Origin of the sequence: Faecalibacterium sp. I4-1-79, assembly GCF_023347235.1 — a bacterium.
In the GTDB taxonomy this organism is placed as follows: domain Bacteria; phylum Bacillota; class Clostridia; order Oscillospirales; family Ruminococcaceae; genus Faecalibacterium; species Faecalibacterium tardum.
On the sequence record NZ_CP094467.1, the window covers coordinates 2,287,177 to 2,517,862 of the forward strand.

At 57.0% G+C, this 230,686-nt stretch carries 205 protein-coding genes, 5 tRNA genes, 3 rRNA genes, 3 pseudogenes and 2 other annotated features (1 of these 218 cut by a window edge); of the genes and pseudogenes, 78 read left to right on the top strand and 138 right to left on the bottom strand.

The features are described 5' to 3' along the window. Positions 1–15 precede the first annotated feature (15 nt). Complete coding sequence (locus tag MTP36_RS11330) at positions 16–1,089, bottom strand: mandelate racemase/muconate lactonizing enzyme family protein (RefSeq protein ID WP_097779859.1); 1,074 nt, start codon at positions 1,087–1,089, stop codon at positions 16–18. A 253-nt stretch (positions 1,090–1,342) separates the two neighbouring features. Here MTP36_RS11330 and MTP36_RS11335 point away from each other — a divergent pair, with 253 nt between their 5' ends. Further along, entirely contained in the window at positions 1,343–1,933 is a 591-nt protein-coding gene (locus MTP36_RS11335; RefSeq protein WP_249250537.1) for a helix-turn-helix domain-containing protein, read from the top strand. A 191-nt stretch (positions 1,934–2,124) separates the two neighbouring features. Beyond that, positions 2,125–2,907 (top strand): hypothetical protein, encoded by a 783-nt coding sequence (locus tag MTP36_RS11340; protein WP_249250555.1) that lies wholly within the window; start codon positions 2,125–2,127, stop codon positions 2,905–2,907. Between the two features lie 77 nt (positions 2,908–2,984). Here MTP36_RS11340 and MTP36_RS11345 read toward each other — a convergent pair whose 3' ends face one another. The 18 genes from MTP36_RS11345 to MTP36_RS11430 form a co-directional block, all read right to left on the bottom strand. After that, on the bottom strand, positions 2,985–4,502 hold the full coding sequence (locus MTP36_RS11345; protein ID WP_249250556.1) for a hypothetical protein: 1,518 nt from the start codon (positions 4,500–4,502) through the stop codon (positions 2,985–2,987). 133 nt (positions 4,503–4,635) lie between these two features. After that, a complete protein-coding gene (locus MTP36_RS11350) occupies positions 4,636–7,155 on the bottom strand; it encodes a leucine-rich repeat domain-containing protein (protein ID WP_249250557.1) in 2,520 nt (839 codons plus the stop codon). A 50-nt stretch (positions 7,156–7,205) separates the two neighbouring features. Beyond that, positions 7,206–8,699 (bottom strand): bifunctional metallophosphatase/5'-nucleotidase, encoded by a 1,494-nt coding sequence (locus MTP36_RS11355; protein WP_249250576.1) that lies wholly within the window; start codon positions 8,697–8,699, stop codon positions 7,206–7,208. Between the two features lie 34 nt (positions 8,700–8,733). After that, positions 8,734–9,807 carry a hypothetical protein gene (locus MTP36_RS11360; protein ID WP_249250588.1) on the bottom strand — a complete coding sequence of 358 codons (1,074 nt, stop codon included), beginning with the start codon at positions 9,805–9,807 and terminating at the stop codon, positions 8,734–8,736. 35 nt (positions 9,808–9,842) lie between these two features. Beyond that, positions 9,843–10,472, bottom strand: a complete 630-nt coding sequence (locus tag MTP36_RS11365; protein ID WP_249250591.1) for a gamma-glutamyltranspeptidase — start codon at positions 10,470–10,472, stop codon at positions 9,843–9,845. 24 nt (positions 10,473–10,496) lie between these two features. Continuing rightward, positions 10,497–11,042, bottom strand: a complete 546-nt coding sequence (locus tag MTP36_RS11370; protein ID WP_015537005.1) for a DUF6935 domain-containing protein — start codon at positions 11,040–11,042, stop codon at positions 10,497–10,499. A 33-nt stretch (positions 11,043–11,075) separates the two neighbouring features. After that, positions 11,076–11,507 (bottom strand): hypothetical protein, encoded by a 432-nt coding sequence (locus tag MTP36_RS11375; RefSeq protein WP_242965737.1) that lies wholly within the window; start codon positions 11,505–11,507, stop codon positions 11,076–11,078. A gap of 13 nt (positions 11,508–11,520) precedes the next feature. Then, positions 11,521–12,369, bottom strand: coding sequence for a TPM domain-containing protein (locus MTP36_RS11380; protein ID WP_249250593.1), 849 nt, complete (start codon positions 12,367–12,369; stop codon positions 11,521–11,523). A 14-nt stretch (positions 12,370–12,383) separates the two neighbouring features. Continuing rightward, positions 12,384–13,475 (bottom strand): hypothetical protein, encoded by a 1,092-nt coding sequence (locus MTP36_RS11385; RefSeq protein ID WP_249250595.1) that lies wholly within the window; start codon positions 13,473–13,475, stop codon positions 12,384–12,386. An 89-nt stretch (positions 13,476–13,564) separates the two neighbouring features. After that, a complete protein-coding gene (locus MTP36_RS11390) occupies positions 13,565–14,656 on the bottom strand; it encodes a twin-arginine translocation signal domain-containing protein (protein ID WP_249250596.1) in 1,092 nt (363 codons plus the stop codon). Positions 14,657–14,676: 20 nt separating this feature from the next. Then, positions 14,677–15,543: a DUF4428 domain-containing protein gene (locus tag MTP36_RS11395; protein WP_249250598.1), complete on the bottom strand. Its 867-nt coding sequence runs from the start codon at positions 15,541–15,543 to the stop codon at positions 14,677–14,679. A 34-nt stretch (positions 15,544–15,577) separates the two neighbouring features. Beyond that, positions 15,578–17,014, bottom strand: coding sequence for an SPFH domain-containing protein (locus MTP36_RS11400; RefSeq protein ID WP_249250613.1), 1,437 nt, complete (start codon positions 17,012–17,014; stop codon positions 15,578–15,580). A gap of 70 nt (positions 17,015–17,084) precedes the next feature. Further along, entirely contained in the window at positions 17,085–18,641 is a 1,557-nt protein-coding gene (locus tag MTP36_RS11405) for a hypothetical protein (RefSeq protein WP_249250629.1), read from the bottom strand. A gap of 37 nt (positions 18,642–18,678) precedes the next feature. After that, positions 18,679–20,235 (bottom strand): acid-shock protein, encoded by a 1,557-nt coding sequence (locus MTP36_RS11410; protein WP_249250638.1) that lies wholly within the window; start codon positions 20,233–20,235, stop codon positions 18,679–18,681. Between the two features lie 18 nt (positions 20,236–20,253). Further along, on the bottom strand, positions 20,254–21,780 hold the full coding sequence (locus tag MTP36_RS11415) for an acid-shock protein (protein WP_249250645.1): 1,527 nt from the start codon (positions 21,778–21,780) through the stop codon (positions 20,254–20,256). Between the two features lie 26 nt (positions 21,781–21,806). Continuing rightward, positions 21,807–22,475 (bottom strand): twin-arginine translocation signal domain-containing protein, encoded by a 669-nt coding sequence (locus tag MTP36_RS11420; RefSeq protein ID WP_249250659.1) that lies wholly within the window; start codon positions 22,473–22,475, stop codon positions 21,807–21,809. Between the two features lie 78 nt (positions 22,476–22,553). Beyond that, the gene (locus MTP36_RS11425) at positions 22,554–23,114 is read right to left on the bottom strand and encodes a twin-arginine translocation signal domain-containing protein (RefSeq protein WP_249250661.1); all 561 of its coding nucleotides are present in this window, start codon (positions 23,112–23,114) and stop codon (positions 22,554–22,556) included. Positions 23,115–23,201: 87 nt separating this feature from the next. Then, positions 23,202–23,822 (bottom strand): twin-arginine translocation signal domain-containing protein, encoded by a 621-nt coding sequence (locus MTP36_RS11430; protein ID WP_249250663.1) that lies wholly within the window; start codon positions 23,820–23,822, stop codon positions 23,202–23,204. A gap of 408 nt (positions 23,823–24,230) precedes the next feature. Between MTP36_RS11430 and MTP36_RS11435 the strand changes: the two genes are divergently transcribed. Both MTP36_RS11435 and MTP36_RS11440 read left to right on the top strand, forming a co-directional pair. Continuing rightward, complete coding sequence (locus MTP36_RS11435) at positions 24,231–25,562, top strand: ABC transporter substrate-binding protein (RefSeq protein ID WP_249250674.1); 1,332 nt, start codon at positions 24,231–24,233, stop codon at positions 25,560–25,562. Positions 25,563–25,594: 32 nt separating this feature from the next. Next, complete coding sequence (locus tag MTP36_RS11440) at positions 25,595–27,145, top strand: helix-turn-helix transcriptional regulator (RefSeq protein WP_249250683.1); 1,551 nt, start codon at positions 25,595–25,597, stop codon at positions 27,143–27,145. 147 nt (positions 27,146–27,292) lie between these two features. Here MTP36_RS11440 and MTP36_RS11445 read toward each other — a convergent pair whose 3' ends face one another. The 3 genes from MTP36_RS11445 to MTP36_RS16090 are packed head-to-tail and all read right to left on the bottom strand — an operon-like array spanning position 27,293 to position 28,484. Beyond that, a complete protein-coding gene (locus MTP36_RS11445) occupies positions 27,293–28,033 on the bottom strand; it encodes an N-acetyltransferase (protein ID WP_249250685.1) in 741 nt (246 codons plus the stop codon). A gap of 20 nt (positions 28,034–28,053) precedes the next feature. Further along, positions 28,054–28,251, bottom strand: a complete 198-nt coding sequence (locus MTP36_RS11450) for an RNHCP domain-containing protein (RefSeq protein WP_442900199.1) — start codon at positions 28,249–28,251, stop codon at positions 28,054–28,056. Further along, positions 28,158–28,484, bottom strand: a complete 327-nt coding sequence (locus MTP36_RS16090) for a TetR/AcrR family transcriptional regulator (protein WP_442900201.1) — start codon at positions 28,482–28,484, stop codon at positions 28,158–28,160. Before MTP36_RS16090 ends, MTP36_RS11450 begins: the two co-directional genes overlap by 94 nt. 93 nt (positions 28,485–28,577) lie before the next feature. On the opposite strand from MTP36_RS16090, the gene MTP36_RS11460 reads away from it, so the two are divergent. The 5 genes from MTP36_RS11460 to MTP36_RS11480 all read left to right on the top strand — a co-directional run bounded on the left by MTP36_RS11460 (position 28,578) and on the right by MTP36_RS11480 (position 32,827). Then, positions 28,578–28,811 (top strand): hypothetical protein, encoded by a 234-nt coding sequence (locus tag MTP36_RS11460; protein WP_249250694.1) that lies wholly within the window; start codon positions 28,578–28,580, stop codon positions 28,809–28,811. Positions 28,812–28,969: 158 nt separating this feature from the next. After that, positions 28,970–30,286 carry a penicillin-binding Tp47 domain C-containing protein gene (locus tag MTP36_RS11465; protein WP_249250711.1) on the top strand — a complete coding sequence of 439 codons (1,317 nt, stop codon included), beginning with the start codon at positions 28,970–28,972 and terminating at the stop codon, positions 30,284–30,286. 80 nt (positions 30,287–30,366) lie between these two features. Continuing rightward, positions 30,367–31,470 (top strand): FMN-binding protein, encoded by a 1,104-nt coding sequence (locus tag MTP36_RS11470; RefSeq protein ID WP_249250724.1) that lies wholly within the window; start codon positions 30,367–30,369, stop codon positions 31,468–31,470. Then, positions 31,467–31,931 carry an FMN-binding protein gene (locus MTP36_RS11475; RefSeq protein ID WP_249250725.1) on the top strand — a complete coding sequence of 155 codons (465 nt, stop codon included), beginning with the start codon at positions 31,467–31,469 and terminating at the stop codon, positions 31,929–31,931. The genes MTP36_RS11470 and MTP36_RS11475 overlap by 4 nt, the downstream gene beginning before the upstream one ends. Beyond that, positions 31,928–32,827 (top strand): 4Fe-4S binding protein, encoded by a 900-nt coding sequence (locus MTP36_RS11480; RefSeq protein ID WP_249250742.1) that lies wholly within the window; start codon positions 31,928–31,930, stop codon positions 32,825–32,827. The genes MTP36_RS11475 and MTP36_RS11480 overlap by 4 nt, the downstream gene beginning before the upstream one ends. Before the next feature lie 158 nt (positions 32,828–32,985). Here MTP36_RS11480 and MTP36_RS11485 read toward each other — a convergent pair whose 3' ends face one another. From MTP36_RS11485 to MTP36_RS11540, 12 genes and pseudogenes are all read right to left on the bottom strand, one after another. Further along, positions 32,986–35,076 (bottom strand): heavy metal translocating P-type ATPase, encoded by a 2,091-nt coding sequence (locus MTP36_RS11485; RefSeq protein WP_249250744.1) that lies wholly within the window; start codon positions 35,074–35,076, stop codon positions 32,986–32,988. Positions 35,077–35,137: 61 nt separating this feature from the next. Then, positions 35,138–35,425 (bottom strand): DUF6110 family protein, encoded by a 288-nt coding sequence (locus MTP36_RS11490; RefSeq protein WP_249250746.1) that lies wholly within the window; start codon positions 35,423–35,425, stop codon positions 35,138–35,140. Between the two features lie 201 nt (positions 35,426–35,626). After that, complete coding sequence (locus MTP36_RS11495) at positions 35,627–35,788, bottom strand: hypothetical protein (protein ID WP_249250748.1); 162 nt, start codon at positions 35,786–35,788, stop codon at positions 35,627–35,629. Positions 35,789–36,289: 501 nt separating this feature from the next. Then, positions 36,290–37,678, bottom strand: a pseudogene (locus tag MTP36_RS11500) (ABC transporter ATP-binding protein); the annotation flags it as partial. A 44-nt stretch (positions 37,679–37,722) separates the two neighbouring features. Further along, positions 37,723–38,355, bottom strand: a complete 633-nt coding sequence (locus MTP36_RS11505) for an L-2-amino-thiazoline-4-carboxylic acid hydrolase (RefSeq protein WP_249250750.1) — start codon at positions 38,353–38,355, stop codon at positions 37,723–37,725. Next, positions 38,352–39,086 carry a DUF6796 family protein gene (locus tag MTP36_RS11510; protein WP_249250752.1) on the bottom strand — a complete coding sequence of 245 codons (735 nt, stop codon included), beginning with the start codon at positions 39,084–39,086 and terminating at the stop codon, positions 38,352–38,354. The genes MTP36_RS11505 and MTP36_RS11510 overlap by 4 nt, the downstream gene beginning before the upstream one ends. Beyond that, positions 39,083–39,196 (bottom strand): annotated as a pseudogene (locus MTP36_RS11515) (class I SAM-dependent methyltransferase); the annotation flags it as partial. The gene MTP36_RS11510 and the pseudogene MTP36_RS11515, both read right to left, overlap by 4 nt. Further along, positions 39,189–39,674, bottom strand: coding sequence for a hypothetical protein (locus MTP36_RS11520; protein WP_249250754.1), 486 nt, complete (start codon positions 39,672–39,674; stop codon positions 39,189–39,191). The gene MTP36_RS11520 and the pseudogene MTP36_RS11515, both read right to left, overlap by 8 nt. Continuing rightward, a complete protein-coding gene (locus MTP36_RS11525) occupies positions 39,674–40,375 on the bottom strand; it encodes an L-2-amino-thiazoline-4-carboxylic acid hydrolase (RefSeq protein ID WP_249250755.1) in 702 nt (233 codons plus the stop codon). The genes MTP36_RS11520 and MTP36_RS11525 overlap by 1 nt, the downstream gene beginning before the upstream one ends. Further along, positions 40,372–41,235 (bottom strand): MBL fold metallo-hydrolase, encoded by an 864-nt coding sequence (locus MTP36_RS11530; protein WP_249250757.1) that lies wholly within the window; start codon positions 41,233–41,235, stop codon positions 40,372–40,374. Before MTP36_RS11530 ends, MTP36_RS11525 begins: the two co-directional genes overlap by 4 nt. Before the next feature lie 9 nt (positions 41,236–41,244). Beyond that, positions 41,245–41,853: a class I SAM-dependent methyltransferase gene (locus tag MTP36_RS11535; RefSeq protein ID WP_249250759.1), complete on the bottom strand. Its 609-nt coding sequence runs from the start codon at positions 41,851–41,853 to the stop codon at positions 41,245–41,247. 246 nt (positions 41,854–42,099) lie between these two features. Beyond that, a complete protein-coding gene (locus tag MTP36_RS11540) occupies positions 42,100–42,882 on the bottom strand; it encodes a ZIP family metal transporter (protein WP_249250761.1) in 783 nt (260 codons plus the stop codon). 290 nt (positions 42,883–43,172) lie between these two features. On the opposite strand from MTP36_RS11540, the gene MTP36_RS11545 reads away from it, so the two are divergent. Continuing rightward, positions 43,173–44,009 carry a hypothetical protein gene (locus MTP36_RS11545; RefSeq protein ID WP_249250762.1) on the top strand — a complete coding sequence of 279 codons (837 nt, stop codon included), beginning with the start codon at positions 43,173–43,175 and terminating at the stop codon, positions 44,007–44,009. Positions 44,010–44,596: 587 nt separating this feature from the next. Here the strand turns inward: MTP36_RS11545 and MTP36_RS11550 are convergent. Beyond that, positions 44,597–45,676 carry an SGNH/GDSL hydrolase family protein gene (locus MTP36_RS11550; RefSeq protein ID WP_249250764.1) on the bottom strand — a complete coding sequence of 360 codons (1,080 nt, stop codon included), beginning with the start codon at positions 45,674–45,676 and terminating at the stop codon, positions 44,597–44,599. Continuing rightward, positions 45,673–46,602 (bottom strand): glycoside hydrolase family 113, encoded by a 930-nt coding sequence (locus MTP36_RS11555; RefSeq protein WP_249250766.1) that lies wholly within the window; start codon positions 46,600–46,602, stop codon positions 45,673–45,675. The genes MTP36_RS11550 and MTP36_RS11555 overlap by 4 nt, the downstream gene beginning before the upstream one ends. Positions 46,603–46,876: 274 nt before the next feature. Here MTP36_RS11555 and MTP36_RS11560 point away from each other — a divergent pair, with 274 nt between their 5' ends. Then, positions 46,877–47,989, top strand: coding sequence for an SGNH/GDSL hydrolase family protein (locus MTP36_RS11560; protein WP_249250768.1), 1,113 nt, complete (start codon positions 46,877–46,879; stop codon positions 47,987–47,989). Between the two features lie 112 nt (positions 47,990–48,101). Here MTP36_RS11560 and MTP36_RS11565 read toward each other — a convergent pair whose 3' ends face one another. Continuing rightward, on the bottom strand, positions 48,102–49,088 hold the full coding sequence (locus MTP36_RS11565) for a LacI family DNA-binding transcriptional regulator (protein WP_249250770.1): 987 nt from the start codon (positions 49,086–49,088) through the stop codon (positions 48,102–48,104). Between the two features lie 391 nt (positions 49,089–49,479). On the opposite strand from MTP36_RS11565, the gene MTP36_RS11570 reads away from it, so the two are divergent. The 11 genes from MTP36_RS11570 (at position 49,480) to MTP36_RS11620 (ending at position 61,215) form a co-directional block, all read left to right on the top strand. Then, entirely contained in the window at positions 49,480–50,892 is a 1,413-nt protein-coding gene (locus MTP36_RS11570) for an ABC transporter substrate-binding protein (protein ID WP_249250772.1), read from the top strand. 71 nt (positions 50,893–50,963) lie between these two features. Beyond that, on the top strand, positions 50,964–51,911 hold the full coding sequence (locus tag MTP36_RS11575; protein ID WP_005922707.1) for a carbohydrate ABC transporter permease: 948 nt from the start codon (positions 50,964–50,966) through the stop codon (positions 51,909–51,911). 16 nt (positions 51,912–51,927) lie between these two features. Further along, positions 51,928–52,773, top strand: a complete 846-nt coding sequence (locus MTP36_RS11580) for a carbohydrate ABC transporter permease (protein ID WP_249250774.1) — start codon at positions 51,928–51,930, stop codon at positions 52,771–52,773. 117 nt (positions 52,774–52,890) lie between these two features. Further along, positions 52,891–53,910, top strand: a complete 1,020-nt coding sequence (locus MTP36_RS11585) for a glycoside hydrolase family 130 protein (RefSeq protein WP_015537563.1) — start codon at positions 52,891–52,893, stop codon at positions 53,908–53,910. 141 nt (positions 53,911–54,051) lie between these two features. Then, complete coding sequence (locus MTP36_RS11590; RefSeq protein ID WP_249250782.1) at positions 54,052–55,233, top strand: AGE family epimerase/isomerase; 1,182 nt, start codon at positions 54,052–54,054, stop codon at positions 55,231–55,233. Further along, positions 55,220–56,410: a glycoside hydrolase family 130 protein gene (locus tag MTP36_RS11595; protein ID WP_097777010.1), complete on the top strand. Its 1,191-nt coding sequence runs from the start codon at positions 55,220–55,222 to the stop codon at positions 56,408–56,410. The genes MTP36_RS11590 and MTP36_RS11595 overlap by 14 nt, the downstream gene beginning before the upstream one ends. A gap of 37 nt (positions 56,411–56,447) precedes the next feature. Continuing rightward, positions 56,448–57,128 (top strand): YesL family protein, encoded by a 681-nt coding sequence (locus tag MTP36_RS11600; protein WP_005922719.1) that lies wholly within the window; start codon positions 56,448–56,450, stop codon positions 57,126–57,128. A gap of 44 nt (positions 57,129–57,172) precedes the next feature. Beyond that, entirely contained in the window at positions 57,173–58,858 is a 1,686-nt protein-coding gene (locus MTP36_RS11605) for a phospho-sugar mutase (RefSeq protein ID WP_249250784.1), read from the top strand. A gap of 102 nt (positions 58,859–58,960) precedes the next feature. After that, positions 58,961–59,875: a type I phosphomannose isomerase catalytic subunit gene (locus MTP36_RS11610; protein ID WP_249250786.1), complete on the top strand. Its 915-nt coding sequence runs from the start codon at positions 58,961–58,963 to the stop codon at positions 59,873–59,875. A 92-nt stretch (positions 59,876–59,967) separates the two neighbouring features. Next, positions 59,968–60,639 (top strand): hypothetical protein, encoded by a 672-nt coding sequence (locus MTP36_RS11615; protein WP_249250788.1) that lies wholly within the window; start codon positions 59,968–59,970, stop codon positions 60,637–60,639. A 120-nt stretch (positions 60,640–60,759) separates the two neighbouring features. Further along, a complete protein-coding gene (locus MTP36_RS11620; protein WP_249250789.1) occupies positions 60,760–61,215 on the top strand; it encodes a hypothetical protein in 456 nt (151 codons plus the stop codon). Between the two features lie 387 nt (positions 61,216–61,602). On the opposite strand, the gene MTP36_RS11625 is transcribed toward MTP36_RS11620, so the two are convergent. The 3 genes from MTP36_RS11625 to MTP36_RS11635 are packed head-to-tail and all read right to left on the bottom strand — an operon-like array spanning position 61,603 to position 65,157. Then, the gene (locus MTP36_RS11625; protein WP_249250796.1) at positions 61,603–61,980 is read right to left on the bottom strand and encodes a hypothetical protein; all 378 of its coding nucleotides are present in this window, start codon (positions 61,978–61,980) and stop codon (positions 61,603–61,605) included. Then, the gene (locus MTP36_RS11630) at positions 61,952–62,662 is read right to left on the bottom strand and encodes an ABC transporter ATP-binding protein (RefSeq protein ID WP_249250798.1); all 711 of its coding nucleotides are present in this window, start codon (positions 62,660–62,662) and stop codon (positions 61,952–61,954) included. The genes MTP36_RS11625 and MTP36_RS11630 overlap by 29 nt, the downstream gene beginning before the upstream one ends. Further along, complete coding sequence (locus MTP36_RS11635) at positions 62,659–65,157, bottom strand: FtsX-like permease family protein (RefSeq protein ID WP_249250800.1); 2,499 nt, start codon at positions 65,155–65,157, stop codon at positions 62,659–62,661. The genes MTP36_RS11630 and MTP36_RS11635 overlap by 4 nt, the downstream gene beginning before the upstream one ends. Positions 65,158–65,298: 141 nt before the next feature. Between MTP36_RS11635 and MTP36_RS11640 the strand changes: the two are divergent. Continuing rightward, a pseudogene (locus MTP36_RS11640) lies at positions 65,299–65,475 on the top strand (DUF6061 family protein); the annotation flags it as partial. Positions 65,476–65,663: 188 nt separating this feature from the next. On the opposite strand, the gene MTP36_RS11645 reads toward MTP36_RS11640, so the two are convergent. From MTP36_RS11645 to MTP36_RS11660, 4 genes are all read right to left on the bottom strand, one after another. Next, positions 65,664–66,395: a hypothetical protein gene (locus tag MTP36_RS11645; protein ID WP_249250802.1), complete on the bottom strand. Its 732-nt coding sequence runs from the start codon at positions 66,393–66,395 to the stop codon at positions 65,664–65,666. 433 nt (positions 66,396–66,828) lie between these two features. Beyond that, on the bottom strand, positions 66,829–67,416 hold the full coding sequence (locus MTP36_RS11650) for an SdpI family protein (protein WP_118658998.1): 588 nt from the start codon (positions 67,414–67,416) through the stop codon (positions 66,829–66,831). Between the two features lie 138 nt (positions 67,417–67,554). After that, positions 67,555–67,731 carry a hypothetical protein gene (locus MTP36_RS11655; RefSeq protein ID WP_158581898.1) on the bottom strand — a complete coding sequence of 59 codons (177 nt, stop codon included), beginning with the start codon at positions 67,729–67,731 and terminating at the stop codon, positions 67,555–67,557. Positions 67,732–67,872: 141 nt separating this feature from the next. Further along, on the bottom strand, positions 67,873–68,127 hold the full coding sequence (locus MTP36_RS11660) for a hypothetical protein (RefSeq protein ID WP_117950520.1): 255 nt from the start codon (positions 68,125–68,127) through the stop codon (positions 67,873–67,875). A gap of 561 nt (positions 68,128–68,688) precedes the next feature. Between MTP36_RS11660 and MTP36_RS11665 the strand changes: the two genes are divergently transcribed. Both MTP36_RS11665 and MTP36_RS11670 read left to right on the top strand, forming a co-directional pair. Beyond that, positions 68,689–69,402 (top strand): LytR/AlgR family response regulator transcription factor, encoded by a 714-nt coding sequence (locus tag MTP36_RS11665; protein ID WP_249250804.1) that lies wholly within the window; start codon positions 68,689–68,691, stop codon positions 69,400–69,402. After that, positions 69,399–70,664 (top strand): ATP-binding protein, encoded by a 1,266-nt coding sequence (locus tag MTP36_RS11670; RefSeq protein ID WP_249250806.1) that lies wholly within the window; start codon positions 69,399–69,401, stop codon positions 70,662–70,664. The genes MTP36_RS11665 and MTP36_RS11670 overlap by 4 nt, the downstream gene beginning before the upstream one ends. A gap of 864 nt (positions 70,665–71,528) precedes the next feature. On the opposite strand, the gene MTP36_RS11675 is transcribed toward MTP36_RS11670, so the two are convergent. After that, entirely contained in the window at positions 71,529–72,563 is a 1,035-nt protein-coding gene (locus MTP36_RS11675; protein ID WP_097779836.1) for an alcohol dehydrogenase, read from the bottom strand. Positions 72,564–72,592: 29 nt separating this feature from the next. Beyond that, the gene (locus MTP36_RS11680) at positions 72,593–72,952 is read right to left on the bottom strand and encodes a LysR family transcriptional regulator (RefSeq protein WP_249250815.1); all 360 of its coding nucleotides are present in this window, start codon (positions 72,950–72,952) and stop codon (positions 72,593–72,595) included. A gap of 199 nt (positions 72,953–73,151) precedes the next feature. Between MTP36_RS11680 and MTP36_RS11685 the strand changes: the two genes are divergently transcribed. Then, a complete protein-coding gene (locus MTP36_RS11685) occupies positions 73,152–74,486 on the top strand; it encodes a threonine/serine ThrE exporter family protein (RefSeq protein ID WP_249250817.1) in 1,335 nt (444 codons plus the stop codon). 113 nt (positions 74,487–74,599) lie between these two features. Here the strand turns inward: MTP36_RS11685 and MTP36_RS11690 are convergent, their stop codons facing one another. After that, positions 74,600–75,352 carry a DUF4866 domain-containing protein gene (locus MTP36_RS11690; protein WP_005920139.1) on the bottom strand — a complete coding sequence of 251 codons (753 nt, stop codon included), beginning with the start codon at positions 75,350–75,352 and terminating at the stop codon, positions 74,600–74,602. A 203-nt stretch (positions 75,353–75,555) separates the two neighbouring features. Here MTP36_RS11690 and MTP36_RS11695 point away from each other — a divergent pair, with 203 nt between their 5' ends. Continuing rightward, on the top strand, positions 75,556–76,779 hold the full coding sequence (locus MTP36_RS11695) for an argininosuccinate synthase (protein ID WP_249250825.1): 1,224 nt from the start codon (positions 75,556–75,558) through the stop codon (positions 76,777–76,779). Between the two features lie 205 nt (positions 76,780–76,984). Here the strand turns inward: MTP36_RS11695 and MTP36_RS11700 are convergent, their stop codons facing one another. Both MTP36_RS11700 and MTP36_RS11705 read right to left on the bottom strand, forming a co-directional pair. Continuing rightward, positions 76,985–77,596 (bottom strand): class I SAM-dependent methyltransferase, encoded by a 612-nt coding sequence (locus tag MTP36_RS11700; protein ID WP_249250828.1) that lies wholly within the window; start codon positions 77,594–77,596, stop codon positions 76,985–76,987. Between the two features lie 246 nt (positions 77,597–77,842). Beyond that, the gene (locus tag MTP36_RS11705; RefSeq protein WP_249254450.1) at positions 77,843–78,100 is read right to left on the bottom strand and encodes a zinc transporter; all 258 of its coding nucleotides are present in this window, start codon (positions 78,098–78,100) and stop codon (positions 77,843–77,845) included. A 201-nt stretch (positions 78,101–78,301) separates the two neighbouring features. Between MTP36_RS11705 and MTP36_RS11710 the strand changes: the two genes are divergently transcribed. Next, positions 78,302–78,580: a hypothetical protein gene (locus tag MTP36_RS11710; RefSeq protein ID WP_249250830.1), complete on the top strand. Its 279-nt coding sequence runs from the start codon at positions 78,302–78,304 to the stop codon at positions 78,578–78,580. Positions 78,581–78,833: 253 nt separating this feature from the next. On the opposite strand, the gene MTP36_RS11715 is transcribed toward MTP36_RS11710, so the two are convergent. Further along, positions 78,834–78,989: a hypothetical protein gene (locus MTP36_RS11715; protein WP_249250840.1), complete on the bottom strand. Its 156-nt coding sequence runs from the start codon at positions 78,987–78,989 to the stop codon at positions 78,834–78,836. Between the two features lie 1,059 nt (positions 78,990–80,048). Here MTP36_RS11715 and MTP36_RS11720 point away from each other — a divergent pair. The 7 genes from MTP36_RS11720 to MTP36_RS11750 all read left to right on the top strand — a co-directional run bounded on the left by MTP36_RS11720 (position 80,049) and on the right by MTP36_RS11750 (position 85,903). Further along, positions 80,049–80,378 carry a PadR family transcriptional regulator gene (locus MTP36_RS11720; protein WP_129872468.1) on the top strand — a complete coding sequence of 110 codons (330 nt, stop codon included), beginning with the start codon at positions 80,049–80,051 and terminating at the stop codon, positions 80,376–80,378. Then, a complete protein-coding gene (locus tag MTP36_RS11725; RefSeq protein ID WP_249250848.1) occupies positions 80,375–80,962 on the top strand; it encodes a DUF2812 domain-containing protein in 588 nt (195 codons plus the stop codon). The genes MTP36_RS11720 and MTP36_RS11725 overlap by 4 nt, the downstream gene beginning before the upstream one ends. 43 nt (positions 80,963–81,005) lie before the next feature. Then, positions 81,006–81,293: a hypothetical protein gene (locus MTP36_RS11730; protein WP_243114903.1), complete on the top strand. Its 288-nt coding sequence runs from the start codon at positions 81,006–81,008 to the stop codon at positions 81,291–81,293. Between the two features lie 12 nt (positions 81,294–81,305). Next, positions 81,306–82,274, top strand: a complete 969-nt coding sequence (locus MTP36_RS11735) for a hypothetical protein (protein ID WP_249250850.1) — start codon at positions 81,306–81,308, stop codon at positions 82,272–82,274. A 994-nt stretch (positions 82,275–83,268) separates the two neighbouring features. Further along, complete coding sequence (locus MTP36_RS11740; protein WP_117949378.1) at positions 83,269–83,553, top strand: hypothetical protein; 285 nt, start codon at positions 83,269–83,271, stop codon at positions 83,551–83,553. A gap of 164 nt (positions 83,554–83,717) precedes the next feature. Next, positions 83,718–84,182, top strand: coding sequence for a hypothetical protein (locus MTP36_RS11745; protein ID WP_249250852.1), 465 nt, complete (start codon positions 83,718–83,720; stop codon positions 84,180–84,182). Then, positions 84,179–85,903 (top strand): recombinase family protein, encoded by a 1,725-nt coding sequence (locus MTP36_RS11750; RefSeq protein ID WP_217212037.1) that lies wholly within the window; start codon positions 84,179–84,181, stop codon positions 85,901–85,903. Before MTP36_RS11745 ends, MTP36_RS11750 begins: the two co-directional genes overlap by 4 nt. Positions 85,904–86,062: 159 nt before the next feature. On the opposite strand, the gene MTP36_RS11755 is transcribed toward MTP36_RS11750, so the two are convergent. The 18 genes from MTP36_RS11755 to MTP36_RS11840 form a co-directional block, all read right to left on the bottom strand. Then, complete coding sequence (locus tag MTP36_RS11755) at positions 86,063–86,314, bottom strand: DUF6061 family protein (protein WP_249250862.1); 252 nt, start codon at positions 86,312–86,314, stop codon at positions 86,063–86,065. Between the two features lie 168 nt (positions 86,315–86,482). Continuing rightward, a tRNA-Lys gene (locus MTP36_RS11760) sits at positions 86,483–86,558 on the bottom strand. A 3-nt stretch (positions 86,559–86,561) separates the two neighbouring features. Then, positions 86,562–86,636: transfer RNA gene (locus tag MTP36_RS11765), tRNA-Glu, on the bottom strand. Positions 86,637–86,643: 7 nt separating this feature from the next. Continuing rightward, positions 86,644–86,760 (bottom strand): 5S ribosomal RNA (rrf, locus tag MTP36_RS11770). Positions 86,761–86,886: 126 nt separating this feature from the next. Further along, a 23S ribosomal RNA gene (locus tag MTP36_RS11775) occupies positions 86,887–89,721 on the bottom strand. Between the two features lie 206 nt (positions 89,722–89,927). Beyond that, positions 89,928–90,004: transfer RNA gene (locus MTP36_RS11780), tRNA-Ile, on the bottom strand. 3 nt (positions 90,005–90,007) lie between these two features. Then, positions 90,008–90,083, bottom strand: a tRNA-Ala gene (locus MTP36_RS11785). Positions 90,084–90,209: 126 nt separating this feature from the next. Beyond that, positions 90,210–91,720: ribosomal RNA gene (locus MTP36_RS11790) — 16S ribosomal RNA — on the bottom strand. The 16S, 23S and 5S rRNA genes sit together here with 4 tRNA genes alongside, the layout of an rRNA operon. 447 nt (positions 91,721–92,167) lie before the next feature. After that, complete coding sequence (locus MTP36_RS11795; protein ID WP_097778750.1) at positions 92,168–92,842, bottom strand: sigma-70 family RNA polymerase sigma factor; 675 nt, start codon at positions 92,840–92,842, stop codon at positions 92,168–92,170. 21 nt (positions 92,843–92,863) lie between these two features. Further along, complete coding sequence (gene spoIIAB, locus MTP36_RS11800; protein ID WP_005925208.1) at positions 92,864–93,304, bottom strand: anti-sigma F factor; 441 nt, start codon at positions 93,302–93,304, stop codon at positions 92,864–92,866. Then, positions 93,301–93,624, bottom strand: a complete 324-nt coding sequence (locus MTP36_RS11805; RefSeq protein WP_055186045.1) for an STAS domain-containing protein — start codon at positions 93,622–93,624, stop codon at positions 93,301–93,303. The genes spoIIAB and MTP36_RS11805 overlap by 4 nt, the downstream gene beginning before the upstream one ends. A 100-nt stretch (positions 93,625–93,724) precedes the next feature. After that, positions 93,725–94,990, bottom strand: a complete 1,266-nt coding sequence (locus MTP36_RS11810; RefSeq protein WP_249250864.1) for a folylpolyglutamate synthase — start codon at positions 94,988–94,990, stop codon at positions 93,725–93,727. Continuing rightward, entirely contained in the window at positions 94,987–95,496 is a 510-nt protein-coding gene (locus MTP36_RS11815) for a VanZ family protein (RefSeq protein WP_249250866.1), read from the bottom strand. The genes MTP36_RS11810 and MTP36_RS11815 overlap by 4 nt, the downstream gene beginning before the upstream one ends. Before the next feature lie 4 nt (positions 95,497–95,500). Next, a complete protein-coding gene (locus tag MTP36_RS11820; RefSeq protein ID WP_249250880.1) occupies positions 95,501–98,206 on the bottom strand; it encodes a valine--tRNA ligase in 2,706 nt (901 codons plus the stop codon). Positions 98,207–98,263: 57 nt separating this feature from the next. Then, positions 98,264–98,493, bottom strand: a binding site (T-box leader). A gap of 35 nt (positions 98,494–98,528) precedes the next feature. Further along, positions 98,529–99,515: a glycosyltransferase family 2 protein gene (locus MTP36_RS11825; RefSeq protein ID WP_249250889.1), complete on the bottom strand. Its 987-nt coding sequence runs from the start codon at positions 99,513–99,515 to the stop codon at positions 98,529–98,531. Beyond that, positions 99,512–101,041, bottom strand: a complete 1,530-nt coding sequence (locus MTP36_RS11830; protein ID WP_249250890.1) for a lipopolysaccharide biosynthesis protein — start codon at positions 101,039–101,041, stop codon at positions 99,512–99,514. Before MTP36_RS11830 ends, MTP36_RS11825 begins: the two co-directional genes overlap by 4 nt. Before the next feature lie 18 nt (positions 101,042–101,059). After that, a complete protein-coding gene (locus MTP36_RS11835) occupies positions 101,060–102,049 on the bottom strand; it encodes a glycosyltransferase family 2 protein (RefSeq protein ID WP_249250892.1) in 990 nt (329 codons plus the stop codon). Continuing rightward, complete coding sequence (locus MTP36_RS11840) at positions 102,046–103,830, bottom strand: bifunctional homocysteine S-methyltransferase/methylenetetrahydrofolate reductase (protein ID WP_249250894.1); 1,785 nt, start codon at positions 103,828–103,830, stop codon at positions 102,046–102,048. Before MTP36_RS11840 ends, MTP36_RS11835 begins: the two co-directional genes overlap by 4 nt. A 150-nt stretch (positions 103,831–103,980) precedes the next feature. On the opposite strand from MTP36_RS11840, the gene MTP36_RS11845 reads away from it, so the two are divergent. From MTP36_RS11845 to MTP36_RS11860, 4 genes are all read left to right on the top strand, one after another. Continuing rightward, entirely contained in the window at positions 103,981–104,589 is a 609-nt protein-coding gene (locus MTP36_RS11845; protein WP_249250895.1) for a GNAT family N-acetyltransferase, read from the top strand. Further along, the gene (gene hflX / locus MTP36_RS11850) at positions 104,586–105,851 is read left to right on the top strand and encodes a GTPase HflX (RefSeq protein ID WP_249250897.1); all 1,266 of its coding nucleotides are present in this window, start codon (positions 104,586–104,588) and stop codon (positions 105,849–105,851) included. The genes MTP36_RS11845 and hflX overlap by 4 nt, the downstream gene beginning before the upstream one ends. Before the next feature lie 531 nt (positions 105,852–106,382). Beyond that, on the top strand, positions 106,383–106,823 hold the full coding sequence (locus MTP36_RS11855) for an Lrp/AsnC family transcriptional regulator (RefSeq protein WP_015536797.1): 441 nt from the start codon (positions 106,383–106,385) through the stop codon (positions 106,821–106,823). Between the two features lie 157 nt (positions 106,824–106,980). After that, positions 106,981–107,538, top strand: coding sequence for a DUF4358 domain-containing protein (locus MTP36_RS11860; RefSeq protein ID WP_249250906.1), 558 nt, complete (start codon positions 106,981–106,983; stop codon positions 107,536–107,538). A 68-nt stretch (positions 107,539–107,606) separates the two neighbouring features. Here MTP36_RS11860 and MTP36_RS11865 read toward each other — a convergent pair whose 3' ends face one another. The 3 genes from MTP36_RS11865 to MTP36_RS11875 are packed head-to-tail and all read right to left on the bottom strand — an operon-like array spanning position 107,607 to position 109,487. Continuing rightward, positions 107,607–108,425, bottom strand: coding sequence for a hypothetical protein (locus MTP36_RS11865; protein WP_118658272.1), 819 nt, complete (start codon positions 108,423–108,425; stop codon positions 107,607–107,609). Beyond that, positions 108,419–109,117 (bottom strand): ABC transporter ATP-binding protein, encoded by a 699-nt coding sequence (locus MTP36_RS11870; protein ID WP_055186056.1) that lies wholly within the window; start codon positions 109,115–109,117, stop codon positions 108,419–108,421. Before MTP36_RS11870 ends, MTP36_RS11865 begins: the two co-directional genes overlap by 7 nt. Then, positions 109,110–109,487: a GntR family transcriptional regulator gene (locus MTP36_RS11875; protein ID WP_112121824.1), complete on the bottom strand. Its 378-nt coding sequence runs from the start codon at positions 109,485–109,487 to the stop codon at positions 109,110–109,112. Before MTP36_RS11875 ends, MTP36_RS11870 begins: the two co-directional genes overlap by 8 nt. Before the next feature lie 222 nt (positions 109,488–109,709). Here MTP36_RS11875 and MTP36_RS11880 point away from each other — a divergent pair, with 222 nt between their 5' ends. Next, on the top strand, positions 109,710–110,711 hold the full coding sequence (locus tag MTP36_RS11880) for a glycosyltransferase family 2 protein (protein WP_249250908.1): 1,002 nt from the start codon (positions 109,710–109,712) through the stop codon (positions 110,709–110,711). A 204-nt stretch (positions 110,712–110,915) separates the two neighbouring features. On the opposite strand, the gene MTP36_RS11885 is transcribed toward MTP36_RS11880, so the two are convergent. From MTP36_RS11885 to MTP36_RS11895, 3 genes are all read right to left on the bottom strand, one after another. Beyond that, the gene (locus tag MTP36_RS11885) at positions 110,916–111,824 is read right to left on the bottom strand and encodes an Ice-structuring protein (protein ID WP_249250910.1); all 909 of its coding nucleotides are present in this window, start codon (positions 111,822–111,824) and stop codon (positions 110,916–110,918) included. A gap of 102 nt (positions 111,825–111,926) precedes the next feature. Continuing rightward, positions 111,927–112,268 (bottom strand): arsenate reductase family protein, encoded by a 342-nt coding sequence (locus MTP36_RS11890; RefSeq protein ID WP_005925148.1) that lies wholly within the window; start codon positions 112,266–112,268, stop codon positions 111,927–111,929. Between the two features lie 332 nt (positions 112,269–112,600). After that, entirely contained in the window at positions 112,601–113,776 is a 1,176-nt protein-coding gene (locus MTP36_RS11895) for an IS110 family transposase (RefSeq protein WP_005936957.1), read from the bottom strand. Positions 113,777–114,035: 259 nt separating this feature from the next. Between MTP36_RS11895 and MTP36_RS11900 the strand changes: the two genes are divergently transcribed. The 4 genes from MTP36_RS11900 (at position 114,036) to MTP36_RS11915 (ending at position 118,838) form a co-directional block, all read left to right on the top strand. Further along, on the top strand, positions 114,036–114,224 hold the full coding sequence (locus tag MTP36_RS11900; protein WP_005925145.1) for a ferredoxin: 189 nt from the start codon (positions 114,036–114,038) through the stop codon (positions 114,222–114,224). 274 nt (positions 114,225–114,498) lie between these two features. Next, entirely contained in the window at positions 114,499–117,072 is a 2,574-nt protein-coding gene (gene polA, locus MTP36_RS11905; protein WP_249250911.1) for a DNA polymerase I, read from the top strand. 1 nt (position 117,073) lies between these two features. Then, a complete protein-coding gene (gene tsaD / locus MTP36_RS11910; RefSeq protein ID WP_118658266.1) occupies positions 117,074–118,081 on the top strand; it encodes a tRNA (adenosine(37)-N6)-threonylcarbamoyltransferase complex transferase subunit TsaD in 1,008 nt (335 codons plus the stop codon). 22 nt (positions 118,082–118,103) lie between these two features. Next, complete coding sequence (locus tag MTP36_RS11915; RefSeq protein WP_249250920.1) at positions 118,104–118,838, top strand: nitroreductase family protein; 735 nt, start codon at positions 118,104–118,106, stop codon at positions 118,836–118,838. A 69-nt stretch (positions 118,839–118,907) separates the two neighbouring features. On the opposite strand, the gene MTP36_RS11920 is transcribed toward MTP36_RS11915, so the two are convergent. From MTP36_RS11920 to MTP36_RS11960, 9 genes are all read right to left on the bottom strand, one after another. Beyond that, a complete protein-coding gene (locus MTP36_RS11920) occupies positions 118,908–119,807 on the bottom strand; it encodes an NAD(P)H-hydrate dehydratase (protein ID WP_249250929.1) in 900 nt (299 codons plus the stop codon). 136 nt (positions 119,808–119,943) lie between these two features. Next, the gene (locus MTP36_RS11925) at positions 119,944–122,526 is read right to left on the bottom strand and encodes a translation factor GTPase family protein (RefSeq protein ID WP_249250931.1); all 2,583 of its coding nucleotides are present in this window, start codon (positions 122,524–122,526) and stop codon (positions 119,944–119,946) included. A 176-nt stretch (positions 122,527–122,702) separates the two neighbouring features. Continuing rightward, positions 122,703–123,608: a hypothetical protein gene (locus MTP36_RS11930; RefSeq protein ID WP_249250933.1), complete on the bottom strand. Its 906-nt coding sequence runs from the start codon at positions 123,606–123,608 to the stop codon at positions 122,703–122,705. 83 nt (positions 123,609–123,691) lie between these two features. Next, complete coding sequence (locus MTP36_RS11935; protein ID WP_097778770.1) at positions 123,692–125,008, bottom strand: 2-hydroxyacyl-CoA dehydratase; 1,317 nt, start codon at positions 125,006–125,008, stop codon at positions 123,692–123,694. A gap of 157 nt (positions 125,009–125,165) precedes the next feature. Then, a complete protein-coding gene (locus MTP36_RS11940) occupies positions 125,166–128,147 on the bottom strand; it encodes an acyl-CoA dehydratase activase (protein ID WP_249250968.1) in 2,982 nt (993 codons plus the stop codon). A gap of 411 nt (positions 128,148–128,558) precedes the next feature. Next, complete coding sequence (locus MTP36_RS11945; protein ID WP_249250970.1) at positions 128,559–129,335, bottom strand: TraX family protein; 777 nt, start codon at positions 129,333–129,335, stop codon at positions 128,559–128,561. Positions 129,336–129,448: 113 nt separating this feature from the next. Beyond that, entirely contained in the window at positions 129,449–129,604 is a 156-nt protein-coding gene (locus MTP36_RS11950) for a hypothetical protein (RefSeq protein ID WP_249250972.1), read from the bottom strand. Between the two features lie 515 nt (positions 129,605–130,119). Beyond that, on the bottom strand, positions 130,120–130,758 hold the full coding sequence (locus MTP36_RS11955) for a hypothetical protein (protein WP_097782421.1): 639 nt from the start codon (positions 130,756–130,758) through the stop codon (positions 130,120–130,122). Positions 130,759–130,915: 157 nt separating this feature from the next. Continuing rightward, positions 130,916–131,170 (bottom strand): hypothetical protein, encoded by a 255-nt coding sequence (locus MTP36_RS11960; RefSeq protein WP_097778774.1) that lies wholly within the window; start codon positions 131,168–131,170, stop codon positions 130,916–130,918. A gap of 269 nt (positions 131,171–131,439) precedes the next feature. Between MTP36_RS11960 and MTP36_RS11965 the strand changes: the two genes are divergently transcribed. Next, the gene (locus MTP36_RS11965) at positions 131,440–132,372 is read left to right on the top strand and encodes an AraC family transcriptional regulator (RefSeq protein WP_249250974.1); all 933 of its coding nucleotides are present in this window, start codon (positions 131,440–131,442) and stop codon (positions 132,370–132,372) included. 252 nt (positions 132,373–132,624) lie between these two features. Here the strand turns inward: MTP36_RS11965 and MTP36_RS11970 are convergent, their stop codons facing one another. Further along, positions 132,625–133,422, bottom strand: coding sequence for an AAC(3) family N-acetyltransferase (locus tag MTP36_RS11970; protein WP_249250976.1), 798 nt, complete (start codon positions 133,420–133,422; stop codon positions 132,625–132,627). A 474-nt stretch (positions 133,423–133,896) separates the two neighbouring features. Here MTP36_RS11970 and MTP36_RS11975 point away from each other — a divergent pair, with 474 nt between their 5' ends. After that, positions 133,897–134,595: a GntR family transcriptional regulator gene (locus MTP36_RS11975; protein ID WP_249250978.1), complete on the top strand. Its 699-nt coding sequence runs from the start codon at positions 133,897–133,899 to the stop codon at positions 134,593–134,595. A gap of 42 nt (positions 134,596–134,637) precedes the next feature. Here the strand turns inward: MTP36_RS11975 and MTP36_RS11980 are convergent. Both MTP36_RS11980 and MTP36_RS11985 read right to left on the bottom strand, forming a co-directional pair. After that, positions 134,638–134,711 (bottom strand) — tRNA-Gln (locus tag MTP36_RS11980). Beyond that, positions 134,712–134,855, bottom strand: a complete 144-nt coding sequence (locus MTP36_RS11985; protein ID WP_249250987.1) for a hypothetical protein — start codon at positions 134,853–134,855, stop codon at positions 134,712–134,714. It lies immediately after the preceding tRNA gene. A 265-nt stretch (positions 134,856–135,120) separates the two neighbouring features. Between MTP36_RS11985 and MTP36_RS11990 the strand changes: the two genes are divergently transcribed. From MTP36_RS11990 to MTP36_RS12025, 8 genes are all read left to right on the top strand, one after another. Continuing rightward, positions 135,121–135,579, top strand: coding sequence for an InlB B-repeat-containing protein (locus MTP36_RS11990; RefSeq protein ID WP_249250996.1), 459 nt, complete (start codon positions 135,121–135,123; stop codon positions 135,577–135,579). A 46-nt stretch (positions 135,580–135,625) separates the two neighbouring features. Continuing rightward, entirely contained in the window at positions 135,626–135,859 is a 234-nt protein-coding gene (locus tag MTP36_RS11995) for a hypothetical protein (RefSeq protein WP_242852953.1), read from the top strand. Positions 135,860–136,265: 406 nt separating this feature from the next. Beyond that, the gene (locus MTP36_RS12000; RefSeq protein WP_249250998.1) at positions 136,266–136,805 is read left to right on the top strand and encodes a hypothetical protein; all 540 of its coding nucleotides are present in this window, start codon (positions 136,266–136,268) and stop codon (positions 136,803–136,805) included. Continuing rightward, a complete protein-coding gene (gene lepB / locus MTP36_RS12005; RefSeq protein ID WP_055186076.1) occupies positions 136,802–137,392 on the top strand; it encodes a signal peptidase I in 591 nt (196 codons plus the stop codon). Before MTP36_RS12000 ends, lepB begins: the two co-directional genes overlap by 4 nt. A 22-nt stretch (positions 137,393–137,414) precedes the next feature. Next, positions 137,415–142,859, top strand: coding sequence for a SpaA isopeptide-forming pilin-related protein (locus tag MTP36_RS12010; protein ID WP_249251000.1), 5,445 nt, complete (start codon positions 137,415–137,417; stop codon positions 142,857–142,859). A 165-nt stretch (positions 142,860–143,024) separates the two neighbouring features. After that, positions 143,025–144,554, top strand: a complete 1,530-nt coding sequence (locus tag MTP36_RS12015) for an isopeptide-forming domain-containing fimbrial protein (RefSeq protein ID WP_249251008.1) — start codon at positions 143,025–143,027, stop codon at positions 144,552–144,554. 80 nt (positions 144,555–144,634) lie between these two features. Further along, entirely contained in the window at positions 144,635–145,480 is an 846-nt protein-coding gene (locus tag MTP36_RS12020) for a class C sortase (RefSeq protein WP_118658251.1), read from the top strand. Then, positions 145,467–146,321, top strand: coding sequence for a peptidase (locus MTP36_RS12025; protein ID WP_249251010.1), 855 nt, complete (start codon positions 145,467–145,469; stop codon positions 146,319–146,321). The genes MTP36_RS12020 and MTP36_RS12025 overlap by 14 nt, the downstream gene beginning before the upstream one ends. Positions 146,322–146,775: 454 nt before the next feature. Here the strand turns inward: MTP36_RS12025 and MTP36_RS12030 are convergent, their stop codons facing one another. The 3 genes from MTP36_RS12030 to MTP36_RS12040 all read right to left on the bottom strand — a co-directional run bounded on the left by MTP36_RS12030 (position 146,776) and on the right by MTP36_RS12040 (position 150,375). Next, entirely contained in the window at positions 146,776–148,917 is a 2,142-nt protein-coding gene (locus MTP36_RS12030; RefSeq protein ID WP_055186080.1) for a polyribonucleotide nucleotidyltransferase, read from the bottom strand. Positions 148,918–149,127: 210 nt separating this feature from the next. Continuing rightward, the gene (rpsO, locus tag MTP36_RS12035; protein ID WP_005925047.1) at positions 149,128–149,382 is read right to left on the bottom strand and encodes a 30S ribosomal protein S15; all 255 of its coding nucleotides are present in this window, start codon (positions 149,380–149,382) and stop codon (positions 149,128–149,130) included. Between the two features lie 156 nt (positions 149,383–149,538). Then, positions 149,539–150,375 (bottom strand): CPBP family intramembrane glutamic endopeptidase, encoded by an 837-nt coding sequence (locus MTP36_RS12040; protein WP_249251012.1) that lies wholly within the window; start codon positions 150,373–150,375, stop codon positions 149,539–149,541. A gap of 265 nt (positions 150,376–150,640) precedes the next feature. Here MTP36_RS12040 and secA point away from each other — a divergent pair, with 265 nt between their 5' ends. The 6 genes from secA to MTP36_RS12070 all read left to right on the top strand — a co-directional run bounded on the left by secA (position 150,641) and on the right by MTP36_RS12070 (position 158,661). Beyond that, a complete protein-coding gene (secA, locus tag MTP36_RS12045) occupies positions 150,641–153,481 on the top strand; it encodes a preprotein translocase subunit SecA (RefSeq protein WP_249251022.1) in 2,841 nt (946 codons plus the stop codon). Positions 153,482–153,553: 72 nt separating this feature from the next. After that, on the top strand, positions 153,554–154,771 hold the full coding sequence (locus MTP36_RS12050; RefSeq protein ID WP_249251023.1) for a M20 metallopeptidase family protein: 1,218 nt from the start codon (positions 153,554–153,556) through the stop codon (positions 154,769–154,771). A 37-nt stretch (positions 154,772–154,808) separates the two neighbouring features. Further along, complete coding sequence (locus tag MTP36_RS12055) at positions 154,809–155,375, top strand: glycerol-3-phosphate responsive antiterminator (RefSeq protein ID WP_055186084.1); 567 nt, start codon at positions 154,809–154,811, stop codon at positions 155,373–155,375. 241 nt (positions 155,376–155,616) lie between these two features. Next, a complete protein-coding gene (locus MTP36_RS12060) occupies positions 155,617–157,062 on the top strand; it encodes an NAD(P)/FAD-dependent oxidoreductase (protein ID WP_249251025.1) in 1,446 nt (481 codons plus the stop codon). After that, positions 157,055–158,308, top strand: coding sequence for an NAD(P)/FAD-dependent oxidoreductase (locus tag MTP36_RS12065; protein WP_249251027.1), 1,254 nt, complete (start codon positions 157,055–157,057; stop codon positions 158,306–158,308). The genes MTP36_RS12060 and MTP36_RS12065 overlap by 8 nt, the downstream gene beginning before the upstream one ends. Positions 158,309–158,313: 5 nt before the next feature. Beyond that, positions 158,314–158,661, top strand: coding sequence for a DUF1667 domain-containing protein (locus MTP36_RS12070; protein ID WP_015536825.1), 348 nt, complete (start codon positions 158,314–158,316; stop codon positions 158,659–158,661). A 189-nt stretch (positions 158,662–158,850) separates the two neighbouring features. Here the strand turns inward: MTP36_RS12070 and MTP36_RS12075 are convergent, their stop codons facing one another. From MTP36_RS12075 to MTP36_RS12190, 24 genes are all read right to left on the bottom strand, one after another. Beyond that, positions 158,851–160,236, bottom strand: a complete 1,386-nt coding sequence (locus MTP36_RS12075; protein WP_249251029.1) for a PTS transporter subunit EIIC — start codon at positions 160,234–160,236, stop codon at positions 158,851–158,853. Between the two features lie 104 nt (positions 160,237–160,340). Beyond that, a complete protein-coding gene (locus MTP36_RS12080) occupies positions 160,341–161,390 on the bottom strand; it encodes a sulfate/molybdate ABC transporter ATP-binding protein (protein WP_249251031.1) in 1,050 nt (349 codons plus the stop codon). Then, on the bottom strand, positions 161,387–162,058 hold the full coding sequence (gene modB / locus MTP36_RS12085; protein ID WP_154265679.1) for a molybdate ABC transporter permease subunit: 672 nt from the start codon (positions 162,056–162,058) through the stop codon (positions 161,387–161,389). The genes MTP36_RS12080 and modB overlap by 4 nt, the downstream gene beginning before the upstream one ends. 10 nt (positions 162,059–162,068) lie before the next feature. After that, positions 162,069–162,953: a molybdate ABC transporter substrate-binding protein gene (modA, locus tag MTP36_RS12090; protein WP_249251033.1), complete on the bottom strand. Its 885-nt coding sequence runs from the start codon at positions 162,951–162,953 to the stop codon at positions 162,069–162,071. Positions 162,954–163,028: 75 nt separating this feature from the next. Continuing rightward, positions 163,029–163,961 (bottom strand): MOSC domain-containing protein, encoded by a 933-nt coding sequence (locus MTP36_RS12095; RefSeq protein WP_249251035.1) that lies wholly within the window; start codon positions 163,959–163,961, stop codon positions 163,029–163,031. Between the two features lie 6 nt (positions 163,962–163,967). Next, positions 163,968–164,945 (bottom strand): GTP 3',8-cyclase MoaA, encoded by a 978-nt coding sequence (gene moaA / locus MTP36_RS12100; RefSeq protein WP_249251037.1) that lies wholly within the window; start codon positions 164,943–164,945, stop codon positions 163,968–163,970. After that, complete coding sequence (moaC, locus tag MTP36_RS12105) at positions 164,938–165,435, bottom strand: cyclic pyranopterin monophosphate synthase MoaC (protein WP_249251047.1); 498 nt, start codon at positions 165,433–165,435, stop codon at positions 164,938–164,940. The genes moaA and moaC overlap by 8 nt, the downstream gene beginning before the upstream one ends. Positions 165,436–165,506: 71 nt before the next feature. Further along, the gene (locus tag MTP36_RS12110; protein WP_249251049.1) at positions 165,507–166,526 is read right to left on the bottom strand and encodes a molybdopterin-binding protein; all 1,020 of its coding nucleotides are present in this window, start codon (positions 166,524–166,526) and stop codon (positions 165,507–165,509) included. A gap of 13 nt (positions 166,527–166,539) precedes the next feature. Continuing rightward, entirely contained in the window at positions 166,540–167,058 is a 519-nt protein-coding gene (gene mobB, locus MTP36_RS12115; protein ID WP_249251051.1) for a molybdopterin-guanine dinucleotide biosynthesis protein B, read from the bottom strand. Next, positions 167,048–168,286: a molybdopterin molybdotransferase MoeA gene (locus tag MTP36_RS12120; RefSeq protein WP_249251053.1), complete on the bottom strand. Its 1,239-nt coding sequence runs from the start codon at positions 168,284–168,286 to the stop codon at positions 167,048–167,050. The genes mobB and MTP36_RS12120 overlap by 11 nt, the downstream gene beginning before the upstream one ends. 442 nt (positions 168,287–168,728) lie before the next feature. Then, positions 168,729–169,646: a hypothetical protein gene (locus MTP36_RS12125; RefSeq protein ID WP_112090636.1), complete on the bottom strand. Its 918-nt coding sequence runs from the start codon at positions 169,644–169,646 to the stop codon at positions 168,729–168,731. A gap of 26 nt (positions 169,647–169,672) precedes the next feature. After that, positions 169,673–171,829, bottom strand: a complete 2,157-nt coding sequence (locus MTP36_RS12130; RefSeq protein ID WP_055186097.1) for an aldehyde ferredoxin oxidoreductase N-terminal domain-containing protein — start codon at positions 171,827–171,829, stop codon at positions 169,673–169,675. A gap of 12 nt (positions 171,830–171,841) precedes the next feature. After that, the gene (locus MTP36_RS12135; RefSeq protein ID WP_055186098.1) at positions 171,842–172,486 is read right to left on the bottom strand and encodes a ferredoxin-like protein; all 645 of its coding nucleotides are present in this window, start codon (positions 172,484–172,486) and stop codon (positions 171,842–171,844) included. A 22-nt stretch (positions 172,487–172,508) separates the two neighbouring features. Next, positions 172,509–173,426, bottom strand: coding sequence for an FMN-binding protein (locus MTP36_RS12140; protein WP_249251062.1), 918 nt, complete (start codon positions 173,424–173,426; stop codon positions 172,509–172,511). A 178-nt stretch (positions 173,427–173,604) separates the two neighbouring features. Beyond that, positions 173,605–174,375 carry a formate dehydrogenase accessory sulfurtransferase FdhD gene (locus tag MTP36_RS12145; protein ID WP_249251064.1) on the bottom strand — a complete coding sequence of 257 codons (771 nt, stop codon included), beginning with the start codon at positions 174,373–174,375 and terminating at the stop codon, positions 173,605–173,607. Between the two features lie 180 nt (positions 174,376–174,555). Next, complete coding sequence (gene ade / locus MTP36_RS12150) at positions 174,556–176,295, bottom strand: adenine deaminase (protein ID WP_249251066.1); 1,740 nt, start codon at positions 176,293–176,295, stop codon at positions 174,556–174,558. A 68-nt stretch (positions 176,296–176,363) separates the two neighbouring features. Then, positions 176,364–177,734 carry a sodium-dependent transporter gene (locus MTP36_RS12155; RefSeq protein WP_249251067.1) on the bottom strand — a complete coding sequence of 457 codons (1,371 nt, stop codon included), beginning with the start codon at positions 177,732–177,734 and terminating at the stop codon, positions 176,364–176,366. Positions 177,735–178,135: 401 nt separating this feature from the next. Then, on the bottom strand, positions 178,136–179,629 hold the full coding sequence (locus MTP36_RS12160; protein WP_249251069.1) for a DUF1846 domain-containing protein: 1,494 nt from the start codon (positions 179,627–179,629) through the stop codon (positions 178,136–178,138). A gap of 179 nt (positions 179,630–179,808) precedes the next feature. Then, the gene (locus tag MTP36_RS12165; protein ID WP_249251071.1) at positions 179,809–181,305 is read right to left on the bottom strand and encodes an MFS transporter; all 1,497 of its coding nucleotides are present in this window, start codon (positions 181,303–181,305) and stop codon (positions 179,809–179,811) included. A 215-nt stretch (positions 181,306–181,520) separates the two neighbouring features. Continuing rightward, positions 181,521–183,449 (bottom strand): PTS fructose transporter subunit IIABC, encoded by a 1,929-nt coding sequence (locus tag MTP36_RS12170; RefSeq protein WP_249251073.1) that lies wholly within the window; start codon positions 183,447–183,449, stop codon positions 181,521–181,523. 30 nt (positions 183,450–183,479) lie between these two features. Continuing rightward, complete coding sequence (gene pfkB, locus MTP36_RS12175) at positions 183,480–184,385, bottom strand: 1-phosphofructokinase (RefSeq protein ID WP_249251075.1); 906 nt, start codon at positions 184,383–184,385, stop codon at positions 183,480–183,482. Then, positions 184,382–185,137 carry a DeoR/GlpR family DNA-binding transcription regulator gene (locus tag MTP36_RS12180; RefSeq protein WP_249251077.1) on the bottom strand — a complete coding sequence of 252 codons (756 nt, stop codon included), beginning with the start codon at positions 185,135–185,137 and terminating at the stop codon, positions 184,382–184,384. Before MTP36_RS12180 ends, pfkB begins: the two co-directional genes overlap by 4 nt. A 285-nt stretch (positions 185,138–185,422) precedes the next feature. Further along, complete coding sequence (locus MTP36_RS12185) at positions 185,423–186,907, bottom strand: C69 family dipeptidase (RefSeq protein WP_249251086.1); 1,485 nt, start codon at positions 186,905–186,907, stop codon at positions 185,423–185,425. 745 nt (positions 186,908–187,652) lie between these two features. Then, positions 187,653–188,705, bottom strand: coding sequence for an ABC transporter substrate-binding protein (locus MTP36_RS12190; protein WP_249251088.1), 1,053 nt, complete (start codon positions 188,703–188,705; stop codon positions 187,653–187,655). Between the two features lie 185 nt (positions 188,706–188,890). On the opposite strand from MTP36_RS12190, the gene MTP36_RS12195 reads away from it, so the two are divergent. From MTP36_RS12195 to MTP36_RS12205, 3 genes are all read left to right on the top strand, one after another. Next, complete coding sequence (locus MTP36_RS12195) at positions 188,891–189,571, top strand: Crp/Fnr family transcriptional regulator (protein ID WP_249251090.1); 681 nt, start codon at positions 188,891–188,893, stop codon at positions 189,569–189,571. A 189-nt stretch (positions 189,572–189,760) separates the two neighbouring features. Continuing rightward, positions 189,761–190,741 (top strand): glycosyltransferase family 2 protein, encoded by a 981-nt coding sequence (locus tag MTP36_RS12200; RefSeq protein ID WP_249251092.1) that lies wholly within the window; start codon positions 189,761–189,763, stop codon positions 190,739–190,741. Then, on the top strand, positions 190,738–191,322 hold the full coding sequence (locus MTP36_RS12205) for a flavin reductase family protein (protein WP_055186157.1): 585 nt from the start codon (positions 190,738–190,740) through the stop codon (positions 191,320–191,322). The genes MTP36_RS12200 and MTP36_RS12205 overlap by 4 nt, the downstream gene beginning before the upstream one ends. A gap of 90 nt (positions 191,323–191,412) precedes the next feature. Here MTP36_RS12205 and MTP36_RS12210 read toward each other — a convergent pair whose 3' ends face one another. The 6 genes from MTP36_RS12210 to MTP36_RS12235 form a co-directional block, all read right to left on the bottom strand. Further along, positions 191,413–192,561: an acyltransferase family protein gene (locus MTP36_RS12210; RefSeq protein WP_249251094.1), complete on the bottom strand. Its 1,149-nt coding sequence runs from the start codon at positions 192,559–192,561 to the stop codon at positions 191,413–191,415. 137 nt (positions 192,562–192,698) lie between these two features. Then, complete coding sequence (metA, locus tag MTP36_RS12215; protein WP_249251103.1) at positions 192,699–193,637, bottom strand: homoserine O-acetyltransferase MetA; 939 nt, start codon at positions 193,635–193,637, stop codon at positions 192,699–192,701. Between the two features lie 136 nt (positions 193,638–193,773). Continuing rightward, entirely contained in the window at positions 193,774–195,048 is a 1,275-nt protein-coding gene (locus tag MTP36_RS12220; RefSeq protein WP_118658217.1) for an O-acetylhomoserine aminocarboxypropyltransferase/cysteine synthase family protein, read from the bottom strand. Between the two features lie 92 nt (positions 195,049–195,140). Continuing rightward, a complete protein-coding gene (locus MTP36_RS12225; RefSeq protein WP_249251105.1) occupies positions 195,141–195,797 on the bottom strand; it encodes a methionine ABC transporter permease in 657 nt (218 codons plus the stop codon). Continuing rightward, positions 195,794–196,807, bottom strand: a complete 1,014-nt coding sequence (locus tag MTP36_RS12230; protein ID WP_118658216.1) for a methionine ABC transporter ATP-binding protein — start codon at positions 196,805–196,807, stop codon at positions 195,794–195,796. The genes MTP36_RS12225 and MTP36_RS12230 overlap by 4 nt, the downstream gene beginning before the upstream one ends. Before the next feature lie 36 nt (positions 196,808–196,843). Next, the gene (locus MTP36_RS12235) at positions 196,844–197,758 is read right to left on the bottom strand and encodes a MetQ/NlpA family ABC transporter substrate-binding protein (protein ID WP_249251114.1); all 915 of its coding nucleotides are present in this window, start codon (positions 197,756–197,758) and stop codon (positions 196,844–196,846) included. Between the two features lie 692 nt (positions 197,759–198,450). On the opposite strand from MTP36_RS12235, the gene MTP36_RS12240 reads away from it, so the two are divergent. Beyond that, a complete protein-coding gene (locus MTP36_RS12240) occupies positions 198,451–199,242 on the top strand; it encodes a threonine/serine ThrE exporter family protein (protein ID WP_055186150.1) in 792 nt (263 codons plus the stop codon). Next, the gene (locus tag MTP36_RS12245; protein ID WP_249254433.1) at positions 199,242–199,691 is read left to right on the top strand and encodes a threonine/serine exporter family protein; all 450 of its coding nucleotides are present in this window, start codon (positions 199,242–199,244) and stop codon (positions 199,689–199,691) included. Before MTP36_RS12240 ends, MTP36_RS12245 begins: the two co-directional genes overlap by 1 nt. A gap of 93 nt (positions 199,692–199,784) precedes the next feature. Here MTP36_RS12245 and MTP36_RS12250 read toward each other — a convergent pair whose 3' ends face one another. Continuing rightward, positions 199,785–200,603, bottom strand: a complete 819-nt coding sequence (locus MTP36_RS12250; RefSeq protein WP_097778822.1) for a twin-arginine translocation signal domain-containing protein — start codon at positions 200,601–200,603, stop codon at positions 199,785–199,787. 220 nt (positions 200,604–200,823) lie between these two features. Between MTP36_RS12250 and MTP36_RS12255 the strand changes: the two genes are divergently transcribed. The 4 genes from MTP36_RS12255 to MTP36_RS12270 all read left to right on the top strand — a co-directional run bounded on the left by MTP36_RS12255 (position 200,824) and on the right by MTP36_RS12270 (position 204,256). Further along, positions 200,824–201,399, top strand: a complete 576-nt coding sequence (locus tag MTP36_RS12255; RefSeq protein WP_249251116.1) for a nitroreductase family protein — start codon at positions 200,824–200,826, stop codon at positions 201,397–201,399. Between the two features lie 389 nt (positions 201,400–201,788). Further along, positions 201,789–202,625 carry an ABC transporter substrate-binding protein gene (locus tag MTP36_RS12260; RefSeq protein WP_118658213.1) on the top strand — a complete coding sequence of 279 codons (837 nt, stop codon included), beginning with the start codon at positions 201,789–201,791 and terminating at the stop codon, positions 202,623–202,625. A gap of 112 nt (positions 202,626–202,737) precedes the next feature. Further along, positions 202,738–203,502 carry an amino acid ABC transporter permease gene (locus MTP36_RS12265; RefSeq protein WP_005920313.1) on the top strand — a complete coding sequence of 255 codons (765 nt, stop codon included), beginning with the start codon at positions 202,738–202,740 and terminating at the stop codon, positions 203,500–203,502. Further along, a complete protein-coding gene (locus MTP36_RS12270) occupies positions 203,492–204,256 on the top strand; it encodes an amino acid ABC transporter ATP-binding protein (RefSeq protein ID WP_097782486.1) in 765 nt (254 codons plus the stop codon). The genes MTP36_RS12265 and MTP36_RS12270 overlap by 11 nt, the downstream gene beginning before the upstream one ends. A 72-nt stretch (positions 204,257–204,328) precedes the next feature. On the opposite strand, the gene leuB is transcribed toward MTP36_RS12270, so the two are convergent. Genes leuB through MTP36_RS12290 form a run of 4 tightly spaced genes read right to left on the bottom strand, consistent with a single transcriptional unit; the run spans position 204,329 to position 208,875 of the window. Continuing rightward, on the bottom strand, positions 204,329–205,402 hold the full coding sequence (gene leuB / locus MTP36_RS12275; RefSeq protein WP_005920319.1) for a 3-isopropylmalate dehydrogenase: 1,074 nt from the start codon (positions 205,400–205,402) through the stop codon (positions 204,329–204,331). Between the two features lie 43 nt (positions 205,403–205,445). Next, entirely contained in the window at positions 205,446–205,928 is a 483-nt protein-coding gene (gene leuD / locus MTP36_RS12280) for a 3-isopropylmalate dehydratase small subunit (RefSeq protein WP_015536899.1), read from the bottom strand. A gap of 18 nt (positions 205,929–205,946) precedes the next feature. Beyond that, the gene (gene leuC / locus MTP36_RS12285; RefSeq protein WP_249251118.1) at positions 205,947–207,206 is read right to left on the bottom strand and encodes a 3-isopropylmalate dehydratase large subunit; all 1,260 of its coding nucleotides are present in this window, start codon (positions 207,204–207,206) and stop codon (positions 205,947–205,949) included. A 16-nt stretch (positions 207,207–207,222) separates the two neighbouring features. Next, positions 207,223–208,875 (bottom strand): 2-isopropylmalate synthase, encoded by a 1,653-nt coding sequence (locus MTP36_RS12290; protein WP_112090426.1) that lies wholly within the window; start codon positions 208,873–208,875, stop codon positions 207,223–207,225. A 228-nt stretch (positions 208,876–209,103) separates the two neighbouring features. Next, positions 209,104–209,370 (bottom strand) — a binding site (T-box leader). A 319-nt stretch (positions 209,371–209,689) separates the two neighbouring features. Between MTP36_RS12290 and ftsH the strand changes: the two genes are divergently transcribed. Beyond that, entirely contained in the window at positions 209,690–211,540 is a 1,851-nt protein-coding gene (gene ftsH, locus MTP36_RS12295) for an ATP-dependent zinc metalloprotease FtsH (RefSeq protein ID WP_249251127.1), read from the top strand. A gap of 174 nt (positions 211,541–211,714) precedes the next feature. Beyond that, positions 211,715–212,329, top strand: a complete 615-nt coding sequence (locus tag MTP36_RS12300) for a transcriptional regulator, IclR family protein (protein WP_249251129.1) — start codon at positions 211,715–211,717, stop codon at positions 212,327–212,329. Positions 212,330–212,507: 178 nt separating this feature from the next. On the opposite strand, the gene MTP36_RS12305 is transcribed toward MTP36_RS12300, so the two are convergent. The 5 genes from MTP36_RS12305 to MTP36_RS12320 all read right to left on the bottom strand — a co-directional run bounded on the left by MTP36_RS12305 (position 212,508) and on the right by MTP36_RS12320 (position 217,931). Then, a complete protein-coding gene (locus MTP36_RS12305) occupies positions 212,508–213,797 on the bottom strand; it encodes an O-acetylhomoserine aminocarboxypropyltransferase/cysteine synthase family protein (protein ID WP_015536893.1) in 1,290 nt (429 codons plus the stop codon). Between the two features lie 108 nt (positions 213,798–213,905). Further along, positions 213,906–214,034: a hypothetical protein gene (locus tag MTP36_RS15980; RefSeq protein WP_256466516.1), complete on the bottom strand. Its 129-nt coding sequence runs from the start codon at positions 214,032–214,034 to the stop codon at positions 213,906–213,908. Positions 214,035–214,459: 425 nt separating this feature from the next. Then, positions 214,460–215,716, bottom strand: coding sequence for an MFS transporter (locus MTP36_RS12310; RefSeq protein ID WP_249251131.1), 1,257 nt, complete (start codon positions 215,714–215,716; stop codon positions 214,460–214,462). Between the two features lie 43 nt (positions 215,717–215,759). Then, positions 215,760–216,557, bottom strand: a complete 798-nt coding sequence (locus tag MTP36_RS12315) for a zinc dependent phospholipase C family protein (RefSeq protein WP_249251139.1) — start codon at positions 216,555–216,557, stop codon at positions 215,760–215,762. Between the two features lie 237 nt (positions 216,558–216,794). Continuing rightward, a complete protein-coding gene (locus tag MTP36_RS12320; protein ID WP_118658205.1) occupies positions 216,795–217,931 on the bottom strand; it encodes an NAD(P)H-dependent glycerol-3-phosphate dehydrogenase in 1,137 nt (378 codons plus the stop codon). A gap of 260 nt (positions 217,932–218,191) precedes the next feature. Here MTP36_RS12320 and MTP36_RS12325 point away from each other — a divergent pair, with 260 nt between their 5' ends. The 5 genes from MTP36_RS12325 to MTP36_RS12345 all read left to right on the top strand — a co-directional run bounded on the left by MTP36_RS12325 (position 218,192) and on the right by MTP36_RS12345 (position 222,184). After that, on the top strand, positions 218,192–218,875 hold the full coding sequence (locus tag MTP36_RS12325) for an amino acid ABC transporter permease (protein ID WP_249254434.1): 684 nt from the start codon (positions 218,192–218,194) through the stop codon (positions 218,873–218,875). 18 nt (positions 218,876–218,893) lie between these two features. Next, positions 218,894–219,694: an amino acid ABC transporter ATP-binding protein gene (locus MTP36_RS12330; RefSeq protein ID WP_330220861.1), complete on the top strand. Its 801-nt coding sequence runs from the start codon at positions 218,894–218,896 to the stop codon at positions 219,692–219,694. A gap of 48 nt (positions 219,695–219,742) precedes the next feature. Continuing rightward, positions 219,743–220,570 (top strand): transporter substrate-binding domain-containing protein, encoded by an 828-nt coding sequence (locus tag MTP36_RS12335; protein WP_249251141.1) that lies wholly within the window; start codon positions 219,743–219,745, stop codon positions 220,568–220,570. A 219-nt stretch (positions 220,571–220,789) separates the two neighbouring features. Beyond that, a complete protein-coding gene (locus MTP36_RS12340; protein ID WP_005920353.1) occupies positions 220,790–221,107 on the top strand; it encodes a PadR family transcriptional regulator in 318 nt (105 codons plus the stop codon). A gap of 3 nt (positions 221,108–221,110) precedes the next feature. After that, positions 221,111–222,184 (top strand): HAAS signaling domain-containing protein, encoded by a 1,074-nt coding sequence (locus tag MTP36_RS12345; RefSeq protein ID WP_249251142.1) that lies wholly within the window; start codon positions 221,111–221,113, stop codon positions 222,182–222,184. A 55-nt stretch (positions 222,185–222,239) separates the two neighbouring features. On the opposite strand, the gene uvrC is transcribed toward MTP36_RS12345, so the two are convergent. The 9 genes from uvrC to MTP36_RS12390 all read right to left on the bottom strand — a co-directional run bounded on the left by uvrC (position 222,240) and on the right by MTP36_RS12390 (position 229,334). Further along, positions 222,240–224,090: an excinuclease ABC subunit UvrC gene (uvrC, locus tag MTP36_RS12350; RefSeq protein WP_249251143.1), complete on the bottom strand. Its 1,851-nt coding sequence runs from the start codon at positions 224,088–224,090 to the stop codon at positions 222,240–222,242. Further along, positions 224,087–224,335 (bottom strand): hypothetical protein, encoded by a 249-nt coding sequence (locus MTP36_RS12355; RefSeq protein WP_249251144.1) that lies wholly within the window; start codon positions 224,333–224,335, stop codon positions 224,087–224,089. The genes uvrC and MTP36_RS12355 overlap by 4 nt, the downstream gene beginning before the upstream one ends. An 85-nt stretch (positions 224,336–224,420) precedes the next feature. Continuing rightward, the gene (locus tag MTP36_RS12360) at positions 224,421–224,684 is read right to left on the bottom strand and encodes an HPr family phosphocarrier protein (RefSeq protein ID WP_005920365.1); all 264 of its coding nucleotides are present in this window, start codon (positions 224,682–224,684) and stop codon (positions 224,421–224,423) included. Between the two features lie 282 nt (positions 224,685–224,966). Next, positions 224,967–226,214, bottom strand: a complete 1,248-nt coding sequence (trmD, locus tag MTP36_RS12365; protein ID WP_249251145.1) for a tRNA (guanosine(37)-N1)-methyltransferase TrmD — start codon at positions 226,212–226,214, stop codon at positions 224,967–224,969. Between the two features lie 3 nt (positions 226,215–226,217). After that, on the bottom strand, positions 226,218–226,754 hold the full coding sequence (gene rimM / locus MTP36_RS12370) for a ribosome maturation factor RimM (RefSeq protein WP_005920369.1): 537 nt from the start codon (positions 226,752–226,754) through the stop codon (positions 226,218–226,220). A 250-nt stretch (positions 226,755–227,004) separates the two neighbouring features. Further along, complete coding sequence (locus tag MTP36_RS12375) at positions 227,005–227,238, bottom strand: KH domain-containing protein (RefSeq protein WP_005920371.1); 234 nt, start codon at positions 227,236–227,238, stop codon at positions 227,005–227,007. Positions 227,239–227,256: 18 nt separating this feature from the next. Then, positions 227,257–227,499: a 30S ribosomal protein S16 gene (gene rpsP / locus MTP36_RS12380; protein ID WP_022257433.1), complete on the bottom strand. Its 243-nt coding sequence runs from the start codon at positions 227,497–227,499 to the stop codon at positions 227,257–227,259. A gap of 69 nt (positions 227,500–227,568) precedes the next feature. Further along, on the bottom strand, positions 227,569–228,924 hold the full coding sequence (gene ffh / locus MTP36_RS12385; protein WP_055186129.1) for a signal recognition particle protein: 1,356 nt from the start codon (positions 228,922–228,924) through the stop codon (positions 227,569–227,571). A 26-nt stretch (positions 228,925–228,950) separates the two neighbouring features. Next, a complete protein-coding gene (locus MTP36_RS12390; RefSeq protein ID WP_015536880.1) occupies positions 228,951–229,334 on the bottom strand; it encodes a sigma factor-like helix-turn-helix DNA-binding protein in 384 nt (127 codons plus the stop codon). Between the two features lie 226 nt (positions 229,335–229,560). On the opposite strand from MTP36_RS12390, the gene MTP36_RS12395 reads away from it, so the two are divergent. Beyond that, positions 229,561–230,472 (top strand): pyridoxal-phosphate dependent enzyme, encoded by a 912-nt coding sequence (locus tag MTP36_RS12395; protein WP_005920377.1) that lies wholly within the window; start codon positions 229,561–229,563, stop codon positions 230,470–230,472. A 37-nt stretch (positions 230,473–230,509) separates the two neighbouring features. Next, a protein-coding gene (locus MTP36_RS12400) for an MATE family efflux transporter (protein ID WP_249251146.1) crosses the window boundary here: on the top strand, positions 230,510–230,686 show its start. The gene runs 1,152 nt beyond the window's last position; the window shows 177 of its 1,329 coding nt (coding positions 1–177); the start codon lies at positions 230,510–230,512; the stop codon falls past the right edge of the window.

Genomic DNA, 230,686 nt, shown 5'->3' on the forward strand with positions numbered 1-230,686 from the left:
TCTGCGGGATCCCGCTTAAAAATCAATATCGATGCCAAGGCCCGGTTTGTCGGACAGGGTGTAGACGCCGCCATTCACGGCAAAACCTCCGGGCATACCCATCTCGGGGTCCACGGCGTACATAAAGCTGTCGCAGTCCGCCTCGGTGATGTTCTGCTTGGCGGCAACCAGACTCACACCGGCAGCAATGGCCACCTTGGTCTCCAGCATGCAGCCCACCATGCACTGCACATGGTTTGCCTCGGCAATGGCGTTGATCTTTTCCGCCGGGTACAGGCCGCCGCACTTCATCAGTTTGATGTTGATAATATCTGCAGCATCGATCTTGCAGGCCTTTGCTGCATCGATGGGGGTGTGGACCGACTCATCCAGCATGACCTGCAAGTCCACCTTGGAACGCACAAAGCGCATACCGTCCAGATCCCAGCTAGGCAGGCACTGTTCCACCGCTTCCACGCCCAGCTTTTCAAAGGCTTTCAGGGTGCGCACCGCATCGCTGACAGTGTAACCCTGATTGGCGTCCACACGCAGGCGGATGTTGGGGCCCACCGCCTGACGGATCAGGGTCAATGCCTGGATATCCTCGATCGGGTTGATGCCGGCCTTGATTTTCAGAATGGTGAAGCCATCCTTTTCCACCCGTTCCCGGGCTTCGGCGGCCATAGCTTCCGGTGTGTCAATGCCCACCGTCATGTCAGTGACGATCTGGTTCACGCTGCCACCCAGCACCTTGTACAGAGGCTGACCCATCAGTTTGCCCTTGATATCGTACAGGGCAATATCCACCGCGGCCTTTGCCGAGGTGTTGCCTGACAGCAGGCGGTCCATCATCCTGTGGATGCCCTCAATATCCAGCGGATCCATGCCGATCAATCCGGTGCGGAACAGTTTCAGCGCTTCCAGAACGGTGGCTGCGCTCTCGCCGGTCACCGGTTCAAAGGGCGCGGCCTCACCGATGCCCCACAGACCTTCGTCGGTGGAGATCTTCACCAGCACATTCAGCGAATGATCCTGTACCGCAAAAGCAATGCGGAAGGGCTTTTTCATGGGGATACGGATGGTTTCTACCTTTACATCTGTGATTTTCATAGGGTTCCTCCTGCATAATAATTTTTATAAATTTTTTATGAATTTTTATAGAAATTTTACTATTTCTAAAATTTTTGTCAAGAGCTTTTCTATTTTTTTCACATTTTTCAGAGTATTTTATAGGATAAGCACGAAATTATCTGATTTTCTTTGTAAAACTTTTATAAATATCGAATATTTTCTCACTTATTTACGTACAGGGCATTTTGTGATATACTGTAAATAAACTTTTTACGAAAAAGCGGGAGGTCTTATGCTGGGCGAACACGTTCGAAATATTCGGAAAAAACGGGGAATCACCCTCAAAGAACTGGCCGAAAAGACTGGTTTGTCCATCGGGTATATCTCCCAAATCGAGCGCAATCTCACCGACCCGTCCCTGTCCACCCTGCGCAAACTCAGCGCCGCTCTGGACATCCCCACCTATCTGTTTATGGGAGGTGAGCACAGCACTGGCCTGACAACCCGTCAGGCGGATATGATGATCCTCTCCCAGCCCAATTCCAATATACGGTATCACCTGCTTACGCCTATGCCCAACGGAAATTTTGTACCTCAGTCGTTGGTCATACGCTTTGAGCTGGAACCCCACTGCAAGGACGGCGACCTGCCGGTGATCCATCCCAGTGAGGAAATCCTGCTGCTGGAACAGGGGCAGCTGGATGTACTGGTGGAGTCCGAGACCATCCGCCTGAACGCCGGAGACACCACTGTGGTGCAGTCCAACCTGCCTCACGTCGTTTCCAACCCCGGGGATACCACAGCGGTGGGGCTGGCTGTGTTTACCCCTGCCATTTGGTTTCCCAACAACCGGCGCAGTTTTAACCGCAGTGGCGAAACCTGAATCTTCTCATAAGAATACCAAAAAGAAGTACAGCCATTGCCTGTACTTCAGACTATTGAAAAAGGTCACCGGAAGGTGGCCTTTTTCTCGTAAATGGGAAGAAAACGAGATGCCTGTCGCAATTTTTGTTATACACAATCTATTTGTGTTCATTCAACGCCATTCGGGTAATTTCAAGGCGGAAAATTTTTGTGAGTATCTTTGGTCAAAAAGGCAATGGTCTTTTGGTGGCAGTCCGTGGTAAACAGAAGCAGGTTGATCATCTGCGTAATGAAGTTGAAGAACTAAAACATCAATTGGATGCGGAACGAGCAAAGAATGACACATTAAAAGCAAAAATCACGGCATATCAGAAAAATGATTTAAGTGCAGTAAAGAAAGCGGAAACACGTTATGAAGAACAACTAAGGATTCTTAACGAGCAAATTAGGGATTATGAACAAATGAAACCCGAACTCGAACGGCTGCGAAACTTTTTCTTTGAACAAAATATTGGCGCAGATGAATCTGATGTTCAGGCAGTAGAAAGTGGCAAACAAGAGGAGATTGCCAAGTACAAGATTATTACTGTTGGAGGACACGAGCAACTAAGAAAGAACATCAAAGATGCATATCCATCGATAATGGTACTAGATGGTACACCAAAAAGTCAAGATTTTCATCCTGTAGAAAATTCAGACTATGTATTTATCCTTACGCAGCATATGAGCCATGGCCGTCGATGCCATCGTACTACGATTGTTTTTAAAAAATTCTGTATCACTACTCGCACCAGACAAGGAAGATCCAAACCTTTTCTCGAAAGAGAAGGGTTCGGATTTTTTGTTTTTGGCGGCGTGCCCCGCCGCACAACAAAAGCATCCGCAGCGCATGGCCGGGCTGCTTCAGCTCAGGCGCAGTGCGCTGCGGATGCTTATTTTTTATGCCGCGCCCCCTCTCCTGATGGGAAAGTCAGGGCATCGGCTGCGTTTTGATGTCATTGGCCGGAACACGCCCGCTTTCCTGGCTCTCCGGTCAGGGGAGCTGCCGGGCGAAGCGAGACTGAGAGGTTTTATCCTGCCAGCTTGCGGTAGGCGTTCAGCACCTGATAGGCCGGGATGCTGCTTCCCGGGGCAAATTTGCCGTTCAGGCGGCGCTTCATCAGCCCCTGCTCCACGCACCACTGGGCTGCCTTGGCGGTATCCGGGTCTGCCACGTCTGCAAAAGCCGGGGCCTCGGCAGGCTCGGGACGGCCTGCGGTGTTCCACAGCAACAGCGCGGTCTGGGCGCGGTTTTCGGGTGCAGCCACGCCTTCCGGCAGCAGGGCTTGCAGCTTGCGGCCGGAAACATAATTGTACACGCCATAGCCTACAACGCCAGCCGCCACTGCGCCTGCCGCTGCCACGATGACGACCGCACCGCCGCCGTCACCGCCGCCGGTAGAGCCGCCGGGGGTGGTGCCGCCCGGGGTAGAGCCGCCCGGGGTCAGACTGCGGACATAGCCGCAGATGTTGCAGGTGGTATCCTTGTCGTTATCGTAGACATGGGCTTCGGTGTCCTGCACCGTATGGCAGATGGGACACTCCATCCAGTGACTGTGCTCGTCGTGGGTCATTTCCATCGTGTGGTCGTGCTCAAATCCGCCCGGATTCAGCGACACCGAATAATGCTTTATTGCGCAATATTCCGTATCATCGTTCTGGGTCCAGCTGAACTCTGTTTCCCGTCCGTTCACTGTACAGACGGTTTCCTCGCTAAACTTATATCTGGGTTTTGCGTACAGACCCACCTGAAGGGTGTACCGTTTGCCCGGCCTGAAGGAGCCGGTGATCGGCTTGCCGCCTACGCCGTCGCCCTCGACCCAGTAGATCTTGGCGTCACAGACGTCTGCTCCGTTGTCCAGAATAACAACGGTCTCGTCCGGCATTTTGCCATTTTTGGGGGTGTTTACACGGAGATTCACCTGCTTGATTCTGGTAATGGTCAGCACCTGCAGACTGAATACGCTGGTCAGTCCATTGCCGCAATCGTAGGTGTAAGTTACCCGGTCTGCACCCGGGTTCACCTTCAGGGTGTTGCCCTCCACAGTGCCGCCAACCCATCCACTGGCCTTATTTACGTCAAATCCAGCAGGGAGGGTACTCAAGTCAAACGTACGTTCGGTCTCATCAATGGTAATGGGGTACTTGTTTCCAGAGCACTCGAAGTTTTCTGGCGTTAGCTTGGTGTTGTAGCTTAGGTTCAAAGATGTCAGCTGGTTATTGGAGCAATTCAGCTTCTTCAAGTTGCGAAAACACGTAATGCCCCACAGGCTGGTAATATTTTTGTTGCGGACATCGATCGTAGTGACAGCTCTCCATTCGCCTGGCTCCAGAATTCCATTCGGTTCTCCATCCTCCGATCCTCCTTTGTCAAACGTCGTTCTGATATATTCCAGGAACGTTTTGTCCGGAAAGTTTTCGCTGTGCAGGGGAACCCAGAAATCGACTTCATCGTCCGCAAAGGCGCTGAAGGGCAGGAAGGTGAATACCATAGCCAGCGTCAAAAGGGCACTGACAAGGCGCGTTCGTTTTGAGAATCGTTGTTTCATGGGGTGCTCCTTTCTGTGGTAAAATTTTTTTCAGGGCCCCATTCGGGAGAAGCGTCAGCTTCTCCCGAAAAAAGGGTACCCTTTTTTAAAAAGTGGTCATTGCCCGGCAGGGGGCAGAATGATTCTTCGGTTGTCAGCCTCCTGCCAGCCTGCGGTAGGCGTTCAGCACCTGATAGGCCGGGATGCTGCTGCCCGGGGCAAATTTGCCGTTCAGGCGGCGCTTCATCAGGCCCTGCTCCACGCACCACTGGGCTGCCTTGGCGGTATCCGGGTCTGCCACGTCTGCAAAGGCCGGGGCGTCGGCAGGCTCGGGACGGCCTGCGGTGTTCCACAGCAGCAGCGCGGTCTGGGCGCGGTTCTCGGGTGCAGCCACGCCTTCCGGCAGCAGGGCTTGCAGCTTCTGGCCGGAAACATAGTTGTACACGCCGTAGCCCACAACGCCAGCCGCCACTGCGCCTACTGCCGCCACGATGACGACCGCACCGCCGCCGTCACCGCCGCCGGAGGGAGGCGTCACCGGGGGTTCCGAAGGCGTCACCGGGGGTTCCGGAGGCGTTACCGGGGGAACGGTGCCGCCGGTGCCAGTCACATCCAGCTTGAAACTTACTTCCAATATATCGCTTCTGCACTTATAAGCGTAGTACACTACGTTTGTGCCTTCATCGACTGTCAGAATGTTCCCATTGGCTTTGCCATGCTCCCATCCTGTAACCCGGCTTTTATCAAAGTTCCCGGGCAGAGTGCTCAGGTCAAACGTACGGTCAGGGTTCAGGGTAACGGTGTAAACATTATCACCGCTGTAAATATCCGTAAGAGAGAAATCGAGCTTCGGGTTGTTGTCCAGATTCAGGCTGGTGAGATGGTTATCCCCAAGCCACAATGTAGTCAATTTTGGACTATCGCTGACATCCAGCACGGTCAGCTGGTTGTTGAAACAGTTCAGATCCTTTAAGGAAATCATATTGTTCAAATTCAGCTGGGTCAACTGGTTATGGGCACAATTCAGTTTATTCAGCAGTTTATTCTGGCCCAGAATCAGCGATGTCAGCTGGTTGTTTTGGCATTCTACCTTTTCCAGCTGGAACTTATGGGACACATCTGCGTCCAGCTCTGTCAACCGATTCCAGGAACAGTAAAGTGCTCTCAGAAATTTACTATTTCTGACATCCAGTTGCTCCAGATCGTTGTGCGAGCAATCGAGAGTCACCAAATCTTTCAGATGCGATACATTCAGCTGTTCCAACTGGTTCTCGGAACAATTCAGATAGTCGATATCCGGGTTCTTGCTCAGGTCCAGCTGGGTCAGTTGATTCTTATTGCATTTCAACGTTATCAGCATTGGATTCTGTCTCAGGTCTAATTTCTGGATAGAATTGTTTCCGCAATCCAATTCGGTCAGGTTAGGGAACGCCTCAATGCCTTTTAAGTCACTGATATCCTTTTTATTGATATTGATTATTTTGACTTTGCTTCGTTCTTCCACCGTGAGGACATCTCTGCCACCTGCTATGTTGCCCTTGATGTACTTTCTAAAGTTAGCGTCGGGGAAATTTTTCTCATTGATGGGCAGACTGGTTTCAAAGATGAATGTGCGGTTTACTCCATCGCCGCAATTGTATTGGTAGCTCACCTCGTCTGCGCCCGCATTCACTCTTAGAGTTTTGTCGAAAACAGAGCCGCCGTTCCAGTCGGTGGCTTTGCTCACGTCAAAGCCGGGCAGGGTGTTCAGGTCAAACGTTCCGTCTGTACGGACAGCAATGGGACACCTGTTGCCATCAGCTATTATCGTGCCGCTGATTCCAGTAACGTCCAAACAAGCCAACCGATTCTTTGCACAATTCAGATGACTCAAACTGAGATTTTGGCTCAGGTCCAGCGTTTTCAGCTGATTATCATTGCATATCAAAGATGTCAAGCCGCCATTCTGTTTCACGTTCAGTTCCGTCAATTTATTTTTGCTACAATCCAGCTGTTTCAGCTGCGTCTGGCTACTGACATCCAACTCCATCAATTGATTTCCAGAGCAATTCAGTTCTTTCAGCTTGAAGCATTGGCTGACATCCAACGTCATCAGGTCGTTGTTGGAACAATCAAATTTGACCAGTTCCCCCACGCTATCCATTACGATATTCCTTATTTCGTTATTGGAGCAATTCACCTCTTCAAGATTCAGCCCATAGAGACTGCCCAGATTCATGTAGGTCAGTTTATTATTGGAGCAATTCAGTTTTTTCAGTCCGCTTGAAAGAATAGGATAAGACTCTTTCAGTTGATTATCGGAACAATCCAGCTCCTCCAGTTTGAAATTTTTGCCAACATTAAGTTCTGTCAAGCCAATACCGTGGCAATCCAGCTTTTCGAGATCTTCAAAGAACTCGATTCCCTTAAGCCTTTTGATTGCATAACTGGCTGGAATCGTCATACTCTTGATATCCACATCGAGCTTGCCATCGTTGTTTGTGTCACAATAATCTATGAGAAAGCTCCGAAATACCGCATCCGGGAACTTAAGTGCAAAATCCAGCGAATCAAAAGCAATTCCTGTGCTCGCCGTGTTTGCCGCAAAGGCGCTGAAGGGCAGGAAGGTGAATACCATGGCCAGCGTCAACAAGGCGCTGACAAGACGCGTTCGTTTTGAGAATCGCTGTTTCATGGGGTGCTCCTTTCGTTTTTCGTGTTGTTATTGCTGTGCGGTAAAGGGGTTCAGCCGGTCTGCGCGGTAGAGGGCAGGATGGTCATTCGTCCGTCCACCACCGCGTCCAGCATCTCGTGCTCCCGGAAATACTCCATCAGGATATCCTGACAGGAGGTTGCCACGCTGCGGGGCTTCTGGAGCTTGCAAAGGGTGTCGTAGGAGATGTTGAAAAAGCTTTCGATGTTTTTAAAGTGGTAGTTCTGCAAGCCCACGGTGAACAGGGCGTCATCGCCGATCTCCTTGCCCACCTCCCTGCCGCAGTAGGTAAAGTAATCAAAATCGCCCTTGCGGCGGTCGTACCGCAGGCGCAGGGTGGAGGGCAGCTGGTAGAACTCCGTATGGCCGGTGTAGGCTTCCTCCCGCAGCATGTAATGGAGCATCTGGCGCAGCTGCTGGCCGGTCACCTTGAACATGAATACGCCGTCATCGTAGGGGAAACCCTCGATAAGGTCGCCGTAGGTAACGATGGGGCCCAGCTTTTCGGCCCGGATGCTGCCGGAGCCGATCAGCATCACATCCACCCCAAGGCTGCGGGTAAAGATATCGGCAAACAGGTTGCCAAGCTCGGTCTCCTGCGTGCGCTGGGGGTGGGTAAGCTCCCGGCGGAAGCGCCCTACGATGTGGCTGTACTTTTCGTCCACCTGACTGGTAAAGCGGTGCAGCACCTGCTCCATGGCGGGGTTGCGGGGGCAGGTCTCGGCGCAGATGGGCACGGTGCGCCACGTGTAGGAATCGATGCAGTTGTTGTCCGTGTCCACGATGATGTCAAAGCGCCCGATCTGGTCGGTGCCGGTGCCCGCCTGCGCAATGACCACGCCGTTTTCCTCCACCGCGTGCTCCGGCAGGGTGTGGCTGTGCCCGCCGATGATCAGATCCACTCCCCACGCCGGGTCCAGCTGGCGCGCCAGATGGCGGTCCTCCTCAAAGCCGATGTGGGTCAGCAGCACGGTAAAATCAATATCGATGCTGTTGTGGGCGTTGCAGATCTTGCCCACCTCGGCGGCAGCGGCGGCGGTGTCCACAAAGGACCCTACCAGAGATTCGGACTTGGTCTGGTTGATCACGTCCTGCGTGATGATGCCGATGAACAGGATGTTCATGCCGTCCATCCGCAGGATCTTGTAGGGGGTGAACAGCCGGGTGGGGGTGTTTTTGATGTAGAGGTTTGCGTTGATGATGGGAAAGCGCGCGCATTTCTCGATGAACAGCAGATGCGCGATGCCGTAATCCACCTCGTGGTTGCCGATGGTGACTACGTCCGGGGCAAGGGCGTTCATGATCTCGATGGTGGAAAGCCCCTTGTATTCGGAATCAATGACCGAGCCCCGGAACATATCACCTGCAATGACGTAGATGGTGTTGGGCTGTTCTGCCCGCACCTTTTCGATGTAGCCGGACAGCATGGAAACGCCGCCCACCAGTTTTTCGTCCACCTGCTCTGCCAGAAAGTCTCCGTGCAGATCATTGGAGTGGAGGATGGTGATCGTTTTGGTTTGTTTCATGGTGCATTCCTCCCGGTGTTAGTGTGCGCGCCGGTCAGCCCATGGCCTCCTGCCGTGCAAAGTAGACCGTGTTGACAAGGCTCAGGTAGCTCTCCTGACCGTCCAGATAGACCTTCAGGGCAAGGGTGTCCTCGTCCTCCAGCGTGACGGCGTAGCGGGAGCCGTCCTCCCCGGTAAAGGTGGCGTACCACTCCTGATTGGAGCGGAAGGGTACCTCCGGGGTGCCCTCCTGATAGAACAGGTCGGCTTCCTCCACGTTCAGCTCCGGGTAGGGGGTGATGTAGCTGGCGGTCAGGGGCAGCTGGCTGCCCTCGGTGTCAGCATCGGTGGGCAAAAAGCACATCCGGTCGGCGTCTGCGGGGTCGGTGTCAAAATAGCCCTCGTCGGTGTCGCGGCCGGTCTCCAGCCAGTTGCCTTCCAACGACCAAGGGCTGGTAGTGGTCTCCCAGTCGTCTCCCTCCGGGTAGATGGTAAAATCGCACACGCCCTCGGCTTCCACCACATGGCCATTCTCGCCGGAAAGGAAGGGGCTGAATACCAGCTCTTCGCCGGTGCTGGGGTACAGCTCCACCTCGGTGTTGGGGGCGATATCGCTGATGTTGCACAGCAGCAGGATGGGCTGGCCGTCCTCACTGTAATAAAGCTGTTTGCCGCGCTGGAGCGGGTTTTCGGCATCGTCTGTCAGGCTCGTCTCGTAGACGAACAGAGTGGCATCCGGGTCCTGCGGGAAGATGCAGTACAAATCGCACCCGCCATCCGGTGCCACGACCCAGTGATCCTGCGGGATGTCATAGACGAAGCCCCACAGCTGGCGTAAGTCCGGCTGGCTGTCCAGCACCTTCTGCACATCGGTGGTCACCTCGTAGGAGCCGCCCAGATACAGCACACAGGCGCGGTATTCGTCCTCCCCTGCCAGAAGGCGCATATAGGCCACGTCCTCCGGCTCTTCGTATTCCTGCTCTTGGGTGCTGGGTGCGGTCATGCCGTCACCGTCCAGCTTATTTTTGGATGCAGAACTGGCCGGGTTGCCGCCCTTGGACGACCCGCCGCAGCCTGCAAGGCCGATGGTCAGCGCCAGCAGGGCTGCCAAAAGTTTGATCTTTTTCATAGGTTCTCCTTTCTCATGCCCTGCCGGGGCGCACCTCAGGGGGCAGCGCCGGGCGTTGGGTGTTGGGAAAAATCGTCTACGCCCTCCACCGGCACAGGGCGGCCGGTCTCGGCGGAAAGCTGCGGGTTCCAGTCCAGCGGGCGTCCGGTGCTGCAATAGACCGTTACCATGGTGTCGGTGTCCTCCCTGCTGCCGTTGCACAGCAGCAGAATGGGCTGGCCGCCCTGCCTGCCGTAAAGTTCTTTCCCCAGCTGCGCAGGATACGCGGGTTCCTGCTTTTCATAGACAAAAAGCGTATCCTCCTTGCGCACGGCAAAGATGCAGTACAGCTCGCGCCCGCCGCCCGGCGCTGTGACCCAGCGGTCTGCCGGGATGTCCGCAACAAACTGCCACGGCTGTTCCGGTAAGCTGTCCAGCACGGCATGCACATCGGTGGTGCGCTCCGGGACGCTGCCCAGATAGAGCACCCCGGCAAGGTCTCCGTTTTCCCCGGCCAGCTGCCGCAGCGCGGCAAGCTGCTCCGGCTCAGCGGAATCGGCACCGGAAGCCGCTGTGCTGCTGCCCTGCCCGGCGCTGCCGGGGGCGGGGCGGACGGGGTCGCCGTCCACCGCACCGCACCCTGCCAGACTGAAAGCCAGTGCAAGCAGTGCTGCAAAAGTTTTCATGGCTTTCATGTCAGCCCCTTTGTTTTATGCCCACGGGTCGGCAGACGCCGGGATGCGGATGCCGGTCATCAGGTACTGCTCCCACAAGAACCACTGCCCATCGCCCTTGCGGCGCAGCTTGATGGGGCGGGGGCTGTCGGCGCCGCCGCAGGGGATGAACAGCTTGCAGTAGCCCTCCTCGGTGTTGGAGGTGTGGTTGCTGCCCACCAGCAGGGTGAAGGGCTGGCGGGGGGTATAGCCGTTTTCCGGCGACGCACCCACAAAGTAGGAGAACGGGATATAGCTTTTGCCGTCCCGGAAGCGGTCGTTCAGGAAGGAAATCTCCTGCCCGTTCATGGGGCGGGGGCCGCGCAGCCAGTTGAGCATCTCCAGCCCGATGTTTTTATCGGCACCGTAGGCGCACAGTGCGCAGACGGTGAGGGCTGCGGTCTTAAAGGGGGTGTCCAGACTGGCCTCCGGCAGTGCCTGCATCTGGGCAAGGCTTTCCGGCAGAGCCTGAAAGGTAAAGGTGACGGTCTGGTTGCCGGAAACATTTGCGGCGGCCTGCTTCATCTTATCAAAAAGTCCCATGAAAATACTCCTTTCTGTTTCAGCTGTGAGGGTTCAGCTCCGGTTCGGGTCATGGCGGGGCACGGTCCGCCTGCGGACGATCTTCTGGTTCAGATCCAGACTGAGGTTTACAAAATAACCGTTTTCAAAATACCATGCAAGGTCCTTTGTGTCCATGCCAACGCTGTTGCACAGCCACCGCAGGGGCACCTCCGGCCCGGAGTAGCTCTCCACCCTGCGGGCGATGGTTCTTGCATGGTAGCGGCGTTTTTCGTTGCGTGCGAACAGAACAAGGGGCACTGCGCCCACCACGATCCAGAACACATACCCGACAACGTGGGAGGTGTCCTTAGCCTGCAGGTCCAGACAGAGGGTATACAGCCCGCCAACAGAGCAGAACACGCAGAAGGCAAGCCCCGCGTTCCGCAGCCATTTGAGGACACGGGGAATCTCGCCGCGGGCTTTTTCCGAAAGATAAGGGTTCATAAACATACTCCTTTCAGAACGAGCCGCCTCCACCGCCGTGGGTGGTGCCGCTGGAAGAGGTGTGGGTGGAGCTGCCGCCGGAATCGCTGGAGCTGGACTCCTTCGGCCGCTCGGTGCGGTGCACGTCACGGTACAGGAACAGCTCCCGGCTGTTGGTCAGATTCATGCTGCCCTCCCGCACATAGCTGGCGGCATTCTCCTGGAACGCCACGCTGCGCAGCTGGCTTTTCATCACATGGACGACGACCCATGCCAGCACAAGGCCGATGCCCAGCGCAAGGAACAGGTACATGAGAGACAGCGGCTCCCGGGGCAGGTTATTCACGTCATAGGGGTGGCCCGCCCGGGCAGCGTCGATGTAGGTATCCGACCACTGGACAAAGGTGCGGAAGGCACCGGCGTAATCTCCATCGGCCATGAAGGGGGTCATCTGCTGGCCAAGGTACTGGATGCCGGCATCCGTAAAGGCGGTGATGCCGTAGCCGCAGGTGGAGATGTGCCACTTGCGGTCGCCCACGCTCACCAGCAGCAGCACGCCGTCCATATCGGGGCCGTAGCCGTACTGGCAGTAGTCATACAGATCATCGGCAAACTGCTCCATGCTGTCGGCACCAACGCTTTCCATCGACTCGATGGTGGCAATGGTCACATCGAAGCTCTGGCGCAGGCTCAGTTCTTCCAGTGCGTCCTCCAGCTCGTTGTCCTCGTCCTCGGTCAGCACCTCAGCGTCGTCGAATATGCGGTAGTACAGGTCGGCAAAGCCGCCCTCTACCGCAAAGGCCGGAACAGCCAGCGCCGCCGCAAGAATCAGTGCTGCCAGCGCCGCAAAGAGGGCGTGCAGTCGGTTGGAAGTCTTTTTCATCGTTCGTCCCTCCTTTACAGGATCCGTGCCAGCCACAGCAGCCACATCACGCCGTAGGACGCGGCGGAAAGGGCAGCCGTAAGGCCCAGCATCCACTTGCGGGCAGCGCCCTTGTCCACGGGCAGGTCACCCACGAATTTGCCGGTCTGACCGTTCATGGCAAACAGATAGTTTTCGCCCCGCCAGCTGGTGCTCAGCAGCCAGACCGGGAACAGCGCGTACTTTGCCTTGCCGCCGTGCAGCTGGATGCTGCTGTTATCCACCTTGACCGAATCGTAGCCGGTAACGGTCTGCTGGAACGTCTCCTCAGTGGAGCGGCGGATGCGCTTGTTGGCCCGCTCGATGCTGTCCTCGGCGCTCACATCGTATTTGTCCGCCACATAGCCCGCCAGATAGGCGGTCTGGAACGGGATGGCGTCCTGCATGGCAAAGGGCTCGATGGATTCCATCAGGTCGTCCTCGATCTTGGAGGAGCCGTCCACCGGCACTGCGTCAAAACCCAGTGTGCCGTCCCGCCGGACGGAGTAGTAGTTGGTCTCGGTATAGTCGTATTTGCTGTCCGACCAGCATCGGGTCCGGGTGGCGGTGAACCGCAGCTGAGCGTCGGCGTCGCTGTCAAAGAGCCAGAAAGGCACATACACGCCCTTGATCTCGTCGATGTGGTTCTGGCTGCGGAACACCCGGGGCAGCAGAGTCTTGCCCTTGAGGTGCTCCTGCAGCTTTGCCTTGGCGGCCTTTTTGTCCAGCTTGAAGGGGATGATAAGGTCGGGCCGCAGGGCCCCGGCAAACTGTCCGGTGAGCACGATGGGGTTGCCGCAGAAGGGGCAGGCCGAAGCGGCCATGGTGTCGTCGCCCACGATCTCGCCGCCGCAGCTCTTGCAGCTGTAAGTATGCAGACCGGCGGTCTCCCCTTCTGCCCAGCCGCCGCCGGGGGTCGCCCACTCCATCTCGCTGGGCTTTTCGTCCTTCAGTTCCTCGTCATAGCCCTTGAGGGTATCCACGTCGAACTCGGTGTCGCAGTAGGGGCATTTCATCTTCTGGGTGGCGCTGTCAAACTGAATGGCGCCATCGCAGCAGGGGCACTTGTATTCCAGCATTCCTGCCATAGCGTTTCCTCCTGTTGTTTCAAAGGGGGCCGGGGGCTCTTCCCCGGCCCCGCTGTTTTTGCGTCAGTTTTCCTGCCAAAGCGGTCGGCTCAGAAATCCGTAGTGATGCGGAACACCACCGGCTCGTCCGGCTCGGTAGCTTTGCCGTGGTGGCCCACTGCCAGGAAAGCGTTTTCTTCCAGCGGCAGGAAAACATCAAAGGTGCAGAAGTCGCCGCACAGCTGGCACAGGGTCTCGCGCTCACCCACGGGAAGGGACTTTTCCAAAAAAGTGCCGTCCGGCGCGTACAGCTCCCACATATAGCCCGTGTCCAGCAGATAGCCGTTGGGGCGCTTCATCATCACGGCGTCAAAGCTGCCCACCGGCTGCGAGCTGCGGGCCAGCTCATTGCCGTCCAGATCAAAGGCGGCAAAGTAGTAGTCTCCGCTGGAGTCCGGCTCACCCACCGTCAGCAGCTCGTCTCCGCTGAGGTTCAGGGAGGGCATGCTGCAGAAGGGGCCGATCTCGTTGTCGCCCTCCAGCGTCAGCTCGGTGTACTCGCCGTCCTGCACCAGCACCGGTGCGGAGTCGGTCCAGTAGATTACGGTCAGATCCCGATCCTTGGAGGAATAGCAGCTGCCCGAGTAGTCCAGTGCGTCGCCGGGCTCTTCCGGGTCGCTGCTGTTCAGATCGTAGCAGTAGACATCAAAGGGATCCATGGCGTACAGGATGCCATTGCGGTCGATGCTGAGGGCGTTGCTTCCGTCAATGTTGTACTCTGCCACCGGGGTCAGCCGGTCGTCCTTGATGGCATACTCGAAGATTTTAGCAGACTGCTCTTCATCGTCCTCGTTGTAGAAACTGAAGAAGTAATTGCCCCGGTAGGTATCCGCGTGGATCACATGATAGGCACCGCCTACCTCGCGGCGGACGTCAAAGGGGATGTACTGCGCCTTGAAGGTGTATTCGCCGATGGTCAGCTCCCCGGTCTGGAACTGGGTCACAGGGGTCCCTGCAGGGGCGGCTTTGTCCTCTGCTAATTCCGGCTGTGCCGAAGCGGACGGGGCACTGCTGCTGGAAGCCGGGGTGCTGGAAACGCTGGATGCACTGGCGGCACCGGAGCCGCCGCAGGCGGTCAGCCCGAGGGCGGCGGTGGCAAGGCCCATGGCCTTGAGGAAATCTCTGCGCTGGATCTTTCTCATATCCGTTCCTCCTTTTGGGGTCACTGCACTTTTGCAAAGGCTTCGTCAGCACGGCGGCTGTACAATGCCATGCCGCCGGTCTGGGCGTCGTTTGCCAGATTGATGTTCTCCACAAAGCGGGCCTTTTCCTGCTCAGAGAGCTGCCCGCCCTTCATGGCGGCGGATGCCACGGCACCCATGGCACCGATCATGCCCATCTGGCCCTTCAGCTCCCGTTCCTCGGCCTTGGACATCCGGCGGCCGAACAGGCTCGTCTCGTTGTCGTGGACTCCGAAGATGTGATCCAGATGCTGCCGTGCGATGTGGGCATAGCCGATCTCCCGCCGGTCCCGCTTGCTGAAGCAGATGACCAGCTCCTGCTTGATGTAGGGGTGGGGCTGCAGACCCCGTCTGGTCTCTGCCTCGGTAATGCCGCGGGGCTGCACCAGCTTCAGCTTCAGGCCGCCGCCGTTGAGGGTGGGTTCCTGGCCCGGCTCCTTGGCGGGGGTCTCGTCCAGATACTCCTCATAGCTGGCGATCTGGTCGTAGCGGATCAGCTCCGGCATCTTGCCCCGTCCGCCGGTGCGATCGTCGATGTACAGCATTCCAAGCTCATCGCAGAACACCAGCCCCATTTGCGTCGGGGTGGAGGGGTATGCGTTGACCCGGAACTCGGTCTTGTCGAACACCTCGTCGAACACCCGCTTCATCCGAGCCATGTACTCCATGTGCTCCTTGGCCTCGTCCAACGTCAGCTCACTGAGCCGGACATATTTGGAGCACTTGTTGCCGCAGTCGTCGCAGAGGAACTGTCCGTCCCGCAGCTTGGAGCGGTGCAGGGTGCCGCACTCCTTACCGCAGACGGCACAGTTCTGTTTTGCGAACAGGTTGGAAAAGAATCCCATCATGGTATGCTCCTTTCATTGCTCTGTATTTGTCAGATCAGGTCTGGTCGCTGTCGTCAAAGGGGTCGCCGCACTCCGGGCAGAACTTGGGCGGGTGAGCGGGGTCTGCCGGCTCCCAGCCGCATTTGTCGCACTTATATTTGGGCGTACCGGCGGGCTTGGGTTTGCTGCACTCGGAGCAGAACTTGCCTTTGTTCACCGCGCCGCAGCTGCAAGTCCAGCCTTCTGCTGCCGCCGGGCGGGGCTTGCCGCACTCCGGACAGAACTTGCCCGTAACGGTAGCACCACAGCTGCAGGTCCAGCTGTCCGCAGCGGGCTTCGGCTCCGGCTTTTTGCTGCCGCACTCCGGGCAGAATTTGCCGGTAACGGTAGCACCGCAGCTGCACTTCCAGCTGTCTGCCGGGGCGGGTGCGGGGCGGCTGACCTGCTGGGGCGCGTCCACGCTGTCCGGACGGGCCTGCTGGCCCATAGCGAACAGGTTCTGGGCGCTCATGCCGCCCATACCGCCTGCACCGGCTGCCATGCCCATGCCCATAAAGCCGGTCATGGCACCGGCGGTGTTGCCGGCGGCGGTCTTCATGGCGTCGATCTGGCCGCCCACCAGACGAGCTGCGGCGGTGGTGGGGTCGGTGGTCATGGCGTTTTCTTCCCATTCGGTGATCTTCTTCTGCTGCTCCTCCGGGATAGACAGGGAGTTGATGTTGAAGGAGAACACTTCAATACCGCGCTTTTTGCGCCAGACATTGGACAGCTGCTCGTTGAGCGCCTCGGAGATTTCCAGCGTGTGGGCGGGGATCTCGTAATACTGCACCTTGTTGGCAGAAAGAGTAGCCAGCGCAGGCTGCAAAGCGTTCAGCAGTTCACTCTTCAGCCGGGGTGCGATCTCGGATGCGTCATACTGGGTGGAGACGTTGCTGCACACGTTGGTGTAGAACAGCAGCGGGTCGCAGATACGGCAGGTGAAGCTGCCGTTGCACCGCAGGTTCACCGAGAGCTTGTAGCCCCGCTCCTCGCTGACCACCACACGGAACGGAATGGGGGTGGCGGTGCCGTACAGGATCTCGCCCAGCTCCTTGGTGTTGATGTAGTACACGCGCTGATCCTTGCCGGTGTCGCCGCCGTAGGTAAAGCGCTTGGCTACGGTCTGGAAGGTTGCTGCCAGACTGTCGCCGAAGTTGCCGGTGAACACGCTGGGCTCGGTGGATGCGTCAAAGGTGAATTCGCCCGGTTCGGCGCACACCTCCACCACCCGGCCCTGCTCCACAATGAGCATGCACTGTCCGTCTGCCACGGCGATGCCGCTGCCGTTGGTGATGATGTTGTCCTCGCCGTTGTTGGAGCTGCGGCGGGAGGTGCGCTTCTGGCCCTTGACCATCAGCACATCTTTGTCCAGAGAATCGCAGTAGAAAAATTCCTTCCACTGGTCTGCAAGAGTTCCGCCCAGTGCGCCCATACCTGCTTTGATAAGACCCATAGTAATTTCCTCCTGTTATTTGTTTGTTGTAAGCGACAACGCTTTGTCATCGCATTGCGTTCGGTTTCGGTCACGGTACAAGGGTTAGATCCGGGGAGTCGTTTTTCCAGTAAACGGGACGCGTGTCCCGGTCAAACAGCACTTCTCCGGCGCGGTATTTCAGGCTGCAGCCGCTGGGGCTGCCGTCATCGTTCAGCAAAATGGCCCAGAACTCGCACGGTCTGCCGTCCGTGTCGGTCAGCGTGAAGTGCAGCTCGGTGCCGTCCTCGGTGCGGCCCTGTGTTCCCTCGGCGGTGCCGGTCAGGGTGCCGTTCCACCCGACCCATTCCACGCTCATGCAGCAGCTGCCGTCCGGCAGGAAGGTCATCCAGCGGATGCCCTTTGCGGCCTCGTCTCCGGCGCGGTAAGTGCCCCACAGCCTGCGGGGGATGGCGGTGTAGCCGATGTCGTCCCATGCCTCGGTGCGTTGAAAAACGTACCAGACCTCACTGCCCTTTTGGGGGCCAGTGGAGCGCATCAGCAGCGAGCCGTCCTCCATCATGGAGATAATCCAGCAGCTTCTGCTGTCCTCGCTGAGGCATGTCAGGTTCCAGCCCTGACTTTTTTCCCCGTCCCAGCCGGTCACAGCGCCGGCATTCAGCTCTCCGGTGCGGGTCTCGGCAGCGGACTGAATCTGCGGGCTGACGTATGTTTCCCGGATGAAGGAGACGGTCACCGTGCCGGTGATCTCGGCCTTTTCCAGCCGCAGGGTAAAGCTTTCGTTGCGGTCGGCGGGGGCATAGCTTTCACCCTGCGTCACCGCCGTGACTGCCATCCACTCGGCCAGCACCTGCTGCTCCCAGTCCTGCGGCAGCGGCTGCGCGTCCAGCGGGATGGTTGGGGCATCGTTCACATACTCCTCCCGGGAGGCGCTGAACCGGCGGACGAAAAAGATAACGTTTCCTGTTTCGTCAAACGAAAGCGGCAGCTCATCCAGTGTAGCCCACCATGCGGTGTTTCCCTCTTTCAGACTGCCGTGGGGCAGCAGCCCCCGCTCACAGGTGGTCTGCCGGTCCAGCTCATCCCGGCGCTTTATGTCGCGGTACAGCGCTTCTTCCAGCGCAGCGGGGTCTGCCCCCATGCGCTGCAGCAGTTGGGTGGCGGTGAGCTGTTTTCCGCTGTCAAAATCGAAGCACCAGCCCTGATGGAAGGGTGCATCGGTACCTCCGTAATCACTGCTGACCACAAGGCTGACGCAGTCGCCGTACCAGCTGGCATTCCAATTCATCTCAATGCAGATGTCCCACGATTCCGGGTCGGCTGCCGCCGGGCAGTCGGCATACTCCTGCACATCGTATTCGTAGAGCCGGGCGATCTCGGCGTTGATGCGGGCGGCATCGGCGCTGTCGCACTCCAGCCGGGGCAGATGGATGTTCAGCCGGACCTTGCCGCCGTTTTCCGCCTGCACCACCTTTTCAAGGGTGTACTGCTCGGTGATCGCCGCGGTGGCGTGCATGGAATCCGGCGGGGTCGATTTCAGTTCCCGGCTGCCAGCCGGGCGGGCAGAGGCTGCAGTCTTTGCCCCACAGCCTGCCAGCAGCGCCGCCAGCAAAACTGCCGGTATCCAGCGGAATGCTTTGTGTTTCATGGTGGTTCTCCTGTGTTCTCAGCGGCTCCCGCCGTGGTCAGTTATCCGGGCAGCGGGTCAGTTGCAGCTGGGTCTTTCCTTCGGCAAAGGGGTTCTGCCCGTCGAGCATGGTCAAGGTCAGGGTCTCGTTGTACAGGTCGTACTTCACCGCCGCCACAAAGGTGATGCCGGGTGCCCCGTCTGCCGTCTCGTTGGTCCAGACGCCCAGCACCATGCCCTCCGGCACCACGCCCAGATAGTCGGCGTAGCCCTGATAGAAAACGCTGTTGTCCTGCACGCCCATCTGGACGGAGCCGCTGCTTTCCACGTCCATCCAGTCAAACTGGTCGTCCGACATATCGTTGAAGGCACCGACAGCCTCCGAGGGGAGCTCCTGCGCGTTCCATTCTGCCGTCAGGGGAGCCAGCTCCAGCACAGAGCCATCCTCCCGGCGCAGGTTCACCTCGCTGCCGCTGCGTTCCAGCGCCACGCCCTGATTTGCAATATAGATAGGGTCCTGACAGACCAAAGCGCTGCCGAACATAAGGCAGTGCAGCACATCCACATATTCCACCACGCCGTCCTTGGTCAGCAGATAGACCACCGGGTGGAAGGACGCGCCCAGTTCTCCGATGCACACATCCACATACTCATTGTAGATGCCAAGGATGGGGTAGGTGTGGTCCTGTTCCAGCCGGATGCCGTAATCCGTATCCCATGCGGCGGTCTCCGGCGTGCGGCGGAGGGTGATAGTGCCCTGTGTTCCTTCCAGCTGCACCGAAGCGCTGCCGTAGGTATCGGTCAGCACCGTCTGCGGCTGCGGGTCAGCAGCCTGCAGCGGGATCTCCACATCCAGCTGCCGCCAGCCCGACCCGGCGGGGGAGCTGCACCCGCCCCGGAGCACCAGCCGGTTTTGTTCCGGCAGCAGCAGGCACAGGTCCTCCAGCTGGTTGTTTTCCAGCGTGTTCATCCGCATGCTTGCCAGATTGCCACCGCTGCGCAGGCCCTCGTAGTAGCCGCCCTGCGCCATGTGCCGGTCAAAGGTCTGCATAGCCTGCCGCAGCATCTGCTGCTGCACGGCATCCGGGCCCAGCCCCATGCGCTGCAGCATTTCAGCCACGGAGACCTGCTTTCCGGTGGCAAAATCGAAGCACCAGCCCCGGGAATACCCCGGGTCGGAGCCGCCGTCGTAGCGGAACACCACAAGGCTTACGCAGTCGCCGTACCAGTAGGCGTCCCAGTTGATATAAATCTCCGGGCTCCACTCGTCCTGCTGCGGCTCGATCTCCGGGCTGTCCTCGTACTGCCGGAAGTCTGCCGCATACATGGCGGCAAGCTCATCGTTGATGTAGGCAGCGTCCGGGCCGTCGCACACCAGCTGCGGCACATGGATGGTCAGCTTCTGTGCGCTGCCCCACTCGTACAGCTGGATGGTCTTTTCCAGCGTGAACTGCTCGGTGATGCGGTCTTTTTGCGCCGTCTGCACCGCCGTGTCTGCGGCGCTTTTGGAAGCTGCGCCGGAGCCTGCGGGGGCAGCGGGAGACGCCGCGCCGCCGCAGCCGGTCAGCCAGAGAGCCGCCGCCAGCACAGCAGCGGCAAGGCGTTTGTGTTTCATGGTCGTTCTCCTGTGTTCTCAGCCGTAGCTGCGGGTCATCTGCAGCTGGGTCTCGCCCTTGGCAAAGGGGTTTTGCCCGGCGATCATGGTCATGGTCAGGTTCTCGTTGTACAGGTCGTTCTTGAACGCCGCCACAAATTCGAGCTCCTCATCGGCAGCGATGCCCAGCACCACGCCCTCGGGCACCACGCCCAGATATGCGGCGTCGCCCCGATAGATGCGGCTGTTGTCCTGCACGCCCAGCTGAACGCTGCCGTCGCTGGTCAGATCCAGCCAGTTCCAGCCGGTTTCGGCGGTGTAGTTGTAGGAGCCGATGACGGAATAGGGGATCTCCTGCGCGCTCCACTCTGCCGACAGGGGAGCCAGTTCCAGCACAGAGCCGTCCTTCCGGCGCAGGTTCACCTCGCTGCCGCAGAGTTCCAGCGCCACGCCGTTGTTGGCAAAGTAGATGGGATCCTGACAGATCATGGCGTTGCCGAACATGAGGCAGCGCAGCACGTCCACATACTCCACCACGCCGTCTTTGGTCAGCAGATAGACCACCGGGCGGAAGAATCCGTCCTCCTGCTCCCCGATGCACACGTCCACATACTCATTATAAGCGCCAAGGATGGGGTAGCTGTGCTCCTGTTCCACCCGGATGCCAATGTCGCCCCATTGGTCGGTCTTTGGCGCGGGGCTCAGGGTGATGGTGGCCTGCGTTCCCTTCAGCTGCACCTGCACACCGTCGTAGGTGTCGGTCAGCACCGAGGTGTCAGCGGGGGGCAGCGAGAGCTCCATATCCAGCTGCTGCCAGCCTTCTTCGCAGCTGTACTTTCCCCGGAGCACCAGTTGATCCTGCTGTGGCAAAAGCAGACACAGGTTTTCCAGTTCATTGTATTCCAGCGTATCCATTCGCATTTGCGAGAGCTCTCCGCCAAGGCGCAGGCCCTCGTAATACGCGCCCTGCGCCATCTCCCGGTCAAAGGCCTGCATGGCCTGCCGCTGCACCTGCGCCTGCACTTCGTCCGGGTCCAGCCCCATCCGCTGCAGCATCTCGGCCACGGTGAGCTGCCGGCCGCTGGCAAAATCGAAGCACCAGCCGCTGTAACGCCACGGGGCGGTGCCGCTATAGCGGCTGCGCACCACCAGGCTGACGCAGTCGCCGTACCACCAGTCATCCCAGCCCACACCGATCAGCGGGGCATCGCCGCCCGGCTGCCCGGCCTCCTCGTAGGCCTCGAACTCCCGGAAATCCGCCGCATAGATGGCGTTCAGCTCCTCGTTGATGTAGGCGGCATCCGGGCTGTCGCATTCCAGCTTTGGCACATGGACGGAAATGCACTGCACCGCTTCCTCCCCCCACACGCCCGAAACGTTCTTTTCCAGCGTGTACTGGTCGGTGATGCGGTCTGTCTGGGCGGCCTGCGCCACCGCGCCGGGGGTGCTTCGGCTGCTGTCGGAGCTTTGGTCGGCAGCGGTGTTGGGGCTGCTCTGGGTGCCGCCGCACCCCGCCAGCAGCAGGGCCGCAGCCAGCACAAGGGCCGCAAAGCGTTGGTATTTCATAGTAGGCTCCTTTTCTATGGTATGGCTCAGCCGTCTCCTATGCCTTGCCACTTGTCGATGATGTAGGCGGCCCAATAGGTCTTGTCGTTGATATCCACCACAGTGATGCCTACCTTATTCACCACCGGGTCGTCCTCATAAAGCCCCGGAACACCGCCGTAGTCCTTGATCAGTTCATCCACCAATTGCTGGAACTGGGCCTCGGTGGCGGGGTAGAGACGATCCATACTGTAACGTTGCTTTCCTTCGTAGTCGAAATCCACGCCTACCCGGTACTGATTGAGCATACCGAAGATAGCCGTGGAGCCGGAGCTATAACCCGCCTCGTGCAGACCTTCCCACATCTTTGCGGCATAGTCGCCCTCCATCCGCAGCCTGAGCCCTTCGTCCGACGGGAACTCCGGGCTGTCGTTATCCACAAACATCTGCACATCTGCCTGAATGGCGTGCTCCAGACCCTTGCTGTACTCGAACTTGATGTTCTCCACCTTTCGCCGGGCCAGCTCTGCGTTGAAAATGGTCAGGATCTTCTGCCCGTCCCGGATCACAGGGATCGGCGGCGAGGGAGGCGTTTCTGTGGCAGAGCCGGAACTTGTGGAGCCGGAGGAGCAGCTATCGTCACAGGCTGCCAGCGCTAGCATCACCGCCGATGCGCCGGAGAGCTTCAGGAAAGTCCGTCGGTCATATCGTTTCATGGGGGTGCTCCTTTCTTCTTATAAAGCCCCGGACACAGGGGGAGTGTGCCCGGGGCAAAAGGGGGAAGTCTGGTTATCTTATGCCTTGTTATTTCGGAACACAACAGCGGTCATGTAGGTCTTGCCCTGAACCACCGGGCAGTAGATGCTGATGAACTCTGCCTTGGCGCTATTAGAATTGTTCAGCAGTTTTGCTACAAAAGTCCGAACGGCAGTATTCTCGCAAGAATACTCATCCTCCAGAGCCACCACATTCTCGGGAGACGGTTCGGAGATGCCGGCCATACCTGCCAAACTGTCCTTGCCATACTTGTTCCGTATCTTGTCCTCAAGTCCATTGAGTTCCCCAAAAATGATCTTGTGGTCAGGGTCTTTCAACGTATGCGGTGTCTCGTTGGCCTCTTCAAAAACACGTCCGTAGCACCTTATGGCACCCACCGCATCCTGATTGAGGGTCAGCTGCTCATGGTCAACCTTACCTGCATTAAACTTTTCATTCCAGACCTTGTTGATAGCTGCCAGCAGCTCGGCTTCCTTGCCGGTGGGCGCTACGGGCGTGGAGGGCCCGCCGCCGCAGCCTGCCAGCGAGAGCGCCACAACGGCTGCGCCGGTAAGGGTGAGGAATTCGCGTCTGTTCATCTCTTTCATGGGGGTGCTCCTTTCGATACAATATTTTATAGATTACGGTTCGGGACTTGCGGGAAGTCCATGCATCCCTGCCCCGCTTCAGATCGGTGCAAAGTTTACCATTACCGCCACCGTATAGGTCTTGCCCTTAATGGTGGGGCAGTAGAGCCCGATCATCCACTGCTCGGGATGCAGACTCGCCAGTCCATGCCCGGCCAGACGCCGCACAAACTCCCTGACCTCGCTCTGACTACTAGGATACAGTTGATTTAATTGCATACCATCATGGGTGCCGTTAGAAACTCCCGCAGTCCCCCGATAGCTTCCATTTCCATATTTGTTCCTGATTTCCTGTATCATTTCAGACTCACGGAGTTGGTACTCGTGGAATACATCATCAGGCAAGTTCCATTTGCGGAAATCCTCCTCGTCTACTTCAGGTTCATAGGTTTCAAAGGGGCTGGCTGTAAACTTTGCGAGGTCGGCAGCCTCCTGACAGTAGACCACAGACTTGCAGATCTGAAGTTTGGGATTGGGGACTACTTCTCTGTTGACTTCATACCAGACCTCGTTGATGGCTCTGAACAGGGCCATCTCTTTGCTCTCAGAGGCCGGAGGTGCGGGAGGTGCGGAGGGCCCGCCGCCGCAGCCTGCCAGTGAGAGTGCCACAACAGCTGCGCCGGAGAGGGTGAGGAATTCGCGTCGGTTCATCTCTTTCATGGGGGTGCTCCTTTCTGTTTGTTCCCTCTGCTTTTTAGAGGGCTCTGGTTTTGGTATTCTCTGCACTTGCAGTCCGCTCCATCTTATGCTATCCTTATGAATAGAATCCGCAGTTGCCCGTTGACACGTTTTGTGCACAGCGACAGGCTTTCTGCACCGGCGCGGGACCTCTTCTGTTTGTACTGTATCATACCCGGGAAAAAATTGCCCCCTCAGAAAAGCCGTTTTTGGGGGGGCAATTCCAAAAAAATTTTTGGGGGTTTGGGACTTCCCCCTCAAAAAATCCCCCCAAAAAGCCCAAAATTGGGGGGATTTGGGGGCGTTTTCCCCCTCAAAACAGGCAGCTGCAGCCCTGCCTGTGCCGGTTTTCCCCCTCTGGCTGCAATGTGCGGAAAGGAGTCATGAAAAATGGAACGAAGGACATTTTTAAAGCTTGCGGCGCTTGTCCCCGGTCTGGCTCTTGCGGGCTGCGGCGGCAGCAAGACCCTGCTCTCGCCCAAGGACCCCACCATGCTCAGCATCTGGCATGTGTACGGCGAACAGGCCGACTCGCCCATGAACCGCCTGCTGACCGAGTTCAACGACACAGTGGGCAGAGAGAAGGGCATCCTGCTCAACGTGACCAACATGACCAACAGCGCCGCCATCGGCGGCCAGCTGCAGGACGCCAAGGCCGGCAAGCCCGGCGCGCTGGACCTGCCGGACCTGTTCTCGGCCCACTCCGCGGACGCCAGCGCTCTGGGCATTGAGAACCTTGTGGACTGGAACGACTGGTTCACCGCCGAGGACATGGCGGCCTATGTGCCCGGCTTTGTGCAGGACGGCATCATTGACGGGCGGCAGGTGGTGTTCCCGGTGTCCAAATCCACCCAGCTCATCTTTTTGAACGGCTCCCAATACGCCCGGTTTGCGGCGGACACCGGGGCGCAGCTTTCCACCCTTGCCACATGGGACGGCTTTTTTGAAATGGCGGGCGCCTACCGGCAGTGGTCGCAGGGCAAGCCCTTCTGCGCGCTGGATTACCCCCTGCGTCTGGTGGAGCTGAACGCACTGGAACAGGGCAGCGGCAAGCTGTACAAGGGCAGCTGGTACGATCTGACCAACGAGACCTTCCGCGCTTCGTGGATGGAGTTTGCCCGGGCACTGGTGCAGGGCGATATTCTGATCTCGGACCTGTACTCCAACACGCAGGTGATGACCGGCGAGACGCTGGCGGGCCTTGGCAGCTCTGCGGCTATCCTTTATTACAATGATTTCGTCACCTACCCGGACAACACCACCGAGCCCACCGACCTGCTGCTGGCTCCCCTGCCCCACGCCGCAGGCACCGCCACGCCCCTGATGCCGCAGGCCGGTGTGGGTCTGTGCGCCTTTAAGACCACCGACCAGAAGGCCGAAGCCGCCGCCGTGTTCCTGCGCTGGCTCACCGAACAGCAGCGCAATCTGGAATTTGCCGCCGATACCGGCTACATGCCGGTGTCCAGCGCCGCCTTTGACGCCATTGCGGACTATCCCTTTGAGCAGCAGAGCTATCAGCGGCTGTACGACGTCTACAACGAAATGCGCATCCAGAACACTCCCCTGTCCGAACCGGGCATCGTGGGGTACCACGCCAAGGCCAAAACCTTGTACGACAGCCTGCGCCAGCGCCAGAAGGACTATCCCCAGCGCCTTGCGGACGGCGAAACGCTGGAAGTCCTTGCCGAGGAGACATGGCAGCTGCTGTGTGACAATGCCTGAGCCTGCCGCTCAGCCGGAAAGGAGGGACTTTGATGCACTTTGTTGACCGGCACCGTGAAAAGATCCGCCAAAGCCCCATGAGCAGCCGGCTGCTGTGGGCCTGCCTGCTGCTGGTGGTGCTGCTGGTGTTGACCTTTGGTGCGGCGCTGTTCCTGTTTGCCAGCCTGCACAACACCAAAAAGGACATCAGCCGCAGTCTGCAGATCCAGTTTTCGGTGTTCCAGAACGATATGGAGCGCTATTTTGACCAGCTGGCGGTCATGGGCGTGAACCTGTCCGAGGACATGAGCGCAGAGGTGGACAAGGAGCTTGCTTTGCGGCAGATGTCCTTTGCCCAGCTGAACGACTCTCCCGAGGCGCTGAACGCGCTGGAGGAGAAAATGATCGAGCCGCTGTGCCGCCGTCTGCGCCAGACCGGCTGTTCCGGCGCTTTTGTGCTGCTGGATGCCACCGTCAACACCCGCATGGAGGGAGCAGAGCATTCCCGCGCCGGGCTGTATGTGCAGAAAAGCGGTGCCGACACCCCCACCGTGCCCCTGCTGCTGTACCGGGGCAGTGCGGAGGTGGGCAAGGCCCGCAGCGTGATGCCCCACCGCAAGTGGCGCATGGAGTTCCAGACCGACCAGTTCCCGGACTACGACCGCTGGATGACCCCCGGCAGCGCCCCGCTGTACCAGTCTTACACGCTGACCGAGCGGTTCGAGCTGCCCGGCACCTCGGAGGAGGTGCAGTTGTTTTTGCTGCCCCTGCGGGGGCGGGACGGCACGATGTACGGGCTGTGCGGCTTTGAGATCAGCGAGAGCTACTTCAAGCAGAACTTTGCCCAGCCCACCGGCTTTGACCGGCTGAGCTGCCTGCTGGCCCCGGCGGGAGACGGCCTTGCCGCCGATGCCGCCCTCAGCAGCGGCACCACCGGCGGCTACTATCATGCCCCCCGGAACACGCTGGTGCTGCGCAGCATGGGCGGCGGGCTGACCCAGTTGACCGGCCCCGACAGCGCCTATGCGGGCATCTCCCAGCTGTGCCGCCTGAGCGAGAGCCAGTCCTACCGGCTGGCGGTGTGCATCCCCATGGCAGACTACCGGAGACTGGTCTTTTCCGGCAATCTGCAGATGCTGCTCATCGGCCTGTTCATCGCCTTTTTCGTGGTGTTCTGCTGCATGAACTTCCACCGGCGCATCCTCTCGCCGGCGTTCCGGCAGTTCGAGGAGGACCGGCGGGAATCCCGGCGGCGGATGGACGAGCTGCAGCTGGAACGCCAGCAGATGCAGACTGAGCTGTCCCGGCTGGCGGACGTGTGCCGCAACGAGTCGGTGCCCGATGCCTTCCAGACCTTTGTGGCGGGCATTCCCACCCTGACCAAGACCGAACGCCGCATCTTTGACGGCTACGCCGCCGGGCTGCGCACCCGGGAGATCGTGGAGCAGCTGGACATCAAGGACAGCACCCTGCGCTTCCACAACAAGAACATCTACGAAAAACTGGGTGTCAGCTCCCTCAAGCAGCTGCAGCAGTTCGTGGCGATCCTGAACTCCGGCAGCGGCAGCGCCACGGACGAAAGCGACCCCAAGAAGACCCGCTGAATGGAACGTTCCCGCACCGCAGCTTTCACCGGAAACAAGCAAAAATGAAGGGGCTATTGCAAAATAGCCCCAACGAATAAAAACGCAGCGCACCCCAATTCTATGGGCTGCACTGCGTCTGGCGTCTGGCTTGATTCAATTATTCTGCTATTCTGCCGCCAATTTCAAAAATTTCTTGTCCGACTGGATGCCCTGGGTCACAAACTTCCCATCCCGGAACAATGCGTATGTTGTAACGGGTGCAGGCACATTCTGAGCCGTCTCTTTCTCGGTGATGTGGATGGCTTTGAACGGAATCCCATGTTCCTTTGCGGCCTCCTGCACCTTTGGCACCCAGTAATAGGTGTAGGGGCACTGGTCGGTATAGTAGAGGACAAAGCCGTTTTCCTCCACCTTGGGATGCTTGGCACACGCCTTAAATTTTGGCGGTTGGGCGCTCTCTGCAAGGGGCAGATACATGAGATTGATCCCGCAATCGGAGATGTCCGAAACCTTAAAGCCCTTATGGGTCAAAAACTTGGGATCAGCAAGAAACTCCCGTTTGCGCCCCTCTGCACACAGGATGCAAACGCCGTTTTTGCCCTGCGCCTTGGCATCCCGAAGGCATTCTTCCAGCAGTTCGCTGGAATAGCCGTGCCCTTTCAGGGAACCGGAGACCCACAGACAGTTGATATAAAGCCAGCCTACCGCATCCATGGGCACCCATGCGTTTTCTGCCGGGATGTACTCGATAAAGCACTTGCCGCGCTCCGCACTGCGGTAAAAGACAAGTCCCTCCTCAAATCGCTGCTTGAGCCATTCCTTCTTGGCAAGGCTCTGTTTGCCGGACATGGCACAACAGATGTGTTCCTTGTCGATGTTTTCTTTGGTAACTCTGATATAGTCCATCTTGTAGTTTCTCCTGCGGCTTACCGCATCCGTCCATCGCCGCCCATCAGGGCGGTCATTTCCTCAATATAGTCCAGCGGGAACGGCGGAGCGCACAGCGGCTTCATGGCAATGCTCATAAGCTTCATGGGGTTGTCGTCTGCCGCCACCCGGTTGGAGCTGAGCTTTCCGCAGCGTTTGCAGCGGTGGATGATGGCCCACTCGCCGCCCTTGCGCACCCAGACGGCCACCGGCTCCATGATGCCGCCGAAGTTGTCTCCAAAATCGCACCAAAAATGGCCTGTTTGCTGGGGAAATGGTTATAAAGTGACGGTGCCTTGATGCCGACCGCCTTTGCAATTTCGCCCACGCTGACCGCATCATACCCTTTGGTCGAAAACAGTTCCAGCGACTTTTCCAGAATGCGCTGCTTGGTATCTTCCATTTTCCTTTGCCTTTCGCTAACTAACATTTGTTAGTTTTACTATAATCAAAAAAAGTTTCCATTGTCAAGAGGTTTCAAATACAATGGAAATAAAATCGTGCCCGCAGCCTAGCGGCATCCATGATTGATTCAACGCTCTCCACCGGCTGGCATCCCCAGTTATGTTCCGGGGCTCAAGATTCCCCCAGAATGCGTCTTGCATCATATAGTACCTCCTTGCGGTTATTTACAAATAACCATATAAAAAGCATCCTACGCTCCGGCAAAAAGGTCAAGGGCTTTGCGGCAGAGCGGGTGCGGGCGGCTTCTTCTGCCGAAAAATTAGCTTCCATAAACATCCCTGTTTTTTCTTGACATCCCTTTGTATGCGTGTTATCTTAATTTCCGTCAATTAGCTTAACCTAACCATCTGAGGGGCTTTGCCCCGCAGGTTTTTCTTTGCGCGCAATGTTAGGTAATGCTAACTACATGATCTCTATCCCCTGCCAGTGTGATGAAAGGAGCATTTTTTCATGAGAACAAAGAAATTTCTTTCCCTGCTGCTGTCGTCAGCTATGGCGTTCAGCCTGCTGACCGCTACCGCCTTTGCAGCAGCCCCTGCCGAGGAGGAAAACGGCTTTTTCGATTTTCTCCTAGGCAAAAAGTACACCTACCTCTACGCCGCCCTGACCTGGGACGAATATTGGGCAAACGAGAAGGTCTATGCCGCCGGCAGCACCGCCGCTTCTGCGCAGCTGGACAGCCACGAAGAGCAGGACCTTGGCGCGTTTGACGCGGTCTCCCGCGCCACCGTCAACCACGGTCTGCACCGCGGCAGCTTCCAGAGCACTGCTGTCATCTACGCCAAGGACGGCAGCACCTACACCGTTTCCCACTGGTCGGACGATGGCAAGACCATCTATCTGGCCGATGGCACCACCGTAGGCTGGAACCGCGGCACCATCACTAAGGCCGACGGTTCTACCGTGCAGATGGATCACTACGAGGTACTGGGCACCAAGTATGTGCCGGTGCGCGTGGCTACCAGCAACCTTGCAGATTTCTGCTCCAAGTACACCGTCGTGGAAAACGGCGGTCAGCTGGTGGGCGGCTACTCTGAAAAGAACCTGACCGCCTACACCCTGACGGCTGCGGTGGACGAGAACACCAACGGCCTGAAATACGCAACCAAGAGCGGCGATGGCTACACCTTCTCCGCCGCGCACAACGGCACCGGCTCCGGCGTGGCAGAAGCCGCCCAGAAGGCTGCCGATGGTCTTACCGTAAACCTGCGCAGCGGCAGCGACGTGGGCAGCTTTGGCGAGTTCATCCGTGTGGACCTGAACGGCAACTACGGCGAGCTGGGCTCCCGGATGCAGTCTGTGGTGTGGACCTACTACGGCAACGACAGCACCTACACCCACGCCAAAGCCTCCTACGGCACCAAGTTTGCAGCCGACAACTGGATGCATAAGTCCATGGGCATCCAACTGGGTCTGAGCGATTCTGCCCGCTGCCAGCTGCCGGAGGGCACTGATGGCACCGGCTACTGGACCATCACCATCCGCGCACTGGGCTACGCCGACACGGTGGTCAAGTTCCAGACCACTGCCGAGAACCTTGCCAAGCACGAGCTGGCAAGCGATGCCGACCGCGCCGCCCTGCAGGCTGTGGTCGCCGAAGCACAGAGCAAGGCAAAGGCCGCTTACACCGCCGACAGCTATGCCAATCTGGAGACCGAGCTGGCCGAGAGCGTGGAGCTTTTGAGCCGCGAGACCCTGTATAAGGCCGCTGCACTGGAGCAGGTGACCCACTTGACCGATGCCGTGCAGAACCTGAAGGATGCCTGATCCGGCAAAAAACAGAACACCCAAAAAGCAAGGTCGCTTTATGCAGGCGGCCTTGCTTTTCCGTGTCAGGAGGAGTTGGAATGAACAAAAAACGATGCAACACACTGCTGCCACTGGTGCAGCTGCTCCCGGCGGTGGCAGCAGCGGCAGCTGTGCTTTTTGCGCTGCCGCGCACCGCGCCGGTGCTGGCTGCCGTGCCGGAAAGGTTGACGGCCGTGGTGGAGCAACCGGTGGAAGCCGCTTCCGTTGAAGCGGAGGAAGAAGCCCTGCCCAAGCTGCCCTATGCCGACGGCGTTTACGTTGGCTCTTCCCGGGGCTACGGCGGTGCCGTCCGGGTGCAGGTGACCATGGAAAACGGCAGCATCGCGGAGGTGGAGATCCTGGATGCTTCCCACGAGACAAAGCAGTTTCTGCGGCGCGCAAAGCGGCTTTTGACCACCGTAGTGGATGCCCAGAGCTGGGAGGTGGACGCCGTTTCCGAAGCCACCTACACCAGCCGGGGCATTCTGGGCGCGGTGCAGAACGCCCTGACCGGCGAGGTGGTCAACAACCCCCTGCCGCCGCAGCCAAAGCCTGCCGCACCGCTGGTGGTGGAGGAATTTACTGCACCCTCCACCTACCTTGACGGCATCTACACCGCCGAAGCCATAGGCTTTGAGGGCAAAATTATGGTACAGGTCACGGTGGCAGAGGATAAGATCACCGATATCACGGTTCTGAGCGCCGAGGACGAGGAGGAATATCTTTCCCGGGCAAAGCGGATCATCCCCGCCATTCTGGAGGGACAAAGCCCCAATGTGGATGCCGTTTCCGGTGCGACCTACTCCTCCACCGGCATCCTGAACGCCGTCAAGCTGGCATTGGCAAAGGCCGCTATCGCCCCGGCAGAGGAAACCACCCCGGAGCAGACAGCATCGGAAGAAGTGGTGGAAGAAGCCGCGCCGTCCGAAGCGGCAGAACCCGAGGAAACGCCGGTCACTGCGCCCACCGTGGAGGTGGTGCAGCCGGAGGAAAAGAGCGCTGTTTCCGCGTGGTTCAAGGAAGTGTGGCAGCAGCTTTTCCCGGCAGAAACACCGGCGTCCTCTGAACCGGAGCCGGCATCTTCTGCGGAAGTGCTGCCGGCATCCGAAGCGGCGCTGCCGCCGGAAGAAACCGAACCTGAAACGGAAGGAGCAGCGGAATGAAATACAAAAACTTTCTCCTCCGGGCGGTGAACCTGCTGCTGATTCTGGGGATTCTGTGGCAATACCAGCAGGTGGCGTTAGTCCGGGCGGCAGCGGTAAGCCAGCGCAAGCAAGAGATTGCCGAGGTGGAAGCCTACAACACTTCCGTTTTGCAGGCGCAGAGCGCAGCGCAGGCAGAGCAGACCCAAAGCGGCTACCGGGACGGCACCTACGAGGGCAGCGCCTTTGGCTTCGGCGATGCCATCCGGGTGTCGGTAACCATTCAGAACGGAAAAATGACCGATATTGCGGTGCTGGATGCCTCCGGTGAGGATAAGCCCTACTATAAACAGGCACTGCCTTTGCTGGACGAGATGCTGGCAGTGCAGTCTGCCGAGGTGGATACCGTTTCCGGCGCTACCCTTACGGCAGAAGGTCTCATCGGTGCAGTAGAGGACGCACTGGGAAAGGCGGCAGGATGATGGAAAAAACACAAGCAAAGCCTTTAACGGCGGCGCAGCAGCGTCAGCGGGACAAAAAGCACCGCACATGGCTGCGCGCCGGGGTACAGCTGTTCTTCTTTGTGACCATGCCGGGCGCATTCGTAGCCGGTTTTTCCGGGGTAAAACAGATCTTTCTGCACATCGGTGCGGGCGAGGTTCTCTCGGCAGATAGCTTCACGCTTTCCCTGCTGGGGCTGTGTGGCTTCACCCTTTTGTTCGACCGGTTTTTCTGCGGGTACGCCTGCGCCTTTGGCAGCTTGGGCGATGCCGTCTGGGTGCTTTCTGGCCTTATCCAGAAAAAGCTGCTCCGCCGCAAAAAGCAGCTCCGGCTGCCGGAGCGGGCGGTGCTTTGGGGGCAGAAGGTCAAATATCTGCTGCTGGCAGGGCTGGTGGCGCTGTATGTGACCTGGCAGGAAAAGCTGCTGACCGGCGCAAGCCCGTGGGAGGTATTTTCCCGCCTGACGGCTCTGCGTCTGCCGCCGGAGGGCTTCGGCGTGGGCATCGCGCTGCTTGTGCTCATTTTGCTGGGCATGGCGGTGCAGCACCGGTTCTTCTGTCAGTTTCTCTGCCCCATGGGTGCGGTGTTCGCCCTGCTGCCGGTGCTGCCCTTTGCGCGGCTGCACCGGCAGAACGATGGCTGCATCCCGGGCTGCAACGCCTGCAAGCAGCAGTGCCCGGTGTGCCTGAAGCTGGAGGAAAGCAGCCTGCGCAGCGGGGAGTGCATCGCCTGTGAAGCCTGCGTGGGCACCTGCCCCAAGCAGAACATCCACCGGTGGGATTTGGCTCTTTGCAAGCACCCGTGGCTGCCGGTGCTGGGTAAGGCGCTGCTCTTCTTCCTGCTGGGCTGCTGGCTGGGCTTCTGCCGGTTTATCTGAAACAAAAAAGGGAGGCCGCCGCACAATATCGTGCAGCGCCTCCCTTTTGGCTAAGACGATTTTGAATGCCCTCCGCTATGCTCTGGGCATTTTCAGCGGAAAAACTATTTATAATTTCGGAACGCCGGAGCGTCTGCGGACGCTCCGGCGTTCCATTTTCACGGTAAAGGCTTCTGCTCCAACAGGTCTGTCATGCTGCGCAGACTGATGCCAAGGGTAGAAAGGTTATGCAGCATCGCGCTGGTAGCCGGGGGCAGAATGCCCAGTGCGCCCAGAAGAATGAGCGCGGAGTTGAAGCTGAGGACAAAGCGGTAATTGCTGCCCACCCGCTTTTGCAGGGCGTTGGCAATGGCTTTTAAAGTCACCAGTTCTTCCAGACTGTCGGCGCGGATGGTCACATCGGCAATTTCCCGGGCGATGGCGGCACCGGAATGGATGGCGATGCCGATATCTGCCGCCGACAGGGCGGGCGAATCGTTGATGCCGTCACCGATCATCACCACCGTATGTCCCTCGGCTTTGGCGTCACGGACAAAGGCGGCTTTATCCTCCGGCAGCACCTCCGCAAAGCAGCGGTCCACCCCCACCTGCGCCGCAATGGCGCGGGCAGTGCGGTCGCTGTCGCCGGTCATCATGACCGTCTGGGTGATGCCCAGTCTCCGAAGCTTATGCAGCACCTGTGCCGCCTCCGGGCGCAGGGGGTCTGCGATGCAGATGACCCCTGCCAGCACCCCAGATGCAGCCAGATACAGGTGGGAATACTGGGGGTCCAGTGCATCGAATTTTGCCTGTTCCCCTGCCGGGATGGTGCAGCCCTCGTCCTCAAAAATGAAGTGGGCACTGCCGATGACCACCCGCGTGCCGCCCACCCGGCTGGCAATGCCGTGCGCCACGATGTACTCCACCTCGGAGTGCATCTCCTCGTGAGAGATACCCCGCTCCCTGGCAGCACGGACAACGGCGTTTGCCATGGAATGGGGGAAGTGCTCTTCCAGACAGGCGGCAAGCTGCAATACCTCCTGCTCCTCACAGCCGGAGAAAGGCACTACCTGCACCACCTGCGGGGTGGCGCGGGTGAGGGTGCCGGTCTTATCGAACACGATGGTGTCCGCCTTTGCCAGCGCTTCCAGATACTTGCCACCCTTTACGGTGATGTGGTATTCCCCGCACTCCCGCATGGCAGAAAGCACCGCCAGCGGCATGGAAAGCTTCAGCGCACAGGAGAAGTCCACCATCAAAATGGAGATGGCGCGGGTGACGTTGCGGGTAAAAGCGTAGGTAGCCACCGTACCGGCAAGGCACCAAGGCACCAGACGGTCGGCCAGCTGCAAAGCCCGGTTCTCAGTACCGGACTTGAGCTTTTCCGATTCCTCGATCATGGCCACGATCTTATCGTAGCGGTTGGCACCGCCCTCTGCCTTGGCCACAAGGACGCATTCGCCCTCTTCCACCACTGTTCCGGCGTAGACGGTGGCACCGGTGGTCTTGCGCACCGGCATGGACTCGCCGGTCAGGGCGGCCTGATTCACCATGGCTTCGCCCTCCAGTACCATGCCGTCCAGCGGGATCATGTTGCCGGAGCGCACCACCACTTCGTCCCCGGCGTGAACGCGGGTCAACGGCACCAGTACCTCGCCCTGCGGGGTGCGCACCCAGACCTTATCCACGTTCAGTGCCATACTGCGGGCAAGGTCATCCAAGCTCTTTTTCCTTGTCCACTCTTCCAGCAAGCTGCTCACCGTCAGCAGGAACATCACCGAGCCTGCAGTGCTGTAATCCCCCCGCAGGAGGGAGGCGGTGATGCTGAGCGCATCCAGCACCTCTACCTCCAGCTTGCGGTGCAGCAGGCAGCGGATTCCCTTCCAGACAAAGGCGATGGAGCGCCACACCGTATACGCCGCTGCGATGGGCGCGGGCAGGAACACCTTGCGGAACACCCGGCCCGCCACAAGGCTGACCATCTTTTCCTGATATTCCTGATTGATCTTCCGGCTGTCGTGGGAGGTAACCAGCACCTCCAATTCTTCGTTGTCAAAGCGGTAGGCCGCCAGCAGGGCGGCGGCGTCCTTCCGGCTGCCCCGGTAGGTCAGCACCACATCTCCGGTGCGCTCGTAGACGGTGGCTTTCTGGATGTTCTCCTGCCCGTTCAGGTAGGCTTCCAGCACGTCTGCCCGGTGCAACGTCATGCGCACAGCGCAGACGTGCACCCGCATCCGCCCCTTCCCTTCATGTAGGATCGTACATTTCATTGCTTTTCTTACCCCTCTGTGCAAAAAGAGCCGCCCAAAGCGGCGGCTCTGCTGCGCTATATCACTGTGCGGTCTGCTCTTCGGCCTGTTCTTCAGCCGTATCCTCGATGACCTCCTGTGCAGCCTCGGCGGCGCGGCTCTCGTTGATGGCCTTTGCATCGGCAAGGATGTCACCGGCCTCCTCCTGCACCTTATTCACGGTCTGCATGGTGCAATCCTTCATCCGCAGCACCGCAGCAGTGGTCTGGGTGTAGACCTTTTTGGCATCCTTGCTGGACAGCACCTTGAAGCCGGCAGAGCCGAACACCACACCACCCAAAAACAGTGCAAGCTTTTTTGTATCAAACATATTTACCCCTCGTTTCTGTATTTCCTATCTGAGCACCCATCCCCTTGAGCGGGGCGGGTTCTTTATCTTTATATTTTAGCACGCTTTTGGGGTTTTTCAATATTTTCTGACGATGTTAGGACGTATTAACATTGTTAGCAGTAGTTTGATACGGAGGATCTTTTTGGTCATGCTCCCTTGCAGAGAGCAACAGGCCGCAGTCTATATTTGTTTTGGGTATCCTCTTGTTTTCAAACCGCCATCACGGGTTCCGGCTGGCTGGTCTGCAGCAGCGCCGATCTCGATCACCTCGTTCTTGAGTTCCTTCCTGTGTACCAGCCGCGTATCCGTGGTGTTCATTTCCAGATCAATAAAGATGCTCATTTTCAATGCCCCTTTTTGTTTCGCGCAGTTTTCGGTTGATTTTCTGAACCTATTCTACACCCTTATCCGTCCGATAGGCGGTACTTCTGTTACCACATTTTAGTTTTCTTCGGCTATTTTCTGCATTTGGGCGAACAGTGCATAGTATGCAGACCCTCTAGCGATCTCCAACTCCTCATAATTTTCCAGAACCTGCACCTGTTCGTAATATTCCTGCGGCTTCGATTCGTCTGCAATGGAGCTGCGGTCTGTCACCACAAAACCTGCAAAATCTGCATCACTGTAGCATAGCCAGCGCGTGGGCTGACCGGCCTCTGCAACTTCAAATTCTACTTCTGTCACGTAATTACAACAGGTGAGGATTGTTTTCTTCTGCCGGGAGAGTACCTGAAAGCGTTCCGACTCAGCCTTTTTCTCTGCAGTCATGGGCAGAGAAGCAGACCATTTTTCCAGCCTGTCCCATGCCGCAAACAACGCATCCACGCAGTTCTGATATTCTGTATCCGGCAGCTTTTCGGCAAATTCCTCGCAGTTTGCCAGCTTTGCCGCCGTAAGGACCTCCTCGTCGGTGGCACCTTTGCGCCCCAGACGGATGTTTTCGAGGATTGTGTTGTCAAACAGGGTCACATCCTGAAAGACGATGGAATACAGGCTCATGAGTTTTTCCGGGTCGATTCGGGAGACATCCATGCCGCCCACGGTGATACTGCCCTTCTGGTAATCCCAGAACCGTGCTGCCAGCCGGGAAACAGCGGTCTTGCCGCCGCCGGAGGGGCCCACAAAAGCTACGGTCTGACCCGGCTGAATCTCCAGCGAAACGCCCTTGATGACCTCGTTTTTTCCGTCGTAGCTGAAATGCACATCCTGCAACGTGACAGAGGAATCCTGCGGGTGCTACGGAACAGCCTGCACCTGCATGGGTGCCGTCTCCTGCACCGAGTCGATGCGTGCCAGCGCATCCGCTACCACCATCTTGCTCTCGCTCATGTACATCATACGGGTCAGGGGCAGGGAGATCACCGGCGTGATGATGATATAGAACAGCAGGTTCAGCAGAAACTCCGGGGTGACGCCGTGGGTCGTGAACAGCAGCCCGCCCGCGATCAAAAAGTCGAACACGCCGTTGACGGCGGCGGTATAGAACATCATGGGCAGGCGCAGGTCTTTGGTGTAGGAGATGACCCACTTTTCATACTCATCAATGGTGGCTTTGAACTTTTTGAAGGAAAACACCGACTGCCCGAAGGTCTTGACTACCGGGATACCCCGGACGTACTCCACTGCCTCGTTGGACATGGCCTCCAAGGCGTTCCCGTACTGCCGCATTTTTTCAGCCATCCGCTTGCCAGTCATGGTCGTCATAATGAGGAAAGCCAGCACCACCGGCGCAAGGCTCAGCAGCCCCAGCCGCCAGTCGAACGCCAGCAGCAAAACCAGTAGCCCCACCGGGGTGGCGATGGCGTTGTACTGGTATGGCAGCTGGTGGGCCAGATAGGTCTCGGCGGCTCCGGTGCTCTCATGGATGATTTTACGCAGCTTGCCGCTGCCAAAGGTCTCGGCAAAGCCCAGCGGCAGCACCGCCAGATACTCCGACACCGCCAGCCGCAAATTGGTCGCCACCCGGAACGCCGACAGATGGGAGCACAGCAGTGCCGCAATGTAAATGAGGTAAGACAGCACCGCAAACAGCACTGCCATCCAGCCGTAATGGGGGATGTTCACCGCCTGCGCATAGTCCGGCGCGGCATTCAACACATCCCGCAGGATCTTCCAGATGTACACAAAGGGCACCAGTGCGCTGACCGCAGACAGCACCCACGAAGCGTAGGTGAAATATCGGTAGTTCTCAGCGTAACCCATCAGCCGGGAAAGATCGGACTGTTTTTTCACGAAAAAACTCCTTCAAAAAATTTATGCAAAAATCGCAGCGTCCGTTACCCTTTCTTTTTGTACCCGCAGTCGCAGTAGGGTCCGCCGGAGGCAAGGGTATACTGCCGCACAAATTCGGTCACACCGCCTGCTTTGCTCATGGTGTAGTCCAGACGGCACAGGGCGGGGGTCAGGTCGTATAGCCCCAGTTCCTTCATCAGCACACAGATGCCGCACTTGGTAAAGCGTCCTTCATAGCCGCTGCCATCCGGGTATTCGTAAAATTCCATGTTCCACGAGTAGGGGTTGCGGTCGGCGGCTTTCAGAGCGGCAGTAGCTTTCATAGCGGCAATGTCCTTTGGGGTAAACTTGCTTTTTCCGCTTTTGCGGCAGAACCACTGCATGGGCTTTGTCATCATGGTTTTTGCATAGTAATCCGTCAGCCTGTCCACCTCTGGGCGTTGCGGCATGGAGAGAATGAACGCGCCGAGCATTGCGCAGTTGACGATGTTCATCTTGAAGCGGTCGGCCTTTTCAAACTCCGGTAGCCTGCAGATGATCTGCCGGTATTGCGGCTTTGCCTTTTTCGTGATGGCTTTTGCAGTGTCCGCATCATAGCCCAGCACTGCCGTCAGCTGCTTTTGAAAGGAACCAGCAAACAGCACCCACATTCCCATGGGCATACCCATGTATTTCATTGCACGGTCTCCTTACATTCTCCGCATTTTGCCTTCTCCCGAAGCAAAACCAGCCCCAATACCAAAACCAGCAGGTGTCCGGCGGATTCCGTGCCGTGATCGATCTGATCCAGCGGCCACGGCAGAAGCGTGAAGAGATTTCCCACAATCCCCGTAAAAACGATGGGGTTGCAGAAGGATGCAAATATCTGCTGTGCTGTGTTTTTCAGCGGGAGCATCCTTTTCCAGATCATAACGAGCATCACGACGGAAAGAAGTACATCACACAGGATATATGCTGCCAGCAGCGGCGCGGCGTTGCAGTAAAACACCTTGTTGGCAATTTCAGCTGCCGCCTGCATATCGCCGTATTTCTCAAAGGTAAACTTGAAGATCAGCGCCACATTCATGAACATGGCATGAACATAGCCCCAGCAGACCGTGCCGGTGAGATAGGCGATTTGAAACAGCTTGACCCATTTCTGCTGCTTCGGTTGGGTGAGGCGTTGCTTCAAAAGCTTCCACATCTGGTGAAAACCGATGTAATAGAGTGCCGTTCCGAGAACACCGCAGATGATGCTGACCACCATGCGCCATGTTGCCATATCAAGATAGGCGACCTTGACCATCAGCCCAATGGATTCTGTGCTTTGACTTTTCCCGGTCGCCGCAAACAAAAAGTCGCCGATCACATATAAAAGGCACCCAATCATACCTGCGATGAGTGCTCGTTTTTCTTTGCTCATTTTCATTGCTTGCCTCCAAATCCGATCTTCACGATCTGCATTTTCATCATGCCGTCACCGACCCTTGCAAGAAACCGGAAAAAGCCGCTGATAGAAGGGTCTTTCCGATCACTGTACTGTCATCATTGCCGCCAGCACCGCCGCTATGACTGCCATGCCCACCGTGCCGAACAGCCACTTTTTCTGCTTGTCTTTTGCAGTAATGTAGGGTTTCAGATCCTCCGTTCCGGGGATCGTCCATGCGTTCGTGTGCCCCACCCAATAGCCGTCAACCAACAGGCGGTCCATGAGATTCATAACGGACAAGATGACGAGTAACTGCCAGAAACCCTGAACAAAGCCCTTTGTACCGTTTATCCCATAGACACAGACCAGCACATAGCCGATATAGCCGGGAATGCAGACTGCTTTGAACAGCAGGCTGTTGCGTCGGATGCGTTCCGGGCTTGTAAGCCCCAGTTTTACGCACCGCTGCTGCACCGCCGGGCTGTAAAGATGCACCATCCCAACAGCCCCTTTGCAGATGCCCACAGCACAGACAAGAACCAGCAAAGCCCCCAGCCCAAGACCTTCCAGAATCACCTGTAAAAGCATTACTTATTCCTCCTGTATCCGTTTTCATCCCGGTATTCGGGATGTTCCTTTACGTATGGATCCTTATCGCCGCAGATGGTATAGTCGCATCGGCAACCGTCCACGCAGGTGGTCGTCCGCACGAGCTTGGCATGGAGCAGTTCCATGGACGCATAGTCCACATTGCACAGGGCGGGCATAATGGCCACAAATCCGAACCGCTTGGCAAATTCCGCCGCCGGACACGCCGTAAATTCATAATAGATGGGCTTGCTGTTTTCGTAAGGCGTAACATCCATCTCGTAATCATGCCATGTGTCACAGTGCTTTTGGGCAGTGCTGAATGCTCGATACATCAGCTTTTTCCAGAATGGCTTGTTGATGTCAACGAAGCGCAGTTTCCGGAAGGACGGTAGGATCAGATTTTCTTCTATCTCTTCCATTTCGCGGAATGTGACCACATCCCGGCACACATCGTAAAAGCACATCATGGTGATGCAGTCGTAGGTGCCGCCTACGCCGTTGTGAAAATTCTTTTTACCGCCGAGGTCGGTGCGCCACTTGGAAAGAAGCTCTGCGTATCTCAGCTGCACCTGCTCCCAGACCACCTCGCGCTCCACCTCCGGATAGTGCAGAGTGATTTTCGCCAGAATTTCCTTTTTGCAGGGTTTGGAATATAGCACATGGCAGCTACGGTCAATTTGTAATTCGCCGTCCTTCATTTTCCCACGCCTTTCAGAAAACCGCTCTTTGCATTTTCTTCGGTGTCGTCCGATTCGTCGTAGGCATCATAGGGTGCCGATGGGTCGTGTACTCGTTTTTTGAATGGTGAACAGCGCTTGTCTTTGTGGGCAAACGCAAAGGCAAAATTGTCCGTCCATCCCGTGTGACCGGTGATGAAATATGGATGCAGCCCACGTGCGCGCAGTTTCCGCTCCAGCTCCGCCAGTGACTGCACAGCCAGCTTATTGTCCTCCGCCAGCGAGGAAATGAAGCTGTAGCCGCCGTCCGCGCCAAACCACAGCGTGTCGCCGGTAAAGAGATATTTCCCGTCCACAAGGTATACCATGTGCCCCCATGTATGACCGGGAACCAGAAAACACTCGATCCTGACGCCGTCAATATCAAAGACCTCTCCATCGTGAAGCAGCTGCTTTTCGTTGTAGATGGTCACTTGCGGCAGCTTATAGAGATGATAAATAACCTTGCGGCGTGCTTCTCCGATCAGATACCGGTTCTCAATCTCGCCGATGTACAGATTCGCATTCCGGAACAGCCCCGGGCTGTCTGCTTCCACCGCACCCACATGGTCGGTGTCCTGATGGGTGATAAGGATATGGTGTATCGACTTCGGATCAATCCCAAGCCAGCCCATTTTTTCGGCAAGGCGGTCGTAGTTATATCCCGCATCGACCATAATGGTCGTATCGCCTTTGCGGTAAAAGAAGATGTTCGCCACCCATTCGCGCACGCAGGCAACATTCTCGTCGATCCAGCCGGTGTTCAAAGGCTTAAAGATCTCCTTGCCCCGGTACATCCAGCTCATCGCTTTTCTTTGGAATTCCGTTGCTTTTTTCGACATGATCACACCTCATTTCTGTGCTGTGACGCACAGCCAGCCCCTTTTATTTTTGTGGCTTTGGATCTGACAGAATCCTGCTTGTTCCAGATACTCTTTCAGTGCAGTGTCCGTATAGATGACCATGCCATCGATGATCTGTGTCCATTTGTCGTCTTTTGTCGTTTCGCCGTTTGCTTCGTTACAGATGAAAAAGATTCCGCCGGGCTTCAGCACTCGATAAACCTCTCTGAAATTCTGTGCAAGCTCCGGCCAGAAATAGACCGTTTCAAAGGCGGTCACCACATCAAACTGCTCCGCTTCAAACGGCAGCTCTGCCACACTTGCCTGTTGCACGGCACACCGTCCTGCTGCAATGGCACCAGCATTGACCTTTCGCGCTTTTTCTACACTGACTGCCGAATAGTCGATGCCCTGCACCTTGCCGTTGGGGCACAGTTTCAACAGTGTTTTAATGTTCGCTCCACCGCCGCAGCCGCAGTCCAGCACCATGGCATCCGGGGCAGGCTGTAAAAAACGCAGCCCCCATTCTGCCATTGCGCTGTGTCCAAAGTTCATCATAGCAACCATGATCTTCCCGCCAAGGCCTACGGGCTTTCGGGTGTTTTCAAAAAAGGACATAACGCCACCCTCTTTCTGTTTACCGTTCACAATGCAATGCTTTTTACCAGATGCGCCCACTGCTCCGGGTGACAGGCCAGCAATTCCTCGTGCTGCAAGTTAGGTAAAGCTAACTTGCAGTCTTATAAAAAGCCGCTTCTCAGCGGTCCTTCTGCCAAAATAATACGCCCTGCCGTCTCCTCTGTCAAGAAGTTTAGGCATTTTCGGAGATTCCGAAAGAGATTTCGCTTTCGGGGACTCCAACCGTCACCCCAGTGCCACATCCAGCACCATCATCACGCTGAAGCCCACCGCGAAAAATACCGTGCCAACGTTGGAGTGCTGCCCCTGCGACATTTCCGGGATCAGTTCCTCCACCACCACATACAGCATGGCTCCGGCGGCAAAGCTGAGCAGATAGGGCAACGCGGGCACCACGATGCCTGCCGCCAGAATCGTCAACACTGCCCCGATGGGCTCTACGATGCCGGACAGCACGCCGCCCCAGAACGCCCGGCCTTTTTTTATTCCCTCCGCCCGCAGGGGCATGGAGATGATGGCACCCTCCGGGAAGTTCTGGATAGCAATGCCAAGGGAAAGTGCCAGCGCCCCGGCGGCGGTGATCTGAGCAGTTCCGGCAAGGTATCCGGCATAGACCACGCCCACTGCCATACCCTCCGGGATGTTGTGCAGCGTCACCGCCAGAACCATCATGGTGGTGCGCTGGAGCTGGCTTTTTGGCCCTTCGGCCTGCAAACTGTTCTGGTGCAGATGCGGGATGAGATGGTCCAGCAGCAGCAAAAACAGGATGCCCAGCCAAAAGCCTGCTGCTGCCGGGAAAAACGCCAGCCTGCCCAGATCTGCAGCCTGCTCCATAGCCGGGATCAGCAAGCTCCATACCGATGCCGCCACCATGACCCCGGCGGCAAAGCCGGTGAGGGCGCGCTGGATGCCGTCACGCAGAGAGTTTTTCAAAAAGAACACACAGCCCGCTCCAAGGCTTGTGCCCAGAAAAGGGATCAAGATCCCCCAGAATGCGTCTTGTATCATGTAGTACCTCCTTGTGGTTAAATGTAACTAACCATACAGGCAGTATACTGCGCTCCGGCAAAAAGGTCAAGGGCTTTGCGGTATAGAGGACGCAGATCGTTTCCTGCACCGAAAAATTCACCTCTGCAAACTTACCGGTTTCTACTTGACAACGCCCGGTGGGAGTGCTATTTTTACTTCGCGAATTTGTTTTGCCTAACCATCTGAGGGGCTTTGCCCCTGCATTTTTTTGCATCAATTGTTAGGTAAAGCTAACTGTTTTTTCAAAACTGAGATAGAGGTGTGTTACCATGAGATTGAAAAAAGTATTTGCAGGTGCACTTGCGGCCGCTATGCTGGTATGCGCTGTGGCAGTCCCGGCCTTCGCTGCGGAAGAGGTGGAACAGGAAAACTGCCTGACCTCCAGCTATGTCCAGATGAACATCCCCTACGCCGACTTCTACAAGGCTGTCGGTGTGGACAATGCATCTGAGATTGACGCTGTGACCAGTGCCACCAAGAACAAGACCCGTGCGGGCAACCTTGCCGCCGGTTCCTACCACGTCAACGCAGATGGCACCGACATCACCGGCGTTTCCTTCCCGGTCAAGGTGCTGACCCCGTGGGCGCTGAAGAATGCAAAACAGGTCACCGATGCCGACAGCTACGACATTACCGTTACCCTGAAGGGCAAGGAATCCACCACCACCTACACCGGCGCAGATGCCTTGTTTGAGAACGAGAGCTACGCTTACTACAAGCTCAGTGAGACCCCTGCCTACTACGTCACCGCATGGTATAACCTGCTGAGCGGCAAGTGGGAGTTTGGCAAGGTCCACGCCGCCGAGACCACCGTAGAGGGCACCACTGTGGAGCTGAATACCAACGGTCACCACACCACCTACGAGATGAAGCTCTCCGGTTTTGATCTGGACTACAAGGCCAACAAGGTCTACGGCGTAGTTCTGACCACCGCCGATGGCAGTGAGTACGGCCTGCATCATGTGACCAACATCTGGCATGGTACCAAACTGGGCTTCAATGCCGATGATCCTTACTTTGCATCCATCATCGGCAAGACGATTACTCAGATCACCTTCTACGCCGCCGACGGCGTGTATGTCCTGCCGGTCAGCGTGGCACTGTAAGTTTGCAGAAGGCTGCCTGATTCAGCCAACATATAGCACAAAACGGCAAGGTTTCTTGATTGCGGGAGACCTTGCCGTTTTATAGCAACTTGCGTCTTTATGCAATTCACAGTTGTTGTCAACAAATCAAATCGTGAATTGCGATGGCAGGGTGCGTCCTATTCAGGGGCGCACCCTGTTTTTGTTTTTATGGAAACTCATGCTGTTCCATCATCTTTTGCAGGATGTCTGCCATATCATCCTTGTGGACGCAGGCTCTTTCATCGTACTTCATGTTTGTGTCCTTTCCGCCTTACGGCACTCTTACCGTGGTCTGTCGTGCTTTTTTGTGATAAGGTCTAGGACGTTTTTCGATGGAAGCAAGGGATTCGTTCTGTTTTCCAAAGAATACAAAAAATCCGAACCCTTCTCCTATCGGAAAAAAGTTCGGATTTTGCAGCGAGAAGCGCCCTTTGCACGTTTTAAAACCGTGCAGAAACCGCGCACTTACTCTCCGACAAACAAAATCGCCCTATCCCCTACCGACTTGACGGCATTGGTTTGCGTGGCCGCACACCAAAAATCAAGTCCAGGAGGGGTATTCTACCTCATGCCGTGATCAGTGCCATGAGGTAGAACTCCGTGGGAGCTTCATCCTCTGTCGGCAGAATGGTGATCTCCACGGTATGGGTCTTCTGCTCACCATGGTGGAGGATGGGCTGGAGATACAGGCAGTCGCCCCAATCCTCATCGAAGTTGCCGTCCAGCACAGCGGCGTGGGCGGTGTCGCCGTCCAGCACCAGCTGTGCCCGCAGCGCCGGGCGGCGGATGGTCTTGCGGTACTGCACTGCAATGCAGGAGGCATCCACTTCAAAGGTGATCTTATCCCCGGGCTTCTGACCGACCCAGCCGTTTTTCCAGTGGTCCAGATGCCCCAGCTTTTCCTCCGGGTCTGCCCGGAAACCCTCCAGCTTGGGGGAGAGCTCCCGGATGGTCAGCCGCCGGGCGTTCTCGTAGGCGTTGGCGGTGAGCGGTGCCGGGAAGGCAGGCTCCTGCTCTGGTTCTTCCCGGTGGGCGTTGACTGCCTCCAGCAGCTTGATGATCTCCCCTGCCACCAGACCGTGGCCGTAATCGTTGGGGTGCAGCCCATCAGGGCTGAGCAGGGTGCGGCTGGCATACTTACCGGCATGCAGATCCTTGTAAATGCTGTCCCGGATGCTGACGTGGGGCACACCGTAGTGGTCGCCCACGGCGTTGTGCTCGTCCTGTGACGTCTCGCCGGTATCGTAATAAATGTTGTTCAGCAGCACCACCGCCGGGTGAGAGGGCCATGTGAGCAGCTTGCGGACAACGCCCTCGTAAGTCTCCTGCCGGAAGGGGACTTCCAGATCGTTGACGCTGAAATCCACCGCCACAAAATCCGGCTGGTACATCAGCACATCGGTCACGGCACGGGCAACGCCATAGTGGGAGCTGGTGCCACCGATGCCGCCGTTGACATAGTGGAACTTCGACTGCGGAAAGGTATCCACGAACCACTGGTACACCCGGAAAGCGTAGGCATTACCGGGCTGGGTGGAAAGGCTGCCCTGCGTGATGGAACCGCCCAGAAAGCCGATGGTCAGTTCCTGCCCTGCCGCGGCACGGCGGAACAGTTCTTTCAAACGAGCAAAATTGGACGTATTCATTCTAAAACTCCTCCCTGATATGTACTATGGATAATTTTTGCCGCCGGACGGCCGGACACGGCGTAGGCACTGACTGCTTTGGTGTCGGCAGGCCAGTCCCACACGCCAAAGCCCATGACCCACGGACGCTTGGCGCAGGCGGAAAACATTGCCTCATACCAATCCGCCTGTTCCAGATCATTCCGTGTTCCCTTCAGCTCCCAGTTGTTGGGCACAGCAGAAGAGCCGGTGATATTCATGCAGCCTGCCTCACTGAAGAGGACGGGCTTTTTGTATTTTTGGCTCACCGCCTCGATGCGGTCCAGCTGGTTTTCCCAGTCCTTCAGGGGGTAGTAGCCGCTGGAGGCGATGCAGTCCACGGCATCCCACCAGTTCACATGGTCCTCGCCGTATTTATCGCAGTTATAGCTCACCGATCCGTGGTACTGCTGCCGCACAGCGGCAATGAGGGCGCGCCACTCTGCTTCCCGGTGCTCGGTCATAGTCATTTCGCAGCCGGTCAGGAACAGCCCACAGCCTTCGGCTTCGGCAAGAGCAGCGTAGTGGGTCTGGAAGGCGGTGTAGCTGGCAAACCACCTGTTCCACTGGGTCTCGCAGGGCACATCGTGGTCAAAAAAGCTGATGCGCGCCCGCCACACGCCGTTGGCACAGTTGACGGTGGGCTTCAGCGCCACCTGCAAGCCCAACTGCTTGGCAAAGCGGATGGCACCGCACAGCTCCTCGTCTGTGGGGGTGGCATCGGTGCGCCAGTCGATCTCCTCACTGTAAGGGCCAGACTGTATTCCAGAGGGCGACAGGATGACCCAGTTGGCTGCGGTGGCTTCCACCATGGCTGCCATGCTGCGGTGGGCATTCTCGCTACTCAACATGCCCCGCCGGGGAAAGGGTGCAAAATTCACCCCGTAAAAGTTGTGTTCCAGCTCCATGAAACCTTCCTCTTTTTTTCTCAAAAATCAACGTCAGATTGCACAACAAGTATAAGACAGTTTTGGAAGTTCCGTCAATATGCCGCTTCATTTTCAGCGTATGGCACAAGGAGAGGGGCAAAGCACTGGTCAACCTGACCCGAAAAAAGCCCCTGCACCGGGAGGTGCAAAGGCTAAACTAAATTTTAGGTTTTTGTTAGCTTACAGATTTAGCTTGCGATTTTGGGTAGAATCTGCTATGCTTCAAGCAAAAACCAACGGGAGGGAACAGAAAATGGAGCAACTTACAACTGCGACGCTGACCCAGCTGCCGCAGGTGCGGGCACTGGGGCGGCACACCGGGCGTGACCCGCTGACCCTATTCTGGACGGCCAGCGGCATGGAGCTGGAATTTACCGGCAGTGAGCTGTGGGTGGATCTTTTCGCCGATTATGAAGTGGTAGAGCCGTGGGTCAGCGTGGAGCTGAACGGCGCATGGGTGGCACGGTTTGCCGTGAACCCCGGCAAAAGTCGGATCTGTCTTTTCCGGGGCATGACACCGGGCAAGGCAAAGCACCTCCGGCTGCTAAAGGATGTGCAGGCCATGCACGATGACCCGACGCATCTGTTGCAGATCACCGGGCTGGAATATGCGGGCGGCGATTTTCTGCCCCTGCCGGAGCCGAAATATCGGCTGGAGTTTGTGGGCGACAGCATCACCAGCGGCGAGGGTGCCATCGGAGCCAAGCCGGAGGAGGACTGGGTGGGAGCCTTTTTCTCTGCGGAGAACCACTATGGCCGCCTGACCGCCGATGCACTGGGAGCCGAATATCGCTGCATCTCGCAAAGTGGCTGGGGCCTCGTGACCGGCTGGGACAACGATGTGCGCCATGTGATGCCGCCCTACTATACACAGGTGTGCGGTGTAGCGATGGGGCAGCGCAATGCCGCCCTTGGCGCACAGCAGGAAAACGATTTTGCTGCATGGAAACCAGATGCTGTCATCGTCAATCTGGGCACCAACGACACCGGCGCATTCGATAACCCGCCGTGGCAAGACCCTGCCACCGGCAAGACCCACCAGATGCGGCGGCTCTCCAATGGGGACTTCCACCCTGCGGACGCCCAAAAAGTGGCAAATGGTGTACAGCATTTCCTGACGCTGCTCCGGGCGAAGAACCCCGGGGCAAAGCTGGTGTGGTGCATCGGGATGCTGGGCAGCGAGCTGCTGCCGGTATTGCGGCAGGGTATGGAGCAGTACAAGGCCATTACCGGAGACAGCTCTGTCTATCTGCTGGAGCTGCCCAATACCACGCCGGAAACCGTGGGTGCCCGGCAGCACCCCGGCGCAGAGAACCACCGGCAGGCGGCAAACGTCCTGACCGCTTTTCTGAGAACGATCCTGTAAAAATGAAAACGGGATGCCGGAGCGTCCGCAGACGCTCCGGCATCCCCAATATAAACTCTATTTTCCGCTAAAGGGGCTGATGCACAAACCTTCGTGCATCAGCCCCTTTTTATCAGGTAGATTCTCTTCTTACAAAGCCGCCGGGCACGATGACGGTGGGAGCAATGGCAGGCTTATGCGCCATTTTGCGGCGCAGTTGCGCCACCACCGTTTTTGCCATGCCGTCCAAGTCCACCCGGTAGCTGGTGAGCTGGGGGCTGCAAAGAGTGGAATAGCGGTAGTCGTCGTAGCCGGTCACTGCCACATCCTGCGGCACCCGGTAGCCGTTGCGCTTGAGGATCTCCACCAGATTATAGGCCACCGCATCGCAGTTGCAGACAAAGGCGTCCGGCATTTCATGAGGCAGAGAGAACGGCACGAACTTACCCTGATCGTCCCGGTCCTCCAGCCGCCAGTCATCCCGGATGGGCAGACCGGCACGGAGCATCGCCTTGACATAGCCCAGATACCGGTCCATGATGGAACTGGTGGACAGCACGCTGCCAACAAAACCGATGTTCCGCCGCCCGGTGGAGATAAGGTGCTCGGTCATAGTGTAGCTGCCGCTGGTGTTGTCGCTGAGCACGCAGTCGGCGGCAATGGCATCGTCGTAGAAGTCCAGCAGCATAAAGGGCACCCCGGTCTGCACCGCCGTAGCAAGGTAGCGGCGGCTGATCTCGCCCATAAAAATCAGGCCGTCCACTTTCCGGTTTACAAGGAAGGTGGGCATATTGCAGCTTTTTTCTGCCTGCGGCAGAACGATCTCCATCAGAACCGAGATGTCCTGCTCGGTGGCAGCTTTCAACACGGCACGGTACAGATTGGAATAAAAGGCATTCTCGTTGAAAAAGCGGTCTGCCACCAGAATGCCGATGCTCTCGCCGCCGGGGTGGGCGTTGGTCCGGGCGGGGGGCTGATAGCCCATCTCCTCGGCGGTGGCAAGGATCTTGGCACGCATCTCGGCGCTTACGCCCTCCTTCCCTGCCAGACCCTTGGAAACGGAAACGGTGCTGATGCCCAGCCGCTGTGCAATGTCCGCCATGCGTACTGCTTTTGCCATGTTCCTGACCAGCTTTCTTCTTGATTATGAGGTAAATAAAATTCCGATTAACTTTATAATTAGCATAACAGTTTTCGGTAGTTTCGTCAACAAAAACCTTTGAAAACCTTTAAGCTAACCATTACTTAGGTTAATTTTCTCTATTTTTGTTAGCTAACAAAACATTTTAAGTTTGATTTTCGTGTTGTATCCCGGATTTGCAGGTCAGTTTTCACAAGAAAATCGCCGAATTGCCACCAAAACACCGAATCTTTTTAGCAATATTGACAGTGCACCGTGAAAAGACTATACTCAAATCACAAAAGCGAAAGCAATCAATTAGCCAAATCAAGTTAACGATAGCTTTCGCAAACCAGAAAAAGGTTCCACATTAAAGAAGGAGGATATTCCTATGCGTAAGATCAATCGCCGTAACTTCCTGAAGGTCACTGGTGTGTTGGCCGCAGCCTCTGCTCTTGCCGCCTGCGGCGGCAGCAGCACTTCTACCGCCGGCTCCACCGGCAGCACCGCCGGTTCCGCTGCCAGCGCTGACGGTGCAAAGGCTTACAATGAGCTGACCGTTGGCACCGACAACACCGACCTGAAGGCCGATCTGAAGTTCATCAGCCACCGCACCGACCTCATCGAGGACGGCACCTTTGACGGCTACGTTGCCGCATTCCAGAAGCTGTATCCCAACATCACCATCAAGTACGAGGGCATCACCGACTATGCCACCGACATGACCACCCGTCTGACTTCCAACGACTGGGGTGATCTGTGCATGATCCCCACCAACATCCCCCTCACCGAGTTGGGCGACTACTTTGAGCCTCTGTGCGCACTGAGCGACATTGAGAACGATTACAACTTCGCTTCCAACCGCGCTTATAACGGCAGCGTGTACGGCATCCCCTCCACCGGCAATGCACAGGGCATCGTCTACAACAAGAAGGTCTTTGAGGCTGCCGGCATCACCACCCTGCCCAAGACCCCGGACGAGTTCCTGGATGACCTGCAGAAGATCAAGGACTACGATCCTTCCATTGATCCCCTGTACACCAACTACGCCGCCGGCTGGACCATGACCGCATGGGATGCTTACACCAGTGGCGGCGCAACCGGCGACCCGAACTGGATGAACATTACCATGCCCCAGACCAAGGATCCGTTCCAGAAGGGCATTCTGGGTGCGGACGATATGGGTCCCTACGCTGTGTACTACATCCTGTACGAAGCAGTGAAGCGCGGCCTGACCGAGGCCGACCCCACCACCACCGACTGGGAGGGCTCCAAGCCCCGCATCAATAACGGCCAGATCGGTGCCATGGTTCTGGGCAGCTGGGCCATCGTGCAGATGCAGGCCGCCGGTGACCACGCCGACGACATTGGCTATATGCCGTTCCCCATCACCGTCAAGGGTACCCAGTACGCCAGCGCAGGTGCAGACTACTGCTACGGTGTGAACAAGAACACCACCGATGACAAAAAGCTGGCTGCCATGCTCTACATCAAGTGGCTGACCGAAAGCTCCAACTTTGCTTATGATCAGGGCGGTGTGCCGGTGCTGAAGAGCCAGGAATACCCCGATACCCTGAAGGCATTCGACGGCATCGACCTGGTCGAGGATGCTCCCGCCCCCGCAGAGCTGGCAGACCTTGCCACCGAGGTGCAGCAGGAGGCTGAGCTGATGCTGAATGCCGACCAGACCCACGTCATGCGTGTGGTGGAGGCCGGCATCAACGGCGATGAGACTCTGGACGACATCGTGGCCGACTGGAACGCTGCATGGGACGCAGCTGTGGATGCCTGCGCACCGCAGTAATCGATCTATCGTTATAAATCAGCAGGGCGGGCCCGTGTCCGCCCTGCTTTTGGTGAAAGGAGGTCTTTTACATGGCATCTTCCGCAACCGTATCCGCGCCTAAAAAGCGCAAGAGCTTCAGCGAATACTTTCACAGTATGCGCGGCCAGCAGCTCATCGTCACGCTGGTGTTCCTGTTTGTTCCGCTGGTGCTGCTGTTCATGTTTACCTATCTGCCCTTCTTCAAAATGGTGGAGTTCAGCTTCTTCAAAATGAAGTACATCGGCAGACGTACCTTTGTGGGTCTGCAGAACTACATTTCGGTCTTTACCCGCAAAGACTGCTTCCATGCTTTGAGCCTGAGCCTTTACTACATGGTAGGTTCGGTGGTGCAGATGGCGCTGGCGCTGCTGTTTGCCACCATCCTGAGCTTCAAGTGCAAGGGCAGCAAGTTCTTCCGAGGTGCACTGTACTTTCCCTGCCTCATCTGCGGCATCTCGGTGGGCTTCATCTTCAAGTTCTTCTTCACCCACGGCTTTGTGCTGGATACCCTGCTGAGCTGGGTGGGCTTCAACGTGGATAAGCTGCCCTTCTGGCTCCGGGATGAGTCCATCAACAACGTCGTGCTGGTGGCCTGCTCCATCTGGAAATACATCGGTCAGAACATCGTCATGTTCATCGGTGCTATCGCTTCTGTGGACCCCGTTCTGTACGAGGCTGCTGAGATCGACGGTGCCAACGCATGGCACCGCTTCAAGGACATCATCCTGCCCTCCATCAGCACCATCGTGGTGCTGAACCTCATCATCTCGGTGTCCGGCGCACTGTCCGCCTTCGAGATGCCCTATGTTGTCACCGGCGGCGGCTTCAACACCTCCACCTACTTCGTGGTCATGGACAAGATCGCCCATACCGACCAGAAGGTGGGTCTTGCATCCGCCATGGCTGTGGTTCTGCTGCTGCTCATCGTGATCGTCACCTACGCCCAGAAGGCTGTGGAAAAATGGCTGGAAAACCGCAGCAGCGGCGTAACCAAGTGAAAGTGAGGCAGAACGTATGAACGCAATCAAAATGAAGCGCATCCTCATCAATATCTGCAAGTATGTGCTGCTGATCTTTGCCGCTTTCGTGGCACTGGTGCCCATCGTGTCCTGTATCTTCACCGCCTTTAAGACGGAGGAAGAGTATGCCAGCACCAACGTCATCACCCTGCCCAAGAGCTTTTTGAACTTCGATAACTTCATCATCGCATGGAACAAGGCCAACATGGGCAAGGCGTTCCTCAACAGCTTTATCATCCTGATCTGCGTGCTGGTGGGCAGCATTATGATCAGCGCCATGCTGGCTTATGTGCTGAACCGGTTCAAGTTCCCCGGCAACAAGCTGATCCGCAACCTGTTCACCATTGCCACCCTGATCCCCGGCATCGCCTCTCAGGTCACGGTGTACCAGATCATGACCGCTCTGCATCTGGTGAACTCCATGCCCGGCTACATCATCCTGATGATGGGCACAGACGTTATCACCATCTATATCTTTTTGCAGTTCTTCGAGAACCTTTCCCCCACGCTGGACGAAAGCGCCATTCTGGATGGCTGCACCTACTTTGGTGTGTTCTTCAAGATTCTGCTGCCCCTGCTGAAGCCCGCCATCGTCACCAGCGCCATCCTGAAGGGTGTGTCCACCTACAACGAATACTACATGGCAAACCTGTATCTGCAGGATAAGACCAAGTATCAGGTGGTTGCTACCTCGCTGTATGTGTTCTCCGGCCCCATGGGCAACCAGTACAACTACATCTGCGCCGGTGTCATCATCACCATCATCCCCGCCCTTATCGTGTTCCTGCTGTGTCAGGATCAGATCTACAGCGGCATGGCTGCCGGTGCTGTGAAGGGCTAAAATTGCGACATCCACATTTTTCCTTCATCATCTGCTGCTTCTCCCGGTTTCTGTGCAGGAGCCGGGAGAATACAGCAGAAGGGAAACAAACAATCTTCTATTACAGGAGTTTATCTTATGAGCAACGTAAAAATGTTCTGCGATGCACTGCCCAACATCCCCTGGCAGGAAAAGCCTGCCGATGTTACCGCCCCGGTGTGGCGGTACAACGAGAACCCCATCATCGACCGCAACCCCGTGGAAGGGGTGGCACGCATCTTCAACAGTGCCGTGGTGCCCTACGAGGGCAAGTTCATCGGCGTGTTCCGTGGCGAGCAGATCGACGGCATCCCCTACATCTATCTGGGACGCAGCGAGGACGGCATCCACTGGAACTTTGACAAGGACAAGATTCCCTTCGTCAACGAAAAGGGCGAGCCGTTTATGCCGGTGTACGCCTACGATCCCCGTCTTGTGAAGGTGGAGGACACCTACTACATCATCTGGTGTCAGGACTTCTACGGTGCGTCCATCGGCATCGCCAAGACCACCGACTTCAAGACCTTTGTCCGCATCGAGAACCCCTTTATCCCCTTCAACCGCAACGCCGTGCTGTTCCCCCGGAAGATCAACGGCCTGTACACCCTGCTGAGCCGCCCGTCTGACAGCGGCCACACCCCCTTTGGTGACATCTTCCTGAGCCAGAGCCCGGATATGGAGTTCTGGGGCCGTCACCGCCATGTGATGAGCAAGGGCTCCAACTGGTGGGAGAGCGTGAAGATCGGCGGCGGTGCTGCCCCCATTGAGACCAGCGAGGGCTGGCTGCTGTTCTACCACGGCGTTACCGGCACCTGCAATGGCTTCGTCTACTCCATCGGCGGTGCCATTCTGGATAAGGACGAACCCAGCAAGGTACTGTACCGCTGCGGCAACTTCCTGCTGACCCCGGAAAAGTGGTATGAGGAGCGTGGCTTCGTGCCCAACGTCTGCTTCCCCTGCGCCACCCTGCAGGATGCCGACACCGGCCGCATCGCTCTGTACTATGGCTGCGCCGACAGCTATGTCGGTCTGGCCTTCACCACCGTAGACGAGGTGGTGGATTACATCAAGACCCACGATAACGCAGGCCCCACCGATCACGAGGTGGGCATCCGCTAAGCGTCAAGCACAACCCTCTCTGTCAATGCTTCGCATCGCCATCTCTGCAAAAAGAGATTTTACGTCCCCTACCGGGCGCTGGCACGGCGCAAGCCGTGACCGAGAGGGTTTTTACTTTGTACAGAAAGGAAGTTCTGTATTATGTCTTCCATCAAACAGGCAGCAGAAGAAATGCTGCTGCAAACCATCATTCCCTTCTGGAAAGGGCTGCGGGACGAGGAAAACGGCGGCTTTTACGGCTACATGGATTTTGACCTGAAGCTGGACAAAAAAGCCGAAAAGGGCTGCATCCTGAACAGCCGCATTCTGTGGTTCTTCTCCGAGGCTGCCATGCTGACTGGCCGGGCAGACCTTGCCGAGGATGCCCGCCACGCCTACCAGTTCTTCCTGAAAAACTGCTACGACGAGGCAAACGGCGGCGTGTACTGGAGCTGCGATTACACCGGCAAGCCGCAGGACACCACCAAGCACACCTACAATCAGGGCTTTGCCATCTATGCCCTTTCCGCTTACTACCGGCTGACCAAAGACCCCGTTGCGCTGACCTACGCAAAAAAGATCTTTCATCTCATCGAGCAGCACTGCACCGACAGCGAGGGCTATCTGGAGGCCTTTACCATCGACTGGAAGCCGGAGAGCAACGAAAAACTCTCCGAAAACGGTGTCATGGCGGCAAAGACCATGAACACCCTGCTCCATGTGTTCGAGGGATACGCCGGGCTTTATCAGGCAAGCCGTGACCCGGAGGTGGAAAAGGCCCTGCGCCGCATCCTTGATATCTACGAGCACAAGATCTACAGCCCGGAGCTGCACCGGCAGCTGGTGTTCTTTGACCAGCACTACAACTCTATCATCGATTTGTACAGCTACGGTCACGATATCGAGTCCAGCTGGCTCATCGACTGGGGCTGCGATTTACTGGGCGATGCAGCACTTTCCAAGCGCATCCACGCCATCAACTCCGACCTTGCCGCCCACATCTACAAGGAAGCTTACATTGACCACTCGGTGGTCAACGAGTGCGACCGCGGCAAGGTGAACACCACCCGTGTGTGGTGGGTGCAGGCCGAAAGCGTGCTGGGCTTCGTGAACGAATACAACAAGAGCGGCGATGCAAAATACCGCGATGCCGCCACCGATATTTACCACTACATCTGCAACGTGATGGTAGACAAACGCCCCGGCAGTGAATGGTTCTGGGAGGTGGACGCAGACGGAAAACCGTCCAGCCGCAAGCCCATCCTTGAGCCGTGGAAGTGCCCCTACCACAACGGCAGAATGTGCATGGAACTGATAAGGAGGAACCCCGATGTCACAGTCTAAACTCCACCCCGAATACCTGCGCCAGAAGGCTTTGCAGGATGCCTACCTGGCCCGCAAAAACAAAAAGACCGATTTCTACAACGGCATCTATGACCGGTGGGAAAACCCGGTGCTGACCCGCGAATCCATCCCGCTGAGCTGGCGGTTCGACCTGAACCCGGAGACGAACCCCCACTTTATGGAGCGTCTGGGCGTGAACGCCGTGTTCAACTCCGGTGCCATCAAGCTGAACGGCAAGTATTACCTTGTGGCACGCATCGAGGGCAACGACCGCAAGAGCTTCTTCGGCGTGGCAGAAAGCGACAGCCCGGTGGAGGGCTTCCACTTCTGGGAAAAGCCCATCCTGCTGCCGGACACCTGCCCGGAGGAGACCAACGTCTACGATATGCGCCTGACCCAGCACGAGGACGGCTGGATCTACGGCGTGTTCTGCTCCGAGAGCAAGGACAACAGCGTGAATGACCTGTCCGCTGCCGTGGCTGCCGCAGGCATCGTCCGCACCAAAGACCTCAAAACTTGGGAGCGTCTGCCGAACCTTGTCACCAAGCGCAGCCCCCAGCAGCGCAATGTGGATCTGCTGCCGGAGTTTGTCAACGGCAAGTACGCCTTCTACACCCGCCCCATGGATGATTTCATCGACACCGGTTCCGGCGGCGGCGTAGGCTTTGGTCTGTGCGAGGACATCACCCACGCCGTCATTGACGAGGAGATCATCACCAGCCCCCGCCGCTACCACACCATCACCGAGGCAAAGAACGGCGAGGGTGCCACCCCCATCAAGACCGAAAAGGGCTGGCTGCACATCGCCCACGGCGTGCGGAATACCGCCGCCGGGCTGCGGTACGTCATTTATGTATTCGTCACCGCACTGGACGACCCCAGCAAGGTGATCGCGGAGCCCTCCGGCTTCCTGATCGCTCCCCGGGATTGGGAGCGTGTGGGCGATGTTTCCAACGTGGTCTTTACCAACGGCGCGATTGCAGACGATGACGGAAGCGTGTATATTTATTATGCAGCCAGCGATACCCGTCTCCATGTAGCTTCTACCACCATCGACAAACTGCTGGACTTCGCCTTCAACACCCCCGCCGACCCGCTGCGCAGTGTGGACTGCGTAAAGCAGCGGTGCGCCCTCATCGACAAAAATCTGGAGTACCTCAAGAGCATCGGCGAGTAAACCGCCCCTCTGAGACCTCCGCCCGAAAGGAAACGCCATGAAAAAGACCAACATCGACAGCCCCTTCTACCGCACTATGGGGAAGATCGGCGATCTGCTTTTTGCCAACCTTCTGTGGCTGGTGTGCTGTTTGCCCATCGTCACCGCCGGAGCCTCCACCCTGGGGCTGTTCACGGTGGTGAACAAGATGGCAGCAAAGGAGGACTACACCGTCCATACCGACTTTTTCAAGGCGTTCAAGCGGGATTTTAAGCAATCTACTGCTCTGTGGCTGGTGCTTTTGCTGGCAGGCTTTGCCGCCCTCACCGGGCTGCGCACCGCCACCGCACAGGACACCCCCAGCACCGGCATTCTGGCGGCAGCGTCCTTTCTGCTGCTGGTGCTGGCAGGCTGCTGCGGCAGCTGGGGCTTTGCCCTGCTGGCACGGTTCACCTATCCCGGCGTTCTGCCGGTGCTGGCAGACAGTGGCCGCATGACCCTTGCAAACCTGCTGCCCACTGTGGGGAATCTGGCTTTTCTGGCGTGGTTTCCTCTGCTGGCAAAAGCCGCCCCTGCGTGGTTCGTCTATCTGCTGCCCCTGTGGCTGCTCATTGGCGGCGCAGGTTCTGCCCTTGGCATGGCAAGCCTGATGCGCCCTGCCTTTGCTCAGCTGGAAAAAGCCGGGCGCAAGGAAGAGGAACCGGAAGAAGAACCTGACACGGAGGACAGCGTGCAATGATCGTCTGCACCGAAACTGTCTTTATTTGAAGAAAGTGTGATTTCATGGAAGAAAAAGTAAAACAGCAGTATGACCGCTGGCTTTCCCAGCCCGGGATGCCTGCCGACCTTGCCGATGAACTGAACCGCATTGCAGGGGACCAGGATGCCATCACCGACCGCTTTTACCGGGAGCTGGAATTCGGCACCGGCGGTCTGCGGGGTGTCATCGGCGCAGGCACCAACCGGATGAACGTCTACAACATCCGCAAGGCAACCCAAGGACTTGCCAACTACCTGAACGCCTCCGACCTGCCCAAAAAGGTGGCCATCGGCTACGACAGCCGCATCAAGAGCGATGTGTTCGCAAAAGAAACGGCGGCTGTTCTGGCTGCTAACGGCATCAAGGCGTACATCTACCCCCGTCTGGAGCCCACCCCGGCACTGAGCTGGGCGGTGCGGTACTACGGCTGCGGCGCAGGTGTGTGCGTTACCGCCAGCCACAACCCCGCCAAGTACAACGGCTACAAGGTCTACGGCGCAGACGGCTGCCAGATCACCCTTGAGGTGGCAGCAAAGATCCTTGCCGCCATTGAAGCAGTAGACTGCTTTGCCGTACAGCCTGCGGACTTTGACGCAGCCCTTGCCGAGGGCAAGATCGAATACAGCAGCGAGAAATGTCTGGACGACTTTGTGGATGCCGTCTACGCCCAGCGTGTGGGCGATGGTGCAGGCACCGCCGATCTGAAGCTGGTGTACACTCCGCTGAACGGCTCCGGTCTGGAATGCGTGAAAAAGCTGCTGGCAAAGCTGGGTGTCACCCATGTGACCGTGGTGCCGGAGCAGGAAAAGCCGGACGGCAACTTCCCCACCTGCCCCTACCCGAACCCGGAGATCCGGGAAGCCATGCAGAAGGGTCTGGAGCTGTGCGACAAAGTGCACCCGGATCTTTTGCTGGGCACCGACCCGGACTGTGACCGCTGCGGCACCGCCGTGCCGGACGGCAAGGGCGGCTACCGGCTCATCACCGGCAACGAGATGGGCATCATTCTGCTGGACTACATCTGCCGCACCCGCAAGGCACTGGGCACCATGCCGGAGCATCCGGTGGCTGTGACCACCATCGTCTCCACCGATATGGCCACCCCGGTGGCGGCAAAGTACGGCGTGGAGCTGCGCCGCACCCTGACCGGCTTCAAGTTCATCGGCGAGCAGATCGGTCTGCTGGAAGCCGCAGGTGAAGCCGACCGCTACATCTTTGGCTTTGAGGAGAGCTACGGTTACCTGTCCGGTGCTCACGTCCGGGACAAGGACGCCGTCAACGCCACCCTGCTGGTGTGCGAAGCCGCTGCATGGTACGCAAAGCAGGGCATGACCCTGCTGGATGCCATCAACAAGCTGTACGCCGAGTTTGGCTGCTACCGCAACGCCCTGCACAGCTTCGCTTTTGAGGGCGAAAGCGGAATGCACACCATGGATGCCATCATGAAGCAGCTGCGGCAGACCCCGCCCACCGCCATCGGCGGCATGGCCGTGGAAAGCGTGGTGGACTACAACACCGCCGGCACCGGACTGCCCAAGGCAAATGTGTTGGAGTTCCGTCTGGCGGGCGGTGCCAAGCTGATGGTACGCCCCTCCGGCACTGAGCCGAAGATCAAGGTGTATCTCTCTGCCGTTGCTCCCACCGAAGAAGCAGCCGATGCCATCAACGACACCCTTGGCAAAGCTGCCTCTGCCCTGTTGAAAGCATAATCCCCTGCAAACTGGCTGCCTCGTTCCCGCCGAAAAATGGACGGGGCAGCTTTTTTGCACCCTTTTTTGTGTTCAATTTCAGGCATACTCGAGGTATATAAAATGAAAACGATTCAACTTACTCCCAGCTGCAAAGACTACCTCTGGGGCGGCGAAAAGCTGCGCACCGAGTACGGCATCCAGAGCGAATTACACCCCCTGAGCGAGGCATGGATGCTGTCCTGCCACCCGGACGGCCCCAGCTACCTGCCGGACGGCTCCACCTTCCAGCAGTACATCAACACGCATCCCGGCTGCCTTGGCACCCACTGCGAAAAGTTCAGTGAGTTCCCCGTACTTGCCAAGCTCATTGATGCAAAAAAAGACCTGTCCATTCAGGTGCACCCCTCCAATGAATACGCTTTGGAGCACGAGCACCAGTACGGCAAGACCGAGATGTGGTATGTGCTGGAAGCAGAGCCGGGTGCCTCCCTCTACTACGGCTTCACCCATGAGATCAGCAAGGAGGAGTTTGAACGCCGCATTCAGGATAACACCCTGACCGACGTGCTGAACGCCGTGCCGGTGCACAAGGGGGACTGCTTCTTCATCCCCTCCGGCACGCTGCATGCCATCCGCAAGGGCATCGTGGTGGCAGAGATCCAGCAAAACTCCAACGTCACCTACCGCATCTACGACTACGGCCGTCTGGGCGCAGATGGCAAGCCCCGGCAGCTGCACATCCCGCAGGCGCTGGATGTTACCCGCCGGGAGCCGCCGAAAGCGCAGGACTTCCACGGTCATCTGGCGCAGTGTGATTACTTCACGGTGGATGCCGTAGAGGGTGGCTTTGAGGAGGTCTGCGACGAGACCTCCTTTACCTCCCTGCTGGTGCTGGAAGGCAAAGGCACCCTGACCGAGACCGCCACCGGCGAAAGCCTGCCCATCCGCAAGGGGCAGAGCCTGTTCCTGCCCGCTGGCACCGGGGCCTACGCTGTAACCGGCACAGACCTCAAGTGCCTGCGTACACGGGTGTAAATAAAGCATGAAAAATTCCCGGGCAGTCTGCCGCTGCCCGGGAATTTGTGCTATGATAGATGCAGAAAAACAGACGAAACGAGGACACAGCCATGGCATCCTACCGCTACGAACGGGATATCAAACCCGAAGACCTGATCCAAGAAACGCCCCCTCCCCTGACCCCGGCGCAGCAGCGTGCCAACTGGTGGCACTACCACTGGTATTATGTGGTGCTGATCGCAGCTGCCATGCTGGCGGTGGGGTATTTTGTCTGGAACCGGGTCACCGAGGTGCAGCCGGATTACACCGTGGCAGTGGTGAGCCGCACCGACCCGGACACTGCCTTTCTCAGCCAGCTGGAGACCCAGCTGGAAGCCCTTGCCGGGGACGTGAACGGCGATGGCAAGGTGAAAGTCACGGTAAAGGGCATCTGGCTGGCGCTGGACTTTGAAACGCAGGATGCCGCCCTGCAGCGGCTGATGCAGTCCAGCGAGGACAAGCTGAACTCTGATTTTTATCTGTGCGAGAGCGCCCTGTTTATCGTGGACGACCCCGCCGCCATGGAGCAGCGGTATGGCTGCTTCCAGACGCTGGACGGCACCGACCCGGAGGACGGAGACGTTCTGTCGGTGGCAGACTTTGCTCTGCCGCTGCAAGACACCGCCCTTGCCAATGTGCAGAGCGAAAGCTCTACCCTCTGGTACGCTGCTCGCCGCCTGAACGAGGGCATGGATGCGGATACTGCTGCCGCATTGAATGCACTGTGGGAGAAGCTGGTTTGAGGATTGCGAAAGCATCCAGCCTGTATCGGCACGGTGCAGTTCAAGGGTTTGGGTGTTCCCAACAAGCGTTTTGCAACGCAAATGGTGTTTGTATAGACAGATATATTGCTTGCAGATGCTATGAAACCTCTCAACGTGCTTTCCAAATTTGAAAATCATTTTGCAAATCAGACCGTCCGTTTTCAAGCTCAACTTGAAGCGGACGGTTATTTTTTAGATTTACCTTATTTTTCTTGCACCCTGCCGAAAGTGACGTATTCTCAAAAGTTCGCGTTTGCGAAGCGAAGCGGAGCAATGAAAGCCCCAATGGGGCTTTTAAGCGACAGAACGGTCTGCGATAGCAGATGGAGGGGCGTGGCCCCGACAAGCGCTACCCCAACAAGATCACTTCGGAAATGCAGACGCATTGCAGAAGTGAAGTCCCGGATGGACAGAACATTTTCAAGAATTGAAAATTTGTGGCCACGGGACGGTTCTTGCCCTCTACCGCTGCGCTCAAAACGTATTTTTAACAAATGTTTCCGAATTGTTAAGACGCAAAAACAAGTAGAGAGTTCCGCTGCTCGTGTATGTTGATCACCGTTTGCTCCGAACGAAGTTCCTGCCCCTGTTTGTGCAACGGCGTTTTCCGGCTCGCTCACGGAAAGTGTGAGGTCATGGCACGGTATCACATTCAGACGGCTCATGAAGTTGTCAAGGTGCGTGTACAAAAATGTAGCTAAATAAATTTAACTACATTTTAGCGATAGCATAGCACAAGAACGATGATGCGTTAAGTGCAAAAAGAAAAATACCGCTCCGCAAGAACAAGCGAAGGATTTTGTCGAGTGAATCAGGCGGCAAAATGAATCGGGTGTGTTGTGGGGCGGTTGAAGTCAAAGTGTTGGGAAGTCCTTTGCGTCCTAATGTCTACAAAATATCTTATTCCAAAATCTGCCCATCTTCAATTTGAATGATCTTCCTTTATATGCCGCTATTCCCACGAGAACTGACGCTCATTGGCGTTGTTGCACTATAAAATGCTTTGCCGTTTACGGTGCTCTGCGTCATGCCAATTAAATCGATCAGCTGATCCTCAGAATATGCAACCGGACAGTTTTTCAGTTTCTTGGTGCTACACGAATAGGCTCCATCTGTTAAGGTAACTACCCCCATCCGCTCCAGACTTGCCAGCATTTTTCCAAGTTCTTTTCGGTCACATTTTATCCCTTTTTCCGAAATGGCCGTTGCAATCTGGGATGCCGACAATGTTTTTTCAGTTAGCAACATGGCCAATGCAAACTTGGCTCCTTTTAAGTAGTAGGGGACGATTTTATTGCGTATCCAAATTCCCTTTTTCATGTTGCGGTTCTCCTTTTAGAATCTGCCCATCCTCGATCCGAATGACCTGCTGCGCCTTCTGCGCAATTTCCGGGTTATGCGTAACAACGATAAGCGTTTGCCCGAACTCCGCAGCGCATTCCATCAGCAGCCGCATTGTATCCTCGCCCGTCCGCGTATCCAGATTTCCGGTAGGCTCGTCTGCAAAAACGATGCGCGGTTTTGCAATCAATGCACGGGCGATTGCCACACGCTGCTGCTGTCCGCCGGAAAGCTGTGCGGGGCGGGAATGTAGCTTGCCCGCAATGCCCAAGATTCCGGTCAGCTTATGGAGCATCTGTTCATCCGGTGCTCTATGGTCCAGATAAAACGGGGTCAGAATATTATCCTGCACCGTGTACTCCGGGAACAGGCGGAAATCCTGAAAAATAAAGCCGATCTTTTGCCGCCGCACCTGTGCCAGCTGCTCCGCATTCATTGCATAAATGTCCTGACCGTCCAGCAGCACCTTACCGGTGGTGGGCGGCAAAAGTCCTCCCAGGATTTTCAGGAGCGTAGATTTTCCGCTGCCGCTGGAACCGATGATGGACGCAAATGTACCGTTTTCAAGGGTCAGGTCGCTATTTCTGAGGGCGTGAACCGCGCTTTCCCCTTCCCCGTAGGTTTTGGAGATCTGTACAGCTTCCAGAATTTTATCCTTCATAAGATGTCCCCCTTGGATGCTTTTTTACGAATAAAGGAGAAGATCGGTAGCAATGCTGCGGACAGCCAGAACACCATCAGCAGAATGCTGACCATGATCTGACTTCCCACAGGTTTATGGAACGCATACACCCGCCCGTTTGTATGGATACGGATCAGGTCGAGAATGCTCTGGATCGGGACGATACACGAAACTGCCGCATAGACAACGATGTTCACAAGCAGCGTTGTCCCAACGATGACCGGGAGCAGCAGCTTTGCATAGGACAGCACCAGTTTTTTCGGGGAAACGCCCAGCGTCAGGAGAAGCGACAGACGCTGCTGCTGGACTTCATAAGCTGAAAGATTCAAAACCACCAGCAGCGCACACCCCAGAAGGACCCCGAATACCGCAAGGATGCCGACAAGGAAAGCGCTCTGTGTGCCCTCGGTGTAGCTCTGGCTGATCAGGTCGTAGTTATCTGCACGCAGGATACCATTCCTGCGCGTTGCAATGGAGGAAATAGACCGACGCAAAGAGAAATTGCTGCCAGCGGACAGCTTCACGTTCAGGCTGCTGTATCCTTCCTTTTCCATAAAGTAGCTTCCTGCGCTCTCAAACATTTTATGGTAAAGAGCCGTACTGACAAAAATCGTGCCGCTGGAAATGAGCCGGTCTGTTGTCAACAGCGTGTAGCTGTTCGCAGACTTTACGACACCGACAATGGGCAGCTGGGCTGTATACGTCCGGTAGACCTCATTCCCGGCTTCATCCTGCCCGGTATAACGCCGGTATTGGATGCTCAACTTGTCTCCAGCTGCGAAAACCGGTTCAACAGGAATGCTGCCCTCCGTTTGGGTGTTCTTCTGATAGTACGCGTCCGCAGCGGGGTCATAATAGCAATCTCCCCACAGGGTCAAAACAGAATCCCCTGCCAGCAGCGTCTCTATTTCCTCGTCCGAAACGCCGGCATCTGCGGCAATGCGGCGCAGTTCGTCCTCCGGCAAGGCGCAGACAGTCGTGTTCAGCGTTCCCTTTTCTGCATTTCGCAGCAAGCTCGGAATGTCCGTATAGAAACCGTTGTCCTTGACCCAGATATCGGCAAGCATCTTGCTGGACTGGATCTTGTCTGACGTCACGGTATAGGTATCGGTCAGATCAATTGCAGCGGAAACCTCTTCCACACCGGGCAATGCAGCGAGATCCTCTTTCAGAGAAAACGGCATCCCGGAGGTTCCGTTCATCTTGATGGACAGACAGGCATACGGTGCATCCAGATCATATGGCAGCATGACACGCCAGCCGACATACAAACAACTGACGGCGATCAGCAATACCGCGCAGCCGACACCGATCTGCGGTGCAAGCGGCAGCTGTGCCAAGCGGAATTTTTTTGCAGGCTTCTCTTTGGGTTTTGCGGTCTGCGGGCGAACCAGCACCGCAGGCAAAAGTGCACCCAGCAGTACGGAGAGCAGAAACAGCACCGCCAACGGCACAAGAGATGCAGCGGGGACCGCCAAGAACGAAAGGTGCTTCTGCAGCCCCAGACCGACGGCCGCAGCACCGCAGCCCAGTGCAAACCCTGCAGCAACTGCTGCAAGCCCGGCAAAAAGCGCTTCCCACAGGCACATAAGCCGGAGATCCCGATTTTTAGCCCCCAGCGTCAGGAAGGTATTGATAGTATGTACACGCTTGTGCAGAACGATCAGGAAATACTGCGCCACTGCAAAAAAGCTGACCAGAATCGCTGCGACCAGCAAAAAGCGCAGGGAGGACGAGACGGTATCCTCTTGCGGATAGGCATACTCGTTTGCCACTAAAGCAGGGTCGGTCGAAGCGGTCACGGGTGCGGCTGCATTCAGGTAATAAAACGTCTGGAACTTCTGCCCGTCTATGGCAAGCGGCTCTGCTACAATGCCGCTGACGGTCAGATTGCCGTTCAGATTCCAATACACATCATAGGCAGGCAAAACACCGCACAGGGTATAGGCCTTTTCCATCACTGTGCCGGAGCCTGCCAGCGGGTCGTAATCATTGGCAGCGACCTTCAGCGTGACCGTCTGCCCTACGTCATAGGAGCAGCCCAGCGCATCCAGCAGTGTCGTCGTCATGGCGATCTCATCGGACTGCGTGGGGAAATCACCGCTGATCGGCACGATTCGTCCCAGCTGTGCAAAGGTATCGTCTGCCGTTCCGATCCCGCCCGCCACGCCATCGTCTGCGCCGAGAACGATTCCGTTTTGGATCACTGTGCTGACCTGTGCGGATGCAGGCAAGGTGTTTTGTGCCTGTGCGGCGTCCGCAGCAGTATCCGACAAACGCAGGTACTGCCATTCGCCATATAGTTCACAGCGGGTGTCCTGCAATGCCTGTGCAGAACTGACCGAGTAGATCACCGCCGCCGTCAGGAACGAGAAAACCAGTGTCAGCAAAAGCAGCAATAGGCTGGTCTGCTTCTTGCGGCCAAGCATCCCATGAAACGCCAGAATGATAGATGGACTTTCTTTGATTTTCATAAGCTGTCCTCCCCTATGTCTTACACGCACCTAGAAAAGGAATTTTTCTATTATAATAACGCTTTTAAAGGAAGTTTGTTACACTTGTTTTAAAACATCGTATGACTGCACATAAATTCATAGAAAATTTGTTGCATAATCACAGTTTTGTTTATCTGCATCGCTATTGAGGACGAATACGGCAATACTCCGGCACAGCAGGCGGAGTTTGACTGGCTGCTCTACAACAAGCCCTTGGAGTATGCTCAGCTTGTGCTGGGTGGTGAGATTGAGCATTATCTCTCACTTGGCTGTGACCATGGCAGGTTAGAAGATTGACCTTTAATTAAAATATTCCAAACAGACCAACAGCCCTCTACTTGCAGTCGTTGCAAATAGAGGGCTGTTGTGCGTTATTGTGCTTCAGAACCGACCTTCTTTAAATCTGAATGACCAGCAGTTCTCTTTGCATAATATCTGAGTTATGTGTAACAACAAATAGCGTGCAACCAAGCTCTTTAAAACGATCAGTTTTCAAAGGAGAAACTATCCAGTAAGGTTAGCAGATAATCGTTTGGAATACCAGCCGTCTCACTTTTTTGAGCATTCTCATTGCGGACATAAAGGGCATAGTCTGTTGCATGGTGTTGGAACATGGTATATTGTGCAATTGTACAGCCAGCATGATCCTGTATTGTGTAGATTGCAAAGCATTTTCCTGACTTCGATGTGTAAAGCTTTTTGGAAATGCTGTAATTCTGTTTAGGAAATGTTTTCGTATACGTTTTCTGAGAACCGCACATTCCATCCACATCATAAAATGTGTTGGCGCAAAGTGAAATACTTACATTTTCGTCCAGCCAGTATCTTGTATATTCCGTCTCCATGACTTTGGTGGAGGAATTGAAAAAGACATTCAGTTGCTCTTTTTGGGCAATGCTATGCTCCATGGTATCCAGCAAAGCGTTTTCCACAAAATGAACGCCGAACAGCTGCTCGATCTGCTCCTGCGATTCTGGTGTTATAGAGTAGAAAGTTGCTCCGGTGCGGGCTCGTTCCTTCACGGTTTGTCGAACCGATTTGTCAATTTCCGTATTACTTATAACCTCATCTATTTCAGAGACATAGCAAATCTGTGTATCCTCCGGCCTATACGTAATTGAACTGCTCATATCTGCTTCAAGTGCATTTGAGACCGGACTTAGAAGAACTACTACCCCCAGTAACATAGCAAAGGAGAAGGTTAAACTTTTCTTCATAAGACACTCCTATTCAACCGATTCATAGTAAGATGAAATATGGAACCCGAATTGAATTCGATTCTAGACGATTGATTCGGGGACGTCCAGCTGATGCTGTAAAGTTTTTAGATGCTATTTACGTTTACGACAGCAAATGCCGTTACAAAGGTGTGTGTGATTCTTTCAGAACAATCAAATCTTTTGAACTTCACCATCTGAATGTACATGCGTGAAATTGGTTAATGCGTTAAGTTCTGCATCGGAATCTCCCTTTCATCTCAAATTCCACTCTAGCTATTATCAATGATATCAAAGCACAAGAACCCGTCGAAGTCCACGATTTTGTATCAAAATAGAGAAAACTTGTAACGAAATCGGTGTGGCTGCAAACAATATGACCCTCAACACTGGGCATCCAGCTATGGTTTTCATATTTGAATCGTGCATCTTATTAATGCCTTTTTCTGCAGTAAAAATAAGAAAGGATGGACGGAGTGCCAATATACAATAGTATTGACCAAATCATGACCGCTTTCGATTTATTGGGCAGAGAAAAAAGAATTGTAATACCTAAAAGTATAGTAGGAAAAGTTAATTCATATAAAAGCATGTGTGCATATCTCCATGTTTGACAATCGTCTAATGTCCATGGTAAACGCAAACCAACATACTTATTGAATGGAAGCTTTTTAGAGCAATTTCCAAAGATAGCCATAAAACCAAACACGAGAATCTCTGAAAGAAAAATTTCCTGCGAATCAGATAGCACAATGACTCGCAACGCTTTTAATATTATATAACTAACGATAATAAATAAAAGTAGAATAACGCTAATACATATTATAGAAATTGAATAATTGTTTTTTCTGTCACTTTCTTCCAAAATTATATCATTCTTGTGCATCAACAAAAAAGCAACACTTATTATTGCAAAAAACAGACCAAATAACATACGAATGATATTATTGGGAATCAATAATTCTCCTGCAATTCCGATTAAGCACAAAATTCTTACAAGGAACAGTTTGTCGTGCTTCATCTTTGCTCACCCCTCAAGCCTAGAATCATTTCATAGAATGTACTTAGCCTTAAATACACGAATAGCTTCTCACGGTTGTAAATCCGAAATAGTAAGCTCGCATGATAATAAAATAGTCCTTCAACACGGTAATATAAATTATTTAGTTCTCCATTTCCACCACTTTACCAGCATTACAATAACGGCAACCACGAAAACGGCTATAAACAGTACCAACGATATTTCATTCAGAACAATATTCCGCTTAAAGAAGAAAAGCACCACCAACCGCACTGCAAGAGCAACTAACAGCAAAGCTCCTATAATTTTACTCATGATTCTTTTCCTTTCGATGTTTCTTTACGGTTCCTAAACTCTCTTGCAACATATGAATGATATGTAACACCATAACCACCCACAGAAGTATAAACCATCCGAGAAGTACTATACGCAATAAGTTTTCTTCATTTTAGTTCCTCACTGTACAACATAGCCAATAAGAGCAACGATCTTTCCATTATCATACAAAAGAGCTACTTCGTTGTTGAGTTCAATCAAACTTTCGTAAGCTCCCAATTGGCATTCATCTAAAATATCTTTATTAACTGCGTAGTCGATTTTATAAGGAGAAACATCTTTTCCATTGTTACTTAAATCGAATAACTCAAAAATTTGATTTGTTGGCAGCTCACTTACCTTTGCATATGAGAAAAAATTCTGTATCTTTTTCATCAGTATCGCTTCACCTCGATAAAATTCTGCGGCAGAAATATATATCAATCTATTTATTTTTGATGCTTTTTATAACAACAAAAACTATTATGAGAACGCAAATGCCTCCACTTGATAAACAAAGTACCTTATCTTCTGCCCTTAGAACACCCACAGCACTTCTCATGTTCCAATAATACAAATCGTAAGACAAGCTCATGATTGCAAATGTAAGGAGGCCATAGTATGCTTTCTTCATTGGCAATCGGTGTCCTTTCAATTTTTGCGTAAAAACTTAATGGCATAGCGAATCAGATACTTTACAAGAACTACCAGTACGATTCCTACGATTACCGCTATCGAAATAACCAGTAAAAGTTCCAATGGTGAAAACTTCATGCTTATCCTTCCCGGTTTTGATATTGTAGAAACGCTGATACTAATTTCAATATCAATGTACCATAGATTTTTCCGAAAGCAAGACCTTTGGCAAAACTGGTCGTTATGGTGGCAAAAGTGGTATGTCAAACTACTTGTCAGGCGCAAATGCACAGTTTATAATAGTGTCAGAAACATTACTTTGTGGAGGACGACAAAATGGTGAGGTATCGAATTGCAGTCTGCGATGATGAACCGTCAGAACTTGAAGATATTGTTCATAGCGTCAAGCGATATGATGTCCATAGCGACTTTGACATTGAAAATTACACAGACGGTGCCGCACTTTTAAGTGATTTGCAGCTAAAAAGGAAGTTCTTCGATCTTCTGCTGCTTGATATCGAAATGCCTTCAAACGGATTCCAGTTGGCACAAACCTTAACGCAGATGGAAAAACATCCGCTGGTGATCTTTGTTACAAAGCGGCATGAATACGCTGTGCAGGGGTATGGCATTGCATTCCGTTATCTGGTGAAACCACTTGATGAATCGCTTTTTACCGCTGCAATGGATGCCGTTGTCCAAGAATTGAATTCCAAGCACTTTACCGTTGAATATGAAGGAGCCACACTCTCATTGGAAACATCGGACATTTATTATCTGGAAAGCCATGGGCATAAAGTCTTGATTCATTGTAAAGGTCAAGACCTCACTCTGCGAATGACGATTCCAGAAGCCTTAGAACAGTTGCCGAAAAGGTGTTTTGCTTCACCCCATAAAAGCTATCTTGTCAACATGGAGCATATTATCTATGCCACAGGAACGATGGTTGTTCTGTCGAGTGGAAATCAATTGCCGATCAGCCGGAGGAAGCGTCAGGAGTTCAATCAGAGCTTTAACGCTTATTTGGGAAGATGATATATTATTTTGTTGAATTTGCTGGGAGTTTTGCCAACATCGCATTGCTCGTACTTTTCGTTGACCGTTTATTCCAGAAAAAAGATTTGTATTTGCGATGGTTCTATCTTTATATTGCGCTTCTAATGGCTGGGCAATGTATATTGAGCCTGTTTCCCACTTGGGTAATGCCGCGAACGATTTACCTCCTTCTGGGAGGGTTTCTTCTTGCGATGCTGTTTTATGAAGTACAATTGTGGCAAGCCATCTTTGCAAGTGCTGCATTTTTTACGTTGATTGCAGTGGTTGAAGTTCTTGCAATGCTCCTTATCGGGCTGCGCATCCCAGATACAGAGAGCCTAATGCAAGCGGGAGCAGCCAGACTGATTTACGTGGTGTTCTCGAATCTGATTCAGATTCCATTGCTAATCTTAGTTTCACATTTTTTCAGCCGGAAAGAAAATGTGCTGCGCGTTCTTTGGCTGCTGCCGATCATCGCTATTCAGATTGCCAGCATTGCAGTTTGCTATGTGGTACAGTACCATGCAGCGGATGAAAATTTTCCAGACTACCTGATTGGCTTTATGGCAGTACTTCTCTTAATAAACATCCTGATTGTTTTCTATGTGGAAGCTCTCCGAAAAAATGAGCAGGAAAAATTCAGAGCGGAATTTAACGAGCAGCAATATCGCTTGCAGATGGAGTATTATCAGCAGCTAAAGGAACGGCAGGAAGAAACAAGAGCCCTTTGGCACGACATCAAAAAATATATTCTGGCAATGCAGGCAGTTGCGGAACGCGGGAATTCCGAAGAACTTCACAAAATTGTACGAGATGCAACGGATACCTTTGAACGTTCCAAAAATATTTCTACGATTGGAAATCCAGTTGTGGACGCACTGCTGAATCAGTATTTACATACAGCAGAAGAAAACGGCATCAAAGTTACTCTGGACGTAACGATTCCAGAAGTTCTATCTATATCTCCGTTATCTTTAAGCATCCTGATTGGAAACACATTCGACAATGCAATTGAAACTTGTTGTGGCTTGCCGCCAGAACAACGAAAGATCCATTTGCAGCTGCGCAAACAGTATCGAAGCCTTTTCTACCGCCTTGACAATCCATACAGTGATATCTCGCGCAGCCTTCGGGTTGGCAGCCACCATGGATATGGACTGAAAAATGTAAAACGTGTGGTGAAGGAAAGCGATGGCGATTTTTATGCCGAAAAGAAGAATGGAACTTTTACCGTGAAAGTTCGATTGAACTGCGAGAATTAAGAGTTTTTCTAAAGCACCGTGTTGCTTTTCACTTGTACTGTGTATGTTTTGCCTATTTCATGTATTCATTCTCCTAAAGTGTTGACACCTTGCAGAGAATATGCTATTATTTCCGAAAGTCCCACTGATTTTGTGGATTGGTTACAAGCCATCCACAAGATGTGGTCGTGTTCATTTTGAACACAGCCACAGAAAGTGGTTGGTTATCACCGTGAGACCCACCACTTCAGTGAGGGAAAGTCCGCAAAAGAATTTACCGCCCCGCAACACACCCGATCTATTTTGCCGCCGATTCACCCGACAAAATCATCGCTGCGCTGCATGGGCGGTATTTTTCTTTTTCACAAATAAAATCTTATGTGGTTGTTTAATTCTCCGAAATTTGTTTTCGGTTGTTGACAGCACAACCTCAAAGCGTTATTCTTGTGCTTGAAAGAAGCAAGACGTAGTGTCCGCACTGCGCCCAGCTTTCTTCATACAGTACCTTGAATCTTGCATAAGCCGTCTGAACGTGATACCGTGCCATGACCTCACACTTTCCGTGGGCGAGCCGGACAACGCCGCTGCAAAACAGGGGTAGGAACTTCGTTCGGAGCAAACGGCGACCCCATTACATGAGCAGAGCCCCGCTACTTATTTTTTGCGTCTTAACAATTCGGAAACAATTGTAGAACTTGTCGGGGCGAGGCCCCTCCATCTGCTATCGCAGACCGTTCTGCCGCTTAAAAGCCCCACTGGGGCTTTCATTGCTGCGCTGCGCTTCGCAAACGCGGTCTATGCGTTTTGAGCGCAGCGGTGGAGGGGGACAAACGTCCGGGCAAAGCTCCCTTTGCGGGTGTCGTATTTTGTCTTATCCGGCAGCCGTCAGCATTCCACTGCCACCTTGATGACGCCATCCCGTTTATTTTCAAAGAGGTCGTAGCCCTCTGCGATCCGGCGCAGGGGGTAGGTGTGGGTGATGAGCGGTTCGGTATCGATCTTGCCTTCTGCGATGAGACGCAGCGTTTCTTCACAATCGCAGCCGTCCACGCCGCCGGTCTTGAAGGTAAGGTTTTTGCCGTACATCTCCGGCAGCGGCAGGGTCTGTGCCTTGTCGTACAGCGCCACCACGGTCACGATGGCGTTGGGTCTTGCGCACTCCCACGCCAGCCGGAAGGTAGTGTCCGCCCCTGCCACTTCCAGCACCACATCTGCCCCGCCGTGGTCGCTGTTGGCGCGCACAAAGGCGGCGCAGTCCTCCGGCTGCACCGTGAGCACATGCGGGTAGTGCTGACGGATGAACTGCAACCGGTTCTCGTCCTTTTCGCACACGATGATGCGCTTGGGGCTGTGCAGCATGACGCACAGCAACGTGCAGATGCCGGTAGGCCCTGCGCCCAAAATCAGCACGGTATCCTCCGGGGTGATCTCCGAAATGCGCGCCGCCCAGAAGCCGGTGGCAAGCACATCGCCCACCAGCAGTGCTTGCCGGTCGGTAACGCCATCCGGGATCTTGTTCAGCCCCTGATCCGCAAAGGGCACCCGGACATACTCTGCCTGCCCGCCGTCAATGCGGCAGCCCAGCGCCCAGCCGCCGTTTTGGTCGGTGCAGTTGTTCACAAATCCCTTTTTGCAAAAGAAGCACTCCCCGCAGAAGGTCTCCACATTCACCGTCACCCGGTCGCCGGGCTTTACATTGGTCACCGCGCTGCCCACTTCTTCCACGATGCCCACCATCTCGTGGCCGACCGTGATGCCGGGCACCGCCCGGGGCACGCTGCCGTGCTTGATGTGCAGGTCGCTGGAGCAGATGCTGGCAAGCGTCACCTTTACAATGGCGTCCCGCTCGTGCCGCAGCACCGGCTTTGGTTTTTCCATCAGGGCAAACTTTCCTTTTGAAATATAGGTATAGGTCAGCATGCTTTTTTCCTCCATGCGCTTTGATATTTCTAAACCGAGTATACCACGCAGCCACGGCAAAAAGCAAGCCGCCTTTTGCTGTGGGGATGGCACCAGCCGCCCTTGTGGAGGTGCTTCATCTTCTCCTGCACTCCCTTCTTCTTTTGACATTTCCTTTGACCGTAAGCAGGGTGATGCATCGATTTTGCACTCATTTGTCCGCGTGCGTCCAGCAGCGTCCGGCTCACCACAGAGCTTGCCGTCTTGGAAAGCGCCAGCCCCACTTCCTGTTCCAGCTCCCGGATAGCATTGGTCAGGCTGGGCTGAGAAATATAGAACTGCTGCACTGCATGGCTGATGGTGCCGGTGCCGGCAACAGCCGTGACATAGCGGAGTTGTTGAAGGGTCACGGCAGTTTCCTTTCGGCGTGTTTTCTCTATCCTACCGCAGAGCCGCCAAAAACGCAACGTATTTTCTTCTTTGAAATACCAAACGAATATTGCTGGCATATCCAAGATACGTTTTACCCGCCCTGCAATTTCCCTTATAATAGCACCGCAGTCTTGAAACAGCTGCAACATTCCCATATCACAAAGGAGGCTTTCCGGTATGGGACAACGGCAAAGTGAGATCATCAAAAATCACATGGAAGTCTACTGGCACGACTATGCGTCGGCCAGCAAGGGCGTTCCCATTACCGAGGCGGGGCTTGTGGAAAAAGCCTCCGTCATTGGACGCACCGGGCTGATGCTGCTGGAATGCGGCACCGGCGCATGGCGTGTCCGAAGCTCCATGAACACCCTTTCGCGGGAGCTGGGAGTCACAACAACAGCGGACATCGGCCTGTTGTCCATTGAGTTCACCTGCTTTGACGGTGACCAGTGTTATACCCAGTCACTCTGTCTGACAAATACGGGCGTGAATACCTCCCGGCTGAACCGACTGGAGCATTTCGTCAACGACTTCGACCGGGAAGGAAAATTTATGACCGGCGAAGAACTGCACAGCCACCTCGATGAGATCGAGCGCATCCACGGCTTGTATTCGCCCATCGCACTGGGCTTTGCAGCTGCACTGGCCTGCGGCTGCTTCACCTTTCTGCTTGGCGGCGGCATTGTGGAAATGCTGTGTGCCTTCTGCGGTGCAGGCATCGGCAACTTTGTACGGTGCAAGCTGACAAAGCACCATTTCACCCTGTTTCTGGGCATTACGGCGTCGGTCTGTTCAGCAAGCCTCGTGTATGCCATCCTGCTGAAGCTGGCAGAGATGCTGTTTGCCGTATCGGCGCAGCACGAGGCGGGGTATATCTGCTCCATGCTCTTCATCATTCCGGGCTTTCCGTTCATTACCAGCGGCATCGACCTTGCCAAGCTGGATATGCGCTCCGGGCTGGAACGTCTGGCCTACGCCGTCCTCATCATTCTGGTGGCAACCATGACGGCTTGGATCATGGCACTGCTGCTGCATTTGCAGCCGGTGCAGTTCCCTGCCCTGAGCCTGACACTCCCGGAAGAGATCGTGTTCCGGCTGCTGGCAAGTTTTGGCGGTGTGTTCGGCTTTTCGCTCATGTTCAACAGTCCCCGGAACCTGGCAGTCTGCGCCGCCCTTATCGGTGCGGTAACGAACACGTTCCGGCTGGAGCTGGTGAGCCTTGCGGGCTTTCCGCCCGCTATTGCAGCGTTTCTGGGCGCACTGCTGTCCGGATTGCTGGCCTCCTGCCTGAAGAGCGCCGTCGGTTATCCCCGCATCTCCGTCACTGTGCCGTCCATCGTTATCATGGTACCGGGACTGTATTTCTACCGTGCCATCTATAATCTGGGCATCCTGTCTCTGATGGACTCCGCCACATGGTTTGCAGATGCCATTCTCATCATCGTAGCACTGCCGTTAGGGCTGATCTTCGCCCGTATTATCACTGACAAGACTTTCCGTTATTGCACCTGATGTGCAGCATTTCCATTCTCCCATATAAGGCAAAACGCAGCGAATCTTTTAACGGTTCGCTGCGTTTTGTTTTGCTGTGATGCACTTATAAAGGGAGTTCGTTTACAGGGCGTTTACTCGCCGTAAACGATCTTGGTAGCAGTTTCCACATGGCGTTCCAGCCGGTCGGCAAAGTGTTCCAGCGGCAGAAAAACGCCAAGTTCATCGTAGCGGGTTCCGCCGTCCTTGAGCGTATCCTGTCCATAGTAGACCACGGAACGGGGCAGTGCGTGCTGCAGCTTCATCTGGATATCCCAGACGGTGGAGTAGGCCTCCGCTTCCGTTACCTTCTGCTTCACGGTGTCCGGCAGTTCGTAGATCAGCAGCAGCCCCAAATGCTGGTTGTAGTGGTACTCCACCACATCCATCGATCCTTCGTCGTAGCCGTGATACTTGCAGTAGCCGCTGGCAAGGTACATTTTTACCTTTTCCTGCTTCTGGAACACCCGGATAAACCGGTCGTATACTTTGCTGCTCACGGCAAATTTGTTGTTCGGCAAAAGAACGCCGGCATCATCCGTCAGGATCACCGGGTTCGGCTGACCATCGGCGTTGAATTTGAACGGGATCAGGGCAGCGTTCCGTAGCAGGTCAAACATACTGTGCTGGCAGATCGCCATCAGAAAGGCAGACAGATCCTTGTTCTCGTAGGCATTGAACAGTGCTGCGGCAAACTGCTGTGCACTCACGGTCGGCGCATCCAGTACGTCTGCCATGTCCAGCGAGTCGTTGAAGGTATCCATCAGGCGTCGGCAGGCTTCTGGATTTTTCAGGATCTCCCCGAACAGTGCCTCTGCCTTTTCTTCTCTTGAAAATATCGTTGCCATCAAAAAGACCCTCTTTCTGTTTATTTCCAACTACTATTATAGATTCATAATGCCCCGCTGTGAAATACTGCTTTCATATTGCTGCTATATGCAGAACACTTTTTACACATTTTCCAAGTGACCGTATAATGGACACTGCAATCATGAAATTGCACGAGGGAAATCGAAAAGTATATAAGTTGGTTTGAACGGAGGCAGTTCCTATGTCTGAGGTCAAAAAGGTCGTGCTGGCATATTCCGGTGGTCTAGACACATCGATTATCATTCCGTGGCTGAAAGAGCACTATAACAACTGTGAAGTCATTGCCGTGTGCGGCAATGTGGGGCAGAAGGGTGAGCTGGAAGGCTTGGAGGAGCGCGCCAAGGCAAGCGGCGCATCCAAGCTGTACATCGAAGACCTGACCGACGAATTTGTAGAGGATTACGTCATTCCCACCATGCAGGCCGGGGCAGATTACGAGGGTTATCTGCTGGGCACCAGCTTTGCCCGCCCCATTTTGGCAAAACGCGTGGTGGAGATTGCCCGCGCCGAGGGTGCGGATGCGGTCTGCCACGGCAGCACCGGCAAAGGCAACGATCAGGTGCGCTTTGAGCTGGCCATCATGCACTTTGCACCCGACCTGAAGATCATCACCCCGTGGCGCGAGTGGGACATCCAGAGCCGCGATGAAGAGATCGACTATGCCGAGGCTCATCACATCCCGCTGAAGATCAGCCGGGAGACCAACTACTCCAAGGACAAGAACCTGTGGCATCTGAGCCACGAGGGTCTTGATCTGGAAGACCCAGGCAACGAGCCTCAGTACGAAAAGCCCGGCTTCCTCGAATTGGGTGTCAGTCCCAAGACCGCACCGGACAAGTCCGAGTTTGTGGAGCTGGAATTTGAAAAGGGCGCTCCTGTGGCTCTGAACGGCGAGAAGCTGAAGCCCGCTGCCATCATCGCAAAGCTGAATGAGATCGGCGGCCGCAACGGCATCGGCCTGTACGATGTGGTGGAGAACCGTCTTGTGGGCATGAAGAGCCGCGGCGTCTATGAGACCCCCGGCGGCACCATCCTGTACAAAGCCCACGAAGTGCTGGAAACTCTGACGCTGGACAAGCTCACCGCCCACAAGAAGCGTGAGCTGGCCATCACCTTTGGCGAACTGGTGTATGATGGCCAGTGGTTCAGCCCGCTGCGCAAAGCTCTGAGTGCCTTTGTCACCTCCACACAGGAGCATGTCACCGGCAAGGTGCGTCTGGAACTGTACAAGGGCAACCTCATCAATGCAGGGGTCTGGTCGCCGTACTCTCTGTATCGTGAGGACATCGCCACCTTTGCCGCAGGCGGCGACTACAAGCAGAGCGATGCCACCGGTTTCATCAGCATCTATGGTCTGCCCACCAAGGTGCAGGCTATCGTAAACAGCGAAAAAGAAGGGGAATGAAGTAGTTTATAGCAGTTTGTGTTTTTAATGCACAAGCATCGCTTGTGGTTTACTCTGCGAATCAAAAAGGGAGTTCTGTCGCGGACAAATGTCCGGGCAGAACTCCCTTTGCCTTTAGCGAATATAAAAATTGTTGCCGCCTGTCAACCGATAGGCACCGCGGATTGCTTCTTTTCGTTCCATGCTCCGTCCTCCTTACACTATTTCACCGCTTTTGCGCCGTAACGCACAGCCAGCCCTTTTTATTTTTGTGGCTTTGGATCTTACAGAATCCTGCTTGTTCCAGATACTCTTTCAGTGCAGTATCCGCATAGATGGCCATGCCATCGATGATCTGCGTCCATTTGTCGTCTTTTGTCGTTTCGCCGTTTGCTTCGTTACAGATGAAAAAGATTCCGCCGGGCTTCAGTACTCGATAGACCTCTCTGAAATTCTGCGCAAGTTCCGGCCAGAAATAGACCGTTTCAAAGGCGGTCACCACATCAAACTGCTCCGCTTCAAACGGCAGTTCTGCCACACTTGCCTGTTGCACGGTACACCGTCCTGCCGCAATGGCTCTGGCATTGACCTTTCGCGCTTTTTCCACGCTGACGGCTGAGTAGTCGATGCCCTTCACCTTGCCGTTGGGGCACAGTTTCAACAGCGTTTTAATGTTCGCTCCACCGCCGCAGCCGCAGTCCAGCACCATGGCATCCGGGGCAGGCTGTAAAAAGCGCAGCCCCCATTCTGCCATTGCGCTGTGTCCAAAGTTCATCATGGCGACCATGATCTTCCCGCCAAGGCCTACGGGCTTTCGAGTGTTTTCAAAAAAGGACATAACGCCACCCTCTTTCTGTTTACCGTTCACAATGCAATGCTTTTTACCAGATGCGCCCACTGCTCCGGGTGACAGGCCAGCAATTCCTCGTGCTGCAAGTTAGTCAAAGTTAACTTTCTGTTCTATAAAAAGCCGCTTCTCAGCGGTCCTTCTGCCAAAATAATACGCCCTGCCGTCTCCTCTGTCAAGAAGTTTAGGCATTTTCGGAGATTCCGAAAGAGATTTCGCCTTCGAGGGCTCCAACCGTCACCCCAGTGCCACATCCAGCACCATCATCACGCTGAAGCCCACCGCAAAAAACACCGTTCCAACGTTGGAGTGCTGCCCCTGCGACATTTCCGGGATCAGTTCCTCCACCACCACATACAGCATGGCTCCGGCGGCAAAGCCGGTGAGGGCGCGCTGGATGCCGTCACGCAAAGCGTTTTTCAAAAAGAACACACAGCCTGCCCCAAGACTTGTGCCCAGAAACGGAATCAGGATTCCCCAGAATGCGTCCTGCATGATGTAATACCCCCTTGCAATTAAATGCAACTAACCGCATAAGCAGTATACTGCGCTCCGGCAAAAAGGTCAAGGACTTTGCGGTACTACAAGCTCGGCGAGACCCCTGCCTACTACATTACCGCATGGTACAATCTGCTGAGCGGCAAGTGAGAGTTTGGCAAAGTCCACGCCACCGAGACTACCGTAGAGGGTGTTACTGTGGAGCTGACCACCAATGGCCGCCACGCGAATTACGAGATGAAGCTCTCCGGTTTTGATCTGGACACCAGCACCAACAAGGTCTACGGCGTGGTGCTGACCGCCGCCGATGGCAGCGAGTACGGCCTGCATCATGTGACCAATATCTGGCGCGGCACCGAGCTGGGCTTCAATACGGACGAGCCCTACCTTGCGTCCATCATCGGCAAGACCGTCACCCAGATCACCTACTACACCGCCGATGGCGTGTATGTTCTGCCGGTCAGCGTAGCGTTGTAAAGTCGCGGGCAACTGCCTGATTTAGCAAAATACAGTACAAAACGGCAAGGTTTCTTGATTGCTGGAAACCTTGCCGTTTTATAGCAGCCTGCGTCTTTAATGCACAAACACTATCCGTAAACTGCATATCGTAAAAATGTCGTTTTGATAGGCACTATTTTTGAAAATTGCAATAATGGTCAAAATTGCAACATCCTGTTGCTGCCGGCAATAGAAAGATCTACCGCAGACAGAAAATGGGATTTGTTCTGATTCACATAGCGTATTTTTCCCTAAAGCCACAAGATGTGTCATGCTTTTCTCGCTTCACTTCAACAAATTTTTCAAAACCCTCTTGACGCATTCTATATGCCGTGATATTTTTCTTGTAAATCCCATTGATTTTGTGGATTGGTTCAAATTCATCCACAAGATGTGGTCGTGTTCATTTTGAACACAGGCACAGAAAGTGGTTGGTTATCACCGTGAGGCCCACCACTTCAGTGAGGGAAAGTCCGCAAAAGAATTTACCGCCCCGCAACACACCCGATCTATTTTGCTGCCGATTCACCCGACAAAATCATCGCTGCGCTGCATTGGCGGTATTTTTCTTTTTTCACAAATAAAATCTTATGTAGTTGTTCGATCTTCTAAAATTTGTTTTCAGTTGTCGACAGAACAACTTCAAAGTGTTATTCTTGTGCTTGAAAGAAGCCGGACGTAGTGTCCGCACTGCGCCCGGCTTTCTTCATACCGCACCTTGATTCCTTCATAAGCCGTCTGAACGTGATACCGTGCCATGACCTCACACTTTCCGTGAGCGAGCCGGAAAACGCCGCTGCACAAACAGGGGCAGGAACTTCGTTCGGAGCAAACGGTGATCAACATACACGAGCAGCGGAACTCTCTACTTATTTTTGCGTCTTAACAATTCGGAAACAATTACCCAGAAACGGTTTTGAGCGCAGCGGTAGAGGGCAAGAACCGTCCCGTGGCCACAAATTCTCAATTCTTGAAAATGTTCTGTCCATCCGGGACTTCACTTCTCAAACTCCTGCGAGTTTTCCAAGTGATCTTGTTGGGGTAGCGCTTGTCGGGGCCACGCTCCTCCATCTACTGTCGCAGACCGCGCTGCCGCTTAAAAGCCCCACTGGGGCTTTCATTGCTGCGCTGCGCTGCGCTTCGCAAACGCGGTCCCACCCCAAACCCTGCTCATGGTTCACACCTGACGGTGCGAACAGCAACGGCGTGTCGTGCTTACATAACTTCACCGAGAAGTTATCGAACAGACAGGAGGTACAATGACCAAAACGAATGTTCAATCGCCCCCTAGCAATTCCCAGCACCACGACACGCCGAACAACAAAACAAGAATAGAGTAGACCGTTCTTTTTTCACACATCCCTCAAATAATTTTTCTGAATCCGCTTGACGAATACTACGTTTAGTGATATGTTTATTACAGTAACCGTAATAAGGAGGTCAAACCATGCGAGATAATACAAAAGGTGGTGCGCTTACAGAAGTCACCTTTTATATTTTACTCTCTCTTTATACGCCAAAACACGGATACGCCGTCATGCAATTTATTGAAGAAAAAACAGGCGGGCGGCTTTCCCTAGGCGCAGGCACTTTATATGGAGCATTAAACTCTTTGCAGGACAAGAAGTGGATTGAACCTTATGGAGATAGTGAGGGAAGAAAAAAAGAATACCACATTACAGCACAGGGAAAAGAAATTGCAGAAAAAGAGCTTGCAAGACTAAACGAACTTGTACGCATCGCAAGTGAAATTATTGGAGAGGTACAGACAGTATGAGTAAAAAATGCTATCGCTTCTTTGGTGGATTGCTAAAAGCACAGGCAAAATGGTTAAACAAAATGTCCGAAAAAGGCTATCGACTTGTCCGGACAGGAAGAATGCTCTATGAATTCGAAAAATGTAATCCCGATGAAGTGGCCTATTGTGTAGAGTTTATTGGAGAAAAATCAAAAGAGAACGCAACGGACTACGCTGATTTTTTGGAGGATATGGGCTACAAGGTATTTTTCAAGAATATCAATCTAAACTATTCTGTCGGAAAAGTTCGATTGCGTCCATGGGCGGAAACGGGCGGTTGTATTGCAACAAACGCAACAACTTTTAACATGGAACTATTGATTGTAGAAAAATCAAACGACGGAAAACCTTTTGAACTCCATACCTCTTATGACGATAAAGAAAAATACTACCGCACTTTGCGTAACCCATGGCTATTCCTGCTGCTCCTATTTGCACTGTTTGCGATTATCAAGCATTCTATTGTCTTGGGTATTTTTTCATTGGTTTCTGCAATTCCCAGCATTCTATACCAGCTCCAAATTATAAATGTCCGACAAAAAGCCAAAACGTGGGAAAAATAAATAACAATCAAGAGGGTGACAACAAAAGCTGTCACCCTCTTGATTGTTATTTATAGAAATACAAAAAGATTGCCCCGCAGCCTTTGAGGAGCAGCACCATGCAGAGCTGACAGTATACCGGGCAGTAGCAGCCTATTTCAAGGCAAACGACATCACCAAGCTGCCCAGCCCGAAAAAGCTGGAAGCCGAGTATGCGCAGTTGGCATCCGAAAAGGCAAAGTTCTACGAGCAGTACAAGGAAGCCAAGGAAGAACTGCTCAAACTGAAAACCGCAAAGCAGATTGTTGTGTCCTTTTTCCGGGAGGAAAAACCGGCGCAGCAGGAGAGATAAAGGAGTGTGCGTATGATCAACTTGAAAATCGACCCGGAGTTCCAGTCCCAGATTCCTCCTCTGACCGATGATGAATTTAAGCAGCTTGAAGAAAATATCCTGAAAGAGGGCAAGCTGCTCTCTCCTTTGATCGTTTGGAACAATACACTTGTTGACGGTCACAACCGTTATGCGATTCTTCAGAAACATCCCGAAATCTGCTTTTCTACCATGCCGCTCCGCTTTGCAAATCGTGAGGAAGCACTCGCCTGGATTTGCAAGAATCAGCTGGGGCGGCGCAATCTTTCCCCCGAACAGAAACGTTACCTGCTGGGGAAGCAGTACGAATCTGAAAAGAAAGCCGAGAAAATCTTTCACGGCAACCAGTACACTTTAGCAAAGAAAAGTGGTGGGTCTCACGATGATACCCACCACTCCGGCAAGAAAACCTGCGACCGGATCGCAGAGGAAAACGGTGTCAGCCGTGCCTCCGTTCTTCGTGCCAGCCACTATACACGAGGCATCGACATCGCAGATAATCTCTCTCCCGGCATCAAGCAGAAAGTCTTTTCCGGCGAAGTGAAGTTCACCAACGAAGAAATGTCCAAGCTTGTACAGGCAAGTGTCGAGCATCGTTCAGATGTCCTTGCTCAAATCCTGCATCCAGAGGCATTGGAAGTGTTGGAATCTGCCAGCGCAGAATTTGAACCTGAAATAGCGGAACCCGTCCCCATGCCCACACCACAAACAGAAGAATTTCGGTGCTATCATGTACCGGACGAGTTTATGAAGGTTTACAAATCTTTGAGCCGTGCGACCGAAATGATGAAAAACTCATGGAAGAAAACGCTCAAAAACAATCCCAGCTATTTCACTGACCCGGAAAAGCAGAAGGTTCTCCGCTTCGCAATGCAACGTCCTGCCCTCTATCTGAATGAGCTGGAAGCCTACATGGAACAGATTCTCGCTGAAACCCTTGAAGAAGCTGAAAAGACCGCATAACGACAGGCACTTGTAAGCCATCAACGAGCCACCAGCCGCAAGAGCAGGGCGGAAAGCATCCGCGCCCTTGCGCCTGATAAAAATTGGAACTTTGATTTTCTCGCCCGAATTTGCCACGGTGGGACGATCAAAGGAGCGTGCGTTTGAACAAAAAGAAAAAGTCCACAAACACTTCCCCTTATCCCGATGAAGTCATCGACCGTCTGGCACGGGCATTCTACCCGGCCATCCTTGCCTGCTGGAACAGCGAGGAAGGACAGCGGTCACTTGTCGGGGCGGAGGCCCCTCCATCTTGCTAACGCAAGACCGTTCGGTCGCTCAAAAGCCCCACTGGGGCTTTTGTTGCTACGCAAACGCGAGCTTGCCTATGGCAGGCAGAGCAGGCTCATCATGCAAACAACGAAAAACAGGAAGTTCCCGACTGCTGGGTATCCGTAAAACAGTTTTCGAAAAATGACACGGCAACTGCCTGTCAGGATTGGTTACGGAGTACCCGGCTAGGCCGAGGAAGCATCAAGTCCCATGTCCGCACCGTTAAGGTGTTGGGTATGGGGCTTTTTGCATTTCAGGAACGTATACACCTCTGGAAAGGTGTAACACACTAGACTTTGTACCAAAGTCGTGTGCCAAGGGTGCTGCGCCCCTTTGGAATCCCTGCTCACATCGCCTGTGGGCGATGTGGATTCGCCGGACAGAAAGCTCTCACAAAGGTGCACCGGGCTGTCTGCGGCGAGGAAAAGGCACTTCTGCGGAAGTGTAATAACCCACTATGACGCTTTCAGCCCTGCGGTCTGCAAAGTGTAGTGGGCTCTCCGAGGGGGAAACGGCTATATAGGGTGCGCTTCGGGCAAATCGCTGCGTACGTGCGTACCAATCTCTCGTACGCACGTACGCAGTAAAACGGCTAAAATCTCCTATATAGGGGTGTTCTTCTGGAAATCAATATGATATACTCAACTTAACCAACCATCAACTAATAGGAGGCGGTAATATTATGGGAAAAACTTTTGTGTGTAGCTTATGCCGTAATGGAATCATTGGCGGTGGTTTGTACATTGATGAACAGAGCGTTACATATTCAACTCAAAAGCTCACAGTCAGTCCACTGTATCGCAACCTTGTATTGCCCATGAACGAGATAAGGGAACTTTCATGGAGTCAGATGGTCGTTCCTGTTGCAGCAATTTCCATGAAAGATGGAGAATGTTATAAATTTATCATATATAACAAATCAGGATTTGAAAAGGCATATAAGCAATATAGCAACCACCAAGAATGAAATCACCTAGCAGGGTTTGGGGCAGGCACGCCCCAACAAGAAGCTGTCCCAAAAGGGCAAGAATTTTCAAGAATTGAAAATTTGTGGCCACGGGACGATTCTTGCTCTCACGAAAACCCATACTTTTTGAAAATCCGCTTTTCGCAGCCAAAGGAGGATGCACCATGAAAAAAGAAATCGAAGCCTTTGTCAACGCAGCCAACGAGCAGGAGTTGGAAGCCGCATGGAATAACCTCTCGGCAGAGGAACAGCGAGTTTTCGAGCAGCTCATGGAGGGAGAACCACCCGAAGATGCACTGGCATTTTTCGCACAGCTGTATGATGATGCCCCGAAAGAGCAGACCAGCGAGACTGTGAACATCTCCGAAAATGAAATCTATTTCAAGCGGAAGCCCTTGACCGAAGAGCAGAAGAAACACAGCTCTTATGTGGACGAGAACGGCAACCTCCATGTCAAGAACCTGTCCGCTTTCTGGATTCCAGAACTGACCACCACGGAGAAAGTCGGTCACACCACCTACACCGTGACCGGCAGCTATGAGGGCAAGGAGTCCTTTTTGAAGAAGCTGGAGCGCATTGTTGCCAAGAACGCCCAGCAAAAATTTGAAGATGAGGGTGCAGACGAATGACAACTGCGTCCAATTCTGCTATACTTGACCCGGTAACCAATCCTGTACCGACAGTTGCTCCACAGAGTAAGGAGGACACAACAATGTCTGGAGCAACGAATAAAATCACCGCACTTTACTGCCGACTGTCGCAAGAGGACGCACGGCTCGGCGAAAGCCTGTCCATTGAGAACCAGAAGGCTATTCTTCTGGAATACGCTAAGAAGAATCACTTTCCGAACCCGGTGTTCTTTGTGGACGATGGATATTCCGGCACGAACTACGACCGCCCCGGCTTTCAGAGTATGCTGGTCGAGATTGAAGCGGGGCGTGTAGGAATCGTTATCACGAAGGATTTGTCCCGACTGGGACGCAATTCTGCCTTGACAGGTCTGTACACAAACTTCACTTTTCCCCAGTATGGCGTTCGCTACATTGCCATTAACGACAACTACGACACCATTGACCCGAACAGCGTAAACAACGATTTTGCGGGCATTAAGAACTGGTTCAACGAGTTTTACGCCCGTGATACCAGCCGCAAGATTCGGGCTGTTCAGAAGGCCAAGGGAGAGCGTGGAGTACCGCTGACGGTCAATGTGCCGTACGGCTATGTGAAAGACCCGGAGAACCTGAAACATTGGCTTGTTGATCCAGAAGCGGCTGCAATCGTGAAGCGCATCTTCTCCATGTGCATGGAAGGCCGTGGCCCGACCCAAATTGCAAACCAACTGTGGGTGGACAAAGTTCTGACTCCCACCGCCTATAAGTTGAGCCATGGCCTGAGTACGAACTCACCCGCCCCGGAAGACCCTTATCGCTGGGATAAAAGAGCAGTAAGTTCGATTCTGGAACGCCTGGAGTACACTGGCTGCACAGTCAACTTTAAGACCTATACTAACTCTATCTGGGATAAAAAGAGACATCTGAATCCCGTGGAAAATCAGGCTATCTTCCCGGATACACATGAGCGCATTATTGACGATGATGTGTTTGAAAAGGTTCAGGAGATTCGTAGCCAGCGTCACCGCATGACCCGGACAGGCAAGAGCAGCATTTTCTCCGGTATGGTCTACTGCGCTGACTGCGGTTCCAAGATGCAATATGGTTCGTCCAATCACAGGGACTTCAGTCAAGACTTCTTTGATTGCTCTCTGCACAAGAAGAACGGGAGCAAGTGCAAGGGACACTTCATCCGGGTAAAGGTTTTGGAGGGCCGTGTGCTAAGCCATGTTCAGCGGGTGACGGACTACATCCTCTGTCATGAGGACTACTTCCGCAAGGTCATGGAGGAGCAGCTTCGGGTGGAAAGCACCGAAAAGCTGACTGTCCTGAAGAAGCAGCTTGCCCGGAATGAGAAGCGGATCGCAGACCTCAAACGGCTGTTCATGAAGATTTACGAGGACAATGTTAACGGAAAGCTTAGCGATGACCGCTTCGACATGATGAGTCAGAGCTACGATGCCGAACAGAAGCAGCTGGAAGAGGAAGTTCTCTCCATCCAGCAGGAAATTGAAGTACAGGAACAGCAGATCGAGAATATTGAAAAGTTCGTCCAGAAAGCGCACAAGTACGTTCATATTGAAGAACTCACCCCTTATGCTCTCCGTGAACTGGTGTCGGCCATCTATGTGGATGCCCCGGATAAGTCCAGCGGAAAGCGGGTGCAGCACATCCATATCAAGTACGATGGGCTGGGGTACATCCCTCTGGATGAACTGGAAGCAAAAGAAAAGGCGTGACCGAAGTCACGCCAAATCTTCCCCATTTCGGGAGCTTTTGCAAATACTATTTTATGGGAACTCTGCTACGGGGAACGCCCTGTTGTACATATCGTTATCGTATGTGGATTTTGGCAGGGTGTGTCCTATTCAGGGGCGCACCCTGTTTTTGTTTTGCCCTTAATCTTCTAGCCCATGGCTTCCAGCCATATTCTTCAAATATTCCTCCGGGTCACCGTTCAGAATCAAATCGGCATAGCCCAGCGGATCGTTGTAGATGAGGTAGTCCAGTTCCATCCTCTGCGCCATGGTCACGTCCAATTCATCCTCGACCCCAGTGCAGTCAATGGAGATCATTCTCCCATCCCGGAGCAGCAGTTCCACGCAGCCGGTGTCCATGTTGAATTTGCAGGTTCTTTCATCGTACTTCATACTCGTGTCCTTTCTACCTTACGGCACTCTTACCATGGTCTGTCCTGCTTTTTTGTGATAAGGTCTAGGACGTTTTTCGATGAAAGCAAGGGATTCGTTCTGTTTTCCGAAGAATACAAAAAATCCGAACCCTTCTCCTATCGGAAAAAAGTTCGGATTTTGTTGATGTGGTGCACCTCCAGGGACTCGAACCCTGGGCCCACTGATTAAGAGTCAGTTGCTCTACCAACTGAGCTAGAGGTGCATATGGTGACCCGTACCGGAATCGAACCGATGTTAAAGGCGTGAGAGGCCTCTGTCTTAACCGCTTGACCAACGGGCCACATAAAAGTCGGCGACTACCTATTTTCACAAGCCGTTTCCAGCTAACTATCTTCGGCACAAGTAAGCTTAACTTCTGTGTTCGGAATGGGAACAGGTGGAACCTTACCGTCATCGACACCGACCGATTTGACTGAATCAGTATAACACATTTCTGTGCTTCTGTCCAGTATTTCTTAGAAGGACGTGCCTTCAAAACTGAATAATCACTGCTGACATTTTTTCGTTGACTTAAAAGTCTCAAGCGAATTGTGGTCAAGCCCTCGACCTATTAGTACATGCTTGCTGAATGGATCACTCCACTTACACATCATGCCTATCAACCTTGTAGTCTTCAAGGGGTCTTACTTGTTTGAAACAATGGGATATCTTATCTTTGGGTCGGCTTCACGCTTAGATGCTTTCAGCGTTTATCCGATCCGTACATAGTTGCCCAGCTATGCCCTTGGCAGAACAACTGGTGCGCCAGAGGTACGTCCGCTCCGGTCCTCTCGTACTAGGAACAGCTCCCATCAAATATCCTGCGCCCACGACAGATAGGGACCGAACTGTCTCACGACGTTCTGAACCCAGCTCGCGTACCGCTTTAATTGGCGAACAGCCAAACCCTTGGGACCGAATACAGCCCCAGGATGCGATGAGCCGACATCGAGGTGCCAAACCTCCCCGTCGATGTGGACTCTTGGGGGAGATCAGCCTGTTATCCCCAGGGTAACTTTTATCCGTTGAGCGATGGCATTTCCACTCACATACCACCGGATCACTAACTCCAACTTTCGTTACTGCTCGACCCGTCAGTCTCGCAGTTAGGCTCGCTTCTGCGTTTGCACTCTTTTGCTTGATTTCCGTTCAAGCTGAGCGAACCTTTGAACGCCTCCGTTACTCTTTAGGAGGCGACCGCCCCAGTCAAACTGCCCACCTAACAATGTCCCCCGCCTTGATTCAAAGGCGCAGGTTAGAATTCCAATATCGCAAGGATGGTATCCCAACGGCCACTCCACAAATGCCAAAGCACTTGTTTCCCTGTGTCCCATCTATCCTGTGCATGCAACATCGAAACCCAATATTAGGCTACAGTAAAGCTCCATGGGGTCTTTCCGTCTTGTCGCGGGTAACCGGCATCTTCACCGGTACTACAATTTCGCCGGGCGGGCTGTCGAGACAGTGCCCAAATCATTACGCCTTTCATGCGGGTCAGAACTTACCTGACAAGGAATTTCGCTACCTTAGGACCGTTATAGTTACGGCCGCCGTTCACTGGGGCTTCGATTCAATGCTTGCACATCTCCTCTTAACCTTCCAGCACCGGGCAGGCGTCAGCTCGTATACGTCATCTTTCGATTTAGCACAAACCTGTGTTTTTGGTAAACAGTTGCTTGGGCCGATTCTCTGCGGCTCCATCTCTGGAGCACCCCTTCTCCCGAAGTTACGGGGTCAATTTGCCGAGTTCCTTAACAACCCTTCTCCCGTTGGCCTTAGAATCTTCTTCCTACCTACCTGTGTCGGTTTGCGGTACGGGCACCGCAGAAATACACACAGCTTTTCTCGCCATCTTCCATCCCGGACTTCGGTACTAACTTCCCTCGATCGCTACCGGAACCAACACCCGGCTCCGAGACTTCAAATGTGTCCCTGTGTTTAACTCTTTTGGTGGTGACGGAATCTCTACCGTCTGTGCATCGGCTACGCCGTTAGGCCTCACCTTAGCTCCCGACTAACCTGGAGCGGACGAACCTTCCTCCAGAAACCTGAGGCTTTCGGCCATGCAGATTCTCACTGCATTCGCGCTACTCATTCCGGCATTCTCACTTCTATACACTCCACAGCCGCTTGCGCTACTGTTTCACCGCGTATACAACGCTCCCCTACCCAATACATTGCTGTATTGCCTAAGCTTCGGTGTCAGGTTTAGCCCCGTTAAATTCTCCGCGCAAAGACGCTCGACCAGTGAGCTATTACGCACTCTTTGAATGTGTGGCTGCTTCTGAGCCAACATCCTGGTTGTCTACGTATCTTCACATCGTTTTCCACTTAACCTGACTTTGGGACCTTAGCTGTAGATCTGGGCTGTTTCCCTTTTGACAATGACATTTATCTGACACTGTCTGACTCCCAAGCATCAATACTCTGGCATTCTGAGTTTGATAAGCTTCGCTAACCTCTCGGCCGCTAGGCTATTCAGTGCTTTACCTCCAGGTATCTAACTTGAGGCTAGTCCTAAAACTATTTCGGGGAGAACCAGCTATCTCCGGGTTCGATTGGAATTTCTCCGCTACCCACAGTTCATCCGCCGCCTTTTCAACGGAGGTCGGTTCGGTCCTCCATGGAATTTTACTTCCACTTCAACCTGACCATGGGTAGGTCACCCGGTTTCGGGCCCATTGTATGCAACTTAACGCCCTTTTCAAACTCGCTTTCGCTTCGGCTCCAGACCTTAAGTCCTTAACCTTGCTGCATACAATCGCTCGCCGGACCGTTCTACAAAAAGTACCCTATCACACTTTGACGTGCTCTAGGTGCTTGTAGGCACAGGGTTTCAGGTTCTTTTTCACTCCCCTCCCGGGGTGCTTTTCACCTTTCCTTCACAGTACTATACGCTATCGGTCACTGGGTAGTATTTAGGGTTGGAGGGTGGTCCCCCCGTATTCCGACCAGGTTTCACGTGTCTGGCCGTACTCTGGAACTCGCTCAGCTCTTGTCGTTTTCACCTACGTGGTTCTCACACTCTCTGACCGGCCTTCCCATGCCGTTCGGTTAACAACTTAAGTCCTAAATGCGGTCCGTACCCCGGAAGTATTTCTACTCCCGGTTTGCCCTCTTCCGCGTTCGCTCGCCACTACTTACGGAATCTCGTTTGATGTCTCTTCCTCGCCCTACTTAGATGTTTCAGTTCAGGCGGTTCCCTCGATATACCTATTTTTAAGTTCAGTATAACGTACCTGAGTATGAACCCAGGTGAGTTTCCTCATTCAGAAATCTCCGGATCAATGCTTATTTGCAGCTCCCCGAAGCTTATCGCAGCTTATCACGTCTTTCATCGGCTCCCAGTGCCAAGGCATTCGCCCTGCGCCCTTGTTCGCTTGACCTTTCAAACGTTCTTTAAGAACATTTGGTATCCTCTTGATTCTCTCTTGCCAACGAAGATTATTGTTACCCTTCCTTTTGAAATTGTAATATTTCTTAAAAAAGAACTTACTATAATCTTTGTTTCGCAGTTATTATTCAGTTTTCAAGGTACGTCTTGGTGATGTCTTTCAAAGTCCGGTCTCCCGGAACTCTGACTTTCATCACATGGTGGGCCAAAATGGACTCGAACCATCGACCTCACGATTATCAGTCGTGTGCTCTAGCCAGCTGAGCTATTGGCCCATGTGGTGGAGATTAAGGGAATCGAACCCTTGACCCCCTGCTTGCAAAGCAGGTGCTCTCCCAGCTGAGCTAAACCCCCACATAAGGTTTTGAGTAACTCCTTTTCAGGGCCCTCAAAATCGAACAATATCTACTTAAACTTTAACTTATCACCTGTTCCAATGACCGACCATCTTAGATGCTCTGTCATTGCCTGACTCCTTAGAAAGGAGGTGATCCAGCCGCAGGTTCTCCTACGGCTACCTTGTTACGACTTCACCCCAATCACCAGTTTTACCTTCGGCGGCGTCCTCCTTGCGGTTAGACTACCGACTTCGGGTCCCCCCGGCTCTCATGGTGTGACGGGCGGTGTGTACAAGGCCCGGGAACGTATTCACCGCAGCATGCTGATCTGCGATTACTAGCAATTCCGACTTCGTGCAGGCGAGTTGCAGCCTGCAGTCCGAACTGGGACGTTGTTTCTGAGTTTTGCTCCACCTCGCGGTCTTGCTTCTCTTTGTTTAACGCCATTGTAGTACGTGTGTAGCCCAAGTCATAAAGGGCATGATGATTTGACGTCATCCCCACCTTCCTCCGTTTTGTCAACGGCAGTCTGGCCAGAGTCCTCTTGCGTAGTAACTGACCATAAGGGTTGCGCTCGTTGCGGGACTTAACCCAACATCTCACGACACGAGCTGACGACAACCATGCACCACCTGTCTCTGCGTCCCGAAGGAAACACATATTTCTATGTGCGTCGCAGGATGTCAAGACTTGGTAAGGTTCTTCGCGTTGCGTCGAATTAAACCACATACTCCACTGCTTGTGCGGGCCCCCGTCAATTCCTTTGAGTTTCAACCTTGCGGTCGTACTCCCCAGGTGGATTACTTATTGTGTTAACTGCGGCACTGAAGGGGTCAATCCTCCAACACCTAGTAATCATCGTTTACAGTGTGGACTACCAGGGTATCTAATCCTGTTTGCTACCCACACTTTCGAGCCTCAGCGTCAGTTGGTGCCCAGTAGGCCGCCTTCGCCACTGGTGTTCCTCCCGATATCTACGCATTCCACCGCTACACCGGGAATTCCGCCTACCTCTGCACTACTCAAGAAAAACAGTTTTGAAAGCAGTTCATGGGTTGAGCCCATGGATTTCACTTCCAACTTGTCTTCCCGCCTGCGCTCCCTTTACACCCAGTAATTCCGGACAACGCTTGTGACCTACGTTTTACCGCGGCTGCTGGCACGTAGTTAGCCGTCACTTCCTTGTTGAGTACCGTCATTATCTTCCTCAACAACAGGAGTTTACAATCCGAAGACCTTCTTCCTCCACGCGGCGTCGCTGCATCAGGGTTTCCCCCATTGTGCAATATTCCCCACTGCTGCCTCCCGTAGGAGTCTGGGCCGTGTCTCAGTCCCAATGTGGCCGTTCAACCTCTCAGTCCGGCTACCGATCGTCGCCTTGGTGGGCCGTTACCTCACCAACTAGCTAATCGGACGCGAGGCCATCTCAAAGCGGATTGCTCCTTTTCCCTCTGCTCGATGCCGAGCCGTGGGCTTATGCGGTATTAGCAGTCGTTTCCAACTGTTGTCCCCCTCTTTGAGGCAGGTTCCTCACGCGTTACTCACCCGTTCGCCACTCGCTCAAGAAAGCAAGCTCTCTCTCGCTCGTTCGACTTGCATGTGTTAGGCGCGCCGCCAGCGTTCGTCCTGAGCCAGGATCAAACTCTTTATAAATGATATTTATCACTTAAAAGTGTTAAATCTTGTTTCGCTCAGCACGCAATCGCTTGCGTCCTGTGTGAATTACTTTTGTTTGGAATTGTTTACCGTGTTTTTCCAACACGAATATAGGTTCCGTTACAAGTTCTTTCGATATTGTTCAATTTTCAAGGTCCTGTGCGCCTCAGCCTTAGCGGCTGATAGCTTAGTTATTTTATCACTTTCGTGATAAGTTGTCAAGCACTTTTTTGAAAGATTTTTGAGATTCATTTTTGATTCCGTCGAATCTCTCCGTTTGACGTCGTTTTTGAAGTATTTCATTCTGTCGGACGTCCGCCTGACAGTAATGTATTTTAGCACAGCATCCCTCAAAAAGCAAGCGCTTTTTTACAATTTTTACGCCAAAATCATTCTTTTGACTTTTTGCCCAGTTTTTTACATTTTTTATAGACACTTCCTCCCTTATTCCTCTAAAAGCCGGGTGCGCAGCCGGATCAGGATCTTGCGTTCCCGCCGGGAGATCTGTACCTGTGTCGTGTGCAGTGCCTTTGCCGTCTCGCTCTGGGTGCGGTTACCATAAAAGCGCAGGCGGATCAGTTGCTTGTCCTGCTCCGGCAGCGCTTCGATCACCTCTGCCAGACTGATCTTATCCGCCAGTTCCTCCTCCGGGGATTCCACCGGGATATCCAGCTGCCGGTCTCCATCCTCGCCGCCCTCCGGGGTCAGGCTCATGGCGGGCTTAGCGGCCTGTATGGCAAGGGCCACATTCTCTATTGGTTCGTCCAGCTGCTCTGCCAGCTGCTGCAAGGTAGGCTCTGTGCCGCATAGTTTCATGGTATGTTCCCGTGCCGCCTGCACCCGCATTCCCAGTTCCTTCAGGGAGCGGCTCACCTTGACTGTGCCACCATCCCGGAACAGCTTTTTGATCTCGCCAAGGATCACCGGCACGGCATAGGTAGAAAAACACACGCCCCGGCTCTCATCAAAGTTATCGTAGGCTTTGATGAGTCCCACGCAGCCTGCGCTGTACAGATCGTCGTACTCCATGCCGCGCCCACGAAATCTGCCCGCACAGGCGTGCACCAGCCCTAGATTCTGCGTGATGAATGCTTCCCGCCGGGTCTTATCCGTTACCATATACCGGACCGCCTTTCCTTTTTATGTAGGCTCCCGCCGGGACAGACGCTTGACCAGCAGCACCTTTGTGCCCTTGCCGGGCTTTGAGGTGACCTTGACCCTGTCCATGAAGCTTTGCATTACCGCAAAGCCCAGACCGGAGCGTTCCTCGGGGTTGCCGGTGGTAAACAATGGCTGCATGGCCTGCTCCACGTTGGGGATGCCGATGCCCTTATCTGTAATGGTGATGTGCACTTCCCGGTCGGGGTACACCGCTATGGTCATACACACCGGCCCGATACGCTCCGGGTAGGCGTGGACGATGCAGTTAGTCACCGCCTCGGACACTGCCGTTTTCAGGTCGGCAAGCTGGGGCACGGTGGGGTCGTATCGCGCCAGAAAGGCCGCCGTAACGCCGCGGGCGTAGGCCTCGTTGCTGCTGAGGGAATCGAACTGGATACGGGTACTGTTTTCTGCTTTCATTGTGCATTCTCCTTTTCTATGTTCTCCATACAGGGGATGCCCGCCAGCCGCAGGACTTTTTGAAGCTGTGCAGGGGCGTGCTGCAACCGCAGGGTCGTGCCCAGAACGCGGGCGCAGCGCTGCCGCCCAAGGATGAGCCCGACGCCGGAGGAATCCATGAATCCCACCCCGCCAAGGTCTATGATCAAGGTGCGAGGGCTGCGGCTGACCAGTGCATCGTCCAGCTGCATCCGCAGACTCTGGGCGGCATCGTGGTCGATCTCGCCCGCCAGATAGGCATACAGGGTCTCCCCTGCCGCGCTGAAGGTCACTGTTGCCATTGCTTGTCCATCTCCTTTTTGCAAAATAAAAAAGATCCCGTACACATAGCTTCAGTGTACAGGATCTTCGGGTTATTTTTTAGAAAAAGCTGTCGGCAGCTTACGCCTTTGCCAGCAGAGCCGCTGCTTCCAGTGCTGCCGCCTCGCTGCCGCAGACCAGCAGACCACGGCGGGTGTTGGCGTGCGCCAGCTGCACTGCCTCGTCCAGACTGGTGCAGAGCTGGGCATCAAAGTGATATTTGGCTTTCTCGGTCAGGCGCCGGGTCAGCTGCTCCTCCACACCGGCGGGCGTGACGAGATACACCTTATCAAAGGGGCTCTCGCTCATGCCGGGCATGGTGGATTTATCCTTTTTCTGTTCCTCGGGGCTCAGGCCGGTCTCCAGCGCGGAGAAGAAGGCTTCGGCGCCCTCCTCCTCGGTCAGGCCGATGATGGCGCTCATGTGGCGCACTTTAGCCATGTTCAGCACGCGCAGCAGCGCAGCAGCCTGCTGCGGGGTGCGGCAGGCGTCCAGAATGACCAGCGGGCGCTGGGAAAGCACCCGGATGCTGCAACGGTTGTCCACGGCAGCGATGCCATCCAGAATGGCTTCATCGGAGATGTCCACCCCCTTGCGGCAGAGCGCCAGTGCCAGCTCCACCGCCATGGCGGCGTTGCCCGCGGCGTGACGCCCCAGAAAGGCCAGCGGCACCGTATAGCCGCCGTAGTCCACCCGGCTGGCAAACTGTTCTGCTTCCAGAAAGGTAATATCCTCCGGGTCGGGCACTACCAGCTCACAGCTGCACTTGCCCGCAGCCACAACCAGCTCACTGAGCACCGCCTTGGGCTGCTCCGGCGCGGTGACGCAGATGCTGTCCTTGCGCATCACGCCGCCTGCCAATGCAGCCAGACGCTCCACCGACCGGCTCACGCCGTCCGGCCCCACCGCTGTGACGGCGCACACCGGCATTTTGGGCAGCACCGCAGCCAGACCTGCGTCCGGCAGCTCCACCACAGCCAGCGCGCAGCCAGCCTCGCCAAAGCAGTACGCAGCGGCGACAAGCTCTGCCGCCTGCAAAGGCAGCTCCTCATGGGCAGCAAGGGCATCGGCGGCGCGGCACAGCAGTGCCTCGTCCGCCGGCTTGCCATCCACACGGATGCGGGCAACAAGGGGCTCGCACCCGGCATGGTAGACACCGGCACGGATCCCCTGCGCGCGCAGGATGGCTGTCAGCAGACGCGCCACCGCCGTTTTACCGGCAGTGCCTGCCACACCCACGAACTGCACCTGCTGCACCGAGGCGGGCAGCAGCGCACCCAGCTGCGCCGGGTCGGCAAAGCCGTCCGGCAGGGCTGCAAAATACTGATTTGCCTGTTGGATGGTCATTCGTGTCTCCTTTTCATGTGATAATACAGCCCCTCGCAGGCCAGCAGCAGCACAATGGCAACAAGGATGCCAGCCAGAACACCGGCAGAATCCAGCCACACATCGGTAACCTGACTGCTGCGCCCTTCTGAGAAGAGTTGAATAGTCTCATCGGTCAGCGCCGTCAGCACACCACCCAGCATGGGCACGGTGATATGCCGCAGCGGGTGACGGCTGTACACCCGCATACAGAGCATGAGCAGAAAGCCCTCCAGCGTATACTCGCAAAAGTGTGCCAGCTTGCGCACGATGTGCATGGTCAGGCGGTCGGCCAGCCCCGGGTGTCCCAGATGGCGCAGGATGATGCGCATCCACGCCAGCACCCGGCCGCTGGAACCAGAGGAGACCGTTGCCACCGCCATGGAGTTGGAAAAGATGAACCAGATGCAGGCGACGAGTGCAACGGTAAAGGCCACTCGTCCCACAATGACCCACAGCGAGGTGCGTTCTCTGTTATAATATTCCACTATTTCAACCCAAAGCCTTGATGCTCTGCTCAATATTGGCCAGCTTGTCCTGACTCTTGGCGAACTTTGTGCGGATCTCCTCCACCAGAGCCGCCGGGGCACGCTCCACGAACTTGGGATTGTTCAGCTGATTGCCAAACATAGCCATTTCCTTTTCAGCCTTGGCCTTTTCCTTGTTCAGACGAGCCAGCTCCTTCTCACGGTCGATGAGCTCCATCATGGGAATGAAGCCGCGGGCGGCGTGGGTGGACACCTGTACCATGCCGTCGGTGCTGCCCTCATACTTTTCGGTAAAGGTCACATCGGTGGCAAAGGCGAACTTGGCCAGATAGACCTGTGCGTTCTGGAAAGGAGCGGCATCGGCAGTTTCGATGATCATGCTGGTCTTTTTAGCGGGGTGCACGTTCATCTCAGTGCGCATGGTACGCACAGCCTTGATATAATCCATCACCTTTTCAAAGGCTTCCTCTTCAGCGGCCCAGTTGTGAGCGGCGTCAAAGGTGGGCCAAGCCTGGGTCATGATGGTTTCGGCAGAGCCGGGCAGAGCCTGATACAGCTCCTCGGTGATGAAGGGCATGAAGGGGTGCAGCAGCTTGAGCGCCTTATCCAGCACATACACCAGCACGCGGCGGGCGGTATCGGCCTGCTGTGCATCGCCGGAGTTCAGGCGGGGCTTTGCGATCTCGATGAACCAGTCGCAGTAGACGTCCCAGATAAAGCTGTTGATCTTGGCGGCAGCCAGACCCATCTCGTAGTGCTCCAGATTGTCGGTCATAGCACCGGCCACCTGATTCAGCTTGGTCAGCACCCACTTGTCGCTCATGTCCAGCAGCTCCTCGCTGGGCAGACCCGGCTCAAAGTCCTCGGGCAGGTTCATCAGCACAAAGCGGGTGGCGTTCCACAGCTTATTGGCAAAGTTGCGGGCAGCCTCCACCTTCTTTTCGATATAGCGCATATCGTTGCCCGGGGTGGAGCCGTCCACCAGCATAAAGCGCAGAGCGTCTGCACCGTACTGGGCAATGACTTCCAACGGGTCGATGCCGTTGCCAAGGCTCTTGGACATCTTGCGGCCCTGACTGTCACGCACGATACCGTGGATGCAGACCGTGTCAAAGGGAGCCTTGCCGGTGTAAGCCAGACCGGAGAAAATCATGCGGCTGACCCAGAAGCCGATGATGTCGTAGCCGGTGACCAGCGTATTGGTGGGGTAGAAATACTTGAGGTCGGCACTGTCCTCGTTGGGCCAGCCCAGCGTGCTGAACGGCCACAGGGCAGAGGAGAACCAGGTATCCAGCGTGTCGGGATCCTGGGTCAGCTTTGCGCTGCCGCACTTGGGGCAGGTGCAGGGAGCGGACTTTGCCACCACGGTCTCGCCGCAGTCGTCGCAGTACCAAGCCGGGATCTGATGACCCCACCACAGCTGGCGGCTGATGCACCAGTCACGGGTGTTCTTCATCCAGTTCATATAGTTCTTGGTAAAGCGCTCGGGCACAAACTTGATCTCGCCCTTCTCCACGCTCTCGATGGCGGGCTTTGCCAGCGGCTCCATCTTGACGAACCACTGCTTGGAGATCATCGGCTCAATGGTGGAGTGGCAGCGGTAGCAGGTGCCGACCTCATGCTTGAGGGGCTCGATTTCCTTCAGGAAGCCGCCCTCCTTCAGGTCGGCCAGAATGGCCTTGCGTGCTTCCAGTGCGGTCATGCCGGCGTACTTGCCGCAGTCCAGCACATGGGGCTCGTTGACGGTGTTCTTGCCGGCGGCAAACAGGGCATCGGCTGCAGCCTTGTCGGCAGCGCCGGTCATGTGGCCGTCGTAGGTGAACACGCGCACGATGGGCAGGTCGTGACGCAGACCAACTTCAAAGTCGTTGGGGTCGTGGGCGGGGGTGATCTTCACGACGCCGGTGCCCTTGGTCATATCGGCGTGCTCATCGCAGACAATGGGGATTTCCTTGTTCAGCAGGGGCAGCACCACATGGCAGCCGTGCAGATGGGCGTAGCGGGGATCCTCGCCGTTGATAGCCACGGCGGTATCGCCCAGCATGGTCTCGGGGCGGGTGGTGGCCAGTTCCAGCATCTCGCCGGTCTCCTTGACCGGGTACAGCAGATGCCAGAAGCTGCCGTCCTTCTCCTCGTACTCCACCTCGGCATCGGAAATGGAGGTGTTGCAGTGGGGGCACCAGTTGACCATGCGGTTGCCGCGGTAGATCAGGCCCTTGTCGTACAGGCGTACGAACACTTCCTTGACAGCCTCAGAGCAGCCCTCGTCCATGGTAAAGCGCTCGCGCTCCCAGTCGCAGCTGCTGCCCAGCTTTTTCAGCTGGCTGACGATGCGGTTGCCGTACTTGGTTTTCCATGCCCATGCGCGCTCCAGAAAACCGTCGCGGCCGACCATCTCCTTGGTCAGGCCCTCGGCGCGCATAGCCTCCACCACCTTGGCTTCGGTAGCAATGGAGGCGTGGTCGGTGCCGGGCACCCACAGGGCGGCGTAGCCCTGCATCCGCTTGGTGCGGATGAGGATATCCTGCATGGTGTTATCCACCGCATGCCCCATGTGCAGCTGACCGGTAACATTCGGCGGCGGCATAACGATAGTGTAGGGTTTCTTGTCCGGATCGGCCTTCGTGTGGAAGTAGCCGCCATCCAGCCAGAACTGGTAGATACGATCTTCCACCTGACTGGGATCGTACTGCTTTGCAAGCTCTTTCATAGTGTCCTCCCAAAAATTTGATGAAGTGGGACGCAAAAAGCCGCCCCACGGAGCGTTCCATGGGACGGCTGTAAATACATGACCGCGGTACCACCCAAATTGCGCGGAAAGCTCCGCGCCCCTTGATGCCCCTGTAACGTAGGGCAGACCCGAAAGCGGCTTACCGGCTCAGCTCACCGCTTCTGCTCCAAAGTGACAGTGCCCCGCCGGTATCCCGCCGGGTTTTCAGCTGCCCCCGGCTCTCTGTGCGGTCCCAGACGATGCACACTCTTTTTCAACGCATTTATAAAAAGAATATAACGTTTTTTGTGGGATTTGTCAATCAGTTTTTCAAACCTTTCACCCAACGCACCAGCTTCCACACCTTTGCGCCCAGATGCGGGCAGTAGCTCACCATCAGCGCCTGCAGCTTCTGGCTTTTGTGCTCTAACGGGATCTTCCACGCAGCGCGGCGGTGCGTCTTTGCCAGTTCCAGCAGTGTTTTTTCCTTTTCCGGGTCCCGCTCCGGCTGGTTGACCAGCCGGAAATATACCTCGGCGCAGGACATGATGCAGCGCTGATCCGTAGTACTGCGGAAGGGGTCCGGCTGCGCCTTTGCCAGCTGCCAGACCCGTTCCCATGCCAGTGCTGCCGTATAAAAGCGCAGGCTCGGCTTCTGCCGCACGGCAGAATCTGGTCGTTCAAGATAGGCATACAGCGGGCAGTTCAAAAACGCCAGACTGCCAGCCTCGAGAAATTCCATCACAAAAAACAGGGTATCCTCCCCATAAAGCAATGCCGGATCAAAACGGATATCCCGCAGCAGCTCCCGGTGGGTCAGCATCCGCCAGCAGTGCCCGCCGCTCCATTCCCGCATCCACGAGTAGTTTTCCGCCGTGATCCTCTGCGGTGCCGGGCATTCCGTCACTGTCCACAGGGGCTCGTTTTCCCGTATGCTGCGGTAGCGGCACATAGCCATGCGAGTGCCGCAACTGCACAAGGCATCGTACAGCCATTCCAGATACTGCGGCAGCACAAAGTCATCGGAATCCACAAAGCCGATGTATTCGCCCCTTGCCACATCCAACCCAAAATTGCGCGCCGAGGACACCCCACCGTTTTCTTTGTTGAAAATGCGCACCCGGGCATCCTGCGCCGCATAGCGCTGCATGATCTGCCAGCAGTCGTCCGGCGAACCATCGTTCACAACGATCAGCTCAAAATTCCGGTAGGTCTGCGCCAGCAGGCTGTCCAGACACGCGGGCAGATACTTTTCCACCTTATAGACCGGTACGATCACCGAGATCAGGGGGCTTTTTTTTGTATTCATCCGGCTCTCCTTTTCAAGATCTCCTGTACACGCCGCTTCAGCTCCGCGTACTCCGCGCTGCGCCGGTAGAGCAATACGATCAGCCCTGCGAATACGGCTGTATAAAGCACACCGTCCAGAATAAAAACGCCGAAGTTGTCTACCGGGAAGCGCCGCACCCAGAGCACCGCTGCCGCCGAGACCGCTGCCGTGAGCAGCAGCCGCTTTAGATACTGCGCAAAATAAGCCCGCAGCTTTTTCTGCCATGCGTCCTGAACGCCGTATTTCAAAAAGATGTAAGGCTCTATCCAAGTACAGGTGCACAGCGTGCTGATGATAGTGCCCCCGATAATACCGGTCATGCCGTAACGCTGCACCAGCACAAGGGAGACTACCAGATTGATGGCGGACTCTGCCACAGCCTTATAGCGGTCGTTCCAGAACAGTCCCATGACCTCCCGGAACAACAGGTTCGTCTGCCGCATCCGCGTGATGTAAAATTCCGTTACGATGATCACAACGGTCGCCATCGGGAAGCAGTATTCCTCGCCAAACAGCAGAGCGATCAAGGGATTGAGCAGCATCATCAGCCCGCCGGTCAGGTAGCCGGACAGCACAAAAAAGAGAAAATCCATTTCTTTATACACCTGATACAGCCGGTCAGAGTTTTCCAGGGCCGCAAAGTTGCCCACGCTGCCGGAAAAGGCTGTGACGACCTTGGTCATCAGGTTGTTCAGCGCGTTGAGCACCAGCCGGTAATTGGAGTAAATTCCTACCGTTGCCAGCCCGATGAAGGAGGACATCAGCAGGCTGTCCGTGTTGCGCACAATGACGATCGCCAGCTTGTGCATACTCATGGCGCCGATGTTTTTCAGGATACCGTTCCGCTCCTCCCTGTCCGGCAGTTCACGGTATTTCTTTAAGTAGGGAAATTCCTTATCCACCATGCGGGAGATCATGATGTTGGGTATAAACTGTATCACCAGCTGGATGGCAAGGTACAGGATAAAGTTGCCCGTCAGCAGCAACGCCACGATCTGCACGACGGTGCGGATGCACTCGCACACCAGAGTCCATCCGGTACAGAGATAGCTCTTCTGATAGGCCTGATAGATAGAGCTTTTGTAGTTCAGCAGATAGGAGCTGGCCGAGGCTGCCACATACATCATGTAGATCAGTGTGATATGCTCAATGCCCTCGCCGCCCTTGATGAGGTGTGGCAGAAACGGCAGCAACACCAGCCCGAACAGTAGCACCGTGGCCGCCACCGCCCGGTACATCCACTTGTACAGGTTCATCAGCTGCGCCAGCTTCCGCTCGTCATCCCGAGCGGCCGGCTCGTACATACTGAACACCATAGCTGTACCAATGCCCAGCTCCGCAAAATTAAGGATACTGAGCACATCGGTAAACAGGCCGCTGACGCCCAGATAGGCAGCCGAAAGGCAGTGGATGAACACCATCCGGTTGATAAAGGAGAGCAGCATCGTCAGAAACTGCCCGCCGATGTTGACCATCATGTTGATGATAGAATAGCGTGTTCTCATGCGTTTTTCTCTTTTTCCTCAGCCCTTGAGTTCCCGCAGACGACTGTATGTCTGCGGAAAGTGCCACAGCAGCCAGCTTTGCAGCCAAAGCCCGCCCGGGACGGCGCAGTACCTCCGGGTGCGGCTGACCACCTTAAACTGCATCCGCAGCATTTCCCGGCTGCGGGGTGCTTTGCGCAGCGCCAGGGGCAGCTGCCGGTACACCCGGCTCACGCTGCCCATCGTAAATTTTGCCGCATTTGCCAGTGCATCGTATGCAGCGTTTTCCACAAGACAGTCCCAATACCGTTGTGCCGCCTCGGCAGCGTCGAAATGGCGCAGCGTTTTATTGCCGCTCATAATGCTGCCGCCGCGCTGCACATAATAATACAACGCCTTTGGCACCACCACGGCCTTTTGGATCTGCAAACAGACCTCCGGGATCAGGAACAGATCCTCGTTCAGCTTTCCCTCCGGGTAGCGTAGCTGCGCAAAGACGGCGCGGCGGTACAGCTTGTTCCACGCAGGCTGGATCATCGAATCCGTAGCATTTTTCAGTAAATTCTGCCCGGCAAAGACCTTTTTTTCAAGACGGACGTGTATCGACTGACATGGCACTCCCGCCTCGTCCACCTCGGCGTAATCGCACAGGGCAAGGTCCGCCCCGGTGCTTTGCACGGCTTGGTACAGCACTTCATACATTTCCGGTGCAATGTAGTCGTCTGAATCCACAAAGCCGATCCATGCGCCCCTTGCTGCGTCCAGCCCGGCGTTGCGGGCGGCAGATAATCCTCCGTTTTTCTGGTGGATCACCCGGACGCGGGCATCTTTTTCGGCGGCGGCATCGCACAGCGCAGGGCAATCGTCCGGTGAGCCATCGTCCACAAGGATCAGCTCAAAGTCCGTAAAGGTCTGCGCCAGAATGGAATCAATACATTTGGGCAGATAGTTTTCCACCTTATACACCGGCACAATGATGCTGAGCAGCGGTGCTTTTTCCCCTTCCGGCGCTCGTTCTACGTTGTTCAATCCGTCACCTCCGTGCGCAGGCGGGCAATGAGCCGCTCCATCAGCGCCACCCGGTTGAAGGGGGTCATCAGGTAAAAGCCATCCGCATAGGGCGCAGCCGCCTTAGCTGCCTGCACCGAGACTTCCAGTCCAAGCTCCTCACCTGCGGCGCGGTCCAGCCCCTCAAACTTCTGGATGATGGCCTCATCCACATGGATGCCGTTGACCTCGTTTTCCATAAAGATCGCATTGCGCTGGCTGACCACCGGCAGGATGCCGGCCAGAATTTTTGCTTGCTCACCCAGCGTCTCCCGGGCTTTTTTCAGGTTTTCCACCGCCTGTGCCGACAGCACCGGCTGGGTGAGGAAACCGCTCATACCGTTTTCCAGCTTTTCTGCGGCGCGGCGCAGCTCCACCTCAAAGTTGCGGGCGTTCAGGTTCAGCGCACCGAACACCGTGATGGGGCTGGGCATCTCCCGCCCCTCCCCGGCCAGCGATACGATATACTGCGCCAGCTTGCGGGAGTTGAACTGGTACACGTTTTTCACCTCGTCCCGCTCGGCGGTGGGGATGGGGTCGCCGGTAATGGCCAGCACCTCCCGCACACCCTCGGCGTACAATCCCAGCAGCAGTGCCTTGGTGGCGTTCAGGTTGCGGTCCCGACAGGTCATGTGGGGCAGCACGTTCATGCCCAGCTCCCGATGCACCCGGCACGCTACCAGCGAGGAATCCATCCGCGCCCGGGCAATGGGGCAGTCTGCAATGGTCAGCAGGTCGGCACCGGCAGCCTGCAACCGGCGGGCACCCTCGAGATAGGCAGTCAGGTCGGCGTCCTTGGGGGAATCCAGCTCCACCGCGATGACCCGCTGCCCGGCGCGCAGCTTGCGCAGAAAGGCGTCGTCCATTTCCACCACAGGCTTTGCCGCTTCGGCAGGCTTTGCCGCCGGGGCAGTGGGCAGCGTTTCCGGCAGAGCATCCAGTGCGGTGCGCAGGGCAGCAATATGCTGCGGTGTCGTGCCGCAGCAGCCACCCAGAATGCGCACGCCCTCGGCGGCAAGGCGGCTCAGTTCCCGGGCAAAATACTCCGGCTTACCCTGATAGCGCACCTGCGCCCGTGCCACCACCGGGTAGCCCGCATTGGGCATGACCGAAAGAGGCAGTCCCGCATCTCCCAGCTGCTGTACCAGTGCCCGCATCGCGCCCGGGGCAGACACGCAGTTCAAACCTACGGCATCCACTACGCCGCTCTGCGCCATGCGGCGCACAAGGTCTGCGCAGTAACGACCCTCGCGGGTGTAGCCGTCCGGCAGCACCGCAAAGGACACCAGCACAAAGGCCTCCGGCACGGTCTGCTTCAGCGCACGAATCGCTTCCAGCACGCCGTCCTCGGCGCTCAGGGTCTCGAATAGAAAATTCCGTGCGCCCAGCAGTGCAAAGCGCTTTGCCACGGCAAGATACACCTGCTCTGCCGGGGTATTCTCGGTATCCGGTGCGGGGCCAAGGTCCGCAAACACTGCCGCGCCGGTCTCCCCTGCGGCCTTTGCTGCCAGCTGCCAGCCAGCATCTGCCAGCTGCTCCCAGCCGGGCTGCTGCGCCGCCGCCAGACGCGGCAGGCTGAAGGTGTTGGTCTTGATGGCGTCCGCTCCGGCAGCAAGATACGCCCGGTGCACCGCCAGAATGCCCTCGGGGTCGGTCAGGTTTGCCTGTTCGCACTCCTGCCCCGGTTTTGTTTTATAATAGGTACCCATGCCGCCATCGAACAGCAGCGGACGCCGGGTCAACAGTTTGCGCACATCCAACATCGATACTTTCCCTTCCCTATAAAAAGATTTCATCCTTCAGTTTATCGTAGTTCACCCATCCGGTCAAGCGGTTTTCTTGATTTCGCTTGCGGCGCGGCTGTTTTTGTGCTATTTTAGGAATAACTTTTGAGAAAAGGGAGAGGATGTATCATGCGCCACACCGGCACACTAGAACTGGAAACCGACCGGCTGCTGCTGCGCCGTCTGCTGCCGCAGGACGCCCCGCAGATGTATGCAAATTGGGCAAACGACCCGGCTGTGACCCGTTTTTTGCGCTGGGAGCCGCACAAAAGCCCTGCCGAGACCCGGGAGCTGCTTTCGGCGTGGGCGGAGCTGTATCCGAACCCCGATTACTACCAGTGGGCCATGGTGGAAAAAGCCACCGGACAGGTGTTTGGCTCCATCTCCGTATACAACGCCCTGCTGGGTGAGCCGCAGCAAAAGACCAGGTGGCCGGGGCTGGACCTCTCCGGCGGCATCTGGGAGCCGGGCTACTGCATCGGACAGAAGTGGTGGGGCAAGGGCTTTACCACCGAAGCGCTGCAGACTGTGGTGGATTTCTGGTTCCATCAGGTGGGCGGCACCTTTCTCACCTGCTGCCATGCGGTGCACAACCCCGCCAGCGGCCGGGTGATGGAAAAGGCCGGCTTTGTGTACCACCACGACGATGTTTACCACAAATTCGACGGCACACCGGTGGAATGCCGGTGCTATCTGCTGACAAAAGAACGCTACGATAACAGAAAGGACTTACTTTGAGCGAACTTTATGATATTTTGACCGAGACCCCTCCCACAAAGGTGGTGCTGCTGGCACTGGATCAGGGACTTTGGGACTGCGAGCGCAGTCTGGCAGAGCTTTCTGCCCTGTGCGAGGCCAACCACATGGAAGCCGTGGCGCAGATCACCCAGAAGCGCCAGACCCCGGAGACCGGCATCGTGCTGGGCAGCGGCAAGCTGGAGGAGGCCTCCCTTGCCGCCCAGACGCTGGGCGCGGAATGCGCCGTGTTTGACGGCGAGCTGACCGGCAGCCAGATCCGCAACATCTCCAACGCGCTGGGCGGGCTGGAGGTCATCGACCGCACCATGCTGATCTTGGAGATCTTCCGCAGCCGCGCCGTGACCAACGAGGGCAAGCTGCAGACCGAGCTGGCGCTGCTGCGCTACCGTCTGCCCCGCCTGCAGGGCATGGGCGAGGCGTTGAGCCGTCAGGGCGGCGGCGGTGGCGGTGGCGGCGGTGCCCGCCGCGGTGCCGGTGAGACCAAGCTGGAGTTGGACCGCCGCCATGTGCACGCCCGCATTGATGCGCTGGCCGAGAAGCTGGCCGAGATGGAAAAGCGCCGGGGCGAGAGCCGCAAGGCCCGCGCCAAGACCGGGATGCCTGTGGTAAGCCTTGTGGGCTACACCAACGTGGGCAAATCCAGCCTGATGAACGCCCTGTGCGGCCCCAGCGTAGCCGAAGCCGATATGCTGTTTGCCACACTGGACCCCACCAGCCGCAAGCTGGTGCTGCCCAGCGGCATGGCGGTGCTGCTGGTGGACACAGTAGGCTTTGTGTCCCGCCTGCCCCACAATCTGGTGGAGGCGTTCAAGTCTACCTTGGAGGAAGCCGCATGGTCTGATGTGATCATCCGGGTTGCAGACGCCGGGGACGAGCAGCGCGAGGAGCAGCTTTCTGTCACCGACGAAGTGCTTGACGGGCTGGACTGCGCCGATATCCCCCGCCTGACCGTGTACAACAAGTGCGACAAACCCAACACCCTGAGCTTTGACCCCGACATCCTGCTGACCAGCGCCAAGACCGGCTACGGGCTGGACAAGCTGCTGCAAAAGCTGGACGAGGTGCTCAGCGACCGGGTGCACACCATCCGGGTTCTGCTGCCCTACGACAAGCTGGGGCTTGCCGCCCCCATGCGGGAGCGCGGCAGCGTACAGGTGGAAGAATACCGGGAGGACGGGCTGTATCTGGAAGGCATCGTCAAGACCGAGGACCTGCACTGCTTTGAGGGCTATCTGGTCTGATAGGCGCATACGATTTAAATAGCCTCCGCTGCGCTCTGGCTATCATCAGCGGAATAGTATTTTGATATAGAGCAAACCCGGAAAGTCTGCGGACTTTCCGGGTTTGCATTTTCACGGGTGGAGTCGTGACCGGAAACAGCTGCTCCGCAGGGCAAGTCCATTGTTTACCGTTGCACCCTTTTGTGAAAAAGGAAAAAGCCCCAACAAACACAAAAACCCGCCTGGCAGCGGGTTTTTGTGTATAGAGGGGTGGGAAAGTATATAAAGTGGTGAATCTCAATATCATTGGCAGACTTTTATTCATTGCGCTGCCTCGCATGATGTATTATACCCGTTTTTCTTTTCTTGTCAAACAGGATTTTCGGATTTTACTTTAAAATAATACTTTACTTTTTCGCAAAAACTTTATATAATTAACATAGAATTTCAGAAACGAAATTTTATTCCATTTCCGTGGGTTTGCACAACATAAAAACTTTACTTTCAGAAAATTTTATACAATCCAACATATTTTTGAAGGAGGCTCCTCTTATGGACGATCTTGACCGCAAAATTCTTACCCTTCTGGCCAAAAACGCACGGATGCCCGTCAAAGAAATTGCGGAGCAGGTGTCCCTTACCAGCCCGGCAGTCTCCAGCCGTATCCATAAGCTGGAAACGGACGGCATCATCAGCGGCTACACCGTCACGCTGAACCGTCCGGCAGACCGAATGTATGTGGATGCGCTCATCAGCCTTTCGGTGGCCCCCTCCAAACAGGATGCCTTTCTGGAGTTGCTGCAAAACAGCCGCGAGGTGCTGCAATGCTACCACGTTACCGGTGCGTACACCTTTCTGGTCAAGGTCAGCTGCGGCAGCATGGCACAGCTGGAGCATCTGATTTTGCAGTTCCAGAAGCTGGGCACCACCAGCACCCAGATCATCCTGTCCACCCCGGTGAACCACGGCGATCTGGACGCTTTGATGCTGTAAACGGACGCTGTTCATAAAACTGTTACTTTTTCCCTGCAATTTTGCGGTGCGGTGGTTCGTATCCAGAATAGCAGCCCAAAACCGGCACACACTACCTGTAACGTGCGCGCCCGGCTGCGCCTTCCACACACAGCACTATGAAAGGAAATGCAATACTATGAAAAAATTCATCGCCGCCCTGCTGGCAGGGCTGACCCTGTTTACTTTGGTGGGCTGCTCCGGCGGCAGCAAGGCCGACAGCTCCACCCCCAAGGACTACGCCCAGATCATCCACGACGCCCGCAGCGACGAGGACAACGAGTACGATATGATCTTCACCAAGGGCGAGGACGGCAAGTTTACCGCCATTGACGGTTACAGCGCCGAGTACGAGCCCGACCAGCTGAACGAAGAGATCCGGGACATCCTGATGCCCCTGCTGAATCTGGAGGACGGCCAGTACACCGCCTTTGCCGCCAGCATTTCCAGCATGATGGTGCGCAGCTACGCCGTTGCCATCGTGAAGCCTGCCGAGGGCAAGACCGATGAGGTAAAGGCAGCACTGGAGGCCTACGTTGCCAGCGAGCAGCAATCCATGGAGCACTATCTGGAGGATCAGTACCTCGTGGCCAAGGCTGCCACCGTCACCGTAGCCCCCACCGGCGAAGTGGTTCTGGTCTGCGCCGAGGATCACGACACCATTCTGGCGAACATTGAAAAGGCTCTCGCAAAATAATTTTCCCGCATAAACCCCGGCCTTTGCAGTATGTTTCATCTGCAACGGCCGGGGTTTGGTTTTTATGCTTATTCCAGATCCAGCTTATTTTTCATCAGCCAGCTGGTAAGGACAAAATAGACTGCGCCGATCAGAATCGTTACAAGAAGGACGAGCCAGGGATTGCCGCTGGCGGAATAAGCCATCGGCATCGCTGCCACAGAGCCAACGATCACCCGGATCCCGCCGCCTGCATCCAGTTTGCCCTGAATCAGCTGCAACAGGAAGAAGGCCAGAATGCTGGCAATCGTGGAATGGTTCCTGAACTGATGCCCGATCATGCAGGCGGCGTAGATACAGAGGATGAGGACTGCAACGCCCGCCAGACCAAGGACGATGATCCACGCCAGCTCGCTCCAGAATTCACCGCCGATGCTCTGGATCTCCTTCCAGCTGAATTTCAGGACATCGCCCCAGCCCGTCGTGATCGTCTCCCCATTGATGACCGTTTTGGAATCCTCGAAGGCGCCCAGGCCGACCAGCATCAGAAGGACGGACAGGATCCCGACCACTCCGCTGCAGATCACCCAGACCATGCTGGAAATGAGTTTGGACGCAACCAGCTGCTCTGGATGGACCGGAAGGGTGTGCATGAGATAGCCCTCCCGCCCCAACAGATTTTTGGTGAACCGCTGGATGATCGTCACAATACAGACCACTCCGATGGCAACCCCGATGGCAAAGTAGGCAAACATCAGGTATGCCCAGATCTGGCTGCTGCCATTGTCCCAGACTTCGTCCCGCATCGAGATCCCCATTGCCAGCGCAACCAGCAGCCAGACCAGATACAGGCCGCCATAGGTCCGTCCGGTCGCCCGGAATTCATACTTCAACAGATTTTTCAGCATTTGAATACCTCCCGGAAATATGCGTCCACGCTCATTCCCTCATTCTCACGGATCTCATCCACACTGCGGTGAGCAAAGACCGTTCCCTCTTTCAGGAAGATGGCCTCATCCAGCACCGGCTCGATATCCTCGATCAGGTGGGTCGAGATGAGGACGGTCGCGTCCTTGCTGTAATTGGACAGGATGGTGTGCAGGATATAATCCCGTGCCGCCGGGTCCACGCCGCCGATGGGTTCATCCAGCAGATAGAGCCGGGCATTCCGGCTCATGGCAAGGATGAGCTGCACCTTTTCCCGGTTGCCCTTGGAAAGGGTCTTGAGGACGTCTTTGGGGGAAAGTTCCAGATTTGCCAGCATCTCATTCGCCCGGGCCGGATCGAAGTCCTTATAGAAGTCCCCAAACATCTTCACCAGCTGCTCTACCCGCATCCAGCCGGGAAGCCAGTCGGCATCGGGCAGGTAGGATACGATCGCCTTGCTCTCCACGCCGGGCTTCATCCCGGCGATCCGGATGCTGCCGCTGTCAGGCTGCAGCAGACCGTTTGCCAGTTTGATCAGGGTGGTCTTGCCGCTGCCGTTCGGCCCCAGCAGGCCAACGATCTTCCCAAAGCCGATGTGCAGATCCACACCGTCCAGCGCGGTTTTTGCGCCGTAGTGTTTTGTCAGCCCTTCACAGGTCAGAAGTTCACTCATGATTCGGTTCTCCTTTCGTCTGACGGGCCAGCAATTCGGCGACCTGCGCCGGGCTGTACCCGATGCCCCGCATCTTTTCCAGAAATTCTTCCGCGAACTTTTCCGCGGTCGCGGCACGCAATTGTTCGATCAACATGGTATCCTCCGTCACATAGCGGCCCGCCGTCCGTTCGGTCCGGACAAGCCCCTCCGTTTCCAGCTGTGCCAGCGCACGCTGCATGGTATTCGGGTTCACCCCTGCGGCTGCGGCCATATCCCGCACCGAGTCAAGATGTCCTCCGGGCGGGTATGTCCCCGCAAGGATCTTCGCCTTCAACCGCTCTACCAGCTGCGCATAGATCGGACGGCTGGAATCAAATTGTTCACTCATCGTAGCCCTCCCTGCATTTTGTGTTTCTGTGTTAAGTGCCTAATACAATAATACTCATTTTTCAGATTGTGTCAAGGGGTTCATACAATTTTTTTAGCCAATTCTGTCACAGCTCCCCGGGCATTACCTTGCAAACGAGGGCAGGCGTTATCCGAGAGGTTTGCATTTTTGCGATAATATGATATACTCTCTCTGTAATTGACGAAAACAGGAGTAACTTTTATGATAAAAGCGACCATCATTATCCCAAACATCAACGGCAAGGGCTGGCTGAAGGACTCCATCGAGTCCATCTACGCCCAGACTGAGCAGGATTTTGACCTGATCGTGGTGGACAACGGTTCCACCGATGAAAGTCTGGAACAAGCCCGCAGCTACTGCACCCGCCCCAACTTTACCCTGATCGAAAACGGGCGCAACACCGGCTTTTCCTACGCAGTGAATCAGGGCATTGCCCGGGCGCAGAGCAAATATGTGGTGCTGTTCAACAACGACGCCTTTGCCGAGCCGCAATGGCTGGCAGAACTTTTGCGCACCGCCGATGCCGACCCCAAAATTTTTGCGGTGCAAAGCCTGATGATCCGGCACTTTGAGCGGGAACTGGCCGATGATGCCGGGGACTATGTAACATGGATGGGCTTTGCCTGCAAGACCGGCGATGGCCGCCGCGTCAGCCGCTACACCAAGCAAAAGCGCATCTTCTCGGCCTGCGGCGGCGCAGCGCTGTACCGCAAAAGCATTCTGGACGAGATCGGCGGCTTTGACGAGCACTTTTTTGCCTACTTTGAGGACGTAGACCTGAGCTGGCGCGCCAACAATGCCGGTTACAAAAACGTGCTCTGCCCCACTGCCAAGTGCTACCACATCTGCGGTGCCAGCACCGGTGCAGTGCGCTACAACGCCTTTAAAAGCCAGCAGAGCGGCCGCAACAGCATTCTGCTGCCGCTCAAAAACGAGCCGCTGCTGATGCTGGTACTCAACTTTATCCCGCTGGCGCTGGGCTATCTGCTCAAGTGCTACAAGTTCCACAAGCAAGGCTTTGGCGAAGCTTGGGACAAGGGCATGCACGAGGCATTTGCCCTGCTCAAAGCGGGCAAACTGGGCAAGCGCCCCTTCCGCTGGCGCGATCTGCCCAACTACATCCTGATGGAGCTGTGGATGATCTGGAACATGGTGCCCTACCTGTGGTATCGGCTGGTGGTGGTACGGTTTGATTTGAGGTAACACACAGGCAGGAAGCCGTTTTCCGCTGCGCCCCTGCCGTGAAGAAGCACCCCGGGAAAATCCGCAGATTTTCCCGGGGTGCAAATTATAAATAGTCTTTCCGCTGAATATGGCCAAAGCGCATGCGTCGGCCATTCAAAATCGTCCCACGATAAAAGGGACCGCTGCACAAGGCTGTGCAACGGTCCCTTTTATATTTACATTTTACGCTGCGGTGCTGGCGGCATCCTCAGCGGCGGGGGCTTCTGTCACGGCGCTGTCAGCGCCTGCTTCTGCCTGCGCTTCCGGCTGGACAGCCGAGGCAGCAGCCGAATCTGCCGCAGCAGAGTCTCCGGCAGTGGCCAGAATGGCGTCCTGCACATCGCTTTCTGCCATAGGCTCCGGCTGCGCGGCAGCGGAACTTGCGGCGCTTTCGGGCTTGGTCTCGCTCTCGGTCAGGCCGGTCAGATACCAGCTGCCGCTCTGGCGCTCGAACAGGTAATCCATATACTTGGTGGGGGTGTCCGAGGAGGGGTTGATGATGCTGTCATCTGCGCTGGCGGTGGGGATATAGCCCACGGTAACGTGCAGCTTGCCGCTGCGCTTGAACAGCTTGACCACGGTGGCGCGGTAGTAGCCCACCGTACCGGTGATGGGGATCTTGTAGCACTGGGTGGTCTCGTCAAACTCGACGGTCATATCCTCCATGTCAAAGCTGCGGTGGGTCAGCTTGAAGCCGGGGCCCAGCAGCTTTGCCAGATAGGCATCCACTTCCACCGAGGGCAGCAGAAGCTGCTCGGTCTCGGGGTCGGTATTGTAGTTATCAAAGCCGCCTTGCGTCTCCTGAATACTGTACACACAGCCCCACACAGCTGCCTCCCGCAGGGTCAGGTCATTGATGTTCTCAATGCCGTCAAAGGGCATGGGGTCAAACAATACCAGGCCTTCCAGCTTGTCCTCGTATTCCTGCTTTTGTGCGGTATCGTCAAACAGGTTTGCCACAAGGCCCACACCGGCCCGCAGCACCGTGATAAACCCGATGAGCACCAGCACCGTGATCAGCAGACCCAAGGTCTGCCGCCAGCGGCGGCGCTTGATCCGGGCGTGTTCTTCCGGGGTGATCGTATTTTTCATTGGTCTGAATCTCCCAAAGTTTTTTGTCTGCCTAACAGTATACCACATCCGGCCGCAGAGTGCAAAACCTGTACCGGTGGTTTTTTTGTGAAAGCAGGCTTTTTATTCCCAGTCCTTCCATATCTCGGGCTGGTAGCCCACAGTGGCCTTGCGTCCGTTGCGCACGATGGGTGTCTTGAACAGCTGCTGGTTTTCAAACAGCTTGTCCTCCTTCTGCCAGTCCACCAGCGCGTCCAGCAGCGCAAGGGTCTGCTTGTCCTTTGCTGCCGGATTTACCAGCGCTTCCCAGCCGCCCAAGGCGCGCGCCACGTTATCAAACTCGCCCCGGCTCATGCCCTTTTCCTTCAGGTCGATCATCTGGAACTTGATGCCACGCTCCTTGAAATAGCGCTGCGCCTTTTTGGTATCAAAGCACTTGCTCGTGCCAAAGATCTGGATATTCATCTTATCTCCTCCTGCCGGTTCCCGGCGGTCTTATTGTACCACACCGTAAACCGCTTGCATAGGCATAATTTGCGGCAAAACGGGCAATGCTTTCCGCAAAGACTAACTATTAAAAGTCAAGCCCCAAAATGAAAAAATCCGTCTGCCGACTGCTGCCCCTGACAAACAGCATTCAAATGCCATAATCAATGCAGCGAGGGCGACGGAGAGAATAGCAAAGCAAGCCCGGCCAACCCTCGCAGAAACAGAATAGCATTTGAATGCTTCGGTTTGTCAAGGGTTCGCTGCGCCAGCTAAGTTGTTCTTGGATTTGGCTCAGGCTCTGGAGAGAATCAGGCAGCTACAAGATATGCTTTGCCAGATTTCTGCAAGGCATAGATTAGCCGCACAAGTTTCTTCGTGGCATGGGATAAGGCAACATTGTAGTGCTTTCCTTCAGCACGTTTCTTGGCAAGATATTCAGCAAAGACGGGATTCCAGTGGCAGACGTACTTGGTTGCGTTGTAGAGGGCATATCGCAAATAACGAGAACCACGCTTCTCCATGTGAGCGTAACAGTTTGTAAGTTTTCCGGACTGGTATGTAGATGGAGAGCAGCCAGCGTAAGCAAGGATTTTGTCAGGAGATTCAAAGTTGGAAAAATCACCGATTTCAGCAAGAATCATGGCTGCTGACTGGATACCGACACCGGGAATAGAAAGAATCGGTGGATTCAGTTCATCCATGATTTTCTGAATAGAAACTTCAATTTCATCAATCTCGGAGGTGAGTTCCCGAATGAGTTTAATGGTATGCTTCAGTTCCAGAAATTTAGCAGGCATAACGGAACCAATGGAAGTTCTGGCAGCATCTCGAATCTGGATAGCCTTATCTTTGCCATAACGACCCTTGGATGCTGTCGCAAGAAGGTTTGTCAGCTTGGTGAGATGAATTTCTGAAATCTGTTTTGCACCGGGATATTCACTGAGGAGCGCATAAACCGAAGCAATATGGAGAGAGGGAACGAGCTTCTCCAGTTCTGGAAACAGAATCGTGACCAGTCTGGACACTGACTGCTTCAGCTTGGCTCTTTCACGAACCTTATCGAATCGGTATCTTGTTAGTGACTTTAACTCTTCGTTATGGTATGCTGTATCCGTGTAGGACTTGAGGTCTACATCGGACAATAGCATAGTTGCAATCGTTCTTGCATCCACACGATCGGTTTTGGTTTTGCGAAGGCTGAGACTTTTTCGGTACAGGTTGGTGTGCAAAGGATTCATGACATAGACGGCCAGGTCATTGTCAAGAAGAAATCCAAGAATGTTGTAGCTGTAATGTCCGGTAGCCTCAAGTCCTACTTTTATTTTGTCTGACTTTTTGGTACAGTCTCGAATCGTCTGAAGCAGCTGCTTGAAGCCATCCATGTTATTGGGGATGGTAATGCAGTCGGCACGAATCGTTCCGTCCGAGTCGAGAATACAGCAGTCGTGCTTATCCTTGGCAACGTCAATTCCAACACAAACCATTTTGATACCTCCGGCGTATTTATTTCGATGCTGTTCAGGACCACAGACTTCTTTGCTCTTGTAACCTCGTTCTAAATAAACCGTCTGGCGGTATCTAACTGATTAACATTTCAACAAAGAAGCTGTGGTTGGAGCCTCCCAAAAACCGTCTTTGCGGTAGTAACGCCTCACCAATCCACAGCACCCTGAAACTATTGTAGCATTCCGCTGGAGAGCGGTCTATAAATACTACTATTTTATTATACGAGGAGGTGTTTGCATGAACGCATTCGTAGACCCTGAACTGTGCATCGGCTGTACCCAGTGTGCCGGGCTGTGCCCCGCAGTGTTCCGCATGGAGGGAGTTCTGGCTGTGGCAGAGCCCGGCCCCATCCCGCCGGAGGAGGTGCCGCAGGCCGTCACCGCAGCCCAAAGCTGCCCGGTAAGCGCCATCCGCATCGAGGAATAAGCCCGGCACCGGTAAGGCTGCTGCACAGCTTGTGCGGCAGCTTTTTTGCAGTGGGACGATTTGAAATGCCCTCCGCTTTGCTTTGGGCATAGGCAGCAGAAGAACATTATAAATTATGCGATTGTCACGGCTTACGAGCCGTGACAATCGCATTTTTATGAGAGACGGCATCACAAAAAGCAACCACTTCTCTTTTTTGTGCAAAAAGTTCCCGCGCGGTACAGTTTTGTGCTATACTATAAGATGTGAAATTACGCAACGGAGGAACTGCATTATGCGTTTACTGGTCATTGACGGCAACAGCATTGCCAACCGCGCTTTTTATGGCATCAAGCTGCTGACCACCAAGGACGGACGTTACACCAACGCCATCTATGGCTTTTTGAACATTCTGCTCTCCCTGCTCAAGGAGTGCCAGCCGGACGAGGTGGCCGTGGCTTTTGACCTGAAAGCTCCCACCTTCCGGCATAAAATGTACGATGGCTACAAGGCCACCCGCCACGCCATGCCCGAGGAACTGGCACAGCAGATGCCGGTGCTCAAGCAGCTGCTGGCAGATCTTGGCTACCGCACCGTTACCGCCGAGGGCTGGGAAGCGGACGATATTCTGGGTACACTGGCTGCTGCCTGCGCCGCCCGCAAGGACGACTGCTTCCTTGCCACCGGAGACCGGGACAGCCTGCAGCTGGTGAGCGAGAGCACCACCGTGCTGCTGGCTGCCACCGTGATGGGGCGCAGCAAGACCGTGGTGATGGACGAGGACGCCATTCAGGAAAAATACGGCCTTGCGCCTAAGCAGCTCATCGAGGTGAAGAGCCTGATGGGCGATACCTCAGATAATATCCCCGGCGTGAAGGGCATCGGCGAAAAGACCGCCCTTTCGCTGGTGCAGACTTTCGGCTCGCTGGATGGCGTGTACGAAAACATTGACGACAAGCGCATCAAGCCCAAGCAACGGGAGCACTTGCTCGAGGATAAGCCCATGGCCGAGCTGAGCCACACGCTGGGCACCATCCGCACCGACGCCCCCATCGACACCGCCGAGGGTTCCTACACCGTGGGCGAGGGCAACAAACCCGCCGCCGTGCGGCTTTTGCAGGAGCTGGAGATCCACTCCCTGATCCCCCGGTTCGGGCTGGATGGCGTAGCGCCGGAAGCCGCCGCCGAAGAGCAGGCCATAGAGCTGCCGGAGGCTGACATTGCTCCCCTGCCCCTGACCCCCGCCGGGCACTATCTGGTGGCCGCCCGCCCCGCCGTTACCGGCAAGCAGGGTACCCGCAACGTGGTATTGCAGCCGGAAAGTTGGTACGCCGTGCAGGATACCACCGTCTACCCGCTGGAGGACGGCGACCTAGTGCGGCTGCTGGACAACGCCGATGTAACGCTGGATGTGTTCAACTCCGCGCCCCTGTACGCCAAGGCCATGGCTGCCGGCGGCTGGGGCAGCAGCATCGTCTGGGACGGCAAGCTGGCTGCCTATCTGCTGGACGCTTCTGCCTCCAAGTACCAGATCAGCGAACTGATCCCCGCCTACAAGGCCGCTGCCGCCTTTACCTGCACCGATTACCCGGACGCCGGGCGGCTGGCCGACCTGTTTGCCCGGATGAAGGCTGAGATCACCGCCTGCGGCGAGGATGCACTGTATAATGAGATCGAGTTCCCGCTGGCACAGGTGCTGGCCGACATGACCCGCACCGGCGTGCTGGTGGACAAAGACGGCATCGAGCAGTTCGGCGTAAAACTGCGGGAGGAACTGGAGCAGGTGCTGACCCGCATCCACATGGAGACCGGCAGCGCCACCTTCAATCCCAACAGCCCCAAACAGCTGGGTGAAATGCTGTTCGACACCATGGGTCTGCCCCACGGCAAAAAGACCCAGCGCGGCTGGTCTACCGATGCCGAAACGCTGGAAAGCCTGCGCGAGTACCCGCTGGTGGAGGACGTTTTGCAGTACCGCGCCTACCAGAAGCTGAACTCCACCTATGTGGAGGGTCTGCTCAAGGTCATTGGCGAAGACGGACGCATCCACTCCACCTTCAACCAGACCGAAGCCCGCACCGGGCGGCTCTCCTCCGATAATCCCAACCTGCAGAATATCCCCATCCGTACCGAGCTGGGCAGTCAGCTGCGCGCCTACTTTGTTGCAAAGCCGGGCTGTGTGCTGGTAGATGCGGATTACAGCCAGATCGAGCTGCGCATCTTGGCGCACATCACCGGGGACGAACACATGCAGCAGGCCTTTTTGAACGGTGAGGATATCCACCGCAGCACCGCCGCCAAGATCTACGGCATCCCGCAGAGCGAGGTGACGCCACGGCTGCGTTCCTCTGCCAAGGCCATCAACTTTGGCATCATGTACGGCAAGGGCGCATACAGCCTTTCCAAGGATATCGGCGTGACTGTGAAGGAAGCCGATGCCTTCCTCAAAAACTATCTGGCTGCCTTCCCCAGCGTGAGCGGCTATATGGACAAGACCATCGCGGACGCCAAGGCAAACGGCTATGTGTCCACCCTGTTCGGCCGCCGCCGCACCCTGCCGGAGCTGGCCAGCACCAACTTCAACGTGCGCGCCAGCGGCGAGCGCATGGCACGCAACACCCCCATTCAGGGCACCGCTGCGGACGTGATCAAGCTGGCCATGGTGCGGGTGTGGAAGCGCCTGCGGGACGAAAAAATGGCCAGCCGCCTGATTTTGACCGTCCACGATGAACTGATCGTGGAGGCCCCGGAGGCGGAGGCCGAGCAGGCTGCCCGCATCCTGCGGGAGGAAATGGAAGGCTGCGTGCAGTACGCGGTGCCCTTGAGCACCGATGTGCACGCAGGCAAAAACTGGCTGGAGGCACACTAAAATGATCATTCTCGGAATCGAGTCTACCTGTGACGAAACTGCCGCTGCACTGGTGGAGGACGGACGGCATCTGCTGAGCAACGTCATCTCCACCAGCGTCAAGGAGCAGGCGCTGTACGGCGGCGTTGTACCGGAGATCGCCAGCCGCCGCCACTGCGAATTTATCAGTGCTACGGTCAAAAAGGCTCTACTGGACGCCGACAAGACCATAGACGATGTGGACGCCGTGGCCGTTACCTTTGCGCCGGGGCTCATCGGTGCGGTGCTGGTGGGCGTGAACTTTGCCAAGGGGCTGGCCTACTCGGCAGGCAAGCCGCTGGTGCCGGTGCACCATCTGCGGGGACACATCGCCGCGCTCTACCTGACCCACCCGGAACTCAAGCCGCCTTTTTTGTGTCTGGTGGCGTCCGGCGGGCACAGCCACATCGTGGAGGTGCAGGACTACACCCACTACCACATTCTGGGTCATACCGTAGACGATGCTGCGGGCGAAGCCTTTGACAAGGTGGCCCGCACACTGGGTCTGCCCTACCCCGGCGGCCCCAGCGTAGCCGCCGCCGCAAAGACCGGCGACCCCAAGGCTTACCGCCTGCCGGTGCCCCATGTGGAGGGCAAATACAACGTGAGCTTTTCCGGCTTAAAGACCGCCGTGCTCAACGAGGTGAACAAGGCGCAGATGAAGGGCGAGGAAGTGAATGTGCCCGACCTTGCTGCCAGCTTTCAGGAGCGCATTGCGGGCATTCTGGCCGAAAAGCTGCTGCTGGCTGCTGCCGATACCGGGGCAAAGCAGGTGTGTCTTGCCGGCGGCGTAGCCGCCAATGGCCGTCTGCGCCAGCTGGTGAATGACGGTGCCCAGAAGCTGGGCGCAAAGGTCTACCTGCCGGAGCTGAAGTTCTGCGGCGACAACGGTGCCATGATCGCGGCACAAGGCTACTACCAGTACATTGCCGGGCATACCGCCGGGCTGGAGCTGAACGGTCTGCCCACCCTGTCCATCGACTATGAATAAACACAACATCGGAGGTGTTCCCATGACTGAGCGTAATCCTATCCTGCAAAGCCTGTTCGACCGCAAGTCGGTGCGGGTGTATGAAGAAAAGCCCATCCCTGCTGAGATGAAGCAGGCCATTTTGGAAGCTGCCGCACAGGCGCCCTCTGCGGGCTGCCAGCAGCTGTATACCATTTTAGACATCACCGACCCGGCACTGAAAGAAGCACTGGCCGAAAGCTGCGACCACCAGCCCTTTATTGCCAAAGCACCGTTGGTGTTGGTGTTCTGCGCCGACTGCAAAAAGTGGTACGACGCCTACTTAGAAGCCGGCTGTACGCCCCGCGCCCCGGGTGTGGGCGATTTGATGCTGGCAGTCACCGATGCCGCCATTGCCGCCCAGAACGCCGTGGTCGCCGCCGAAAGCTTTGGCATCGGCTCGTGCTACATCGGGGACATCATGGAGAACTGCGACACCCAGCGCAGTCTGCTGCACCTGCCGGACTATGTGTTCCCGGCGGTGATGCTGGTGTTCGGCTGGCCCACCCAGCAGCAGAAGGACCGCGTAAAGCCCCAGCGCTGCGCCATGGAGCATATCGTGCACGAAAACGGCTACCGCACCATGGACGGTGCAGAGCTGCGGGACACCTTTGGCTACAAGGCAGGCAACGCGCCCTTTGACCAGTGGTGCACCGCCTTTTGCAACCGCAAGTATAACTCCGATTTCTCCAAAGAGATGACCCGCTCGGTGGAGGAGTACCTCGGCCAGTTCCGGTAATCTGAACCGCAAATTACAGCAACCAAAAGCGGCAGCTGCACGGTGTTTTGTGCAGCTGCCGCTTTTGGTTTATCTCTGGTTTTCCGCAAACAGTGTGCCCAGCTCCGGCAGGATATCGTGAGGCAGCATTCCGTACTCACCGCGCTTTGCGGCAGCCCGGTCGGCGGCGGCACCGTGCAGGTATACCGCACAGGCAGCGGCTTGGTAGGCGGGCAGACCGCAGGCCAGCAGCGCCGCAAGCATCCCAGCCAGCACATCCCCGCTGCCGCCCCGGGCTAGCCCCGGGTTGCCGGTGGGGTTCACGCATACCCGCCCGTCCGGGCTTGCCACCACGGTGCGTGCCCCCTTCAGCACCACCACGGCATTCCACGCCTTGGCATACCGCAGGGCAGCACCCTCCCGGTCGGCGGCAAGCTCTGCTGCCGAAAGGCCGGTCAGGCGCGCCATCTCGCCGGGGTGCGGGGTAACTACCAGTTCTCCCGCCGGGTGCGGGAAGGGCTTGCCCTCGGCCAGCATCTGGGCGGCGGCGTTCAGACCGTCTGCGTCCAACACCGCAGCCCCCGCAAAGCCGGGCAGCAGCTGCTGCACCAGCGTGCGGGTCTCGGTGGCCCGGGCGGCGCTTTGCGCTGTGCCGCCAAGGCCGGGGCCCAGCAGCAGCACGGTGGCCTTCTGCCGTCGGAGCAGCGGCATATTTTCCGGTGCAATGCCGCCCTGTGCGCCCTCCTTACAGGGGCACAGGCAGCACTCCGGCAGACGGGTCACAGCGGCGCTGACCACCGGCTCTACGCTTGCAAGGGTAACGATGCCCGCCCCGGTGCGCAGTGCACCCTCGACTGCCAGCAGAGCAGCGCCCCGGTAAAAGGCGCTGCCCGCCACCGCCAGCACACTGCCAAAGGTGCCCTTATGGCTGTCCCGGGCACGGCGCGGGATGCTCTGCCAGACAAATTCTTCGGTAATTTCCACAGCCATGGGTACACCTCCAGAGAACGGTTTTAAATGCCCTCCGCGTTGCTGTGGGCATTTTTTCGTGGAAAAGATATTTTAATTTCGGTCTAGCGGAACGCCTGCAGGCGTTCCGCTAGACCATTTTCACAGGAGGCAGTCTTTACGCCTGCCCCTGCACAAGGGCACGGATCTGCTTTTCCACGTTCTGCACTTCCTCGTGGAACGTCCGGGCGGACACGCGCAGCGCGCCGTGACCAAGGATGATGACCTGCTCCATACCGTCCGAGGTCGCCACACGGACGCGGCGGCTCTTGCCGATCTCATGGGTGACCCGCTCGATGAACATATCGGCGGTCTCGGCCTCCTTGGTGTAGACCACATGGATGTTGTGGTACTGCTCGATGGCGCCGGGGCTTCCGGGCACGCGGTAAGCATCAAATACCAAGATGAGCACACATTTCTGGTAGCCCTGATAGTTGCACAGAATGTCCATCAGCCGATGGCGGGCGGCGTCTAAGCTTTCCTTTGACAGCGCGTTCAGCTCGTCCCACGCAAAGATGATGTTGTAGCCGTCCACCAGCAGATACTCCGGGGCGATCTCCCACTGTTCTGCGGCAAAATCCGGGCGTTCGGTCTTTTGCACCGGACGGAAGGCCGCCAGCGGGTCGCGCTTGATAGGGCCGTAGGTGCGCTCAAAAATTTTAAGCAGCTCGGCATCCTCTTCCAGCGTGGCGCGGTAAGCCATGGCGCGGCGCTGGGGCGCAGCCTGCACCTCCGGGCGGGCGGGCTTTGCCTTGCCCCAGCCGCTTTCAACATGCATGTGACTGCGCACCTCGTTCCACGGCACCACAAAGCCAGCACCATGGGCACAGAACACGGAATCTGCGGGGTTTTCCAGATCATGCTCCGGCTGGTAGCCGATTTCTGCAATGACCTGCTGCGCGTTGTGGCAGGGGCGGTAACCGTCCAGCGTCAGGCTCAGACGTCCCCTGCCCCGGGTGTAGCTGACCACCTCCATGGGGTAGCTGCGCATGGTAGATACCGGCGCAAAGCCGGTCAGGGTAGCCGTGTCGGTGCCGCTTTCCGGCGGGTCAAAGCTGCCCTCCATGCGCTGGACATCGCTCATGGCGCGGCCAATGTTCTCCACCGGCACTTCCAGCCGGAAGGCATACCACGGCTCTAACAGCTGGCTTTTTGCCAGCATCAGCCCCTGCCGCACGGCACGGTAGGTAGCCTGCCGGAAATCGCCGCCCTCGGTGTGCTTGAGGTGCGCTTTGCCGGCAAGCAGGGTAATCTTTATATCGGTCAGCGGTGCACCGATCAAAACGCCAAGGTGCTGCTTTTCTTCCAGATGGGTCAGCACCAGTCGCTGCCAGTTTTTGTCCAGCACCTCTTCCCGGCAGTCGGCGGCAAACTGCATCCCGCTGCCCCGGGGCAGCGGTTCCAACAGCAGATGCACCTCGGCATAGTGGCGCAGCGGCTCGTAATGGCCTACGCCCTCCATGGGCTCGGTGATGGTTTCCTTATACAAAATGCCGCCCGGGCCAAAGGATACTTCCAGCCCGAACCGCTCCGCCAGCAGGCTGCGCAGCACCTCCAGCTGCACCTCGCCCATCAGCTGCACATGGATCTCGCCCAAGCTTTCGTTCCACACCACATGGAGCTGGGGCTCTTCCTCCTCCAGCCGGTGCAGCTTGCCCAGTGCGGCGTGCACATCCGCGCCCTCCGGCAGCAGCACCTGATAGCTGAGCACCGGTTCCAGCACCGGCACATCGCTGTCCCGCTCTGCCCCAAGCCCGGTGCCGGGCTTTGCGTGGGTCAGGCCGGTCACGGCACACACCTGTCCCGGGCCGATGGTCTCGGTCAGGGTATATTTTGCGCCGGAGTACAGCCGCAGCTGGTTCGCCTTTTCTGCCCACGGTTCGCCGTCTGCTTCGCCGGTGAGCAGAGCCTTTACCTTCAGCTCCCCGCCGGTGACCCGCAGCCACGTCAGGCGTGCGCCCTGCTCGTCCTGCGACACCTTGAATACCCTTGCACCAAAGGCGTGCAGCGCCGGGGCGGGGCGGGTGTAGCGGTCAAGCCCCTCCAGAAGTGCATCCACCCCGTCCAGCCGCAGCGCCGCCCCGAACCAGCACGGAAAAACGTGCCGCCGGGCAACTGCGGGGATAATATCTGCATCGGTCAAGGTTCCCGCGTCCAGCATTTTTTCCATCAGCTGCTCATCGCACAGCGCCAGTGCTTCGTTGCGGGCGGCAGGCTCTGTGCCAAAATCCACAAAACCCTCGCCAAGGCGGTGGTTCAGCTGGGTGAGCAGTTGTTCCCGGGTCATGCCGGGCAGGTCCATTTTGTTCACGAATACAAAGGTGGGCACATGGTAGCGCCGCAACAGCCGCCACAACGTTTCGGTATGGCTTTGCACGCCGTCCGTTCCGCTGACCACCAGCACGGCGTAGTCCAGCACCTGCAAGGTGCGCTCGGTCTCGGTGGAAAAATCCACATGGCCGGGGGTATCCAGCAGGGTAATAGAGGTATTGCCCGCCGTAAGCAGCGCCTGCTTGGAAAAGATGGTGATGCCACGCGCTTTTTCCAAGCTGTCGGTGTCCAGAAAGGCGTCTCCGTGGTCCACCCGTCCCAGCTTGCGGATAGCACCGGCGCGGTAGAGCATGGCCTCGGAGAGGGTGGTCTTGCCGGAGTCCACATGGGCCAGAATGCCCAGTACGATCTGTTTTTGCGTTGTTTCCATGCACTGCTCCTATAAGCCGTTTTCCTAAGTACTGCGCACCATTTCCAAAAACAGCTTCTAAAAATAATTTCCTGTTTATTGTAACACGCTTTGGAGGGAAAAGAAAGTTTTCGGGTGCAAATCCCGCAGGCAAAAAACAGCACCGGGCAGAAAATGGTCTGCCCGGTGCGATTTTCTTAAAAAAGATCCAGCATATTGTCCAGATAGATTGCCTCCCGCACCTGCAGCTGGTATTCCGGCTTTATCATGTAGTAAAGCAGAAATTCCAGCACCAGTGCACTGCCAAGCCCCCTGCCCTCTATCTTAAACTGGGAAAAGCCTGCGGGCAGGTACCGCTGCCGGATGTCATCCGTCCCTATAAACCCGGGGCTGCGCATCGCCTTTGAAAAGCGGTAGCCCTCGGCGGCATCCGGGGCGGTGCAGCGGTGGTCCGGGCAGTCCTCGCCCAGATTCTGTCGGCTGACTGTCTCGTAGCAGCGCTTGCGCTCTGTGCAGCCAAACCAGCAGCACTCATTGCACAAAAACTCCACCTTCGCCTTTTGCTCCGGCGGCAGAGCGCGCAGCTGCTCCAGTGCCGGGTTCAGCCGGAAATCCGGCACCACATACCGGAACTGCGGTTTTTCCAGTTCCTGCCGCAACTGCGCAAACTCTGTGAGCACTTTTGTGGTGGAGGACACCAGATACAACTCCGGCCAGCGCTGTTGCAGATAGTCCGCCAGCAGGTCGGAGTGGACGATCACGCCGTTTGGCACACTGCCGCTTTTTGCAAACTGCTCACACAGGGCGTTGCACTGCGGGTCGGCAAGGTGCTGGGCCCGCAGCAGGGAGTTGCTGAAGGTCAGCCGCCCGGAGATATCGTATTCCCGCAGCAGCGCCAGCACCTCGCGCGCAGCTGCCCCGCCGCTGGAAATGCGTCCCCCGCCCCAGATGCAGCCCGCCGGGGCACCGTAGATAGAGCCGATGGCGCACCAGTCGTAAAAATATTCCCGGTGTTCCCGGTACAGCGGCAAAAAGCGGCGGTACAGCTCGTAAAACTCGAACAGGCCGGGCAGATGATAATAGGCAGCTGCGGGCTTTTCCATAGGGGGTCCTTTCCTGCAAAAAGGGAGCTGCTGCGTAAAAATGCCGTGCAGTGGCTCCCCTGTTTTTATCCTATTTGCTTTTGTTACACGGTAGCGCCGACCTGAGGGGCACCCCCGGCAAGCTGCTCCGCCGTAAGCGGCTGGGCTTCTGCGGGGGCGTTCAGCCGCTCCTTGGCCACCGCCAGCATCAGCTTGATGCGGTTTTCCTGATTGACCCGGGTGGCGCTGGGGTCGTAGTCGATGGGAGTGATGTTGGCGCTGGGATACAGCGCACGGATCTTGTTCACCATGCCCTTGCCCACGATATGGTTGGGCAGGCAGCCAAAGGGCTGCGCACACACGATGTTGCCGTAGCCGCCCTGCACCAGCTCGATCATTTCGGCGGTCAGCAGCCAGCCCTCGCCCATTTTTGCGCCCAGCGAGATAACGCCCTTGGGCTTTTCCACCAGCTCTTTGAAGGGGCCCGGCGCATAGAACCCGGCGTCCGTCTCTGCCTTGAGCATGGCGCGCTCCACGCTGTCCAGCCAGTTGAGGAACTGGTCAGTGCCCACCTTTACAGCCAGCTTGCCGCCGTACAGCACATGATCCTCGCCCATGTTGAAAGCGCAGTACTGTACAAAGCCCATCAGACCGGGGAAGTTCACCTCGCAGTCCTGACTTTCCAGGAATTTCTGCAGGTCATTGTTGCCCAGCGGGCTGTATTTGACGTAGATCTCGCCCACAACACCCACCTTGACCTTGGGCACTCGGGTGACCGGGATAGTGGCAAATTCCTTTGCGATGAGCGGGAAGGTGTGCTTCATTTCCCGGGAAGTAAAGCCCTTGCCTGCCAGCAGTGCACGGCCAAGACGGGCGATCCAGCGGTCCACCATGCGGTCAGCAGCGCCCTTTTCGTTCTCGTAGGGAGCCACCTGATTGCGCAGCGCACACAGCATATCGCCGTAGAAGATGCAGGCAATGCACTTGCGTGCCAGCGGGAGGGTCATCTGGAAGCCGCTGTCCTTTTCCAGACCGGAAAAGTTCAGGCTTGCCACCGGGATCTGCGGGTAACCGGCCTTGACCAGCGCCTTGCGCAGCAGATGGATATAATTGGAGGCGCGACAGCCGCCGCCGGTCTGGGTGATCAGCAGAGCGGTGTGCTCCAGATCATACTTGCCGCTGTTCAGCGCATCCAGGAACTGGCCGATGACCAGCAGCGCCGGGTAGCAGGTATCGTTGTGGACATACTTCAGCCCCAGCTGCGCCACAGCGCTGCCGCAGTTGCCCAGCAGCTCACACTTATAGCCCTCGCAGCGCAGTGCGTACTCCATAAGCCGGAACTGGGTAACGGCCATGTTGGGGATGAGGATGGTGTGGGTCTTTTTCATCTCCGGGGTAAATTTGGGATAATGATATTCCATAGGTTCCTCCTATGTTGCTCTAAACAAGATAGCTCCTGTAAAAGCCTTCCCCCCTTGGGGGGAAGGCGCTGAACGAAGTGAAGCGGATGAGGGGTAATTGGCATGATGCTCTGCCAGCGCCCTCACCAGTCACATGCGGTGGCAGCCTATCTCAGGGTTACTTTTTCTCTGCCTTTTCTGCGGCGGCCTCGTCCCGCTCGTCCAGTGCGGCAAACAGGCTGCGCAGACGGATGTTCACGGCACCAAGGTTCGTGATCTCATCAATCTTCAGCTGGGTATACAGCTTATTGCCCCGCTGCAAAATCTCGCGGGTCTCGTCGGTGGTAATGGCATCCACGCCGCAACCGAAGGACACCAGCTGCACCAGATCCATATCCTTCTGGGTGGTGCAGTACTTGGCGGCAGCGTACAGGCGGCTGTGGTAGGTCCACTGGTTCAGCACGCTGGTGGGGAACTTCTGCACCCGGTTGGAGATGCTGTCCTCGGTGACCACCGCAGCCCCGTGGCGGGTGATCAGGTGGTCGATGCCGTGGTTGACCTCCGGGTCTACATGATAGGGACGGCCTGCCAGCACAATGATGCGCTTGCCCTGACGGCGCGCCTCGTCGATGATCTCGCTGCCCTTTACCCGGATCTTTGCCATGTGTGCCTCGTACTCCGCGTAGGCAGCGTCGGCTGCGGCCTGCACCTCTTTTTCAGAGATGCCGCCAAAGTACTTGGGCAGCACCTGTTTTGCCATCTTGTGCACAAAGTCCTTGGGACGGTGGATGCCCACATAATCATAGATGAACTTTTTGCCCTCCAGCTCCGGGCAGTTGCCTGCCAGAACCTCCGGGTAGTAGGCCACCACCGGGCAGTTATAGTGGTTGTCGCCCAAGCCCTCGTCTACATTGTAGGTCAGGCAGGGGTAGAAGATGGCGTCCAGCTGCATCTGGCTCAGTGCCTTGATGTGGCCGTGGCTCAGCTTTGCCGGGAAGCAGGCGGTATCGCTGGGGATGGTGGCCTGTCCGGCCAGATACAGCCCGCGGGTGGACACCGGGCTGGTGTGCACCGCAAAGCCAAGGCTCGTCCAGAAGGCGTACCAGAAGGGCAGCAGCTCGTAGAAGCCCAGACACAGCGGGATGCCGATGGAACCGCGCTTGCCGGGCACAGGCTTGTAGCTTGCCAGCAGCTGCTGCTTGTAGGCGTACAGGTTCAGACTGTTATCCTCGCTTTTGCCGGTAACGGGCTTATCGCAGCGGTTGCCGGAGATGAACTTGCGGCCATCGGCAAAGGTGTTGACGGTCAGCTGGCAATGGTTGCCGCAGCCGCCGCACTTGACGCTGACCACCTGCTGTGCAAACTTCTCCAGCTCCTGCTCGTCCATCATGGCAGAGGTGGTCTGGTTGTTTTTATGGCTCTGGCGCAGGCCGTACAAAGCAGCGCCGTAAGCACCCATCAGACCGGCAATGTCCGGCCGGATGACCTCCACGCCCATCTCCTTTTCAAAGGCGCGAAGCACAGCTTCATTATAGAAGGTACCGCCCTGTACCACGATCTTGCGGCCCAGCTCTTCCGGGCTGGAGGCGCGGATCACCTTGTACAGCGCGTTCTTGACCACGCTGATGGACAGACCTGCCGAGATATTCTCGATGCTGGCACCGTCCTTCTGTGCCTGCTTGACCGAACTGTTCATGAACACGGTGCAGCGGCTGCCCAAGTCCACCGGGCGGTCTGCGAACAGACCCAGTGCGGCAAACTCCTTGACGTCGTAGCCCAGCGCCTGTGCAAAGGTCTGCAAAAAGCTGCCGCAGCCGGAGGAGCAGGCCTCGTTCAGGAAGATATTGCTGATGGCGCCATCCTCGATCTTGAAGCACTTCATGTCCTGCCCGCCGATATCAATGATGAAATCCACGTCCGGCATAAAGTATTTGGCAGCGGTGAAATGTGCCACCGTTTCCACCAGACCGTAATCGCAGCGGAAAGCGTTTTTCACCAGTTCCTCACCGTAGCCGGTGGTGGTGACGCTTGCCACCTGCAGCCCCGGGTGCTCTTTGTAAATCTTGAGCAGCTGCTCCCGGATGAGGGGCAGCGGGTTGCCAAGGTTGGGCTGATAGTTGGTGTACAAGATCTGACTCTTTTCGTCCACCACCACCAGCTTGACGGTGGTAGAGCCGGAGTCGATGCCGATATGCACCGGCCCGCAGTGGGCACTAAAAGCCACGCGGGGCACACTATGGGACATGTGCCGTGCGTGGAAAGCCTCGTACTCCTCCTTGCTGGCGAACAGCGGCGGCTCGCTGGCATAGGTAGCAGTGGCGGCGTACTTGTCCAGCGCAGCGGCCACCTCGGTGAGCACAAACTCCTTGTCGGCATACAACGCAGCGCCCAGCGCCACATACAGCAGGCTGTTTTCCGGGCAGGTGCCGGTCACGTTCAGCGCTTCATCAAAGCTTTTGCGCAGCACGGTGCTGAAAGTGAGCGGGCCGCCCAGATAAAGGATATTGCCCTTGATGGGACGTCCCTGTGCCAGACCGGCGATGGTCTGGTTGACCACAGCCTTATAGATGCTGGCGGCGATATCCTCGGTGCGGGCACCCTGATTGATCAAAGGCTGCACATCACTTTTGGCAAACACGCCGCAGCGGGAGGCGATGGTATAGGTACGCTGCGCCTGCTCTGCAGCCTTGTTCATTTCATCGGCGCTCATCTTCAGCAGGGTAGCCATCTGGTCGATGAAAGCACCGGTGCCGCCGGCACAGCTGCCGTTCATGCGTACCTCGGTGCCGTTGGTCAAAAACAGGATCTTGGCATCCTCGCCGCCCAGCTCAATGACGCAGTCCGTCTTTGGCATAAAGCGCTTGACCGCCACGCGGGTGGAGAACACCTCCTGCACAAAGGGCACGCCACAGCTGTCCGCTAAGCCCATACCGGCAGAGCCGGAGATGCTGAGCAGCGCCTTGCAGCCATGCAGCTGCTCGGCATCAATGCGCCGCAGCAGCTCCTGCGCCTTTTCCAGAATATGGCTATAATGTCGTTCGTATGTAGAATACAGCAGTTCATCATGCTCGCCCAGCACCACACACTTGATGGTGGTACTGCCGATGTCAAGACCTACTCTCACCTTGTTTTCCCTCCTAAGGACAAATAACCGGAGCATAACGCCCCGGCTGCCATGGCAAACAGCCGTTTGCGGCAAAGATGTGCAACGGCCGCTTTCTCTTTTCAGCAGCCCGCATTGCGCAGCTACGCTGTTTTTAAGCAGCATTCGCTATAAAAAATGCAGCAAATGCGTTTTTGCATACACTATTATTATAATCCAATCGCGGGCGGCATTCAATCCATGTTGTCTATTTTACACGAAAAAAATAGTATTTTTTGCTCAAAAGGCTGAACTTTTTGTGAACAAGTGTCTTTTTTCCCCGCAAAAAAGCCGCCGCACAGAGTTTGTGCAGCGGCTTTGTACCGGCGGGACATTTTGAATGGTTTCCACGTACGCTTTGGCTATTTCGGGCGGGCATCCTCTCTACGACTCCACGCGTAAAAGTGACTTTGGATCGTTCTGTTTTCCTTACCGGTTCACGAAGTTCAGCACCAGAACCAGTAGCAGCATGTGCACGGGGTAAAAGGCGTAGCAGGCATACTGGAAAGGCTTGCTGTGATAGCCCTGCCGCCCGCGGTACAGCCAGATGGGCACCAGTGCCAGCAGCGCCAGCCCCTGCTGGCAAAGTTCAAAGTCCATGCCGAAAAGCTGGATTGGATACATAAGCCCGCCCAGCAGCTCCACGTTGACCCAGTACAGCGCAGCCAGCTGCCCCAGCAGACACCACCACTTGCGCCCGTGCCCGTGAAAAAAGTAGAAGATGAACACGGTCAGCACCCCGGCGCCGTAGTAGTCCACCATGCCCAGCGTGCCAAGCACCGCGCCCGCCGCCACCACAAGGGCGGATACCAGCAGGTACAGCGCCATTTTCTGCTTTTTGCGCACGGTCTCCATCAGATGAATGCCCAGAATGCCCAGCAGCAGCGTCCAGATGACGTTCTGGTGCACCGGGTAGAACCATGTACCGCCGTACATCAAATCGAAGGGCACTTCCGAAAGCAGGGCAAACAGCAGCAGCCGCAGAGTGTATTTTTTCAGGTCATGGGTGTGGAAATAGCCCTCCACCGCCATAAAGGCAAAGATGGGAAAGGCCACACGTCCCGCACAGGTCAGCCATTCCTGTGCCGGCAGCAGCGTCGCCCACAGGTGGTCCATCAGCATCAGCGCCATAGCAAGGATATGAAGAGCCGCTGCGCTCAGGTCAAAGCGGGTCGCGGCAGCGGGTTTGATCGCTTTTGTTGACATACTCGTACCTCGTCTTTGTCGAAATTTCGTTGTTCTGTCTGGAATACGAACGAGCCCCGCAAAGAATTGCAGCCCCGGCCAGATTTTTCCACCGCCGGAGCTGCAGTAATGCTTTATTTTTTCTGATGCGAATACCCCAGACACAAATAGCTGGAGCCAAGGCAGAGCCATACCACCGCCGTAGAGTGATTCTCGCCGGTAACAAGATTCAGCACCGCAGCAAGAAAAAACAACAGTCCGCTGAGATAAAACAGGCTGCATTTTTTCATAGAGCACACCTCCGGTGTCGGATGATTTTTTTATTGGAATGCAGAATGGTGTTAAAGGCTTCCCCCGTCCGGGGGAAGCCTTTAACACCAACCACAAGTCCCCGTTTTATCATTTGAGGCCTTTCCCACCGGCTATTTTGGATACGGCAAGCGCAGGGGCGGCTGCCATTTTACTCCGCGTGCAAAGGGGCGCAAAGTGCCCGCCCGGCACGCAGAAAGCATGTGCCCGCAACAGTCTGCGGGCAAATTCATGAAGGGTGGCTTGCCTGCCTGCCCATGGAGACGTAAGCGCAAAAGCAGGAATGCGGGAAGGAGCAAGGGACGGTTTCGGCGAAAAAGCGTCTGGCGGTGGCGGAAAAGCCGAACGCAAGATTTTTTCATAATAGCTGGCTCGTAAGGTGAGCCGTACCAAAACTTCCTTGCGGAAATGTGCAGCGTTATAGTTCATCTGCACCTGAACCGGCAGCTGTGCACCCGGCGCTTGCCGCACCCAAAATAGCCGGTGGAACGTTTATTTAGTTTTTGGCGTTTTCCAGATAGATCTCAAAGGCTTCGGCAAAGCTGGCATTTACATCAAAGGGGACAGTGTAGTCCACCTTGGAGGTCACAAGGCAGAGGTCCAGCCGATTGGAGGTTTCGTCTGCCTGCCGGTTCAGCTTGCTCAGCGCGGCATGGATGACCTTGCGGTCGTAGTTGATGGTGGTCACCCGCTTCACATCGCAGCAGTAGGAGATCTGGTTGCCCTCGGCGTTGAAGCGGTAGCCGGTGCCCCCACCGGAGAGCAACTGCTCGGAGCTGCGCAGGTCGTTCATCCGCTTGAAGGTGCGGGCAATGCTCTGGCGCGCGGCATTCAGGCTGACCTCGCTGTCCATATCCATGTCCAGTGCATCCTTTGCCTTGCGGATGGCGGCAAACAGGCGGCTTTTTTCCTCCAGCAGGTAGAGCATGAACCGGGCAATGTCGGTGATCTGCTCCGCATATTCGGTCTGTGCTACGTCCATAACGGTCTCGTCCTCAGCCTCGGGCATCACCTTATGGCGCAGATAGGTGTTGGCCACCTTGGTCACGTTGGCGTCGCAGTCCAGAATGCCCTGTGCCTCGTCCAGCAGGGACTGGAGCTTGTTCTGGTAACGGAATGCTTCCTTCAGGTTCATAGTCGTTCCCTCCGTCTTTTTTCTGTCTTCAGCTTACCACAGACTGCCCGCCCGCGCAAGCTTTCCGGTAAAACAGACAAAACGCCCGCCCCGGCATGACCGGGACGGGCGCTTTGCGTTTGCTATGACACTTATGGGATTAAGAGAATATCAGTGGTCAGCCGGCCACGCGCTCGGTGCGGCCTGCCTCCAGCATATAGCGCAGGAAGCCGGTCACGTCGGCAGGGTCGGTCACGGTGAGGTCAAAGCCCTTCTTGGGGGCAGTGTCCATCATCTGCAGCATGGAGCATGCGGTAGCGTCCTTTTTCAGGTCGCAGGTCTTGCCGTTGTCCAGATGCAGCAGCACGCTGCCGTGGCTGGCAGAAAGCTGGCGCATGAAACGTTCCTTATCAAAATACTCGATCCGAAGCATAGGAATACCTCCTTGATGAAATGGTTTATGTTACACTTGCCGTCCAGTCCTCTTTGGACAGGCGGCGGGAGAATAGCGGTTTTGCCCGGCAGTGGAAACGCTTGCACAGCTTGCGTCCCGGCTGCCTTGGTGCTATACTGAGCTTGGAAACTCTGATAGGATAATACCACAAAACAATCGCAAATAATAGAACAGAACCGCATAGTATATGCAACAAAACCGGCATTGGCAAAAAACATTCAAAGTATTGCGGAAAGGATTTGGTGAATATGGCATATCAGACAAGCTGTGCCTCTTATACCAGCGGCCGGGTGGGACTTTCCAGTGCTACTGCTGTGGTAGCCGATGCCGCCGGGCGGGAGCAGACCCAGCACGGCAGCCCGCTGTTCCCTATTGCCTGCTATGCCGAGGATCTTTCCTGTTTTTCGGTGGCGTGGCACTGGCACGAGGAATTTGAGTTCATTCTGGCGGCGCTGGGGCCTATCCATGTGGATGTGAACAAGACCCGACTGACCTTGCAGACCGGACAGGGCGTGTTTGTCAACTCCGGTGCGCTGCACGCGGTAGAGCCTGCCGAGGACAGCGCGCTGCTGCACTCCGGCGTGTTTCAGCCCCGGCTGATCGGCGGCATGGACACCGTATTCTGGCAAAAGCTCATCCGCCCGCTTTTGCAGCCGGGCACGCCGCCCTTCTTTTTGCTGGATGAGGCCGTGCCATGGCAGCGGCAGGTGCTGCTCTGCCTGCGGGAGGCGTGGAAGGGCGTGGCGGACGAGCCTTTCGACTACGAGAACCGGGTGCGCTACCACCTTACCGCCGCCCTGCGGCTGCTCATTACCCAATGCGTCAGCGGCAAGGTGAAGGTATCGGAGCAGGAACAAATTGCCTCGGAGCGGATGAAACAGATGCTGCGCTATGTAGAGGAGCACTACGCCGAGGAGCTGACCGTGGAAAAGCTGGCCGGGTGCGTTGCCCTGAGCGAAAGCGCCTGCCTGCGCAGCTTCCGGCAGTTTCTGGGCATCACGCCCATCCAGTACGTCAAGCAGTTCCGGGTGGAAAAAGCCGCCGAGCTGCTGCGCTCCACCCGGCTCAAGACCGGCGAGGTGGGGCTGGAATGCGGCTTTTCGGACGCCAGCTACTTTATCAAGACCTTCCGGGAGATCAAGCACTGCACCCCCCGGGAGTACCGTATCCGCTTCTGCTGATGTGAAAGGTAAAAATGCCGAGCAGAACCGCAGAACTCCCCCAGTCACGGCTGCGCCGTGCCAGCCCCCTCTAAGATGGGGCCTTTGGCATAGCGATAAAGTTTCCTACTAAAGCGCAAAGTTTCCAAATGCGCCAGAGGCTCCCTCTCCGAGGGAGCTGGCAAAGCCGTTAGGCTTTGGCTGAGGGAGTTCATTTCACTACTCCCCATGAAAAATCAATGCCGGGCAGTCTGCGCGTTGCCCGGCATTGTATTATAAAATTATCCCCTGCCAGCGCTCCGGCGGGATGACCGGCTCGGTGACAAAGGCTTCGGGGTTCGGGGCAAGAACATGGCGGGTGACCCGGAAAAGCCCCTCGGCGTCGCACAAAATGCAGCTTGCATCGCCAAGTTTTGTGTTCCGGGCTGCGCCGCAGTCCAGATATGCCTGCTCCAGCTTGACGAAATCCTCCGAGATATGTGGCTGCTGCGCGTTGTAGTGACGACGCATATAGACGTTGTGCTGCACCCCGGCTTCGTCCACCACGGTCATCTGCATGGGCTTGTCGGTCAGGCGGTTCGGCACGTTCAGTACCTCCTCCACGCTATGGATAAAGGTGTTGCGGGCGTGGGTGACCCCCAGCAGCAGCACCTTGCCGTGGGCTGCCCGCAGGCGGTCGTAGCAGCCGCCGGGGGTGCAGGGGGTGTTTGCGTCCAGTTCCCCTTCCAGATACGCAGCCGCTCCCTTGCCATAGGCCGCCATGCTGTGGGTGGGGTGCAGCGAGCGCAGCACGCCGGGGCGCTGCCGGAACAGCTCCGGCAGAATGCCCACGCAGCAGGGGCTGCGGCGCACATCAAACACCCGGTTCTCCTCGTTGATGAACCGCCATGTGTGGGTGGGCAGCAGCAGCAAGCCCTCCGCAAAAAACTCCATCCATGCGTCCAGAACCGTGTCTGCGCCACCCTCCACCGGGCCGATGGACTTCATGGAGGAATGGATCAGGATAGTCTCGTTCCCTGTCAGCCCCATCGCGGCAAGGTCGTGCTTGAGGTCAGCCTTTGTATATGCCATGTCATTTCTCCTTTTCGGGCGTTTTTGTTTACCTCCAGTTTACCGCCTTTCGGGCAGCAAAGCAAGCATACACGCAAAAAGGCACATGCCCTGCCGCATCTGCCGGAGACGATCCGGTATCTGTGGGGTATTTGTCCTTTCAGCTTTTTCAGCAAAATCCTGTATACAATATTTCAACCCGCAGTGTTGCCGCAACAGTCAGCGCCGTGCTTTTCTATTGTAATATTTGACAGTTATTCTCTGTTTTCTTTATGCATTTGATACAACAGCCGCTTGATTGCGGCATTTCATCAGCACTTTTCCCGCATTGCAAAGTGGTATATCCGTTTTTTCGATTCAGGAGCAGCTCTGTGTGTGAGCGCAAGCACTTGTATACAAGTGTTCAAACAAAGTTCCGTTCCAGCATTGACATTCCGCTGTCAGAACGGTACAATGATAATAAGATTATATTTACCGGATAAATGGAGAACGACTATGGCTACATTACAGCACACGGATGAGCTCTATCATATTCTCGAGGACGAGATCTGCGCGTTGAAGATCCTGCCCGGGGAAGCACTGAGCGAGAACCAACTGTGCAAGCGGTTCGGTGTTTCGCGCACCCCCATCCGCAGCGTTTTGCAGCGGCTGGAGCAGAACCGCTTTGTGCAGATCATCCCCTGCAAGGGCACCATCGTCACCGCCATTGATATTGGCGTGGTGGATCAGCTCATCTTCCAGCGTGTTGCGGTGGAGGGCATGGTGTTCCGGGATTTTGTGCAGAGCTGCTCGCCCATGGAGATCCTTGCGGTAGAACACCTTTATAATGTGCTGCTGGAGGCCGCTGCGGGGCGCAGCGACCCGCAAAACTTTGATTTCAACCACTTCCTCAGCTGCGACCTTGCCATGCACGAGTACTGGTTCCGCAAGACCAGCAAGGAGTACCTTTGGGAGCAGATAACCCGCCCGCAGGCAGACTATTCCCGCTTTATCCGTCTGGACATCGTAGGCGCGCGCAACGTGCCCAGCGTTGTCAGCGAGCACGCCGAGATGCTGCGTATTCTGCGGGAGAAGGATCTGGACGCCATTGAGCCGCTGATGCGTACCCACCTGTACGGCGGCGTGAGCCGCATGGGCAGCAAGGTCTACTCGGACGAATACCGCGTCTACTTCAAGCTGCCAGAGGGCAAATAATAAAAAGGTCGCTGCACAGTCTCCTGTACAACGACCTTTTTCTGGTTGCGCCAGCAGGAGTCGAACCTACGATGGGGGAGTCAAAGTCCCCTGCCTTACCGCTTGGCGATGGCGCATCATGCAAGATAGTATAACATATTTTCCGCTTTTCCACAAGAGGTGTGCCACGTTTTTGCCGCTTTTTTCTGTGCGCTGCCTGCTACATTTGCGGCGGTTCGAGTCGTTTTTTGGCTTTGCGGCAAAGGTTTTGCTTTTTCCATATCCTGCCATGTTTTTACGAAAGGTAAGTTTTGCGGGATGCGTTTTTCAAAAAGCGCAGTCTACACGGGCATAAATTTTATCTTGCAAAGGTGAAATTTATTTTTTTCTTGATTTTTCTTATTATTTTCTCAAAAGACTGTATTTTTTGTTGCGGTTCTGGTACACTGGATGTGATAAAAATAAGTTGAAGAAACTTCTCCTGCGTCCGGGCTGCACCCGGGCGAGGCAGTGTCTCCATCTTTGTGAAGGAAAGCGAGGGATCTCATGAAAAAATTCCTGAAAACGCTGGTGGTCGTGCTTTGCCTGTTCACGCTGCTGTGCTGCGCACTGCCGGCTGCATTTGCTGCCGACAAAACTTCAGGGAGCAAAAAGGAAGAGAACGTGTACGCCATTGGTATGGATGCCCAAGGCGGCATCTGCTCTACCGTGGTCACCTACACGAACCTGTCCGGCAAACTGGAGAGCACGCCTGAGCAGCCTACCATGACGGGCTACACCTTTGACGGCTGGTACACCGAGCCGGTGGGCGGCAGCAAGGTGACCACCTCCACCGTGTTCACCTCCGATGCCACCATCTACGCCCACTGGACTGCCAAGGCCAGTACCACTACCGTACTGCAGCCCACCACCCAGCCTGCCACTGGACAGTGGCAAAAGTATGTAGGGCCTGCACTTGTGGCCGGTGCCCTGCTTACTACTCTGCTGGTCGCCACCATGTTCTGAACACTGCTGTAAACGCAATGATACCATTGAAGAAAGGGATCTTACCATGACTACTTCTACCATGAAAATGCCCGCCAGCTATTCCGCTATCGAAGCCGAGGAGATGACCTATCTGGACGGCGGCGCCAGCAACGCTTATCAGGCCTTCCTGGACGTTGGTAAGGTGTTCAACTACATCGCCCGCATCTTCTCCGGTGCAAGCTCCATCATCAACAACGTCAACGTCATTTACCAGTCCTTTGTATCGCTGAACAGCCTGCTGGGCAGCTTCGGCAAGTAAAAGGATCACCCCCAAAGTTTGGATACGGGAGCCGCGCTTTTTTCGAAAAAGTGCGGCTCCCGTTTTTCGTAGGCGCACTGATTCAGTGCATTACTGCGCAGAACTTCGCACCCCAGAATTATGAAGGGAAATTTTAACAATTCTGTGGTATATTGCCTTCTTTTTAGGTGTTTTACATATAAAATAAAAAAATTTGCGATATTTTTTCGGCTTTATCTCTTGATTTTGTGTCCGATTTGTTATATTGTTGTTACAGGGAGTGTGCTAAAATAAGATAGTTTATAAAAGGTCTCTCCAGCCGCGCAAATCGCGTGGAGACAAGCGATTTTTCAGGCATTTTCTTTAAGTTTTTTCGGTATTTTCGAAAGAAATTTCGTTATCTTTACATTCGGGAGTTTGTACGCAAATGGCAGATCGTGAACTGCGGCGGATGCACCGCGCTGAACTAATAGAGATCATCTATGCGCTGAAACAGAGCGAGGACCAGCTCAAGGCGCAGAACGCTGCGCTCACCGCGCAGCTGCAGGACCGGCAGCTCCGGCTGGAAAGCGCTGGTTCCATCGCGCAGGCCGCGCTGGAGCTGAACAACGTGTTCGCCGCCGCACAGGCCGCCGCCGATGACTATCTGCATTCGGTACAGGCCAGCGTTGCGGACACCAACGCCACCGCTGCCAACACCCTTTCGCAGGCACGCAGCGAGGCTAAACGCATTCTGGAACAGGCACAGGCAGACGCCGACAGTCTGAAAGCGCAGGCGCAGCAGGAATGCGATGCTATGACCGCCGCCGCCGCACAAAAGCGCACCCAGACCGAGGCTGACTGCAAGGCCATGGTAGAGCGCGCCGAGCAGGAGGTGCAGCAGCGTTGGCAGGCATTTGACCACAAGGCCAACGAGTTGCTGGACCAGTACCGCAGCACAGACGGCCTGCCTTCGGAGGAATCATGAAAAAACGCGATATCCGGTTCGCTTCCATCCCTTCCACCGAGGAAGTGGCCGCAGAACGTGAGCGTCTTGCGTACCAGAGCCGCTACCAGCGGGTGCTGCGCAGTACGATCTATATTCTGGTGGTGGTAGCCGCAGTAGCCGTGCTGCTGGCTACGCTGTTTTTGCCGGTGCTTCAGGTCTCTGGCGACAGCATGAACCCTACGTTGAATGACAAGGACATTATCCTGCTGGTAAAATCCAACCACATTGAAAACGGTGAGTTATGCGGGTTTTACTGGCAGAACAAGCTGCTGCTCAAGCGCATCATCGGGCAGCCCGGTGATGTGATCGATATGGACGTGAACGGCGTGGTCTCGGTAAACGGCGTGGCGCTGGACGAACCCTATGTGGACGCGCTGACCGTGGGCGAATGCGACATTCGGTTCCCCTATCAGGTGCCGGAAAACCGCTACTTCGTGCTGGGCGACCACCGCTCCACCTCCATCGACAGCCGCAGCAGCGTGATAGGCTGCGTTGAAAAAAGCCAGATCGTTGGCAGGGTTTTTCTAAGGATATGGCCCTTGTCCAGCTTCTCGTTGATCCATTGACCCCGGGAGGAGGTATTCCGTTATGAACGACATTCTTAAAACGTACATGGAGCGGTTCCGCGAGGACCGGCACACCCTGCGGCGCTACACCGCATTTGTGCTGGCACTTGCCATGATCACCACCCTGTTCGTGAACTGGCAGCTGCATGGCGTGGGCATCTCGATGACCGCGCAGTACCAGTGCGGCGAGGAGGAGCACACCCACACCGCGGATTGCTACACCAAGGTGCTCACCTGCGGCTACGAGGAAGGCGAGCTTGAAAATGCAGACGAGGTGGCCGCCGCTGCTGCGACCAGCCAGCCCACCGTTGAGGCTGAGCCCATGCCGCTGTCGCTGGAGCCGCAGATCGAGTTTGTGCCCCACGAGCACACTGAGGACTGCTACACCGAGGTGCAGACCCTGACCTGCATGGAGGAAGAGCACGTCCACGATGACGACTGCTTCGACCCCGAGGATGGCAGCCTGATCTGCGACAAATTTGAGCATACCCACGACGAAAGCTGCTACACCACCGAGTACGAGCTGACCTGCGGCTTAGAGGAGGGCGAGCTTGTGGAGCAGGTGGTGGAGCCCACCCAGAGCGCCGCACTGGCAGCGATGGCTGTGGCCGAGCCCGTGGCGCTGGCACCGATGGTGGACACCGTGGAGCCCATCTACCACCATCACACCGATGCCTGCTACGAGGAAGTGCTCACCTGCCCCCTGCCGGAGCACCACCACACCGTTGCCTGCCTGAGCAACACCTCCGCCGACCTTGAGACCCCCGAGGAGTGGCAGGCCGCCAACGCCGAGGCCGTGATGACCGGCAACTGGGCCGAGGATCTGGTCAGCGTGGCGCAGACCCAGCTGGGCTACGAGCAGAGCGAGAAAAACTTTGAGATCGACCCCGCGGACGGCGTGACCCTGCGCTACTACTCCCGCTACGGTCAGTCCTACGGCAACCCCTACGGCGAGTGGGACGTGATGTTCCTCTCTTACTGCCTGAAGTACGCCGGTATCCCCCAGAGCGCTATCCCGCAGGAGGCCAGCGTGCTTGCCCTGCGCAGTTCCATGAGCGACATGGACTGGCTGCTGGACGGCGAGGACGGCAGCGCCGCCGATGTGGGCGACATCGTTATCTATAATAAGTACGTCACCCGCACCGTGGCTGTGGACAGCAGCGCCGACGGTGCAGCGGACGGTCTGGACGACCTGTTCAGCACGGACACTGAGGGCGAGAACGGCGCAGAGCTTGAGGAATCCGGCGCTGCTGCGTTGGATACCGTCCCTGCCGCCGAGGGCATGACCACCCTCGATACCCCTGATCTCCCCGATATCCCCGACGCCGCTGCGCCCAGCGTGGGTTCCCCCGCTGCCGAGCCGCAGACCACTACCGTGACTGACGCTTATCCCGTGGAGACCGTGGGCATCGTGAGCAGTGTGGACAGCGACGCCGACACGCTGACCGTCATCTCCGGCGATGTGGACGGCAAGGTGGCTGAGGTCACCCTTTCTAACGCCGAGGTTCTGGGCGTGGTGAGCGTTGCCTATGCCCAGTATGCAGACGAGATGCTCTCCTCTGCCGTTGACGGCGCACTGCGGGCATCTATGATGCTTGCAGCGGCGGGTGTTGAGACAGAACTGCGTGAAGACTGGATCACCGGCACTACGATCACGATCAATGGTGCTACCTATAATGTCAAGGGCAATAATAGCAGTTATTCCGATCTGCCCGACGGTGTTGTTGTTACCGTTAACGACAACGTTACCTTGAACTATGACTTTATGATTCACGATACAGCCGTTCAAGGTACAAATACTGATACCCTGACCTATAAGCTCCCCAGCCATCTTATTGCCTTGGAATCTGGTACAAAGGGTCCTCTGCTTAATGGAGCCGGCGATAAAATCGGTACCATTGAAGTTGATCAGAATGGTCTTGCAACCTTGAAGTTTGATAATGCTTTGACCGGACAGACCAGCGGCAAGTTTACCATTACCTGCCGTGTAAGCAAGACAACGACTACAACCGATAACAAGATCACCTTCCCCGGGGATAGCCATACTATCGAAATTAAGAATCAGACTAATCTCAGAATCGAAAAGAAGATTGAGAAAGACGATACTAACGGCTTGGAGATCACTCGGCTTGATAACGATTACTACAAAGTTCACTATAAGGTTACCGTAAACTCCGATTACGGCAGCGGTGAGCCGATCGAGCTGAAAGACGTGATCAACTATATCAGTGACACTTCTATGTTCACCGATATCAAGTATCAAAATGTCCATCTGCTCGATAGTCAATATGTGGTCAACGATAAAAACGAGTACTCTGATTATAAGTGGGAGCAAACTACCGTAGACGGTCGTCCTGCGCTCATTATAACAACAAAGAACGGCGAGAAACTGCCTGCGCTTGAAGCCGGCAAGTGGTATCGTTTGGACTACGAACTTGTGTTCAAGAAAACCAAGCAGGGCTGGGGTAAGATCGGTAATACAGCTATAGCCAACGGCAAGACCGGCGGCGAAGATGTCGATTTCAATGACGAGCTACAAAAAAGCGGCAGTCATGACCCGAAAACCAATACCATCACTTGGACAATTGATATCTACCCTAACGGCAACAAATTGACCGGGTATACGCTGAAGGATACCCTGCCTAATGGTACTAAAATTATAGGCGATATCATTATCAAGAACAATAACGGCGAACCAAAAGCCACAATATCTAAGTTTAGTGGTAAGACCAGCTTTACCTATACCTTCCCTGATGCAGACCCCTTCAACAAGGCTACTCCCGTGGGCGGTTACAAATACACGGTAACCTATACAACAACCGTACCGGATAACTTTGAAACGCTTGGAAAGGTAACCAATACTGCAACGATCACGTTGAAGGACAAATCCGAGTGGAAGGACGAGGGTGACGCTACTTATAACAAGGGGCAAAAGGAAGTTACCAAGAAAGCTCTTGATCCTACTACTCTGAACAGTTCCCAGATGGTTGATGGCGTCTTTACCTTGCCGTGGAGTCTGGAGGTCAAGCTGCCCCGGAATGACTGGAGCGGAAGTAATAATAATAAGATAGAGATCACGGATACCTTTATTACGCCCAAGAACGGCGACCATTATGCTATCAAGAGCGAGCTGGAAAAAGACATCCTCGACCATTTGGAAATCACTGTGGATGGAACCACCTACAAATACAGCAATCTGCCAGATGGTCTGAAGTTAGAATCGATCAAATATTATGGATCCGAGAATTGTAATGATAAATATGACCCTCCTCAGGATACTGACATCGTTCGCTCCTTCAAGCTTACATTCAGAAAGAGCGATACCTTTACAGGCTCGCTGGATAAGGTCGTGATCTCTGAGTACTCTACCAAGGCAAAATACGATAGCTCGAAGCTGAGTGCCGGTCAGACCATTGTGTTCGAGAACAAGGGTGAAGGCGTGACCGCCTCTTACCAATTTACCGTGCCCGCCGACAACACCAAGGCACTTGTCAAAACCTCTGCCAATAAGCCCGGTAATGATAGTGATGGCAATCCCCCGTACAAGGCCAACGGCGTCACTGTAAAATACGGCAACGGTTACAAGGATTTTGATGGCAACAAGTACGACGGCACCTATGTCTATTACCAGCTGGAGCTGACCCCCGGCAAGCTGGAAAACTGGACGGCTACAACTGTCACCGACAAGCTGTCTGAGCATCTGAGTTATGTTGAAGGCTCTGCTTATGTTGTAGTGCGCTTTGGTGATCCTAATACTATGTACACCGGCAACTCATGGCGTGGGTACACCTCTCAAGCACAATGGAATAGGGACGGGGACCCCACTAAATGGGTAGGGGAATCCACGAGAAACCTTTCGACCTCCGACTTCTTTAGTGTCACCCAGAGCGGGAAAGATTTAACATTTAAGCTTACCGAGAATTTCAAGTATCTGCATTCTCCCACCGCGAAATGTGTTGACCGTATCATGATCCGCTTTGCTGCAAAAGTAGACGATAACCTCTTGGATCTTACTAAGGAATCCGATTTTAAAATCGTCTCTAACTCTGCATCTTGGGGTGGATTAGACGCTAGCACAGATACCAAGGTCAAGTATGAATCCAAGCTTGTGAAAAAGACAGGAAAATACAGCAAAGATAACTATCGCGTAGAGTATTCTGTTATCATCAACCCCGATGCACTGAAGCTTGGCGATTCGGATACCATCACGCTGGAAGATGAAATGTCTACGGGAGGCGGTGCGGAAAATACTGCCGAGCTGGTACGCCCCAGCGTCAAGTTGTATGACTATGACACGATCAACAAGACAAAGGGTGCCGAGATCTCCAGCGATGTATACTCGGTTCACTATCAGGAGCCTGATGCCACCAGCAATTGTTATCGTCTAACTGTCAGCGTACCAAACAGTCATGCCTATGTTCTGGAGTATGCCTATCGGAACACCTCCAACACTTCTTACTATATGAGCAACACTGCTAAGCTGCATGGTAAAGAGAGTACGGTTGACTCTATCCAGATGCAAACGTCCACCGCCCATGGCGAGGCACATTCTGCCGGTTTGACCCTGCACAAAGTTGATAGCCGCAACATTACAAAGCCGCTGGAAGGCGCAGAGTTTACGCTGCAATGGTTCGATCCTTTCGATGGAACGTACAAAGACGTTCAGACTGTAACAACGAACCAGAACGGTGACATCAACCTGACCTTCTCTGCCGGTTCCGGCGATGCAAAGCCCGGTAAGAATGCAGCAGGCAACACCATCCGTCCCCACGACTATCTTTACAGGCTGACCGAGACAAAAGCCCCCACAGGCTACCGCAAGGATGATAATTGGGCGCTATACTTCATCTGGACATCCGATTCCAGCCAGAAAGAAGCTGCTTACAGTCATGCTGTCGGCTCTAAAGAGAGTTCCATTATTGTAAACAAGGATGCGATCAACTACTACTATGGTTCTGCTGCTGTCTACCTGCAATTGACCAACGAAAGCAATCGTCTTACCCTTGTAAAGCAGTGGTACGATAAGTACAACAACCTTCTTGCTGCGGATAAGCAGCCGGATAGCGTTCAGGTGGAGCTCCGGCGCAGTAAGACTCCGCTTGCTGCCAACACACCGGTCGATGACAACAACACCGAACTCGTTGATAAGATCAAGCTGACAAAGGCAGACAACTGGACTTACAACTATGAAATCCCTGATGCCTATGCGGCCTACTACTACTATGTGAAGGAAGTCCAGTCCGGCGCAAGCTATAAGGTCAGCTACACCGGCAACGATGGTGTGCAATACGGTGGTACGATCGTTATTACCAACACCGAAACCGATGACACCGGCTACGAGCTCCCCTCTACCGGTGGCACCGGTACACTCCCGTATACAGCCGTGGGCGGCACAATGATGCTGTCTGCGCTGGCATATAGTTTTATCCACCGCAAGCGCAGACACGAAGGGAGGGCAGATGACTAAACTGCACTTCCCTGCTGGCGTGCCGGGGCTGAGCCCCCGCCCGCCCAGCGCAAAGTTTACGCATTAGTCCGAACACAAACCACACCCCTCTCCACCCCCTGTGCAAAATGCAGGGGGCGGCAAGGGGCAGAGAAAAGAAAGGAGCTTTTCTCCATGAAGAAAGCAATGAAAAAACTCATGGCTGCGCTGCTGGCAGTTGCTATGGTTTGCGCCATGGCCATCCCGGCGTTTGCGGCAAAAGGTGAACCCGTTACCAACTCTGGTGTCAGCCTTACGAACCATGACTTTGAAGCCTATCAGATTTTCAGTGCAAAGCTGGATTCTACCAAGGGTACGCTGTCCGATGTTAAATGGGGCAACGGTGTTAAGGGCAACGAGCTTTTGGTCGCTTTACAGGCCGATACCACCCTTGGCGATTTTGCCGACTGCTATAGCGCCTCTGATCTTGCAGAGAAACTAGCAACTTTCACTACTGAAAAAGCCACTAAGTTTGCAGCCTTTGTAGCTAACGGCTATCTGTCTAATACCAAAACCGCGGGTACCGGCACCATTGAACTTACCGATGCTGGCTATTATCTGATCAAAGACGTTACCGAAGTGGAAGGCGAATATGATGCTTCGAACCTGACCCTTCTGCTGGTGAGCGGCCCTGAAACTGTTACCCCTCAGGTAAAAACTGATATCCCCACCCTTCAGAAGAAGGTCAAAGACAAAAACGATTCCATTGGCGAATCTGCTACTACTGGCTGGCAGGATTCTGCCGACTATGATATCGGCGATACTATTCCCTATCAGCTGACCGCTACTCTGGGCAATGTGAGCAACTTCGACACCTACTATGTAGAGTTTGTCGATACCATGACTCACCTGTCTTATGATTCTATCACCTCCGTCAAGGTCGGTGATAAAACTTTGTCCGCTGGTGACTACACTAGCAATTGGGATTCTGCAAATAAAAAGCTGACTGTTTCTATTGGTAATGTGAAGGCGTTCGGTGCAACCAACGGCTCCACAATCACGGTCGAATATACCGCCCGTCTGGATTCTGATGCTGTCATTGGTTCTACCGGCAACCCGAACGAAGCTTATCTGATATTCTCCAACAACCCGAATGGCAGTGGTTACGGCAAAACTGCCCCGGACAAGAACATTGTTTTCACCTACAAAGTCATTGCCAATAAGGTCGATGAGCATGACAAACCTCTGCCCGGCGCAGCTTTTGCTCTGTACAAAAAACTGCCTGCTGTCCCCAACCCCGGAGATGGCACTTCCTACATTATGGAGGGCAATGACGCTTATGCACCGGTCAAGGAACTGAACGTTGGTGCAAACGGTGAGGTTGAGGACAAGGAACTGACCAACTTCGAGTGGGATGGCATTGATGACGGCGATTACATGATCAAGGAGATCATCACTCCTGCCGGCTATAACACCATTGAGCCCATTAAGTTTACTGTTACTGCCACCCATGAAACCAACGCTGACGATCCCAAGTTCACTGAGCTGTTGGGCGGCGATGATTTTACCGGTGCGGTATCCACTGGCGCTCTGACCGCCAACATCCAGAACCGCATGGGTTCCACCTTGCCCGGCACCGGCGGCATCGGCACCACCATTTTCTACGTTGTTGGCGGCGGCCTGATGGTTGCTGCAGCTATCCTGCTCATTACCAAAAAGCGCATGGAGAACCGCTAACTTCTCCTTTTCCCCTGCACAGAGCGGGGCCGCAAGGCCCCCTGCTCTGATCCTGAAACTATAACGTTAGGGAGTAGCCCATGAAAAAGAACAAAAGCACCATTATACTGATCCTCGTCTTTTTCGTGGGTCTATCCGTGATGTTATACCCCACCATCAGCGATTACGTCAACCAGCGCAACCAGTCCCGCGCGGTGGCAAGCTACGCGCAGGACGTGGACAACATGACCGATGCGGATTACAGCGCCTACTTTGACGCCGCCGATGCCTTTAATGCACAGGTGGCCGCCAACGAAAACGCCCTCTACCGCCCGGATCAGCTTACCGGCTACAACGAAACGCTGGATATTACCGGCACGGGCATTATGGGTTACATCACCATCTCCAAAATCGGCGTGGAGCTGCCCATCTACCACGGCACCGACGACAGCGTGCTGCAGATCGCCGCAGGCCACTTAGAGGGCACCAGCCTGCCGGTGGGCGGCGCGTCCACCCACGCGGTCATCTCGGCACACCGCGGCCTGCCCAGCGCAAAGCTGTTTACAAACCTTGACCAGCTGGAAGTGGGCGATACCTTTACCATCACCGTGCTGGACCGGGTGCTCACCTACGAGGTGGACAAAATTTCCATCGTGCTGCCCACCGAGACCGACGAGCTGAAGATCGCCGAAGGCAAGGACTACGTTACCCTGATGACCTGCACCCCCTACGGCATTAACACCCACCGTCTGCTGGTGCGCGGCCGCCGCGTGGAGACCCCGGATCAGTACAAGCACCTCCGCGTTACCGCCGAAGCGCTTAAAATTGAACCCATTATTGTTGCGCCCATTATGGCGCTGCCCATGCTGCTGATCTTGCTGATCGGTATGCTGCTTTCTACACGCAAACCCAAGAAAACGAGAGGAGAAAAACATGAAAAGCATTGATCTGCGTCATCGTCTGGCGGCTGTGCTGCTGGCTATGTGCCTTGTGGTATGCTGCGCCCTGCCGGCCTTTGCCACCAGTGCCAACATTGTGCTGGGGCGTCTGGGCTCGCTCCACGTCCGTCTGTACGACACCCACAACGATGTGCCCCTGCGCGGCGGCGAACTGACCCTGTATCAGGTGGCCACCGTCAAGCGCACCAACGGCAACCTGTACTTTGACTATACCGGCGATTTTGTGGGCTGCGGTGTGGTGCTGGGCGACCTTTCCGACAGCACGCTGGCTGACCAGCTGGTAAAGTATCTGCCCGCAGTGCCCGCCATTGCCGCCCAGCAGGACGTGAACGAAGAGGGTTACGCCGACATTACCAAGCTGCCGCAGGGTCTGTACTTGGTCGTGCAGACCGAGGCATCCCACGGCTACGAGGCCATCAAGCCCTTCCTTGTGTCCATCCCCATGCCCGATGGCGACAACTGGATCTACGATGTGGACGCCACCCCCAAGGTAGGCGCTACCATCCCGGAAACGCCGGACACCCCCGACACCCCGGATGTGCCGGATACGCCGGATACGCCCGACACACCCGATCTTCCGGAGCAGCCGGACACCCCGGATACGCCGGTGAGCCCGGACAGCCCCGATAGCCCGGTAAGTCCCGGCAACCCGGACAATCCCGTAAGCCCCGGGAACCCGGATAAACCGGTCTCCCCTTCCAACCCCGATAAGCCTGTTCTGCCCCAGACTGGCCAGCTGAACTGGCCCGTGCCGGTGCTGGCTTGCAGCGGTGTGCTGCTGTTTGCCGCTGGCTGGGTGCTGAACCGTCAGGGCAAAAAGGAAAACTGACCCTGCCTCCTTTCTTTTCGGCATAGTTTGGCGTTGTGTGCCGAATTTGCTCCCCCGCAAGGGGGAGCATTTTTTATGCCCTTTCCCCTGCCGGGCACAGTACGATTTTGAATGCGCTCCGCGTTGCTCTGCGCATAATCAGCGGAAAATATATTTTTAAATTTGCAATTCTGGAAAATCTGCGGATTTTCCAGAATTGCCTTTTCACGGGTGGGGTTTTGGCACGAACCCTCTCAGGCATCTCGCTTTGCTCGATACCAGCTCCCCCGAAGGGGGAGCTTTTTGGGTGGTGGCAAGGTTTTTCATTGCATCTGATACTTTAGCAACGATCCTAACGGCTTGGCTCCCCCTTCGGGGGAGCTGGCGCGGGAGCGCCTGAGAGGGTTCTCCACGCAAAAGAGCCACTGTACTTTTTGTACAGTGGCTCTTATTTTATGCAATCTGTATTATGTTTTTACTGCTGCTGGGCGGCCTTTTTGGCTTCCAGTGCCAGAATGGCGTCGCGGCGGCTCAGGTTGATGCGGCCCTGCTGGTCGATGTCGGTCACCTTGACCACGATGGCATCGCCCACGGCAACCACGTCCTCTACCCGCTCCACGCGCTTGGTGTCCAGCTTGGAGATATGCACAAGGCCTTCCTTGCCCGGGGCGATCTCCACAAAGGCACCAAAGTTCATCAGGCGGGTCACCTTGCCCTTGTAGATGGCACCGATCTCGGGGTCCTCCACAATGGTCTTGATGGTAAAGATGGCGCGCTTTGCGTCCTCCTGATCCACGGCGGAGACGAACACATGGCCGTCCTCCTGCACGTCGATCTTGCAGTTGCAGGTAGCGCAGATGTCCTGAATGACCTTGCCGCCCTTACCGATCACGTCCTTGATCTTGTCGGTGGGGATCATCATGCTGAACATCTTGGGTGCCCAGCGGCTCAGCTCTGCACGCGGCTCGGCGATCACGGGCTTGATGATCTCGTCCAGAATATACAGCCGGCCCTTGCGGCACTTCTCGAAGGCCTCGGCAATGATGTCGTAGGTCAGGCCGTCGATCTTGATGTCCATCTGGATGGCGGTAATGCCCTTGCGGGTGCCGCCAACCTTAAAGTCCATATCGCCGTGGAAGTCCTCCACGCCCTGAATGTCCAGCATGGTCATCCAGCGCTCGCCCTCCGTGATCAGGCCGCAGGAGATGCCGGCAACCGGAGCCTTGATGGGCACGCCTGCGTCCATCAGTGCCAGCGTAGAGCCGCAGATGGAAGCCTGAGAGGTGGAACCGTTAGAGCTGAGCACCTCGGACACGCAGCGGATGGTGTAAGGGAACTCCTCCAGAGAGGGCAGCACCGGCACCAGAGCACGCTCAGCCAATGCGCCGTGGCCGATCTCGCGGCGGCCGGGGCTGCGCGGTGCGCGTGCCTCGCCCACAGAGTACGGCGGGAAGTTATAGTGGTGGATATAGCGCTTGGTCTGCTCGTCGGTCAGGTCATCCATCAACTGGTTGTCCTTGGTGCCGCCCAGCGTGCAGGTGGTAAGCACCTGCGTCTGGCCGCGGGTGAACATACCGGAGCCGTGCACGCGGGGCAGAATGCCCACCTCAGCGGCCAGCGGGCGGATCTCGTTGATGCCGCGGCCGTCCACGCGCTTGCCCTCATCCAGCAGCCAGCGGCGCACCACGAACTTCTGCATCTTGTAGCTTACCAGATCCAGATCGGCAGCGGACAGGTCGGGGTATTCCTCGGCGATCTTGTCCATGATGGGCAGCAGGGCTGCGTCACGCACATTCTTGTCGTCGGTGTCCATAGCGGCCTTGAAGTCGTCCAGATACTTGTTCTGGATGGCGTGGAACACGTCCATGTCCAGACCCACCACCTGGAAGTCGATTTTCGGCTTGCCGCGCTCGGCCACGATCTTGTTGATGAACTCGATGATTTTCTTGATCTCAACGTGTGCGGTCTTGATGGCGGTCAGCATAGTGTCCTCGTCCACCTCGTTGGCGCCGGCCTCGATCATCACGATCTTGTCCATGGTGGCGGCAACGGTCAGGGCAAGGTCGCTCACCTTGCGCTGCTCCTGGGTGGGGTTCAGCACGATCTCGCCGTCCACCAAGCCCACCTGCACGCCGCCGATGGGGCCGTTCCACGGGATATCGGACACGGCGGTCACCAGAGAAGCGCCGATCATACCGGCGATCTCGGGGCTGCAGTCCGGGTCAAGGCTCATGACGGTCATGGTGATGCACACGTCGTTGCGCATCTCCTTGGGGAACAGCGGGCGCATGGGGCGGTCCACCACGCGGCTGGTCAGGATAGCGCGCTCGCCGGGGCGGCCCTCACGGCGCATAAAGCTGCCGGGAATGCGGCCTGCGGCGTAGAGCTTTTCCTCGTACTCCACGTTCAGCGGGAAGAAATCCACGCCCTCGCGGGGCTTGGGGCTCATGACCACGTTGCACATCACGCAGGTCTCGCCGTAGCGGATCAGTGCGCTGGCATTGGACAGGCCACACATCTTGCCCATTTCAACCTTGAACGGGCGGCCGGCCAACATGGTTTCGTAGACCTTGAAGTTATCAAAGGTCTCTTTGCGGGAACCAAATTCGATTGCCATTGTTTCTGCCTCCTTGTTTTTCGGATCGTTCTATCCAAAAAGCTGTGGCGCGCGCATTATAGCAATAAATCCAGCGTCCCTGCCCGCAGGCACAGGCGTTCGATTTACTGCTGCAATACGCTGCCACCGCTATTTTGTGCGCATGGGATACATGGAGCTATCCATAAAGCAAAGGGCAGGTACCTTTGCGGTACCTGCCCTCCGTTAAAATTACTTACGCAGACCCAGAGTTGCGATCAGAGCACGGTAACGCTCGATGTCCTTCTTCTGGAGATAAGCCAGCAGATTGCGGCGACGGCCAACCATCTTCAGCAGACCGCGGCGGCTGTGGTGATCGTTAGGGTTCTTCTTCAGGTGCTCGTTCAGCTCGTTGATATGAGCGGTCAGCAGAGCGACCTGAACCTCGGGGGAGCCAGTGTCCTTCTCGGTCAGAGCGACTTTGGCCATAACTTCCTGCTTATTCATAATACAGTACCTCTTTCAAGTAATTTATCTGCCTATGGCACAGCGGCGGGAAACGGTTCTCCCAAAAGCGGGCATACTCCCAGCCCCGTACCACGGTAACAGATACAGTATACCAGATTGCCCGGCAGATTGCAAGAAGATTTTTGTCCGTAAGCCTTAATTTTTTACAATGCCGCCCCAGTACAGCTGCACCTCCGGCAGCTTCTTTTTGCGCAGCAGAAACAGGGTGGGGATCAGGTACACCGCCACCGACAGCAGCCGCGAGGCATCGTAGCCGCTTACGCTTTCGGCCACGCTGGTGGTGCCGTACAGCCCGCCGATGAGCATAGAGGCAATGTCCATGGTGCTGTGCAGGAACACCGTCACCCACAGATTGCCGGTGCGGAAGTAGATGGCAGCCAGCATCACGCCCAGCGAAGCCGCAAATACGCACTGCATCAGCACGCCAAAGGGTTCCGAGCCGAGCAGGTTGCTCAGGTGTGCCGCACCAAACAGCACGCCGGACACAAGACAGGCTTTCCACACCCCGGCGCGGGCGGTGCCGTAGCGCTCCAGCAGAGTCTGGGCAATGATGCCCCGGAACACCAGCTCCTCGGCCACGCCCACAAGGATCATGTTCAGTATAAAGGTCAGAATGCGGGGCAGCGGCAGCAACGGCGTGTCCGGACGGCCAAAAGCCAACGTTCCAAAGGCTGTGTACCCGATGAAAAACAGCGGGTACATGCCCACCAGCAGCCCGTTCAGAAAGCCGCAGCCGCGCCGCCGCAGCAGGTCCAGCCTGCCGGTACGGGCCAGCAACAAAAGCGCCACCGCCAGCCCGACAGCCTCCTGCACAGAGCCAAACAGGTAGCCGTCCATGGTGTCAAAGTCCGCCCCTGCCGCTGCCAGCCCGATGGTAGCCAGCAGGCTGAACACGACCATGCTGCCAAGGAACAGCACCTCGGACAGGATACAATAAAGAATGGGGTGCGCGGTGCGCAGCCGTTTGAGCATAAGTACAGCCCTCCCTATCAATGATAGCCCTATTCTACCACGATTCCCCCAAAAGCGATAGGGCGAAAATAAAGTGTGCTGCCGGGAGATCAGGGGTCTGTGAACGGCTTGCAGCATCTTTTTACAGAAAGTTCATGTAAAAACGGGCTAAAATAGCCTTGCAGATTTGACGTGTCTGCTGCTTTGGTGTATCATATACTTGTATTGTTATGCGCGATTCCGGGCGCATCACAGCCCGATTTTTAAGATTTATGAGGTGTGACCTATGTCCCTTGTTGAAAAACTTTTTGGCAGCTTCTCTGACCGGGAGCTGAAAAAGGTGAACCCCATCACCAAACAGGTGCTGGCGCTGGAGCCCAAGTATCAGGCCATGTCCGATGCCGACTTGCAGGCGCAGACTGCCGTGTTCAAGCAGCAGCTGACCGAGGGCAAAACGCTGGACGACATTCTGCCGGATGCCTTTGCCGTCTGCCGCGAGGCCGCATGGCGTGTGCTGGGCATGAAGCACTTTCCTGTGCAGGTGACCGGCGGCATTGCCCTGCACCGCGGCGATATTGCCGAGATGCAGACCGGTGAGGGCAAGACCCTTGTGGCTACCCTGCCCGCCTACCTGAACGCCCTGACCGGCGAGGGGGTGCACATTGTTACCGTCAACGACTATCTGGCCAAGCGCGACAGCGAGTGGATGGGCAAGCTCTACCGCTGGCTGGGACTGACTGTCGGCCTGATCGTGCAGGGCATGGACGGTGATGCCCGCCGGGCCGCCTACAATGCCGATATCACCTACGGCACCAACAATGAGTTCGGCTTTGACTACCTGCGCGACAATATGGTGACCTACAAGGCAAACATGGTGCAGCGCGGCCACGCCTACGCCATCGTGGACGAGGTGGACTCCATCCTGATTGATGAAGCCCGCACTCCCCTGATCATCTCCGGCCGCGGCGAGGACTCCTCCAGCCTGTACACGCAGGTGGACCGCTTTGTGCGCACCCTGCGCAAGAGCGTGGTGGTGGAGCTGGAAGATAAGGTCTCCACCGACGAGCAGGCCGATGGCGATTACGTTGTAGACGAAAAGCACAAGACCTGTACCCTGACCGCCGCCGGTATCAAAAAGGCCGAAGCCTATTTTAAGGTGGAGAACCTTGCCGCCGCCGAGAACATGACCCTTGCCCACCACATCGATCAGGCCATCAAAGCCTACGGCGTGATGCAGCGGGATATCGACTATGTGGTCAAGGATGGTCAGGTCATCATCGTGGACGAGTTCACCGGCCGTCTGATGATCGGTCGCCGGTACAACGAGGGTCTGCATCAGGCCATCGAGGCCAAGGAGGGCGTGAAGATCGCCGCCGAGAGCAAGACGCTGGCTACCATTACCTTCCAGAACTACTTCCGTATGTACAAAAAGCTGTCCGGTATGACCGGTACCGCCCGCACCGAAGCCACCGAGTTTACCGAGATCTACGGTCTGAACATCGTCAGCGTGCCCACCAACCGCCCGGTGCAGCGCAAGGACTACCCGGACGCCATCTACAAGACCGTGGAGGGCAAGTACCGCGCCGTCATCGAGCAGGTAATGGAGTGCCACAAGAACGGTCAGCCTGTGCTGGTGGGTACTGTCAGCGTGGAAAAGAGCGAGACTCTCGCCAAAATGCTGCAGCGCCACACCCGGGATTTCAACGTGCTGAACGCCAAGAACCACGAGCGCGAAGCCGAGATCGTGGCGCAGGCCGGTAAAAAGGGTGCTATCACCATCGCCACCAACATGGCAGGCCGTGGTACCGATATCATGCTGGGCGGCAACGCCGAGTTCATGGCAAAGGCTCAGATGCGCAAGGAGCACTTCTGCGAGAACCTGCTCAACCCCGACACCCCGCAGGATGCCGACCCGGCAGCTGTGGAGCTGCTGCTGACCGAAGCCAACGGCCACGGCGAGACCGATGATGCCAACATTCTGGCCGCACGCCAGCGCTTTGAGCAGCTGTATGCCCAGTACAAACCCGCCATCGATGCCGAGGCCGACGAGGTGCGCGCCGCAGGCGGTCTGTTCATCATTGGTACCGAGCGCCACGAGAGCCGCCGTATCGATAACCAGCTGCGTGGCCGTGCCGGCCGTCAGGGCGACCCGGGCGCTTCCCGCTTCTACCTGAGCCTTGAGGACGATTTGATGCGCCTGTTTGGCGGCGACCGGGTGTCCGGCCTGATGAACACCCTGAAGATCGACGAGGATACCCCCATTGAGAACCGCATGATCACCAACACGCTGGAAAGCGCCCAGAAAAAGCTGGAAGGCCGCAACTTCGAGATCCGTAAAAACGTGCTGAAGTACGACGACGTGATGAACCAGCAGCGCGAGATCATCTACGGGCAGCGCCGCAAGGTGCTGGACGGCGAGGACATCAGCACCGAGATGCACAAGATGCTGCGGGAAAACATCGATTCCAGCTGCGCCCAGTTCCTTTCCGGCGATGTGAAGGACGAGTGGGATTTCGGTGCCCTGCGCCGCCACTATCAGGGCTGGTTGACCACCGATGCCGACTTCCACTACACTGTGGCAGACTTTGATAACCTTTCCCAGCAGGGCATTGCCGATATGCTGTACGACCGCGGCATGCAGATCCTGCAGGCCAAGGAGGTGCGCTACGGTGCACCCGTCATGCGCGAGCTGGAGCGCATCTGCCTGCTCAAGTGCGTAGACCGCCAGTGGATGGACCACATCGACAACATGGACCAGCTGCGGCAGGGCATCGCGCTGCGCGGCTACGGTCAGAAGGACCCGGTGGTGGAATACCGCATCGAGGGCTTTGATATGTTTGACCAGATGGTGGATTCCATCCGGGAGTCCAGCGTCAAGATGCTGCTGACCATCGAACTGCGCGCCGCCGGTTCCGCTCCCAAGCGGGAGCAGGTGGCAAAGCCCACCGGCGAAGGCTTTGTGCCCGGCAACGGTGCACCCGGCGTCAAGGGCAGCCCCAAGGGTCAGCCGGTGCGTGTGGTCAAAATTGGCCGCAACGACCCCTGCCCCTGCGGCAGCGGCCTGAAGTTCAAAAAGTGCACCTGCGCCCAGTACCACCCCAATGGCAATAACGGCGGGGAAGAATAACCGTAAGGCAAAGCCCTCCCTGCCGTGGCCGAGAGGGCTTTCCTCATAAATTCAGAGGGAGTTGATTTTACAATGATCGCACCGGAAAAACTGTTGGAAGCCGCCAAGGCGCTGGAGCCCCAGCTGCAGGAATGGCGGCGTACACTGCACCGTCACCCGGAGGTGGGCTTCGACCTGCCCCAGACCAAGGCACTGGTCAAAAAGGCGCTGACTGAGATGGGCTACACCCCGCAGGACTGCGGCAAGTGCGGCGTGGTGGCGCTTGCAGGCGGCAGGCGCCCCGGCAAGGTGATCCTGCTGCGGGGCGACATGGACGCTCTGCCCCTGCAGGAGGAATCCGGCGAGGAGTTTTCCTCTGAGCTACCCGGCAAGATGCACGGCTGCGGCCACGATATGCACACCGCCATGGTTCTGGGCGCAGCCAAGCTGCTCAAGGAGCACGAGGACGAGATCGAAGGCACGGTCAAGCTGGAGTTCCAGCCCGCAGAGGAGATCTTTCAGGGCTCGCTGGATATGATCAACAGTGGTCTGCTGGAGAACCCCAAGGTGGACGCAGCGGTCATGTTCCATGTGCTGGCCGGGATGCCCCTGCCCGCCGGTATGGTGCTGGTGCCGGGCGGCGGCATTACCATGGCCAGCTGCGAGCAGTACCACATCGTTGTGCACGGCAAGGGCGGCCACGGCTCCATGCCCAACGCCTGCATCGACCCCATCACCGCAGCGGCGCACATCCACATTGCCCTGCAGGAGATCAACAGCCGCGAGCTGGACCCCGCAGGCTTCGGCGTGTTCACCACCGGCCGGTTCGAGGCCGGCAAGGCCTCCAATGTCATCCCGGATACTGCTGATATGTGGGGCACCATCCGCACCGTGGACCCGGAGCAGAAGGTCAGTGCCCTTATCCACCAGCGCATGACCGAAATTGCGCAGGGCGTGGCTACCGCCTACCGCTGCACCGCCGAGGTGGAGTTCAGCGATTACTGCCCTTGCATGGTGGTAGATACCCCGCTGGCAAGCAATGCCCTGACCTATATGACCGAACTGCTGGGCAAGGGCGCTATGGATATGACCCCGCTCACCGGCGGCAAGCCCGGTGGCGGCAGCGAGGACTTCGCCTTTGTCAGCCACGAGGTACCCACCGTGAGCATGTTCTTAGCTGCTGGCAACGCCAAGGAGGGCTACACCTACGGTCAGCACCACCCCAAGGTGCGCTTTGACGACAGCATCCTGTACTGCGGCACGGCAGCCTACACCTATATGGCGCTGCGCTGGCTGGCAGAGCACCAGTAAAAAGTTGCCCCACAGAACGCCGGGCAGGAGGAAAAGCATGAAGCAGGAGCTGATGGATGCCATTCTGGAAACGCCGGTCATTGCGGCAGTCAAGGACGATGCAGGGCTTTGCAACGCACTGACCAACGAGAATATCCGGGTGGTATTTGTATTATATGGAGATATCTGTAATATCTCCTCCATTGTGCGCCGCATCCACGAAGCCGGACGCTTTGCCGTGGTGCATGTAGACCTTATTGCCGGGCTGGCGGGCAAAGAGGTGGCGGTGGACTTTATCCGCAATACCACCGAGGCCGACGGCATCATCTCCACCCGACAGTCCTTCATCCGCCGCGCCAAGGAGCTGGGTTTGGCCGCTATCCTGCGGGTATTTCTGCTGGATTCCATCGCGCTGGAAAGTCTGGATAAGATCCCCGCGAACCTGCCGGACTGTCTGGATCTTCTGCCCGGCACCATGCCCAAGATCCTGCGCCGCGTCTGCGCCAAGGCCAAGGTGCCGGTGCTGACCGGCGGGCTGATCGCGGACAAGGAGGATGTGTTGGCTGCGCTGGAAGCCGGAGCTACCGCCATTTCCACCACCAATCAGGCCGTGTGGGATATGTAACCTGCATTCTGCGCAAAAGCGGCAGGTACTTTTTGTAATGGTTTCACAAAAAGTGCAAAACATCTTGCTTTTTTCGCAGGGACAGGGTATCATAAGAGTTAACAAGTGCTGTTTGTTTCAAGAGATATGAGCGAAACGGACAAGGGCAATTGCCTTTGTTTCGGTTCGCTCTTTTTTTGTACAAACAACAGATGCCCGGCTCCCGACGGACCAAGGCAGAACGGACAGGAGGAAAAGAACAATGTATGATATAGCAATTATCGGCTGTGGTGTCATCGGTGCCGCCGCAGCCTACGCACTGTCGCGCTACGACAACAAGGTGGTCATCCTTGAGGCCGAGAACGATGTGGCAGACTGCACCACCAAGGCCAACAGCGCTATTCTCCACGCAGGCTACGACCCCGCCCCCGGCACCCGCATGGCACGGCTGAACGTGCGCGGCGTAGCACTGGCCAAGGAGATCTGCGCAAAGCTGGATGTCTCCTATAAGCAGTGCGGCTCTCTGGTGCTGGCACTGGACGAAAAGGAGCTGCCCCATCTGCAGCATCTGTTTGAGAACGGCACTGCAAACGGCGTGCCCGACATGAAGATCCTTTCCAGGGAAGAGACCCTCGCCATGGAGCCAAACCTTTCTGAAAAGGTCTGCGGCGCACTGTGGGCACCAAGCGCCGCCATCGTAAACCCGTGGGAGTACGCACTGGCCATGACCGAGGTGGCGGTACGCAACGGCGTGGAACTGCGCCGCAACTGCAAGGTGACCGATGCCAACGCCATTGAGGGCGGCTATCGCCTGACCGTGCCCGGCGGCACGGTGGAGACCCGCTGCGTCATCAACGCTGCCGGTATCTGGGCAGACAAGGTACACTGCATGGTGGAGCCAGCCAACTTCCACATCATTCCCACCCGTGGCGAGTACTATCTGCTGGACAAGAGCGAGGGCACCCGCGTGAGCCACGTCATCTTCCAGTGCCCCAACGAGCTGGGCAAGGGCGTGCTGGTAGCACCCACTGTGCACGGCAACCTGATCGTTGGCCCCAACGCAGAGCCGGTGGAGGGCAACGACACCTCCTGCACCAGCAGCGGTCTGGAATTTGTCAAGGCCACTGCCCAGCGCAGCGTGCCCAGCATCAACTTTGGCGAGTCCATCCGCAGCTTTGCGGGCGTGCGCGCCAATCTGGACGTGGACGACTTTATCATTGGTGAAGAGCCGGAAGCACCCGGCTGGATCGACTTGGCCGGCATGAAGAGCCCCGGCCTGTCCGCCGCCCCGGCAGTGGCTGAGGAGGCAGTTGCTATCCTGAAAGAGCGCGGTGTGCTGGGCACTGAAAAGGCTGACTACAAGGATGGCCGCCGTCACATCCGCTTCAAGGAGCTTTCCGCAGAGGAAAAAGCAGCGCTGGTCAAGGAGCAGCCCGCCTACGGCCGCGTGATCTGCCGCTGCGAGACCATTACCGAGGGCGAGATTTTGGCAGCCCTCCACAGCGAGGTGCCCGCCAATACCATCGACGGCGTGAAGCGCCGCGCCGGTGCAGGCATGGGCCGCTGTCAGGGCGGCTTCTGCGGCCCCCGCGTGCTGGAGCTTATCAGCCGCGAGCTGGGCATAGACCCCTTGGACATCCTGCAGGACAAGAACGGCTCGAACGTTCTGGTCAGCGAAACGAAGGTAGGAGGAAAGAGCAATGGTTGATCTGGTCATTATCGGCGGCGGCCCTGCGGGCCTTGCTGCTGCCTGCAAGGCATGGGAAAGCGGTCTGCGCGACATCCTCATTCTGGAGCGCGATAAGGAGCTGGGCGGCATTCTGAACCAGTGCATCCACAATGGCTTTGGTCTGCACCGTTTTGGCGAGCAGCTCACCGGCCCGGAGTACGCCGGACGCTTTATTGCGATGCTCAAGAACACCGGCGTGAAGGTTCAGCTGGACACCATGGTGCTGGAAGTGACCCCGGATAAAAAGGTGCACTGCGTTTCCAAGGAGTACGGCTACCAGATCATCGAGGCCAAGAGCATCGTTCTGGGCATGGGCTGCCGCGAGCGCACCCGCGGTGCCATCGGCACCCCGGGCACCCGCCCTGCCGGCGTGTACACCGCCGGTGCAGCACAGCGCTATGTGAACATGGAAGGCTATCTGGTGGGCAAGCGGGTGCTGATCCTCGGCAGCGGCGACATCGGCCTGATCATGGCACGCCGCATGACCCTTGAGGGTGCAAAGGTGCTGGCCTGCGTAGAGGTGATGCCCTACTCCGGCGGCCTGACCCGCAACATCGTGCAGTGCCTGAACGACTTTGACATCCCCCTGTACCTCTCCCACACCATCGTGGATATTCAGGGCAAGAACCGCGTAGAAAAGGCCATCGTGGCCGAGATCGGCCCCGACCGCAAGCCCATCCCCGGCACCGAGATGGAGTTTGATGTGGACACCATCCTGCTGAGCGTGGGTCTGATCCCCGAAAACGAGCTGACCAAACAGGCCGGTATCGAGATGGACCTCCGTACCAAGGGTGCCATCGTGTACGAAAACATGGAGACCAGCATTCCCGGCGTGTTTGCCTGCGGCAACGTGGTGCAGGTGCACGATCTGGTGGACTTTGTTTCCGGCGAGAGCGAGCTGGCCGGTGCGGCCGCTGCCAACTACGTCCAGAACGGCCCCGTGGCCGAGGGGCGTGTGCTGACCGTGAAGCCCGGCGCAGACCTTGGCTACACCCTGCCGCAGCGCATCCGTCTGGAAGGCGTGGAAAAGAGCACCAATGTTTCCTTCCGCGTCCGCCGCATCTGCGGCAAGAGCACCATCCTTGTTAAGAGCGGTGACACGGTGATCGCACGCTTCAAGCGCGACCGCCTTGCTCCCGGCGAGATGGAGCACATTGCCCTGCCCAGAGTGCTGCTGGACAGAGCTCCCGTGGACGAAGTGACCATTGAGATCGAGGAGGCATGAGCGATATGAAAGAAGTAATTTGCACCTGCTGCCCTCAGGGCTGCCATCTGCAGGTAGATGAAGCCAACGACTACAAGGTGACCGGCAATGGCTGCCCCAACGGCATCGCCTACGGCAAGGAAGAGCTGACCCACCCCACCCGCATCATCACCAGCACCGTGCGCGCCGAGGGCTGCCTGCACTCCCGCTGCCCGGTCAAGACCTCCAAGCCCGTGCCCAAGGGACAGATGGCCGAGGTAGTCGCCGCGCTGGACAGCGTGGTGCTGCATGCTCCCATCCATGTGGGTGATGTGGTGCTGACCGACGTCTGCGGCACCGGGGCTGACATTGTGACCTGCCGCGATATGGCATAAACTCCCCCCTTTACTCCGAAAGCATTTTTCAACCTTCCTTCCTATACACAACACCATAAACAAAGCAGCCGCTGCACCTTGCCGTGCAGCGGCTGCTTTGCGTGTAGGGAAATCCCCCTGTGTAAACACGATTTGGAATAGCCTCCGCTGAAGCCTTCACCCGGCTGTTGAACACTCTGCCGAAACTGCTCAGCCGGGCGTTTTGTCCTGCGCGGGCGCATCCTGCCAGAACAACCATGTGGCGGCAAAGGCCACCCCGCCGGAAAGCGCCAGCAGCTCGGCGTAGGGCAGAATGTAGCCGCCCACGATCAGAAAACCCGGCAGACCGGTAACGCCGTAGGCCGTTGCGCCGATGCCCGTTACCGTACCGAACCACGCCCCCACCGCGCCGCCCACCATAGCGCAGACGAACGGCCGGACATAGCGCAGGTTCACGCCGAAGATGGCGGGTTCGGTAATGCCAAGGGCTGCGGACAGCGCCGAAGGGATGGCAACGGTCTTGTTTTTTGGGTCGCGGGTCTTAAAGGCGACCGCAAGACAGGCACCGCACTGGGCAAAGTTGGCGGCAGAGGCAATGGGCATCCAGATATTCAGCCCGCCCGCAGAGAGCAGCCCCGCTTCGATAACGTTATACATGTGGTGCAGGCCGCAGACCACCGTAACGGGGTACAGCGCCCCCATAACCAGCGCACCGATGCCATGCCCTACCGTGCTGAGCTGCCTTGCAAGGCCGATCATGTAGTTTTCCGCAAAGGAGAAGCAGGGACCGAGGATGGTAAAGGTGACAAAGGTGGTAATAAGCACCGTGCACAGCGGCGTAACAAAAAGATCCAACGCCGCAGGGACGCGGCTACGGAACCACCGCTCCAGCCGGGACATGAGCCAGACTGCAATGATCACCGGGATAACGTGTCCCTGATAGCCCACCTGCTTTACATTGAAACAGAGCAGATGCCAGACCGGGACGTTCTCCGCTGTGCCAACAGACCACGCGTTGAGCAGCGTGGGGTGCACCATGCACAGCCCCACCACCCCGCCGAGGAAAAGATTGCCCCCAAACACCCGGGCGGAGGAGAGCGCCACCAGCACCGGCAGAGACACAAAAGCTGTGCCGGACACCATCTTTAAAAAGCTGAACCAGTCGGCGGCGGCAACGGCGGGCAATGCCCTGCCCAGTGCGTCCAGAATGCCGGTCAACAGACCGGCAGCCACAATGGCGGGCAGGATGGGCACAAACACATCCCCCAGCGTTTTTACCAGCCGCTGCGGCAGCGGCAGTACCGGGGCCGTACATTTCTGCGCCGCCGGGACACCGGGCAGACCGGACAGCTTTATAAATTCCTCGTACACCCGGTTCACCGTGCCGGTGCCAAGGATGATCTGAAGCTGTCCCCCGGCGCAGAACACTCCCATCACGCCCGGGATGCTTTCCAGCCGTTTTTGATCGACCTTGTGCGCATCTGCCACTACCAGACGCAGCCGGGTGGCGCAGTGCGTGGCGGAAACCAGATTTTCCCCACCGCCAATGCTTTCAAAAATCGCTCTGGCGCAGGCGGCGTGATCCAATGTCCTCATGCTTTTCTCCTTCGTTGTAAAAGTGAGCCGGAAACATCCGCAGGCGTTTCCGGCTCATAGCAGAATATGGCTAGAGCACAGCGGAAGCCATTTCAAATCGTTTTTCAGCCTTGCAGCGGCATGATGCTCTCCGGTGCGGCACACAGGTACTGCGGCGCGGCGGGCGCTGCCGAGCAAAGGCTTTTTTTGCTTACCTTCCACCACAGCTGCGCCGTGCCCTCCGGCGGAGTGCAGATGAGGTTCCAGTCAAAGGGGTTCTCACTGGTGGAAACGGCTTTTACCGGGATGGCGTTGGGTGCATCGGCGGCGCAGGGCGTAAAGTCGTGGGCACGGATGCCCACAGCGGTACAGCCTACCGGGACGGGCAGCGCCAGCCGCAGGGTTGTGTCCCAGCCGTCCAGCCGGACGGTGTGGCTGTCCAGCGGGGTACAGGTCAGAATGTTCTTGCAGCCGGTCAGCCGTGCGGCGGCGATGCTCTGCGGGTCGGCAAACACCTCTTTTGTGCTGCCGGTGCGCAGCACCTGCCCTTCGTTCAGCACGATCATCTCTTTGCACAGTCGGTAGGCCTCGTCCCGGTTGTGGGTCACCAGCAGGGCGGTGCCCGCAAAGCTTGCCAGCAGGCTGCCTACCTCGCCTTCTACCTCTTCCCGCAGATAGCTGTCCAGCGCGCTGAAGGGCTCGTCCAGCATCAGAATGCTGGGCTTGCCCACCAGAATGCGTGCCAGCGCGGCGCGCTGCTGCTGCCCGCCGGAAAGCTGGGCAGGGTAGCGTTTTGCCAGCTCTTCCAGCCGCATGGCGCGCAGCATTTCGGCGCAGGCGGCGCGGCGGGCGGCGGAGTCTTTTTCCGCCTTCAGTCCACAAAGGACATTCTGCTCCACAGTCATGTTGGGGAACAGGGCGTAGTTCTGGAACAGCAGCCCCACGCCCCGCTGCTGCGGCGGCAGGTCGATGTGCTGCGCACTGTCGAACAGCACCCGCCCGTCCAGCACGATGCGTCCGCGGTCCGGCTTTACAATGCCTGCAATGCACCGCAATGTCATGCTTTTGCCGCAGCCGGAAGCACCCAGCAAAGCAGTGGAGGTGTTGCCGGCGGTAAAGGCGGCGCGCAGGGTGAAGCCGTCCAGCTTTTTTTCAATGTTGATTTCAAGGCTCATTTCCGGCCACCCGCTTTCTGTTTTTTCTCCAGCAGGTTCACCGCCAGCAGCACCACCGCCGAAATGGCAATATCCACCAGCACCCACCGCATGGCACCAAGCTCATCGTTGGTGCGCCAGAGCTGGTAGACCGTGGTGGCAATGGTGGCGGTCTTGCCGGGGGTATAGCCCGCGATCATGCTGGTAGCGCCGTATTCGCCCAGTGCCCGGGCAAAAGCCAGCACTGTGCCCGCCAGAATGCCCTGACGGCAGGCGGGCATCCGCACCCGCCAGAAGATCCATGTATCGGACTGTCCCAGCGTCTGCGCCGACCACGCCAACGTTTCGTCAAAGCTTTCAAACGCGCCGCGCGCGGTGCGGTACATCAGCGGAAAAGCCACCACGATGGAGGCAAAGATGGCGCTGTACCAGTTCATGACCAGCTTTACCCCGAACTGCTGCATGAAAAAGATGCCCAGCGGCCGCTTTGCGCCGAAGAGCAGCAGCAGAAAGTAGCCCACCACCGTGGGCGGCAGCACCATAGGCAGGGTGAGCAGCACATCCAGCACACCCTTGACCACCCGGGGCAGACGAGCAATATAATAGGCCGCAAAAATGCCAAGAAAGAACACCGCCGCGCAGCTGATCAAAGCAATGCGCAGGCTGTTCCACAACGGATACCAGTCCATGCCTGCTCCTTTATACGGCGCTGAAGCCCACGCCCTCGAACACGGTCATGGCCTTGTCGGTCTGTAAGTAAGCCAAAAACTCCTTGGCAGTCTCAGCGTTGGAGGCGGCTTTCAGCACAGCGGCAGGATAGATGACCTGACCGCACATCTCCTTGGTGGCCTCGTCCACGGGGGTCAGACCGGCGCTATAAGCATCCGTGCAGTAAACGACACCGGCATCCACGCTGCCTTCGGTGATCTGCGTGGTCACTTCCTTGACGTTGGAACCGTAGGTGATCACGCCCGCAGCAGCCAGTGCAGCTTCGTCCAGCTGGTAGTAGGCAAGGATCTTCTGGGTGTACTGCCCCACGGGCACATCGCTGTTGCCCATGCAGAACAGGATATCCTGCGCCTTCAGGTGCTCGGCCAGTGCGTCAAAGCTGTCAATGCCCTTGTCGCTGCCTTCCGGCACGCAGAGCACCACCTTGTTTTCCAGCAGGTTCACGCGGCTGTCGGCATCCACAAAGTCAAGGCCTTCCTTGTTCACCTCGGCAGAAGCGGTGATGTCCAGCTGGTTCATCTGCTTCTGACCGGCAGAGATGAACAGATCGCAATCCGCGCCCTCCTGGATCTGGGTCTTGAGGGTGCCGGAAGAGTCGAAGTTGAAACGGAAGGTCACCTCCGGGTGCTCTGCCGTGTAGCTCTCACCGATCGCATTCAGTGTCTCGGTGAGGGAGGCGGCGGCAAACACGATCAACTCCACGCTCTGTGCTGCTTGCGAGGAAGCGGCGGCAGAGGAAGCCACGGACGATGCTGCGCTGGAAGCAGCACCACCGCAGGCGGTGAGGGCAGCGGTTGCACCGGCCATACCGGCAGCGGCCAGAAAACTCCGGCGGGAAATGCGATGGTCGTTCATCTCTGTTTTCTCCTTACTTTAAGTAAAAAAATAGTATATTTCTACGCCCCGCAAAGAAAAACAGGGCAGGAAACCTTACTTACGGGCGCACTCGCCGTCCAGACCTGCGGCGATGCGTACCCCGTGCTCCAAGCTGGGCAGGATGTACTCCAGATTCTCCTGCACTGCCTTGGGGCTGCCCGGCAGGTTGACGATCAGGGTCTTGCCGCGCAGCACGCTGACACCGCGGCTCAGCATTCCGCGCGGGGTGATGCTCAGGCTGTGGTAGCGCATAGCTTCGGCAATGCCGGGGGCGTTGCGGTCGGCCACAGCGCAGGTGGCTTCCGGGGTGATGTCCCGGGGGGAGAAGCCGGTGCCGCCGGTGGTGAGCACAAGGTTCACCTGACGACCGTCTGCCATGCGGATGAGCTGCGCTTTCAGTGCCTTGGCTTCGTCCGGCAGGATCATGGTCTCCTCCACCACATAGCCTGCGGCGGTGAGCATCTCTACGATCAGCGGGCCGCTTTTATCCTCCCGCTCACCACGGCTGCCTTTATCGGAAAGGGTGATGACGGCAGCGCGCAGGGGCGGGTTTTCCAGTGCGGGCAACAGGGTCACCTCGTCCCCTACATGGATCTCGCCGCCGGTGAGCACCCGGGCAAACACGCCCTCGTGGGGCATGATGCACTCGCCGGTCTGCTGCTTGATGACGCAGTCGTTGTGGCATTCTTTGCCGATCTGGGTCATTTCCAGCACCACGTCCCCGATGGCAAACCGGCTGGTCACCGGCAGATTGCGGAAATCGAAGCCCTCGATGACCAGATTTTCGCCGAAGGCACCGTAGTCCACCCAGATCTTCTTGCGGAACGCCTCGATCTTTTCGGCGCTGAGCATACTGACCTGACGGTGCCAGTTGCCGCCGTGGGCGTCCTCCACGATGCCCCACTCCGGGGTCAGGACGGCGCTGAGCACCTCGGTTTTTACGGTGCCCCGCTTGGGGCTGGTGCAGATTGCCAGAAGCTTACCCATAGTTATTTATCCTCCAATGCGATACATCCCGCGGGTTGCGGGCATGGAACTGTCGTTAAAATGGTGTTCCCGGGGCTTTGCCCAGATGGTTTCCCGAATGGCGGCCAGCAGCTGTGCGTCGTCTGCGCCGCTGCGCAGCAGGGCGCGCAGGTCGCACCCGGTCTCGCTGGCAAGGCAGGGGCGCAAAAAGCCCTGACTGGTCAGCCGTACCCGGTTGCAGGAAGCGCAGAACTTGCCGTGCACCGCTGCAATAAAGCCGATGCTGCCCTGCCAACCCGGCACGGTGTAGTACACCGCCGGGCCGTCGCCTAAAGCGTGCTCCTGCGCAGCAGAAAGGGGCACAAGCTCCGGCCAGCGCCGGGCAAACCGCGCCCGCAGCTCCGGGCCGGAGATGCAGGGCATGGCAGCGCCGTAGCCGATGGGCATCATCTCGATAAACCGTACCTGCATGGCGTTGTCCTTTGCCAGTGCGGCGAGCTGTTCCAGCTCACCCTCGTTGACGCCCGCCTGCGGCACACAGTTCAGCTTGACCGGCAGGCCGCTTTCCAGCGCCGCCTGCAAGCCCGTCTGCACGGCGGCAAAATCGTCCCGGGCGGTGATCTGCCGGAACACCTCCGGGCGCAGGGTGTCCAGACTGATGTTCACACTGTCCAGCCCGGCGTCCAGCAGGGCGGGCAGCTGCTCTGCCAGCAGCACCGCATTGGTAGTCAGGGTGACCCGGCGGATGCCCGGGGTCTCTTTAAGCCCTGCCACCAGCTGCGCCACGTTCTTGCGCACCAGCGGCTCGCCGCCGGTCACCCGCACGGTGTCGATGCCGCACTGGGCAAACAGCGCGGCCAGACGCAGAAATTCCTCGTAGGTCAGCACGACCTCCCGCTCCAGCTTTTCCACGCCGTCCGGCATACAGTAGCGGCAGCGCAGGTTGCACAGGTCGGTCACCGACAGGCGCAGATAATGGATCTCGCGCTGGTAACGATCAAACATAGCCGCCCTCCGCCCGGATATAGTGGCCGCTCTTGCCGCCGGTCTTTTCCACCAGATGGATCTCGCCCAGCTCCATGCCCTTATCCACGGCCTTGCACATATCGTAGATGGTCAGCAGCGCGGTGGAAACGCCGGTCAGCGCTTCCATCTCCACGCCGGTCACGCCACTGGTCTTGACGGTGCACAGGGCTTCTACCGCCTGCCGCTCGGGCAGCAGACGGAACTCGATGCCCGCCTTGGTCAGGGGCAGCGGATGGCACAGGGGGATCAGCTCGCTGGTGCGCTTGGTGGCCATGATGCCTGCAATGCGCGCCACGCCCAGCACATCGCCTTTTTTCACGGTGCCGCTCTGCACGGCGGCAAAGGCTTCGGCGTTCATGGTAATAATGCCGTGTGCAGTAGCTTCCCGGGTGGTGACGGGCTTTGCGCTCACGTCCACCATCACGGCGTTGCCGGCGGCATCAAAATGTGTCAGATTATTATCACTCATATTTTTTCACCTTAGTAAAGCTTCCCCTTCGGGGGAGCTGGCAAAGCCGAAAGGCTTTGACTGAGAGGGTTTCAGCAGTGCCCAAAGCCGCAGTTCGGCCAGTGGCACATTTCGCAGTTCAGGCACAGGCCGCCCTCGCCTAAGCGGGCGATATCCTCGGCGGTGATGGGGTCATCGGCCAGCAGACGGGGCAGCAGCAGGTCAAAAATAGTGCGCTTGGCGTACATCACGCAGCCGGGCAGGCCGCACACCGGCACACCGTCCAGATAGCTGACAAGGAACATCGCGCCCGGCAGCACTGGTGCACCGTAGGTGATGATATCCGCCCCGGTGTTTTTGATGGCAAGCGGGGTGCGGTCATCGGGGTCTACGCTCATGCCGCCGGTGGTAAAGATCAGTTCGCACCCTGCGGCCTTGGCCTCCAGAATGGCAGCGGTGATCCCGGCGGGGTCGTCATCACAGACCTTGTGGAAGACCATCTCACAGCCGTAGACGGCCAGCTTGCTTTGCAGGATGGGGGTGAATTTATCTTCGATGCGTCCCTTGAACACCTCGCTTCCGGTGGTGATGATGCCCACCTTCTTGGCCTGCATGGGCAGCACGTTCAAAATCGGCTCTGCCCCGGCAGCGGCCTGCATGGCGTCCATCTTCTCCTGCTCGATGACCAGCGGGATGATGCGGGTACCGGCCAGCTTCTGCCCCTTTTTCACCGGCAGGTCGCCGTGGATGGTGGCGATCATCATCTGCGGGGTGCTGTTTACAGCCATCAACGCCTTGCGGTTGATCTTCAGCAGGCCGTCGCAGTCCGCGATCAGCTCAATTTTTCCCTCTTTCGGCGCAGTGCCGTGGATATTTTTGCCCGCAGCAGCCTTGTACAGCAGGGCGGCTGCCTCGTCCTCGTGGAGGATGCCGGGGTGCTTTTCCCAGACGTAGAGGTTTTCCTTACCGATGGAAAGCAGCACGGGGATATCCTCGGGCTGGATGACATGTCCCTTGCGGAAGCGGGCATCCTTGTACTCGCCCGGGATGATCTGGGTGATATCATGGCAGAGCACCTGCCCTGCAGCGTCAACAGTACGGATCAGTTTCATGATGGCATTCTCCTTACAGCGCGGGCATCTGGGCTTCGATCCAGTCTGCCAGTGCCGGAATATCGTTCAGGTCAAAATCTGCGCCGGGGATATCCCCCACCACCGCCAGCGGCTGGAAGGAGACGGGCGCATCCGAAATGGCGCTGCGCACCACCTCGATCTTCGGCCAGCCGCTGGACTTGAACCCCTCCAGCAGCACAAGGTCGTAGCCGTGACGCTCGAACAGGGCAAGCAGATCCTGCTCGGTCAGGCGGAATTCCTCGGTCAGAAGATAGCGCGTGCCGGAGTAGACCGCCACGCCCTCGGCACCGGCTTCCCGCAGGCGGTAGCTGTCAGTGCCGGGCACGTCCGGGGTAAAATCGTGGCCGTCGTGCTTGATGACGCCTACCTTCAATCCGCGGCTGCGCAGCACGGGCAGCAGCTTTTCCAGCAGGGTGGTCTTACCGCTGTTGTGCACCCCGCTGACCGCCAGCACCGCCGGGCGTTTGAGCGCCTGTGTCTCGGCCAGCGCCTGTTTTTGTTTACTGTACAAAGCAAAGCACCTCCACTTCCATGCCGGGTTCCACCGGCCCGCTGCCGGCAGGGATCTCCACCAGACAGTTGCAGCCCATCATGGCAGACAGTGCACCGGAAGAGTGCGCCTCGGCGTTGCCCGCACCGGGCAGGGTCACCTTGCCGCCGCAGGCAGTCGCCCGCAGGTAGCGGTTGCCCTTGCTGGGTTTGGAAAAGCCATTGGTCAGGGTGCAGACGGTGCGGGCGGGGATGCAGCTCTCCTCCCGGCGTCCGGCGGCGCGCAGCAGCGCAGGGATAGCGTACTGCTCCAGCGTGGCAGCGGCGGCAAAGGGGTTGCCGGACAGGCAGAACACCAGCTTACCGTTAAGTGTAGCCGCCAGCATGGGGCTGCCGGGTTTCTGGGCTACGCCCTCCACCAGCAGCTGTGCGCCCAGCTTTTCCAGCACAAGGGGCAGATAATCCTTCTGCCCTACGGAGACGCCGCCGCTGGTGATGACAGCATCGCAGCGGGTCAGCAGCTCCTGCATTTTGCCGGTGATGACCTCCGGGTCATCGGAGCACTGCTGCCGTTCCACGGCAAAGCCCAGCTGACGCAGCCGGGCGGCGTTCTGGATACCGTTGGCATCGTAAATTTTACCGGGTGCCCACGGTGCGCCGGGTTCCAGCAGCTCGCTGCCGGTGGAAAGGATACCCACAGTCAGCGGGCGGCAGACGGCTACTTCAGCGTATCCCTGCCCTGCCAGCACACCCAGATGGGCGGGGGTGAGCACCGTCCCGGCGGGCGCGATGACCGCACCGGCGGCTACATCCTCGCCCCGGAACACCACGTTTTGCAGCGGTTTTACGGCAGCATAGAGCTGCACGGTCTCCTCGCCGCTGTCGGTCAGCTCCTGCATCAGGACGCAGTCCGCGCCCTCCGGCAGGGGTGCACCGGTCATGATGCGGGCAGCGCAGCCTGCGGGCAGCGCCGCAGCCGGAGCATCGCCCGCGTAAAGCTTCATCACCACCGGCAGGGTGACCGGGGTCTCCCGGCTTGCTCCGGCGGTATCCGCGCTGTGCAGGGCGTAGCCGTCCAGCGGGCTGCGGTCAAAGGGGGGCTGGTCCATCCGGGCACAGAGGTCGGCGGCAGCAATGCGCCCGCAGGCGGCTTCCAGCGGGATGGTCTCCGGGGACGGAGAAGGCAGAAGCGCTGCCGCGTCCAGCACGCTGCGCAGCGCCTGAACGGGGGAGCAGAAAGGCTGATTCATTATAACTTCCTCCATAGACCCGCCGCTCTCCCCTTCTGCTATGGCTCAGACGGGGACACCGGCGGGGGTATTCTTTTTTCAAAAAGGCAGGTGAAAAAGAAGCGGAGACGTCTTGACCGGAAAATCAAAACGCCTCCGCAGAATATCCCCACAAAACCGGCTGCGGCAGTTTGCAGTCTGCTACGCCGGTGGCAGCCTTTGGCTATGCGCCGCCCTTGCAGCGGCAGCACACAGCCAAAAAGCACCTGTGAAGATGGGAGGAGTTCTTTTTTTCAAATTGCAGCGTTTCTTCTGCGGGAAGGCGGTGGGGTTTCCCCTGCCACCCTTGAATGCCGGCTTATGCAGCCCTTAGCATTGCGGCGCGGTGTCCTGCTCTTTGTGAGAGTTTAGACGCCTTTGCTCAAAGAAGCTCTTATACCCTGATTCAATTGTAGTTTATGGTTTAATCGCAGAAATCGTCCACGTCGCTGATAGCCTTGGCGTAGCGGCGGGTGAGGTGCTTGGTGGAAAAGAGGAACCGCTCGTTCTGGTTGTTGGTCAGCTCCTCGATATCGGCATACTCCGGGTTCTCCTGCATGGCCTTCCAAGTCTGCTCGATGACCTCCGGCGCAAGGCCGTAGGGGGAGCGCTGGAAGTACTTGAGCGGAGTGGCGCTGGGGTAGATGCGGGCGTTGAACCGCACCATCTCGGCGAACATCACACACAGATCCTTGTCCTCGATGAGCTGCGCGATCATGGCGTAGTTATCGCTCATGTTGGCGTTGGAATAGTAGTAGGTGTCCTTTGCACCCGCGCGGGTGACGATATCGGTGCACTGGGGGTCTGCGGGCATCTGCGCTAGCAGCTCATCGGCGTTTTCCACTTCCTCCAGCAGCAAAGCGTGGGGGGTAATCAGCGCAGCCGCAGAGCGGGCACGGATGTAACCGGCCAGCTCCTGTGCAGGGGTCAGCTCCGGCAGCTCCGGGGCGGTCTTGGTAGGCTGATCCGCAAAGGGATCGTTTTCTGCCTCCGGTTCACTGGCCAGAAAATCCAGCAGCTCCGGCTTCGCAGCATCGGGCTGCGCAGCTTCGGCGGCTTCGGGTGCGGCCTCGGCGGCCTGCTTTGCGGCAAGCTCGGCGGTCTCCCGCTCCACTGCGGCGATCACATCTTCACCGGTCTTGGCGGCGCTGCCGTCAAAGGTGCTGCCGGTCTCCTTCAGGCGGCGGGCAGTCTCGCTTGCGGCGTCGATGTCAAACACCTCTGCCTTGGGCTTTTTCTTGGCGGCCAGCTCTGCCTTTTGCAGTTCCAGAACGGCCTGCTCCGGGTCTACGCTGCCATCCACCGTGGTGGTGTAGCCGGGTTTACGTCTGCCAAACAACATGACGGTCTTTCCTCTTTCTATGGGATTTATTCAGCTGCTGCGGTGTTCTGGGCGTAGATGCCGCGCTTTTCCAGATCATCGGCCATGTCAGCCAGATCATACTTCTCCAGCGTCTCGCGGGTGGGCACACCGGTGGTGCGGTCCCAGCCGAAGATGTCGTAGAACAGATCCTTTGCCTTCTCCATGTCGGCGCGGTCCAGCTTGGTGGTGCCTTCCTCAAATGCCTTGAAGTCGGGGTCCTTATCAAACACCCAATCGCAGATGGCATCGTGCTCCTGACGCAGGTTTGCGCTGCCGCAATTCTGCTGGAAGCTGATGGCGGTCATCGCGCGCAGCATCTGGGTAATGCGGGCGCCGTCCTCCTGCAGACCGGCCTGAGTATAGGTCTCGCCGGTAACAGCAGTCATAAAGTCTGCCTGCAGATCCAGATCGCCGTGGTAGTCGCGCTCCTTGGAGGGAGACTGGGTCATGGGCCACATCCAGTTGCACAGGGTAGCGGAGTCGTGGAAGTTCTTGTCGTTGACGCAGTATGCAGCCAGCTTTGCCTTGTTCTCGTTGATGGGAGTGTAGGCCTTGGCCTTATCGTAGCAGCCCTCGCCGAAGAAGTCCTCCATGACCTTCTTGGTCACCTCATAGGGAGCGCCGGAACCGGTCTCGCAGACGATCTCGTGGATCATGCAGTCACGGTTGTAGACGAGGTTGTACAGCATACCAACCTGCCATGCCTCAGCAGGGCCGTGGTGGTTGGGGAAGCCGTTGTAGATCAGGTTGGAGTTGGTAGCGCCGTCGTCGCGGTCCAGCCAGCTCTTGGGCAGGCCAAACTTTTCCATCATGGCCAGGGTGCCCTTGGCGATGACGGACAGGTCGCCCTCGCCGTAAGCCATGCGGCGGATCAGCTCGACCTCCCAGCGGGGATCGCCGGCCTTCTCCCACTCCCAAGGCAGAGAGTCGTACTCGGCCTCGCTGATGTACTTGGTGGCTTCCTCGCGGGGCATCCGCAGAATCCACAGCAGGTCGCGGTTCAGGTTGCCGTAGTTGTCCCACAGACCCATGTCGTCCACAGCATGAGACCATGCCAGATTGATGACCATGGTGCCGTCGCCCTCGTACTTAAAGTCGTGCACACCGTCCGGGTAGACGCGGGTGCCGTACAGCACGGGCATACAGGTGTTGGAGTTGTGGGTGGGCAGATCGTAATCTGCCAGCGGATCTACATCATACTCGGTGTAGCAGCGGATGGGGCAGGAGGAGCAGCCGCCGTTCTTCACGGTGTACTCGGCAGCGGGAGCGCCGAAGTCGAAGTAGCCCTTGAAGCAGCGCAGAGCCACCTTGTTGATATCGTTGTAGGGCTGCTCGCCGGTATCCACGGGGCCGCCGGGAGCCTTCTTCCACATACGACCGGGGGCGCCGGACCAGCGGTTCTTGCCGGAGGTGGCGCTGTACTCTGCCCAGCTCTGGGGCTGTGCGGGCACGTTGTGGTTGTTGTTGCCGCCGATCAGGTTGCCCATCATGTAGTTGGAGAGCTCCAGCACCTTCTTGGGGTCAGCCACCTTGACGCTGCCGGTGCCGCGGATGGCCAGACCCTTCAGCTTCTTGTTGCCCATAGCAGCGCCCAGACCGGCACCGCCGGAGTTGCCGAAGCTGGTGTTCAGGGTGGAGTAGTCCACCAGATTTTCACCGGCAGGGCCGATGGAAGCGGTCTCGAACTCGCGGCCGTTCTGCTCTACCATCCACTTGTTGGCAGCAAAGGTGCCCTTGCCCCAGATCTCGGTTGCATCCTCCAGAGAGACCGCGCCGTCCTCGATGCGCAGATAGACGGGCTTCTCAGAGATGCCGCTGATCACGATGCCATCGTAACCGGCATACTTCAGCATGGAGCCGATGTGGCCGCCCATGTGTGCGTCAATAATGGAGTGACCCTTGGACCAGGTGGAGCGGAAGGTCACGTTCATACGGCCGGAGCAGGGCACGCCTGCGCCGGTCAGGGGGCCGACACCAAAGATGACCAGAGCCTTCTCATCATAGGGGTCCAGCTCCATGGGAGCTTCCTCATACATAATGCGGTAGGCCATGCCCATACCGCCGATATACTTATGGTACTTTTCGTCATCCTGCGTGGTGATCTCGCCGGTGGTCAGGTTGACGCGCAGGATCTTGCCTGCCCAGCCATAACTTTCAGCCATTGTAGTTCCTCCTTACAGATCCAAGTATGCAGCCTGTGCTGCGCTGGTAACGGCATCCCAATCCACGATGGACAGAGCGCCGGACGGGCAGCCTGCCACACAGGCACCGCAGGCGATGCACTTGGAGGACTTGCCGGTCTCGGGGTTGACGGTGGGCATGTGCCACGGGCAGGCATCATGGCAGGCGCCACAGCCGATGCACTTGTCGGTATCCACTACGCGGATGCCGCGGTCGTCGGTGGTGATGGCCTTCTGCGGGCAGGCGTTGCCGCAGGCGGGGTCCTCACACTGGCGGCAGGTGTCCGGGAAGTAGACAAAGCAGTTATCGGTGCCGGACAGCAGACCGTTGCCTGCGCCGTCCAGATTCAGACGGCGCTGGATCTTGACGCGGCTGATGTAAGAGGAGCACACGCCATCGTTGGTCAGGGTGCAGTTGATCTCGCAGCGCTGGCAGCCGGTGCACAGGTCTGCGTTGACCACCAGCAGGCCCTGCGGCAGTGCCCAAGTGGCCACTGCGCCGGAATCCACCTGCTGCTGAGAGCAGCCGAACAGGGACAGCATGGAAGCGGACAGGGTGAGCCCTGCAAGGCTCTTGCCCGAGATCTTCATGAATTGACGGCGGGTCATGTCAGCCGTCAGGAAATCAGTTTTTGCCATAGGTTCCATTCCTCCGTTGAGGTCACTCTGCGCTGAGCACCTCGGTCACATAGAAATACGAGTTGTTGACGATGGTCGTCACAGCCGAAGAGGTGATGGTTGCGCCGGAAAGGGCGTCCACCTCGGTCAGGTCTGCGCTGACGGCACCGGACGCATTGCCGGTGGTGGTCAGGCTGGCCTGCTCCAGACGCGCCTTGGACTGCTCTTCTGCCGAGAGATCCGCAAAGGGGATCGCCATCGGCTCGCCGTCCAGTGCGCTCTTGCTGAGCATGGCTGCGTACAGCTTGCGCCGTGCCACGGCCTCTGCGCTGGAATCCAGCGGCGGAGCCAGCTCATCGTCCAAAGGCTGCCCGTTCAGAGCCGAGAGGGTAAGCCCCGCAGCATACATCTTGCGGGTAGCCTCGGCCTCGGGAGAGGTATCGAAGGTGCGCCACTGTGCGGGGTCAAAATCCCCGGCGGCAGCGGGCTGCTCCTCCGCCGCACCGGCAGCGGCATAGGCGGCACCGGTAACGGGGTCCGTTACGGTGTAGCTTTTGCCTGCCAGCGTGAAGGGAGCTGCGCCCTGATACTGGGACGTAAACTCCGGGTTGACGCACTGACCGCCAAGGTTTTCGGTTTCGTCCTGAGAGAGGATCTCTACTGCGGAAACATTGCCCTCGGCGTCAATGGTCACGGCAGCCTGTACATCGCTCTGGAAGCCCTTCTGAGAGCCCTCCACGCGGTAGCTGCCATCGTCGAGCTGGTACACTGCGCTGATGCCGTAGGTGGCTGCATCCGCCTCCGACACCGGCAGCAGGGTACCGGCAACCGTGGTGCGTGCGCTTTGCAAGGTGGTCAGACCGACCGCCAAGGCGATGGTCGCAACGCCCATGGCTGCATAGCCCGGCAGCCGCTTGCGCCACAGCGGTACGGGCGCAAACGGGTTGGTTGCCTGCTTCATGTTATCACCTGCCTGTTTTTTATTTTGCCGGGTAACCCCGGACAACAATTGAGGCCGCTCTGGCTGCTGCAACAGCGGAGCGGTCTCTTCGATAATATATTAACATGCGTGCGCGGAGTATGTCAACAGAAACAGACAGGCTTTTCCGTTTTGTAACGATTGTTTTTGTAATATTTGCTTAAAGTTTAGGGAATTTGCGTCCGCACACCAGCTGCAGGCCGTATTCTGCTGCAAGCTCTGCGGATTGCACCGTGGGCATGCTTTTGCTTACCAGCACCGGCACCCCGGCGCGGATGGCCTTGCGCACCATATCCAGCGGCACCCGGCCGCTGGTGTACAGCACGCATTCTGCCAGCGGAAGCCCTGCCAGCACCGCGCAGCCCACCGCCTTATCCAGCGCATTGTGCCGCCCCAGATCCTCACAGGCAAAAACAATTTCCCCTTTGTGCAGCACAAAGCAGCTGTGCACCGCCCGGGTGGCGCGGTACAGCGGCAGACCGGCGTGCATGGCGGCGGTCAGGGTCTGCACCCATTCCGGCTGCAAGGCCAGCCCCGGCACAGGGCGCAGAGGCTGCAGTTCCACCGGACTGCCCAGCGCGATATTATCGGTACAGCAGCTGGCAACCTCCTGCGCGGCGGCGCGGCGGGTGGGCAGCGGGTGGCGCAGATATACCTGCACCTTTGCGCCCTCGGCGCAGACGGCGATCTGCTCCACCTCGTCCGCAGATGCGATCCACCCTTCGGTGAGCAGCCGTCCCAAGGCCAGCTGCGGCAGCAGCGCCGGGGTGCATACCACCCGGAAGGCGGGTTGCTCGTTTACATAGATAGCGGCGGCGTGCTCTGCCGGTATGGTGGCTTCGGTGCCGTCCGGCAGACGCAGGCTGGCAAAAGCCGCCTGTGCGCCAAAGCGGTCGGTGATCTGCAAAGAGGGTGTACTGCGTTTTTCCATAAAGTTTCCTTATATTATAAATGCAATGCTGTGTGTCAGACGGACAGTATCAACATACCGGTTCTGTGGCAAAAAGTCAAGAGCCCTCTTGCCGTAAATCGCAATGCCGGACAGCCCGCAGACTGTCCGGCATTGCGATAAAAACGTCAGATTTACAGTTTGCCCTCTCAGGCAGCGTTCTCAGAACACCGCCGGGACGATTTGCTGGGCATCCACATCCACGATACCGTAGGTGTTCAGCCGCAGCTTCGGGATGACCGGCAGGCTTACAAAAGCAAGGGTCATAAAAGCGTCGATGTCCTCCGAGATGCCGTGGGCTTTCAGCGCCGCCTTGAGCGCCTGCAGCTTTTCCTCCACGGATTCGGCGCTCTCGGTGCTCATAAGCCCTGCCACCGGCAGCGGCAGCTCCCCTACCACCTGTCCGTTCAGTGCAAAGGCAAGGCCGCCCTTATTTTTGCGCACCGTGTTGCCCGCCAGCACCATGTCGGCATCGTTGGTGCCCGCCACGATGAGGTTGTGGGAGTCGTGGGCGATGCTGGAAGCCACCGCGCCGCATTGCAGCCCGTAGTTACCCAAAAAGCCCAAGCCCACATGGCCGGAGCGGTGATGCCGCTCGAACACCGCCAGTTTGACGATTTTCTGCGCCACGTCCACGCCGGGCGCTGTGCCCGGGTGCTGGCAGAACGGAACGATCTTTTCGGTGGTCAGCAGGGCGTGCGGAGTCAGGCAGATCACCCGCTGACGGGTTCCGGTCTGCTTCAGCTGCAATTGCTCCGGGGTGATCTCATCCATGTTAAATGAATCGAACACCCGTGCAAAGCGTGCCTTGTCCACAGTAAGGGCGGCGGGTTGCAGCATTCTGCCCTGCTGCGCCACCAGTTTGCCCTTTTTGTACACCTGCTCCACCGTGAACTGTTCCAGATTTGACAGCACGATCAGGTCTGCGGTGTAACCGGGAGCTACCGCGCCGCTGTGCGCAAGACCGAAGTACTGACACGGGACAAGGGTGCCCATCCGCACCGCCACCACCGGGTCTACCCCGGCGGCAATGGCCTTGCGGATGATGTAGTCAATGTGCCCGCCCTGCAACAGGTCTCCGGGGTGCTTGTCGTCGGTCACCAGCATACAGCGGCTGCAATAAGGCTCCCGGAACAGGGGCAGCAGGCTTTCCATATTCTGCGCTGCCGTGCCCTCCCGCACCATGATGTACTGTCCGCGCCGCAGCTTTTCCATGGCTTCATGGATGTCCGAGCACTCATGGTCGGACTGTACCCCGGCAACGACATAGGCGTTCAGCTCCTCCCCGCTGAGGAAGGGCGCGTGCCCGTCGATCTTTTTGCCCGCGGCGGTGCAGTCGCAGATCTTCTGCAAGATCTTTTCGTCCGCGCGCACTGTGCCGTAGGAGTTCATCAACTCTGCCAGCCCCAGTACCCGGGGCTGCTGATAGTAGGGGCGCAGCTGCTCCGCTTCCAGCACCGCGCCGGATTCGTCCAGCCCGGTAGCAGGCACGCAGGAGGGCAGCATAAAGTAGACCGAGAGCGCCAGATCTTTGGTGGTCTCCAGCATAAAGTCCAGCCCCGCCGTACCGGCCACATTGGAGATCTCGTGCGGGTCGGTGACCACCGCCGTGGTGCCGTGGGGCAGCACTGCCTGTTCAAAGGCCGGGCCGCAGAGCATGGAGCTTTCAATGTGGATGTGCCCATCCACAAGCCCCGGGCAGACATACTTGCCCTGCAAGTCCAGCTCGGTCTCGCCGGTATAGTGTCCCACGCCAAGGATGACCCCTTGACGGATGGCTACATCGGCCTGCTCGATCTCGTTTGTGAACACGTTGATGACCCGGGCATTTTTCAGCACAAGCTCTGCCCGCACGTCACCCTTTGCTGTCAGGATCTGCTGCTTCAAGGTTTCCATTTTCATAAGGGCCCCCTTGTCCTGCTTTTACTGTTAAAAACTTGCGTTCTGCTGCCGGAAATACTGTTTTTGGTTTACATGGCGATCCAGCCAAAGGCGTTTGCCACCGAGCTTGCCAGAATGATGGCTGCAAAAATGGGGCACAGCCAGCGGATCATAAAATTGAACACCGGTTTGCGGCGGAAGCGCTGACCGTCCTGCTCCACCTCCTGCGCGATCTGCTCCACGCCGATGACGCGGGACACCAGCAGGCAGGTGGCAATGGCGGCAATAGGCATCATGACCGAGTTGGTCAAAAAGTCGAAGAAGTCCAAAAACTGCATCCCGAACACGGTCACCTCAGCCAGCGGGCCGTAGCCCAGTGCCGACAGGCTACCCAGTGCCACCATGATAGCACCGATGAGCACAGTGGAGCGGGTACGGTCCCAGCCCAGCTCGTCCTCAAAGGTGGAGACGGCGCTCTCGGTCAGGGCAATGGAGCTGGTAATGGCTGCAAACAGCACCAGCACAAAGAACAGCACGCCCACCACAGTGCCCAGACCCATGCTGGCAAACACCTTGGGGATGGTAATGAACATCAGCGCCGGGCCGGCCTGCAGGGTGTCCGGGTCGCCGCCGGAGAAGGCAAACACCGCCGGGATGATCATCAGGCCTGCCATGATGGCAATGGCGGTATCAAACACCTCCACGTTCTCGGTGGACTCTTCGATGGAGACGTCCTTCTTCATATAGGAGCCGAAGGTGACCAGAATGCCCATGGCAATAGACAGAGAATAGAACATCTGCCCCATGGCGGTGACCACGGTCATCCAGGAGAAGTTTTTGGGGTTGGGCACCAGAAAATACTTTACACCCGCCAGTGCGCCGGGACGGGTGACCGAGTAGCCCGCAATGACCAGCGACAGCACCACCAGCACCGGCATCATCACCTTGGAAACCCGCTCCACGCCGTTGCGCACACCGGCAAAGATAATGCCCAGCGTGAACAGGGTGAACAGCAAAAAGGCCAGCTCAGCCTGCAAGCCGTTGGTGATAAAGCCGGAGAAGTAGCCGTCTGCCGCCAGATTGCCGCCGCGGCCGCACAGATACTCGGCCAGATAGTGGATGACCCAGCCGCCGATGACCGAATAGTACGGCACGATTAGAATGGGGATGATGGCGTTGATCCAGCCGCCGAACCGGATGCCCTTGCCCTTACCGAAGTGGGCATAGGCGCTGACCGGGCTTTTGTGGGTCATACGGCCCAGCGCGGTCTCGGCCACGATCATCGTATAACCAAAGGTAACTGCCAGCAGAATGTATACCAGCAGGAAAATGCCGCCGCCGTATTTGGCTGCCAGATACGGGAAGCGCCAGATGTTGCCCAGACCCACCGAAGCGCCTGCGGCAGACAGCACGAACCCGATCTTACCGGAGAACGCGCTGCGCTTGTGTTGTTGTTCCATGTTGTTATTCCTCTTTTCCTATCCTCTTTATATTGAATTAAGCAGAACAAGTGTACCACATCTGCGGACAAGTAGCAAGCAACAGTACGAAATGCCGCTTGCACAGCGGCCTTTGGGAACGTAGGACGATTGGAAATATCCTCCGCTTACGCTCTGGATATTTTCAGCGGAATGATTATTTTTATTTCGCGTTTGTCGCGCTCTGCGGAGCGCTCCAAATGCATTTTCACAAAAAAAGATTATAAAGGCAAAATGCAGTTTCCAATCACGACCCCCAGCTGTGAAAAAGTGGCTCAGAAACGCCCGCAGGCGTTTCTGAGCCACAAATCAAACAAAGCTTATTTCCTTAAACAATGGCCAAAGCGCACGCGGCGGCCATTCTAAATCGTCCGGCTGTATCCTTACAGCTTATGGTACTTGCGGTCCTCTTCCTCGTAGACGGGGTCGCAGGTCAGATACATGCCCAGACGGTTCAGGGTGCTGCTGTCCACGCTGGAAAGCAGCACGGTGGAGTGCACATCGCAGCCCTTGAGGTTGGGCAGCTGGTGCATAGCTGCTGCGGCAAGCTCGCTGGAAGCGGCAGAGCTGGACAGGGCGATTAGGATCTCGTCGGTGTGCAGACGGGGGTTCTTGCCGCCCAGATAGTTGGTCTTGAGGGTCTGGATAGGCTCGATGGCGGCGGCGCTGACCAGATCCGTCTCCTGCGGGATGCCCGCCAGGTACTTGAGCGCATTGATCAGGGCGCTTGCGGTAGCGCCCAGCAGCGGGCCGGTCTTGCCGGTGATGACGGTGCCGTCGCTCAGCTCAATGGCAGCAGCCGGTGCGCCGCCGGTAGCTTCGCTGCGGGCGTGTGCCTGCTTTTCCACTTCCCGGGCCCCCATGGTCAGCCCGGCCTGATTCATCAGCAGCTCCAGCTTGTAGCGCTCGCTCTCCTTGGCGGTGCCGGTGATCTTCTGCTCGCACAGGCACTTGTAGTACCGGCGCACGATCTCCTTGCGGGAGGCTTCGCAGCAGACTGCATCGTCTACGATGCAGTTGCCAGCCATGTTCACGCCCATGTCCGTGGGGGACTTATAGGGGCTCTGCCCTGCGATCAGCTCGAACATCGCGTTCACCACCGGGAAGATCTCGATGTCGCGGTTGTAGTTCACGGTAGTCACGCCGTAGGCTTCCAGATGGAAGGGGTCGATCATGTTCACATCGTTCAGGTCTGCGGTGGCGGCCTCGTAGGCCAGATTGACCGGATGCTTCAGGGGAATGTTCCAGATGGGGAAGGTCTCGAACTTGGCGTAACCGGCCTTGACGCCCCGCTTATATTCATGATACAGCTGGGACAGGCAGACGGCCATTTTTCCGCTGCCGGGGCCGGGCGCAGTGATGACCACCAGCGGGCGCTCGGTCTCAATGTACTCGTTGCGGCCGTAGCCCTCGTCGCTGACAATGCGGGCCACATCGTTGGGGTAGCCGGGGATCTTGTAGTGGCGGAAGGTGCGGATGCCCAGACTGTTCAGCCGCTTTTCAAAAGCTTCCACCTCGGCGGCGGCGGTGTACTTGGTCACGCACACACTGCCCACATACAGCCCCACCTCCTGAAACGCGTCGATGAGGCGCAGCACGTCCAGATCGTAGGTGATACCGTAGTCGCCGCGCACCTTGCTGCTGATGATGTCCTCGGCGCTGATGACGATGACGATCTCGGCCTGCTCCTTGAGCTGCAGCAGCATCTGCAGCTTGGAGTCCGGCTGAAAGCCGGGCAGCACGCGGGAAGCGTGGTAATCGTCGAACAGCTTGCCGCCGAATTCCAGATACAGCTTATTGTCAAACTTCTTGATGCGCTCGCGGATATGCTCGGACTGCATCGAAAGATATTTGTCGTTGTCAAATCCTATTTTCATCGTTCGTTTCCTCTCTGGTGGCCGGGCACACCATACCCGGACTAAAAAATCACAAATATAAGTATACCACAGCCCGGGGTGGGGCGCAATGCAAAACAAGGCACGAAATACAATTCCGGCAGGATAGGCCGTTTTGGGCGGTATAAAGTTCTGTTTTTTGTTGCAGATGCCGTTTTGGGTCAGTTTTTTTGCCGGGCGGCAAGGTCTTTTTCCACCTTCCAGAAGGCCAGCAGCAAAAGCCCCGCCGCCACATAGCTGAGCGTTTCCACCCAGATATAGCCGCCTGCGATCACATGGCGCACAGCGGCATTCTGGGCGGCAGTGCCCAGCGCCGTGCTGGTGCACTGGTCATAGCCGGCGCGCGCCAGCACCCCGTTGAACAGTGCACTCATCACCGAGCCGCCCGCCACGGACTGGGAGCTGTACACCGACATGGTAAGTCCGTCCGTGCGGATGCCGCTGCGCATCTCCACATGGTCTACCACATCGGTCACCATGGCAAGGAGCAGACAGCAGGTAGGCGCAGAGCCGAAGCACTTGAGCGCAACACCGATGGCAACAGGGACCAGTCTGCCCTGCCCCAGCCCCGCGAGGACGCCGCCCGCAGCGCCCAGCAGCAGAAACCAGCCGCATACCTTGCGCTTGCCGAACCGGTCGGTCAGCGGCACCAGCAGCACCGAGGCCAGCGCCATGGGCAGCGCGCCCATCATGGTCAGCAGGGATTGGGATGCACCCCATGCACCGGCGCTGCCCAAAAAGGTGTTGTCCACCACCCACTTGCAATAGTAGGTCATGGTGCTGTTTTTTAAAGACCCGCTCCACTGGAACAGCACGCATACGCCCAGTATGAGCCACCACATGGGGTCGGCAGCCACCGCCCGCAGCTGGCGGCGCAGCGAGATTCGCTGCACCGGTGCAGGCTCCGGCGGGGGAGCTTCTGCCTGCCGAGCGGCTTCAAATTCATCTTCCGGCCCGTACAGGCCTTCCAGAATGCGGCGCTCCTCGGTAACGCGCTCCCGGGTAAAGGCGAACTGCAAGTAGATGGTAAGCCCGGTGAACACCGCCACCCCCAGCATGGTGAAAAACCAGCGGTGGATATTTTCCCGGAGGAAAAAGGACACCAGCATGGGGAACACCATGCTGCAAGTGCCCATCACGCCCAGACCCACCATGCTGTTGATAGAGGCCAGCAACCCGCGCTGACGGCTGTCCCGGGTGGACACCGAGATCATGATGCTGCTGGCTGTGCTGTAAATGGGGGACGCAAACGAGTAGTACAGGTTGTACGCCACAGCGATCCACACCATGCGCGCGACGCCCTGAAATGGCACGATGAACATGAGCACGCTGGCAGAGGAAAAGGTAAACACCGAAAGCAGCAGCCACGGCCTTGCCTTGCCCGCCGTGGCGCGGGTGCGCTCGATCAGCTGCCCTACCAGAAGGTTTGCCGCCACGATGAGCACAGTGGACACCAGCTGTAACCGGCTGAGGAACCGCAGATCCAGCCGGAGCACATCGGTAAAGTAGCTTTGCAGGATGCTGCCGAAAATACTGCCTGAGATGGAAGCACCCATAGGGCCCAGAATATAGCCGAAGAGCATTTCCGGCAACTGAACCTTCTCGCTTTTGATCCGGGTGCGGGTGAACCGGTGGTTCCAGAAGCTTTGTCTGCGCATGGAACGGATCGTTTCCTTTCTCCCCGCAAGTGCGGGGTCTTACACATTCCTATCGTTTCTATGATAGCACATTTTCCACCGCCGGGGAACTGTCCGGTGCAAAAAACATCTTTTTACCGCAGACGGTCGGAAAATGCAAAAGGGACCGCCGCAGTGTGCGGCAGTCCCCTTTGCTCTTATGAAGAACTATCCGTATGGAGAAAGAAAATGGCTTGTTACTTTGCCTCAGCAGGCTGGTTCTTTTTGATAAGACTCAGGATCACTGCACCCAGCACACTGCCCACAGCCAGCGCCACGCAGTACAGCGCAGCGTGATCCACCACCGGGAATACGAAGATGCCGCCGTGGGGTGCGCGCAGTGCGCAGCCGAAGGTCATGGACAGCGCACCGGCGACCGCAGAGCCGACAACGCAGCTGGGCAGAACGCGCAGCGGATCGGCTGCTGCATAGGGAATAGCGCCCTCGGACACGAAGCACAGGCCCATGACGTAGTTTACGATGCCGTTGCGGCGCTCGTCCGGCGTCCACTTGCGGGGGCAGAAGGTGGTGGACAGGGCAATGGCGATAGGAGGAACCATGCCGCCCACCATGACGGCGGCCATCACCTCGTAGTTGCCGGAGGCAAGGGCTGCGGTGCCAAAGACGTAGGCTGCCTTGTTGACCGGGCCGCCCATATCCACGCTCATCATACCGGCCACGATAGCACCCAGCAGCACCTTGGAGCTGCCACCCAGTGCGTTCAGCCAGTCGGTCATAGCGGTGTTGATCATGCCCATGACCGGGTTCACGGCGCACATCATCGCACCTACGATGAGAATGCCGCCCAGCGGGTAAATGAGCATGGGGCGGATACCATTCAGGCTGGCGGGCAGCTTTTCGGTGATCTTTTTAAGGAACTGCACGATGTAGCCCGCTGCAAAACCGGCCAGCAGCGCTGCAAGGAAGCCGCCGGAGATGCCGGTGGTGCTGCCTGCGGCAAGGTCGGTGAAGTTGGTGCCGTTCATGGCCAGCACGCCGCCAGCAAAGCCTACGGCCAGGCCCGGACGGTCGGCGATGGACATAGCGATGAAGCCGGCCAGAATGGGCAGCATATAGCCAAAGGCTGCGCTGCCCACCGTCTTGAAGAAAGCGGCAACGGGGGTGTTCATGCCGAAGTTTGCGGGGTTGATGCTGTAATCATCCAGCAGGAAGGCCAGCGCGATCATGATGCCGCCGCCCACCACAAAGGGCAGCATGTGGGAAACGCCGTTCATCAGATTCTTGTACAGGCTGCGGCCGAAGCTGTCCTTGGTGGAGCTGTCGTCCTCGGCTGCGGCGCCGCCCTCGGCGTGGTACACAGGCACCTCGCCGTGGGCGATTTTCTTAATGAGCTCCTCCGGCTTATGGATGCCGTCGTCCACGCGGGTGAACAGCACCGGCTTGCCGTCGAAGCGGGCGGTTTCCACCTTTTTCTCCGCTGCCACGATGATGCCGTCACAGGCGGCGATCTCGGCGCGGGTCAGGATGTTCTTTGCGCCGTCCGAGCCGTTGGTCTCCACCTTGGTGGGCAGACCCAGCTTGTCACCGGCCTTGGTCAGCGCTTCTGCGGCCATGTAGGTGTGGGCGATGCCGTTGACGCAGGCAGTCACAGCCAGAATGCGGTAGCCGTCCTGCGGGATGGCCTGCTGGGTAAAGCTTTCTGCGCCGAACTGTGCTTCCTCCTGCGCGTCGATGCACTCCAAAAACACCTTGGGGGTCTTGGCGGCTTTGAGCTTTTCCACAAAGTCCTCGTTCATCAGCATCTGCATCATACGCGCCAGCATATCAACGTGCAAGCTGCCGTTTTCCGGAGCGGCAATGGCAAACAGCAGGTCGGTGGTGCCGTCATCCTCGGCGTTGTACTGCACCGGGGTGCTCAGCCGCAGAGCGGCCAGACTGGGGCGGGTGACCACATTGGTCTTGGCATGGGGCACAGTGATGCCGTTGTCCACATAGGTAGAGCCCTCGGCCTCGCGGGCGTAGAGCGCCTTTTTGTAGGCCTCCTTGTCGGTAATGTTGCCGTGGGTAGCCTGCAGCTCCACCAGTCGGCTCAGGATCTGCTCCTGCGTCTGCAGCGCCTCGTCCAGCGCAATGGACTGTGCGGTAAATAACTCGGTGATGCGCATAAACGTTCCTCCTTTGTTCCCTTTATCCTATTAAAGCTGCGCCAGCAGCTCATCGATCTTCTCCTTTGTGGCAAGCCCAAGGCTGAAAGCCGTAGCGCTGCCGCAGGCCGTGCCCAGCCGCAGTGCCTGCGCGTAGCTGCCGCTTTGCAGATACCCGGCCACAAAGCCGGCAACCATGCTGTCGCCTGCGCCCACGCTGTTGACCACCTTGCCCTTGGGGCAGCCGATGCGGTGCACCTGTCCCTGCTCGTCCAGCAGCAGCGCACCGTCCCCGGCCATGCTTACCAGCACGTTGCGCGCGCCCTTTTCCTGCAAAGTACGGGCAGCAGCCACGATCTCTGCATCACCGGTCAGCACCCTGCCCACGATCTCGCCCAGCTCATGGTTGTTGGGCTTGATGAGGAAGGGGTGGTAGGGCAGCACGTTCACCAGCAGGTCGCGGGTGGCATCCACCACGGCGCGCACGCCCCTGCCCTGCAGCCGCGCCAGCAACCGTTCGTAGACGCTCTGCGGCAGGCTTGCCGGGATACTGCCCGCCAGAATGAGGATATCCCCCTCGGTCAGCTTATCCAGCTGGGCTTCCAGCTGCTGCAAGGCACTTTCCGGAATGGCCGGGCCTGCGCCGTTCAGCTCGGTCTCCTGCCCTGCCTTGATCTTGACGTTGATGCGGGTCATGCCGCTTTCCAGATGCACAAAGTCAGTCTTGAGCCCCTGTGCCGCCAGACCGCGCTCCAGCCATGCGCCGGTCTCACCCGCCACAAAGCCCAGCGCCACGCTCTTGCAGCCCAGCTGCGCCAGCACGCCGGACACGTTGATGCCCTTGCCGCCCAGCACACAGTCCTCACCTTGGGCGCGGTTCACTTCGCCCACCTCCAGTGGTGCGTCCAGACGCACAACATAGTCGATGGCCGGGTTAAAGGTAACGGTATAGATCATACTTCTGTCTCCTTTACAAATGTTTGCTGCTTATACTTGGAGTTCGGGCAGCGGTTGGTCAGGATCGCACCGCCGTGCAGATCCGTGATGACCGCCGGGTAGATCTTTGCAAACTTGGCGTCGTCCACAAGGAACCAGCTTTCCCGGGCGCGGTGGACGGCTGCTGCCTTTACGGCGGCTTCCTCGGGGTCCGGGGTGGTAAAGCCCGCTTCCAGCGCAACGCCGTTGGCGCCCATGAACGCTTTGGTGAAGTTATACTGCTGGATGCTGCTGACTGCCGGGGCACCCACGATGGCCTCGGTCTGGGGACGCAGCAGCCCACCGGGCAGATACACCCGGCAGCCCTTTTGCGCCAGCAGCCGGGCGTGCGCCACGCCGTTGGTCACATAGGTAGCCTTGAGCGCCGCACCCGTCAGCGCCCGCACTAGCTCCAGCGTGGTGGTGCCTGCGTCAATGAACACAAAATCCTCGGCGGTGATGAGTGCTGCGGCGGCTGCGGCAATGCTGCGCTTTTCTGCCACAGCCAGTGTTTCCTTGGCTTCCATGGTGGGCTCGTCTGCCAGAAAACGGCTGTCCGGCAGGGTAGCTCCCCCGTGCACCTTGGTCAGCCTGCCCTGCCGGTCCAGCTCGGTCAAATCGCGCCGGATGGTGGATTCGCTGGTGTGCAGCGCCTCGCACAGCTGCTGCACCGTCACGGTGCGTTTCTCGTTCAGCTGCTCTAAGATCAGTGCAAAACGTTCCTCTGCCAGCATGGTGTCTTTCCCCTTCTTTCCTTCCCACGTCTGACCGGTTTTGCACGGTCTTGGCGTGTTTTGGTTGTCTGCATCTTTATTATAGCAAAAATATCGTCAAAATCAATCAGCTTCAGTCATTTTCGTGCACAAAAAATATCTTCGATTTTTGTGCACCGTTGCCAGCATCTGGGATACAAGAGCGCTTTTGCGCCAAAAAAAGACCACCGCACTTGTGTATGCGGTGGTCTTTTCTGCGTTTATATGACCGGTCGTGACCGGTTTTGGTGCTCCGGCTGGTTTAACTCAGGCATCCGAGCGGGAGTAGGCGTTCTTCATCTGGCTGCTCAGTTCAAACAGAACTTTATCCAGCGTGTCAGCGGCCTTCTCCTGCAGCATGGCAGCGATGGCGGTGTTGGCTTCCTCCCGCAGGGCGGCGCGGCGGGCAGCGTCCGGCTCGGCGGCAAGCTTTGCGTCGTACTGGTTCATCAGGGCGCGGCCGGCAGAGAGCACGGCTTCCTCGTAGCGCTCGAGGTGGAACAGAGACTTATTATAGGAGGCGTCTGCCATGGCGGCAATCAGACGGCTGGTCCAGTAGAAGTTATCGGTGGACACGGTGCCGGTGGTGTTTGCCAGATACTCCGGGGTGCGCTCGACATTGGCGTAGAAGGGCACCATGGTGTTGAAGGCGTTGGAGGCATAGGCCACCCACTCCACAGCGCGGGATTCCTCCGGCTGGTCGGGACGCATCTGCAGCAGCGCCATAAAGTCGTTGCGGTTGATGCCGATGGAACGGTACGCGCCCTTTGCGGACTTGTCGCCGTAGCTCAGGTAGGGGTCGTAGGGGGTACCCTGATAGTGGCTGGACAGCATATACTTGATGTCCTCCGGGGTCACCTTGCGCTCCGGCACCATGCACCACGGCAGGTCATCGGACATGGGGGTGTAGTCGGCGTCGGCACCCTCCCACACCCATGTGCGGGGGTTGAGGTAGCGCAGCATATACCATGCGCGGGGGGTGTTGTAAACGTGGTCGGCGTCATCGTGGCTGCCAAAGGCGTCCCGGGGGTTCAGTGCGCCGTCCAAAGAGAGGTCGAGGTGATTCTTGGCAATGAACTCCCGCAGGTCGGCAGAGCAGAGGTAGTTTTCCTGTGCGCCGAAGGCATCTTCCAGATCAAAGGTGTCGATGCCCAGCTGGTTGGGCATGACCACATACACATCGTCCGGCACACGGCGGGCGATCCAGTGGTGACCGCCGATGGTCTCCAGCCACCAGATCTCGTTTACGTCCTGAAAAGCGATGCCGTTCATCTCGTAAGTACCGTACTGCTCCAGCAGGCTGCCCAGACGCAGCACGCCCTCGCGGGCAGAGTGGATATAGGGCAGCACCAGATAGACGATATCCTCCTCGCCGATGCCGCCGGGCACCTCGGGCTTTTCACCCTTGGCGGGCTGGTACTCCACCAGCGGGTCTGCGCCCAGCACGCGGGGGTTGGAGGTGATGGTCTCGGTGGCGGTCATGCCCACATTGGCGGCATTGACGCCGGAAGCTGCCCAGATGCCCTTGCCCTCCACGGCGTTGGGCATGGCGGTAAACCGCAGTGCGCCCTCCGGCAGAGGGATCTCCACATGGGAGAGGACGCTGCGGTAGGTCTTGGGCAGATCCTCCGGGTGGATCACGGTGAATTTTTTAGCAGTGAAATGGCCGGAGCCGGAGTCATCGTTGCGGGCGATCATGGTAGAGCCATCGTACGATGCTGCCTTGCCGACCAGAATGGTAGTGCAAGCCATAGGTTTTCCCTCCATATTCTATAATGTGCCTCTATTGTAGAACTTTTGCAGCGGAATTGCAACCGGGACGATTTAAAATGGCCTCCGCTGGCGCTCTGGCCATGTTCAGCGGAAGGATTATTTTTATTTCGCAATTCTGGAAAATCTGCGGAGCTTGTCGGGGCAAAGCCCCTCCATCTGCTAACGCAGACCGCTCTGCCGCTTAAAAGCCCCACTGGGGCTTTCATTGCTACGCAAACGCGGATTTTCCAGATTTGCCTTTTCACGGGAGGGTTTGGAACGAACTCCCTCAGTCAAAACCTGACGGTTTTGCCAGCTCCCTCGGAGAGGGAGCCCTTGGCATGGCGGGAAGGTTTCGGGCTAAAGCGCAAAGTTTGCGGGTGTGCCCGCTCCCCCTTGGGGGAGCTGTCGCGTAGCGACTGAGGGGTTATAAATGGAGAAGCGAAAAAAGCGTTAAAGCGATAGCGCCGACTGGCGCAGCGCTAGCTTTTTTGTGCTTCGACTTCTTCTTTAGGTTTGTCAAGGGCGTGTAGCCCTTGACCCGTTGCGGGGTGGGTGGAGTCCAGAGGTAGGGAGGGGGGAGTCGGAACACCCCTCCCTGCCTCTGGCCCAGCGGAGCGTCTTTGCACGCTTGCGGCAAGCAGAAACTCTCCCAGCGGAAGCCATTCAAAATCGTTTTCCAACAAAAACCGCCGCGCTGCGTACCACGGCAGAGCGGCGGGAGATGGAATGCTATTTCAGGCTGTTACTGGGCTGTCCAGTAGAAGTCCTCGCCGGGCAGCGTACCGCCCACAGCGGCGGGGTCGGCATCGTAGAGCACCTGCAGGTAACCGGAGACGTCTGCCTTCAGTTCCTCGCCGGTCAGGCAGACGATGTTGCAGTTGGGCAGCGCCTTTTTGGCAATGGCGGCTTTTGCCACCACGCCCTGCTCCTCACACAGAGCGGCGGTGCCATCCAGATCGGTGTTGGCGGCGTTCACGCTCTGGGCATAGTCTGCCAGAAAAGCTGCTACCACATCCGGGTGCTCCTCGGCGTAGGCCTTGCGCACCACAGTCACACCGGTGATCAGCTGGGTGTCTGCTACCTTGTCCCACTCGGCGGTCAGGTCAAGGGCTACCCGCAGGGTATCGTCCTTCAGACCGGCAGCAGTCACATAGGGCTGGGGCAGCACGGCAATGGCGTCCTGCGTGCTGGCCATCTGGGCAGTCACTTCGGTGGCTTCGCTGTAATACTGGATGTCCACATCCTTGTCCGGGTCAAGACCGTTGGCGGTAAGCAGATAGCGCAGCACATATTCCGGGGTAGTGCCCTTGCCGGTGGACAGGATGGTGCGCCCCTTGAGGTCGGCCATGCTGTGGACGGTATCGCCCTGCTCCACCACATACAAAACGCCCAAGGTGTTCACTGCCATGGCCTGAATGCCGCCGCTGGTTTTCTGGTACAGGGTCGCCGCCAGATTGGCCGGGATGGCGGCCATGTCCAGCTCGCCCTTGATGAGCAGCGGCACGATCTCATCCGCAGCGCCGTAGAGCTGCAAATCGTAGTCCATGGCGGCGGTACCGGCCTGCTCCATCGAGAGCAGATTGACCAGCCCCATGGTAGTGGGGCCCTTCAGGCCCGCGATGCGCAGCGGCTCGGTAGCAGACAGCGGCACGGCTGCTTCTTCCTCGGAAGCAGCCGCAGAGGAAGCAGCCTCGGACACCGCCGTGCTGGAAGCGGCAGAGCTTGCGCTGCCGCCGCAGGCTGCAAGGCTCAGTGCAAGGCTGAACGCCAGCAGTAAGGACAGGAATTTTTTCATGAAATACTCCTTTTCACACCCGGCACGCCCCGCTGCGGGGACGGAAACCGGCCTTTTTTGAAAAATTTTGCAAAATCATTTGCTTTGCGCGTTCCAGTTTACTATAATAGGGGTAAAAATACCGTTGCGTGTGCAACGCAATTGCAGGAGGCTGCGGAGAACGCTATTTTCTCTGCGGAGTTGCGATGAATAATTATCTGCCGCTGTTACAAACCACCACGCTGTTTGCGGGTCTCTCCGCTGCGGAGCTCAGCACGCTGCTGTCCCGGCTGGGGGCCGGTGTGCGCAGCTACGGCAAAGGCGAAGCCCTTGTGCTGGCGGGGGAACCCAGCCGCCGGGTAGGCATCGTGCTATCCGGTGAGCTGGAGGCCTACCGCCCGGCACCGGGCGGGGTGCGCATTCCCATTGCCCGGGTAGAGCCGGGTGGGGTGTTCGGGGACGTGCTGGGCGGTTCCAGCCTGTCCAGCCCGGTCACCGTGCTGGCTGCTGCCCCCTGTGAGGTGCTGCTGCTGCCCTACGAGCGGCTGCTGCTCTCGGACGGCAGCCCCGCCCACCAGCGGGTGGTGCAGAACCTTGTGCGTACCATCAGCGATAAATATTTTTCCCTCTCCCACCGCATCGACCTGCTGGTGATGAAGAGCCTGCGCGCCAAGGTGGCGGCCTATCTGCTCAGCGAAGCCGCCCGCGCCCACAGCCTGACCTTCAGCATCCCCTTCTCCCGCATCCAGCTGGCGGACTACCTCAACTGCGACCGCAGCGCCCTTTCCCGGGAGCTGAGCACCATGCAGAGGGAAGGGCTCATCGACACCTACCGCAGCAGCTTCAAGCTGCTGGAGCCGGATGCTTTGCAGCAGATGGTGCAATAAAACCCTCTCAGGCGCTTCACGCCAGCTCCCCCGAGGGGGGAGCTTTATGCAAGTTTTCAGAACAGTCTGCCTTCTCCGGCAGAAGAGCAAGTGTTCCCCTCTGCCGAGAAAAGCTCCCCCTTTCGGGGGAGCTGGCATCGCACAGCGATGACTGAGAGGGTTATTTTATCAATAAGGAGCGATAAAACAATGTCCAAGCCTGTTCTCTGGATCGTGATCCCCTGCTACAACGAGGAGCAGGTGCTGCCCATTACAGCACCTATGTTTCTGGAAAAGATCCACAGTCTGACCGCACAGGGGCTGGTCAGCGATAAAAGCCGGGTGCTCTTTGTCAACGATGGCTCCCGCGACAAAACGTGGGAGCTGATCCAAGGCTTTGCCTCACAGGACGAGCACTATATCGGCATCTCCCAAAGCCGCAACCGCGGCCACCAGAACGCCGTGCTGGCGGGGCTGATGGAGGCACTGCACAGCGACAGCTGCGATATCACCATCTCCATCGACTGCGACGGTCAGGACGACATCAATGCCATGGACGAGATGGTGAAAAAGTATCTGGACGGTGCCGAGGTAGTGTACGGCGTGCGCAGCCGCCGGGACACCGACACCTTCTTTAAACGGTTCACCGCCGAGGGTTTTTATCATGTGATGAACGCTCTGGGCGCGGATATCGTGTTCAATCACGCAGACTACCGCCTGATTAGCACCCGCGTGCTGGAAAGCTTTGCGGATTACAAGGAGGTCAACATCTTTTTGCGGGGCATGGTGCCGCTGGTGGGCTTTGCCCACGATGTGGTCACCTACGAGCGCCACGAACGTCTGGCCGGTGAGAGCCACTACCCCCTGAGCAAGATGCTGGCGCTGGCCTTTGACGGCATTACCAGCCTTTCCAACAAACCCATCCGCATCATCACCGGAGCGGGCATCGTGGTGAGCCTTGTCAGCTTTATCGGGGTCATCTGGGCCATCGTGTGCGCTGCCATGGGCAGCAGCGTGGCAGGCTGGGCCTCTACCGTCTGCATCGTCTGCTTTATGGGCGGCGTGCAGCTGGTGTGTCTGGGCGTGATCGGCGAGTATATCGGCAAGATCTATATGGAGACCAAAGCCCGCCCGCGCTATATCATCTCGGAGCGCACATGGGCTCCCTACGAAAGGAAATATCACGGATGAGCAAACAAAGCTGGAAGGGCAGCACCCTTCTGAACCCGGAACCGCCGGTACTGGTATCCTGCGGCGGGCTGGATAAGCCCAACCTTATCACCATCGGCTGGACAGGCACCATCTGTACCCAGCCCAGCATGGTATCCATCAGCGTGCGCCCGGAGCGGTACAGCCATCAGCTGCTGTGCGAGCGCGGGCAGTTCGCCATCAATCTGCCCACCGAAAAGCTGGTGCGCGCCATCGACTGGTGCGGTGTGAAGAGCGGCCGCGATGTAGATAAATTTGCCGCCTGCGGCCTGCACGCAGCACCCGGCAGCGTGCTGACCGACTGCCCGGTGCTGGAGGAAAGCCCGGTCAATCTGGAATGCCGCATCACCCAGCGCATCCCGCTGGGCAGCCACGACCTGTTTTTGGCCGAGGTGGTGGCCTGCGATGTGGACGAGAGCCTGCTGGACGAAAAAGGCAAGCTGTGTCTGGACAAGGCAAACCTCATTGTGTACAGCCACGGCGAGTATCTGGCGCTTGGCAAAAAGCTGGGCACCTTTGGTTACAGCGTGCGCAAGAAAAAGCCTGCAAAGCACAAAAAATAATCCATCATGCAAAAAGGAACCCTCTGCAAAGTTTTTGCTTTGAGAGGGTTCCTTTTTTACGGGATCAAGTCCGGGCAGGCCGGGGCTTTATCAATGCAGCTTCAGCATGGCAGCCTCATATTTTTGATACCAGCTGCCCATCCATTTCAGTATTTTTTCACTTACCCTTGCTGTTATCTTTTGAATACTCTTTTCGTAAAGCAGGCTGAGTACAAGTGCTGCAAGCAGCCAGCCAGCTGAGTACAAAAAGACCCACAAAAACAGATGGGCATACCCGTACCGGTTAAAAATGCAGTGCCAGAGATAGGGTCTTGTATAGGTTCGCAGCAAAATGTTTTCATGGATGATATAGATCAGCATGGAACACTTTGCAATGTGATTTACCCTTTTATTTTTAAAGTGGTTCTTTCTAGCCAGCCCAAACGCCGCAATGGCGATCAGGATCAAAAAAAGATTAAAATTGCTTACCCACCGCAAAAGCTGATCCGACAGCGCAGCGATCTTCAATCCAAGCAGATCGGTCAGAATCACGATGCCCACTGCCCCCGCCGCACCGCACAGCAGCAGGATGCTATTCACTTTTGTACTGGAATACAGTTTCATACAATAGCGCTTGATGTAGGCAACGATCAGATATACGCTGATCCAGAGAAGCAGCATATTCGGAAAGAAAAACCTGCTTTCTATAAAGTTAAAGCCGATATACAGTACCGCCAGTACAGAAACCGCCTTCAGATGTTCTTTTTGCGTCATCGCGGCAATCAGACGGTTCAAATACGGATGGATGGGATAGAATAGCAGATAGCAGGTCAAATACCAGTTATTTGCAAAGAGCGTTGGGAAAAACGAAAAAATGAAAAGTTTACCGCTTACCTCACCCCGGATCAAAAGCGTTATTCCAAGAAACAGGACGGAGATCACCCAGATATCCAGCAGCATTCCCATCATTTTCTTGCCGGACGCTTTTGTACTGTCCAGCAAAAACCATGCAGAAGCAACGAAGAAGATCCAGTTTCCCAGCGCGCCAAAATGCCGCATGACCGCTAAAAGCAGAACTGTTATGCTGGTCGTTGCATGGGTACAATCCAGAAGGTAGTCGCTATACGGAATATATTCATTTTCCGTTATCAGTGTCAGCACCACATGGCTGATTACGATCAGAATGACCGCAATGATCTTTAAAAGCTCAACGCCGGAATCCCGCATTCTGCTTTTGTCCGCAAAAACTTTTTGTTCCATGACTTCGCCCTTTCTGTTTTCGCCTTTTTCAAGCGATCTATGTATTTTATTGTACCACCTGTACTTTTTTCACACAATACCTACCTGTACAGAAAAGCCGCCGGGCAGTTTTTCTGCACGGCGGCTTCTGATGTTTCTTATGCTTCTTCGTGCTTGACCCGCTGGATCTCCCCCAGGTCGTAGGGGGTGTTCTGGTAGACGTAATAGTTCAGCCAGTTTTCGTACAGCAGGTGGGCGTGGGCGCGCCAGCGGAACAGCGGCGGCTTTGCGGGGTCGTTGTCCGGGTAGTAGTTGACGGGCACATGGATGGGCAAGCCCTTGGCTACGTCCCGCTTATACTCAGCATCCAGCGTGTACTTATCGTACTCCGGGTGACCGGTAACAAAGATCTGCCGCCCGTTCTCGGTGCTCATGAGGAAGGGTCCGGCGGCATCGCTCTCGGCCAGAATGCGCAGGGCGGCGCAGTTGTCCACATCCTCCCGGCAGATGCCAGTGTGGCGGCTGTGGGGAGCGTAGAACACCTCATCAAAGCCGCGCACAAGCGGGTTTGCCGGGCGGATGACCCGGTGCTCGAACACGCCGAACATCTTTTCCGGCAGCAGCTGCTTGCGCACGCCGTAGTGGTAGTACAGCCCGGCCTGTGCGCCCCAGCAGACATGGAGGGTGGAGTAGACGTTCGTTTCGCTGAAGTCCATGATCTCGCACAGCTCGTTCCAGTAGTCCACCTGCTCAAAATCCATGGTCTCCACCGGCGCACCGGTAATGATCATGCCGTCGTAGCGGTTGTTCTTCACCTCGTCAAAAGTCTTGTAAAAAGCCTCAAGGTGGGCAGCCGACACATGGGTGGCAGAGTGGCTGGCAGTTTGCAGCAGAGTCATGTGCACCTGCAGCGGGGTGTTGGCCAGCAGCCGGGCGATCTGGGTCTCGGTGGCGATCTTGGTGGGCATCAGGTTCAGGATCAAAATTTCCAGCGGACGGATATGCTGCGCCAGCGCCCGCTCCCGGTGCATGACAAAGACGTTTTCTTCATACAGAGCATCAAAGGCAGGTAAGGTCTTGGGGATGATCAGCGGCATAGGGAAGTCGCTCCTTTGCTAGACGATTCAAAAATGGCTCCGCGTTCGCTTTGCCATCTTCAGGGGTATCATGATTTTTGATTTCACATTTGTCGCGGCCTATTGGCCGCGACAAATGTATTTTCACGGGAGGGGATCATACCTTATCCAGTGCCTGCGCGATATCGGCGATGAGGTCCTCGGCAGATTCCAGACCGCAGCTCATGCGCACCAGCTCAGCGGGCACACCGGCGGCAGCCAGCTGCTCGTCGTTCATCTGGCGGTGGGTGCTGGAGGCGGGGTTCAGGCAGCAGGTACGGGCATCCGCCACATGGGTCTCGATGGCGGCAAGCTTCAGCTCCTTCATAAAGGTGCTGGCGGCCTGACGTCCACCCGCCAGACCAAAGCTCACGACGCCGCAGCTGCCATTGGGCAGGTACTTCTGCGCCAGTGCATGGTAGGGGCTGCTTTCCAGCCCACAGTAGTTCACATAGGCCACCTTGGGGTGGTTCTCCAAGAACTGTGCCACTGCCATACCGTTGGCGCAGTGGCGCTGCATCCGAACGTGCAGGCTTTCCAGACCAAGGTTCAGCATATAGGCGTTCATGGGGGACTGCATGGAGCCGAAGTCCCGCATCAGCTGTGCGGTGGCCTTGGTGATGAAGGCTCCCTCCTTGCCGAAGCGCTCGGCGTAGGTAATGCCGTGGTAGCTGTCATCCGGGGTGCACAGACCCGGGAACTTGTCGGCGTGCGCCATCCAGTCGAACTTGCCGCCGTCCACGATGGCACCGCCCAACACCGCGCCGTGACCGTCCATGTACTTGGTGGTGGAGTGGGTCACGATGTCCGCGCCCCACTCAAAGGGGCGGCAGTTGACCGGCGTGGGGAAGGTGTTGTCCACCATCAGCGGCACGCCGTGGGCGTGGGCGGCCTTGGCAAACTTTTCAATGTCCAGCACGGTCAGGGCGGGGTTTGCGATGGTCTCGCCGAACACCACCTTGGTATTGGGCCGGAAGGCGGCGTTCAGCTCCTCCTCGGTGCACAGAGGGTCCACGAAGGTGGCGGTGATGCCCATTTTAGCCATGGTGACCGAGATGAGGTTGAAGGTGCCGCCGTAGATGGTGCTGGAAGCCACGATGTGGTCCCCTGCCTCGCAGATATTGAACAGCGCAAAGAAGTTTGCGGCCTGTCCGCTGGAGGTGAGCATGGCGGCAGTGCCGCCTTCCAGCTCGCAGATCTTTTTGGCTACCATATCGCAGGTGGGGTTCTGCAGACGGGAATAGAAATAGCCGTCTGCCTCCAGATCGAACAGCTTGCCCATGTCCTCGCTGGTAGCGTACTTGAAGGTGGTGGACTGAATGATGGGGATCTGACGGGGCTCGCCATTGCCGGGGGTGTAGCCGCCCTGCACACAGATGGTATCACGGTTCATACAACATACTCCTTTGCTGGTTTTTTGGTCGGGAAGGACGATTCCCCGCAGGAGGGGCTGCCTCCGGCGGGGAATCGAAAATTCAAAGATTCTTATTTCCGCAGGCGCTTATCGCTCTTGGTGGCCCACAGGGTACCCACAGACTGGAACGCCTGCACCATCAGCACCAGCAGCACCACACAGACGATCATGATGTTGGTCTGGTAGCGGTAGTAGCCATAGGACAGGGCGATCTTGCCCAGACCGCCGCCGCCGATGACGCCGGACATGGCGGAGTAGCCCAGAATAGTGGTCAGTGCGGTGGTCATGCTGGAGATCAGGCCGGGCAGGCACTCCGGGATCATGACCTTGGTGATGATCTGGAAGGGGGTAGCGCCCATGCTCTGGGCAGCTTCCACCACGCCCTCGTCCAGCTCCCGCAGGCTGGTCTCCACCAGACGTGCCACAAAGGGGAAGGCGGCGACCACCAGCGGAACGATGGTGGCCTTGGTGCCCACCGTAGTGCCCACGATGGCGCGGGTAAGCGGGAATACACAGATCATCAAAATCAGGAAAGGCACACTGCGCAGGATGTTGATGACGATGTTGATCAGGTGCATCAGCCAGCCGGGCAGGGGCAGGATGCCGTCCTTGTCACCGGCTACCAGCAGCACACCCAGCGGCAGACCCAGCACCAGCGCAAAGGCGGTGGAAAGCATCGTTACATAAAAGGTCTCCCAGATGGCAAAGCCGTAATCTGCGATATTCATATACCGGTCACCTCCTCTACCGTTACGCCAGACTGGCTGCGCATATACTCCATAGCCTGCTGTGCGACAGCAAGCTCTGCGGGCAGCTTGAGCAGCATGGAGCCGTAGCACTGGCCGCTCAGATCACGGGTATCGGCGCTGAGCACCGACACCAGAATGCCTTTTTCGGCGGCAAGGCTTGCCACCAGCGGCTTTGCGGTGGAGGAACCATTAAAGGTAACGCGCACCACATGGTCATCCGGCGCAAAGCAGGAAAGATCCCGCGCTGCGCTGCCGCCGTTGGGTGCCACCAGACGCTTGGCGGCTGCCGTTTTGGGGTTTGCAAAAATTTCCTGTACCGAGCCCTGTTCCACGACCACACCGCCGTCCAGAATGGCCACGCTGTCGCAGATCTCCTCCACCACGCTCATCTGGTGGGTAATGACCACCACGGTGATGCCCAGCTTACGGTTGATATCCTTGATCAGGGTCAGGATGGAGTGGGTAGTGTTGGGGTCCAGCGCACTGGTAGCCTCGTCGCACAGCAGCACCTTGGGGTTAGTAGCCAGTGCGCGGGCAATGGCGATGCGCTGTTTCTGACCGCCGGACAGCTGTGCCGGGTAGGCGTTAGCCTTATCCGGCAGACCCACCATCTCCAGCAGCTCCATGGCACGCTTTTCGGCCTCAGCCTTCTTCACGCCTGCCAGCTCCATGGGGAAGCAGACGTTCTTCAGGCAGGTGCGCTGCATAAGCAGGTTGAACTGCTGGAAGATCATGGTAATCTCCCGGCGGCGCTTGCGCAGCGAGGCGGGAGACAAAGTCTCCATTGCCACGCCGTCGATCACCACGCTGCCGCCGGTGGGGCGCTCCAACAGGTTGATGCAGCGCACCAGCGTGGATTTGCCCGCACCGGACATGCCGATGATGCCGTAGATCGCGCCATCGGGAATGGTGAGGTTGATGTTCTGCAGCGCTTTCACCGCGCCATCCTTCATCTGGAAGGTCTTGGAAAGGTACTTGAGTTCGATCACAGAAATTGCTCCTTTAGCTTATCCCTCGATGGTAGATTATCCCTCGATGGGTGCCAGACTGTCCTGCTTGCCGCCGTAGACGCCCATGGGCTCTACGTGAATACCGGCAACGGTCACCAGATGGGTACCCTTTTCGGCGTTGAAGTTGTCCAGATACGGCTGATGCTGGAAGTAGTTGGTGTCTACCTGACCGTCCTCGACGATCTGGTTGGGGATCACATAGTCGTCGTACTCCTGAATATCCAGCGTGATGCCCTTGGCGGCAAGGATCTCCTTGCACACCTCCAGCACCTCGCAGTGGGGAGCGGGAGTAGCGGCGCAGCTGACGGTCTGGCCGTTCAGAGCGTCATAGTCCAGAGTGGAATCGTAGCCGTCGGTGGGGTTCTCCACAACGGACACCACGGAGCCCTTGTAGGTCTCGTCCATGAAGTCCTTCACCTTCTGGCTCTGCAGAGCAGCGGCCAGAGCCTTGATCTTGGGCTCCTCCTGATTGCCGTCCTTGCAGACCAGAATGTTGACGTAAGCAGAAGAGCCGTCCTCCATGGCCAGTGCATCGGTCATGGGGTTCAGACCGGCAGAGATGGCGTAGTTGGAGTTGATGACGGCGTAGTCCTCGTCCTGCAGGACGTTGGGCACCTGAGCGGCCTCCACCTCGTCCACGGTGACGTTCAGGGGGTTCTCCTCGATGTCGTTCTTGGTGGCGGTCAGGCCGGCATCTGCCTTCAGCTTGAAGAAGCCGTTCTTCTCCAGCAGGGTCAGGGCACGAGCCTCGTTGGTGGTATCGTTGGGCACAGCCACCTTGATCTTATCCAGCTTAGCTGCGGCAGAGGATGACACGCTGCCGGATGCAGCGGCGGAAGAAGCAGTGGAAGAAGAACCACCGCAGGCAGTCAGGGCAGCGGCTGCGGCTGCCACACCGGTAACTTTCAGAAAATCGCGACGAGTAATCATAGTTTTGTTCCCTCTCTATTTGTTCTCTATTTTGTGCAGCGACCCGCACGGCACCTTTCCGCGCGCGGCCTTGAACGGATGCATGAAAAAATGCCCCCGTCCTTACGAGCCCTAGACTCTGCAAGGACGGAGGCATGAACATACTTCCGTGGTACCACCTTGGTTCACTGTACCCTTACGGATACAGCCTCGATGCTGCGGCAGCGTGTACTGCTTACAGCCGGACGCTGTAACGGGCGCATCCCGTTGCGGGCTTAGCACTCCTGCGCCTCGTCCGCACGGCTCCGAGACCATTTTCAGCTTCCTGTTTCCTGCCCTTTTCCACCGCCCGGGCTCTCTGGTAAGGATCAATGCGAAGGCCTACTCTTCTCTTCACAGCCATTTTTGTGATATTGACACTATAATAAACCCATCGGCGGCATTTGTCAACACCTTCAACGAAGTTTTTGGGTAGGGATATGGCTTCCGGCCTTTTGCCGCGCCCGTTTTGCTTGACAATACGCACAAAAAGGGTTATACTATAACTACAAAAGGCACTGCGACAAGCGGTTGGCCCTTTAGGTTTTTAGTTTAACTTTTATCCAAAGAAAAACCGTCACCTGTGGGGGGTGGCGGTTTTTTATTATACGCCCTTGTATGCGGCTGGTGCACATGATAAAATAGGGTATCATCTTTTGCAAGGAGAGCAGGCAATGAACAGCAGAGACCCTTTTCCCGATGAAGAGCTGCGCCGCCGCATTATGGATTTTATCATGGCCGCAGGGCAGACCCTGCTGGAAAACGGCGCAGAGGTGTTCCGGGTGGAGCAGACCATGGAGATCATGGCGCGCAGCTTCCATTTGCGGGAGTTCCACGTTTATGTGCTGACCAACGGCATTTTTGCCAGTGCCGGCACTGCCGAGATCAGCGAGGTGCGCAACGTACCGGTGCGCACCACCCATCTGGGGCGGGTGGCGGCGGTGAACGAGCTTTCCCGCCAGATTGCCCAGACCGGGATGACCTTGGATGAAGCCGAGAGCCGTCTGGTGCTGGCGCGGCAGCTGCCCTTCCCCAAAGATCATGTGCAGCTGCTGTCCGGGCTGTGCGGAGCGTTCTGCTTTGCCATGATGTTCGGCGGTAACCTGCGCAGTGCACTGGCAGCTGCCGGGGCGGGACTGGTGGCCAGCTGGTATCTGCTGTGGTGCGGGCGGCACGAGGTGCCCGGCGGCTTCCAGAAGATCAGCACCGCCGCGCTGATCACGCTGGTGTGCATTCTGCTGTGCAATCTGCTGCACACTTCTGCAAGCCACGCCATCATCGGTACGCTGATGATTTTGACCCCGGGCATCGCCTTCACCATGGGTATCCGGGACTTTGTGCAGGGCGACTACCTTTCCGGCACTATCCGTATGATCGACGCCTTGCTTATTGCCGCCAGCATTGCCATAGGCACCGGCCTTGTACTGCGGCTGTACACGGTATTTACGGGGGTGGTCGTGGTATGATGTCCCTTACAGCTGTACAGATCAGCGAGCTGACCGCGCAGTTTTTTCTGGCCGGGCTGGGCACGCTGAGTTTTGCCATTCTGTTTGCGTGCCCCCGGCGCTGCCTGCCTTACTGCGCACTGGTGGGCGCTGTGGGCTGGCTGTGGTACGAACTGCTGACTCTGCTGGGCGCAGACGCCGCCACGGCCTCCCTGCTGGCGGTCATTCCGCTTACCATCCTTACCCGCGTGTTTGCCATTACCCAAAAAACGCCGGTCACGGTGTTTTTGCTGACCGGCATTTTCCCGCTTGTGCCGGGCGCGGGCATCTACTACACCGCCTACTACTTCATCCAGAACGAAAACGCCCTTGCCCTTGCCAAGGGCATCAGCACCTTTAAAATCGCCGTGGCGCTGGCCATCGGCATCAGTCTGGTGCTGTGCATTCCGATACCGAAAAAACACGGTTGACTCTCTCACAACAAAAGCCAGAAGGCTGCTGTAGAAACCCACAGCAGCCTTCTGGCTTTTACTTTTATAGAAAGAGGATCGCAGTTTCAGGGCTTATGCCTTGATGTACTTGATTTTTGCAGTAACCTTCACTTCGCCCTTATTGTTGCCCAGATAGTTAATGCGGAACGGACCATTGCCCACAGGCACGACCTGAATCAGAATCTTATCCTGGCCCATCCAGGCTTCCTTGCTCACCTTCGGCAGCTGATTCGCATACAGGAAGGTAACATCCATGTCCACATTCATGGTAGCCTCGCCGATACAGTTTTTATCGATCTGCTCAAGGCCCTCCTTATAGTAGTAAACGGTAACTTCCTTCTGCTTCGCAGGGTTGACCGGCTTAACCTCCATCACAACGCGGTTGTTCTCGCTGATCTGGTTCTTGCCGTTGTCGATGATCTCGTAGCCGGGCAGAGCTTCCTTCAGATCGGTCTTGTAAACAAAATCAGTATCCGATGCAACGGTAATCGTCATGGTGGTGCTCAGCATAGCTTTGTTAACGGAGTCGTAGAATGCAACCGTAACCTTCTTGCCGGTATCGATCTTCTTCAGGTCGACAAGTACGCTCTCCTTGCCGCCGATCTCCTGGATCTTCAGCTCACCGGTGCTCTCCATAGTATAGCCCTGCGGGATCTGCTCAGCCTTAATCATGGAAACAGGAACAGTCTTGGCGTCCTTTTTAACAACAACAGAACCATCCTTGCCAGCAGTTGCGCCCTTGTACATAAAGATGACCTTAACTTCCTTGGTCACTTCGGGAATCACAGGAGCATCCTCCTTGGAGCAGCCTGCCATCATGCCAGCAGCCGCAACAGCCAGAGTAGCAACACCTGCGCTCTTCAGGAACTGACGACGAGAGATATTAGACATAATAATCAACCTCACGATCTTTTATTTTCAGCTCCTACTACAAAACAGGAGCTTGTTCTTCTATAATATACCCCCCCCTGTATTATTTTGTCAATACTTATTTCGACTTTTTGCAAAAAAGTTTTTAACAATCACCATCTGTTTATCATTCTTGTTGCAAGATATTGCCGCATCTGTTATATTTTTTATTATAATGTGATTTATAAAAGGAGTGATCTCTATGAACGCAATGGAACTTCTGACTACCCGCCGCACCTACCGCCGGTTTGCACAAAAGGCCGTGCCGCAGGACGTGGTGGACGATATCGTACAGGCCGTGCGGCTGTCCTCCTGCGGGGCAAACCGGCAGGCGGTGCGTCTGGTGCTGGTGCAAAGCCCGGAGATGGTGGCCAAGGTACAGCCGCTGGTCAAATGGGCTGGCTATCTGCCGCCGGAGCAGGGCACGCCCAAGGCGGACGAGCTGCCCACCTTTTATGCAGCTGTGGTGCAGGATACCGCCATCCCCGGCGACCTTGCCACCGACACTGGCATTGCGCTGGCAAACATGACCCTTGCCGCATGGGACAAGGGCGTGGGCAGCTGCATCATGGGCGCGATCAATAAGCCCGCCCTGACCGCGCTGCTGGGCATCGAGGAGCCGCAGAAGCTGGCCTTTATGGTGGCTTTCGGTTACCCCACCCACAAAGCCAGCATCGTACCCATGACCGAGCAGACCGGCGTAAAGTACTATCTGGACGAAAACCGCGACTACTGCGTGCCCAAGCGCAGCGCGGAGGAGATTGCAAGAAGCGTATAAGCACCGCAGTGCAAGTTCGCCCTCTCAGGCTGAACTCCCCCAGTCATCGCTACGCGATGCCAGCCCCCTCTGAGATGGGGCCTTTGGCATGGCGGCAAAGTTACCGGCTCAAGTGCAAAGTGTCCGGGCGCGCCAGAGGCTCCCTCCCCGAGGGAGCTGGCAAAGCCGTCAGGCTTTGACTGAGGAAGTTTATACTGCATATATTCACGCATTTTCTCCGTTATTGCATAAATGTTTGCAAAATCGTTTCAATTTCACGGATTATTATGCACAAGTATTGACTTTTTGTTTTGTACAAACTATACTAAGTGCGTTCCCCGAAAGCGCGATGAATCGCATCCCATCGGGGCAAAGCAAACTATATTGCATAGATTGAGGAGTGTTTGAATATGAAAAAGATCTCTCGCCGCAGCTTCATGGCTGCCGCTGCTGTTTCCGTTGCTGCTCTGGCTATGACCGCCTGCGGTGGTTCTGCAAGCTCTGCTGCTTCCTCTGTGGCAAGCTCTGCCGCTTCCTCCGAGGCTGCTTCTTCTGCCGCTGCTGCTGAACTGACCACCGTGGAGGCCGGCAAGCTGACCATGGCTACCAACGCTGCCTTCCCTCCGTACGAGATGACCACCGATGCCGGCGAGTTCGAGGGCATCGACGTGGACACCGCCAAGGCCATTGCTGAGAAGCTGGGTCTGGAGCTGCAGATCGATGATATGGACTTTGACGCCGCACTGCTCAGCGTGCAGCAGGGTAAGGCCGACATCGTGATGGCAGGCGTTACCGTGACCGACGAGCGCAAGGCTGTGATGGACTTCTCCGACAGCTACGCCACCGGCATCCAGTCCATCATCGTGCCCAACGATTCCGACATTGCTTCTCCCGACGATCTGGCCGGTAAGACGATCGGCACCCAGCGCGGCACCACCGGCTACATCTACTGCTCCGATGATTTCGGCGATGAGAACGTGGTTGCTTACGACGACGGTCTGACCGCTGTGCAGGCCCTGAACAATGGTCAGGTGGACGCTGTGGTCATCGACAACGCTCCCGCACAGGAGTTCGTGGCTGCCAACCCCGGCCTGAAGGTGCTGGATACCAGCTACGCCGAGGAGGATTACGCCATCGGCATGGCAAAGGGTTCTGCTCTGGAGGACGCTGTCAACAAGGCTCTGGAGGAGCTGAAGGCTGACGGCACTCTGCAGGCCATCGTGGACAAGTACATCAACGCAAACTAAGCTGCGTGCCCTGTACCATTTCCGTACCCAAGGAGGCGCCCCGCTCCGGGGCACCTCTTTTTTTAGAAAAAAGTGGTTACAATTTATTGACAAACAGAAAGCGAGGATGTGAATGGCTGCGCAATACGAACTGCTCAAAGAGCTGCTCAACAGCGGCACAAAGCTAAGCTTTGGACAGGATTTCTTTTTTAAGTTTTATCAGGCCTTTCTGCTGAAGGACCGCTGGATGCAGTACATCAACGGTGTGGGCACCACCCTGCTGGTCACCGCACTGGCGCTGGCGCTGGGCGTGGTGCTGGGCAGCGTGGTGGCGCTGGTGCGCGTGACCCACGACCAGCAGCGTCCCGGCCACAAAAATGCGGTGCTGGGCTTTTTTAACGCGGTGTGTCAGGTGTACACCACCATCATCCGCGGCACGCCCATGATGGTGCAGCTGCTGATCATGAGCATGGTCATTTTTTCCAACAGCCGCAACTTTACCATGGTAGGTGCGCTGACTTTGGGCATCAACTCCGGCGCGTATGTATCCGAGATCATCCGCGGCGGCCTGATGGCTGTGGACCCCGGCCAGATGGAAGCCGGACGCAGCCTTGGCCTGAACTACATGACCACCATGGTGGTCATCATCATCCCGCAGGCCATCCGTGCGGTGCTGCCTGCACTGGGCAACGAGTTCATCGTCCTGCTCAAGGATACTTCCCTGATCACCACCATCGGCGGCAAGGAGCTGCTGTATGCTGCACAGGGCATTATGAACCGTACCTATGAAGCCATGTTCCCCCTGCTGGGCGTTGCACTGATCTACCTGATCCTTGTTATGCTGTTCACATGGCTGCTGAGCAAGTTTGAGAGGAGGCTGGCACAAAGTGACCGATAAGATTTTGGAAGTACGCGGCCTGACCAAGACCTATGGCGGCGTAAAGAAGCGCGGCGCAAAAAAAGCCGACCCCACGCTGGATGTGCTGAAAGGCATCGACCTTGATATCTACCGTGGCGATGTGGTGTGCCTGATCGGCCCTTCCGGCTGCGGCAAGTCCACCTTTCTGCGCTGCCTGAACCGGCTGGAGACTCCCACCTCCGGTTCCATCAAGTTTGAGGGTGTGGAGGTAAACGAGACACACATCGATGCCGTGCGCCAGAAGATGGGCATGGTGTTCCAGCACTTCAACCTGTTCCCCCATCTGACCGTGAAAAAGAACCTTGAGCTGGCACCCAGCCTGCTGAAGCTGAAGGATAAAGAGGCCATCTCTGCCCGCGCAGACGAGCTGCTGGCCCGCGTAGGTCTGGCCGACAAGGCCAACGCCTACCCCAAGAGCCTGTCCGGCGGTCAGCAGCAGCGCATCGCCATTGCCCGTGCGCTGGCCATGGACCCGGATGTGATCCTGTTCGATGAGCCCACCAGCGCCCTTGACCCCGAGATGGTGGGCGAGGTGCTGGAGCTGATGAAGGAGCTGGCACACACCGGCATCACCATGCTGGTGGTCACCCACGAAATGGGCTTTGCCCGCGAGGTGTCCAACCGGGTCATCTTCATCGATGACGGCAAAATTCAGGAGGACGAGCCGCCGCAGGAGTTGTTCACCAATCCCAAGCATCCCCGCCTGAAAGCCTTCCTCTCCAAGATGCTGTAATAATATAAAAAATTCAAGCCCGGAAGGTCTACCGACCTTCCGGGCTTGTTTTATTAAAAATAGCGCTACGGCTCAAAGCTCTGCCAGAATGGCATCGCCCATGGCGGTGCAGCCAAGGCAGGTGCAGCCGTCGCTCATGTTGTCGGCAGTGCGCAGACCCTTGTCCAGCACACGGCTCACAGCGTTCTCAATGGCATCGGCTTCCTCTGCCATGCCAAAGGAGTACCGCAGCATCATGGCGGCGGACAGGATGCAGGCGGTGGGGTTTACGATGTCCTTGCCCGCAATGTCCGGGGCGGAGCCGTGGATGGGCTCATACAGGCCGCGGGTGCCGTCGCCAAGGCTGGAGGACGGGATCATGCCAATGGAACCGGTGATCATGGAAGCCTCGTCCGACAGGATGTCGCCGAACATATTCTCGGTGACGATCACGTCGAACTGAGCGGGGTTCTTCACGATCTGCATAGCGCAGTTGTCCACGAACATCTCGCTGTACTCCACATCCGGGTACTCGGCCTGCAGCCGGTGCATCACGGTGCGCCACAGGCGGCTGGTGTCCAGCACGTTGGCCTTGTCCACGCAGCACAGCTTTTTGCGGCGCTTGCGGGCGGTCTCGAAGCCGATGCGGCCAATGCGCTCGATCTCATGCTCAGCGTAGGGCATGGTGTCCACCGCCTGCTTTTCGCCGTTTTCCAGCGTGTGGGTCTGGTGCTGGCCGAAGTACACGCCGCCGATCAGCTCCCGCACGATGATAAAGTCAATGCCCTGTGCCACGATCTCGGGCTTCAGGGGGCTGGCAGGTGCCAGCTGCGGCCAGATCTTGGCCGGGCGGTTGTTGGCATATAGCCCCATCCCGGCGCGCAGCCGCAGCAGACCCTTTTCCGGCCGCTGCTCCCCGGGCAGGCCCTCCCACTTGGGGCCGCCTACCGCGCCCAGCAGCACGCTGTCGGCGGCAAGGCACTTATCCAGCTCGTGCTGGGGCAGCGGGTCACCGTACTTGTCAATGGCCTCGCCGCCCATGGCGGCAGCGGTGTAGTGGAAGGTATGGCCGTACTTTTCAGCCACCTTATCCAGCACCCGGAGGGTCTGCTTTACGATCTCCGGGCTGGAGCAGTCGCCCCAGATGACAGCAATATTTTTTTCCATGAGGTACTCCTTCTATGCTCCAAACACATTTTCACGGATGGGGTTATTTCTGGATGGCCTTCATCAGACCACCGGCGGAGATGATGTTCTGGATAAAGGGCGGGAAGGGCTCGGCGTGGAACACCTTGCCGTTGGTCTCGTCGGTGATGACGCCGGTGTCAAAGTCTACCTGAACGGTGTCCCCTGCCTCAATGGCGTCCACAGCCTCCGGGCACTCCATGATGGGCAGGCCAATGTTGATGCTGTTGCGGTAGAAGATGCGGGCAAAGCTTTTGGCAATGACCACCGCGATGCCGGCGGTCTTGATGCACAGGGGTGCGTGCTCGCGGGAGGAGCCGCAGCCAAAGTTCCAGCCGCCCACCATGATATCGCCGGGCTGCACCCGGTTCACAAAGTCTTTGTCGATATCCTCCATGCAGTGGCTGGCAAGCTCCTTGGCGTCCTGCGTGTTCAGGTGGCGTGCCGGGATGATGACGTCGGTATCCACGTTATCCGGGTATTTGAAAACAGAACCTCTTGCGTTCATGCTCATGCTCCTTTCGGGTCAGACCGTGCGCGGGTCGGTGATGTAGCCGGTCAGGGCGCTGGCGGCGGCGGTAGCGGGAGAGGCCAGATAGACTTCACTGTCCACATGACCCATGCGTCCCACAAAGTTGCGGTTGGTGGTGGAAACGCAGCGCTCTCCCGCTGCCAGAATACCCATGTAGCCGCCCAGGCAGGGGCCGCAGGTGGGGGTGGACACGATGCAGCCCGCATCAATAAAGGCGGTGGTCCAGCCCCGCAGGATGCACTCCTTATAGACAGCCATGGTGGCGGGGATGATGATGCCGCGCACGCCCTTGGCGATGTGCTTGCCCTTGAGGATGTTGTAGGCGGCCTCCATATCCTCTAAGCGGCCGTTGGTGCAGCTGCCGATGACCACCTGATCGATCTTGATGTCCTTGCCCTCGCTGGCAACATGGGTGTTCTCAGGCAGATGGGGGTAGCTGACGGTGGGCTCCAGTGCGCCGAGGTCGATCTCGATGGTCTTTTCGTACACGGCATCGGGGTCTGCCTCGTAGAACACCGGCGGGCGCTGGCTGCGGCCTGCAAGGTAAGCCTTGGTCACCTCGTCCACCGGGAAGATACCGTTCTTGGCACCGGCCTCAATGGCCATATTGCAGATGCACAGGCGGTCGTCCATAGTAAGACCTGCCACGCCCGGGCCGGTGAATTCCATGGACTTATACAGTGCGCCGTCCACACCGATCATGCCGATGATGTGCAGGATCAGATCCTTGCCGGACACCCGGGGGTTAAACTTGCCGGTAAGCACGAACTTGATGGCAGAGGGCACCTTGAACCATGCCATGCCGGTGGCCATGCCTGCGGCCATATCGGTAGAGCCTACACCGGTGGAGAAGGCACCCAGCGCACCGTAGGTGCAGGTGTGGCTGTCCGCGCCGATCACGCAGTCACCGGCGGTGACGATGCCTTTTTCCGGCAGAAGGGCGTGCTCAATGCCCATCTGGCCGACATCGTAGAAGTTGAGGATATCGTATTTATTGGCGAACTCCCGGCACTGCTTGGACTGGGTAGCGCTCTTGATATCCTTATTGGGTACAAAGTGATCCAGCACGATAGCGATATGCTCTTTATCAAACACGCGGTCAAAACCGGCGCGCTCAAACTCATTGATGGCCACCGGGGTGGTGATATCATTGCCCAGCACGATGTCCAACTTTGCGTCGATCAGCTGGCCTGCCTTGACCTCCGGCAGTCCGGCGTGTGCGGCAAGGATCTTCTGCGTCAGGGTCATTCCCATGGTAGTTTTCTCCTTTTTATCGATTATTGATCGCGCTGACAAGGGCGCGGATACCGGCTACGATAATGTCGGTGTCGGTACCGGCACCCCATGTGACCGTGTTATCGCCCCAGACAAGGCCCACATAAGAGGCTGCGCGGGAGGTAGAGCCCTCGTCCAGACTGTGCTCAGAGTAGTTTTCCAGATGGAAGTCCATACCGGTGGCGCTCTGGATGGCGTTGGCTACGGCATCCAGACGGCCATTGCCCACCGAGGTGACCACCTTGCGCTGGCCGTTCAGCTCCAGCGTGACTGTGGCGGTAATGCCGTTCACCTGTGCAAAGTGGGCTTCCACCACGTTCAGCGGCTTTGCACGGTTGAGGTAGGTATCCTCGAAGATGTGCAGCACCTCGGCGGCGCTCAGCTCCTTGTGGCTGTGGTCGGACACGCTCTTGACCTTGTAGCCCAGCGCCTCCCTCATCTTGGGGGGCAGATTGTAGCCGTAGTTCTGTTCCAGCACAAAACCGATGCCGCCCTTGCCGCTCTGGCTGTTGATGCGGATAACGTCGGCATCGTAGGTGCGGCCGATGTCGTGGGGGTCCACCGGGATGTAGGGACAGGTCCAGCGGTGTTCGCCGGTCTGCTTGCGGTACGCCATGCCCTTGGCAATAGCGTCCTGATGGCTGCCGGAGAAGGCGGCAAACACCAGCTGTCCGGCGTAGGGGGTACGCTCGTAGATGTGCATCCGGGTCACTCGCTCGTAGGTGGCACAGATGGCGGGCATATCTGAGAAGTCCAGCTTGGGGTCTACGCCGTGGCTGTACATATTCATGGCCAGCGTCACAGCGTCCACATTGCCGGTGCGCTCGCCGTTGCCAAACAGGCAGCACTCCACGCGCTGTGCGCCCGCCAGCACTGCCAGCTCTGCGCAGGCCACGCCGGTGCCGCGGTCGTTGTGGGGGTGGGTGGAGATGATCACGCTGTCGCGGTACTTCAGGTGCTTGTCGCAATACTCGATCTGGTTGGCGTACACATGGGGCATGCTCATCTCCACGGTCACCGGCAGGTTGATGATCATGGGGCGCTCCGGGGTGGGCTGCATGATATCCAGCACGGCGTTGCACACCTCTACGGCGTAGTCCACCTCGGTGCCGGTAAAGCTTTCGGGGCTGTACTCAAACAGGAAGTTGCCCTCGTACTCCTCGCTGAGCTGTTTGACCAGCTTTGCGCCGTCCACGGCGATCTGCTTGATCTCTTCCTTGGACTTGTGGAACACCTGCTCCCGCTGCGCCACGGAGGTGGAGTTGTAGAAGTGGATCACCGCCCGGGGTGCGCCCTTGACTGCCTCGAAGGTGCGGCGGATGATGTGGTCGCGGCACTGGGTCAGCACCTGCACGGTGACATCGGCGGGGATCATGTCCTTTTCGATCAGGGTGCGCAGGAACTCGTACTCGGTCTCGCTGGCGGCGGGGAAGCCCACCTCGATCTCCTTGAAGCCGATCTTCACCAGCATCTGGAAGAACTCCAGCTTTTCTGCAAGGCTCATGGGCACGATCAGCGCCTGATTGCCGTCCCGCAGATCCACGCTGCACCATGCGGGAGCCTTTTCAATATGGTCCTTTTTTACCCAGCTGTCATAACCGGCGGGTACCGGGTAGTACCCCGGTGCGTACTTGGTAGCGTCCATCATCCTGTTGTCCTCCTGATGTTGTGGTGAGACGAGCCCTCTCAGTCAGCCCCTGCGGGGCTGCCAGCTCCCCCGAAGGGGGAGCTTTCCGGCTTCTGAAAGGTGAGACGCTTCTTAGAAGAAGCATTCCTCCCCTTTTCTCTTAAAGCTCCCCCCTCGGGGGAGCTGTTGCCATCATGCAACTGAGAGGGTTATCATACAAAAAGGCTCCCGTCTTTCAAGGCGAAAACCTTGAGAGACGAGAGCCTGTAAATTGCTTTTACAGGGCACCCGTGGTACCACTCTCCTTGCTGCACGGTCAGGTACAGCCACTTTGCACGATCGGCCAAAACGGTGAATCGCTGCCCCTGTAACGGTGGGCGTCCGTCAGAACCTACTTGTCCGTTCAGCTCTGCCGCTCAGGGGCCAGTATCCGAAGTTCTCTGCACCCGCCTTGCACCACCCGGCGGCTCTCTGCACGCAGAAGAAAGATCGTTTTATCCCCGTCAACGCATTTGCACTTTGTTGAAAGTGAGATAATTTTAGCACGCCTGCCAGAAAGTGTCAAGAAGTTTCATTCAGGATAAAGATGAAAGCATTTCATAATACCATGGGGTAAATCATGCAAAATTGAGGTCGTTGCTCCCCTTCCCCCTCATCCGGCAAGCCCTTTGCGCACCTATAATATGGTAACTGAGCGGCTTTAGCCCTCTTTGTTAAGAAACTGCTAAGTTTTTGCAAAGTTGCCCTCGCTGCGCTGTTGCCGGGCGGCAAGGTGTGGTATACTGGACGCAGCAAACGGGTGGAAGCCCACTTTATATAGAAGGAGGAACATCCCATGAAAGAAGTCAAGCCATCCAAAAAGCCGTTGGCCATCTACTATGCCATCGTGCTGCTGGTGCTGCTGGTCATCAACCTTGTGGTCATGCCGTGGCTGGCCGAGCGTCAGGTGCAGGAGGTAGACTACGGCACCTTTATGAGCATGACCGAGCAGGAGAACATCGGCAAGGTAGATATCCAGTCCAACCAGATCATTTTTACGGATAAGGACAACAAGCAGATCTACAAGACCGGCCTGATGAACGACCCCGGTCTGACCGAGCGCCTGTACGATGCCGGTGCGCAATTCTCCAGCGAGATCGTGGAGCAGGGTTCGCCGGTGCTCAGCTTTCTGCTGTGGTTCGTGCTGCCCATTCTGCTGTTCAGTTTCATCGGCAACCAGATGAACAAAAAGCTGATGGAAAAGGCAGGCGGCGGTCCGGGTGCCATGATGTTCGGCGGCGCGGGCAAGTCCAACGCAAAGGTGTATGTGCAGTCCACCCATGGCATCCGCTTTGCGGACGTTGCCGGTGAGGACGAAGCCAAGGAGAATCTGCAGGAGATCGTCAACTATCTGCACGATCCCAAGAAGTATGAGGAGATCGGCGCTTCCATGCCCAAGGGCATTCTGCTGGTAGGCCCTCCGGGCACCGGCAAAACCATGCTGGCCAAGGCCGTGGCAGGTGAATCCAACGTGCCCTTCTTCTCCATCTCCGGCTCGGAGTTCGTGGAGATGTTCGTGGGCATGGGTGCCTCCAAGGTGCGTGACCTGTTCAAGCAGGCCAAAGAAAAAGCACCCTGCATCGTGTTCATTGATGAAATTGATGCCATTGGCCAGAAGCGCAACAGCGGCCAGTTTGGCGGCAACGACGAGCGCGAGCAGACCCTGAACCAGCTGCTTACCGAGATGGACGGCTTTGAGGGCAACACCGGCGTCATTATTCTGGCAGCCACCAACCGCCCGGATTCTCTCGACCCTGCCCTGACCCGCCCCGGCCGGTTCGACCGCCGTGTACCCGTGGAACTGCCCGACCTGAAGGGCCGCGAAGAGATTTTGAAGGTACACGCCAAAAAAGTGAAGATCGCCCCGGGTGTGGACTTCAACACCGTAGCACGCATGGCCTCCGGTGCTTCCGGCGCAGAGCTGGCTAATATTGTGAACGAAGCCGCCCTGCGTGCCGTGCGGGCAGGCCGCAAGAGCGTGACCCAAGCCGACCTTGAAGAGAGCATTGAGGTGGTCATTGCCGGCTACCAGAAGAAGAACTCCATCCTGACCGACCACGAAAAGTGCATCGTAGCCTACCATGAGATCGGCCATGCCCTTGTGGCAGCCAAGCAGTCCAACTCTGCCCCGGTGCAGAAGATCACCATCATCCCTCGCACCTCCGGCGCACTGGGCTATACCATGCAGGTGGACGAGGGCAACCACTACCTGATGAACAAGGCCGAGCTGGAAAACAAGATCGCTACCCTGACCGGTGGCCGCGCCGCCGAGGAGGTGGCATTCAACTCCATCACCACCGGCGCGTCTAACGATATCGAGCAGGCCACAAAGCTTGCCCGTGCCATGTTGACCCGCTACGGCATGAGTGACGAATTTGACATGGTAGCGCTGGAGACCGTGAACAACCAGTATCTGGGCGGCGATACCTCGCTGGCCTGCAGCGCCCAGACCCAGCGCGAGATCGATCAGAAGGTGGTAGAGCTGGTCAAGACCCAGCACGAAAAGGCCATCCGCATCCTGACCGAGAACCGCGCAAAGCTGGACGAGCTGGCACAGTACCTGTACCAGAGGGAGACCATCACCGGCGAGGAGTTCATGGATATCCTCAACTGCGATGATGCAGAAAACAAACCGGAAAATCCCTGAAAATAAAAAAATTTGAATCTTTTGCAATAATCTGGCCGCCGTATCCGTTTATAGAGCAGATACGGCGGTTTTCCATTGTGGATGCGCCGCAGCTGAACCATGGTTCCCAAAAAGATTATGATGCAAAAAAACAAAGGCAGTCCCTGCGGCTGCCGTTTTCAGGAGGTATTTCCTATGAAGATGCTGAACAAAAAGTTTGTCCGTACCCTGAGCTGTGCCGCTGTGGCGGTGTGTGCCGCCGCCATGCTGAGCGTGGGTGCCTTTGCCGCCGAGGTGGATTCTACCTGCGTGGAGGGCTATCTGCCCCCGCAGGAGCAGATGGTGCAGGGTGACATTGCACTGCACAGTGCCGACGTTGCCGTGGGCGAAAAAGACCCCAGCTACGGCGGCTACGGTGCCCCGGAGGGCAACCCCATTCAGGGCAACATTATGCTGATCTCCGGCGACGAGCTGGCTGACACCGCCAAGACCGAGGCGCGTTACACCGTCAAGGGTCTGCTGGGCAAGCAGCTGCTGTACACCGCCCGCCAGAAGGACGGCGTGCTGACGCTGGACGTCCCCGCCGAGGTGGCTACCTTCCGCACCACCATTGAGGATATGCAGGCCCTGCAGGCAAACGGCGTGAAAACGCTGGTGCTGGTGACCGAAAAGAACACCACCACCCTGAACCTCTCGCTGCTGTGCGAGGGACAGAAGTCCGGCACCCGCGTCACCCTTCGGCATCTGGGCAGCAATGCTACCCTCTCTGTGGGTCTGCGCTGCCGCCGCGACCTGCTGATCGGCCGCTAATCGGAAAACCGGCAGTATAATTTGTGGTTCAGAAACGCCCACAGGCGTTTCTGAACCACTTTTTTTAATGATGACAAGACCCCCGGCGGGCAGCCGGGGGTCTTGTCGCACACTTATGGAGACCAGGACAGGAATAAAAGGAAGATCACATTCCCTTTGCGGGAAAGAGAATCGCTGCTTACTTGCCGCGGACGGCTGCGAAGCCGGCTTCCAGATCGGCAAGGATATCATCAATGTGCTCGGTGCCGATGGACAGGCGGATAGTGTTCTGGTAGATCTGCTGCTCGGCCAGTTCGGCATCGGTCAGCTGGCTGTGAGTGGTGGAGGCTGGGTGGATGACAAGGCTCTTCACGTCCGCTACGTTGGCCAGCAGAGAGAAGATCTTGAGGTTATCAATGAAGGTAAAGGCCTCCTCGCGGCCGCCCTTGATGTTAAAGGTAAAGATGGATGCGCCGCCGTTGGGGAAATACTTCTGGTACAGGGCGTGATCCGGGTGATCCGGCAGCGAGGGATGGTTCACCTTTTCCACCTGCGGGTGGTTGGCAAGGAACTCCACCACCTTTTTGGTGTTCTCTACATGACGCTCGATGCGCAGGCTCAGGGTCTCGGTGCCCTGCAGCAGCAGGAAGGCGTTGAAGGGGGAGATGGTCGCGCCGGTATCACGCAGCAGGATGGCGCGGATATAGGTGACAAAGGCGGCAGGGCCTGCGGCATCCGCAAAGGAGACGCCGTGGTAGCTGGGGTTGGGGGCAGCAATGTTGGGGTAACGGCCGCTGGCCTTCCAGTCGAAGTTGCCGCTGTCCACGATGATGCCGCCCAGCGTAGTGCCGTGGCCGCCGATGAACTTGGTGGCAGAGTGCACCACGATATCCGCACCGTGCTCGATGGGACGGATGAGGTACGGGGTGCCGAAGGTGTTGTCAATGACCAGCGGCAGACCGTGCTTGTGGGCGATGGCGGCAATGGCGTCGATATCCGGGATATCACTGTTGGGGTTGCCCAGCGTCTCCAGATAGACAGCCTTGGTGTTGGGCTGGATCGCGGCTTCCACCTGTGCAAGGTCGTGGGCATCCACGAAGGTGGTGTTGACGCCGAACTGGGTCAGGGTGTGTGCCAGCAGGTTATAGCTGCCGCCGTAAATGGTCTTTTGTGCCACGATGTGGTCACCGGCCTGTGCCAGTGCCTGAATGGTGTAGGTGATGGCGGCTGCACCGGAAGCGGTAGCCAGTGCCGCCACGCCGCCCTCCAGCGCTGCAATGCGCTTTTCAAACACATCCTGCGTGGAGTTGGTCAGACGGCCGTAGATGTTACCTGCATCGGCCAGACCGAAGCGGTCGGCGGCGTGCTGGCTGTTGCGGAACACATAGGACGTGGTCTGGTAGATGGGCACCGCACGGGCATCGGTGGCGGGGTCGGCCTGCTCCTGGCCGACATGAAGCTGCAGAGTTTCAAATTTATATTCAGACATTGTCATTTACCTCTCTTTATATACTAAAAGTATTATTATTGTGTACAAAAAATCCCGATGCGTTTTCAAAGGCGCACCGGGCAGTGTGGTCTACCGGAGTTGCTGCTGTCACATTCGGGTGTACATTCGCGCAGCCGAGGGCAACATACAGTACACATCCGATGCCGGTGCCCGGTTGGTACGCATTCGCCCACAGCGATAATTCGCGTGCAGCAGTTCTTTCCAGATCAGCTTCATCTTTGTGCCCTCCTTCCGGTAAAACTTTTCCATTCCTCTATGTACCACCCGCCGGGGAACCTCTGTTTCATTTCCCTACAAGACTGGTGGATTGGATGTCTGCATTATATCCCGCTCTACCTAGTTTGTCAATAGGTTAATTCCGCTTTTTTCAAGGATGTATTTTTTGCATGATAATTTTGCCCGTGCCACCCGCGTCCGACAGCATTTTGTACAGCGGCTTCTCTTGCGGGCAAAGCAGGCGTCTGCACCCTCATCCGGCGCTGCGCGCCACCTTCCCCCGGCTGGGGGAAGGCTTATGCTCCGGCACGTTTTCAGGAAGCAGGAAATGCGCTCACATCAAAAAAGGACTGCTGCACCAGATGCCGTGCAGCAGTCCTTTGTATCGTTATAAAGAGAATTTAAGCGATTCGCCGTAAAATAGTTCAGACAGACTTTGTTTCTTCCGTCCGGGTGGAAATGCTGAACAGCACAAAGCCGATGACAAACAGGATGGCAATGGAACCCACACCCACGTTGGCGCTGCCGGTCAGCTGGCTGCCCACGCTGACGATCATGGTGCCAAGGAAGGATGCACCCTTGCCGCAGATATCGAACAGGCCGAAGTATTCACCGGATTTTTCCTGCGGGATGATCTTGGCAAAGTGGCTGCGGCTCAGTGCCTGCACACCGCCCTGGAACATCCCCACCACCACGGCCAGCACCCAGAACTGCCACTGACTCTTCAGGAAGAAGGCAAAGACGGCAATGCCGATATAGGCTGCAATGCACACCGGGATGAGGGTCTTGGACGCGTATTTCTGGCTCAGACGGCCGAAGATCAGTGCCGAGGGGAAAGCCACGATCTGGGTGACCAGCAGCGCCAGCAGCAGGCCGGTGGTGTCCAGCCCCAGTGCTGTGCCGTAGGCGGTAGCCATATCAATGATGGTATACACGCCGTCGATGTAGCAGAAGAACGCCAGCAAGAACCAGAACACCTGCTTGTCCTGCGGCAGATGCTTCAGGGTCTGCCCGATGCGCACAAAGCTCTGGCGGATGGCGTGCTGCTCCACCTCCACATAGTTGATCTGGCGGTACTTTTTCAGCAGCGGCAGGGTGACCACCAGCCACCATACGGCGGTAATGATCAGCGCGATGGACAGCGCGGTCATCTGGCTGAGCCCCACCGCACTGCTGCCCAGCACCAGCGCCAGACAGACCACAAAGGGCACGCAGCTGCCGATATAACCCCACGCGTACCCGCGGGAGGACACCATGTCCATCCGCTCCGGGGTGGTCACATCGCCCAGCATGGAGTCGTAGAACACCAGACTGCCGGAGTAGCCGATCTTGGCAATGATAAAAATGACCAGAAAGGCCAGCCATGTGCCCGCCAGACCCATGGCGCAGCAGCCAATGACGCCCACAAAAAGGCAGAGCATGAAGATGGGCTTTTTAAAGCCCTTGGTGTCGGCCAGCGTGCCCAGAATGGGGCTCAGAATGGCGGTGACCACCGTGACGATGGAGCTTGCGTAGCCCCAGTAGGCCAGATAGTCCACCTTGCTCACGCCACCGGCCTCGGCCAGCGCATTGAAGAAGATGGGCACCAGCGTGGCGATCATCAGCACAAAGGCCGAGTTGCCCACATCGTATAAGATCCATGCCCGCTCCAGCGGTGTCACCTTGAATTTTTCAGTTTTCATCGTATTTCCCTTGTCCTCTTTGCACCGCCGGGCGGCGCGTTTTTTAAAACTCCCCAAAGGTGTGGTCGTAGGCGGCATCCAGCGGCTCGTCCGTGTCCAGCTTTGCCACATACTCTAAAATCAGCCGCTCTGCCAGTGGCAGCGCCTTGGCGTACAGCGCATCCAGCTTGCGGTTGCTCTCGGTGCACTGCGGGTTCGGCTGCGGGTTTGCCACAAGGCCGTGCATCCCATCATATTTGCCCAGCACCTTCATGCCGGTCAGCACCACCCAGCGCTTGACCGGGTTCGAGGCCTGCAGTACCTTATGCACCAGGATCATTCCCTTCAGAGCTTCCAGCGCGGTCTGCTCCGAGATATCCTTGTAAAACGGCGCAATGACCCGGGCGTTTTCCGCGCTGGGATGGATATGGCTGGCGGTAAAGAAGGTCAGCGGGTCATAGCCGTCCCGGCGCATCAGCATATTGTCGAACTCGGTCTCGATCTCGCAGTGGGTCACACCGCTCTCCCGGGTGAACTGCTCCACAAAGGGGTGGCAGGTGCTGTCCAGCGCAAAATGACACACAAAACCCAGCGCATAGGCCAGCGCAGCCTCGCGGTCGGCTTCCTCGTGCACCACCCGCCGTGCCCGGTCAAAGAACGTTCTGCCTGGCTCGTCGTGCATAGCATTGCCCAGCGCGGCGACCGGGGTGGACTTTTCCGCATGGTAATAGAACAGCAGATCCGGCCCGTGCAGACCGATATCATACAGCTCCCGGTGTGCCTCCAGCTTTTCCCGCAGCGGCGCGGGCAGATGATCCAGCACATTTGCGCCAAAGCGGCGGTGTGCGTAGGTAGAGGGCATCTCTCATTCCTCCTTCTTGCAGTGCCAGCGCTCACCGCCCTGTTCCGGCTGCACTGACCAAAAATTCTATCGTTTCCAGTATAGCAGAAAGTTTGCCGACCTTCTACCCTTTTGTGTCTGTTTTCTGTAAAAAGTTTTAATAATTTTGCTGCACTTCCCGCCGCTCCCCCAAACAGAAAAGGGACTTCCTGAAATGCCCGCAGGCATTTCAGGAGGTCCCTTTCTAATCATTCAGGTTCACACGCTCTCATAGCCCTGCGGCATCTCGCTCTTGCGGTCGCGGGACATCAGGTTGCGCAGCGCGTCGCTGGCGCTCATGCCCTCCTTGACGATGGCGTTCACCGTCTGGGCAATGGGCATTTCCACATGGTACTTCTCGGCCAGCTCCATAGCGGCGGGCAGGGCGTTGATACCCTCCACTACCATGCCGACTTCCTTCACGGCCTGCTCCGGGCTTTCGCCCTTGCCGATCAGGATACCGGCGCGGTTGTTGCGGCTATGCATACTGGTAGCGGTGACGATCAGATCGCCGATACCGGCCAGACCCGCAAAGGTCTGGACATTGCAGCCCATGGCCACGCCCAGCCGGGCGATCTCGGCAATGCCGCGGGTGATCAGGGCGGCGCGGGCGTTATCGCCGTAGCCAAGGCCGGTAGAGATGCCTACACCCAGCGCAATGACGTTCTTCATGGCACCGCTCAGCTCCACGCCCTTGATATCAGAGTTGGTGTACACGCGCATACAGGTGTTGCTGAACACCTCCTGCACTACCTCGGCAGCTTCCAGATCCGGGCTAGCAGAAACGATGGTGGTGGGCAGATCCAGCGCTACTTCCTCAGCGTGGGTGGGGCCGCTGAGCGCCACCAGACGCACCGCACGGGGGCCGTTCTCGTGGCTCAATTCGTCGGCAAGGATCTCGGTCATGGTATATAAGGTATCAGGCTCAATGCCCTTTGCCACGTCCACGATGATCTGGCCGGAGCGGATATAGGGCCGCGCCTTAGCCGCCGTGGCACGCACGAACACCGACGGCACTGCAAACAGCAGTACGTCCTTGCCGGTGCACACTTCCTCTATGCTTTTGGTAAAACGCAGCTCCTGCGGGATGACCATCCCCGGCAGATTGGGGTGCACCCGGGTGGTGGAAAGGTTGTCCACCTCGGCTTCAATAGCCGACCACACCTGCACATCGTTGCCGCTGACAGTCAGCATCCGTGCCAGAGCCATGCCCCAGGTACCTGCACCCAGAACACCAATACTAAACTTTTTCACGTTTGTATCCTCCGTGTCTGCACCGGGCCAAGGGCAAGCCCCTGCCGGTGGATTTGCGCCGTGCCGAGCCGTTGCCCCGCGCCTGCGCACTACTATGACCATTGTACACGAAAGCACCCACAGCGTCAAGCATCTGCCGCATTGCACAAATATTTAACAAGTTTATGCAATTTTTCGGGCACATCACACGTTTTGTGCAAACCGTTTGCGCTGCGGGGCATTTCATGCTATTATAGTATTCTGGTAGGTTTTGTAGGGATTGGTGATTCAGTCTCTTGACTTTGACCCTACTTTAAGGTATATACTGCTTTGGTCGGCAAAAGCTTTGCCGGTCTGCGTATTTTTATTTTGAGGAAAAAATGATGTTTGAAGCACTTTTATCCAACCGCACGGTCGGCGTGCTGGTGGAGGCGCTGCCCCGCATCCTGACGGCAGGCCTGACCATGACCATTCCGCTGACCCTTCTCTCCTTCTTTTTTGCCATGATCATCGCGGTGGCGGTGGCGCTGGTGCAGTACGCCAATGTGCCGGTGCTGCGGCAGATCGCCCGGTTCTACATCTGGGTCATCCGCGGCACGCCGCTGCTGGTGCAGCTGTTCATCATCTTTTACGGTCTGCCTAGCCTGGGCATCATGCTGAACGCCTTTCCGGCGGCAGTCATCGCCTTTGCCTTCAACGAGGGTGCTTACTGCGCCGAGACCATGCGCGGTGCGCTGGAAAGCGTGCCGCAGGGGCAGCTGGAGGCCGGGTACTGTGTGGGCATGAGCTGGTGGCAGATCATGCGCCGCATCGTGCTGCCGCAGGCACTGCGCACCGCCGTGCCTGCGCTGTCCAACTCCCTCATCGGCATGATCAAGGACACCTCGCTGGCGTCCAATATCACGGTGGCAGAGCTGTTCATGGCTGGGCAGCGGGTAGCCGCCCGCACCTACATCTTCCTGCCCATCTACTGCGAGGTGGCTGTGGTGTATCTGCTGTTCTGTACCGTCATCACCAAGCTGCAGGCGCTGCTGGAACGTCAGCTCAACGCCCGCGGCTTTCAGTAAAAAGGGAGGTGCGCACCTATGGCTATGTTAGAGATTCGCAATGTGCAAAAAACCTTCCGCACCTACACAAAACCCGGCCTTTTTCACCGCCCCGGTGCACGGAAGGTCATCAGTGAGCTGCCCGTGCTGCGCGGGGTAGACCTGACCGTGGAAAAAGGCGATGTAGTGGCCATTCTGGGGCCGTCCGGCTCCGGCAAGACCACCCTGCTGCGGTGTTTAAACTTTTTGGAAACTGCCGATGCCGGGCAGCTGGTGTTTGACGGCGAAAGTTTCGACCTTGCCCATGCCAGTCGCACCGACATTGCCCGGCTGCGCAAAAAGACCGCCTTTGTGTTCCAGAACTACAACCTGTTCCGCAACAAGACTGCCCTGCAGAATGTGACCGAGGGACTCATCGTGGCGCGGAAGCTGCCCAAGGAGCAGGCGGATGAGATCGGCATGAAGATGCTTGCCAAGGTAGGTCTTGCAGACCGCGCCGACTACTACCCCCGCCAGCTTTCCGGCGGGCAGCAGCAGCGGGTGGCGATTGCCCGCGCCCTTGCCGCCGACCCGGAGATCATCTATTTTGACGAGCCCACCAGCGCCCTTGACCCGGAGCTGACCGGCGAGGTGCTCAGCGTGATGCGGCAGCTGGCCGAGGAGGGCATGACCATGCTGGTGGTCACCCACGAGATGGGCTTTGCCCGCAACGTTTCCTCCAAGACCGTGTTTATGGAAAACGGCGTGGTGGTGGAGCAGGCTCCCTCTCAGCAGTTCTTTGCATCCCCCAAGGAGGAGCGCACCCGGGCTTTCCTGCGCAGGATCGCCCATACGGAATAAAACCACTTCTCTTTTTGCATTTTTCACGACAGAAAGGAATATTTACTTATGAAACGCAGAACCTTTATTTCTCTGATGGGCGTGATGGCCGCAGCCGGGGTGCTATCCATGACCGGCTGCTCTTCCAAGGACACCGCCGCCAGTACTGCCAGTTCCGCAACGCTGAATAAGCTGGACAGCATCCAGAAGAGCGGCAAGCTGGTGGTGGCACTGGAAGGCGCATGGCAGCCGTGGAGTTACCACGATGCTTCCGACACGCTGGTGGGCTATGACGTGGAGGTATCCCGCGCCATTGCCGAAAAGCTGGGCGTGGAGCCGGAGTATGTGGAGAGCGACTGGGACAGCCTGTTTGCTGGTCTGGACGCAGGCCGCTACGACATGGTGTGCAACGGCGTGGAGGTGACCGAGGAGCGCGCCAAGACCTACGCTTTCACCACCCCCTACGGCTACATCCACACTGCGCTGGCGGTGCGCAAGGACAATACCGACATTACCAGCTTTGAGGACCTGAAGGGCAAGACCACCGCCAACAGTCTGGCTTCTACTTACATGGAGCTGGCCGAGAGCTACGGCGCTACCGTGCAGGGCATCGACACGCTGGAGGAGACCATCCAGCTGCTGACTGCAGGCCGCATTGACGCCACCCTGAACGCGGACGTTTCCTTCTACGATTACCTGAATGTCCACCCGGACGCAGACTTCAAGCTGGTGGCGCAGACTGCCGAAGCCTCCCATGTGGCCATCCCGGTGCTCAAGAGCGAGGACACCGCCTATCTGGACGCGCTGAACACCGCCATTGAGGAGCTGCGCGCTGACGGCACCTTAAAGACCCTGAGCGAAAAGTACTTCGGACAGGATATCTCTTCTGAAAACTGAGAAACTCGACCCTCTCAGTCTGCTCACTTCGTTCGCATCCAGCTCCCCCGAAAGGGGGAGCTTTTTTATTATCTGCCAGTCCGTGCGGTAAAGCTCCCCCTTCGGGGGAGCTGGCGAGCGCAGCGAGACTGAGAGGGTAAATTTCCTATTGACTTATGCAATATTATATGATATATAATATTATAGAAACACACCATATCGAAAGGAGGCTGTTCCTGCATGAGTTTTCCCATCAGTGCCGCGCTGCTGGACGCCATTGTGCTGTCCGTGGTGGCGCAGGAGCCGGAAGGTACCTACGGCTACAAGATCACCCAACAGGTCACCCACACGCTGGAACTGAGCGAATCCACCTTGTACCCGGTGCTGCGCCGGTTACAGAAGGACCAGCTGCTCACGGTCTACGATGCGCCCTTCAATGGCCGCAACCGCCGCTATTATCAGATCACATCTGCCGGGCGGGCGCAGCTTGCCGCCTACGCGCAGGAGTGGAGCCGCTACCGTTCTTCCATTGACACATTTTTCAGAGAGGTGGAATGATCTATGACCCGTACTGCATTTCTTGCTGCGCTGGAGCAGCTTCTGGCTCCCCTGCCGGAGGCCGAGCGCAAGGACGCTTTGAGTTATTACGAAGATTATCTGGATGCCGCCGGGCCGGAGAACGAAGCCCGCGCCATTGCGGAATTGGGCAGCCCCGAGGAGGTCGCCCGTAAGATTCTGGACGAGCAAAGCCCGCAAGGCGCCTCTGCCGCCCCGGCATCCCCTGCCCGCAAGCCGCATTCCCGCTGGCGCATGGTGCTGGGCGGCGGGCTGGCGGTGCTGGTGCTGGCCTGCTTTTTCTTCCAGCATTCCAAAGCCACCCCGGTGCAGCCGGTCGAGCCTGTGTCCTCGGCAGCGGACAGCAGTTCTGTCCCGGCCGATACCGTGCCCCTCACCATCCCCGCCGATGACCTTGGGGAAAGCACCTTGCAGATCCCGCTGGAAAAGCTAAATCAGGAACTGAAGCTCAGCCTGAACTACGGCTCTGTGACCTTTGTCACCGACCCGTCCCTTACCTCAGAAAAATACGCCACCTTCCAGTTCGACAACTTCCCGCATTCTCCGGTTCTGCGCACCACCGGCGGGGATGGCCGCACTACCCTGACCTTTGAAATGCCGGAAAACTGGCAGGTAGCCGAGGATGCCCCCGAAGCCATGCTCACCGTCACCATCCCGGCAGACGCCCTCACCCGGCTGATCATCAGCTTGGAGACCGGCGATGTCCGCCTTGCGCCCATGCAGCTGAAAACGCTGACTATTGCGCTGAACAATGGCAGTCTGCGTGCCGAAAACCTGACCGTGACCCGCGACCTGCTGGTCGAGCTTCCTGCTGGGGGATGCACGATCGATCACCTTTCCATTGCGGAATACGCCAGTATCGCTGCAACCTACTGCATCCGCCTGCATCTGGATGGCGACCCCGCCGACTACACGACCGATGCCCGCACGGATGACGTTGTACGCATCGGCAATAAGGAATATGATAAACGCTATACCTCTTCCGGTTCCAACGGCATCCTGAATCTTTACGCCAAAGGGCTGATTTATCTGAACGTTGAGGAACAACGCCCCGCATAACAGAAACCGCCTCTCTTCCATGGCTTTGCGCCAGCGAAGAGGGGCGGTTTTGTGTTTATGCCTGATGAAAATACTCGTAGATGGTCTGCGCCAGCTGCCTGCCCACACCGGGGGTGTTTTCCAGCTGGTCGGGTGTGGCTTCCTTCACCGCGCCCACGCTCTTGAACTGCGCCAGCAGGGCTTTGGCGGTTTTGGGGCCTACGCCAGGCACCTCGGTCAGGGTGGAGGAGTAGCTTTTCTGCTTCATCTGCTGCTTGCGGTAGGCGTTGGCAAAGCGGTGGGTCTCGTCCTGGATGGCGGTGATGAAGGTAAAGGTGCCGCGGTTCATATTGATGGCAATTTCCCGCCCGTCGCTGTCCACGATGGCGCGGGTGCGGTGGTGGTCATCCTTTACCATGCCGTACAGTGGCACATCTGCCAGTGCTGTACCGGCAAGCGCTTCCTTTGCGGCGCTCACCTGTCCCCTGCCGCCGTCCATCAGCAAAAGATCCGGCTTCTGCCCGAACCAGTTGCCGCTTGGCTGACCATTTTCAGCCTGTGCAGCGTATTTTTCGTACTCTGCCGCCCGGCGGGAAACAGTCTCCGCCAGCGAGGCGTAGTCGTCCGTGCCCGCCACGGTTTTCATTTTGAATTTGCGGTAGCCCGCCTTGAAGGGCTTGCCGTCCTTGAAGGTGACCATGCCGCAGACGCTGCTGCCATCACCCCAGTTGGAGATATCGTAGCTTTCAATAGCGCGGGGCGGCTTTGAAAGCCCCAGCACCTGTGCCAGCTCGTCCAGCAGCTTTTCTTCCCGGGCGTAGCGTCCGCTCTCCCGCGCCAGACGCTCCACCGCGTTGGTGTGCGCCATCTCTACCAGATGCGCTTTATCACCCCGCTGGGGCACATACAGCTGCACCTCGCTGCCCCGCTTCTGGTTCAGCGCCTGCTGCAAGGCGTCCATGTCCGGCGGCAGTGCGTCCACCGCGATGATCTTGGGAATTTGTTCATCATCCAGATAGTACCGGGGCAGAAATTCCTCCCGCACCGCGTCGATATCCGAGGTATCGTGGAACAAAAACTCCCGCTTATCGGTCAGCCGTCCCTCCCGGAAGCGCAGCACCGCCGCGCACACGCTGTCCGGTGTGCCGGCAAGTGCCACCACGTCCATCTCCACGTCCGGGTCTACCACCACCTTCTGCCCTGCCGTAAGCTTGGTGATGGCGTTGATCTGGTCCCGCAGAAGAGCGGCGGTCTCAAATTCCAGCCGGTCGGAGGCTTCCTGCATCCGCTCATTGAGGGTTTTCAGGATATCCTTTTTGCCGTAGCGGATGAGGTGCACCGCGTTTTTGACCGCCTGATTGTAGGTCTCGCAGCTGATCTTTCCGCTGCACACCGCCATACACTTGCCGATATGGGCGTTCAGGCAGGGGCGGCCTTTGCCGATCTCCTGCGGGAAGCGCTTGGAGCAGCGCGGCAGCAAAAAGGCATCCATGGCCGTTTCTGCCATCTGCCGTGCCGCAAAGCTGGAGGTGTAGGGGCCGATATACTCCGCCCCGTCCTCCTCCTTTTGCAATGTGAAGGAAAGGCGCGGCCATTCCTCCCGGGTAACGCGGATATAGCTGTAACCCTTGTCATCCTTGAGCAGAATGTTGTACTTGGGGGTATGCGCCTTGATCTGGCTGGCTTCCAGCACCAGCGCCTCGAACTCACTTTGACAGACGATAACGTCAAAGGCGTAGGCATGGGCGATCATTTGGCTGACCTTGTTGTCGTGGGGCACGCCCTCGCGGAAATACTGGCTTACCCGGATGCGCAGGCGCTTGGCCTTGCCGATATAGATGATGGTGTCGCTTTTGTCCCGGATGATATACACCCCGGGCAGCAGCGGCAGCATACAGGCTTTTTGATAGAGCTCGGCCTTGGTCATGCGTTTTCGTCCTCAGCCTTGGCAGCACGGAGGTTTTTGCAGTGGAAGAGATCGGCCACGCAGCCCACGATGCCCGCCACATTGAGCAGCCATACCCAGCTTTTGACCCGCTGCTCGGTGAACAGCTCCAGCAGAGCGTTTGCCGCCAGCAGCAGGCTGAACAGAACAAGGAACACATACCACGGTTTCCCGGAATTACACAGTGCGACGAACTTTTCCATTCGCTGCTTGTTTTTCTCGTTCATAAAAAGCCCTCCTTCTTCCCGTAAAAAAGCTTATCAAAAAAGCGGCAGGGAACCCCCGCCGCTTTCTGTTGCTTGTGATACAGACTTACTCTGCAAAGCCGGACTCCACCAGCTTGATCAGGCCATCCACGGCAGCCTGCTCATCAGCGCCGTCAGCGATGATGCGGATGGTGGTGCCGCCAACGATACCCAGAGACAGAACGCCCAGCAGGCTCTTTGCGTTCACGCGGCGTTCTTCCTTTTCGACCCAGATGGAAGACTTGAACTCGTTTGCCTTCTGGATAAAGAAGGTAGCCGGACGAGCGTGCAGACCAACCTGATTTTCAACGGTAACTTCTTTTACGTACATAGTAAAGCGCTCCTATCTAATATCGTTTTGGTGTACAAAAGCATGGTGTGCCTGTTGTGTTACACTCATTTTAGCGCAAGTCGAAACACTTGTACAGACCCCTTTTGCATTTTTGGCGCTTTTCCCAATGAAACAGGGAGCATTTTTCAGGTTTTGTACAAAGACAATAAAATTATACCCCAAAGGTTAGAGGTGTAATACAAAAGTTTTCAACAACTTTTAGACTGTCGGGGAGTTTTCCTCTGAATTTTGTGTATTTTTACCGATATTTCCGGTGCCGACTCACTCCTGCGCAGGGCCTGCGTAGCGCATCTGCACCAGTGCGCATTTGCGCGTCACGGTGGGGTATTGCTTCGGATCAAATTCCAGACTGGTGCTGCCGTCCAGCTGCCAGCCCATGCGGGTATACAGCGCAATGGCGCGGGTGTTGGTGTTCAGCACACTCAGTACCGGGTGTGCGTGCTCCGGCAGCTTTTTGCGGGCAAAGTCCAGCAGCTTTGCGCCGATGCCGTTGCCCCGGGCTTTTTCCGTGACGAACAGGTGCTCGATATGCCCCGCCTTATGGCTGACACACACCATGCCGTCCGGCACATCTTTGGTGGTGTGCAGGTAGCATACCCAGCCCGCCGCCTTTTCCTGCTGCAATTGCAGCAAAAACTGCGGCTCGGTCAGAGCGCGGCAGTATTCCGGCGTCCAGTTGTCGGCGCAGACAGCCTGCCGGCCCTCGGCAAACAGCTTTGCGGCGGCGGCAAACTGCTCGGCGGTCTTTACCAGCCGGACATTCTCGCCCCGCTTCCACTTGGGCACTTCGGCAATGGGGTGGCTCGTACACCACTGCTCGTACAGCTCCGGGCGGCGCAGACGGGTGCGGGTGCGGCTCTGCTCGCCGCGCCACGCATCGATTTTTGCATGGTCGCCGCCCAGCAGCACCTCGGGCACAGCACGGCCTTCCCACACCTCGGGGCGGGTGTACTGGGGGTATTCCAGCAGGCCGTCCCAGTAGCTTTCCTCCTCGTAACCCTTCTGCTCAGCCAATACGCCGGGCTTCAGGCGCAGCACGCTGTCTGCCACCACAAGGCTGGCAAGCTCGCCGCCGGTCAGGATATAATCACCAATGGAGATCTCCTCGTCCGCAAAAGCTTCGATGACACGCTCGTCAATACCCTCGTAGTGGCCGCAGACCAGCGTCAGGTTGTCGTACTGTGCCAAGCGCTTTGCGTGCTCCTCGGTGTAGCGCTGCCCGCCTGCCGTCAGAAACACGATATGCGGGGCGGGCCGTCCCTGCTGGGCCACCTCGCGCTGCACCGCCCGCAGGCAGTCCGCGATGGGCTGGGCGTACAGCACCATGCCGCAGCCGCCGCCGTAGGGGTAGTCGTCGGTCTGCTTCTGCTTGTTCATGGTGTAGTCCCGGATCTGGTGGCAGTGGGTCTCAATATAGCCCCGCTTTGCCGCCCGGCCGATGATGCTGGCGTCCAGCACCTGCTGGCACATCTCCGGGAACAGGGTCACGATATCCACACGCATTCCCATGGCTTACTCCTCCTCCCGCTCGCTGTCAAAATCATCATCCAGCAGGCCGGGGATGGGGGTGACAAGGATATAACCCTCCGGCGGGTTGCGCTCTTTCAGGAAGGCGTCCACCCCGGGGAACATATACTCCTTGCCGCCGGGTGCCTTGACGGTGTAGATATCCTGCGCACCCGGGTGGTCCACGCTGGTCACCACACCGTACACCTTGCCAGTGTCGGCATCCCGCACTTCGCACCCGATGAGGTCCGCCACATACCACCGGCCTGCGGGCAGGGTGGCATCGTTGCGGTCAAAGTAGAACACCTGCCCGCGCAGCGCCCGAGCGGCGTCCATATCGCTGACCCCCTCCAGCTGGAGCAGCGCCATCTGCCCCTGCGGACGGATGGAAAGGATCTTATAGGCTTTGCCGCCCTGTGCCGACGGGTACAGGCGACCCACTTTTTTTAAAAAATCCACCCCGTCGCACCAAAGCTCCAGCTTCATTTCCCCGCGCACACCGTGGGTGGTAACAACTTTTCCGGCTTCCAGATATTGCTGCATAAATTCGCTCCTGTGTAGCATCCTCGCCCTCTCAGTCACCTGCGGTGACAGCTCTCCCAGAGGGAGAGCCAAGAATGTTGCGGTCAGGCTCTTGCTTCTCCCTTTGAGGAAAGACTTCCCCCGTTCCGGGGGAAGATGTCGCACAGCGACAAAAGGGGGAGTGTGGCATTGCGCAAGCAATGCCGGAGAGGGCGAGCCTGTTAATAGCAAAAAGGCCCCTTGCCGCAAGGGCAAAGGGCCAGTAGGGTGCTCAGTCGATCTCAACAAGGACCTTTTCATCGACCCGCACAGCAGCCGCGCGCATCACCACACGAATGGCTTTTGCGATCCGGCCCTGCTTGCCGATGACACGGCCCATATCTCCCTCTGCCACGCTCAGGTGGTAGACGATGGTACCGTCCTCGCGGGGCTCGTCCACCGTGACCTTGACGGCGTCCTTGTCCTCCACGAGACCGCGGGCAACTGCCAGCAACAGCTCCTGCATGAGTCAGCCCTCCCCTACTTACAGAATGTTGGACTTCTTCAGCAGGACACGAACGGTATCAGTGGGCTGAGCGCCGTTAGCGATCCACTGCTTTGCCTTCTCGGCGTCGATCTTCACCTCAGAGGGCTCCTTGTTGGGATCGTAAGTGCCGATCTCCTCGATGAAGCGGCCATCGCGGGGGAAGCGGCTGTCAGCAACGACAACACGGTAGAAGGGAGCTTTCTTGGCGCCAACGCGGCGCAGACGAATCTTAACTGCCATAATAGATATCCTCCAAAAATTGTTGTTTTTGATATATGTTACAAACCCCGCCGGGGTTGTATACCGTTGTTATTTCAGTCCGCGGAAGGCGTTGGGGTTGCCCATCATGCCGCCCAGACGGCGGGCAAAGCCCTTGGGGCTCTTCTTGAACTGCTTCATCATCTTCTGCATCATCTCGTACTGCTTGAGCAGCTTGTTCACGTCCTCCACGCGGGTACCGCTGCCTGCGGCAATACGGCGCTTGCGCTTGGGGTTGATGATGGAGGGCTTTTCCCGCTCCTCTTTGGTCATGGAATAGATCATGGCCTCGATGCGGTCAAAGGCTTTTTCGTCGATCTGGCTGGCGTCAATACCGGAAGCGCCGGGCAGCATACTCAGCATTGCGCCTGCACCGCCCATCTTGCGGATCTGGGCGAACTGCTCCAGCATATCGTTCATATCGAACTTATTTTCCATCAGCCGCTTGGCGGTCTCCTCGGCAGCCTTTTCGTCAGCGGCATCCTGTGCGCGCTCGATCAGGCTGAGCACATCGCCCATGCCAAGGATGCGGCTTGCCATGCGGTCCGGGTGGAACACATCCAGATCATCCAGCTTTTCGCCGGTGCCCTGAAACTTGATGGGCTTGCCGGTAACGGCCAGCACAGAAAGCGCTGCACCGCCGCGGGTATCGCCGTCGGTCTTGGTGAGGATGATGCCATCCACGCCCACCGTCTCGTTGAAGGTCTTAGCCACATTGACGGCATCCTGACCGGCCATGGCGTCCACCACCAGCAACGTCTCGTCCACGGGAACGGCGGCCTTGATGTCCACCAGCTCCTGCATCAGCACTTCGTCGATCTGCAGACGGCCTGCCGTATCCAGAATGACGATATCGTTGCCGTAGTCTCTGGCGTGTGCCAGTGCCTTGCGGGCGATCTCCGGCGGCTTTGCGCCGGGCAGGGTGAACACCGGTGCACCGGCCTGCTTGCCCACCACCTGCAGCTGGTCGATAGCCGCAGGGCGGTAGATATCGCAAGCCACCAGCATGGGGCGGCGGCCCTGCTTGAGATAGAACTTGGCAAGCTTTGCCGCGTGGGTGGTTTTACCGTTGCCCTGCAAGCCGCAGAGCATGATGACCGTCTGGCCCTTGTTCTTGATGTTCAGGCGGGCGGCTTCACTGCCGCCCATGAGGGCTACCAGCTCCTCATTGACGATCTTGACCACCTGCTGGGCGGGGGTCAGGCTCTCCATGACCTCCTGTCCCATGGCGCGCTCGGACACCTTTGCGCAGAAGTCCTTTGCAACCTTGTAGTTGACATCGGCTTCCAGCAAAGCCATCCGCACCTCGCGCATGGCGGCTTTGATATCTGCCTCGGTCAGTTTACCGTGACCGCGCAGCTTTTTGAATACACCGGCAAGGCGGTCGGTCAGGGATTCAAATGCCATTGTGCGGTGCTCCTTTCAAAATTCGATCAGCTTTCGTTCGCTTCATCCATCGAGCGGATGATCTCCAGCATTTTTGTCAGCGTTTCCACATATTCCGTGGTGGTGATATTAGCGCGGGGGCCGGTGCACTCGAAACGGGTGTCGATGACAAGCTGTTCCAGCTGTTCCAGCTTCTGCTGCACCCGCCGGTAGCGGGCTGCAAAACCTACCTTTTCTTCCAGTTCCTTCAGGGTGGTCTCGCCGTGCTTGATGGCGTCCCGTGCGCCCTGCCGGGTGATGCCGAAGTTTTCGCCGATCTCGCTCAGCGAAAGGTCATCGTTGTAATACTGGCGCAGCATCTCGCGCTGCTTCTGGGTAAGCACCTCGCCATAAAAATCCAGCAGATACCCCATTTCCAGATCTTTTGCCATTGCTGTTGACCCCCGGTGCTCTGCTGTCTGTGCTTGCTGTGTTGTAAAGTTTTTTTGCTTTACGGATGGAGTATACCAGAACCCCTGCCCCTTGTCAAGGGGATTTTGGAGTTTTTTCTGAAATATCTGCCCGAAATTCGCTGTTTTTGCCAAAAGGCATCTTGACGCAGCCAGGGGCTTTGCGTTAGGATAATAGTGTTGTATCCCAAGAGAAAGGAGTGTCCTTGTGCCGATCTACTCTAATTTTTACCAGACCCTTACCACTGCCTGCCCCATTGTGGAGCTGCGGGGCTACGCCGCCGCCTGCGGGCTGAAGGGGCATCTGTACGCGTATCTGGATTTTAACGGCCCCACCGGCACCGCCCGGGACGGCCTTGCCGAGGGGATGCTTGCCCTTGCCATTGAAAAAAAGCAGCTTGCCCCGGGGCAGCCCATCATTGAGGCAGCCTCCGGCCCCTTTGCCACCGCCCTTACGCTGGCCAGCCTGACCGCCGGGCACCCCATCGTGCTGGTGATGCCGGAGGACGCCCCTGCCCTGCGGCAGGAGTACCTGCTGCGGCTGGGTGCACAGATCCGGCACAGCCCTGCCCGCAGCGGTCTGGCCGGGGCGCGGGCGCTGGCGGCGCAGACCGCCGCCGCAAACGGCTGGTACTATATGAACTGGCTTGCCAACGATGACAACCCGGAGTATCACCGCCGGGTCACCGGCCCCGCCATTGTGCAAAGCATTGCCCGGCAGAACCAGAGCCTTGTGGACGCCATTACCATCGGGGTGGGCAGCGCCGGCACGGTGACCGGCGTAGGAGAGACTATCAAGGCATGGACGAACGATGTGCGCATCGTGGCGGTGGAGCCGTATGAAAATCAGGTGCTGGGCGGCGGGCTTACCGGCCCCCACGGCATCCCGGATATCGGCTACGGCATCGTGCCGGAAAACTACAACAGCTATGTGGTGGATAACGTTTCTGCCGTGGCCAGCCGGGACGCCCAGCGTGCCGCCCAGCAGGTGCTGCGCACCGATGCCATCCCCGCTTCGGTCAGCGCCGGTGCTGCCCTGCACGCCGCCGCCCAGCTGCTGGCCAACTGCAACAGTCGTGCCGCGCTGGCGATCTTCAGCGGGCGCGCCAGCATCGTGTAAGCGGCTGCTTCTATCAATAGGAAAGAGGACGTTTTTCATGACCAAGGACATGACCAGCGGTGCTATTACGCCGTTGCTGATCAAATTTACCATTCCGCTGGTGCTGGGTAACCTGTTCCAGCTTACCTACAACGCCGCCGACAGTATCATCGTGGGCAAGTTTGTAGGCGAGGATGCGCTGGCTGCCGTGGGCACCTCGAACCCGCTGATGACC

Bases quoted from the DNA above. Each gene is read 5' to 3' on its own strand.
- MTP36_RS11950 (WP_249250972.1), bottom strand. From the start codon at position 129,604: ATGAAAAAATGCAGCCTGTTTTATCTCAGCGGACTGTTGTTTTTTCTT.
- MTP36_RS11925 (WP_249250931.1), bottom strand. From the start codon at position 122,526: ATGGAAACAACGCAAAAACAGATCGTACTGGGCATTCTGGCCCATGTG.
- MTP36_RS11395 (WP_249250598.1), bottom strand. From the start codon at position 15,543: ATGATGGGATTCTTTTCCAACCTGTTCGCAAAACAGAACTGTGCCGTC.
- MTP36_RS12265 (WP_005920313.1), top strand. From the start codon at position 202,738: ATGGCTGCGCAATACGAACTGCTCAAAGAGCTGCTCAACAGCGGCACA.
- MTP36_RS11855 (WP_015536797.1), top strand. From the start codon at position 106,383: ATGGACGATCTTGACCGCAAAATTCTTACCCTTCTGGCCAAAAACGCA.
- MTP36_RS11565 (WP_249250770.1), bottom strand. From the start codon at position 49,088: ATGGCAAAAGCAGTACGCATGGCGGACATTGCACAGCGGCTGGGCATC.
- MTP36_RS11805 (WP_055186045.1), bottom strand. From the start codon at position 93,624: ATGGCAACAGTGACCTTCAGCGCGGCAGGGGAGACCCTGTATGCCTAT.
- polA (WP_249250911.1), top strand. From the start codon at position 114,499: ATGCGTTTACTGGTCATTGACGGCAACAGCATTGCCAACCGCGCTTTT.
- MTP36_RS11630 (WP_249250798.1), bottom strand. From the start codon at position 62,662: ATGAAGGATAAAATTCTGGAAGCTGTACAGATCTCCAAAACCTACGGG.
- spoIIAB (WP_005925208.1), bottom strand. From the start codon at position 93,304: ATGAAAGCAGAAAACAGTACCCGTATCCAGTTCGATTCCCTCAGCAGC.
- MTP36_RS11360 (WP_249250588.1), bottom strand. From the start codon at position 9,807: ATGAAAAAGATCAAACTTTTGGCAGCCCTGCTGGCGCTGACCATCGGC.
- MTP36_RS11975 (WP_249250978.1), top strand. From the start codon at position 133,897: ATGGCTACATTACAGCACACGGATGAGCTCTATCATATTCTCGAGGAC.
- MTP36_RS11570 (WP_249250772.1), top strand. From the start codon at position 49,480: ATGCGTAAGATCAATCGCCGTAACTTCCTGAAGGTCACTGGTGTGTTG.
- MTP36_RS12235 (WP_249251114.1), bottom strand. From the start codon at position 197,758: ATGATTACTCGTCGCGATTTTCTGAAAGTTACCGGTGTGGCAGCCGCA.
- MTP36_RS11385 (WP_249250595.1), bottom strand. From the start codon at position 13,475: ATGGCAGGAATGCTGGAATACAAGTGCCCCTGCTGCGATGGCGCCATT.
- MTP36_RS11575 (WP_005922707.1), top strand. From the start codon at position 50,964: ATGGCATCTTCCGCAACCGTATCCGCGCCTAAAAAGCGCAAGAGCTTC.
- MTP36_RS12325 (WP_249254434.1), top strand. From the start codon at position 218,192: ATGTTTGAAGCACTTTTATCCAACCGCACGGTCGGCGTGCTGGTGGAG.
- MTP36_RS12335 (WP_249251141.1), top strand. From the start codon at position 219,743: ATGAAACGCAGAACCTTTATTTCTCTGATGGGCGTGATGGCCGCAGCC.
- secA (WP_249251022.1), top strand. From the start codon at position 150,641: ATGTCCCTTGTTGAAAAACTTTTTGGCAGCTTCTCTGACCGGGAGCTG.
- MTP36_RS11880 (WP_249250908.1), top strand. From the start codon at position 109,710: ATGATAAAAGCGACCATCATTATCCCAAACATCAACGGCAAGGGCTGG.
- MTP36_RS11840 (WP_249250894.1), bottom strand. From the start codon at position 103,830: ATGTTGGATGTGCGCAAACTGTTGACCCGGCGTCCGCTGCTGTTCGAT.
- MTP36_RS12245 (WP_249254433.1), top strand. From the start codon at position 199,242: ATGTCCCTTACAGCTGTACAGATCAGCGAGCTGACCGCGCAGTTTTTT.
- MTP36_RS11545 (WP_249250762.1), top strand. From the start codon at position 43,173: ATGAGATTGAAAAAAGTATTTGCAGGTGCACTTGCGGCCGCTATGCTG.
- MTP36_RS11585 (WP_015537563.1), top strand. From the start codon at position 52,891: ATGAGCAACGTAAAAATGTTCTGCGATGCACTGCCCAACATCCCCTGG.
- MTP36_RS11405 (WP_249250629.1), bottom strand. From the start codon at position 18,641: ATGAAACACAAAGCATTCCGCTGGATACCGGCAGTTTTGCTGGCGGCG.
- MTP36_RS11375 (WP_242965737.1), bottom strand. From the start codon at position 11,507: ATGAACCCTTATCTTTCGGAAAAAGCCCGCGGCGAGATTCCCCGTGTC.
- MTP36_RS12320 (WP_118658205.1), bottom strand. From the start codon at position 217,931: ATGGTCATAGTAGTGCGCAGGCGCGGGGCAACGGCTCGGCACGGCGCA.
- MTP36_RS12015 (WP_249251008.1), top strand. From the start codon at position 143,025: ATGAAAAAACTCATGGCTGCGCTGCTGGCAGTTGCTATGGTTTGCGCC.
- MTP36_RS11955 (WP_097782421.1), bottom strand. From the start codon at position 130,758: ATGAACCTGAAGGAAGCATTCCGTTACCAGAACAAGCTCCAGTCCCTG.
- trmD (WP_249251145.1), bottom strand. From the start codon at position 226,214: ATGGGAATGCGTGTGGATATCGTGACCCTGTTCCCGGAGATGTGCCAG.
- MTP36_RS12165 (WP_249251071.1), bottom strand. From the start codon at position 181,305: ATGCGCAGACAAAGCTTCTGGAACCACCGGTTCACCCGCACCCGGATC.
- MTP36_RS12300 (WP_249251129.1), top strand. From the start codon at position 211,715: ATGAAGATGCTGAACAAAAAGTTTGTCCGTACCCTGAGCTGTGCCGCT.
- MTP36_RS11620 (WP_249250789.1), top strand. From the start codon at position 60,760: ATGAAACCTCTCAACGTGCTTTCCAAATTTGAAAATCATTTTGCAAAT.
- MTP36_RS11735 (WP_249250850.1), top strand. From the start codon at position 81,306: ATGATCAACTTGAAAATCGACCCGGAGTTCCAGTCCCAGATTCCTCCT.
- tsaD (WP_118658266.1), top strand. From the start codon at position 117,074: ATGATCATTCTCGGAATCGAGTCTACCTGTGACGAAACTGCCGCTGCA.
- uvrC (WP_249251143.1), bottom strand. From the start codon at position 224,090: ATGACCAAGGCCGAGCTCTATCAAAAAGCCTGTATGCTGCCGCTGCTG.
- MTP36_RS11535 (WP_249250759.1), bottom strand. From the start codon at position 41,853: ATGTCCTTTTTTGAAAACACCCGAAAGCCCGTAGGCCTTGGCGGGAAG.
- MTP36_RS12010 (WP_249251000.1), top strand. From the start codon at position 137,415: ATGAACGACATTCTTAAAACGTACATGGAGCGGTTCCGCGAGGACCGG.
- MTP36_RS11350 (WP_249250557.1), bottom strand. From the start codon at position 7,155: ATGAAACAGCGATTCTCAAAACGAACGCGTCTTGTCAGCGCCTTGTTG.
- ftsH (WP_249251127.1), top strand. From the start codon at position 209,690: ATGAAAGAAGTCAAGCCATCCAAAAAGCCGTTGGCCATCTACTATGCC.
- MTP36_RS11965 (WP_249250974.1), top strand. From the start codon at position 131,440: ATGGCATATCAGACAAGCTGTGCCTCTTATACCAGCGGCCGGGTGGGA.
- MTP36_RS11745 (WP_249250852.1), top strand. From the start codon at position 83,718: ATGAAAAAAGAAATCGAAGCCTTTGTCAACGCAGCCAACGAGCAGGAG.
- MTP36_RS11750 (WP_217212037.1), top strand. From the start codon at position 84,179: ATGACAACTGCGTCCAATTCTGCTATACTTGACCCGGTAACCAATCCT.
- MTP36_RS12155 (WP_249251067.1), bottom strand. From the start codon at position 177,734: ATGGAACAACAACACAAGCGCAGCGCGTTCTCCGGTAAGATCGGGTTC.
- MTP36_RS11550 (WP_249250764.1), bottom strand. From the start codon at position 45,676: ATGAATACGTCCAATTTTGCTCGTTTGAAAGAACTGTTCCGCCGTGCC.
- MTP36_RS11940 (WP_249250968.1), bottom strand. From the start codon at position 128,147: ATGCTCCGGTTATTTGTCCTTAGGAGGGAAAACAAGGTGAGAGTAGGT.
- rpsP (WP_022257433.1), bottom strand. From the start codon at position 227,499: ATGGCAGTTAAGATTCGTCTGCGCCGCGTTGGCGCCAAGAAAGCTCCC.
- MTP36_RS12070 (WP_015536825.1), top strand. From the start codon at position 158,314: ATGAAAGAAGTAATTTGCACCTGCTGCCCTCAGGGCTGCCATCTGCAG.
- MTP36_RS11960 (WP_097778774.1), bottom strand. From the start codon at position 131,170: ATGCTTCGGATCGAGTATTTTGATAAGGAACGTTTCATGCGCCAGCTT.
- MTP36_RS11825 (WP_249250889.1), bottom strand. From the start codon at position 99,515: ATGAATACAAAAAAAAGCCCCCTGATCTCGGTGATCGTACCGGTCTAT.
- MTP36_RS11660 (WP_117950520.1), bottom strand. From the start codon at position 68,127: ATGAAAAAGATACAGAATTTTTTCTCATATGCAAAGGTAAGTGAGCTG.
- MTP36_RS12240 (WP_055186150.1), top strand. From the start codon at position 198,451: ATGAACAGCAGAGACCCTTTTCCCGATGAAGAGCTGCGCCGCCGCATT.
- MTP36_RS12355 (WP_249251144.1), bottom strand. From the start codon at position 224,335: ATGAACGAGAAAAACAAGCAGCGAATGGAAAAGTTCGTCGCACTGTGT.
- MTP36_RS11695 (WP_249250825.1), top strand. From the start codon at position 75,556: ATGTCTGAGGTCAAAAAGGTCGTGCTGGCATATTCCGGTGGTCTAGAC.
- MTP36_RS12095 (WP_249251035.1), bottom strand. From the start codon at position 163,961: ATGGGTAAGCTTCTGGCAATCTGCACCAGCCCCAAGCGGGGCACCGTA.
- MTP36_RS12305 (WP_015536893.1), bottom strand. From the start codon at position 213,797: ATGTCTGAATATAAATTTGAAACTCTGCAGCTTCATGTCGGCCAGGAG.
- MTP36_RS11685 (WP_249250817.1), top strand. From the start codon at position 73,152: ATGGGACAACGGCAAAGTGAGATCATCAAAAATCACATGGAAGTCTAC.
- MTP36_RS12065 (WP_249251027.1), top strand. From the start codon at position 157,055: ATGGTTGATCTGGTCATTATCGGCGGCGGCCCTGCGGGCCTTGCTGCT.
- MTP36_RS11410 (WP_249250638.1), bottom strand. From the start codon at position 20,235: ATGAAACACAAACGCCTTGCCGCTGCTGTGCTGGCGGCGGCTCTCTGG.
- MTP36_RS12125 (WP_112090636.1), bottom strand. From the start codon at position 169,646: ATGTTGTTTGGCAGACGTAAACCCGGCTACACCACCACGGTGGATGGC.
- MTP36_RS11635 (WP_249250800.1), bottom strand. From the start codon at position 65,157: ATGAAAATCAAAGAAAGTCCATCTATCATTCTGGCGTTTCATGGGATG.
- MTP36_RS11845 (WP_249250895.1), top strand. From the start codon at position 103,981: ATGCGCCACACCGGCACACTAGAACTGGAAACCGACCGGCTGCTGCTG.
- MTP36_RS11930 (WP_249250933.1), bottom strand. From the start codon at position 123,608: ATGGAAAAGCCCGCAGCTGCCTATTATCATCTGCCCGGCCTGTTCGAG.
- MTP36_RS11345 (WP_249250556.1), bottom strand. From the start codon at position 4,502: ATGAAACAACGATTCTCAAAACGAACGCGCCTTGTCAGTGCCCTTTTG.
- MTP36_RS11625 (WP_249250796.1), bottom strand. From the start codon at position 61,980: ATGAAAAAGGGAATTTGGATACGCAATAAAATCGTCCCCTACTACTTA.
- MTP36_RS12055 (WP_055186084.1), top strand. From the start codon at position 154,809: ATGAAGCAGGAGCTGATGGATGCCATTCTGGAAACGCCGGTCATTGCG.
- MTP36_RS11560 (WP_249250768.1), top strand. From the start codon at position 46,877: ATGGAGCAACTTACAACTGCGACGCTGACCCAGCTGCCGCAGGTGCGG.
- MTP36_RS11740 (WP_117949378.1), top strand. From the start codon at position 83,269: ATGGGAAAAACTTTTGTGTGTAGCTTATGCCGTAATGGAATCATTGGC.
- MTP36_RS11675 (WP_097779836.1), bottom strand. From the start codon at position 72,563: ATGCTGACCTATACCTATATTTCAAAAGGAAAGTTTGCCCTGATGGAA.
- MTP36_RS12145 (WP_249251064.1), bottom strand. From the start codon at position 174,375: ATGGAAAAACGCAGTACACCCTCTTTGCAGATCACCGACCGCTTTGGC.
- MTP36_RS11830 (WP_249250890.1), bottom strand. From the start codon at position 101,041: ATGAGAACACGCTATTCTATCATCAACATGATGGTCAACATCGGCGGG.
- lepB (WP_055186076.1), top strand. From the start codon at position 136,802: ATGAAAAAACGCGATATCCGGTTCGCTTCCATCCCTTCCACCGAGGAA.
- metA (WP_249251103.1), bottom strand. From the start codon at position 193,637: ATGCCGCTGATCATCCCCAAGACCTTACCTGCCTTTGATGCTCTGTAT.
- MTP36_RS12060 (WP_249251025.1), top strand. From the start codon at position 155,617: ATGTATGATATAGCAATTATCGGCTGTGGTGTCATCGGTGCCGCCGCA.
- MTP36_RS11870 (WP_055186056.1), bottom strand. From the start codon at position 109,117: ATGAGTGAACTTCTGACCTGTGAAGGGCTGACAAAACACTACGGCGCA.
- MTP36_RS11490 (WP_249250746.1), bottom strand. From the start codon at position 35,425: ATGTTTGATACAAAAAAGCTTGCACTGTTTTTGGGTGGTGTGGTGTTC.
- MTP36_RS11920 (WP_249250929.1), bottom strand. From the start codon at position 119,807: ATGGCTGTGGAAATTACCGAAGAATTTGTCTGGCAGAGCATCCCGCGC.
- moaA (WP_249251037.1), bottom strand. From the start codon at position 164,945: ATGTTTGATCGTTACCAGCGCGAGATCCATTATCTGCGCCTGTCGGTG.
- MTP36_RS12025 (WP_249251010.1), top strand. From the start codon at position 145,467: ATGAAAAGCATTGATCTGCGTCATCGTCTGGCGGCTGTGCTGCTGGCT.
- MTP36_RS11690 (WP_005920139.1), bottom strand. From the start codon at position 75,352: ATGGCAACGATATTTTCAAGAGAAGAAAAGGCAGAGGCACTGTTCGGG.
- MTP36_RS11725 (WP_249250848.1), top strand. From the start codon at position 80,375: ATGAGTAAAAAATGCTATCGCTTCTTTGGTGGATTGCTAAAAGCACAG.
- MTP36_RS11590 (WP_249250782.1), top strand. From the start codon at position 54,052: ATGTCTTCCATCAAACAGGCAGCAGAAGAAATGCTGCTGCAAACCATC.
- MTP36_RS11810 (WP_249250864.1), bottom strand. From the start codon at position 94,990: ATGACCATCCAACAGGCAAATCAGTATTTTGCAGCCCTGCCGGACGGC.
- MTP36_RS11935 (WP_097778770.1), bottom strand. From the start codon at position 125,008: ATGGAATATCATTATCCCAAATTTACCCCGGAGATGAAAAAGACCCAC.
- MTP36_RS11670 (WP_249250806.1), top strand. From the start codon at position 69,399: ATGATATATTATTTTGTTGAATTTGCTGGGAGTTTTGCCAACATCGCA.
- MTP36_RS12260 (WP_118658213.1), top strand. From the start codon at position 201,789: ATGAAAAAGATCTCTCGCCGCAGCTTCATGGCTGCCGCTGCTGTTTCC.
- MTP36_RS12310 (WP_249251131.1), bottom strand. From the start codon at position 215,716: ATGAAAACTGAAAAATTCAAGGTGACACCGCTGGAGCGGGCATGGATC.
- MTP36_RS11875 (WP_112121824.1), bottom strand. From the start codon at position 109,487: ATGAGTGAACAATTTGATTCCAGCCGTCCGATCTATGCGCAGCTGGTA.
- MTP36_RS11895 (WP_005936957.1), bottom strand. From the start codon at position 113,776: ATGGTTTGTGTTGGAATTGACGTTGCCAAGGATAAGCACGACTGCTGT.
- MTP36_RS11445 (WP_249250685.1), bottom strand. From the start codon at position 28,033: ATGGACTATATCAGAGTTACCAAAGAAAACATCGACAAGGAACACATC.
- MTP36_RS11600 (WP_005922719.1), top strand. From the start codon at position 56,448: ATGAAAAAGACCAACATCGACAGCCCCTTCTACCGCACTATGGGGAAG.
- MTP36_RS11915 (WP_249250920.1), top strand. From the start codon at position 118,104: ATGACTGAGCGTAATCCTATCCTGCAAAGCCTGTTCGACCGCAAGTCG.
- MTP36_RS11525 (WP_249250755.1), bottom strand. From the start codon at position 40,375: ATGAAGGACGGCGAATTACAAATTGACCGTAGCTGCCATGTGCTATAT.
- MTP36_RS12030 (WP_055186080.1), bottom strand. From the start codon at position 148,917: ATGGCAATCGAATTTGGTTCCCGCAAAGAGACCTTTGATAACTTCAAG.
- MTP36_RS12080 (WP_249251031.1), bottom strand. From the start codon at position 161,390: ATGAGCCTTGAAATCAACATTGAAAAAAAGCTGGACGGCTTCACCCTG.
- MTP36_RS16090 (WP_442900201.1), bottom strand. From the start codon at position 28,484: ATGTTAGTTAGCGAAAGGCAAAGGAAAATGGAAGATACCAAGCAGCGC.
- MTP36_RS11610 (WP_249250786.1), top strand. From the start codon at position 58,961: ATGAAAACGATTCAACTTACTCCCAGCTGCAAAGACTACCTCTGGGGC.
- MTP36_RS11890 (WP_005925148.1), bottom strand. From the start codon at position 112,268: ATGAATATCCAGATCTTTGGCACGAGCAAGTGCTTTGATACCAAAAAG.
- MTP36_RS11945 (WP_249250970.1), bottom strand. From the start codon at position 129,335: ATGTCAACAAAAGCGATCAAACCCGCTGCCGCGACCCGCTTTGACCTG.
- MTP36_RS11990 (WP_249250996.1), top strand. From the start codon at position 135,121: ATGAAAAAATTCCTGAAAACGCTGGTGGTCGTGCTTTGCCTGTTCACG.
- MTP36_RS11860 (WP_249250906.1), top strand. From the start codon at position 106,981: ATGAAAAAATTCATCGCCGCCCTGCTGGCAGGGCTGACCCTGTTTACT.
- MTP36_RS11435 (WP_249250674.1), top strand. From the start codon at position 24,231: ATGGAACGAAGGACATTTTTAAAGCTTGCGGCGCTTGTCCCCGGTCTG.
- MTP36_RS11540 (WP_249250761.1), bottom strand. From the start codon at position 42,882: ATGATACAAGACGCATTCTGGGGGATCTTGATCCCTTTTCTGGGCACA.
- MTP36_RS11655 (WP_158581898.1), bottom strand. From the start codon at position 67,731: ATGAGTAAAATTATAGGAGCTTTGCTGTTAGTTGCTCTTGCAGTGCGG.
- MTP36_RS11865 (WP_118658272.1), bottom strand. From the start codon at position 108,425: ATGCTGAAAAATCTGTTGAAGTATGAATTCCGGGCGACCGGACGGACC.
- MTP36_RS11400 (WP_249250613.1), bottom strand. From the start codon at position 17,014: ATGGGTCTTATCAAAGCAGGTATGGGCGCACTGGGCGGAACTCTTGCA.
- MTP36_RS12210 (WP_249251094.1), bottom strand. From the start codon at position 192,561: ATGGAACAAAAAGTTTTTGCGGACAAAAGCAGAATGCGGGATTCCGGC.
- MTP36_RS11380 (WP_249250593.1), bottom strand. From the start codon at position 12,369: ATGAAAAAGACTTCCAACCGACTGCACGCCCTCTTTGCGGCGCTGGCA.
- MTP36_RS11370 (WP_015537005.1), bottom strand. From the start codon at position 11,042: ATGGGACTTTTTGATAAGATGAAGCAGGCCGCCGCAAATGTTTCCGGC.
- MTP36_RS11330 (WP_097779859.1), bottom strand. From the start codon at position 1,089: ATGAAAATCACAGATGTAAAGGTAGAAACCATCCGTATCCCCATGAAA.
- MTP36_RS11365 (WP_249250591.1), bottom strand. From the start codon at position 10,472: ATGAAAACTTTTGCAGCACTGCTTGCACTGGCTTTCAGTCTGGCAGGG.
- MTP36_RS12075 (WP_249251029.1), bottom strand. From the start codon at position 160,236: ATGAGGACATTGGATCACGCCGCCTGCGCCAGAGCGATTTTTGAAAGC.
- ade (WP_249251066.1), bottom strand. From the start codon at position 176,295: ATGAAAATGGAAACCTTGAAGCAGCAGATCCTGACAGCAAAGGGTGAC.
- MTP36_RS12130 (WP_055186097.1), bottom strand. From the start codon at position 171,829: ATGGCTGAAAGTTATGGCTGGGCAGGCAAGATCCTGCGCGTCAACCTG.
- MTP36_RS11985 (WP_249250987.1), bottom strand. From the start codon at position 134,855: ATGGAAAAAGCAAAACCTTTGCCGCAAAGCCAAAAAACGACTCGAACC.
- MTP36_RS12160 (WP_249251069.1), bottom strand. From the start codon at position 179,629: ATGAAAATAGGATTTGACAACGACAAATATCTTTCGATGCAGTCCGAG.
- MTP36_RS11355 (WP_249250576.1), bottom strand. From the start codon at position 8,699: ATGAAACAAACCAAAACGATCACCATCCTCCACTCCAATGATCTGCAC.
- leuB (WP_005920319.1), bottom strand. From the start codon at position 205,402: ATGGAAAAAAATATTGCTGTCATCTGGGGCGACTGCTCCAGCCCGGAG.
- MTP36_RS11885 (WP_249250910.1), bottom strand. From the start codon at position 111,824: ATGAAAAATACGATCACCCCGGAAGAACACGCCCGGATCAAGCGCCGC.
- MTP36_RS12390 (WP_015536880.1), bottom strand. From the start codon at position 229,334: ATGGCAAAAGATCTGGAAATGGGGTATCTGCTGGATTTTTATGGCGAG.
- MTP36_RS12255 (WP_249251116.1), top strand. From the start codon at position 200,824: ATGAACGCAATGGAACTTCTGACTACCCGCCGCACCTACCGCCGGTTT.
- MTP36_RS11430 (WP_249250663.1), bottom strand. From the start codon at position 23,822: ATGAAAGAGATGAACCGACGCGAATTCCTCACCCTCTCCGGCGCAGCT.
- MTP36_RS11470 (WP_249250724.1), top strand. From the start codon at position 30,367: ATGAACAAAAAACGATGCAACACACTGCTGCCACTGGTGCAGCTGCTC.
- moaC (WP_249251047.1), bottom strand. From the start codon at position 165,435: ATGAGTGATAATAATCTGACACATTTTGATGCCGCCGGCAACGCCGTG.
- MTP36_RS11425 (WP_249250661.1), bottom strand. From the start codon at position 23,114: ATGAACAGACGCGAATTCCTCACCCTTACCGGCGCAGCCGTTGTGGCG.
- MTP36_RS12190 (WP_249251088.1), bottom strand. From the start codon at position 188,705: ATGAAAAAATTCCTGTCCTTACTGCTGGCGTTCAGCCTTGCACTGAGC.
- MTP36_RS11475 (WP_249250725.1), top strand. From the start codon at position 31,467: ATGAAATACAAAAACTTTCTCCTCCGGGCGGTGAACCTGCTGCTGATT.
- MTP36_RS12250 (WP_097778822.1), bottom strand. From the start codon at position 200,603: ATGTCTAATATCTCTCGTCGTCAGTTCCTGAAGAGCGCAGGTGTTGCT.
- MTP36_RS11465 (WP_249250711.1), top strand. From the start codon at position 28,970: ATGAGAACAAAGAAATTTCTTTCCCTGCTGCTGTCGTCAGCTATGGCG.
- MTP36_RS12195 (WP_249251090.1), top strand. From the start codon at position 188,891: ATGAATAATTATCTGCCGCTGTTACAAACCACCACGCTGTTTGCGGGT.
- MTP36_RS12050 (WP_249251023.1), top strand. From the start codon at position 153,554: ATGATCGCACCGGAAAAACTGTTGGAAGCCGCCAAGGCGCTGGAGCCC.
- MTP36_RS12315 (WP_249251139.1), bottom strand. From the start codon at position 216,557: ATGCCCTCTACCTACGCACACCGCCGCTTTGGCGCAAATGTGCTGGAT.
- pfkB (WP_249251075.1), bottom strand. From the start codon at position 184,385: ATGATCTATACCGTTACCTTTAACCCGGCCATCGACTATGTTGTGCGT.
- MTP36_RS11755 (WP_249250862.1), bottom strand. From the start codon at position 86,314: ATGAAGTACGATGAAAGAACCTGCAAATTCAACATGGACACCGGCTGC.
- MTP36_RS12290 (WP_112090426.1), bottom strand. From the start codon at position 208,875: ATGATGGACGCTACCAAGTACGCACCGGGGTACTACCCGGTACCCGCC.
- MTP36_RS11900 (WP_005925145.1), top strand. From the start codon at position 114,036: ATGAACGCATTCGTAGACCCTGAACTGTGCATCGGCTGTACCCAGTGT.
- MTP36_RS11460 (WP_249250694.1), top strand. From the start codon at position 28,578: ATGATTGATTCAACGCTCTCCACCGGCTGGCATCCCCAGTTATGTTCC.
- MTP36_RS12360 (WP_005920365.1), bottom strand. From the start codon at position 224,684: ATGTACGTAAAAGAAGTTACCGTTGAAAATCAGGTTGGTCTGCACGCT.
- MTP36_RS11495 (WP_249250748.1), bottom strand. From the start codon at position 35,788: ATGAGCATCTTTATTGATCTGGAAATGAACACCACGGATACGCGGCTG.
- MTP36_RS11390 (WP_249250596.1), bottom strand. From the start codon at position 14,656: ATGAGAAAGATCCAGCGCAGAGATTTCCTCAAGGCCATGGGCCTTGCC.
- MTP36_RS12225 (WP_249251105.1), bottom strand. From the start codon at position 195,797: ATGAATATCGCAGATTACGGCTTTGCCATCTGGGAGACCTTTTATGTA.
- MTP36_RS11970 (WP_249250976.1), bottom strand. From the start codon at position 133,422: ATGGCATATACAAAGGCTGACCTCAAGCACGACCTTGCCGCGATGGGG.
- MTP36_RS12140 (WP_249251062.1), bottom strand. From the start codon at position 173,426: ATGAAGCAGGCAACCAACCCGTTTGCGCCCGTACCGCTGTGGCGCAAG.
- leuC (WP_249251118.1), bottom strand. From the start codon at position 207,206: ATGGGAATGACCCTGACGCAGAAGATCCTTGCCGCACACGCCGGACTG.
- modA (WP_249251033.1), bottom strand. From the start codon at position 162,953: ATGAACGACCATCGCATTTCCCGCCGGAGTTTTCTGGCCGCTGCCGGT.
- MTP36_RS12020 (WP_118658251.1), top strand. From the start codon at position 144,635: ATGAAAAAGAACAAAAGCACCATTATACTGATCCTCGTCTTTTTCGTG.
- MTP36_RS12110 (WP_249251049.1), bottom strand. From the start codon at position 166,526: ATGAAACTGATCCGTACTGTTGACGCTGCAGGGCAGGTGCTCTGCCAT.
- MTP36_RS12040 (WP_249251012.1), bottom strand. From the start codon at position 150,375: ATGCTCAAACGGCTGCGCACCGCGCACCCCATTCTTTATTGTATCCTG.
- MTP36_RS11335 (WP_249250537.1), top strand. From the start codon at position 1,343: ATGCTGGGCGAACACGTTCGAAATATTCGGAAAAAACGGGGAATCACC.
- MTP36_RS11820 (WP_249250880.1), bottom strand. From the start codon at position 98,206: ATGAAAGAGCTTGCAAAGCAGTACGATCCCAGTCAGGTGGAAGATCGT.
- MTP36_RS11645 (WP_249250802.1), bottom strand. From the start codon at position 66,395: ATGAAGAAAAGTTTAACCTTCTCCTTTGCTATGTTACTGGGGGTAGTA.
- MTP36_RS11485 (WP_249250744.1), bottom strand. From the start codon at position 35,076: ATGAAATGTACGATCCTACATGAAGGGAAGGGGCGGATGCGGGTGCAC.
- MTP36_RS12345 (WP_249251142.1), top strand. From the start codon at position 221,111: ATGACCCGTACTGCATTTCTTGCTGCGCTGGAGCAGCTTCTGGCTCCC.
- MTP36_RS11995 (WP_242852953.1), top strand. From the start codon at position 135,626: ATGACTACTTCTACCATGAAAATGCCCGCCAGCTATTCCGCTATCGAA.
- MTP36_RS11650 (WP_118658998.1), bottom strand. From the start codon at position 67,416: ATGAAGCACGACAAACTGTTCCTTGTAAGAATTTTGTGCTTAATCGGA.
- MTP36_RS12120 (WP_249251053.1), bottom strand. From the start codon at position 168,286: ATGAATCAGCCTTTCTGCTCCCCCGTTCAGGCGCTGCGCAGCGTGCTG.
- MTP36_RS11420 (WP_249250659.1), bottom strand. From the start codon at position 22,475: ATGAAACGATATGACCGACGGACTTTCCTGAAGCTCTCCGGCGCATCG.
- MTP36_RS12185 (WP_249251086.1), bottom strand. From the start codon at position 186,907: ATGGCTTGCACTACCATTCTGGTCGGCAAGGCAGCATCGTACGATGGC.
- MTP36_RS12000 (WP_249250998.1), top strand. From the start codon at position 136,266: ATGGCAGATCGTGAACTGCGGCGGATGCACCGCGCTGAACTAATAGAG.
- MTP36_RS12330 (WP_330220861.1), top strand. From the start codon at position 218,894: ATGGCTATGTTAGAGATTCGCAATGTGCAAAAAACCTTCCGCACCTAC.
- MTP36_RS11720 (WP_129872468.1), top strand. From the start codon at position 80,049: ATGCGAGATAATACAAAAGGTGGTGCGCTTACAGAAGTCACCTTTTAT.
- MTP36_RS11605 (WP_249250784.1), top strand. From the start codon at position 57,173: ATGGAAGAAAAAGTAAAACAGCAGTATGACCGCTGGCTTTCCCAGCCC.
- MTP36_RS12180 (WP_249251077.1), bottom strand. From the start codon at position 185,137: ATGCTGGCAGAGGAACGTTTTGCACTGATCTTAGAGCAGCTGAACGAG.
- MTP36_RS11555 (WP_249250766.1), bottom strand. From the start codon at position 46,602: ATGGAGCTGGAACACAACTTTTACGGGGTGAATTTTGCACCCTTTCCC.
- MTP36_RS11415 (WP_249250645.1), bottom strand. From the start codon at position 21,780: ATGAAATACCAACGCTTTGCGGCCCTTGTGCTGGCTGCGGCCCTGCTG.
- MTP36_RS11440 (WP_249250683.1), top strand. From the start codon at position 25,595: ATGCACTTTGTTGACCGGCACCGTGAAAAGATCCGCCAAAGCCCCATG.
- rpsO (WP_005925047.1), bottom strand. From the start codon at position 149,382: ATGAATAAGCAGGAAGTTATGGCCAAAGTCGCTCTGACCGAGAAGGAC.
- MTP36_RS12170 (WP_249251073.1), bottom strand. From the start codon at position 183,449: ATGCGCATCACCGAGTTATTTACCGCACAGTCCATTGCGCTGGACGAG.
- modB (WP_154265679.1), bottom strand. From the start codon at position 162,058: ATGGACTGGTATCCGTTGTGGAACAGCCTGCGCATTGCTTTGATCAGC.
- MTP36_RS11480 (WP_249250742.1), top strand. From the start codon at position 31,928: ATGATGGAAAAAACACAAGCAAAGCCTTTAACGGCGGCGCAGCAGCGT.
- MTP36_RS11615 (WP_249250788.1), top strand. From the start codon at position 59,968: ATGGCATCCTACCGCTACGAACGGGATATCAAACCCGAAGACCTGATC.
- rimM (WP_005920369.1), bottom strand. From the start codon at position 226,754: ATGCAGCAATATCTGGAAGCCGGAAAAGTTGTTACCACCCACGGTGTG.
- MTP36_RS11795 (WP_097778750.1), bottom strand. From the start codon at position 92,842: ATGGTAACGGATAAGACCCGGCGGGAAGCATTCATCACGCAGAATCTA.
- MTP36_RS11595 (WP_097777010.1), top strand. From the start codon at position 55,220: ATGTCACAGTCTAAACTCCACCCCGAATACCTGCGCCAGAAGGCTTTG.
- MTP36_RS15980 (WP_256466516.1), bottom strand. From the start codon at position 214,034: ATGAAGCTGATCTGGAAAGAACTGCTGCACGCGAATTATCGCTGTGGG.
- MTP36_RS11530 (WP_249250757.1), bottom strand. From the start codon at position 41,235: ATGTCGAAAAAAGCAACGGAATTCCAAAGAAAAGCGATGAGCTGGATG.
- MTP36_RS12205 (WP_055186157.1), top strand. From the start codon at position 190,738: ATGAGCAAACAAAGCTGGAAGGGCAGCACCCTTCTGAACCCGGAACCG.
- MTP36_RS12135 (WP_055186098.1), bottom strand. From the start codon at position 172,486: ATGGCAAAAACTGATTTCCTGACGGCTGACATGACCCGCCGTCAATTC.
- leuD (WP_015536899.1), bottom strand. From the start codon at position 205,928: ATGAACGCAAGAGGTTCTGTTTTCAAATACCCGGATAACGTGGATACC.
- MTP36_RS12220 (WP_118658217.1), bottom strand. From the start codon at position 195,048: ATGAACCGTGATACCATCTGTGTGCAGGGCGGCTACACCCCCGGCAAT.
- MTP36_RS12340 (WP_005920353.1), top strand. From the start codon at position 220,790: ATGAGTTTTCCCATCAGTGCCGCGCTGCTGGACGCCATTGTGCTGTCC.
- MTP36_RS11700 (WP_249250828.1), bottom strand. From the start codon at position 77,596: ATGTCCTTTTTTGAAAACACTCGAAAGCCCGTAGGCCTTGGCGGGAAG.
- MTP36_RS11520 (WP_249250754.1), bottom strand. From the start codon at position 39,674: ATGCTTTTACAGGTGATTCTGGAAGGTCTTGGGCTGGGGGCTTTGCTG.
- MTP36_RS11505 (WP_249250750.1), bottom strand. From the start codon at position 38,355: ATGAAATACATGGGTATGCCCATGGGAATGTGGGTGCTGTTTGCTGGT.
- MTP36_RS11705 (WP_249254450.1), bottom strand. From the start codon at position 78,100: ATGCAGGACGCATTCTGGGGAATCCTGATTCCGTTTCTGGGCACAAGT.
- MTP36_RS11510 (WP_249250752.1), bottom strand. From the start codon at position 39,086: ATGAAAATGAGCAAAGAAAAACGAGCACTCATCGCAGGTATGATTGGG.
- MTP36_RS12200 (WP_249251092.1), top strand. From the start codon at position 189,761: ATGTCCAAGCCTGTTCTCTGGATCGTGATCCCCTGCTACAACGAGGAG.
- MTP36_RS12375 (WP_005920371.1), bottom strand. From the start codon at position 227,238: ATGCAGGAGCTGTTGCTGGCAGTTGCCCGCGGTCTCGTGGAGGACAAG.
- ffh (WP_055186129.1), bottom strand. From the start codon at position 228,924: ATGGCATTTGAATCCCTGACCGACCGCCTTGCCGGTGTATTCAAAAAG.
- MTP36_RS11580 (WP_249250774.1), top strand. From the start codon at position 51,928: ATGAACGCAATCAAAATGAAGCGCATCCTCATCAATATCTGCAAGTAT.